The sequence below is a fragment of the Streptomyces sp. E-08 genome (assembly GCF_049913095.1).
Classification (GTDB): Bacteria; Actinomycetota; Actinomycetes; order Streptomycetales; family Streptomycetaceae; genus Streptomyces.
This window is the reverse complement of the sequence record NZ_CP183971.1, coordinates 6458617-6683641: the sequence shown is the minus strand read 5'-3', so window position 1 is coordinate 6683641 and position 225025 is coordinate 6458617. Positions and strand designations below refer to the sequence as shown.

208 protein-coding genes (2 of these 208 running past the window's edge) are annotated in these 225025 nt (G+C 73.0%); 109 read left to right on the top strand and 99 right to left on the bottom strand.

The genetic code is table 11. The features are described 5' to 3' along the window. On the bottom strand, positions 1-774 hold the 5' portion of the coding sequence (locus ACN9MM_RS30745; RefSeq protein WP_426366971.1) for an FAD-dependent oxidoreductase. It extends 597 nt beyond the left edge of the window; 774 of the gene's 1371 nt are visible here — the first part of the coding sequence; it begins with the start codon at positions 772-774; its stop codon lies beyond the left edge, outside the window. Positions 775-921: 147 nt separating this feature from the next. Here ACN9MM_RS30745 and ACN9MM_RS30740 point away from each other — a divergent pair, with 147 nt between their 5' ends. Continuing rightward, on the top strand, positions 922-1284 hold the full coding sequence (locus tag ACN9MM_RS30740; protein WP_383661048.1) for an ArsR/SmtB family transcription factor: 363 nt from the start codon (positions 922-924) through the stop codon (positions 1282-1284). Next, positions 1281-1781, top strand: coding sequence for a GNAT family N-acetyltransferase (locus ACN9MM_RS30735; RefSeq protein ID WP_426366970.1), 501 nt, complete (start codon positions 1281-1283; stop codon positions 1779-1781). Before ACN9MM_RS30740 ends, ACN9MM_RS30735 begins: the two co-directional genes overlap by 4 nt. 140 nt (positions 1782-1921) lie before the next feature. Here ACN9MM_RS30735 and ACN9MM_RS30730 read toward each other — a convergent pair whose 3' ends face one another. Both ACN9MM_RS30730 and ACN9MM_RS30725 read right to left on the bottom strand, forming a co-directional pair. Further along, positions 1922-2692: an aquaporin gene (locus ACN9MM_RS30730; protein WP_426366969.1), complete on the bottom strand. Its 771-nt coding sequence runs from the start codon at positions 2690-2692 to the stop codon at positions 1922-1924. A 40-nt stretch (positions 2693-2732) separates the two neighbouring features. Then, complete coding sequence (locus ACN9MM_RS30725; RefSeq protein ID WP_426366968.1) at positions 2733-3047, bottom strand: ArsR/SmtB family transcription factor; 315 nt, start codon at positions 3045-3047, stop codon at positions 2733-2735. Between the two features lie 175 nt (positions 3048-3222). Between ACN9MM_RS30725 and ACN9MM_RS30720 the strand changes: the two genes are divergently transcribed. After that, complete coding sequence (locus ACN9MM_RS30720; protein ID WP_426366967.1) at positions 3223-3636, top strand: arsenate reductase ArsC; 414 nt, start codon at positions 3223-3225, stop codon at positions 3634-3636. A gap of 270 nt (positions 3637-3906) precedes the next feature. Here the strand turns inward: ACN9MM_RS30720 and ACN9MM_RS30715 are convergent, their stop codons facing one another. Further along, positions 3907-5817, bottom strand: coding sequence for a choice-of-anchor A family protein (locus tag ACN9MM_RS30715; protein ID WP_426366966.1), 1911 nt, complete (start codon positions 5815-5817; stop codon positions 3907-3909). A gap of 232 nt (positions 5818-6049) precedes the next feature. On the opposite strand from ACN9MM_RS30715, the gene ACN9MM_RS30710 reads away from it, so the two are divergent. The 3 genes from ACN9MM_RS30710 to ACN9MM_RS30700 all read left to right on the top strand — a co-directional run bounded on the left by ACN9MM_RS30710 (position 6050) and on the right by ACN9MM_RS30700 (position 8570). Continuing rightward, on the top strand, positions 6050-6880 hold the full coding sequence (locus tag ACN9MM_RS30710; protein WP_426366965.1) for a glycoside hydrolase domain-containing protein: 831 nt from the start codon (positions 6050-6052) through the stop codon (positions 6878-6880). Positions 6881-7011: 131 nt separating this feature from the next. Then, positions 7012-7617, top strand: coding sequence for a histidine phosphatase family protein (locus tag ACN9MM_RS30705; RefSeq protein ID WP_426366964.1), 606 nt, complete (start codon positions 7012-7014; stop codon positions 7615-7617). After that, positions 7614-8570 carry a tellurite resistance/C4-dicarboxylate transporter family protein gene (locus ACN9MM_RS30700; RefSeq protein WP_426366963.1) on the top strand — a complete coding sequence of 319 codons (957 nt, stop codon included), beginning with the start codon at positions 7614-7616 and terminating at the stop codon, positions 8568-8570. Before ACN9MM_RS30705 ends, ACN9MM_RS30700 begins: the two co-directional genes overlap by 4 nt. Here ACN9MM_RS30700 and ACN9MM_RS30695 read toward each other — a convergent pair. From ACN9MM_RS30695 to ACN9MM_RS30680, 4 genes are all read right to left on the bottom strand, one after another. Beyond that, positions 8536-9249 (bottom strand): DUF1345 domain-containing protein, encoded by a 714-nt coding sequence (locus tag ACN9MM_RS30695; RefSeq protein WP_426366962.1) that lies wholly within the window; start codon positions 9247-9249, stop codon positions 8536-8538. The genes ACN9MM_RS30700 and ACN9MM_RS30695 overlap by 35 nt on opposite strands. A gap of 60 nt (positions 9250-9309) precedes the next feature. Continuing rightward, a complete protein-coding gene (locus ACN9MM_RS30690) occupies positions 9310-10662 on the bottom strand; it encodes a diacylglycerol/lipid kinase family protein (RefSeq protein WP_426366961.1) in 1353 nt (450 codons plus the stop codon). Between the two features lie 168 nt (positions 10663-10830). Next, the gene (gene gdhA, locus ACN9MM_RS30685) at positions 10831-12177 is read right to left on the bottom strand and encodes an NADP-specific glutamate dehydrogenase (RefSeq protein WP_426366960.1); all 1347 of its coding nucleotides are present in this window, start codon (positions 12175-12177) and stop codon (positions 10831-10833) included. A 232-nt stretch (positions 12178-12409) separates the two neighbouring features. Further along, positions 12410-13150: a class I SAM-dependent methyltransferase gene (locus tag ACN9MM_RS30680; protein ID WP_426366959.1), complete on the bottom strand. Its 741-nt coding sequence runs from the start codon at positions 13148-13150 to the stop codon at positions 12410-12412. Between the two features lie 245 nt (positions 13151-13395). Here ACN9MM_RS30680 and ACN9MM_RS30675 point away from each other — a divergent pair, with 245 nt between their 5' ends. Both ACN9MM_RS30675 and ACN9MM_RS30670 read left to right on the top strand, forming a co-directional pair. Continuing rightward, positions 13396-15267, top strand: a complete 1872-nt coding sequence (locus ACN9MM_RS30675) for a sigma-70 family RNA polymerase sigma factor (RefSeq protein ID WP_426366958.1) — start codon at positions 13396-13398, stop codon at positions 15265-15267. Positions 15268-15442: 175 nt separating this feature from the next. Next, entirely contained in the window at positions 15443-17398 is a 1956-nt protein-coding gene (locus ACN9MM_RS30670; protein ID WP_426366957.1) for an APC family permease, read from the top strand. 50 nt (positions 17399-17448) lie between these two features. On the opposite strand, the gene ACN9MM_RS30665 is transcribed toward ACN9MM_RS30670, so the two are convergent. Both ACN9MM_RS30665 and ACN9MM_RS30660 read right to left on the bottom strand, forming a co-directional pair. Beyond that, on the bottom strand, positions 17449-18036 hold the full coding sequence (locus ACN9MM_RS30665; protein WP_426366956.1) for a TetR/AcrR family transcriptional regulator: 588 nt from the start codon (positions 18034-18036) through the stop codon (positions 17449-17451). Positions 18037-18099: 63 nt separating this feature from the next. Beyond that, positions 18100-19623, bottom strand: coding sequence for a serine/threonine-protein kinase (locus ACN9MM_RS30660; RefSeq protein WP_426366955.1), 1524 nt, complete (start codon positions 19621-19623; stop codon positions 18100-18102). A 328-nt stretch (positions 19624-19951) separates the two neighbouring features. Here ACN9MM_RS30660 and ACN9MM_RS30655 point away from each other — a divergent pair, with 328 nt between their 5' ends. After that, positions 19952-21118 carry an agmatine deiminase family protein gene (locus tag ACN9MM_RS30655; RefSeq protein ID WP_426366954.1) on the top strand — a complete coding sequence of 389 codons (1167 nt, stop codon included), beginning with the start codon at positions 19952-19954 and terminating at the stop codon, positions 21116-21118. Between the two features lie 46 nt (positions 21119-21164). Here ACN9MM_RS30655 and ACN9MM_RS30650 read toward each other — a convergent pair whose 3' ends face one another. Continuing rightward, complete coding sequence (locus tag ACN9MM_RS30650; RefSeq protein ID WP_426366953.1) at positions 21165-21551, bottom strand: VOC family protein; 387 nt, start codon at positions 21549-21551, stop codon at positions 21165-21167. Between the two features lie 189 nt (positions 21552-21740). Here ACN9MM_RS30650 and ACN9MM_RS30645 point away from each other — a divergent pair, with 189 nt between their 5' ends. Genes ACN9MM_RS30645 through ACN9MM_RS30635 form a run of 3 tightly spaced genes read left to right on the top strand, consistent with a single transcriptional unit; the run spans position 21741 to position 24033 of the window. Further along, positions 21741-22376, top strand: a complete 636-nt coding sequence (locus ACN9MM_RS30645) for an ATP-binding cassette domain-containing protein (RefSeq protein WP_426366952.1) — start codon at positions 21741-21743, stop codon at positions 22374-22376. Next, positions 22373-23281 (top strand): metal ABC transporter permease, encoded by a 909-nt coding sequence (locus tag ACN9MM_RS30640; RefSeq protein ID WP_426366951.1) that lies wholly within the window; start codon positions 22373-22375, stop codon positions 23279-23281. Before ACN9MM_RS30645 ends, ACN9MM_RS30640 begins: the two co-directional genes overlap by 4 nt. Beyond that, entirely contained in the window at positions 23230-24033 is an 804-nt protein-coding gene (locus ACN9MM_RS30635) for a metal ABC transporter solute-binding protein, Zn/Mn family (protein WP_426366950.1), read from the top strand. Before ACN9MM_RS30640 ends, ACN9MM_RS30635 begins: the two co-directional genes overlap by 52 nt. 56 nt (positions 24034-24089) lie before the next feature. On the opposite strand, the gene ACN9MM_RS30630 is transcribed toward ACN9MM_RS30635, so the two are convergent. Both ACN9MM_RS30630 and ACN9MM_RS30625 read right to left on the bottom strand, forming a co-directional pair. After that, positions 24090-25853 (bottom strand): class I adenylate-forming enzyme family protein, encoded by a 1764-nt coding sequence (locus ACN9MM_RS30630; protein WP_426366949.1) that lies wholly within the window; start codon positions 25851-25853, stop codon positions 24090-24092. Continuing rightward, positions 25850-27652: a CoA transferase gene (locus tag ACN9MM_RS30625; protein ID WP_426366948.1), complete on the bottom strand. Its 1803-nt coding sequence runs from the start codon at positions 27650-27652 to the stop codon at positions 25850-25852. The genes ACN9MM_RS30630 and ACN9MM_RS30625 overlap by 4 nt, the downstream gene beginning before the upstream one ends. 157 nt (positions 27653-27809) lie before the next feature. Here ACN9MM_RS30625 and ACN9MM_RS30620 point away from each other — a divergent pair, with 157 nt between their 5' ends. After that, the gene (locus ACN9MM_RS30620; RefSeq protein WP_426366947.1) at positions 27810-28976 is read left to right on the top strand and encodes an acyl-CoA dehydrogenase family protein; all 1167 of its coding nucleotides are present in this window, start codon (positions 27810-27812) and stop codon (positions 28974-28976) included. Positions 28977-29029: 53 nt separating this feature from the next. On the opposite strand, the gene ACN9MM_RS30615 is transcribed toward ACN9MM_RS30620, so the two are convergent. Both ACN9MM_RS30615 and ACN9MM_RS30610 read right to left on the bottom strand, forming a co-directional pair. Beyond that, positions 29030-30112 (bottom strand): sugar ABC transporter permease, encoded by a 1083-nt coding sequence (locus tag ACN9MM_RS30615; RefSeq protein ID WP_426366946.1) that lies wholly within the window; start codon positions 30110-30112, stop codon positions 29030-29032. Then, the gene (locus tag ACN9MM_RS30610; RefSeq protein ID WP_426366945.1) at positions 30109-31419 is read right to left on the bottom strand and encodes an MFS transporter; all 1311 of its coding nucleotides are present in this window, start codon (positions 31417-31419) and stop codon (positions 30109-30111) included. The genes ACN9MM_RS30615 and ACN9MM_RS30610 overlap by 4 nt, the downstream gene beginning before the upstream one ends. A gap of 232 nt (positions 31420-31651) precedes the next feature. On the opposite strand from ACN9MM_RS30610, the gene ACN9MM_RS30605 reads away from it, so the two are divergent. Beyond that, a complete protein-coding gene (locus ACN9MM_RS30605; RefSeq protein ID WP_426366944.1) occupies positions 31652-32398 on the top strand; it encodes a hypothetical protein in 747 nt (248 codons plus the stop codon). Between the two features lie 135 nt (positions 32399-32533). Further along, the gene (locus ACN9MM_RS30600) at positions 32534-33238 is read left to right on the top strand and encodes a sigma-70 family RNA polymerase sigma factor (protein ID WP_426366943.1); all 705 of its coding nucleotides are present in this window, start codon (positions 32534-32536) and stop codon (positions 33236-33238) included. Between the two features lie 66 nt (positions 33239-33304). Here the strand turns inward: ACN9MM_RS30600 and ACN9MM_RS30595 are convergent, their stop codons facing one another. Further along, complete coding sequence (locus ACN9MM_RS30595) at positions 33305-34561, bottom strand: serine hydrolase domain-containing protein (protein ID WP_426366942.1); 1257 nt, start codon at positions 34559-34561, stop codon at positions 33305-33307. Positions 34562-34693: 132 nt separating this feature from the next. After that, positions 34694-36199: an MFS transporter gene (locus ACN9MM_RS30590; RefSeq protein ID WP_426366941.1), complete on the bottom strand. Its 1506-nt coding sequence runs from the start codon at positions 36197-36199 to the stop codon at positions 34694-34696. A 169-nt stretch (positions 36200-36368) separates the two neighbouring features. Here ACN9MM_RS30590 and ACN9MM_RS30585 point away from each other — a divergent pair, with 169 nt between their 5' ends. Continuing rightward, positions 36369-37097 carry a TetR/AcrR family transcriptional regulator C-terminal domain-containing protein gene (locus ACN9MM_RS30585; RefSeq protein ID WP_426366940.1) on the top strand — a complete coding sequence of 243 codons (729 nt, stop codon included), beginning with the start codon at positions 36369-36371 and terminating at the stop codon, positions 37095-37097. Here the strand turns inward: ACN9MM_RS30585 and ACN9MM_RS30580 are convergent. The 5 genes from ACN9MM_RS30580 to ACN9MM_RS30560 form a co-directional block, all read right to left on the bottom strand. Further along, complete coding sequence (locus tag ACN9MM_RS30580) at positions 37046-38434, bottom strand: MFS transporter (protein WP_426366939.1); 1389 nt, start codon at positions 38432-38434, stop codon at positions 37046-37048. The genes ACN9MM_RS30585 and ACN9MM_RS30580 overlap by 52 nt on opposite strands. A gap of 80 nt (positions 38435-38514) precedes the next feature. Further along, positions 38515-38880, bottom strand: a complete 366-nt coding sequence (locus ACN9MM_RS30575) for an ArsR/SmtB family transcription factor (RefSeq protein ID WP_426366938.1) — start codon at positions 38878-38880, stop codon at positions 38515-38517. 43 nt (positions 38881-38923) lie between these two features. Continuing rightward, positions 38924-39130, bottom strand: a complete 207-nt coding sequence (locus ACN9MM_RS30570; protein WP_382865921.1) for a cold-shock protein — start codon at positions 39128-39130, stop codon at positions 38924-38926. A 200-nt stretch (positions 39131-39330) separates the two neighbouring features. Next, entirely contained in the window at positions 39331-40062 is a 732-nt protein-coding gene (locus ACN9MM_RS30565; protein WP_426366937.1) for a DJ-1/PfpI family protein, read from the bottom strand. Between the two features lie 130 nt (positions 40063-40192). Beyond that, the gene (locus tag ACN9MM_RS30560) at positions 40193-40786 is read right to left on the bottom strand and encodes a TetR family transcriptional regulator (protein ID WP_426366936.1); all 594 of its coding nucleotides are present in this window, start codon (positions 40784-40786) and stop codon (positions 40193-40195) included. Between the two features lie 114 nt (positions 40787-40900). On the opposite strand from ACN9MM_RS30560, the gene ACN9MM_RS30555 reads away from it, so the two are divergent. The 5 genes from ACN9MM_RS30555 to ACN9MM_RS30535 all read left to right on the top strand — a co-directional run bounded on the left by ACN9MM_RS30555 (position 40901) and on the right by ACN9MM_RS30535 (position 46217). Beyond that, positions 40901-42073: an alkane 1-monooxygenase gene (locus tag ACN9MM_RS30555; RefSeq protein ID WP_426366935.1), complete on the top strand. Its 1173-nt coding sequence runs from the start codon at positions 40901-40903 to the stop codon at positions 42071-42073. A 367-nt stretch (positions 42074-42440) separates the two neighbouring features. After that, entirely contained in the window at positions 42441-43097 is a 657-nt protein-coding gene (locus ACN9MM_RS30550) for a ScbR family autoregulator-binding transcription factor (protein ID WP_426366934.1), read from the top strand. Positions 43098-43246: 149 nt separating this feature from the next. Further along, on the top strand, positions 43247-44413 hold the full coding sequence (locus tag ACN9MM_RS30545) for an acyl-CoA dehydrogenase family protein (RefSeq protein WP_266970386.1): 1167 nt from the start codon (positions 43247-43249) through the stop codon (positions 44411-44413). A 28-nt stretch (positions 44414-44441) separates the two neighbouring features. After that, positions 44442-45227: an electron transfer flavoprotein subunit beta/FixA family protein gene (locus ACN9MM_RS30540; RefSeq protein ID WP_382873964.1), complete on the top strand. Its 786-nt coding sequence runs from the start codon at positions 44442-44444 to the stop codon at positions 45225-45227. Positions 45228-45260: 33 nt separating this feature from the next. Beyond that, positions 45261-46217: an electron transfer flavoprotein subunit alpha/FixB family protein gene (locus tag ACN9MM_RS30535; RefSeq protein ID WP_426366933.1), complete on the top strand. Its 957-nt coding sequence runs from the start codon at positions 45261-45263 to the stop codon at positions 46215-46217. A gap of 75 nt (positions 46218-46292) precedes the next feature. On the opposite strand, the gene ACN9MM_RS30530 is transcribed toward ACN9MM_RS30535, so the two are convergent. From ACN9MM_RS30530 to ACN9MM_RS30510, 5 genes are all read right to left on the bottom strand, one after another. Continuing rightward, positions 46293-46676 (bottom strand): zinc ribbon domain-containing protein, encoded by a 384-nt coding sequence (locus tag ACN9MM_RS30530; protein WP_426366932.1) that lies wholly within the window; start codon positions 46674-46676, stop codon positions 46293-46295. 131 nt (positions 46677-46807) lie between these two features. Beyond that, complete coding sequence (locus ACN9MM_RS30525) at positions 46808-47515, bottom strand: TetR family transcriptional regulator (RefSeq protein ID WP_352018860.1); 708 nt, start codon at positions 47513-47515, stop codon at positions 46808-46810. A gap of 88 nt (positions 47516-47603) precedes the next feature. Then, entirely contained in the window at positions 47604-48365 is a 762-nt protein-coding gene (locus ACN9MM_RS30520; protein ID WP_426366931.1) for an SDR family NAD(P)-dependent oxidoreductase, read from the bottom strand. Between the two features lie 228 nt (positions 48366-48593). After that, positions 48594-49064, bottom strand: a complete 471-nt coding sequence (gene cynS / locus ACN9MM_RS30515; protein ID WP_426366930.1) for a cyanase — start codon at positions 49062-49064, stop codon at positions 48594-48596. Between the two features lie 43 nt (positions 49065-49107). Continuing rightward, a complete protein-coding gene (locus tag ACN9MM_RS30510) occupies positions 49108-49704 on the bottom strand; it encodes a carbonic anhydrase (protein WP_426366929.1) in 597 nt (198 codons plus the stop codon). Positions 49705-49787: 83 nt separating this feature from the next. Between ACN9MM_RS30510 and cynR the strand changes: the two genes are divergently transcribed. From cynR to ACN9MM_RS30495, 3 genes are all read left to right on the top strand, one after another. Further along, a complete protein-coding gene (gene cynR, locus ACN9MM_RS30505) occupies positions 49788-50696 on the top strand; it encodes a transcriptional regulator CynR (protein ID WP_426366928.1) in 909 nt (302 codons plus the stop codon). A gap of 151 nt (positions 50697-50847) precedes the next feature. Next, entirely contained in the window at positions 50848-51414 is a 567-nt protein-coding gene (locus ACN9MM_RS30500) for a GlcG/HbpS family heme-binding protein (protein WP_426368864.1), read from the top strand. Positions 51415-51451: 37 nt separating this feature from the next. Beyond that, positions 51452-52081, top strand: coding sequence for an ankyrin repeat domain-containing protein (locus ACN9MM_RS30495; RefSeq protein WP_426366927.1), 630 nt, complete (start codon positions 51452-51454; stop codon positions 52079-52081). Here ACN9MM_RS30495 and ACN9MM_RS30490 read toward each other — a convergent pair. Further along, positions 52052-52642: a CGNR zinc finger domain-containing protein gene (locus ACN9MM_RS30490; RefSeq protein WP_426366926.1), complete on the bottom strand. Its 591-nt coding sequence runs from the start codon at positions 52640-52642 to the stop codon at positions 52052-52054. The genes ACN9MM_RS30495 and ACN9MM_RS30490 overlap by 30 nt on opposite strands. 56 nt (positions 52643-52698) lie before the next feature. On the opposite strand from ACN9MM_RS30490, the gene ACN9MM_RS30485 reads away from it, so the two are divergent. The 5 genes from ACN9MM_RS30485 to ACN9MM_RS30465 all read left to right on the top strand — a co-directional run bounded on the left by ACN9MM_RS30485 (position 52699) and on the right by ACN9MM_RS30465 (position 55650). Continuing rightward, a complete protein-coding gene (locus ACN9MM_RS30485; RefSeq protein ID WP_426366925.1) occupies positions 52699-53856 on the top strand; it encodes an MFS transporter in 1158 nt (385 codons plus the stop codon). 477 nt (positions 53857-54333) lie between these two features. Continuing rightward, positions 54334-54513, top strand: coding sequence for a hypothetical protein (locus ACN9MM_RS30480; RefSeq protein ID WP_426366924.1), 180 nt, complete (start codon positions 54334-54336; stop codon positions 54511-54513). A gap of 199 nt (positions 54514-54712) precedes the next feature. After that, positions 54713-54922, top strand: a complete 210-nt coding sequence (locus ACN9MM_RS30475; protein ID WP_426366923.1) for a hypothetical protein — start codon at positions 54713-54715, stop codon at positions 54920-54922. 9 nt (positions 54923-54931) lie between these two features. Further along, on the top strand, positions 54932-55075 hold the full coding sequence (locus ACN9MM_RS30470) for a hypothetical protein (RefSeq protein WP_426366922.1): 144 nt from the start codon (positions 54932-54934) through the stop codon (positions 55073-55075). A gap of 56 nt (positions 55076-55131) precedes the next feature. After that, positions 55132-55650, top strand: coding sequence for a HEAT repeat domain-containing protein (locus tag ACN9MM_RS30465; RefSeq protein ID WP_426366921.1), 519 nt, complete (start codon positions 55132-55134; stop codon positions 55648-55650). 217 nt (positions 55651-55867) lie between these two features. Here ACN9MM_RS30465 and ACN9MM_RS30460 read toward each other — a convergent pair whose 3' ends face one another. Further along, complete coding sequence (locus tag ACN9MM_RS30460; protein ID WP_426366920.1) at positions 55868-57013, bottom strand: acyl-CoA dehydrogenase family protein; 1146 nt, start codon at positions 57011-57013, stop codon at positions 55868-55870. Positions 57014-57128: 115 nt separating this feature from the next. Between ACN9MM_RS30460 and ACN9MM_RS30455 the strand changes: the two genes are divergently transcribed. The 5 genes from ACN9MM_RS30455 (at position 57129) to ACN9MM_RS30435 (ending at position 60818) form a co-directional block, all read left to right on the top strand. Next, complete coding sequence (locus tag ACN9MM_RS30455; RefSeq protein ID WP_426366919.1) at positions 57129-57734, top strand: TetR/AcrR family transcriptional regulator; 606 nt, start codon at positions 57129-57131, stop codon at positions 57732-57734. Positions 57735-58032: 298 nt separating this feature from the next. Then, positions 58033-58668 carry a TNT domain-containing protein gene (locus ACN9MM_RS30450; RefSeq protein ID WP_426368863.1) on the top strand — a complete coding sequence of 212 codons (636 nt, stop codon included), beginning with the start codon at positions 58033-58035 and terminating at the stop codon, positions 58666-58668. Then, a complete protein-coding gene (locus tag ACN9MM_RS30445) occupies positions 58665-58907 on the top strand; it encodes a hypothetical protein (protein ID WP_426366918.1) in 243 nt (80 codons plus the stop codon). Before ACN9MM_RS30450 ends, ACN9MM_RS30445 begins: the two co-directional genes overlap by 4 nt. 148 nt (positions 58908-59055) lie before the next feature. Continuing rightward, positions 59056-60366: an ROK family protein gene (locus ACN9MM_RS30440; RefSeq protein WP_426366917.1), complete on the top strand. Its 1311-nt coding sequence runs from the start codon at positions 59056-59058 to the stop codon at positions 60364-60366. Between the two features lie 140 nt (positions 60367-60506). Further along, positions 60507-60818, top strand: a complete 312-nt coding sequence (locus ACN9MM_RS30435) for a hypothetical protein (RefSeq protein WP_426366916.1) — start codon at positions 60507-60509, stop codon at positions 60816-60818. Positions 60819-60904: 86 nt separating this feature from the next. On the opposite strand, the gene ACN9MM_RS30430 is transcribed toward ACN9MM_RS30435, so the two are convergent. From ACN9MM_RS30430 to ACN9MM_RS30410, 5 genes are all read right to left on the bottom strand, one after another. Then, on the bottom strand, positions 60905-62041 hold the full coding sequence (locus ACN9MM_RS30430; protein ID WP_426366915.1) for an XdhC family protein: 1137 nt from the start codon (positions 62039-62041) through the stop codon (positions 60905-60907). Between the two features lie 41 nt (positions 62042-62082). Next, on the bottom strand, positions 62083-63555 hold the full coding sequence (locus ACN9MM_RS30425) for an NCS2 family permease (protein ID WP_426366914.1): 1473 nt from the start codon (positions 63553-63555) through the stop codon (positions 62083-62085). A gap of 276 nt (positions 63556-63831) precedes the next feature. Continuing rightward, positions 63832-66231 carry a xanthine dehydrogenase subunit D gene (gene pucD, locus ACN9MM_RS30420; protein ID WP_426366913.1) on the bottom strand — a complete coding sequence of 800 codons (2400 nt, stop codon included), beginning with the start codon at positions 66229-66231 and terminating at the stop codon, positions 63832-63834. 2 nt (positions 66232-66233) lie between these two features. Then, positions 66234-66827: a (2Fe-2S)-binding protein gene (locus ACN9MM_RS30415; RefSeq protein WP_382866554.1), complete on the bottom strand. Its 594-nt coding sequence runs from the start codon at positions 66825-66827 to the stop codon at positions 66234-66236. A 2-nt stretch (positions 66828-66829) separates the two neighbouring features. After that, the gene (locus ACN9MM_RS30410; RefSeq protein ID WP_426366912.1) at positions 66830-67720 is read right to left on the bottom strand and encodes an FAD binding domain-containing protein; all 891 of its coding nucleotides are present in this window, start codon (positions 67718-67720) and stop codon (positions 66830-66832) included. 305 nt (positions 67721-68025) lie between these two features. On the opposite strand from ACN9MM_RS30410, the gene ACN9MM_RS30405 reads away from it, so the two are divergent. Then, positions 68026-69720, top strand: coding sequence for a PucR family transcriptional regulator (locus ACN9MM_RS30405; RefSeq protein ID WP_426366911.1), 1695 nt, complete (start codon positions 68026-68028; stop codon positions 69718-69720). A 469-nt stretch (positions 69721-70189) separates the two neighbouring features. Further along, positions 70190-70993 (top strand): hypothetical protein, encoded by an 804-nt coding sequence (locus tag ACN9MM_RS30400; RefSeq protein WP_382866562.1) that lies wholly within the window; start codon positions 70190-70192, stop codon positions 70991-70993. A 50-nt stretch (positions 70994-71043) separates the two neighbouring features. On the opposite strand, the gene ACN9MM_RS30395 is transcribed toward ACN9MM_RS30400, so the two are convergent. Both ACN9MM_RS30395 and ACN9MM_RS30390 read right to left on the bottom strand, forming a co-directional pair. Beyond that, the gene (locus ACN9MM_RS30395) at positions 71044-72693 is read right to left on the bottom strand and encodes a WD40 repeat domain-containing protein (protein ID WP_426366910.1); all 1650 of its coding nucleotides are present in this window, start codon (positions 72691-72693) and stop codon (positions 71044-71046) included. A 64-nt stretch (positions 72694-72757) separates the two neighbouring features. Continuing rightward, on the bottom strand, positions 72758-73627 hold the full coding sequence (locus ACN9MM_RS30390; RefSeq protein WP_426366909.1) for a GntR family transcriptional regulator: 870 nt from the start codon (positions 73625-73627) through the stop codon (positions 72758-72760). Positions 73628-73822: 195 nt separating this feature from the next. Here ACN9MM_RS30390 and ACN9MM_RS30385 point away from each other — a divergent pair, with 195 nt between their 5' ends. After that, a complete protein-coding gene (locus ACN9MM_RS30385; RefSeq protein ID WP_426366908.1) occupies positions 73823-74689 on the top strand; it encodes a (2Fe-2S)-binding protein in 867 nt (288 codons plus the stop codon). A gap of 195 nt (positions 74690-74884) precedes the next feature. Next, positions 74885-75997 carry a DUF2637 domain-containing protein gene (locus ACN9MM_RS30380; RefSeq protein ID WP_426366907.1) on the top strand — a complete coding sequence of 371 codons (1113 nt, stop codon included), beginning with the start codon at positions 74885-74887 and terminating at the stop codon, positions 75995-75997. Between the two features lie 36 nt (positions 75998-76033). On the opposite strand, the gene ACN9MM_RS30375 is transcribed toward ACN9MM_RS30380, so the two are convergent. The 4 genes from ACN9MM_RS30375 to ACN9MM_RS30360 form a co-directional block, all read right to left on the bottom strand. Continuing rightward, the gene (locus ACN9MM_RS30375; RefSeq protein WP_426366906.1) at positions 76034-76483 is read right to left on the bottom strand and encodes an ATP-binding protein; all 450 of its coding nucleotides are present in this window, start codon (positions 76481-76483) and stop codon (positions 76034-76036) included. Between the two features lie 49 nt (positions 76484-76532). Further along, positions 76533-78275 carry a pyruvate dehydrogenase gene (locus ACN9MM_RS30370; RefSeq protein ID WP_426366905.1) on the bottom strand — a complete coding sequence of 581 codons (1743 nt, stop codon included), beginning with the start codon at positions 78273-78275 and terminating at the stop codon, positions 76533-76535. 27 nt (positions 78276-78302) lie between these two features. Then, positions 78303-79787, bottom strand: a complete 1485-nt coding sequence (locus ACN9MM_RS30365; RefSeq protein ID WP_426366904.1) for a protein phosphatase 2C domain-containing protein — start codon at positions 79785-79787, stop codon at positions 78303-78305. A 123-nt stretch (positions 79788-79910) separates the two neighbouring features. After that, complete coding sequence (locus tag ACN9MM_RS30360) at positions 79911-83678, bottom strand: S8 family serine peptidase (RefSeq protein WP_426366903.1); 3768 nt, start codon at positions 83676-83678, stop codon at positions 79911-79913. Positions 83679-83910: 232 nt separating this feature from the next. Here ACN9MM_RS30360 and ACN9MM_RS30355 point away from each other — a divergent pair, with 232 nt between their 5' ends. The 4 genes from ACN9MM_RS30355 (at position 83911) to ACN9MM_RS30340 (ending at position 86506) form a co-directional block, all read left to right on the top strand. Continuing rightward, positions 83911-84894, top strand: a complete 984-nt coding sequence (locus ACN9MM_RS30355; protein ID WP_426366902.1) for a helix-turn-helix domain-containing protein — start codon at positions 83911-83913, stop codon at positions 84892-84894. Between the two features lie 66 nt (positions 84895-84960). Continuing rightward, the gene (locus tag ACN9MM_RS30350; protein WP_426366901.1) at positions 84961-85395 is read left to right on the top strand and encodes a hypothetical protein; all 435 of its coding nucleotides are present in this window, start codon (positions 84961-84963) and stop codon (positions 85393-85395) included. Between the two features lie 62 nt (positions 85396-85457). Next, positions 85458-85940, top strand: a complete 483-nt coding sequence (locus ACN9MM_RS30345) for a DUF456 domain-containing protein (protein WP_426366900.1) — start codon at positions 85458-85460, stop codon at positions 85938-85940. A 158-nt stretch (positions 85941-86098) separates the two neighbouring features. Beyond that, a complete protein-coding gene (locus ACN9MM_RS30340) occupies positions 86099-86506 on the top strand; it encodes a PPOX class F420-dependent oxidoreductase (protein ID WP_426366899.1) in 408 nt (135 codons plus the stop codon). Here ACN9MM_RS30340 and ACN9MM_RS30335 read toward each other — a convergent pair. The 3 genes from ACN9MM_RS30335 to ACN9MM_RS30325 all read right to left on the bottom strand — a co-directional run bounded on the left by ACN9MM_RS30335 (position 86476) and on the right by ACN9MM_RS30325 (position 90281). Continuing rightward, complete coding sequence (locus tag ACN9MM_RS30335) at positions 86476-87828, bottom strand: DNA-3-methyladenine glycosylase 2 family protein (protein WP_426366898.1); 1353 nt, start codon at positions 87826-87828, stop codon at positions 86476-86478. The genes ACN9MM_RS30340 and ACN9MM_RS30335 overlap by 31 nt on opposite strands. A gap of 95 nt (positions 87829-87923) precedes the next feature. After that, positions 87924-89036 (bottom strand): ribosome small subunit-dependent GTPase A, encoded by a 1113-nt coding sequence (gene rsgA / locus ACN9MM_RS30330; protein WP_426366897.1) that lies wholly within the window; start codon positions 89034-89036, stop codon positions 87924-87926. Positions 89037-89282: 246 nt separating this feature from the next. Then, a complete protein-coding gene (locus ACN9MM_RS30325) occupies positions 89283-90281 on the bottom strand; it encodes a hypothetical protein (protein ID WP_426366896.1) in 999 nt (332 codons plus the stop codon). A 101-nt stretch (positions 90282-90382) separates the two neighbouring features. Between ACN9MM_RS30325 and ACN9MM_RS30320 the strand changes: the two genes are divergently transcribed. Next, the gene (locus tag ACN9MM_RS30320) at positions 90383-90805 is read left to right on the top strand and encodes a VOC family protein (protein ID WP_426366895.1); all 423 of its coding nucleotides are present in this window, start codon (positions 90383-90385) and stop codon (positions 90803-90805) included. Here the strand turns inward: ACN9MM_RS30320 and ACN9MM_RS30315 are convergent. Both ACN9MM_RS30315 and ACN9MM_RS30310 read right to left on the bottom strand, forming a co-directional pair. Then, entirely contained in the window at positions 90733-91479 is a 747-nt protein-coding gene (locus ACN9MM_RS30315) for a DUF6597 domain-containing transcriptional factor (RefSeq protein WP_426366894.1), read from the bottom strand. The two genes, ACN9MM_RS30320 and ACN9MM_RS30315, sit on opposite strands and share 73 nt — an antisense overlap. Positions 91480-91514: 35 nt before the next feature. After that, entirely contained in the window at positions 91515-92639 is a 1125-nt protein-coding gene (locus ACN9MM_RS30310) for a YihY/virulence factor BrkB family protein (protein ID WP_426366893.1), read from the bottom strand. 17 nt (positions 92640-92656) lie between these two features. Between ACN9MM_RS30310 and ACN9MM_RS30305 the strand changes: the two genes are divergently transcribed. From ACN9MM_RS30305 to ACN9MM_RS30240, 14 genes are all read left to right on the top strand, one after another. Further along, positions 92657-94294, top strand: a complete 1638-nt coding sequence (locus ACN9MM_RS30305) for an acyl-CoA dehydrogenase family protein (RefSeq protein ID WP_426366892.1) — start codon at positions 92657-92659, stop codon at positions 94292-94294. Positions 94295-94707: 413 nt separating this feature from the next. Continuing rightward, complete coding sequence (locus ACN9MM_RS30300; protein ID WP_426366891.1) at positions 94708-96009, top strand: GAF domain-containing protein; 1302 nt, start codon at positions 94708-94710, stop codon at positions 96007-96009. A 249-nt stretch (positions 96010-96258) separates the two neighbouring features. Further along, positions 96259-96828, top strand: a complete 570-nt coding sequence (locus ACN9MM_RS30295) for a GNAT family N-acetyltransferase (protein WP_382866621.1) — start codon at positions 96259-96261, stop codon at positions 96826-96828. A 155-nt stretch (positions 96829-96983) separates the two neighbouring features. Beyond that, entirely contained in the window at positions 96984-97067 is an 84-nt protein-coding gene (locus tag ACN9MM_RS30290) for a putative leader peptide (RefSeq protein ID WP_310591794.1), read from the top strand. A 136-nt stretch (positions 97068-97203) separates the two neighbouring features. After that, entirely contained in the window at positions 97204-98901 is a 1698-nt protein-coding gene (locus tag ACN9MM_RS30285; RefSeq protein ID WP_426366890.1) for a nitrite/sulfite reductase, read from the top strand. Beyond that, positions 98898-99077, top strand: coding sequence for a hypothetical protein (locus ACN9MM_RS30280; RefSeq protein ID WP_426366889.1), 180 nt, complete (start codon positions 98898-98900; stop codon positions 99075-99077). The genes ACN9MM_RS30285 and ACN9MM_RS30280 overlap by 4 nt, the downstream gene beginning before the upstream one ends. Continuing rightward, the gene (locus ACN9MM_RS30275) at positions 99074-99781 is read left to right on the top strand and encodes a phosphoadenylyl-sulfate reductase (RefSeq protein WP_426366888.1); all 708 of its coding nucleotides are present in this window, start codon (positions 99074-99076) and stop codon (positions 99779-99781) included. Before ACN9MM_RS30280 ends, ACN9MM_RS30275 begins: the two co-directional genes overlap by 4 nt. Then, complete coding sequence (gene cysC / locus ACN9MM_RS30270) at positions 99778-100344, top strand: adenylyl-sulfate kinase (RefSeq protein WP_426366887.1); 567 nt, start codon at positions 99778-99780, stop codon at positions 100342-100344. Before ACN9MM_RS30275 ends, cysC begins: the two co-directional genes overlap by 4 nt. A gap of 89 nt (positions 100345-100433) precedes the next feature. Beyond that, entirely contained in the window at positions 100434-101369 is a 936-nt protein-coding gene (gene cysD, locus ACN9MM_RS30265; protein ID WP_426368862.1) for a sulfate adenylyltransferase subunit CysD, read from the top strand. Then, positions 101369-102709 (top strand): sulfate adenylyltransferase subunit 1, encoded by a 1341-nt coding sequence (locus ACN9MM_RS30260; RefSeq protein WP_426366886.1) that lies wholly within the window; start codon positions 101369-101371, stop codon positions 102707-102709. Before cysD ends, ACN9MM_RS30260 begins: the two co-directional genes overlap by 1 nt. Positions 102710-102916: 207 nt before the next feature. After that, positions 102917-104026, top strand: coding sequence for an aliphatic sulfonate ABC transporter substrate-binding protein (locus ACN9MM_RS30255; RefSeq protein ID WP_426366885.1), 1110 nt, complete (start codon positions 102917-102919; stop codon positions 104024-104026). Between the two features lie 33 nt (positions 104027-104059). Continuing rightward, on the top strand, positions 104060-104854 hold the full coding sequence (locus ACN9MM_RS30250; RefSeq protein WP_426366884.1) for an ABC transporter ATP-binding protein: 795 nt from the start codon (positions 104060-104062) through the stop codon (positions 104852-104854). Continuing rightward, positions 104841-105734 (top strand): ABC transporter permease, encoded by an 894-nt coding sequence (locus ACN9MM_RS30245; protein ID WP_426366883.1) that lies wholly within the window; start codon positions 104841-104843, stop codon positions 105732-105734. The genes ACN9MM_RS30250 and ACN9MM_RS30245 overlap by 14 nt, the downstream gene beginning before the upstream one ends. Before the next feature lie 8 nt (positions 105735-105742). Beyond that, positions 105743-106477: a sirohydrochlorin chelatase gene (locus ACN9MM_RS30240; RefSeq protein ID WP_426366882.1), complete on the top strand. Its 735-nt coding sequence runs from the start codon at positions 105743-105745 to the stop codon at positions 106475-106477. 52 nt (positions 106478-106529) lie between these two features. Here ACN9MM_RS30240 and ACN9MM_RS30235 read toward each other — a convergent pair whose 3' ends face one another. From ACN9MM_RS30235 to ACN9MM_RS30210, 6 genes are all read right to left on the bottom strand, one after another. Next, the gene (locus tag ACN9MM_RS30235; protein ID WP_426366881.1) at positions 106530-107102 is read right to left on the bottom strand and encodes a TIGR03086 family metal-binding protein; all 573 of its coding nucleotides are present in this window, start codon (positions 107100-107102) and stop codon (positions 106530-106532) included. Positions 107103-107162: 60 nt separating this feature from the next. Beyond that, positions 107163-107798 (bottom strand): DsbA family protein, encoded by a 636-nt coding sequence (locus tag ACN9MM_RS30230; protein WP_426366880.1) that lies wholly within the window; start codon positions 107796-107798, stop codon positions 107163-107165. A 74-nt stretch (positions 107799-107872) separates the two neighbouring features. Then, the gene (locus ACN9MM_RS30225; protein ID WP_426366879.1) at positions 107873-108433 is read right to left on the bottom strand and encodes a DUF1697 domain-containing protein; all 561 of its coding nucleotides are present in this window, start codon (positions 108431-108433) and stop codon (positions 107873-107875) included. Between the two features lie 140 nt (positions 108434-108573). Next, positions 108574-109866: an ABC transporter substrate-binding protein gene (locus ACN9MM_RS30220; RefSeq protein ID WP_426366878.1), complete on the bottom strand. Its 1293-nt coding sequence runs from the start codon at positions 109864-109866 to the stop codon at positions 108574-108576. Then, on the bottom strand, positions 109863-110705 hold the full coding sequence (locus ACN9MM_RS30215) for a carbohydrate ABC transporter permease (protein WP_426366877.1): 843 nt from the start codon (positions 110703-110705) through the stop codon (positions 109863-109865). The genes ACN9MM_RS30220 and ACN9MM_RS30215 overlap by 4 nt, the downstream gene beginning before the upstream one ends. Continuing rightward, positions 110702-111646: a carbohydrate ABC transporter permease gene (locus ACN9MM_RS30210; RefSeq protein ID WP_426366876.1), complete on the bottom strand. Its 945-nt coding sequence runs from the start codon at positions 111644-111646 to the stop codon at positions 110702-110704. The genes ACN9MM_RS30215 and ACN9MM_RS30210 overlap by 4 nt, the downstream gene beginning before the upstream one ends. A 136-nt stretch (positions 111647-111782) precedes the next feature. Between ACN9MM_RS30210 and ACN9MM_RS30205 the strand changes: the two genes are divergently transcribed. Then, on the top strand, positions 111783-112640 hold the full coding sequence (locus tag ACN9MM_RS30205; RefSeq protein WP_426366875.1) for a phosphotransferase enzyme family protein: 858 nt from the start codon (positions 111783-111785) through the stop codon (positions 112638-112640). A gap of 47 nt (positions 112641-112687) precedes the next feature. Next, positions 112688-113518 (top strand): alpha/beta fold hydrolase, encoded by an 831-nt coding sequence (locus tag ACN9MM_RS30200; protein ID WP_426366874.1) that lies wholly within the window; start codon positions 112688-112690, stop codon positions 113516-113518. Here the strand turns inward: ACN9MM_RS30200 and ACN9MM_RS30195 are convergent. The 4 genes from ACN9MM_RS30195 to ACN9MM_RS30180 all read right to left on the bottom strand — a co-directional run bounded on the left by ACN9MM_RS30195 (position 113515) and on the right by ACN9MM_RS30180 (position 118043). Further along, positions 113515-114240: a 3'-5' exonuclease gene (locus ACN9MM_RS30195; protein WP_426366873.1), complete on the bottom strand. Its 726-nt coding sequence runs from the start codon at positions 114238-114240 to the stop codon at positions 113515-113517. The genes ACN9MM_RS30200 and ACN9MM_RS30195 overlap by 4 nt on opposite strands. 87 nt (positions 114241-114327) lie before the next feature. Next, positions 114328-115650 carry an SAV2148 family HEPN domain-containing protein gene (locus ACN9MM_RS30190; RefSeq protein ID WP_426366872.1) on the bottom strand — a complete coding sequence of 441 codons (1323 nt, stop codon included), beginning with the start codon at positions 115648-115650 and terminating at the stop codon, positions 114328-114330. Between the two features lie 121 nt (positions 115651-115771). Beyond that, the gene (locus tag ACN9MM_RS30185) at positions 115772-117127 is read right to left on the bottom strand and encodes a copper amine oxidase (RefSeq protein ID WP_426366871.1); all 1356 of its coding nucleotides are present in this window, start codon (positions 117125-117127) and stop codon (positions 115772-115774) included. Between the two features lie 55 nt (positions 117128-117182). Then, positions 117183-118043 (bottom strand): Tat pathway signal sequence domain protein, encoded by an 861-nt coding sequence (locus ACN9MM_RS30180; RefSeq protein WP_426366870.1) that lies wholly within the window; start codon positions 118041-118043, stop codon positions 117183-117185. 138 nt (positions 118044-118181) lie between these two features. On the opposite strand from ACN9MM_RS30180, the gene glgX reads away from it, so the two are divergent. Beyond that, entirely contained in the window at positions 118182-120302 is a 2121-nt protein-coding gene (glgX, locus tag ACN9MM_RS30175) for a glycogen debranching protein GlgX (RefSeq protein WP_426366869.1), read from the top strand. Here the strand turns inward: glgX and ACN9MM_RS30170 are convergent. Next, positions 120271-121509, bottom strand: a complete 1239-nt coding sequence (locus ACN9MM_RS30170; protein ID WP_426368861.1) for an MFS transporter — start codon at positions 121507-121509, stop codon at positions 120271-120273. The two genes, glgX and ACN9MM_RS30170, sit on opposite strands and share 32 nt — an antisense overlap. A gap of 90 nt (positions 121510-121599) precedes the next feature. Here ACN9MM_RS30170 and treY point away from each other — a divergent pair, with 90 nt between their 5' ends. Next, positions 121600-123927, top strand: a complete 2328-nt coding sequence (gene treY, locus ACN9MM_RS30165) for a malto-oligosyltrehalose synthase (RefSeq protein WP_426366868.1) — start codon at positions 121600-121602, stop codon at positions 123925-123927. 33 nt (positions 123928-123960) lie between these two features. Beyond that, positions 123961-124530, top strand: coding sequence for a hypothetical protein (locus ACN9MM_RS30160; RefSeq protein ID WP_426366867.1), 570 nt, complete (start codon positions 123961-123963; stop codon positions 124528-124530). Here ACN9MM_RS30160 and ACN9MM_RS30155 read toward each other — a convergent pair. The 3 genes from ACN9MM_RS30155 to ACN9MM_RS30145 all read right to left on the bottom strand — a co-directional run bounded on the left by ACN9MM_RS30155 (position 124508) and on the right by ACN9MM_RS30145 (position 126895). Further along, positions 124508-124996 carry a hypothetical protein gene (locus tag ACN9MM_RS30155; protein WP_426366866.1) on the bottom strand — a complete coding sequence of 163 codons (489 nt, stop codon included), beginning with the start codon at positions 124994-124996 and terminating at the stop codon, positions 124508-124510. The genes ACN9MM_RS30160 and ACN9MM_RS30155 overlap by 23 nt on opposite strands. A gap of 99 nt (positions 124997-125095) precedes the next feature. Beyond that, on the bottom strand, positions 125096-126217 hold the full coding sequence (locus ACN9MM_RS30150; RefSeq protein WP_426366865.1) for a cytochrome P450: 1122 nt from the start codon (positions 126215-126217) through the stop codon (positions 125096-125098). A gap of 129 nt (positions 126218-126346) precedes the next feature. Then, positions 126347-126895 carry an FHA domain-containing protein gene (locus ACN9MM_RS30145; protein WP_382866699.1) on the bottom strand — a complete coding sequence of 183 codons (549 nt, stop codon included), beginning with the start codon at positions 126893-126895 and terminating at the stop codon, positions 126347-126349. A gap of 213 nt (positions 126896-127108) precedes the next feature. Here ACN9MM_RS30145 and ACN9MM_RS30140 point away from each other — a divergent pair, with 213 nt between their 5' ends. Both ACN9MM_RS30140 and treZ read left to right on the top strand, forming a co-directional pair. Further along, a complete protein-coding gene (locus tag ACN9MM_RS30140; protein ID WP_426366864.1) occupies positions 127109-128107 on the top strand; it encodes a GNAT family N-acetyltransferase in 999 nt (332 codons plus the stop codon). Positions 128108-128167: 60 nt separating this feature from the next. Further along, positions 128168-129919, top strand: coding sequence for a malto-oligosyltrehalose trehalohydrolase (gene treZ, locus ACN9MM_RS30135; RefSeq protein ID WP_426366863.1), 1752 nt, complete (start codon positions 128168-128170; stop codon positions 129917-129919). Positions 129920-129937: 18 nt separating this feature from the next. On the opposite strand, the gene ACN9MM_RS30130 is transcribed toward treZ, so the two are convergent. The 4 genes from ACN9MM_RS30130 to ACN9MM_RS30115 form a co-directional block, all read right to left on the bottom strand. Then, complete coding sequence (locus ACN9MM_RS30130) at positions 129938-131080, bottom strand: aminopeptidase P family protein (protein WP_426366862.1); 1143 nt, start codon at positions 131078-131080, stop codon at positions 129938-129940. 76 nt (positions 131081-131156) lie between these two features. Continuing rightward, positions 131157-132116 carry a hypothetical protein gene (locus ACN9MM_RS30125; RefSeq protein ID WP_426366861.1) on the bottom strand — a complete coding sequence of 320 codons (960 nt, stop codon included), beginning with the start codon at positions 132114-132116 and terminating at the stop codon, positions 131157-131159. A 49-nt stretch (positions 132117-132165) separates the two neighbouring features. Continuing rightward, a complete protein-coding gene (locus tag ACN9MM_RS30120) occupies positions 132166-133047 on the bottom strand; it encodes a LysR family transcriptional regulator (protein ID WP_383672364.1) in 882 nt (293 codons plus the stop codon). Positions 133048-133051: 4 nt separating this feature from the next. Continuing rightward, positions 133052-133576 carry a tetratricopeptide repeat protein gene (locus ACN9MM_RS30115; protein WP_426366860.1) on the bottom strand — a complete coding sequence of 175 codons (525 nt, stop codon included), beginning with the start codon at positions 133574-133576 and terminating at the stop codon, positions 133052-133054. Positions 133577-133672: 96 nt separating this feature from the next. Between ACN9MM_RS30115 and ACN9MM_RS30110 the strand changes: the two genes are divergently transcribed. Beyond that, the gene (locus ACN9MM_RS30110; RefSeq protein WP_426366859.1) at positions 133673-134446 is read left to right on the top strand and encodes a CTP synthase C-terminal region-related (seleno)protein; all 774 of its coding nucleotides are present in this window, start codon (positions 133673-133675) and stop codon (positions 134444-134446) included. A 64-nt stretch (positions 134447-134510) separates the two neighbouring features. On the opposite strand, the gene ACN9MM_RS30105 is transcribed toward ACN9MM_RS30110, so the two are convergent. From ACN9MM_RS30105 to ACN9MM_RS30095, 3 genes are all read right to left on the bottom strand, one after another. Next, positions 134511-134678 (bottom strand): hypothetical protein, encoded by a 168-nt coding sequence (locus tag ACN9MM_RS30105; RefSeq protein ID WP_426366858.1) that lies wholly within the window; start codon positions 134676-134678, stop codon positions 134511-134513. A gap of 182 nt (positions 134679-134860) precedes the next feature. Continuing rightward, positions 134861-135496: a LuxR C-terminal-related transcriptional regulator gene (locus ACN9MM_RS30100; protein ID WP_426366857.1), complete on the bottom strand. Its 636-nt coding sequence runs from the start codon at positions 135494-135496 to the stop codon at positions 134861-134863. Beyond that, positions 135484-136716: a sensor histidine kinase gene (locus ACN9MM_RS30095; protein WP_426366856.1), complete on the bottom strand. Its 1233-nt coding sequence runs from the start codon at positions 136714-136716 to the stop codon at positions 135484-135486. Before ACN9MM_RS30095 ends, ACN9MM_RS30100 begins: the two co-directional genes overlap by 13 nt. Positions 136717-136898: 182 nt before the next feature. Between ACN9MM_RS30095 and ACN9MM_RS30090 the strand changes: the two genes are divergently transcribed. From ACN9MM_RS30090 to ACN9MM_RS30025, 14 genes are all read left to right on the top strand, one after another. Next, complete coding sequence (locus tag ACN9MM_RS30090) at positions 136899-137624, top strand: ABC transporter ATP-binding protein (RefSeq protein ID WP_426366855.1); 726 nt, start codon at positions 136899-136901, stop codon at positions 137622-137624. After that, positions 137621-140062, top strand: coding sequence for an FtsX-like permease family protein (locus ACN9MM_RS30085; RefSeq protein WP_426366854.1), 2442 nt, complete (start codon positions 137621-137623; stop codon positions 140060-140062). The genes ACN9MM_RS30090 and ACN9MM_RS30085 overlap by 4 nt, the downstream gene beginning before the upstream one ends. 304 nt (positions 140063-140366) lie before the next feature. Continuing rightward, on the top strand, positions 140367-141728 hold the full coding sequence (locus ACN9MM_RS30080) for a serine hydrolase domain-containing protein (RefSeq protein WP_426366853.1): 1362 nt from the start codon (positions 140367-140369) through the stop codon (positions 141726-141728). Between the two features lie 135 nt (positions 141729-141863). Then, positions 141864-143453, top strand: a complete 1590-nt coding sequence (locus tag ACN9MM_RS30075; protein WP_426366852.1) for an ABC transporter substrate-binding protein — start codon at positions 141864-141866, stop codon at positions 143451-143453. A 4-nt stretch (positions 143454-143457) separates the two neighbouring features. After that, entirely contained in the window at positions 143458-144534 is a 1077-nt protein-coding gene (locus tag ACN9MM_RS30070; protein WP_426366851.1) for an ABC transporter permease, read from the top strand. A 2-nt stretch (positions 144535-144536) separates the two neighbouring features. Next, the gene (locus ACN9MM_RS30065) at positions 144537-146435 is read left to right on the top strand and encodes a dipeptide/oligopeptide/nickel ABC transporter permease/ATP-binding protein (protein ID WP_426366850.1); all 1899 of its coding nucleotides are present in this window, start codon (positions 144537-144539) and stop codon (positions 146433-146435) included. Continuing rightward, positions 146432-147190, top strand: coding sequence for an ATP-binding cassette domain-containing protein (locus tag ACN9MM_RS30060; protein WP_426366849.1), 759 nt, complete (start codon positions 146432-146434; stop codon positions 147188-147190). The genes ACN9MM_RS30065 and ACN9MM_RS30060 overlap by 4 nt, the downstream gene beginning before the upstream one ends. Beyond that, positions 147187-149181 (top strand): S9 family peptidase, encoded by a 1995-nt coding sequence (locus tag ACN9MM_RS30055; RefSeq protein ID WP_426366848.1) that lies wholly within the window; start codon positions 147187-147189, stop codon positions 149179-149181. The genes ACN9MM_RS30060 and ACN9MM_RS30055 overlap by 4 nt, the downstream gene beginning before the upstream one ends. Positions 149182-149446: 265 nt before the next feature. Further along, complete coding sequence (locus tag ACN9MM_RS30050; RefSeq protein WP_426366847.1) at positions 149447-150823, top strand: serine hydrolase domain-containing protein; 1377 nt, start codon at positions 149447-149449, stop codon at positions 150821-150823. A 94-nt stretch (positions 150824-150917) separates the two neighbouring features. Continuing rightward, on the top strand, positions 150918-151997 hold the full coding sequence (locus ACN9MM_RS30045) for a M20 family metallopeptidase (protein WP_426368860.1): 1080 nt from the start codon (positions 150918-150920) through the stop codon (positions 151995-151997). After that, complete coding sequence (locus tag ACN9MM_RS30040) at positions 151994-152887, top strand: GNAT family N-acetyltransferase (RefSeq protein WP_426366846.1); 894 nt, start codon at positions 151994-151996, stop codon at positions 152885-152887. The genes ACN9MM_RS30045 and ACN9MM_RS30040 overlap by 4 nt, the downstream gene beginning before the upstream one ends. Further along, positions 152884-153990, top strand: coding sequence for an o-succinylbenzoate synthase (menC, locus tag ACN9MM_RS30035; RefSeq protein ID WP_426366845.1), 1107 nt, complete (start codon positions 152884-152886; stop codon positions 153988-153990). Before ACN9MM_RS30040 ends, menC begins: the two co-directional genes overlap by 4 nt. Further along, entirely contained in the window at positions 153987-154904 is a 918-nt protein-coding gene (locus ACN9MM_RS30030; RefSeq protein WP_426366844.1) for a serine hydrolase, read from the top strand. Before menC ends, ACN9MM_RS30030 begins: the two co-directional genes overlap by 4 nt. Beyond that, positions 154901-156577: a PucR family transcriptional regulator gene (locus tag ACN9MM_RS30025; RefSeq protein ID WP_426366843.1), complete on the top strand. Its 1677-nt coding sequence runs from the start codon at positions 154901-154903 to the stop codon at positions 156575-156577. The genes ACN9MM_RS30030 and ACN9MM_RS30025 overlap by 4 nt, the downstream gene beginning before the upstream one ends. A 14-nt stretch (positions 156578-156591) precedes the next feature. On the opposite strand, the gene ACN9MM_RS30020 is transcribed toward ACN9MM_RS30025, so the two are convergent. Further along, positions 156592-157227 (bottom strand): nucleoside/nucleotide kinase family protein, encoded by a 636-nt coding sequence (locus ACN9MM_RS30020; protein WP_426366842.1) that lies wholly within the window; start codon positions 157225-157227, stop codon positions 156592-156594. Positions 157228-157381: 154 nt separating this feature from the next. On the opposite strand from ACN9MM_RS30020, the gene ACN9MM_RS30015 reads away from it, so the two are divergent. The 3 genes from ACN9MM_RS30015 (at position 157382) to ACN9MM_RS30005 (ending at position 160631) form a co-directional block, all read left to right on the top strand. Further along, positions 157382-157789, top strand: coding sequence for a VOC family protein (locus ACN9MM_RS30015; protein WP_426366841.1), 408 nt, complete (start codon positions 157382-157384; stop codon positions 157787-157789). Between the two features lie 242 nt (positions 157790-158031). Next, the gene (gene fusA, locus ACN9MM_RS30010; protein WP_426366840.1) at positions 158032-160017 is read left to right on the top strand and encodes an elongation factor G; all 1986 of its coding nucleotides are present in this window, start codon (positions 158032-158034) and stop codon (positions 160015-160017) included. 158 nt (positions 160018-160175) lie between these two features. Then, positions 160176-160631, top strand: a complete 456-nt coding sequence (locus ACN9MM_RS30005) for a hypothetical protein (RefSeq protein WP_426366839.1) — start codon at positions 160176-160178, stop codon at positions 160629-160631. A gap of 12 nt (positions 160632-160643) precedes the next feature. Here ACN9MM_RS30005 and ACN9MM_RS30000 read toward each other — a convergent pair whose 3' ends face one another. Continuing rightward, complete coding sequence (locus ACN9MM_RS30000) at positions 160644-161084, bottom strand: ATP-binding protein (RefSeq protein WP_426366838.1); 441 nt, start codon at positions 161082-161084, stop codon at positions 160644-160646. A 148-nt stretch (positions 161085-161232) separates the two neighbouring features. On the opposite strand from ACN9MM_RS30000, the gene ACN9MM_RS29995 reads away from it, so the two are divergent. Continuing rightward, a complete protein-coding gene (locus tag ACN9MM_RS29995; protein WP_426366837.1) occupies positions 161233-162066 on the top strand; it encodes a helix-turn-helix domain-containing protein in 834 nt (277 codons plus the stop codon). Then, positions 162063-162302 (top strand): DUF397 domain-containing protein, encoded by a 240-nt coding sequence (locus ACN9MM_RS29990; RefSeq protein ID WP_426366836.1) that lies wholly within the window; start codon positions 162063-162065, stop codon positions 162300-162302. Before ACN9MM_RS29995 ends, ACN9MM_RS29990 begins: the two co-directional genes overlap by 4 nt. On the opposite strand, the gene ACN9MM_RS29985 is transcribed toward ACN9MM_RS29990, so the two are convergent. Both ACN9MM_RS29985 and ACN9MM_RS29980 read right to left on the bottom strand, forming a co-directional pair. Then, on the bottom strand, positions 162286-163239 hold the full coding sequence (locus ACN9MM_RS29985) for an AraC family transcriptional regulator (protein WP_426366835.1): 954 nt from the start codon (positions 163237-163239) through the stop codon (positions 162286-162288). The two genes, ACN9MM_RS29990 and ACN9MM_RS29985, sit on opposite strands and share 17 nt — an antisense overlap. A gap of 9 nt (positions 163240-163248) precedes the next feature. Then, positions 163249-163752, bottom strand: a complete 504-nt coding sequence (locus ACN9MM_RS29980; RefSeq protein WP_426366834.1) for a hypothetical protein — start codon at positions 163750-163752, stop codon at positions 163249-163251. Positions 163753-163921: 169 nt separating this feature from the next. On the opposite strand from ACN9MM_RS29980, the gene ACN9MM_RS29975 reads away from it, so the two are divergent. Beyond that, on the top strand, positions 163922-164764 hold the full coding sequence (locus ACN9MM_RS29975; protein ID WP_426366833.1) for an NAD(P)H-binding protein: 843 nt from the start codon (positions 163922-163924) through the stop codon (positions 164762-164764). Positions 164765-164803: 39 nt separating this feature from the next. Here ACN9MM_RS29975 and ACN9MM_RS29970 read toward each other — a convergent pair whose 3' ends face one another. Both ACN9MM_RS29970 and ACN9MM_RS29965 read right to left on the bottom strand, forming a co-directional pair. Continuing rightward, positions 164804-165274: a hypothetical protein gene (locus tag ACN9MM_RS29970; protein ID WP_426366832.1), complete on the bottom strand. Its 471-nt coding sequence runs from the start codon at positions 165272-165274 to the stop codon at positions 164804-164806. Positions 165275-165339: 65 nt separating this feature from the next. Further along, positions 165340-166713: a hypothetical protein gene (locus ACN9MM_RS29965; protein WP_426366831.1), complete on the bottom strand. Its 1374-nt coding sequence runs from the start codon at positions 166711-166713 to the stop codon at positions 165340-165342. Positions 166714-166836: 123 nt separating this feature from the next. On the opposite strand from ACN9MM_RS29965, the gene ACN9MM_RS29960 reads away from it, so the two are divergent. Next, positions 166837-167622, top strand: coding sequence for an SDR family NAD(P)-dependent oxidoreductase (locus tag ACN9MM_RS29960; RefSeq protein WP_426366830.1), 786 nt, complete (start codon positions 166837-166839; stop codon positions 167620-167622). A 13-nt stretch (positions 167623-167635) separates the two neighbouring features. Here ACN9MM_RS29960 and ACN9MM_RS29955 read toward each other — a convergent pair whose 3' ends face one another. The 5 genes from ACN9MM_RS29955 to ACN9MM_RS29935 form a co-directional block, all read right to left on the bottom strand. Further along, a complete protein-coding gene (locus ACN9MM_RS29955; protein ID WP_426366829.1) occupies positions 167636-168109 on the bottom strand; it encodes an SUKH-3 domain-containing protein in 474 nt (157 codons plus the stop codon). A 111-nt stretch (positions 168110-168220) separates the two neighbouring features. Continuing rightward, entirely contained in the window at positions 168221-168625 is a 405-nt protein-coding gene (msrB, locus tag ACN9MM_RS29950) for a peptide-methionine (R)-S-oxide reductase MsrB (RefSeq protein WP_426366828.1), read from the bottom strand. A gap of 15 nt (positions 168626-168640) precedes the next feature. Beyond that, positions 168641-170032 carry a UDP-N-acetylmuramate--L-alanine ligase gene (gene murC, locus ACN9MM_RS29945; RefSeq protein ID WP_426366827.1) on the bottom strand — a complete coding sequence of 464 codons (1392 nt, stop codon included), beginning with the start codon at positions 170030-170032 and terminating at the stop codon, positions 168641-168643. A gap of 133 nt (positions 170033-170165) precedes the next feature. After that, positions 170166-170636 carry an indole-3-glycerol phosphate synthase gene (locus ACN9MM_RS29940; RefSeq protein ID WP_426366826.1) on the bottom strand — a complete coding sequence of 157 codons (471 nt, stop codon included), beginning with the start codon at positions 170634-170636 and terminating at the stop codon, positions 170166-170168. A 106-nt stretch (positions 170637-170742) separates the two neighbouring features. Next, entirely contained in the window at positions 170743-171504 is a 762-nt protein-coding gene (locus ACN9MM_RS29935; protein ID WP_426366825.1) for a pyrimidine reductase family protein, read from the bottom strand. 36 nt (positions 171505-171540) lie between these two features. On the opposite strand from ACN9MM_RS29935, the gene zapE reads away from it, so the two are divergent. From zapE to ACN9MM_RS29915, 4 genes are all read left to right on the top strand, one after another. After that, positions 171541-172626 (top strand): cell division protein ZapE, encoded by a 1086-nt coding sequence (gene zapE, locus ACN9MM_RS29930; RefSeq protein WP_426366824.1) that lies wholly within the window; start codon positions 171541-171543, stop codon positions 172624-172626. 34 nt (positions 172627-172660) lie between these two features. Further along, positions 172661-173086 (top strand): OsmC family protein, encoded by a 426-nt coding sequence (locus ACN9MM_RS29925; RefSeq protein WP_426366823.1) that lies wholly within the window; start codon positions 172661-172663, stop codon positions 173084-173086. Positions 173087-173250: 164 nt separating this feature from the next. Beyond that, positions 173251-174612, top strand: coding sequence for an alkaline phosphatase PhoX (locus ACN9MM_RS29920; protein WP_426366822.1), 1362 nt, complete (start codon positions 173251-173253; stop codon positions 174610-174612). A 75-nt stretch (positions 174613-174687) separates the two neighbouring features. Continuing rightward, positions 174688-175596, top strand: coding sequence for a PPK2 family polyphosphate kinase (locus tag ACN9MM_RS29915; protein WP_426366821.1), 909 nt, complete (start codon positions 174688-174690; stop codon positions 175594-175596). Here the strand turns inward: ACN9MM_RS29915 and ACN9MM_RS29910 are convergent. Continuing rightward, a complete protein-coding gene (locus tag ACN9MM_RS29910; RefSeq protein ID WP_426366820.1) occupies positions 175582-177132 on the bottom strand; it encodes a hypothetical protein in 1551 nt (516 codons plus the stop codon). The genes ACN9MM_RS29915 and ACN9MM_RS29910 overlap by 15 nt on opposite strands. 113 nt (positions 177133-177245) lie before the next feature. Here ACN9MM_RS29910 and ACN9MM_RS29905 point away from each other — a divergent pair, with 113 nt between their 5' ends. Next, positions 177246-177443 carry a hypothetical protein gene (locus ACN9MM_RS29905; protein ID WP_369147173.1) on the top strand — a complete coding sequence of 66 codons (198 nt, stop codon included), beginning with the start codon at positions 177246-177248 and terminating at the stop codon, positions 177441-177443. 47 nt (positions 177444-177490) lie between these two features. Then, a complete protein-coding gene (locus ACN9MM_RS29900; protein WP_426368859.1) occupies positions 177491-178366 on the top strand; it encodes a polysaccharide deacetylase family protein in 876 nt (291 codons plus the stop codon). A 7-nt stretch (positions 178367-178373) separates the two neighbouring features. Here the strand turns inward: ACN9MM_RS29900 and ACN9MM_RS29895 are convergent, their stop codons facing one another. From ACN9MM_RS29895 to ACN9MM_RS29885, 3 genes are read right to left on the bottom strand one after another with little or no spacing between them, the layout of a single operon-like run. Continuing rightward, on the bottom strand, positions 178374-179024 hold the full coding sequence (locus ACN9MM_RS29895; protein WP_426366819.1) for an ABC transporter: 651 nt from the start codon (positions 179022-179024) through the stop codon (positions 178374-178376). After that, on the bottom strand, positions 179021-179977 hold the full coding sequence (locus tag ACN9MM_RS29890; protein ID WP_426366818.1) for an ABC transporter ATP-binding protein: 957 nt from the start codon (positions 179975-179977) through the stop codon (positions 179021-179023). The genes ACN9MM_RS29895 and ACN9MM_RS29890 overlap by 4 nt, the downstream gene beginning before the upstream one ends. Next, positions 179974-180651, bottom strand: coding sequence for an AIM24 family protein (locus tag ACN9MM_RS29885; protein WP_382866801.1), 678 nt, complete (start codon positions 180649-180651; stop codon positions 179974-179976). The genes ACN9MM_RS29890 and ACN9MM_RS29885 overlap by 4 nt, the downstream gene beginning before the upstream one ends. A gap of 71 nt (positions 180652-180722) precedes the next feature. On the opposite strand from ACN9MM_RS29885, the gene ACN9MM_RS29880 reads away from it, so the two are divergent. From ACN9MM_RS29880 to ACN9MM_RS29865, 4 genes are all read left to right on the top strand, one after another. After that, positions 180723-181406, top strand: a complete 684-nt coding sequence (locus ACN9MM_RS29880; protein WP_426366817.1) for a peptidyl-tRNA hydrolase — start codon at positions 180723-180725, stop codon at positions 181404-181406. Positions 181407-181488: 82 nt separating this feature from the next. After that, positions 181489-182922 carry a DUF692 family multinuclear iron-containing protein gene (locus tag ACN9MM_RS29875; protein WP_426366816.1) on the top strand — a complete coding sequence of 478 codons (1434 nt, stop codon included), beginning with the start codon at positions 181489-181491 and terminating at the stop codon, positions 182920-182922. Between the two features lie 2 nt (positions 182923-182924). Then, the gene (locus ACN9MM_RS29870) at positions 182925-183968 is read left to right on the top strand and encodes a TIGR04222 domain-containing membrane protein (RefSeq protein ID WP_426366815.1); all 1044 of its coding nucleotides are present in this window, start codon (positions 182925-182927) and stop codon (positions 183966-183968) included. A 62-nt stretch (positions 183969-184030) separates the two neighbouring features. Next, complete coding sequence (locus ACN9MM_RS29865) at positions 184031-184777, top strand: TIGR04222 domain-containing membrane protein (protein ID WP_426366814.1); 747 nt, start codon at positions 184031-184033, stop codon at positions 184775-184777. 156 nt (positions 184778-184933) lie between these two features. Here the strand turns inward: ACN9MM_RS29865 and hemQ are convergent, their stop codons facing one another. Both hemQ and hemG read right to left on the bottom strand, forming a co-directional pair. After that, positions 184934-185647, bottom strand: coding sequence for a hydrogen peroxide-dependent heme synthase (gene hemQ, locus ACN9MM_RS29860; protein ID WP_041663021.1), 714 nt, complete (start codon positions 185645-185647; stop codon positions 184934-184936). Between the two features lie 17 nt (positions 185648-185664). Beyond that, on the bottom strand, positions 185665-187128 hold the full coding sequence (gene hemG, locus ACN9MM_RS29855; RefSeq protein WP_426366813.1) for a protoporphyrinogen oxidase: 1464 nt from the start codon (positions 187126-187128) through the stop codon (positions 185665-185667). Between the two features lie 138 nt (positions 187129-187266). Between hemG and ACN9MM_RS29850 the strand changes: the two genes are divergently transcribed. Both ACN9MM_RS29850 and ACN9MM_RS29845 read left to right on the top strand, forming a co-directional pair. Further along, positions 187267-188292, top strand: a complete 1026-nt coding sequence (locus tag ACN9MM_RS29850) for a DUF4349 domain-containing protein (protein ID WP_426366812.1) — start codon at positions 187267-187269, stop codon at positions 188290-188292. 9 nt (positions 188293-188301) lie between these two features. Further along, positions 188302-189675 carry an FAD-dependent oxidoreductase gene (locus tag ACN9MM_RS29845; RefSeq protein ID WP_426366811.1) on the top strand — a complete coding sequence of 458 codons (1374 nt, stop codon included), beginning with the start codon at positions 188302-188304 and terminating at the stop codon, positions 189673-189675. Positions 189676-189732: 57 nt separating this feature from the next. Here the strand turns inward: ACN9MM_RS29845 and hemE are convergent, their stop codons facing one another. Next, positions 189733-190809 carry a uroporphyrinogen decarboxylase gene (gene hemE, locus ACN9MM_RS29840; RefSeq protein ID WP_382866823.1) on the bottom strand — a complete coding sequence of 359 codons (1077 nt, stop codon included), beginning with the start codon at positions 190807-190809 and terminating at the stop codon, positions 189733-189735. A 91-nt stretch (positions 190810-190900) separates the two neighbouring features. Here hemE and ACN9MM_RS29835 point away from each other — a divergent pair, with 91 nt between their 5' ends. From ACN9MM_RS29835 to ACN9MM_RS29825, 3 genes are all read left to right on the top strand, one after another. Beyond that, positions 190901-191593, top strand: coding sequence for a DUF3000 domain-containing protein (locus ACN9MM_RS29835; protein ID WP_382866826.1), 693 nt, complete (start codon positions 190901-190903; stop codon positions 191591-191593). 239 nt (positions 191594-191832) lie between these two features. Further along, positions 191833-192498: a response regulator transcription factor gene (locus tag ACN9MM_RS29830; RefSeq protein WP_189806049.1), complete on the top strand. Its 666-nt coding sequence runs from the start codon at positions 191833-191835 to the stop codon at positions 192496-192498. 80 nt (positions 192499-192578) lie between these two features. After that, complete coding sequence (locus ACN9MM_RS29825) at positions 192579-193862, top strand: ribonuclease D (protein WP_426366810.1); 1284 nt, start codon at positions 192579-192581, stop codon at positions 193860-193862. A 66-nt stretch (positions 193863-193928) separates the two neighbouring features. Here the strand turns inward: ACN9MM_RS29825 and ACN9MM_RS29820 are convergent, their stop codons facing one another. Further along, positions 193929-195053 (bottom strand): alpha/beta hydrolase, encoded by a 1125-nt coding sequence (locus ACN9MM_RS29820; RefSeq protein ID WP_426366809.1) that lies wholly within the window; start codon positions 195051-195053, stop codon positions 193929-193931. A 296-nt stretch (positions 195054-195349) separates the two neighbouring features. On the opposite strand from ACN9MM_RS29820, the gene ACN9MM_RS29815 reads away from it, so the two are divergent. Together ACN9MM_RS29815 and ACN9MM_RS29810 are read left to right on the top strand one after the other, a co-directional pair. Then, the gene (locus ACN9MM_RS29815) at positions 195350-196564 is read left to right on the top strand and encodes a thiolase family protein (protein ID WP_382863367.1); all 1215 of its coding nucleotides are present in this window, start codon (positions 195350-195352) and stop codon (positions 196562-196564) included. Continuing rightward, on the top strand, positions 196561-198699 hold the full coding sequence (locus tag ACN9MM_RS29810) for a 3-hydroxyacyl-CoA dehydrogenase NAD-binding domain-containing protein (RefSeq protein ID WP_426366808.1): 2139 nt from the start codon (positions 196561-196563) through the stop codon (positions 198697-198699). Before ACN9MM_RS29815 ends, ACN9MM_RS29810 begins: the two co-directional genes overlap by 4 nt. A gap of 73 nt (positions 198700-198772) precedes the next feature. Here ACN9MM_RS29810 and ACN9MM_RS29805 read toward each other — a convergent pair whose 3' ends face one another. From ACN9MM_RS29805 to ngcE, 10 genes are all read right to left on the bottom strand, one after another. Continuing rightward, complete coding sequence (locus ACN9MM_RS29805; RefSeq protein WP_426366807.1) at positions 198773-199852, bottom strand: hypothetical protein; 1080 nt, start codon at positions 199850-199852, stop codon at positions 198773-198775. Positions 199853-199951: 99 nt separating this feature from the next. Beyond that, positions 199952-201493, bottom strand: coding sequence for an amino acid permease (locus ACN9MM_RS29800; protein WP_426366806.1), 1542 nt, complete (start codon positions 201491-201493; stop codon positions 199952-199954). Positions 201494-201594: 101 nt separating this feature from the next. Further along, positions 201595-203514, bottom strand: coding sequence for a 1-deoxy-D-xylulose-5-phosphate synthase (gene dxs, locus ACN9MM_RS29795; protein ID WP_426366805.1), 1920 nt, complete (start codon positions 203512-203514; stop codon positions 201595-201597). 210 nt (positions 203515-203724) lie between these two features. After that, the gene (locus tag ACN9MM_RS29790; RefSeq protein WP_426366804.1) at positions 203725-205023 is read right to left on the bottom strand and encodes a sugar ABC transporter permease; all 1299 of its coding nucleotides are present in this window, start codon (positions 205021-205023) and stop codon (positions 203725-203727) included. Continuing rightward, entirely contained in the window at positions 205020-205808 is a 789-nt protein-coding gene (locus ACN9MM_RS29785) for an ATP-binding cassette domain-containing protein (RefSeq protein ID WP_015037000.1), read from the bottom strand. The genes ACN9MM_RS29790 and ACN9MM_RS29785 overlap by 4 nt, the downstream gene beginning before the upstream one ends. Positions 205809-206086: 278 nt before the next feature. Further along, positions 206087-207151, bottom strand: a complete 1065-nt coding sequence (locus ACN9MM_RS29780) for a sugar ABC transporter substrate-binding protein (protein WP_426366803.1) — start codon at positions 207149-207151, stop codon at positions 206087-206089. Between the two features lie 122 nt (positions 207152-207273). Next, positions 207274-208485, bottom strand: a complete 1212-nt coding sequence (locus ACN9MM_RS29775; RefSeq protein WP_426366802.1) for an ROK family transcriptional regulator — start codon at positions 208483-208485, stop codon at positions 207274-207276. Between the two features lie 162 nt (positions 208486-208647). Continuing rightward, a complete protein-coding gene (locus ACN9MM_RS29770; protein ID WP_426366801.1) occupies positions 208648-209586 on the bottom strand; it encodes a carbohydrate ABC transporter permease in 939 nt (312 codons plus the stop codon). Continuing rightward, positions 209586-210515: a carbohydrate ABC transporter permease gene (locus ACN9MM_RS29765; protein WP_426366800.1), complete on the bottom strand. Its 930-nt coding sequence runs from the start codon at positions 210513-210515 to the stop codon at positions 209586-209588. The genes ACN9MM_RS29770 and ACN9MM_RS29765 overlap by 1 nt, the downstream gene beginning before the upstream one ends. A 106-nt stretch (positions 210516-210621) precedes the next feature. Then, positions 210622-212064: an N-acetylglucosamine/diacetylchitobiose ABC transporter substrate-binding protein gene (gene ngcE / locus ACN9MM_RS29760; protein ID WP_426366799.1), complete on the bottom strand. Its 1443-nt coding sequence runs from the start codon at positions 212062-212064 to the stop codon at positions 210622-210624. Positions 212065-212591: 527 nt separating this feature from the next. Here ngcE and ACN9MM_RS29755 point away from each other — a divergent pair. After that, complete coding sequence (locus tag ACN9MM_RS29755; protein ID WP_426366798.1) at positions 212592-213509, top strand: FG-GAP repeat domain-containing protein; 918 nt, start codon at positions 212592-212594, stop codon at positions 213507-213509. Positions 213510-213605: 96 nt separating this feature from the next. Here the strand turns inward: ACN9MM_RS29755 and acnA are convergent, their stop codons facing one another. After that, positions 213606-216323, bottom strand: coding sequence for an aconitate hydratase AcnA (gene acnA, locus ACN9MM_RS29750; RefSeq protein ID WP_426366797.1), 2718 nt, complete (start codon positions 216321-216323; stop codon positions 213606-213608). Between the two features lie 293 nt (positions 216324-216616). Between acnA and ACN9MM_RS29745 the strand changes: the two genes are divergently transcribed. The 3 genes from ACN9MM_RS29745 to ACN9MM_RS29735 all read left to right on the top strand — a co-directional run bounded on the left by ACN9MM_RS29745 (position 216617) and on the right by ACN9MM_RS29735 (position 219681). Next, on the top strand, positions 216617-216976 hold the full coding sequence (locus ACN9MM_RS29745) for a VOC family protein (RefSeq protein ID WP_426366796.1): 360 nt from the start codon (positions 216617-216619) through the stop codon (positions 216974-216976). A 51-nt stretch (positions 216977-217027) separates the two neighbouring features. Next, positions 217028-218557: a helix-turn-helix domain-containing protein gene (locus ACN9MM_RS29740; RefSeq protein WP_382863328.1), complete on the top strand. Its 1530-nt coding sequence runs from the start codon at positions 217028-217030 to the stop codon at positions 218555-218557. Between the two features lie 203 nt (positions 218558-218760). After that, the gene (locus tag ACN9MM_RS29735; RefSeq protein ID WP_426366795.1) at positions 218761-219681 is read left to right on the top strand and encodes an excalibur calcium-binding domain-containing protein; all 921 of its coding nucleotides are present in this window, start codon (positions 218761-218763) and stop codon (positions 219679-219681) included. Between the two features lie 9 nt (positions 219682-219690). Here ACN9MM_RS29735 and ACN9MM_RS29730 read toward each other — a convergent pair whose 3' ends face one another. The 3 genes from ACN9MM_RS29730 to ACN9MM_RS29720 form a co-directional block, all read right to left on the bottom strand. Then, complete coding sequence (locus ACN9MM_RS29730) at positions 219691-221244, bottom strand: MFS transporter (protein WP_426366794.1); 1554 nt, start codon at positions 221242-221244, stop codon at positions 219691-219693. Positions 221245-221346: 102 nt separating this feature from the next. Next, the gene (locus ACN9MM_RS29725) at positions 221347-221745 is read right to left on the bottom strand and encodes a RidA family protein (RefSeq protein WP_426366793.1); all 399 of its coding nucleotides are present in this window, start codon (positions 221743-221745) and stop codon (positions 221347-221349) included. Beyond that, the gene (locus ACN9MM_RS29720; protein WP_426366792.1) at positions 221742-222947 is read right to left on the bottom strand and encodes an acyl-CoA dehydrogenase family protein; all 1206 of its coding nucleotides are present in this window, start codon (positions 222945-222947) and stop codon (positions 221742-221744) included. Before ACN9MM_RS29720 ends, ACN9MM_RS29725 begins: the two co-directional genes overlap by 4 nt. Before the next feature lie 258 nt (positions 222948-223205). Between ACN9MM_RS29720 and ACN9MM_RS29715 the strand changes: the two genes are divergently transcribed. Next, positions 223206-224846, top strand: coding sequence for an AMP-binding protein (locus ACN9MM_RS29715; protein ID WP_426366791.1), 1641 nt, complete (start codon positions 223206-223208; stop codon positions 224844-224846). A 57-nt stretch (positions 224847-224903) separates the two neighbouring features. Further along, positions 224904-225025, top strand: partial view of a PaaX family transcriptional regulator C-terminal domain-containing protein gene (locus tag ACN9MM_RS29710; protein ID WP_426366790.1) — the beginning only. Its footprint extends 700 nt past the window's final position; only the first 122 of its 822 coding nucleotides appear in the window; it begins with the start codon at positions 224904-224906; the stop codon falls past the right edge of the window.

The following is a 225025-nucleotide window of genomic DNA, read 5'->3' as shown; positions in this document are numbered from 1 at the left end:
ACCGCGGGCGGGGAGCTGGTCGGCGCTGCCGCCGCCGAAGGTGGAGCCGGAGATGCCCCGGCGCAGGATCCACACGGCCTTCGTCCCTGCTCCGTCCTGCGCCTCGGCCAGCTCGGCGAGGGAGGCGAGGGCGGTGAAGGCGGAGGCGCCCGAGCCGATGACGGCGGTGCGCCTGCCCGCGTACCGGGCGCGGACGGACGGTTCCTTGAGGTCGGGGACGCGGTAGGTGACGCGGTCGGCGGCGGCCTTCTCCCCGAGGGCGGTGAGGCCGGAGGCTCCTGCCGGGCTCGGGGTGGACCACGTGCCGGAGGCGTCGATCACCGCGCGGGCGAACAGCCGCTCCTCGCGGCCGTCGGCGTGGGCGACGTGGACGACGAAGGGCTGGGCCTCACGGTCGGCGTCGACGATGCGGTCGCGGCCGGCGCGCGAGACGCCGGTGACCGTGGCCCCGGTGCGGACCCGGTCGCCGAGCACGTCGGCGAGCGGCTGAAGGTACCTGTCCGCCCAGTCACCGCCGGAGGGGTAGGTCTTCGCGTCGGGCTTCACCCAGCCGGTGGGGGCCAGGAGCTTCTCGGCGGCCGGGTCGGTGACCTCTCCCCACGGGGAGAAGAGGCGGACGTGTGCCCACGCGCGTACCGCCGCGCCGGCCACCGGCCCGGCCTCCAGGACCAGCGGTTCGAGGCCGCGCTCGACGAGGTGCGCGGCGGCGGCCAGGCCGGCGGGCCCGGCCCCGATGACCACGACGGGCAGCTGGTCGGTGGCGATGGCGTTCACGACGATTCCCCTTTGTTTCGACATCTGTCGATCCCTTGTGTCGCCAGCTTGGCACCTGAATCGACAGTCGTCAACATAGACGGTTATCGAAATGACAAGCCCGGAGCACCCCTGGGCTACTGGTTCGACATGTGTCAACATAGATGCATGTCGAATGTCACCGTGCTGCCCGTTCTCGAGCCCGAGGTCGCCCCCTGCTGCCCCCCGCTCACCGAGCGCCCGCTGAACGCCGAGGAGGCCGAGCGGACCGCGAAGATGTTCAAGGCCCTCGGCGATCCGGTCCGGCTGCGCCTGTTCTCGGCGGTCGCCTCGCACGAGGGCGGCGAGGCGTGCGTCTGCGACATCTCCGACGTCGGCGTCTCCCAGCCGACCGTCTCCCACCACCTGAAGAAGCTGAAGGAGGCCGGGCTGCTCTCCTCCGAGCGCCGCGGCACGTGGGTCTACTACCGCGTCGAGCCCGCCGTCCTCGCCGCCATGGGCGCGCTGCTCACCAAGGCCGCCACCGCATGACCGCCTCCACCGTCGTGGTGCCGCTCACCACGGACCACGCCGACGAGGTCGTCGCGATCTACCAGGCGGGCATCGACGAGGGCAACGCCACCTTCGAGACCACCGCCCCCACCTGGGAGCAGTTCGACGCGGCCAGACTGCCCGAACACCGCTTCGCCGCCCTCGACGAGACCGGCCGCGTCCTCGGCTGGGTCGCCGCGACCAAGGTCTCCGACCGGTGCGCGTACGCCGGCGTCGTCGAGCACTCCGTCTACGTCCACCCCGACGCCCGGGGCCGTGGCATCGCCTCCGCCCTGCTCACGGCGCTCATCGACTCCACCGAGGCCGCCGGGATCTGGACCGTCCAGTCCGGGATCTTCCCCGAGAACGCCGCGAGCCTGGCCGTGCACGAGCGGGCCGGCTTCCGGGTGATCGGCACCCGCGAGCGCATCGGGCGCCACCACGGCCGCTGGCGCGACACCGTCCTCGTCGAACGCCGCAGCAGCGCCGTGACATAGACCCGGTCGGGGTTCGGAGCGCCCCGTGATCGGCGGCTCCGTCGCCGGTGCGGCCGTGGGCGGGCTGCTGCTCGGGGCCGCCCCGCCGGCGGCGAGCCCGGACCGGCCGCCGCCGGTCACCACCACGTCCAGGACCGGGGTCACTCGACGTCCGTCTTCCCGCGCGTGAAGATGACCCCGACCAGGAGCAGGCCGACGGCCCCTCCGATGATCTGCATGCCGATGAACGCGGGGACCGAGGCGGGGGCGATGCCCGCGAAGGTGTCGGTGAAGGCGCGGCCGATGGTCACCGCCGGGTTCGCGAAGGACGTGGACGAGGTGAACCAGTAGGCGGCACCGACGTACGAGGCGACCGCGACGGGCGCGAAGCGGAGACGGTCCGTACGGGCGAGGCCGAAGATCAGCAGGATCAGACCGGCGGTCGCCACGACCTCGCCGAGCAGCAGGTTCCCTGCCGAGCGGTCGTGCGTGGACCACTTCACGAGCGGCTCGCCGAACATCGCGTCCGCCAGGATCGCGCCGAGGATCCCGCCGACGATCTGCGAGGGGACGTGGACGGCGAGTTCGCGCCCCGTCACGCCCGCTCCGCCCCGGCGGGCGGTCCACCACTCGGCCAGGCTGACGGCCGGGTTGAAGTGCGCACCGGACACCGGCCCGAGGAGGGCGATGAGGACGCCGAGGCCGAGGACGGTGGCGGTGGAGTCGGCGAGGAGCTGCAGCGCGACGTCGTCGGTGAGCCGGGTGGCCTGGATGCCGGAGCCGACGACGATCGCGACCAGGGCGGCGGTGCCGACGAGTTCCGCGGCGGCGCGGGCCGTCAGCGGGGTACGGGGCGGGGTGGCGCCGGGTGCGGGCCGGGGCGACGGGTCGGTGGTTATGGCGTCGCTCGCGGCGGGCTCGGTGGCGGTCACGGACGGGTACTCCTCGGCAGGTGGGGCACAGGGGGCCGGTTCAGGGGCAAGAACGCCTGAAGTTCGCCTCGGCGGTCAGACGCGCGGTCTGCGCGAGCGCGGCGAACTGTCCGGCGAGCTGCTCGATGACGTCCGGCCTGAGCCGGTAGTAGGTGAACCGGCCGCACGGCTCGGTCTCCACCACTCCCGCGTCGCGCAGCACTCTCAGATGATTGGAGAGGTTGGTCTGCTTGGCGCCGGTCTCCTCCACCAGGTGGGTGGTGCACAGCGTCTCGCGGGCGAGCAGGGTCACGATCCGGAGGCGCAGGGGATCACCCAGCACCCGCATCAGATCAGTATCGACTGACGTCATCATGGACTGATAATTTCATATCACCCAGAGCTGATACCAGCCTGGGCTGACCTCTCGAACCCGCCGAAGGGGGTTCCGGCCGTGGCCGCGTCCTCGCACCCGGTCCCTCTTGTCACCCCGGCGTCCTGGGCCTGATCCCTTCCGACCCCCGCACCGTCCCTGCCTCAAGGAAGAACCGATGACCGCTCCGCTCGCCTCCGTGCTCTTCGTCTGCGTCCACAACGCCGGCCGCTCCCAGATGGCCGCCGGATTCCTGCGGCACCTCGCGGGCGACCGTGTCGAGGTCCGCTCCGCCGGCTCTCTTCCGGGCGATCGGATCAACCCCTCGGCCGTCGCGGCCATGGCCGAGCTGGGCGTGGACATCTCCGACCAGAAGCCGAAGGTCCTCACCACCGGGGCCGCCCAGGCGTCGGACTACATCATCACCATGGGCTGCGGGGACGCCTGCCCGTACTTCCCCGGCAAGACGTACCTCGACTGGACGCTGGAGGACCCGGCCGGCCAGGGCGTCGAGGCCGTCCGCCCCATCCGCGACGAGATCAGGACCCTCGTCGAGGGCCTGATCGCCGACATCGACGCCAAGAAGGCGTGACCGACCTCGACCGGACCGACGGCCTCTTCGCCGGCGGCTCGCCCACCACGACCACCGAGGTCGAGAAGGTGCCGACGCGTCTCCCCCGCCCTCGACCCGGTCATCGTCCGCTCCGCCTCCCAGGCCGTCTCCCCGGCCCGGCCCCCAGGTCCCTCTGGGCGAGGCGTTCCTGAGGATCGGTACGTACCTCCGCGGCCGGCGGGCGGGCCGATGGGGTCGTCGCACGCGCATCGGGCGACGACACCCACCGGCCACCGGTCCGCCGTCCGGTCAGGCGGCGCGACCGGCCCGCGTCCCGCCCTCGGCGCATGAGCCGTAGCCCGCGTCGCCATGGCCGGCGTCGCCGTAGCCGTGGTCCTCGTCGCCGTAGCCCGTGGGCTCGCAGGGGTCCTCGCCGCGGTGGTTGTCCAGCCGGGCGACCACGACCTCCTGGTCACCGCTGATGACGAACGGGCCCGCGACCGGGTCGGCCGGCAGCACGTATCCGTCCGGCACCCCGGTCTCCCGCAGGTAGTACGTGCCGTGGTCCAGGTCCCCGAAGGAGCAGAGCCCGACGACGTTCGTCGTGCAGGGCGTCCCGATCCGGGTGTCGGGGTCGGCTCCGTCGGTCTGCAGGCCGTCCCGCCCGTTGGTCTCCTCCCACAGCTCGAACGTGGCCCCGCGCAGCGGCAGTCGGCTGTCGGCGTCGGACTTGAGGAGCATGAGGGATCCGGTGCCCGGGGGGACCGGCGTGCGGGTGTTGGAGGCGGTGACCGACACGCCCGTGGTCGCGTTCTCCTCGGTCAGGACGAGCGGCCCGAACACCGCCGGCGACGGCAGGTCGTACCCGTCGGGAGCGTCCGTCTCCTGCCAGTAGTACGTCCCCGTCTCCACCGTCCGTGTGCACACCCCGTCGGCGCCCGTCACGCACGCCGCGCCCACCTGGGTGTCGGGGTCGTCTCCCGACGTCTGCAGACCGGTCCTGCCGTTCGTCTCCTCCCACAGCCGGAACGTCGCGCCGGGCAGCACCGCACCCGTCGCCGCGTCCGTCTTCACCACCTTCACCGCACCCGTGGTCGGGACGGGTTCGTCACCGCAGTCGGGCAGGTCTCCGGTGAAGGGGTACGCGTGGAACTCCTGGCCGCCGCCTCCCGTCGCGGCGCTGGTGTGCGTGAGCGAACCGGTGGTGAAGAAGCGGCCGTTGATGCCGGGCAGCGTCACGGTCGTCATCGACGACTGCTCCCCCATCAGGAAGCTGCCCTGGAACTGTCCGGTACCCGTCAGCGCGACGGTCGTGGCGTCGGGGAAGTTCCACAGCAGCCGCTCGCGGTAGGCGTTGAGCGGGTCGGTGCTGTCGACGATGCCGCCGCTGTAGGTGCTGAGGGTCCGGTCCGTGCCGGTGACGTTGACCAGGATGGTGGCGCCGGCGGGGATGCCGGCGAAGACGATGCCCTGCTGTGCGCCGGTGGCCGTGGTCATGTCGAAGTCCACGTTGAAGACCTGGAGCATGGACGTGCCGTCACCCGTGAAGAGGGTCTGGCCGCCCTGGTTGACGGCCGTGCCGGTGGGGGTGCGGGGCCGGCCGTCGACGCGGGCGTAGCAGCGGCTCGCGGCCGTGAGCCGGTCGCGCAGCCCCGCGTACGGGGCGACGGCGTTCGCGTCCTCGACGAGGGTGCCGGTCACGGTGCCCGTGACGGTGCCCGCGTGGCGTACGGTCCCGATCTCGTCCAGGAGGCCGCCGGTCGTCTCCAGACGCTGGTTCGCGGCGATCCTCACGTCCCCGCCGCTGGTGAGGAAGTCCGCGTCCTTGGGCGGTACGACCCGGGAACCGACGCCGACGATGCCCAGGTTGTAGAGGCCGCCCGCGGTCAGGTCCTTGTTCTGGTCGAAGTCGTCCAGGACCACGACGCGGCCCTCGGCCTCGGCCGCCCGGCCGCGGACGAGGAAGTCGTCCCCCACGAAGATGTTGATGCCGGCGTCGCGGCCCTTGATGGCCTGGTTGTCGATGCCGGGGAACGGGTCGGGGCAGTCCCCCGGCACGCAGGGCCCGAGGCCTCCAGGGAGCGGCGCCGCGAGCGCGGCCGGGGCTCCCGGGCCGAGGATCAGGGCGGGGACGGCCGCGAGGGTCACGGCGCAGGACAGCCCGGCCGAGACGGTCCGGCGCCGGGCGCGCCCCTGTCTCCGGGAAGTGTGGTGTCTCATGCCCGGAGTCTCGGCGCGCCCCTCCCGGCGCACCATCCGCGCGGCCCGGGGTTGGGCCGGTCAGGGACCCCGCTCACCGAGGGGTGTGACGTCTGAGGGCCAGGGGGAGTATCGCCGCCGGTCGGCGAGGAGGGCGCGGCCGGCCCGTACCGCCGAAGCGGCTCCGGCGCCTCCGGATAGGGTGAGGGCGCTCCGGAGTGCCGGGGTCCGATCGCGTATGGGGTGGGTGGGAATGTCGAAGCACCGGATGTCCAGGAAGGGCCGCTCCATAGCCCTGGCAACGACGGGTGTCGTCGTCGTGGTCTGTGCCGGGATCGCGGCGCAGACCTCGATGGCGGCCTCCGCGTGGCCGGCCCAGAAGACCTACACGGGCCGGGCCTTCGACGCCTGCACGGCGCCCTCGCTCACCGCGATGAAGGCCTGGAAGAAGGACGGCTACTACAGCGGCGTCGCGGTCTACGTCGGCGGGAAGAACCGCGGCTGCGCCCAGCCCAACCTGACCAGGTCGTGGGTGAAGTCGGTCGACACGCTCGGCTGGCGGGTCATCCCCCTCTACGTCGGCGCCCAGCCGCCGTGCCAGAAGAGCGGCAACAAGGAGCGGTTCACCGCGGCCACCGCGGCCTCGGTCGGGGCGAGCAACGCCAACGACGCGGTCGCCAAGGCCGCGGCGCTCGGCATGAAGGCCGGCAGCCCGATCTACCTCAACATGGAGTCGTACGACACCGCCGACACGGCGTGCAACGAGGCGACCCTGACCTACGTGCGGTCCTTCACCAGGACTCTGCGCGCCAAGACCTACCGCGCCGGCCTCTACGGCTTCAGCAGCTCCAGCGCGAAGGCGATCGCCACCGCCAAGAACCGCACGGACCTGCCGGGCAACCTCTGGTACGCCCTGTGGAACGGCCAGGAGACCACCACCAAGGACTGGCCCTGGGACCCGAAGCTCTACACCGACCACAGCCGCGGCCACCAGTACAAGGCCAACAGCAAGGAGACCCGCGGCGGCTACACGATCAACGTCGACCGCAACGCCTGGGACGCACCGGTCGCCATCGTCGGCTGAACCGGCCGACCGGCTCTCGCCGGGGCGCGTCGCGCGCGGGGAACGGCTGCGGCGTGGGGAACGGCTCCGGCGCGGGGCGCGCGAGTAGCATGCGGATCCGCGGGCCGGACGGGCGGAAGGAGCGGCGGGCCATGGGTGACCTCCTCCTGATCCGTCACGGCGAGACGGAGTGGAGCGCCTCCGGGCGGCACACCGGCCGTACGGATCTGCCGCTCACCCCGGACGGCGAGGCGGAGGCGCGCACGCTCGCGCCGTTCTTCACGGGCCGCTCCTTCGCCTTCGTGCTCACCAGTCCGCTGCGGCGGGCGAGGCACACGGCCGAACTGGCCGGTCTGCGGGACGCCGAGACGGACGAGGACCTGTGCGAGTGGGACTACGGCGGGTACGAGGGGCTGACCACCGCCCGGATCCACGAGACGCGGCCGGACTGGTCGCTGTGGCGTGACGGCGTGCCTCCGTACGCCGACGGGCGGCCGGGCGAGTCCGCCGAGGACGTGGGGCGGCGGGCCGACCGGGTCCTGGCGCGCCTCGCACCCCGCCTCGCGGACTCCGCGGAGGACGGCGTGGTGGTGGCGCACGCCCATCTGCTGCGGGTCCTCACCGCCCGGTATCTGGGCCTGCCGGCGTCCGAGGGGCGGCTGTTCCTGCTGACGACGGCGACGGTCGGCCGGCTGTCCACGGAGCACGGCCTTCCGGTGGTCGCGGGCTGGAACCAGCGCCTCCTCCCCCTCGGGTGACCGGCGGGGCGCGGCGCGCCCGGTGGGCGGCGCTGCCGCCGGCGGCGGGAGCCGCGGTCCTGGCCACCGGAATCCTGTCGGTGGGGCTCCATCTGACCGGCTTCGAAACGGTCTCGTTGGTGGCGCTGTGCCTGGCCACGGCGGTGTGGCTGCTGCTCGCGTACGCCTTCTCGGCCCTGCTGCTCGGGGACCGGCGGCGCTGGGCGGCGAGCGCCGACACCCCGCCCGCGCTCACGGCCGTGGCCGCGTCGACGGTCCTCGGCGCCCGGTACGAGCTCCTCGGCGTCACCCCGGTGGCCGTGGCGTTCCTGGTGCTCGCCGCCCTGGTCTGGCCGGTGCTGCTCGTCGCCGTGCTCGGGCACCTGACCCGGCGGGCGCCGGGCGCGGTGTTCCTCATCTGTGTGGCCACGCAGGGCCTCGTGGTGCTGTCCGCCCTCCTCGCGCCGAAGGCCGGCGGATGGCTCGCGCGGGTGGCCCTGGCCCTGTTCCTCCTCGGACTCGTGCTGTACGCCGACGCCCTGGCCCGTTTCGACGTCCGCCAGGTGGTGACGGGCGCGGGCGACCACTGGATCGCGGGCGGGGCCCTGGCGATCTCGGCGCTCGCCGGGTCGAAGCTCCTCGTCCCGGGCGAGTGGCCGGGCGGCGTGGAGGCGGCGCTGAGGACGACGACGTTCGTGTTGCTCGCCCTCGCCCTGGCCTGGTACGCGGTACTCCTGTGCGGCGAGCTGGTCCGCCGGCGCCCCGGCTACGACGTGCTGCGCTGGGCGACGGTCTTCCCGCTCGGCATGACGGCGGTGGCGGCCCTGTCGACCTCGGCCGCGACGGGGGTGGACCGGCTGGGGACGCTGGGCCGCGTCCTGCTGTGGATCGCCGTGGCCGCCTGGCTCGCGACCGCGTACGGCCTGGCCCGCCTCGCTCTCAGACCAGGGCGGAGACCAGGCTGGCCACGGTGACGGTGTTGAAGACGAACGCGATCGCCGAGTTGGCGGTCACGGTCCGGCGCAACTCCCGGGACGTCACGTTGACGTCCGTCGTGCCGAACGTCGTCATCACCGCGAAGGCGAAGTAGACGTAGTCGGCCCAGATCGGGGGCTCCTCCCCGGGGAACTCCAGGGCCCGCTCGTCCTCCACCAGGTTGTCGGCCTGGAAGGCGACCGCGAAGGAGACGGCCACGCAGACCCAGGCGAGGACGACCATGACGAGCGCCACCGCCGCCCGCGCGGCCGGTTCGAGCGACGAGCCGATGTGCCCGGGGCGCCACACCACGGCCACCACGAGCGCGGCGGCCGAGACGAAGATCGACACCCCCGGTCCGGGCGCCGTGCCGTACACGTACCGCTGGAGGACCGTGCCCCGCGTCTCACGGTGTGCCCAGGAGCGGACCCGCTCCGGGGAAGCGGTCGCGAACGCGACCGTCGTGAGCATGAGGTACGGGAAGAGGTACGTGAGGAGCAGCAGCACGCACACGTCCGCCCCGGAGACCTCCGCCCAGCCCCCGCCGAGGCCGAGGAGGAGCGCCGCCGCGCCCACGGCGATGGAGCCGCTGACCGAGGAGCGGCGGCGTTCGGAGAGCCACTGGTTCCGGCGGCGCGGCGCGCGGGCCGGCGGTCCGTCACCACCGCGGTCCGTCACGTCGGCGCTCCCTCACGGCCGGGCGCGGTCACCACTGCGCTCCTTCCCGGCCCCGACCCGTCACCGCGGCGCTTCCGCGACCCGCTCCCCGCGGCCGAACGCGAGGTCGAGGATCCGCCGCCATCTCACGGGCGGCACGGACACGGGGACGCCGGGGCGGTCGCGCGGGACCAGGACCCGCAGGGCGCCCGGGCGCAGCACGCACACGACCGGGGTGGGCATCCGCAGCGCCTCCCCGTCGACCGCCACGGGGATCTCGTCCGCGTCGGAGGTCACCTCGACGCGGTGGGCGGTCAGGACGGTGAGGCCGGTCGACTGCGATCCCCGTACGGCCAGATCGGCGGCCTGCGCCGCGTCCTCGACCCGGATCCCGAGCACCCCCAGCTCGCCGTCGTCGAGGCTGGGCCGGCGGCCGGCGCCGCTGAACTCGTCGGGCGAGACGTACGGGTTGTTGCTGACGAGCAGGGCCTGCTGGGCGGAGAGCGGCGTGTCGTCGATCCGCGCGTCGAGCCGCCGCACGCCCTCGCCGAGCAGCAGGTCCGGCATGACGGCGAGGATCGTGCCCGCCTTGTCGTCACGGTACTCGGGGCGCTGGACGACGTCCGCGTACACCCCGAAGGAGACGGTGTTGACGAAGGGCCGGCCGTCGACGTCGCCGAGGTCGATCCGGAGCTCCTCGCCGTCGTGCAGCGCGTCGAGGCAGCGGGCCGGGTCGGTGCGGTCGAGGCCGAGGTCCATGGCGAAGTGGTTGCGGGTGCCGGCGGACACCACGAGGAACGGCAGGTCGTGCTCGGCGGCGACCGCCGCGACCAGGGCCTGGGTGCCGTCGCCGCCCGCGACGCCGAGCAGGTCCGCGCCCTCGGTCACGGCCCCGCGGGCCAGTTCGGCGACGTCGACGGGGGCGGACGGGTCGAGCAGGATCACCCGCGCGCCGAGCTCCTCCGCCCGTTCGACGAGGCCGAAGCGGCCGACCTTCCCGCCCCCGGACTTCGGGTTCATGATCAGGACCGGTCGTTTCGGCCGGGCCGCCGGGACCGCCTTCGCCGCCCGCTCCGGAGCCGACCTGCGCAGCGCGGCCCGTGCGCAGGCCAGCGCCGCGGCCCAGCACAGGCAGAGGACCAGCGCCGTCACCCACAGGCCGTCGTGCGCGAAGAGGACCAGGACGCCGACGGGTGCGGCGACCGCCAGGAGCGCCCCGAAGAGCCGCACCGCGCCCCGGTGCGCGACGAACCACCAGACGCCGGCGGCGCAGAGGACGAGTCCGAGGAGGCCGGCTCCGACCACCAGGAGACCGCCGTCCCCCAGCGCGAGCAGGAGGACGACCAGCGAGGCGACCACGGCGAGCACCGCGAGACCCGCGAGCAGCCGCGCGCCGGCCTCCGCGTCGGGGCCGTTCGTACGCGTCCTGCCCATGGCGTCCCTTCGTGGTGTCCGACCGCGGGCGCGGTCCTCCGACCGCGACCACAGTCCGGGGCACCAGCGTGCACGGGCCCGGCCGGGAGGGCATCCCGGCCGGGCCCGTGCGGATGACACCGTGGGGCCGCGCGCCGCTCCCTCGCGTCGCGCCGCCGCCCGTGTGCCTCAGATGACGCCCTGCGCGTGCATCGCCTCCGCCACCCGCAGGAAGCCCGCGACGTTGGCGCCGAGCACGTAGTCGTCCGCGTCGGCGCCGTACGCCTCGGCGGTGGTGCGGCACTGGGTGTGGACGTCGCGCATGACGTCGGCGAGGCGGGCCTCGGTCTGCTCGAAGGTCCAGGTGTCGCGGGCCGCGTTCTGCTGCATCTCCAGGGCGGAGGTGGCCACGCCGCCCGCGTTGGCGGCCTTGCCCGGGCCGAAGAGGACCCCGGCCTCCCGGAACACCTCCACCGCCTCGGGCGTGCAGGGCATGTTCGCGCCCTCGGCAACGGCGCGGACCCCGTTCTTCACCAGGGCCACGGCGTCCTCGCGGCCCAGCTCGTTCTGCGTCGCGCAGGGCAGGGCGACGTCGCACCGCAGGTCGTAGACCGTGCCGCGGGCGGAGAAGCGCGCGGTCGGCTTGGCCTCGGCGTACGCGGAGATCCGCGCGCGCCGCACCTCCTTGATGTCCTTCAGGAGCTCCAGGTCGATGCCGTCCTCGTCGACGAGGTAGCCGGTGGAGTCGCTGCAGGCCACGACACGGCCGCCGAGGGCGTGGACCTTCTCCACGGCGTACACGGCGACGTTCCCGGACCCGGAGACGACCACGCGGCGCCCGTCGAAGTCCTCGCCGCGGGTGGCGAGCATCTCCTGGGCGAAGAACACCGCGCCGTAGCCCGTGGCCTCGGTGCGGGCGTGCGAGCCGCCCCAGCCGACCGGCTTGCCGGTGAGGACGCCCGACTCGTAGCGGTTGGTGATCCGCTTGTACTGTCCGAAGAGGTAGCCGATCTCCCGCGCGCCGACGCCGATGTCGCCGGCGGGAACGTCGGTGTGCTCGCCCAGGTGGCGGTACAGCTCCGTCATGAAGGACTGGCAGAACCGCATGATCTCGCCGTCCGAGCGGCCCTTGGGGTCGAAGTCCGACCCGCCCTTGCCGCCGCCGATCGCCATCCCGGTCAGCGCGTTCTTGAAGATCTGCTCGAAGCCGAGGAACTTCACGATGCCGAGGTTGACGCTCGGGTGGAACCGCAGGCCTCCCTTGTACGGGCCGAGGGCGCTGTTGAACTCCACCCGGTATCCGCGGTTGACGCGCACGGTGCCCTGGTCGTCGACCCAGGGAACCCGGAACATCAGCTGTCGCTCCGGCTCGACGAGCCGCTCCACGATCCCGGCCCCGGCGTACTCGGGGTGCCGGTCGAGCGCGGGTCCGAGGGACTCCAGCACCTCGGCCGCCGCCTGGTGGAACTCGGCCTCGCCGGGGTTGCGCCGGCGGACCTCCGCGTAGACGGACTCGATGTGCTCACTGACGTTCATGGGTGTCTCTTTCCGTGTGGTTCAGGGTGCCGCTGCCGGTCCCCGGACGGGCCGCCGGCGTCTCCGCCGACCGTGCCGGGCCGGGGGCCGCCGCCGATTCGGCGGCGGCGGCCCCCGGCCCGCGGCACGTACGTGTTCCCCCGCTCTCAGGTCCGACAACGGCTTTACGCCATCGCGCCGGCCGTTCCCAGCTCTTTTCTAGTCGATCCGACGTGTGGGGCGTTCGGGCGTCTCACGCCCGGCAGCGCAGGAGCTCGAACGGCGGGTTGGCCAGGCAGTCCGCCCAGAACTCCTCGCCGAACTCCCGGACGCCCGCCTCGGAGATCTCCAGCGGGACCCAGGTCAGGTCGCCGAAGCCGGCCTCCCGCAGCGATCCCTCGTAGACCTCACGGCGGGGACACGCTCCCACGAACGAGACCGGCGGTTCGAGGAGCGCCGTGATCCGGACGCGCGGTCCGGTCTCGATCTCCTCGCCGGTCGCCTCGCAGAGGAAGCCGTACGGGGCGAGGGACGGCCCGTCGAAGCGGTAGTCGGGCTTCTGCACGAGCAGGAAGAACCCGGCACCGGGCTTCAGGCTCCGGTGCACGTTGCGGCACATCGCCTCCATGGTGGCGGTGTCCGGCGCGTAGTTCAGCGCCTGGACTCCCAGCGCGAGGTCGAAGCGCTCGTCGAGCGGTCGCAGGGTGGCGAGGTCCCCCACCTCGTAGCGCACCCCGAGCGGCTCGCTCTCCTCGAACGCCACCGCCGCGGCGACCATTTCCGTGGAGATGTCGACGCCGAGCACGTCGGCGGCGCCGCGCCGCTTCAGCTCCCGGCTGTAGAAGCCGGTGCCGGAGGCGAGGTCGAGCACCGTCCTGCCCCGGACGTCGCCGACCAGGTTCAGAAAGCTGGGCACCTCCCCGTACCGTGTCAGCGGGAGGGACTTGAACCCCTCGAAAGCCTCACCGATCTCGTCGTACAGCTGCACACCCATGGGCGCAGTCCTCCCCAGTGCTCGGTCGTGCCTGGTGGTCCGTCATGCCCTGGCAGTCTTGCCGGAACGGCGCGCAACCTCGTATGGGCGGAAGCCACGAAGACCGGGCGGGCGCCCTGGCCTCCCCTACGGGAGGCCGAAGTTCCCGGAAGACCTCCGCCGATTCCTGTTATCGGTCCGCCTCCCGGTGATCTCCCCTGTGTTGGCCGTCGACGACAGCGGGAACAGGCAGGGTGATTCGGAGCATGGGCGCACAGCACGGTACGGAACTGGTCAGGGCGGCGCAGAGCGGAGACCTTCGGGCGCAGGACCGGCTCATCGCGCTCCACCTCCCCCTCGTCTACAACATCGTGGGCCGGGCGATGAACGGTCACCACGACGTCGACGACGTCGTCCAGGAGACGATGCTGCGGGCGCTCGCCGGACTCGGCGACCTGCGCTCCCCGGACAGCTTCAGGTCCTGGCTGGTCGCCATCACCATGAACGGCGTCCGGACCCACTGGCAGCGGCAGGCCGGCTTCCCCGCGGGCGGCCTCGACGACGCGCACGAGATCGCGCAGCCGGGATCCGACTTCGTGGAGCTGGCCGTGGTCCGGCTGAACCTGTCCGGCCAGCGGCGCGAGACCGCCGAGGCGACCCGCTGGCTGGAGCCGGAGGACCGGGAGCTGCTGTCGCTGTGGTGGCTGGAGTGCGCCGGCGAGCTCAGCCGGCACGAGGTGGCCGCCGCGCTCCAGCTGTCCCCGCAGCACACCGCGGTGCGGGTCCAGCGGATGAAGGAACGGCTGGAGACGGCGCGGATCGTCGTGCGGGCCCTGTCGCAGAACCCGCCCTGCCCGACCCTGCGGTACGAGACCGGCACCTGGGACGGCCGGCCGTCGCCCCTCTGGCGCAAGCGCCTGGCCCGGCACGCGCGTGCGTGCGCGCACTGCTCCGGGCTGTGGAGCGGGCTCGTCCCGGCGGAGGGGCTGCTCGCCGGGCTGCTTCTGGTGCCCCCGGCCGCGCTGCTCCTCGCGGGCGTCCGCGAGCGGGCCGACTTCGAGGCCGTCGCCGCGAGCGGGCAGTTCGGCGCCCAGTCCTCGGGCGTGGCGGTGGACCCGGGCTCCGCGCAGGTGTCCGGTCGGGGTTCCGTCCCTGCTTCCCCGCATGCCCGCGACCCCGCGTCCGCCCACGCCTACGACCCGGACTCCGACCCGCTCGCCTCGACGCTCGCCGCCCCGCTCGCCCCGGCGCGGGACGGTGCCGGAGGGGCGTCCGGGTCCGGGCCGGGTGAAGGGGCCGCGGGCCGCGGTGCCCGGAGCACGCGGGCCGTCCGCCGCAAGCGCCGGCAGCGGCAGCGGCGCGGCCGCCGGCGCGTGGTCATCGCGGCGGGCATAGCCGTGGTGGCGGTCACCGGCGGCGCCTTCACCCTGACCGCCGGCCCCGACGAGGGGCCGGAGGCCGGGGGCACGACCCTCGCCGCGCCCGCCGACGGCGGCCTGCCCACCGCGCAGGAGCCGACCGGGACCCCGGCGACCGCGTCCTCCACGGCCGCGCCCTCGCCGTCGGTGTCGAAGACCCCCCGGACCTCCCCGAAGCCCTCGCGCCCCACGCCGACGGCCTCCCGCACCACGCCTCCGGCGCCGCCCCGGCCGACCCGCACGGCCCCGCCCGCGCCCGACCCCGCCCCGACCGCCACGCGGCCGACCTCCGGATCGGGTTCCGGCACCGGTTCCACCGGCGCGGGCTCCGGTTCCGGTTCCGGTTCCACCCAGCAGGAGGTGATCAGTCTCGTCAACACCGAACGGGCCAAGGCCGGCTGCGGGCCGCTCACCGAGCACCCGCTGCTGACCAGGGCCGCCCAGGGCCACTCCGACGACATGGCCGCGCGGGGCTTCTTCGACCACACCAACCCCGACGGCGACGGCCCCGGCGAGCGCGTCACGGCCGCCGGATACGCCTGGTCGACGTACGGCGAGAACATCGCGAAGGGCCAGAGAACCCCCGCGGAGGTGATGGACTCGTGGATGAACAGTCCCGGCCACCGGGCGAACATCCTGAACTGTGACTTCAAGGAGATCGGAATCGGCCTGCACACCTCCGGCGGCCCCTACTGGACGCAGGTCTTCGGCAGCCGCTGACGCTCCCCGGGGGCCGAGGACGGCGCCGGTGTGACAAGCATGACGTCCGACAGGGGGATCTTGACGCTTCCCTGACGCGTGACCCCCGATCGGTGGCTCGCGGTCTGCTTAGGCTTGCCCGGCCGTCCGTCGGATGGCCGAAAGTCGATGCTCACCGAACTCCCAGGGACCCCCGATGGCCACCACGAAGGACGCCCGCACCGGACGATTGCGCGCGTGGATGCTGGAGGGGCTGTCCGACATGGGGAAGGGCAAGCCCTCCCGGCCGGTGGAGTCGGCCCCGGACGCCGGGCACAAGGGCCAGCGCTGGTGGCGGGTGATGTGCCTGACCGGCGTCGACTACTTCTCCACCCTCGGCTACCAGCCCGGCATCGCGGCCCTGGCCGCCGGACTGCTCTCCCCCGTCGCGACGGTCGTCCTGGTCATCGTCACCCTGGCCGGCGCCCTGCCCGTCTACCGGCGGGTGGCGGAGGAGAGCCCGCGCGGCGAGGGCTCGATCGCCATGCTGTCGCGCCTGCTCTCCTTCTGGAAGGGCAAGCTGTTCGTCCTCACCCTGCTCGGCTTCGCCGCCACCGACTTCCTCATCACCATCACCCTGTCGGCGGCCGACGCCTCCACCCACCTCGTCGAGAACCCGCATCTCGAAGAGGCGCTCCACAACAAGCAGATGATCATCACGCTCGTGCTGATCGCCCTGCTCGGCGCCGTGTTCCTCAAGGGCTTCCTGGAGGCCATCGGCGTCGCCGTCGTCCTCGTCGGCATCTACCTCGGCCTCAACGTGGTCGTCGTCGTCAGCGGCTTCTGGCACGTGATCACCGAAGGCCATGTCGTCACCGACTGGACCGCCGCGCTGACCGCCGAGCACGGCAACGTCTTCGCCATGGTCGGCGTCGCCCTCCTCGTCTTCCCCAAGCTCGCGCTCGGCCTGTCCGGCTTCGAGACCGGCGTGGCGGTCATGCCGCACGTCAAGGGCGACCCGGACGACACCGAGGAGAAGCCGACCGGCCGCATCCGCGACACCAAGAAGCTCCTGACCACGGCCGCGCTGATCATGAGCGTCTTCCTGATCTGCACGAGCTTCATCACCACCGTGCTCATCCCGGAGAAGGAGTTCGAGTCCGGCGGCCAGGCCAACGGCCGCGCGCTCGCCTACCTCGCCCACGAGTACCTGGGCAACACCTTCGGCACGGTCTACGACGTCTCCACCATCGCGATCCTCTGGTTCGCGGGCGCCTCCGCCATGGCCGGACTGCTCAACCTGATGCCCCGCTACCTGCCCAAGTACGGCATGGCCCCGCACTGGGCCCGCGCCGTGCGCCCCATGGTCATCGTCTTCACCCTGGTCGCCTTCCTCGTGACCTGGATCTTCGACGCCGACGTCGACGCCCAGGGCGGCGCCTACGCCACCGGTGTCCTCGTCCTGATCTGCTCGGCCGCCATCGCCGTGACCATCGCGGCGCGCAAGGCCGGCCAGCGCGGCTGGGCCATCGGCTTCGGCGTCATCTCCGCCGTCTTCCTCTACACCACCGTCGTCAACGTCATCGAGCGCCCCGACGGCGTGAAGATCGGCGCCTGCTTCATCGCCGGCATCATCCTCATCTCGCTCCTCTCCCGCCTCGGCCGCGCCTTCGAGCTGCGCGTCACCCACATCGAGCTCGACGACATGGCCGAGCGCTTCATCCAGGACATCTCCCGCCGCACCCCGCGCTTCGTCGCCAACGAGCCCGACAGGCGGGACATCGCCGAGTACCGCGACAAGATCGAACAGATCCGCGCCGACAACGACCTGCCGACCACCGAGGACTTCGTCTTCGTCGAGGTGACGGTCACCGACCCCTCCGAGTTCGAGGCGGGTCTGACCGTGCGCGGCGAGGTCATGCACGACCGCTACCGCGTCCTGACCGTCGAGTCCTCCTCGATCCCGAACGCGCTCGCCGCGCTCCTCCTCCACGCCCGTGACCTCACCGGCGTGAGCCCCCACATCTACTTCGAGTGGACCGAGGGCAACCCCTTCGCCAACTTCCTGCGCTTCTTCCTCCTCGGGCAGGGCGAGGTCGCCCCCGTCACCCGAGAGGTCCTGCGGGAGGCCGAGTCCGACCGGAACCGTCGCCCCCGCGTCCACGTGGGCTGAGCGGGACCGCCGGGAGGCGCGCGGACAGCGGGTCCCGGCGGGACGCCGGGCTACGCCCGGACCGCGTCCAGACCGTTCAGTTCCACCTCGACCGCCTCCCGCATGAGGGCGCGCGCGTGGTCGATCGCGAGGCCGCCGCTCAGCCACCGCATGCTCAGGCCTTCGAGGAGGGCGGTGAGCCGCTCGGCCGCGGCGGCGAGCGCGGCCGCGGGCGCCAGGGGCCGCACCTGGCCGAGGAGTCCGGCGATCTCCTGCACCCACACCAGGGTCGCGCGGGCGAGGTCCTCGCGCAGGACGGGGTCGAAGACGGCGCTCGCGCGCAGTTCGCCCCAGGCCGAGCTGTTCTCCCGGACCTCCGGGGTGTCCTGGAGCTCCAGGCAGAGGACCTGGTCGAGCTCCTCGCGCGGGCCGAGGGGCTCGGCGTCGGGGTCCTGCGCGGTGGTGTACCGCTCGGCCCGGTCGTTGATGAACTCCAGCGTGTGGCGCAGGATTCCGGTGCGGTCCTTGAAGTGGTAGTAGATCAGGCCGGTGGAGACCCCGGCCTCGGCGGCCAGTTCCTCCACGCGGAGCCCGCGGACGCCACGCCGGGCGATCACCCGGGCGGCTGCTTCAAGGATCTGAGTACTACGAGACGCCATGCCGTGAACCCTATCCGGAGCGGCGTACGGAGTGATCGACGGCGCCGCCCCGTCCGGGACCGTTCAGCCGTCCTTCCGGTACTGGCCGAGGACGACCGTGACCGGGCCGTCGCCCTGCGCCCCGTCGACGAGCCGGGCGATGACGAGCCGCCGGCCGTCGGGGCTGCGGACGCAGAACGGTCGCTCGTCGGCGAGGTCGTCGAGGGGCAGGCTCGTGACGGGTTCCGTCTCGATGCCGCGGTCGCAGTCCTCGGGGCTCAGCACGTACCCGGAGGCGACGAAGGCGTCCGCGTCCTCGGGCAGGACGAACGCGCCCTTGTCGCGGCTCAGGTACCAGTCGGCGGTCTCGGCGGGTACCACCCTCCCGGCGCCGAGGTCGAACTCGTAGCCGTCGTCGGGGGCGGTCAGCTCGACGTCGGTGTACCCCGGCGTGAACGAGGGGCCCGTCCCGGTCCCGTCCAGGTGGTACACGACCCCGGCCGCCGCCGCGAGCAGCCCGAGGACGGCGACGCCCGCGGCCAGGGGCGTACGCCCGCGCCGGACCCGGTGCGCCGGGGGCCCGCCGGGGGCGCGGTCGGCTCCGGTCCGGGGCTCCGGCACCCGCTGCGTGGGGACCGGGGCCGCGGGTCCCGCGTGGGTGGGCCGGTCGTGGAGCGAGGGCGCCCGGACGGGTGCCGCCCCGCCCGGCAGCTCCTCCCGCACCGCGCCCGGCAGCCAGCCCTCGTTGAACTCCGGGGCGGGTCCGACGGCCGGGTGCGCGTGCGCGGCGGCGATCAGCTCGGCCGGGGCGGGGCGCTCCTCCGGCCGCTTGGCGAGGCAGCGGTCGAGGAGGGCGTGGAGTTCGGCGGGGACGTGGGTGAGGTCGGCCGGCTCGTGGACCACGCGGTACAGCGCGGCCGACTCGGGACCGGCGCCGAACGGCAGCGCTCCTCCGGCGACGTAGGCGGCGAGCGCGCCGAGGGCGAAGACGTCGGTCGCGGGCGTCACCGCGAGGCCGAGGGCCTGCTCGGGCGCCATGTACGCGGCGGTGCCGATCCGCAGGCCGGTGCCGGTGAGTCCGGTGGCGTCGGCGGCGCGTGCGATGCCGAAGTCGATGACGCGCGGGCCGTCCTCGGCGATCAGGACGTTGGCCGGCTTGAGGTCGCGGTGGACGACGCCGGCGCCGTGGATGGCCTGGAGTGCCTCGGCGATCCCGGCGACCAGGAGCAGCACCGTGCGGACGGGGAGCGGGCCGTGGCGCTCGACGACCTGCTGGAGCGAGGGGCCGGGCACGTAGGCGGTGGCGAGCCAGGGGACGGGGTCGTCGGCTCCGTGGTCCACGACCTGCGCGGTGAAGAGGCCGTGGATGCGGCTCGCGCTGGCGACCTCCTGGGCGAAGCGCAGCCGGAACTCGGGGTCGGCGGCGAAGTCCTCGCGCACCGCCTTGAGGGCGATGGGCCGCCCGCCCGGGGTGTGGGCGAGATAGACGACGCCCATGCCGCCGGCGCCGAGCCGGGCCTGGATCCGGTAGCCGCCGATCTCTCGGGGGTCGTCGGGCGCCGGCGGCGCGTGGGCCGGCCGTGGCCCGGGAGGGTACGTGGAGGACATGAACACGATCGTGCCTTTGACTAAAGTTTCAGTCAATACGGCTCGGGCGGGACGGCCCGTGGGCCTTGCCACACAAGGGTCGCGCGCCCCGCTCCCGCCCGTCCGCCGACCGGGCGACACCGCGCCCGCCACGCCGTGCGGCCATTTGACTGAAAATCCGGTCAGCGCCACAGTGGCCCTCACGGCCACCCTCACTCACGCCCCGCCGCGCCGCCCGTCCCCGGGCGCTCGCCACCCGCGTGAGGCCAGGCCCGCGATTCCCGCCGCCGCGCGTCACGCGATCCGCCCGCCGCCGGACAGTCTCGCCCGCCCATGATCGGAGCACACCGTGTCCCACCCTCAGCCCTCCCGCCGCACGGCACTGCGGACCTTCGCCGGAATCGGCGGCGCCCTCGCCCTCGGCGCCGCCGCCTGCGGACCCGGGGAGTCCGTACAGGGCGGCGCCGCCGCCGGTACGAGCAGCAGCCCGGGCGCCCCGGACTCCGAGCGCCGCTTCGGCGCCGAATGGGAGAGCCACACCCGCACCTTCATGTCCTGGCCCGCCCTCACCTCCGTCTGGGGCGACGAGCTGCCCTACGTACGGGAGGACATCGCCCGCATCGCCCGGGCCGTCGGGGAGTACGAGGCGGTCGTCATGATGGCCCGCCCGGAGCAGCTGCCGGCGGCCCAGCGGGCGTGCGGCTCGCGGGTCGAGGTCATCCCGATGCCCGTCGACGACCTGTGGGCCCGCGACACCGTCCCCGTCTTCGTCGAGGACGACGGCGAGCTCGTCGGCATCGACTTCAACTTCAACGGCTGGGGCGACAAGCAGACCCACGACAACGACGCCCTGGTCGGCCGCAGGCTGCTCGCCAGGTACGACATCCCCCGCGAGGTGGCACCGCCCACCGCCGAGGGCGGCTCGTTCGAGACCGACGGCGAGGGCACGCTCCTCGTCACCGAGAGCTCGATCGTCAACAACAACCGCAACCGCGGGAAGACCCGGGACCAGATCGAGGACGAACTGATCGAGACGCTCGGCGTGGAGAAGGTGGTCTGGCTGGCGGGCGTCCGCGGCCAGGACATCACCGACGCGCACGTGGACAGCCTCGTACGGTTCACCGCGCCCGGCGTGGTCCTGCTCGACCAGGCCTTCCCCGGTTCGCCCCCGGACTCCTGGTCCCGCTCGGCCGACCAGGCCCGCGCGGTCCTGGAGAAGGCCACCGACGCCCGCGGCCGGCGCTTCGAGATCGTCGACCTGCCGCAGCCCGACCTTGACAAGATCACCGGCGAGGGCGACGACTTCGTGTCGACGTACGCCAACTTCTACGTCGCGAACGACTCCGTCTTCCTGCCGAAGTTCGGCGACCGGAAGGCCGACGACCGCGCGCGCGGGATCCTCCAGGAGCACTTCCCGAAGCGCGAGGTCGTCCAGCTCCAGATCGACACCATCGCCTCCGGCGGCGGCGGCATCCACTGCTCGACCCACGACCAGCCCGGCAGGCCCGCCGCCTGACCCCTCCCGGGAGGCGGCCCACCGGCCGCCGCGTCCCCCCGGGAGGTCAGGGCAGCTGCACGATCTGGATCAGATTGCCGCAGGTGTCGTCCAGGACCGCCGTGACGACCGGGCCCGCCTCCGTCGGTTCCTGGGTGAAGCGGACCCCGAGGGCGCTCAGCCGCTCGTACTCCGCGCGGACGTCGTCCACGGCGAAGGAGGTGGCCGGGATGCCGTCCGCGACCAGGGCGTACGCGTACGTCCTGGCGGCGGGGTGCGCGTCGGGCTCCAGGAGCAGTTCGGTGCCCTCGGGGGCCTCCGGCGACACGACGGTCAGCCAGCGGTAGTCGCCGAGGGGGACCTCCGTCTTCTTCACGAAGCCCAGCTTCTCCGTGTAGAAGGCGAGGGCCTTGTCCTGGTCGTCGACGAAGACACTGGTCACGTGGATCCGCATGGCGTTCTCCTCCTGCTACGGGCCTGAGCCGCCCGGGTACGGGGCCGAGCCCACCCCGGGCACGGGCGTGGGCCACCGACCCAACCACCTGCCCGCCGCCGCACGGGAACCCGACACGCCCCGCGGACGACTCCTCCAGGACCGACGGCCCCGGTGGAGGGCCCGGCGGGACGCGAACGGGACGGGTGGATGGGCGGACTGGACATACGGATGCGCGGGGTCTCCTGCCGGCACGGCCGCAGCGAGACGGTCGGCGGAGTCGACCTGGACATCGCCGCCGGCGAGCGCGTCGCGCTGACCGGCACGAACGGCTCCGGCAAGACGACCCTGCTGCGCGCCGTCCTCGGCCTGCACCGGCAGGTCGGCGGGACCGTCGAGGTCGGCGGCCGCGAGGCCCGCTCGGCGGCCGGATGGGCATGGCGGCGCCGGGCCTGCGCCTGGATACCGCAGAAGCCCGCCGCGGGCCGGTTCCCCCTGCTCGGCGAGGAACTCCTCGCGAGCGGCTCCGATCCGGCGGCGGCGGCGGAGGCGGCGGAGCTCCTCGGCGTGGGAGGGCTCGCCCGGCGGTCGGTCGACACGCTCTCCGGCGGGCAGTTGCAGCGCCTGTACGTGGCGCGGGCGGTCGGTGCCGTGACGGCGGGGGCGGGCGTGCTGCTCGCCGACGAACCCACCGCCGCCCTCGACTTCGACGGCCAGGAGGAGGCCGCCGGCCTGCTCACCGCGCTCCCCGTCACGCTGGTGGTGGTGACGCACGACCGCGCCCTCGCCGCACGCTGCGACCGGGTCCTTGAGATGGCGGCCGGCCGGCTCCGGGAGGTCCGGTGAGCACGGGATCTCTGAGCGCGCCGGACCGGGTGCACCTCGCCGCGGCCGACCTCGGCACCCTGCTCCAGCTGGTCCCCGTGCAGCGGGCCGGGCTCGCGCTGCTCGTCGCGGCGGTCGCCCTGCCGGTCGTCGGCGTCGTGATCGTCGGGCTCGACATCATGCCCGTGCGGTTCGCGATGATGCACGTCGCGCTGCTCGGGATCGCGGTAGGTCTGGTCACCGGGATCGACCCGATGGTCTGCGCCCTGATCGCCTGCGCCCTGTCCGGCGCGGGGATCGCCCCGCTGGCCCGCACGCCCGGAGGGCTGTCCGGCGCCATGGGCCTGCTGATGAGCCTGGCCATCGCCGCGGCGCTGCTCGTGCTCGCCGTGTCCGGGGTCAACGCCTCCGGGGCCTTCGCCCTGCTGTGGGGCTCCATCCTGTCCGTCGGCACCCCGGACCTCGTCGTCCTCGGCGTGCTCGCCGTCGTCGTGCCCGGACTGTTCTGGTGGCGGCGGCGCGAGATCGGCCTGCTGCTGTACGACCGGGAGCTCGCCGAGTGCTCGGGCGTGCCCGTCCGGGCGCTCACGACGGCCCTTCTGGTCCTGGTCGCCGTCGCGGTGGCCGGGGCCATCAAGCTCACCGGGGCGCTGCTCGTCGACGCCCTGACCCTGCTGCCCGCTCTGGCCGCCCGCCGGCTCGGCGGCTCCCTGAGGTCGATCACCCTGTGGGCGATCGGGATCGGGGTGGCGGTCAACCTGACCGGCTTCCTCGTGGCCCTGCGGCTCGACTGGCCGCCGGGTCCGGTCCTCGTCCTGACGGCGGGGGCGGTCGTCCTCGCCGTACACCTGCTTCCCGAACGGAGAAACCCCTCATGGCGCGCACCCGCGTCCGCATCACCTCCCCCGGCCCGCTCCTCGCACTGACCGCCGCGCTCCTGCTCACCGCCGGCTGCGGCGAGGAGGGCGCGGCCCGGACCGAGGACGGGAGGAAGGGCGCCGGTCCCTCGGTCGTCGTGACGACGACCTGGGAGGGCGCGTTCGCCCGGGCCGCGGGCGCCGAGGACGTCACGGTCATCGTCCCCCGCTCGGTGCACCACGCGCCCGACTACGACCCGAAGCCCTCGGACCTCGCGGCCGTCGCCGGGGCGGACTTCGTGCTGTACGCGCCCTTCGAGCCGTACGCCGCGAAGATCAAGGAGGCCGCCGGGTCGAAGGCGAAGCTGGTGGAGGTGAACCTCGACAACGACGCCGACAAGGTACGGTCCGAAGTGGCCCGGCTCGCCGGCCTGTTCGGCACCGAGGGCGCGGCGACGAAGTGGCGGGCGGGCTTCGACAGCGAGTACCACCGGCTCGGCAAGGAGCTGAAGGCCGCCTGGCCGGGCGGCCGGAGCCCCGTCGTCGTCACCCAGGTCTTCACCACGTGGTCGGCGAAGCTGGCGGGTGTGACACCGGTCGGCACGTACGGACCCGAGGCCGTCACCCCCGCCCAGCTCGCCGAACTCTCCTCCAGGAAGCCGGAGTTCGTCCTCGACAACGCCCACATGTCGACCGGTACGGTCCTGCCGGACTCGGGCGCCGAGCAGGTCGAGATCGTCAACTACCCGGACGAGAGCCTGGACCTGGTCGAGGTGTACCGGGGCGCCGCCGCCGAGCTGAAGAAGGCGCTGGGCTCGTAGGGGCCGGGCGGATCGCCCGGAGGGGCCCGGTGACCGGTGTCACCGGGCCCTTCGTGTCAGGCCGCCCCGCGCGAGGCCCCCGCCGGCTCCGCTTCGCTCGCGCCGACCCGGCGGGCGAGGGCCGCGCGGTCGGGCTTGCCCGCCGCCGTGAGGGGCAGTTCGGCGACGACGAGCAGCCGCTCGGGATGCTTGCGCGGTTCGAGACCGAGGACGGTCAGGAACCCGCCGAGGGAGTCGAGGGTGGGCGCCGGGCCGTCGCCCGTGGGCACGACGCAGGCAGCCAGGCGCTCCCCCATGAGCGGATCGGGGACCCCGACGCAGACCACGTCCCGGATCCGGGGGTGGCCGGCGAGCGCCCGCTCCACCTCCGCGGGGCTGATGTTGGCGCCGCCCCGGATGACGACGTCCTTGAGCCGGCCGACCACGTGCAGCAGGCCGTCGGCGTCGAGGAGGCCGAGATCCCCGGTGCGGACCCAGCCGTCCTCCGTGCGGTGGCGGGCGTCGAGTTCGGGCGCGCCCACGTAGCAGAGCGGCGTCATCGGGCCTCGGGAGAGGATCTCGCCGACGGCGCCGTCGGGGAGGGGCCGGTGGGTGTCGGGGTCGGCGATGCGGATGTCGGTGACCCGGGGGTCGGGCCGTCCCGCGACGACGCCCGTCCCGTCGGCGGGCGGCAGCGCCTCGCCGAGGCCGGTGTGGCAGTTGACGCCGTCGGCGGAGCCGTAGAGGTTGACCACCGCGCAGCCGAAGGCCTTCGCCGCCGCCTCCGCCGTCCGCGCGTCGAGGGGGGCGCCCCCGAGCACCAGGGCGGTCGGGGCCGGCAGGGGCTCCGTACCGTCCGGCTCCCGGTCGAGGCGCTCCAGCATCATGCGGACCATCGTCGGGACGCCGAGGACGTGGGTCGGCGCGTGAGCGCGGATCGCGGCGAGCGCCGCCTCCGGGGTGAAGTGGTCGAGCAGGACGAGGGTCCCGCCGTGCCGGACGAGCGTCACGGCGGTGCCGTTGGAGCCGAACGCCGACGCCAGCGGGACGAGGAACAGGCAGCGCGGCGGTCTTCCGTCGGGGATCAGGGAGGCCAGGAAGTTGCCCCGGCCGCCGGCCAGGGCGTTGTGCGAGTACGCGACCATCTTCGGCTCCGCCTCGGAGCCGGAGGAGACGAGGATCCGGGCGGCGGACTCGGGGTCGGGCCGGGCGGGCACGAACCCGGTGGCGTCGGTGCGCAGGAGCCGGGCCATCGGCACCGTCCCCTCGGGCGCGGTGCCCGGTCCCGCGGCGACGACGTGCCGGAGCGCGGGCAGCGCGGTCCGCAGGGCGTGCAGGTCGGCGGCGGGGTGCGCGCCGCGGTGGGCGGTGGCGGCGAGGACGGCGACGGCGCGGGCCCGGCCGAGGAGGCTCTCGGCCTCCCGTACGCCGCGTCCCACCGGGAACGGCAGTGCGACGGCGCCGAGGGCGGCGAGCGCCAGGTCGGCGACGACGGCGTCGCGGTGGTTGGGGAGCTGGACGCCGACGAAGTCGCCGGGTCCGATGCCGAGCCCGGCGAGCCCGGCGGCGAGACAGCGGGCTCTGCGGTCGAGGGCGGTGTAACAGAGCGCGCCCTTGGCGTCGAGGAGGGCCGTACGGTGCGGGTCGGCGATCCGCCGGGCCCGGAACAGGCCGTACAGGTCGAGGTCGGGACAACTGCCGTCCGCCGCCCAGGAACGCCGGAGGGCGACGGGAAGAAGATCACGCAGCACGAGCCGCTCGGCGCCCTCGGCCACGGGGACCTGGGGGGCCGGGGGCGCGGCCGGCTCGATGGGCGGTGGTGTGGTCGGGCGGGTGGTCATGCGTGGCTCCAGGGGTCGGGGACGGCGGGTGCGCCGTGCGCGTCCCGGCCGATCGGGCCGGTCAGGCGCGGGTCGTGGTGCAGCTCGTTCAGGTCGGTCGTGACGCGGGTGGCGGCCAGTCCGTGCCGGCCCAGCTGCTCCAGGGCCTCGCGGGTGGAGAGCTCCCGCAGGTCGTACGCGGCGGTGGCCGGGGCGCAGGCGTCCGTGGCCGCGACCCAGCCGTCGGCGGTGCGCACGGGCTGCCGGAAGCCGGCCGGGCGGCGCGGGTCGTGCCCCCGCCGGGCCCGGTCGAGCGCGGGCCCGGTGAGGGTGTCCGCGGCGCCGAGCAGCGAGGAGTCGGCACGGACGCCGCGCCCGGTGCGTTCGCGGAGCAGCAGGCCCGCGAGGACGGCCTCGGCGCCGAGGAGCCCGCCGAGGACGTCGAGGAGCGTCATGAGGGACGGCGCGGGCGGCTCCCCCGCCGGGCGGACGGCCTCGCCGGTGCCGGTGCGGGCCTGGACCATGAAGTCCGTGCCCATGGGGGCGTCGTCGACGCGGTCGGCCCAGCCGCTGGTGTACGCGTGCACGAGGGCCGGGTTGACGGCGCTCAGGTCGTCGGCGTCGAGGCCGAGCGCGGCGGCCTTGCCGGGTGCCCAGTTGTGCAGGAACACGTCGGCCCCGGCGACCAGTTCCTTCAGCCGGCCGCGGTCCCGTCCGGACTTGATGTCGATCTCGACGGCCTTCTTGCCCCGGTTGAGCGCCAGCCAGCGGGCCGAGACGCCGGAGCAGGCGGGCGGCATCCCGCGCAGCGGGTCGCCGCCCGGCGGCTCGATCCGGATCACCTCGGCGCCGAGCAGCCCGAGGAGGTGCGCGGCGAGCGGCGCCTGGATCCTCCGCCCCGCCTCCAGGACGGTGAGCCCGGCGAGGGGTCGTCCGGGCGGCAGGTCGCGGGGGGTGGACGCGTGGCCCGGGCCGAGGACCCGGAGGGCCCACGGGTCCGCCCCGTCGTCCTCGTGGGCGCGCTCGGCGAGGGTGTGCAGCGGGCACACCTCGGCGCCCGACAGGGCGGCCGCGTGCCGGACGCGGTCCATCGGGTGGGCCTGGGTCACGGCGTGCAGGGCGGCGGCGAAGGGCGCGCAGGCGGTGGCGTAGCGGAACTGGAAGGGCCGCCAGCCGTGCCGTATCGCCTCGGCGGGGGCGTCGAGCGCCTGCCAGAACGCGGCCCAGGCTCCGGGGTCGAGCGTCTCCAGCTCGAACAGAACGCCGTCGGCGGAGGTGAAGGGCGGTCCTCCCGGGGCGAGTTCGGCGGCCTCCGCCTCGTCGGCTCCGGCGGCGGCGAGGTACTGGGAGACGACGAGGAGCCCGGCGCGGTCGGCACTCGTGGTGAGGGTCCCGGCAGGCCGGCCGCCACGCGCCTGGCCCAGGAGGTCCGCGAGCAGGCCCTGCACGGCGAGGACGCCGGTGGCCGTGGCCAGGTAGTCGGCTGCGAGTCCGCGCGGGGCTCCGTCGCGCCGCCCGTGGATACTCATCACGCCGGTCGCCGCCTGGACGGTGGCCTCGTCGACGAGGCCCGAGCCGGGCGGGCCCCAGGCCGCGCGTGCCGTGGCGGGGGCGAAGGCGCCGCCGGTGAGGACGGTGTGCGCCTCGCCGGTGGGAGCGGTGTGCACATCGCCGTCGTCCTCGGCGCCCGCGTGCCGCCGCCGGGCGCCGAGCCGTCCGAGGTGGTCGTCCACGACCCTGGTCAGCGGCGGGGGTCCCGTCACGTGGAAGGCCAGTGTGTCGAGTGGCCGGACGGTCTGCGGGGTCGCTGGGGACGCCATGCCTCTCCTCTCGTCGCGCGGCGGTGGCCGGCGCTGTGGGTCCGTACGGATCGGGGGGAACCGCCGGGCCGGTCCGCCCGACCCCTTCCCCGGGCAGACAGTCGGACGGGTGTTCTGCCGAGTTCCCGGAGCGGGAAGAGGAGAGCGGAGTGGAGACGTGACGGTCGGCGGCGGCGCGATACGGGGCGGGGAGGAATGGCGCCCGCGGGTGGCGGAGTTCGTACGGGATCGGGTGATCCCGTACGAGCCGGAGCTCGAAGCGGGCGGTCCGGTCGCCGCGGCCGTGCGGAGCCGGCTGCGCGCCGAGGCGCGGGAACGCGGCCTCTGGGCCCTGCCGTTGCCCGCGGAGCTGGGCGGCGGCGGCCTTCCCCTCGCCGCGTACGCCTCGGTGGCGGAGGCCGAGGGCGCCAGCGACCACGGCCCGGCCGCGCTGGGTTCGGCCACGCTGCTCGACGTGACGATGCTGGCGCGGCACGGCTCGCCCGTCGTACGGGAGGAGGTCCTCGGGCGGCTGGTCTCCGGGGAGCTGCGGACGTGTTACGCGATGACGGAGCCGGACACCCCGGGGAGCGAGCCCGTCCTCACCGCCACCCGGGCGGACCGGCGGCCGGGCGGCGCCTGGAGCGTGACGGGACGGAAGTGGTTCGTCTCGGGCGCGGGCGACGCGGACCTGGTGACGGTCCTGGCGCGGACGAGCGGGGCCGCCGGTGACCGGGACGGCCTGTCGCTGCTGCTGGTGCCCACGTCCGCGCCCGGGTTCAGGGTGGTGCGCGAGCTGCCGGTGCTCGGCGCGGGAGGGCAGTACGAGATCGCGTTCGACGGTGTCGTCGTCCCCGACGACCACCTCGTCGGCGAACCGGGGCAGGCACTCGCCGTCGCCGGCGAGCGACTCCAACTCGGACGCGTCCTGCGGGCGTTGCGCTGGATCGGGCAGGCCCAGCGCGCCTTCGACCTGATGTGCGCGCGGGCCCGCGCGCGCGAGGGCGTGCGGGGCCCGCTCTCCGCCCGGCCCCTGGTCCAGCAGCACGTGTTCGAGGCCCTGCTCGCCCTGCGGACGACCCGCCCCCTCGTGTACGAGGCGATGGACCTGGTCGCCTCGGGCCGGGACGCGCACGTGGAGGTGGGCCTCGCGAAGACCGCCGCCGCCCGGACCCTCCAGTCGGTGGCGGACCGCGCCGTCCAGGTCCACGGCGCGGCGGGGCTCGGCCCCGACACACCGCTGCCCGCGCTCCTGCGCACGGGCAGGACGGCCCGCGTGCTCGACGGCCCCGACGAGCTGCACATCACGTCGGTCGCCCGGCGCGTCCTGCGCGCCCACGACTGAACCCGAAGTCGACCGGGAGGTCCCGCTGTTCGGCGGGGAGGGCCGGTTCGCCCCTACACCTCTTCCAGGTCCACCAGGCCGAGCAGGGCGCCGAGCCCGAGGGCCAGGAAGTAGTCGCCCCAGACGAGTGCGTGGCGGACGGCCGTGCCCGAGGCCGCGTCGTAGCAGCCGTCCCCCAGCAGCCCGGCCGGCCGTGGCGCGCCCGGCGGGGTGAGGTGGGTCCCGGTCAGGTGACGGAGGACGTCCCCGGCGCGCGTGCGGTACGCGGCGGCCGCCGGTCCGGGCAGGAGCGCCAGCTTCAGCAGGGCGACCGCGCCGATCGCGGCGGCGGAGGTGTCGAGGGGCCCGTCCGGGTGGTGCGCCCGGGCGGGCGGGACCGGGGGGCCGCAGAGGAACTCCCCTTGCCTCAACACCAGTTCCGCGGCCTCGTGCAGTCTCTCCGGTCGCCAGACGGCGCTCCCCGCGCGCAGCAGCGCGTCCGCGACGGCCAGGAGCAGCCACGCCTCGCCCCTCGTCCAGCCGGGTTCCGGATCGGGGCAGGGCCGCCAGCCGGTGCGGCCCGTGAACTCCCATGCGGGAATCGGACGTTCGGAGTCGACGGCGCCGAGGCACAGCTCGAGGTGGCGGTGGAGATGACCGGCAGCCTTCGCCTCTCCGTTCGCCCCGGCGGAGGCGAGCAGCGGGACGAGGCCGGGGACGCCGTCCGCGCGAGCCCGTGACCGGGGGCCGCCGAGGGCCGCTCCCCACGGGACGAGTCCGAGGTCCGGGTCGTACGCGGCGAGGGCCGACCGGGCCGCCCGTTCACGCAGGAGCCCGGCTTCCGCGCCGCCGCCGAGGGCCGTTCCGTACCAGAGGATCAGGCCCCGGGTCGCGGTGTCCGCCTCCGCCCAGGGCGCCAGCCGGGCCGTGCACGCGGCCGCCGCCGCGCGGTCGGCGGGCTCGCCCGTCCGGCGGGCCCGCAGCCGGAGCAGCCCGGCCCAGAACCCGCCGGTCCAGGAACCCCGCCCGGTCGTGGTCCAGCGCCCGTCGACGGGATCCGCGTACAACGGGAACCGGTCCCCCACCTGCCGGGCCGTCTCGCCGACCCGCCGGAGCACCGCGTCCAACGCCTCGTCCGCCCAGCGGAGCTCACTCATGGCGTCACCGCCTCCCTCCGCGCCCGGCGGTCCCGGACCGCCCAGGCCAGGGCGACCGCTCCGGCCAGCGCGAACTCGGCGGCCACCAGACCCCACCCGGTCCCGTGGCGGCCGCTCTCCGCGAGGCGCCCGAAGAGCGGGGGCCCGAGGGCGAACCCGGCGAAGAACCCGGCGGCCACCCGAGCCGAGTCCCGCCCGGCCCGGCCCGGCGCGGAACGCTGCATGACGAGCACCATGGAGACGGCGTTGCCGGACACCGCGAACGCGCCCACCGCCACCGCGGCCACCCAGACCAGCGGTTCCGCGTACGGGGCGGCGACCAGGAGCGCCGCCGCGCCGACCGCCCCGGCCGCGAGCCCACCCGGCAGCCACTCGGCGCGGCCGGGGACGGCCGCCCGCGACCACCCGACCCGGCCCGCGATGCCCGCCACGCCGAGCACGGCGATCAGCCCGCCCGCCACGGCCGGACCCATGCCGAGGCGCTGGACGCCGAACAGCACGAGATACGTGTTCACGGACGCGATCCCGGCGCCCAGGAACAGCGAGAACCCGGCCAGCCAGGTCACGGCCCCGCCGAACCGCTCGGCGACGGGAACCGGTTCGGCCCCGGCTCCTTCGGCCACGACGGGCCGCTCACCGCTCCGGCCCGGCGCGGGATCAGCCCCGTTCCGGCCGGGCGCGCCCGTAGGCGTACGGCCCGCCGCCGGGTCCGGATCCGCCGGCAGCGACCGCCACGCCCACACCGCCGCCAGGAGTGCCGCGCCCGCCGCCGCCCCGACCGCGCCCCGCCAGCCGACGAGACCGGCGGCCGTGGCGAGCGGCAGTCCGGCGGCGAAGGCCCCGAGCTGCACGCCGGACTGCTTCGTCCCGGTCACCGCGCCCCTCCGCGGGGCGGGCACGGCGGCCAGGATCGCCTTGTTGGTCGCCGGATTGGCCAGGGCCTGCGGCACACCGCCGAGCGCGACGGCGGCGAGCAGCAGACCCACGCCCGGGGCGGCGGCGATGAGCCCGAGCGCCGCCGCCGAGAGCACGAGCAGGGCGACCAGGGAGCGGCGGGAGCCGGCCCGGTCGACGATCCGGCCGCCGACGGGCGAGAGCACGGCCGCCGTTCCGAACCCGACCGTCGTCGTCAGGCCCAACTCGGTCTCGGTGACGCCGAGTCGGTCGACCAGCCGCGGACCGAGCGCGCCCAGCAGGAAGAGCTGCATCATCGAGAAGGCCATGGCGGTCGTGAGCAGCGCGGTCAGGCCCCGGCCAGGGCTTCCGTGCCCGGCCGGCGCCTCCGTCGCCGTCCTCTCGGTCCTCACGCGCCTCCCCTTCCGACGACGGTCGAGGCCCGGACGCGTCGGCCGCCGACCGGAGAAGTCGGCCCGGACGGCACGGGAGTTCCCGGGGCGGTCTTGTGGGACGCACCACATCTCGCGTAGGCATGTGCCGGACAGGTCGAGGGGGCGGCCACGGTGGCGACGCCCGCCCGTACACCTCCGGAAGGGGTGCGAGGATGGGCGCGCCATGACACCAGGCCGATGTTCCCGAGCCGTGCGCGCCGCGATGTTCGCGGCCGTCTGCGTGCTGCTCGCGGCCACCGGCCACATCCTCATGTCGGGCCACGCCGTGCCCGGCCGGACGCTGGGGGCGGCCCTCGCCGGGACGGCGGTGGCGGCGTGGTTCCTGGGCGGGCGTGAGCGCGGGCTCCTGGCCGTGACCTGGGCCGCCGTCGCCTTCCAGTCCGCGCTCCACCTGGTCTTCTCGTGGTCGCAGTCGACGGCGGGCGCGCCGTCGGCCGACCACGCGGTCATGGGCCACGGCGGCATGACCATGGATCACATGACCGGGGATCACCTGCCGATGCGTCACATGGGCATGGGTCACATGAGCATGACCTCCGCGGCGATGGATCACGCGGGCATGGCCATGGACCACATGGCCATGGGGCACACGGCTGCCGCGTCCTCCCCGGTCGTGCCCTCCGGGCACGACATGACGGACATGACCTCCTCGGCCGGCATGCTCGCCGCCCACCTCCTCGCCGCGCTGCTCAGCGGCCTCTGGCTCGCGCTCGGCGAGCGGGCCGTGTTCCGTCTCCTGCGTGCCGTTCCCGCCCGGCTCCTGCGGCCCATCGGCCTGCTCGGGCTGCTCGGACTGCTCCTCGCGGTGCCGCCCGCGGCCGTGGACCGGCCGCGGATCCGCCGTGCGCGGCCAGGTGACGGGCGGGTCCCCCGGCGTCTTCTCCTCGCACGCGCGCTGCTCACGAGAGGGCCCCCTCGGGCGATCGCTGTCCTCTGACAGCCGGATCCCCGGGGGCGAAGGACACCCAGGTGCCTCGCCCCGGGCATCGGCCCGCCCCTCGGCGAGCCGTACGACTCACCGGCGGCGCCCGAACCGCGCGCCGGACCCCTCTTGCCCTAAGGACCTGTGGCGATGACTCCTGCCCCGCACACCCCCACCCACCCCCCACTTGTGAACGCGCGCACAAGCTCTTCGCGCACGCTGCCCTCGGCCGAGAGCGACGCGGCGACCACCCGTCTCGCGCTGGCCGCCCGGGACGGCGGCCCCTCCCAGGCCGACCTGTTCGTGCGGGCCCTGCACCGGGACGTCTGGCGGTACGTGGCGTACCTCAGCGCCGACCGGCAGGCGGCCGACGACCTCACCCAGGAGGTCTTCCTGCGGGCGCTCACCGCGCTGCCCCGTTTCGAGGGACGCTCCTCCGCCCGCACCTGGCTGCTCTCCATCGCCCGCCGCACGGTCGTGGACAGTCTGCGGCGCGCGGCCGCCCGGCCCCGGCTCTCGGACCAGGACGACTGGCAGACGGCGGCCGAGCGGGCGCAGCCGCGCGGGCTCCCCGGGTTCGAGGACGGCATCGCCCTCGCGGAGCTCCTCGCGGCGATCCCGGCGGAGCGCCGGGAGGCCTTCGTCCTGACCCAGCTCCTGGGCCTGTCCTACGCGGAGGCCGCCCAGACGGCCGCCTGTCCGGTCGGCACGATACGGTCCCGGGTCGCCCGGGCCCGTGCTTCTCTCGTCGCGCTCCTGACCGCGGAAGAGGAGCGGGATCCGGCCGCGCCGGCCGAGGAGGACGGTCCTGTGCGGCCGCGTCAGCCGTCGCGCGCGATGCCGGTCCTCGCCTGACCCGGGCCACCCTGGTGCCGCCGGTCGGCGGCACCAGGGTGACCCGGCCGCAGCTTTGACGACGGGTCAGGTGATCGCGAGCGGGTCGTTCGGCGCGAGCGCGGCCGCGATGCGCTGGGCGACCACCTCGGCCGTGTTGCCGTCGGGGGTCGTCGGCGTCTTCGTCGAGGAGACCGCGATGGCGAGCCGCTTCGACGGGAGGTACGCCTGGATCGCCGCGTACCCGGAGAACGACGGGTTCTGCAGCACCCAGCCGTTGACGACGATGACGCCGAGGCCGAAGTGCTTGGCCTCGGTCTGCTTCAGGCAGATCGTGGCCGGGCAGGTGGCGCTCGCCCCGCCGAGGCCGACGGTGCCGGGGTTCAGCAGCGTGCGGTACGAGCGGTGCGAGAGGAGTTCACCGCTGCCGATCCCCTGCGCCGAGGTGGCCAGGTCGCAGATGTGGGTGGTGATGACCGCCCCGGGCGCGGTGGTCCACGAGGGGTTCCAGAAGGTGGACTCCTCGTAGAGGCCGCGGTCCGAGGTGAAGGCGTGCAGGACCGGACGCGGGATGTCCGGAGTGAAGTTGTTCTGGGTGTTCCACAGTCCGAGGGGGCCGGTGACCCGTTCCCTCACCAGCCTGTCGATCCGGGTGCCGGTGATCTTCTCCAGGGCCTCGACGAGCAGGATGTAGTTGGCGTGGGAGTAGCTCCAGCTGGTGCCCGGCTCGTACCAGAAGGAGTGGTGGTACGGGTAGGAGAGGAGCTGTGCCGGAGTCCACTGGCGGAACGGGTGCGCCTCCAGCTCGGCGTCGAAGGCCGGGTCGGTGACGTAGTCGTGGAGGCCGGTCGTGTTGGTGGCCAGCATCCGCAGGGTGATGCGGTCGGCCTTGGGTACGTCGGGGAGCCACTGCTCCACGGTGTCGTCGAGGTCGACCGTGCCGTCCTCGACCAGCTGGAGGAGGAGCGTGCCGATGTGGGCGAAGGCCACGGATCCGGCCCGGAAGTGCATGTCGGGCTCGGCGGGGACGCCGGTCATGGACTCGCCGAGGGCATCGGTGAGGACCTCGCGTCCGTCGATGGTGACCCGCACCTCGACGGAGTTGAGCTTGAGGTCGTTCTTGGCCTTGCGGGTGATGTCCAGGACCCGGCGGGCCTTGCCGTCCAGGGGCCGCTCGGTGCGCACGCAGTCGCGCCCGCCGGGGCCGCCGGGCCCGGCGGGGCCCTCGGGGCCCGAGGCGAGCACGGGGGCGGCGGCGCCGGCCTGGACGGTGAGGGCGAGGAGGGCGGCGCAGAGGAGGGCCCTGCGGGACCGGGCGCGGGTCCGGGTGGGGGTCGGTGTCATGCCCGCACTATGTCGGGAAGAACCACCGCGATCCGGTGGAACACTCCCTAGTCGGGACGAACGGCATCCATGTGGGGCAGACGGAAGAGCCGGTGCCCCGGGGCACCGGCTCTTCCGTGGGGTGAGGGAGCGTCAGGCGGCGAGCTCCTTCTCCTCCGCCTCGTCGGCGGCGGGGGCGGTGGCGGGCTTGCCGTCGCGCATCACCAGGGTGGCGAGGACGGCGGCCGCGAGGACGCCGACGGCGCTGATGGTGAAGGTGGTGGTCATCGAGGAGGTGAAGGCCTCGCGGGCGGCGGCGATCAGTCCGGCGTCGCCCTGGGCCGCGGCGAGTGCGCCACCGATGGACTGCTTGGCCCGCTCGGGGGCGTCGGCCGGCATCTCGGAGGAGAAGGTGCTGGTGAGGAGCGAGCCGAGGATGGCGATGCCGAGCGCGGTGCCGGCCTGCTGGATGGTGTCGTTGAGGGCGGAGCCGACGCCGGCCTTCTCCTCGGGGATGGTGCTCATCAGGGCGCCGACGGCGGCCGGCATCGCGAGGCCGGCGCCGAGGCCGAGGAGGCCGAGGGCGATCGCCGGGACGGTGAAGCCGGACCGGGCGTCGACGGTGGTGAGCAGGGCGAAGGAGGCTGCCATGACGAGCATGCCGGCGAGGATCAGGATCCGGTTGCCGATCTTCGCGGCGAGGCCGGCGCCCGCACCGTTGCCGATGAGGGCGGCGACGGCGAGCGGGACGAAGGCGAGGCCGGCCTTGACGGGCGAGTAGCCGAGGACGAACTGCAGGTACTGGGTGAGGACGAGGAGCAGTCCGCCGTTGCCGATCTGCACGAGGGTCAGCGAGAGGGAACCGCCGCTGAAGTTGCGGTGCTTGAAGAGGACCAGCGGGACCATCGGCGCGGGGGTGACGTTCTCCCAGATCACGAATCCGCCGAGGGTGACGACGGCGACGGCGAGGGTGACGAGCGAGCGGCCCTCGAAGGCGCCGTGCTGCGGGATCTCGATGATCCACCAGATCAGCGCCGTCATGCCGACGGCGGAGAGGATCGCGCCGAGCGGGTCGGGCTTCTGCCAGGGGCCCTTGGACTCGGGCATCAGGGTGAGGGCGGCGAGGACGGCGAGGGCGACGACCGGGACGTTGATGAAGAAGATCGAGTGCCAGGAGAAGTGGTCGATCAGGACGCCGCCGAGGACGGGGCTGCCGACGAGGCCCAGCATGGACACCGAGCCCCAGGCGGCCATGGCGCGGGGCCGCTCTTCCTCGTCGAAGACGGTGATGAGGATGGAGAGCGTGGAGGGCATGATCAGCGCACCGCCGACGCCCATCGTGACGCGGGCGGCGATGACCTCGCCCGGGGTGGTGCAGACGGTGGCGGCGAGTGAGGCCGCGCCGAACAGCAGCAGGCCGAGGACCATGACCTTCCGGCGGCCGAAGCGGTCACCGAGGCTTCCCGAGGTGAGCAGGAGTCCCGCGAAGACCAGGATGTAGGAGTCCAGGATCCACTGGATGTCCTGGACGCTCGCCGCGATGTCCTCGGTCATGGACGGCACGGCGACGGTGAGCGCCATGCTGTCGACGACCAGGACCAGGGTGCTGAGGCAGAGCACGACCAGGATCCACCAGCGGCGTGGGTTGCGGGTTTCCATCGGGAGTTCCCCCTCGGGTCTCGTTCGCTCCCCTTGGAGCGCCCTTCGATGCGAACACTGTACGCACCTGCGCACAGCGTTCGCAACCCTGGAGACCTGTACGCTGAATGCGAACGTCGTACGCATCGAAGGTGTACGCAGCGAACGCCGAACGCAGTGAAGGAGGACCATGGCCGCCGCCAAGGCGAACCCCGTGCCGTCCGTGTGGGCCCGCGAGCAGTCCGCCCCCGACCAACCCGCGCTCAGCAGGGCCTCGATCGTCCGCGAGGCGGTCGTCATGCTCGACGCCGACGGCATCGAGGCGCTCAGCATGCGCAAGCTCGGCGCCCGCCTGAACGCGGGCGCGACCTCCCTCTACCGCCACGTCGCCACCAAGGACGAGCTGATGGAGCTCGCCGTGGACGAGGTCGCCGGGGAGATCACCGTGCCGCCCCCGGGCGGCCCCTGGCGGGCCGCCGCCACCGAGGCCGCCGCGTCCTTCCGCGCGACGGCCCTGCGCCACCCCTGGCTCTCCTCGACCCTCGGACAGGCGGGGCTCGCCTATCTGGGCCCCAACCTGATGTCGTACTCGGAGCGGCTCGCGGCCCTGTTCACGGCCGCCGGATTCCCCGAGCCGAGCCGCGCGATCGACACCCTCCTGTCGTACGTCATCGGCATGAGCACCACGGAGGCCGCCTGGCTCGGCACGGTGGCCCGCTCCGGGGAGACCGAGGCCGGGTTCATCGCCCGCCTCATGCCCGCCGCCCAGCAGGCGGCGGCCGACCACGACCACCTCGCCGAGGCGTACGCCGACGCCGCCACGCGCTCGGCCGCCGACCCCGTCGCCCTCCGGGACGCCAAGTTCGCCTACGGCCTGGACGTGGTCCTGGACGGCCTGGAGATGCGGCTCCCGCGCTGACCCGACGCCGTGGGCCACCGCCGGTGCAGCTCGTCGATGTGGAACGCGTGCGCGTGGTGGCCGCCCGCACCGGCCAGGTGCGGGTGCCCGGCCGGGAGTTCGGGGTGGACGTGCTCCAGCTCGGCCGGGTCCTCGCGGGGCCAGAGGCGCGCCGCGCCCACGGCCCCGACGAGCGCGAGGGCGGCGAGCACGGCCGCCGAGACGGCGGGACCCGCACCGGCGGCGAGCACGCCGGCGAGCGGATAGGTGAGCAGCCAGCAGGCGTGCGAGAGGGAGAACCGGGCCGCGAAGGCGGCCGGCAGGTCGGCCCCGGCGGCCGAGCGGCGCACCACCCGGCCGCCCGGAGTGAGGACCGCCGACCCGGCGGCACCGAGGACCAGCCACACCGCGAGCAGCGCGGGCCAGGACCCGGCACCCGGCGCGGCGGTGAGACCGAGGGCGAGCAGCGCGAGGGCGCCGGGCAGGACGAACGCCGCCCGCACCATGACGGCGCGGTCGTCCGCCCGGCCCAGAACGCGCGGCAGCAGCAGTGCCACGGCCATCGACCCCGCCCCGTACGCGCCGAGGGCGAGCGGGACGTCACCGGCGGAGCGGCCGAGGGTGTCGCGGACCAGGAGCACGGTGTCGACGAGGACCACGGCACCGGCCGCCGCGACGGCGAGGTCCAGCGCGAGGAGCGCGCGCAGCCGGGGGGTGGCGAGCACCAGCCGTGCCCCGAGGGCCACCCTGGCGTAGAGCCGGCGGGCAGGGACGCCACCCGCCCCGGGCGGCGCCGGCAGGGTGGTGGTGCGGACGAGGAGTGCCGAGGCGAGGAAGCCGGCGGCGGTGCCGGTGAAGAGCCAGGAGTACGGGACGACGGTGAGCAGCGCGGCGGCGAGCACGGGGCTGACCAGGCTCTCCAGGTCGTAGGCGAGCCGGGAGAGCGAGAGGGCCTCGGTGTAGTCGCGCTCCTCGGGCAGGACCTGCGGGATCGTCGCCTGGAAGGCCGGGGTGAAGGCGGCGGAGGCGGCCTGGAGCAGGAGGATGAGGACGTACACCTGCCAGACGCGGGTCACGAACGGCAGGGCGAGCACGACCGTGGCCCGCGCCAGGTCCATGGAGACGAGCAGCGCGCGCCGGGGCACACGGTCGGCGAGCGCCCCGGCGAGCGGGGCGATCGTCACGTACGCGGCCATCTTGAGGGCGAGCGCGGTGCCGAGCACGGCGGCGGCGTCCGCACCGGCCAGGTCGTACGCGAGGAGGCTCAGGGCGACGGTCGCCAGGCCGGTGCCCCCGAGGGCGACGACCTGCGCGGCGAACAGGCGCCGGTAGGTGCGGTTGCGCAGGACGGACAGCATGGGGCGCCCCCGGTCGGCCACGGCGGACGGCTGAGACCTCCACCGTAGCCGACGTGTGCACGAGTGCGCACATGTTCACGTCAGTCGTGCCAGGGCTCTCCGGTCACCTGGTGGTCGGCCCTGCTGATCGCCTCGACGACCAGGCGCTTGAGATGTCCGTCCGGCATCGCGTACACGACCCGGCGGCCGTCCTTGCGGGTCGTGACGAGCCCGCCGAGACGCAGCTTGGCGAGGTGCTGACTGACGGCGGGACGCGCGGCCCCGCACGCCTCGGTCAGCGCGGTGACGTCGGCCTCGCCCCGGGTGAGCAGCCACACCAGATGGAGCCGGGTCGGGTCGGAGAGCAGCCCGAACACCTCGGCCGCCGCCGCGAGTTCACGCACCCCCGGGTTCCGCTCGTGCGGGCGGGCGGCGGGGTCGGGCGCTGTGGACTCGGGCACTGGCATGCGCCCACCGTACCCAGGAAGCGCGGGCGGGAACGGGCCCGTGTCAGAGGCGGATCTCCTTGGCCTCGAAGCGGCCGTCGCCGAGGACCAGGACGAAGGAGACCTGCTGCCCCTCGGAGACCGTCCGCTCCGCGCCCTCGATGTCCTCGGCGCTGAAGTACACCTGCTCCTCGGAGCCCACGGGGACGACGAAGCCGTACCCGCCCAGACGGTTGAAGGACTGCACGAACCCCTTGCTTCTGCCTTCCACGGCGGCCTCCTCGTCGTCAGGGGCGAGGCGGTCGAGGGTGTGCGCGCCTCAGGGGAGATGTACCCCGTCCGTCCGCCCTTCGCCACCGCCGTCGTCCGGGCGAACCACCCCCGATGATCTCGTACAATATTCAACAGAGGCCCGCTGCCGGAGATCCCCCGTGTCCGCCAGCGGGCCTCACCCTTTCCGCGGCCCCGCCGTCAGCGCCTGCCCGGCCCGACCCAGACCGTGCCGCGGGCCTCGTACTCGAGCATGGCCTCCAGACCGTTCGCAGCGTCGGGGCCGAGCTCCCGGCGGACGAGCCAGAGGGCGAGCTCCAGACCCGAGGTGACACCGCCGGCGGTCACCAGATCGCCGTCGTCCACCACCCTGGCCCCCTTGAGGACACCGCCCTGCCGTTCCAGGTCCGGCCGCGCCTTGTGGTGGGTGGTGCAGGGGCGGCCCCGGGTCAGCCCGGCGGCGGAGAGCAGCATGACGCCGGTGCACATCGCGCTGACGGTGAGCCCCGGCCGGACCGCCGCCGCGAGGGCGCGGGGCAGGGTGCCCCGGTCGATCTCGGCCCAGACGCCCGGGCTGTCCCGGCGCGCGTAGCCGCCGCCCGGCACGACGAGCAGGTCGGCCTCGCCCGGGGCCCAGGGGTGGTCGACGCGCACCTCCGTCCCGTACGCGGCGGTCACGGTCCCGGGGCCGGTGACGGTGACGTACCGGACGTCCACCGGACGCCCGGAGAAGAACCCGGCGGCGGAGAGCACCTCGTAGGGGGCGGCGAAGTCGAGCTCCTCGACGCCGTCGAAGAGCACGAGGTGGACGCGGAGCGGGCGGCGCCCCGGGGCCGGGGCGGCGTGGGCGGTCCCGCTCGCGGCGGTGACGCCGGCGAGCGCGGTGGTGGCGCCGAGGGCGGAGGTGGCGCGGAGCAGGTTGCGGCGGTTCATGGTTCTCCCCCAGGAGGTGGCAGGTCCCGACGTTCTGTGTCGCGTCGAGGCAGTCGGCCGCCGCCGCTTTCCGGTTCCCGATCCGCCGCCGGGTCCCGCCCCTGCTTGCCCCCGTCCCCCGCCCGTCGGGTCAGACGCCGCCGGGGTAGGCGATCCGCGCCGTGATCCTGGCGATGCGCCGGGCCGACTCCTCCGGCGGGGCCACCGGCTGCACGATGTGGCTGACGGTGAGGCGAACGATCGTCTCGACGGCGAGTCCGCGGGACTCCTCGTCGACGTCGGGCCAGGCCTCGACCGCGTACGCGTCGAGCATCGTCATCGCCGTGCCGAAGACCGGGTCCGGGCGGGTCGTGAGGTAGGCGAGGAGGTCGTCCTCGCCGCCGCGCGCCGCGACCAGGACGCTCTTGACGAGGGGGTTGTCCACAGCCTGCTGGAGCGTGTAGCCGACGCCCGCCGCGGCCGCGGACTCCAACTCTCCGCGGTGGGCGTCGAGTTCGCGCTGGATGCCGACGAGGAACCCCTCCAGCTCGCGCTGGATCAGGGCCTTGCCGATGGCCTCCTTCGAGCCGAACTCGTTGTAGAGCGTCTGGCGGCTGATGCCGGCGGCCCGCGCGATGGCGGTCATGCGCAGCACGCCCCAGCCGTCGGCGGCGACGAGCCGGTAGGCGGCGTCGAGCACCTGCTCACGCAGGAGGGACCGAACACTCTCGCGGAAACGTGTCATCGTGCCCCCACTTTATCCACGGGGCACTGTCCAAAGCATTGACGCTCGCGCCGCGATCCGTCTATGAACTGGACAGTAGGCATGTGAAGTGTCCAACTCTCCGAGGAGCCGGTCTTGGCCCTGCACAGCTACTCCCCCGAAGCCCCCGCCGCCTGGCGCGACCCCAAGCGGTGGCTCTGGCTGCTCGGCCTGCTCATCCCGGCCTTCCCGTTCCTCTCCTGGGGCCTGGTGACCGCCACCGGGCTCCGGGTCTTCTGGTGGACCGGGGTCCTCGTCCTCTACGTGGCCTTCCCGGTCGTCGACCACCTCATCGGCAAGGACTCCGCCAACCCTCCGGACAGCGCGATCGCCCACCTCGAACAGGACCGCTACTACCGGTGGTGCACCTACCTCTACCTCCCCCTCCAGTACACCGGCCTGGTCCTCGGCTGCTGGCTGATCACCCGGGGCGACCTCTCCCTCGTGGACCGCGTCGGACTGACGTTCACCCTCGGCGGGGTCGCCGGCATCGCCATCAACACCGCCCACGAACTCGGGCACAAGACGGAGGCCCTGGAGCGCAGGCTCTCCCGGATCGCGCTCGCCCAGACCTGGTACGGCCACTTCTACGTCGAGCACAACCACGGCCACCACATCCGCGTCGCCACCCCGGAGGACCCGGCGAGCGCGCGGCTCGGCGAGAGCTTCTGGCGCTTCCTGCCCCGCACCGTCCTCGGCAGCCTCACCTCGGCCTGGCGCCTGGAGAAGCGCCGGCTGGCCCGCCGGGGCCGGTCCGTGTGGAGCCCGCGCAACACCGTCCTCGGCTCCTGGGCGCTGTCGTTCGTCCTCTTCACGGGGCTCGCGCTCGCCTTCGGGCCGGGGGTCCTCCCGTACCTCGCGGTCCAGGCGGTCTTCGGCTTCTGCCTCCTCGAAGTCATCAACTACACCGAGCACTACGGCCTCATGCGGGAGCGCACCGCGAGCGGACGGTACGAGCGCTGCGCCCCGCGCCACAGCTGGAACAGCGACAACGTCGCCTCCAACGTGTTCCTGTACCACCTGCAGCGGCACAGCGACCACCACGCCCACCCCACCCGGCGCTACCAGTCGCTGCGCCACTTCGACGAGGCCCCCGAGATGCCGACGGGGTACGCGGGGATGATCGTCCTCGCGTACGTCCCCCCGCTCTGGCGCCGCGTCATGGACCCGCGGGTCCTCGCCCACTACGACGGGGACGTGACCCGCGCGAACCTCCAGCCGTCCCGCCGGGCCCGGCTGCTCGCGCGGTACGGCGCGACGAGCGGGTGAGCGTGCACGGCACCGGGTACCCGCGGCCGGGCCCCGGGACGGGGAGCTGAGCCCGCACCGGAAGAGGGTGGGGTACGCGGTGTCGCCGCGCGGCTGCCACTGACCGTCGCCAGGTGCCCCACATGACGAACTGATCCTCGGCGGGTACCCCGAATTCGGCCTGAGCGACGAGCATGGTGATTTCGCGAACGAACCGTCCTGGGACGCGGATGGTCTCTCTCTCCGAGAGATCCGACCCATCGATCCGCTAGAGTCCCCGCACCCCTGGGCGGCGCGTTGGCCCGGCCTAGAATACGTACAGCCCGGTTTTCTTTTCAATGCTTCACGTCACACCACGAGCACAGACAGCGATACAGCGGGAGGCGCCTTGGCACAGCAAGCGCGTGCAATCAAGACCCGACGGGCGATCCTGGAGTCGGCCGCGACCGTCTTCGCGGAGCGCGGCTACGAGCGGACGACCATCGGAGAGATCCTGGTGCGCGCCGGGGTGACCAAGGGGGCGCTCTACTTCCACTTCACCTCCAAGGAAGATCTCGCCCTCGGCGTGCTCGACGCCCAGATGCTGGACGAGCCGATGCCGCCTCAGGCCATCAAGCTCCAGGAACTCGCGGACCAGGCCTTCCTGCTCGCCCACCGGATGCAGCACGACGCACTCGTGCGCGCCAGCGTGGCACTGACCCTGGACAGCGGCGCCGTCAGCGTGGACCGCGCGGCACCCTTCCGGGCGTGGACCGATCAGGCGTCGGAGATCCTGACCGTCGCGAAGTCACGGGGGGAAGTCCTCGTCCACGTGGACGTGAAGGACATCGCGGAGCTCTTCGCGGGCGCGTACGCGGGGATCCAGACGATGTCCCAGATCCTGTGTGATCGCAATGACCTGCTCCACCGGGTCGCGGTCCTGCTGCAGTGCCTGCTGCCCAGCATCTGCACGCCGGCGCTGCTGACCGGCCTCGACCTGACCGAGGGTCGCGCCCGGCAGCTCGCGGTGGAATACGACGCGAGCAAGCTCCGCCACGCGGGCTGATCGCCCACGGACGTCCCCGTCAAGAAAACCGACCGGCCGGTACAGAGCGCCCCGACGCAGAACAGCGTCGGGGCGCTCTGGCGTCATGGCACTGAGTGTGTTTTGCTGAGGGTACTCAGTGCCACAAGCGTCTAGGGGAGCTCCACATCATGGGTAAGGACTTCGACCTGTATCGGCCTTCCGAGGAGCACGACATGCTCCGGGAGTCGGTGCGTGCCCTCGCGGAGGCGAAGATCGTTCCGTTCGCGGCGGCGGTGGACGAGGAGGGCCGGTTCCCGCAGGAGGCCCTGGACGCGCTGGTCGCCAACGACCTGCACGCCGTGCACGTCCCCGAGACCTACGGCGGCGCCGGCGCGGACGCGCTCGCGACGGTGATCGTGATCGAGGAGGTCGCGCGCGCGTGCGGCTCGTCCTCGCTGATCCCGGCCGTCAACAAGCTGGGCTCGCTGCCGGTGATCCTGTCCGGCTCCGAGGAGCTCAAGCACAAGTACCTCGGCCCGCTCGCCAAGGGCGACGCGATGTTCTCCTACGCCCTGTCCGAGCCCGACGCGGGCTCCGACGCGGCCGGCATGAAGACCCGCGCCGTGCGCGACGGCGACTTCTGGGTCCTCAACGGCGTCAAGCGGTGGATCACCAACGCCGGCGTCTCCGAGTACTACACCGTGATGGCCGTCACCGACCCCGACAAGCGGTCCAAGGGCATCAGCGCCTTCGTCGTGGAGAAGTCCGACGAGGGCGTCTCCTTCGGCGCCCCGGAGAAGAAGCTCGGCATCAAGGGCTCCCCCACCCGCGAGGTCTACCTCGACAACGTCCGCATCCCCGCCGACCGCATGATCGGCGCCGAGGGCACCGGCTTCGCCACCGCCATGAAGACCCTCGACCACACCCGCATCACCATCGCCGCCCAGGCCATCGGCATCGCCCAGGGCGCCCTCGACTACGCCAAGGGCTACGTCAAGGAGCGCAAGCAGTTCGGCAAGCCCATCGCCGACTTCCAGGGCGTGCAGTTCATGCTCGCCGACATGGCCATGAAGCTCGAGGCCGCCCGCCAGCTCACCTACGCCGCCGCCGCCAAGTCCGAGCGCGTGTCCGCCGGAGGCGACAAGGAAGACCTCACCTTCTTCGGCGCCGCCGCCAAGTGCTTCGCCTCCGACGTCGCCATGGAGGTCACCACCGACGCCGTCCAGCTCCTCGGCGGCTACGGCTACACCCGCGACTACCCCGTCGAGCGCATGATGCGCGACGCCAAGATCACCCAGATCTACGAAGGCACCAACCAGGTCCAGCGCATCGTCATGGCCCGCAACCTCCCGTAACCACCAGCCTCTCGAAAGGAGACAGGCCGTGACCCTGAAGATCGCTGTCTGTGTGAAGTACGTCCCCGACGCGACCGGCGACCGCGGTTTCGCCGACGACCTGACGACCGACCGTGAGGCCGTCGACGGGCTGCTCTCGGAGCTCGACGAGTACGCGGTCGAGCAGGCTCTGCGCATCTCCGAGGAGTCCGACGACGCCGAGGTCACCGTCGTGACGGTCGGCCCGGACGACGCCAAGGACGCGCTGCGCAAGGCGCTGTCGATGGGCGCCGACAAGGCCGTCCACGTCAACGACGAGGACATCCACGGCTCCGACGTCATCGCCACCTCCGCGATCCTGGCCAAGGCCCTGGAGAAGACCGGCTTCGACCTGGTCGTCTGCGGCATGGCCTCGACCGACGGCACGATGGGCGTCCTGCCCGCGCTGCTCGCCGAGCGCCTGAGCCTGCCGCAGGTCACCCTGTTGTCGGAGCTCTCCGTCGAGGACGGTCTCGTGAAGGGCCGCCGTGACGGCGACGCCGCGACCGAGCTCCTGGAGGCCCCGCTGCCGGCCGTCGTCTCGGTCACCGACCAGTCCGGCGAGGCCCGTTACCCCTCCTTCAAGGGGATCATGGCCGCCAAGAAGAAGCCGGTCGAGGAGCTGGACCTGGACGACCTGGACATCGACGCCGACGAGGTCGGCCTCGCCGGGTCCTGGACCCTGGTCGACACCGTGGCCGCCCGCCCGGCCCGCACCCAGGGCACGATCGTCACGGACGAGGGCGACGGCGGCAAGCAGCTCGCCGCCTTCCTCGCCACCCAGAAGTTCATCTGACCCACCGTCATCCCACCTCAGGAGCAAGGAATCATGGCTGAGATCCTGGTTCTCGTGGACCACGCCGACGGTGCGGTCCGCAAGCCGGCCCTCGAACTGCTGACCCTGGCCCGCCGCGTCGGCGAGCCCTCGGCGGTCGTCCTCGGCGCCGGCGAGGCCGCGGCCTCGATCGCCGCCGCGGCCGGCGAGTACGGCGCCGCCACCGTGTACGTCGCGGACGGCGCCGAGTTCACCGAGCAGCTCGTCGTCCCGAAGGTCGACGCGCTGACCCAGCTGGCCAAGGAGAAGGGGGCGGCCGCCGTCCTGGTGACCTCCTCCGGCGAGGGCAAGGAGATCGCGGCCCGCGTCGCGCTCCGCCTCGGCTCCGGTCTGATCACCGACGCCGTGGAGCTGGAGGCCGGCGAGAACGGCCCGGTCGCCACCCAGTCCGTCTTCGCCGCCTCGTACCAGGTGCGGTCGACGGTCTCGCACGGCGTCCCGGTCATCACCGTCAAGCCGAACTCCGCCGCCCCGGAGGCCGCTCCGGCCGCGGGTGCGGTCGAGAACGTCACCGTCGCCTTCACCGGCAACGCCGCCAAGGTCGTCTCGCGCACCCCGCGCGTCTCCACCGGCCGCCCCGAGCTCACCGAGTCCGCGATCGTGGTCTCCGGCGGCCGCGGTGTCGGCGCGGCCGAGGGCTTCGCGGTCGTCGAGAAGCTCGCCGACTCGCTCGGCGCGGCCGTCGGCGCCTCCCGCGCCGCCGTGGACGCCGGCTGGTACCCGCACTCCAACCAGGTCGGCCAGACCGGCAAGCAGGTCTCGCCGCAGCTGTACGTGGCGGCGGGCATCTCCGGCGCGATCCAGCACCGGGCCGGCATGCAGACCTCGAAGACGATCGTCGCGGTCAACAAGGACCCCGAGGCCCCGATCTTCGACCTGGTCGACTACGGCGTGGTCGGCGACCTCTTCGAGGTGCTGCCGCAGTTGACGGACGAGATCGGCGCGCGCTGACCTCACCGTCGTCCTCACACGACGAGAGGGGCGGGTGGCACTCTGTGCCACCCGCCCCTCTCGTCGTGTCCGCGCTCAGTACCAGCCGTCGAGCGGGACCTCCTCGCAGAGCCGCACGACCGGCCTGCGCCCGGAGAGCGCGGTCCCGGAGACCTTGACCCTGACCCCCGGGCGCACCGCGTGCGGCGGTCCGTCGACCCGGCAGCGGACCACGAAGCCCTCCGTCATGTGGACCGGCCAGAGGTCGGCGTCGGCGGCGGCGACCCCGCGGCGCACGGAGATCACGCCCTCGCCCTCGCTGAGTTCGGGCGCGAGGTCGGTCGACCCGCAGGTCGGACAGAGCAGGCGCTGGAACGTGGTGGTGTGGCACCAGCGGCAGCGCTGGAAGTACAGCTCGGATTCGGGGGCCGGCTCGTCTGCCTGGACGGCGGTCCCGCTCCTCAGTCCCGTGTGGAACACGATGCCTTCTCCTTGCACTCGGCGGCTCGACCGTGCATGGAGCCAAGATATGGCACTGAGTGCCATCAAATAAAGACCTGAGTTCCCTCAATTAGAGATACTGAGAACCCTTGGGTGATACGACGAGTCCCTCAGCCCTCACCGAGGCTCGACTCCACCTCGCGCACCACGCGCCACATGGGGGTGGAGCGCTTGGTGATCACCACGACGACGTCCTCCGCCTCCTCGGCCGGGGCGTCCACGACCTGCCCGGTGGCCCAGGTGGAGCGGACGAACTCCAGGGCCCCGTCGACCTCGGCCAGCGGGTCGCCCTCGCCGCCCGAGCGCAGCCAGTGCCGCAGGGCGTGGTTGTGGGCGGCGACCACGGCCGCCGCGACGACGTTGGCGCGCAGAGTGCCGTCCCTGCGGTCGGCCCAGCGGGTGCGCAGGTAGTCGCCGAGGGTCTTCTCGTACCGCCAGACCACCGACAGCTCGTAGGTGCGCAGTCCGGCCACCTCGCGGGTGAGCCGGTAGCGCTGCACGGAGAAGGTGGGGTTCTCGGCGTACATCCGCATGACGAGGCGGGCGGCGTCGCAGACGCGGACGACCGGGTCGTCGGAGTCGGCGCTCGCGGCGAGGAAGCGGGTCATGTCGGCGAGGCACTGCTCGTGGTCGGGGAAGACCACGTCCTCCTTCGACGGGAAGTACCGGAAGAAGGACCGCCGGCCGACGCCCGCGAGCGTGACGATGTCGTCGACGGTGGTCTGCTCGTAGCCCCGCTCCAGGAAGAGCTGGAAGGCCGCGGCGATGAGGGAGTCCCGCATCGCGGGCTTCGTGGAGTTCGTCGACGCTGTTCCCATGGCCCGAACCTAACATTCGCAGCACATCGGCGCGGCACTCGGTGCCGGATAGTTCCGACACCGAGTGCTGCCAGGGGGGTACGGAGGCTCAGCGGGCGGTCATCCGCAGGGCGCCGTCCATCCGGATCGTCTCGCCGTTGAGGTAGTCGTGCTCGGCGATCATCGTCACGAGCCGGGCGTACTCCTCCGGGCGCGCGAGGCGCTGCGGGAAGGTGACGCTCGCGGCGAGACCGGCCCGGACGTCCTCGCCGAACCCGGCCATCATCGGGGTGTCGACGATGCCGGGGGCGATGGTGACGACCCGGATGCCGAACTGGGCCAGGTCGCGGGCGGCGGTGACGGTCATGCCGGCGACGCCCGCCTTGGAGGCGGCGTACGCGATCTGGCCGACCTGGCCCTCGAAGGCGGCGATCGAGGCGGTGTTGACGACGAGGCCGCGCTGCCCGTGCTCGTCCGGCTCGTGGCGGGCGATGGCCTCGGCGGCGAGCCGCATCACGTTGAAGGTGCCGAGCAGGTTGACGTTGAGCACCGCACGGAACAGGTCGAGGTCGTGCGGTCCCTTACGGCCCAGGATGCGGGCGGAGGGGGCGATGCCGGCGCAGTTCACGGCGAGCCGCAGTTCGGCGCCGTCGGCGTCGATCGCGGCGAGCGCCTCGCGCACCTGGTCCTCGTCGGTGACGTCCGCGGCGAGCAGCCGGACGCCCTCGGGGAGCGCCTCCGCGGCGGCCACGGCCTTGTCCAGGTCCAGGCCGTAGACGGTGGCGCCGCGCGCGGCGAGCGCGGCGGCGGTGGCGGCGCCGAGGCCGGAGGCGGCGCCGGTGACGAGAGCGGCGGAGCCGGCGATGTCCATGGAACTCCTCGTTCGTGTCGTGCGGGAGCGACCCTGCCGCCGGGTTGGCCGCCGGATCGGGCGCGTGCCCGCGGAGGACCGCGCGGTCCGCGCGATCTGCGCCGCCCACCATAGAACCGTGTGCGGCGCCCCCGGAAGCGGAGGCCGACGCGGGCGCTCCGGGACGACTTCCCCGGCCCCGCCGGGACGGGGGCCGGCCGCGGCGGCCGGCCCCTGCCCGGAGCCTCGTCAGAAGGGCTTGGTCGGCAGGTACTTGCCGTCCAGGGTGATGACGGCGCGCTCGCCGCCCTCCGGGTCGGCGACCTTCTTCACGTCCAGCCTGAAGTTGATCGCCGAGATGATCCCGTCGCCGAACTGCTCGTGCACGAGCTCCTTGAGCGTGGTGCCGTAGACCTGGAGCATCTCGTAGAAGCGGTAGACGGTCGGGTCGGTGGGGACGGCGCCGTCGAGGGAGCCGCGCGTGGGGATCGTGCGCAGCAGGCGCACCGCGTCCTCGTCGAGGCCGAGGAGCTCGGCGACGGCCCGGGCGGACTCCTCCGGCAGGGCGTGCTGTCCGAGGACGGCGGCGGTGGTGAAGGCGACGGAGTGCCCGGAGACGTCCGCGATCTGCTGCCAGCTCAGGTCCTTGCGGATCTTGGCGTCGACGGCGGCGATCGCGAGGGTGCGGCGGGCGGTGGGGTCGAACTGGGAGTGCACCATGAGTGGTACGTCCTTTCCTTCGGGTGGTGTGCGTTGCGGAGGATCAGGCGGCGAGCGCGGGTTGGGCCGCGGCGGGGAGTTCCTCGACGGTGCCGTCGGCGATGTCGTAGACCCAGCCGTGAAGCCGCACCTCGCCGGCGGCCAGGGCGCGGGCCACCGAGGGGTGGGTGGCCAGGTTCGCCAGCTGCGCGGCGACGTTCTCCCGGACCAGGGCGGCCACGTCGACCGTCCCGCCGGCCGCCGCGCGGGCGACGGAGGCATCGGCGTGCCGCAGCCAGGCGGCGACGGCGGGCGCCGCGCTCAGGTCGTGGCCCTCGGCGAGCGCGGTCATCGCGCCGCAGGCGGAGTGCCCGCAGACGACGATGTCCCGCACGCCCAGGACGGTGACGGCGTACTCGACACCGGCGGTGACGCCGTCCGCGCCCGGGGTGTGCGCGGGGACGAGGTTGCCGGCGGTGCGGATGACGAAGAGCTCGCCGGGATCGGTCTGGGTGATCAGTTCGGGTACGACACGGGCGTCCGAGCAGCCGATGAACAGCGTGGCGGGCCGGTGGGCGGTGGCCAGGCGGGCGAAGAGGCCGGCCTTGGCAGGGAAGACCTCCCGCTGGAAGCGGGCGATTCCCTCGGCGAAGTGGGGCATGTCCCTACCGTGCACGACCAGCACCTATAGCGTCCAAGACCTGTTGTCGATATCTGCCATAGATGCGATCTATAGTGGATGCCATGCAGCCGGAACTCCGCCATCTCCGCTATCTGCTCGCCGTCGCCGAGCACGCCGGCTTCACCCGGGCCGCCGAGGAGCTCCGCATCGCCCAGCCCACGCTGTCCCAGCAGATCAAGCAGCTGGAGAAGGCCCTCGGGGCGCAGCTCCTGGACCGCACCGGCCGCACCGTGCGCCTCACGGACGCCGGGGAGACATATGCGCGCCACGCCCGGCGCGCCCTGCGGGACCTGGCGGCGGGCGAGCGGGCGGTGCTCGACGTGCGGGACCTGTCCCGGGGCCACCTCCGGCTCGCCGTCACGCCCACGTTCACCGCGTACCTCACCGGCCCCCTGGTCGCCGGCTTCCACACCCGCCATCCGGGCATCGGCGTCGAGGTGCGGGAGCTGCCCCAGGACCGCATCGAGGCCGAACTCCTCGACGACCGGCTGGACCTGGGCGTCGCCTTCCACGGCGAGCACCTCCCGGGCGTCGAGGCCACGGAGCTGTTCACGGAGACCCTCGGTCTCGTCGTGGGCCCCGCCCATCCCTTCGCCGGACGGACGGAGCCGGTACGGGCCGACGAGCTGACCGGACACCATCTGGCGCTGCTCAGCGCGGACTTCGCCACCCGGCTGCACATCGACGCGTACGTCTCCGAGCACCGCGTCCGGCCGGTGATCGCGGTGGAGGCCAACTCCGTGACCGCGCTCACCGAGATCGTCCGGCGCACCACGCTGGCCACGGTCCTGCCCGACGCCGTCACCCGGGACCATCCCTGGCTGAGCCCGGTGCCGCTCTCCCCCGCGCTCCCGTCCCGTGCGGTCGCCCTCCTGCGGCGCGCGGCCGGCTACCGGAGCGCGGCGGCGGGCGCCTTCACCGAACTCGCGGCCGGGTGGGGGACGGAGGGGTGGGGTCGACCGATCGGATGACCCCGGGGTCCACCGTTGCGGGCGCCGGAGGCAGCCGGGACGCCGACGGACGGCGGCGGGTCGCGCGCCCAGGATGGAGAGGAGAGCGGGCCACGGTTTCCCGCGGCCCCCGCGGTTCCCCGAGTTCACTGGAGCAGATCCCATGAAGCACGTGAAGAAGGCCTCCTCGCGCACCCGTGTCGTGACCGGTGGCGCGATCGTCGCCGCCCTCGCCCTCGGCGGCTTCGGGGCCTACTCCGCGAGCGCCACCGGCGAGGACACCGCCGCAGCGCCGGCCGCCGCCGTCGCCAAGGCGGACGCCAAGAACAAGAACACGACCCGCACCACGCACCTGACGATCGAGGCCGCCACGAAGGCCGCGCAGGCGACCCTGGACGCCGCCGAGAAGGAGAACCAGCGCGTCTCCGTCGCAGTCGTCGACCGCAACGGCAACACCCTCGTCACCCTGCGCGGCGACGGCGCGGGCCCGCAGTCCTACGAGTCGGCCGAGAAGAAGGCGTACACCGCCGTCTCCTGGAACGCCCCGACCTCCGTCCTCGCCGGCCGCCTGGCCGACGCGCCGACCCTGAAGGACATCCCCGGCACCCTCTTCCTCGCCGGCGGCGCCCCCGTCACCGCCAAGGGCGCCCCGATCGCCGGCATCGGCGTCGCCGGCGCCCCCTCCGGCGACCTCGACGAGAAGTTCGCCCAGGCCGGCGTCGCCTCCCTCGGCAAGTAGGCCCCGGGGCCCGCGCCCGCGTACGAGGAAACCCGCCATGAACGCGCTCGACCACACCCTTCTGGCGGCCGCCGCGCGCGGTGACACCGTCGCCGTCCGCGCGGCCCTCGACGCGGGCGCCCGCGTCGACGTCCGCGACCGGCACCGCCGCACCCCGCTGCTGCGGGCCGCGCTGCGCGACCACGTCCCCGCCGCGCGGGCGCTGCTCGCCGCGGGCGCCGACCCGAACGCCCAGGACGACCGGTCCGACAGCCCGTGGCTGGTCACCGGCGTCACGGGCAGCGTCGCCATGATGCGGGCCCTGCTCCCGGCGGGCCCCGACCTGCGGCTGACCAACCGCTACGGCGGCACCGCGCTCATCCCCGCGGCGGAACGCGGCCACGTGCCGTACGTCCGCGCGGTGCTCCACGAGACGGCGATCGACGTCGACCACGTCAACCGGCTGGGCTGGACGGCGCTCCTGGAGGCCGTGATCCTCGGCTCGGGCGCACGCGCCCACCAGGACGTGGTCGCGCTCCTCCTGACGGCGGGCGCCGACCCGGAACTCCCCGACCCGTACGGCCGCACGGCCCTCCACCACGCCGAGCGCCACGGCCTGACCGAGATCGCCACCCTCCTCAGGGCAGCGGCCGCGGGCTCACGAGGGGCCCTGCGCGGGGTCGCCTGAGCCTCCGGCGGACTGCCGGCCCCGGTGGGCCGCGACGCGCTCGCGGGTGGCACAGCGACGGGAGCAGTAGCGGCGCTCCGGGCCGCTGCCCTGGGCGACGAAGACGTTCCGGCAGCTGCCCGAGGCGCAGGTCCCGCCGGGCGGGCGCTGCCGGTCCCAGACGAGGACGGCGAGCGCCATGCAGGAGGAGGCGAGCAGCCAGTCCGCCCAGGGGGCGTCGTCGTCCCGGTCGACGTGGGCGTGCCAGGGCGCGGTGCCGCCGTGCGAGGTGAGCCGGAGCGGCCCGGTGTGCTCGCGCAGGAGCCGGTTGAGGACGGCGGCGGCCTCGTCGGTGCTCGCGGCGGCGAAGACCTCGCGGACCAGGGCGGCGGCTGCGCGCATCCCGGCGACCTCCCCGGGCCCGAGCGCGAGGGGGCCTGCCTCCCCGTACTCCACCAGCACGGCGGCCACGTCGTCCGGGTCGGGCCGGTCGTCCGCGAGCACGTTGAGGAGGGCGGCGGTGCGGCGGGCCGTCGTCAGGACGGAGTGGCGGGTGGGCCAGTCGTCGGCGGTGGCGGACATCCCCGGAATGTAACGCATCTTGCGGAGTTTTGAGTTACCTCCGTACGGTCCTGCGGATGCGGACCCACACGTATCTGACCGGAGCCCTGGTGGCCCGTACCGGGGACGAGGCGGCGGGACCGGCGCTGCTCCTCGCCGGATTCGCGGTCGCCGGATCCACCAGCGAGGCATCGGCCCTGCTCGCGGGCACCAGCCTCGCCTCCGCGCTCGGCGGACCGGTGCTGGGGGCACTCCTGGACGGAGCGGCACGACCGGGCCGCCTGCTGGCCGGGGCGCTCGCCCTCTACGCGGGGGGCCTCGCGCTCGTGATCGGGGGACTCGGCCGCCTTCCGTTCCCCGTCACCGTGGCGACGGCGATCCTGACGGGCCTGGCCGGGCCGGCCCTCTCGGGAGGCTGGTCCGCCCAGTTGCCCGCCGTGGCGGCGGAGGACCGGCTGTCCCGGGCCAACGCCCTCGACGCGATGTCGTTCGGCGCTGCGGCCCTGGCGGGCCCCGCCCTCGCGGGCGGGGCGGCGGAGGCCCTGGGGGCGCCCACGGCCGTGGTGCTCGCGGCGGCCCTCGTCGCCGCGGCGGCCCCGGCCGCCTGGGTCCTCCCCGCGCGGCCCCGGAGCGCCGAGGCGTCGCGGGCGGTCCTCGGCGCCCTCGCCGCCGGGGCGCGCACTCTCCTCCGGAACCGGAGCCTGGCCCGGGCGACCCGTACCTCCGTCGTCTCCTGCGTCGCCCAGGGCATGCTGACGGCCTGCGTCCCTCTCCTGGGTGAACGGGTCCTCGGCGGGGCGGGCCGCGGGGCGGCACTCCTCTCCTGCGCGGCGGTCTCCGCGCTCGCCGCCGACGCCCTGCTCGCCCGCTTCCCGCCACCCCTCCCGCCCGACGCCCTCGTACGGGCCGGGGCGCTGGTCCAGGCCCTCGCTCCCGCCCTCGCCCTGGCGGGTGAGCCCGCGGTCCTGGTGGCCGCGTTCCTCGTCTCGGGGCTCGGCGAGGGACCGCAGCTCACCGCCCTGTTCGCGGTACGGCACCGGGAGGCGCCGGAGCCTCTGCGAGGCCAGGTCTTCGCCACCGGCGCCAGTCTCAAGATCACCGGCTTCGCGCTCGGGGCTGCGGCGGCGGGCCCCCTGGCGGCGTGGTCGCTCCCGGCCGCCCTGGCGGCGGCGACGGCGACGGCCCTGTTCGCGGCCGCCCCGGCGGCACGTGTCCGCGCCCGCGCCCGGCGCTGAACCGCTGCCGGGGCGGAGGGACCCGGTTCACGCCCGGAGCGCCGGGGGGGCTTGACGGCGGCTGCGTGGAGTAGTGCCATGAATACGAACGGGGGTGGGGAATGAGCGACGACGAACGCGCCACCGGGGACCGGGGCGATGTTCCTCCACGGGACCCGAGCTCCACAGATCTCCCGGGCACCGTCTGGACCGTGCTGCTCGCGCTGGTCGTGCTGGGGCTGTTCCTGTACACCCTCACGCACCCTGGCGAAGGCGGCGGGGGACACTCCGGCGGGTACTCCGGTTGGCACTGAGCGGACCGGCGCGAGCCGGGGCCGTGACATCCGACGCATCTGTCGGCGCAGGCGGCGTCACGGGCCGTTCCGGGGCGGCCTTCCCCGGCTCCGGCCTGCCGACGTGGCGGAACCCACGTCGGCTCGGTGCCTGCTTTGTCAGCTCGACCCCGAGGACATGGAGGGGGCCCCTAGCCTTGACGTCATGCCCGTTGCACACAGAGAGACCCCGAGCCCCGACGCCCTGAACGACGCCATCCGCACCCTGTGGGCCCGCGCCGGCGAACAGCGCCGCCCGCTGACGGCCGACGAGCAGCGGATCTATCAGGTGCTCGTGGCGGCATGGGCCGAGGCGACACAGGCCGGGCAGGGGCTGGCGGCCTGAGCCACGGCCGCCACGCGTCGCGGTGGTCGGAGTGGCCGCTGCACGGCAGGGCCAGGACCCGGAGCGCCCCCAACGGGCCCCTCACCCGTGAGCGAGCCCGCCGGCCGTCACCGGCGGCGGCATCCGGACCTGCGAGCTCCACCGGCCCGACTCCGAGGTCGGCGTGCTCCAGCGGCCGAGCCCGGTGCACCCTGGAGAGATGGGTGCACCGATAGTCGTCCACCGCCCCAGCCCGACCGGCGGCCGACGCATCACCGCCGGCGGGGAGATCCTCGGCCTGGCCCACGACGACCACGACCTCGTCGAGTTCCTGCGGCGAGCAGGCCTGCCCGATGCCGAGCGGATCCTCGACGACCCGATGTGGATCGAGTGGCGGGGCGGGCGGGCGCACCAGTACGAGGCGGCCTGAGGGCAGCGCGTGGCAGGGGGGCACCACCTGGCCGACGACCTGATGGCCCGCGCCCGCGCCGAGGACTCGGACGCCGAGGAGAGCGGCCGGAGAGTCCCCGGAACAGTCCGCAGGCCGACGTTCACGAGTGCGGGCGGCGCCCGCCGAGAGTGATCTTGCTAGGGTCCGCCCGAGAGCTGGGGCGTTCACGACAGGGAGGCGATCAGGCGATGACCCCTGAGGAGCAGGATCTGATCATGGACCTGGCGTTCGTACCAGGTGTGGGTCGGACGCGCACGATCGACGAGGTGCTCGCCCACTTCGGCGAGTCCGACGGCGGGACCCTGGCGCTCCGGCTGCTCCGGGACGCCATGGAACGCCGGGACGCCGACGACGTCGAGATGGCGCTGATCCTCCATGCCGCCGCCGGCGCCTCGGTCGAGGAGTTCATGGAGCCGTTGATCGAGCTGTTCCCTGCCGAATGGCACAGGGACCACGAGGACATCGTGCGCATGCTGGGCAGGCTCCGCTCGCCCGAGACGGTGCCGACACTGGTCCTGGCGACTCACTGGGTTCCCGAGCACCTCGACTGGGACGAGAACCGGGCGCTCGCGGTGAAGGCGATCTGGGCCCTCGGCGCCATTCCCGGCCCGGAGACCCGGGATGCCCTCGAAGGTTTGCGCGACGATGGGAACGAGATCATCCGCGAGAACGCGCTGAATCAGCTCGCACGCCGCGGCGAGCTCTGACCGCGGAGCCGTGGCCGTGTAGCCGGCCTGGTGACCAGCGGTTTCACCTTTCCGGCGTGGGGTCACGCTTCAGGATGTCGGGTTCCATCGTCATGCATTCGATCGCGTACTCGTCCGCGGCTTCGGGGTACTGGTCGAACAGCTTGTTCAGTGGGCCCGCACCGACTCGGTGCGGGCCCCTCCTCGACGCATCGTGGTTCTCCTGACGGAGACCCACCTAGCGCGCGAGCCCCCGGCTGATCACCAGGCGCTGGATCTGGTTCGTGCCCTCGAAGATCTGGGTGATCTTCGCCTCGCGCATGTAGCGCTCGACCGGGAAGTCGCGGGTGTAGCCGTAGCCGCCGAAGACCTGGACGGCGTCCGTGGTGACCTTCATGGCCGTGTCGGTCGCGATGAGCTTGGCCGCGCTCGCCTGCCGGCTGAAGGGGCGGCCCAGGTCGCGCCGGCGCGCCGCGTCCAGGTAGGTGGCGCGGGCCGCGTCGACGGCGGCGGCCATGTCGGCGAGGAGGAAGCCCAGGCCCTGGTGGTCGACGATCCGGCGGCCGAAGGTCGTGCGCTCGTTGGCGTACGCCACGGCCGCGTCCAGGGCCGCCTGGGCCAGGCCCGTGGCGCAGGCGGCGATGCCGAGGCGGCCGCTGTCGAGGGCGCTGAAGGCGATCTGGAGGCCCTGACCCTCGTCGCCGACGAGCCGGTCCTCCTCGATGAGGGCGCCGTCCCAGTAGGCGGCCGTCGTCGGCACCGCCTGGAGTCCCATCTTGCGCTCGGGCGCGCCGAAGCTCAGGCCGTCCGCGGCGCCGGGGGCGAGGAAGCAGGAGATGCCGTGGCTGCCGGGGGCGGTGCGGGCGAACAGGGCGTAGAAGTCGGCCCTTCCGCCGTGGGTGATCCACGCCTTGGTGCCGGTGACCCGGTAGCCGCTGCCGTCGTCCTGGCGCTCGGCCTTGCAGGTGAGGGCGGCGGCGTCGGAGCCGGCCTGGGGCTCGGACAGGCTGTAGCCGCCGATGGTGCGGCCCTCCAGCATCGCGGGCAGCCACCGTTCCTTCTGCTCGGGCGTGCCGAAGGTGTGGAGCGGGTGACAGGCGAGGGTGTGGACGCTGGTGGCGACGGCGACGGCGGCCCAGCGCGCGGCCAGTTCCTCCAGGACCTGGAGGTAGACCTCGTAGGGCTGGCCTCCGCCGCCGTACTCCTCGGGGTACGGGAGGCCGAGGAGCCCGGCCTCGCCGAGGGTCGTGAAGAGACCCTCCGGGTAGGCCTCGGCGGCCTCGTGCTCGTCCACCCGGGGAGAGAGCTCCTTGTCGGCGATCTCCCGGGTGAGGGCGATGAGGTCCGCTGCCTCGGGGGTGGGAAGCAGGCGGTCGACATCCATGGCGACTCCAGCGGCGCGCAAAGTGGTACTGGGAAAGGTACTGCAGTACCGCTGAGAGTAGCGCAGAAGGGTGCCGCCGTAACCCCCCGGAAGAGCGGCCTGGAATAATGGCGGAGTGATCGAGACCTCCGCCGCCGACGCCCCCCAGCTGACGGGCCGCGGAGCGGCGCGCCGCTCCGCCCTCTTCGAGGAGCTCGTCGCCCTCCTCGTCGGCGAGGGCTTCGCCCGGCTGACGCTCGACGACCTCGCCGCGCGCCTGCGCTGCTCGAAGCGCACGCTGTACGGCCTGGCCGGCAGCAAGGAGCAGCTGGTCCGGGCGGCGGTCGTGCACTTCTTCCGGCGCGCCACGGCCCGGGTCGAGGCGGTCCTCGCCGCCGCGACGGATCCGGCGGAGCGGCTCGCCGCCTATCTGCGCGCCGTTTCGGCCGAGCTGGCGCCCGTCTCGCCGCAGTTCTTCGACGACGTCGCCGCCTTCGAGCCGGCGGCGGAGGTGTACGAGCGCAACACGCGCGCGGCGGCCGGCCGGGTGCAGCAGCTCATCGAGGAGGGCGTGCGGGCCGGGGTGTTCCGCGAGGTGCACGTGACCTTCGCGGCCGACGTCATCTCCTCGGTGATGGTCCGCATCCAGCGGCGCCAGGTGGCCGCGGCGACCGGGCTCGCCGACGCCGAGGCGTACGAGCAGCTGGCCGAGCTGCTGCTCAGCGGACTCCGCAGGGCCTGAGCGCCCGGCCGGACGCGCATGGTCGGACCGCTCCACCGGACGCGCAGGGCCCGACCACCCGCCGGACGCACAAGACCTGCGCGCCCGGCCGGACGCGCAGGAGGGCCTGACCACCCGCCGGACGCGCATGGCCCGACCGCCCCGCCGCGCGCGCATGGCCGGTTTCCGTTCGGGTTCGATCACCCTGCGCAGGTGATCCACTACTGTGTGCGGCGCCACTGCCGTCCCACCCACCCCAGGGAGCCTCCGCGTGGAGCGCAGCCGTACCGTCCTCAGGATCCGTGCCGTCCTCGCCGCCATGGGCGTCACCGCCGCCCTCGCCGCGGCCCCCGCGGCGCAGGCCGCGCCCGCCGGGAAGCCCGTCGCCGCTCCCCCGGCCCCCTGCACCGGGGAGTTCGAGGGCGACAAGCGGCTCGGCCCGAAGTTCCTGCCGAAGAAGTGGCAGGAGCCGGTCGGCCCGCTGCTCAACCGCTACCACCGGACCGGGAGGCTGTCCTCCGCCGCGTTCCTCACGAAGTACTGGGAGGGCCCGGCCGACACCGGCAGCTGGAAGTACCCGCCGAACGACGGCTTCGCCGAGGTGAACGGCACCGTCGACAAGGCGCCCGAGCTCCTGGAGGAGGGCGAGCGCCTGGACCGCTTCGGCTCGGAGTTCGGCGGCTACCTGGCCCCGGCCGGCGACGCCTACGCGAAGCGGGCGCTGCCGCCGCAGAACCTCAACACCCGGGACGCGGCCTTCCCCTGCGACTACCACCTGTACAAGGTGACGAGGAGCTTCGTCGTCTGGGAGGGCTCCATCGCGCCCTGGTTCGAGCAGCCGGGCGGCGGCCGCCAGATCAAGCTGGACCCGGCGTTCCTGAACCCGGGCGACGGGCAGCGCCTCAACGTGAAGTGGCTGCTGGACAACGGCTATCTGGTGCGCGTCCCCGCGTGACCGACCGCCACACGCTGGAGCGGGCACTCCGGGAGGCCGCGGTGCCCGCCGCGTACTACTGGATCGAGGGCGTCCACGAACCGGCGCCCACCCCGCCCGACTTCGTCTATCTGCGGACGAGGCCGGGCGGGCCCGGCTGGGAGACCGGGGTGTACGAGCGGGGCGCGTACGAGCCGGTCGCCACGCACGACTCGGAGGCGGATGCCTGCGCGCACCTCCGGAGCCTGCTGGGCGTGTAGCGCGGACGCCCGCCGCGTTCAGGAGGTGAAGGCGACGGCGCCTCTGCGGCCGCTTATTTCAGATCGTGACTTAAACTAAAAGAGAAGAGAGCGCCGAGGGTCCTCGCAGCGGTATCTTGCGGTCAGGACTACTCCACCTGGGGGCCAAGTGACCATGCGGAACGGCCGCACCGTGCGTGACCTGCGACGCGAGAACCGCACCGCCGTCCTCCAGCGCCTGTACTTCGACGGCCCCCTGAGCCGCTTCTCGCTGGGTCCCGCCACCGGGCTGAGCTCCGGCTCCGTCAGCAACGTGGTCGCCGAGCTCGTCGCGGAGGGCCTCGTGGAGGAGGCGGGCAGCGTCGACTCGGCCGGCGGACGCCCCCGTACGCTGCTGCGGGTCACCCCCGGCAGCGGCTGCATGATCGGTGTGGACGTCGGCGAGACCCGGGTCCGGATCGAGCTCTTCGACCTCACCCTGACCGAACTCGCCCGCACCGAACGCCCCTTGGCCGTGAACGGCGCCACCCCGCACGAGCGGTACGAGGTCGGAGTCGTCGTGGACCACGTCCGGGACGGCATCGCGGAGGTCCTGCGGACGGCGGACGTCCCCGCCGAACGCCTGCTCGGCGTCGGCGTGGGCGTGCCCGGCATCGTCGCCCGCACCGCCGAGGAGGGCGCCGTCGTGCACGGCCAGACGATCGGCTGGGACGCGGTCCCGCTGGAGCGGCTGCTCCGCGCGCGCGTGGACCTCCCGGCCTCGGTGCCGTACTGGATCGACAACGGCGCCAGGACCCTCGGCCAGGCCGAGATGTGGTTCGGCGCCGGCCGCGGCGCGCGCAGCGCGGTCGTCGTGCTCTTCGGATCGGGCGTCGGCGCGTGTGTGGTCACGGACCCGATGGGGCCCGGCCAGGCGCTCGAATGGGGTCATCTGACGGTACGCGTCCGGGGCCGCCGCTGCCGCTGCGGCGCCCGGGGCTGCCTGGAGGCCTACGCCGGGGCCGAGGCCCTCCTGGAGCGGTGGCGCGAGGCCGGCGGGGAGCCCCCGGCGGGCGCGGACGAGGAGACCGCCCTGACGGCGATGCTGACGGCCGCGTACCCGGCGGACCCGGAGGCGGCGCCCGACGCGACGGTCCTCGAAGTCCTGGAGGAGACCGCCGAGTACCTCGGGGCCGGCTTCGCCGACCTCATCAACCTCTTCCAGCCCGAGCGCATACTCGTCGGCGGCTGGGCGGGCCTCCAGCTCGGCGCCCGCTTCCTGCAGACCGTGAAGGGCCATGCCACGGAGTACGCGCTGAAGTACCCCGCGGCCCGGGTCACCATCGGCCTGGGAACCCTGGGCCCCGACGCCGTGACCGTCGGCGCGGCGATCCTGCCGCTCGCGGACTTCTTCGCCCGGGGCGGCCGGCGGGCCGAGACGGAGCCCGTGGAGGAACAGCCGGCGTGGGCGTCGACCGTACGGGACAGGGCGGCGCACTGAGCGCGCGCCGATCCGGCTGACCCACCGCGGGAAGCGGCGACCTGTACGTCACCGTCAGGCCGGCGACGAGGCCCGCGAGCAGCAGGAGGAGGACCGCCCACCAGGGCGGTCCGTCCCAGCCGCCGACCAGCGCCGCACCGATGCCGGTATCCGGCGTCTGGGCCGTGACGACGGCCGCCGAGGCCGCGCCGGAGTGCCCGCCGAGGCCCGGGGCGACCACGGTGGCGAAGAGCGGCATCGGCCCCGGTGTCCGTGTCCGCGTCGAGGACGTCCGCGGTCCAGGTGCCGCCCGCCGGGCGGCCGCCACCTCGCGGGCGAAGCGTCTGCGGAACTCGGGCTGGGCGGCGTACTCGGGCTGGACGACCCTGACCGCGACCGTACGGCCGTCGTCGGAGCGGCCGAGGTGGACGAGGCCCGTCCCGCCCGCCCCCGGGCGGGCGATGAGGCGGTAGGGGCCTCCGTGCGTCGGGTCTTCGGCGGTGAGCGCGTCCGCGACAGGAATCCGGCCGAGGCCGTCCTCGCGGTCCGGGAGACGGACCTACGCGACGGAGCCTATGCGGCCGTCCGGTGCGCGGGGGACGTCGTGGTGGATCGGGGTGTGGGCGCCCGTGAGGGAGAGGCCGCTGCCGCCTCGGCGGTTGGCGACGATCTCGGCGCCGATCGAGAGGGCGGTCTCCTCCGGCGTGCGCGCGCCGAGGTCGAGGCCGATCGGGGAGCGCAGGCGGGCCAGTTCGAGTTCGGTGACGCCGACCTCGCGGAGGCGCTCGTTGCGGTCCTCGTGGGTGCGGCGGGAGCCCATCGCGCCGATGTAGGCGACGGGAAGCCTTAGGGCGGCCCGGAGGAGGGGGACGTCGAACTTGGCGTCGTGCGTGAGGACGCAGAGCACGGTCCGGGCGTCGACCTCGGTCGACGCCAGGTAGCGGTGGGGCCAGTCGACGACGATCTCGTCGGCCTCGGGGAACCGGGCCGGCGTCGCGAAGACGGGCCGCGCGTCGCAGACGGTGACGTGGTAGCCGAGGAACTTGCCGACCCGGACGAGGGCGGCGGCGAAGTCGATGGCCCCGAAGACGATCATGCGGGGGGCGGGGACGGAGGACTCGACCAGCAGGGTCAGCGGCTGTCCGCAGCGGCTGCCGTCCTCGCCGATCTCCACGGTCCCGGTGCGGCCCGCGTCGAGCATGGCCCGGGCCTCGCCGGCCGCGGTGCGGTCCAGTTCGGGGTGGCCGCCGAGCTTCCCCTCGTACGAGCCGTCGGGGCGGACGAGGAGGGCGCGCCCCATGAGCTCGTCCGGGCCTCCGACGATGCGGGCCAGGGCCGCCGCCTCCCCCGTGGCGGCGGCCGCGAGCGCGGCGGGGAAGACCCCGCCGCGGACCGGGGTGACGAGGATGTCGATGATGCCTCCGCAGGTCAGACCGACCGCGAAGGCGTCCTCGTCGCTGTAGCCGAAGGTCTCGACGACCGTCCTGCCGTCTTCGAGGGCCTGGACGCACAGGTCGTAGACCGCACCCTCCACACACCCGCCGGAGACCGATCCGATCGCCGTGCCCTCGCTGTCGACGGCGAGAGCGGCTCCCGGCTGCCGGGGCGCGCTGCCGCCGACCGCCACCACGGTGGCGACGGCGAAGGTACGTCCCTGCTCGACCCACCGGTGCAGCTCTTCGGCGATGTCCAGCATGTCGGTCTCCTTGGGTGTGTACGGAGGGTGCTCGTCGGGCGTCAGCTGACGCCCAGCCAACCCTCGATCGGGTGAAGGGCGAAGAACACGATGAAGATCGCGGTCAGGGCCCACATGAACGCTCCCACCTCGCGCGCCTTGCCCTGCGCCACCTTGATGACGGTGAAGGCGATGACGCCGGCCGCGACGCCCGGGGTGATGCTGTAGGTGAACGGCATCAGCACGACGGTCAGGAAGACCGGGATGGCGACGGAGCTGTCGCCCCAGTTCACGTGCTTGGCGTTCATCATCATCATCGCGCCGATGACGACCAGGGCGGCGGAGCCGACCTCACGGGGCACGATCTGGGTGATCGGGGTGAAGAAGATGGCGGCCGCGAAGAACAGGCCGGTGATGACCGAGGAGAAGCCCGTGCGGGCACCCTCGCCGACGCCGGTGGCGGACTCCACGAACACGGTCTGGCCGGAGGCGCCGGAGACGCCGCCGATCGCGCCGCCCGCGCCGTCGATGAACAGCGCCTTGGACAGGCCGGGCATCCGGCCCTTGTCGTCGGCGAGGTTGGCCTCGGTGCCGACGCCGATGATGGTCGCCATGGCGTCGAAGAAGCCGGCGAGGACCAGGGTGAAGACGATGACGCCGACGGTGATGAAGCCGACGTCGCCCCAGCCGCCGAAGGAGACGTCACCGAAGAGCGAGAAGTCCGGGCTGGAGACCGCGCTGCCCTTGAGCTCGGGGGCGCCGTTGGCCCAGGAGCCCGGGCCCTTGGCCGGGATGTCGGCGACCGCGTTGACGATCAGGGAGATGACCGTGCCGGCGACGATGCCGATGAGGATCGCGCCCGGGATCTTGCGGGCCTGGAGGGCGAAGATCGCGAGCAGGGTGACCGCGAAGATCAGGACCGGCCAGCCGACGAGCTCGCCGCCGGAGCCCATGGTGACGGGCGGGCCGAACTGCGGACCGGCGCCCACGAAGCCGGCCTTGTTGAAGCCGATCAGCGCGATGAAGAGGCCGATGCCGATGGTGATGCCGTGCTTGAGCGGCAGGGGGATCGCGTTCATGATCATCTCGCGGAGACCGGTGACCACCAGGAGGCAGATCACCAGACCGTAGACGACACACATGCCCATGGCCTGCGGCCAGGTCATCTGCGGCACGACCTGGGTCGCGAGCACACCGGAGACGCTGAGTCCCGCCGCGAGGACGAGGGGGACCTTGCCGACGAAGCCCATCAGCAGAGTGGTCACCGCCGCCGCGAAGGCGGTCGCCGTGATGACGGCGGAGGTGGCGAGGACGTGCTTGTCGACGTCCGGGCCGCCCAGGAGGATCGGGTTGAGCAGGAGAATGTACGCCATCGCCATGAAGGTGGTGATGCCGCCGCGGATCTCCGTCGCGACGGTCGATCCTCTCTCCGAGATGTGAAAGTACCGGTCGAGCCAAGAGCGCCCGGCGGGGGTGCGCGAGCCGGAGCCCGCGTCCTCAGCGGCGGTCTTGGGCTCCACAGACGACTGGGTCATGGGGCCTACTCCCAAGGTTCAAAGGGGCACCCGCATCAGACTTCTGAGCTCTGACGTAAAGCCGCGGGATTTGGGATATTTCGTTGGCTGCACGACCCGGGGGACGGCCCGAGACGAACGGGGTACTGCCGTGATGCGGGTACTGCCGTACTGCGTGGTGCTGGTACTGCACGGGTACTGCGGTGGTGCTGGTGCCGCGGTGGGGGGGGAATGCTCCGGGCGGTGCGGGCGGGGGAAGTGTGACGTTCCTGGGAGGCACACACCGCCCGGAGAGTCCTAGAGGGTGCCGGTGAGCGCCTCGGGGCGGACCGGCGTCTTGTTGAGCTCCAGGCCCGTCGCCGCCCGGATCGCCGCGAGGACGGCCGGGGTGGACGACAGGGTCGGGGCCTCCCCGATGCCCCGGACGCCGTACGGCGCGTTGGGGTCGGCCAGCTCGAGGTAGTCGACCGGGATGGTCGGCGTGTCGAGGATGGTCGGGATCAGGTAGTCCGTGAAGGAGGGGTTGCGCACCTTCGCGGTCTTGGGGTCGACGATGATCTCCTCCATCACCGCGACGCCCAGGCCCTGGGTGGTGCCACCCTGGATCTGGCCGACCACGGAGAGCGGGTTGACCGCCTTGCCGACGTCCTGCGCGCAGGCCAGCTCGATGACCTTGACGAGGCCGAGCTCGGTGTCCACCTCCACCACCGCGCGGTGCGCGGCGAAGGCGTACTGGACGTGGCCGTCGCCCTGGCCGGTGACGAGGTCGAAGGCCTGGGTGGGGCGGTGGCGCCACTCCTCCTCGACCTCCACGGCCTGGTCCTCCAGGACGTCCGCGATGGTGGCGAGGGCCTCGCCGCCGTCGGTGACGACCTTGCCGCCCTCCAGGAGGAGTTCGGCGTTGGCCCACGCCGGGTGGTACGAGCCGAACTTGCGCCGGCCGATCTCCAGGACCTTCTCGCGGACGATCTCGCAGGAGTTCTTGATGGCGCCGCCGGTCATGTACGTCTGGCGGCCCGCGGAGGTCGAACCGGCCGAGCCCACCTGCGTGTCCGCGGGGTGGATGGTGACCTGCTGGACACCGAGCTCGGTACGGGCGATCTGCGCGTGGATCGTGACGCCGCCCTGGCCGACCTCCGCCATGGCGGTGTGGACCGTGGCGACGGCCTCGCCGTTGATGACCTCGATGCGGATCTTGGCGGTCGAGTAGTCGTCGAAGCCCTCGGAGAAGCCGACGTTCTTGATGCCGACGGCGTAGCCGACGCCCCGCACGACACCCTCGCCGTGCGAGGTGTTGGACAGGCCGCCCGGCAGCGCGCGGACGTCCGCGCTCTCGCCGGCGGTCTCCCACTGGCGCTCCGGCGGCATCGGGCGGGCCTTGACCCGGCGCAGCAGCTCGGCGACCGGGGCCGGCGAGTCCACGACCTGGCCGGTCGGCATGATCGTGCCCTGCTCCATGGCGTTGAGCTGGCGCAGCTCCACCGGGTCCATGCCCAGCTTGGCCGCGAGCTTGTCCATCTGCGCCTCGTAGGCGAAGCAGGCCTGGACCGCGCCGAAGCCGCGCATGGCGCCGCAGGGCGGGTTGTTGGTGTAGAGGCCGATCGCCTCGATCTCGACGTCCTCGATGACGTACGGGCCGACCGAGAGGGAGGAGGCGTTGCCGACGACCGAGGCCGTGGACGACGCGTACGCGCCGCCGTCGAGCACGATCTTGCACTTCATGTGCGTGAGCTTGCCGTCCTTGGTGGCGCCGTGCTCGTAGTACAGCTTCGCCGGGTGCCGGTGGACGTGCCCGAAGAAGGACTCGTACCGGTTGTAGACCATCTTGACCGGCTTGCCGGTGCGCAGGGCGAGGACGGAGGCGAGGATCTGCATGGAGATGTCCTCGCGGCCGCCGAAGGCGCCGCCGACACCCGCCATGGTCATGCGGACCTTCTCCTCGGGCAGGCCGAGGCAGGGGGCGATCTGCTTGAGGTCCGAGTGCAGCCACTGGGTGGCGACGTACAGGTCGACGCCGCCGTCCTCGGACGGTACGGCGAGCCCGGACTCGGGACCGAGGAAGGCCTGGTCCTGCATGCCGAAGGTGTACTCGCCCTTGACGATGACGTCGGCGCGCTTGGCGGCCTCGTCCGCGTTGCCGCGGATGATCGGCTGACGGTGCACGATGTTCGGGTGCGGGACGTGGCCCGAGTGGTGGTCGTCGCGGTTCTCGTGGACCAGGATCGCGTCCGGAGCGAGAGCGGAGGCCTCGTCCGTGATGACCGGGAGCTCCCGGTACTCGATCTTGATCTTCGCGGCGGCGCGGCGGGCGGTCTCCGGGTGGTCGGCGGCCACGAGGGCGACGGGCTCACCGTGGTGGCGGACCTTGCCGTAGGCGAGGACCGGGGTGTCCTGGAACTCCATGCCGTAGTTCTTCGCGGCCGGCAGGTCCTCGTGGGTCAGCACGGCGTAGACGCCGTCCATCGTGAGGGCCTCGGAGGTGTCGATGGACACGATCTCGGCGTGCGCGACGGTGGAGCGCAGGATCTGGCCCCACAGCATGTCCTCGTGCCACATGTCCGAGGAGTAGGCGAACTCGCCGGTGACCTTGAGGGTGCCGTCCGGGCGGAGCGTGGACTCGCCGATGCCGCCCTTGACGTGGTTCTGGGTGACGTCGGTGGGCGTGCCCACCGGAGTCGTGCGTGTGTTCTGAGCCATCGTCAGACCGCCTCTCCCTGACGCTCCTGGCGAGCGGCCGCGAGGCGGACCGCGTCGAGGATCTTCTCGTAACCGGTGCAGCGGCAGAGGTTGCCGGAGAGCGCCTCGCGGATGTCCGCGTCCGTCGGGGACGGGTTGCGCTCCAGCATCTCGTCGGCCGCGACGAGCAGGCCGGGGGTGCAGAAGCCGCACTGGACGGCGCCGGCGTCGATGAACGCCTGCTGGATCGGGGAGAGTTCGACACCCTCGCCGGTCTGCGAGTCCTGCGGCTTGGCCTGCCACTTCTTGGCGGCGTCGACCGAGGTGCCGCAGGCACCGGTCGCGCAACCGCCGTGCGCCTCGCGCTCCTTGGCGTACTCCGCCAGACCCTCGACGGTGACGACCTCGCGGCCCTCGACCTGACCGGCGGCGACCAGACACGAGCAGACCGGCACGCCGTCGAGACGGACGGTGCAGGAACCGCACTCGCCCTGCTCGCACGCGTTCTTGGAGCCGGGCAGACCCAGGCGCTCACGCAGAACGTAGAGGAGGGACTCGCCCTCCCAGACGTCGTCGGCTTCCTGCGGACGACCGTTGACCGTGAAATTGACGCGCATGGTTATGCAGCTCCCTCAAGCGTGCGGCCGGCGCCGCGGTACTGCTCCCAGGTCCAGCCGAGCTGGCGGCGAGCCATGATGCCCACGGCGTGGCGCCGGTACTTGGCGGTGCCGCGGACGTCGTCGATCGGGTTGGCGGCGGCCGAGCAGAGGTCGGCGAACTGCTTGGCGATCGACGGGGTGATGATCTTGCCGTTGTCCCAGAAGCCGCCCTCCTCCAGAGCCGCGTTCAGGAAGGCCTCGGCCTCCTTGGCGCGGATGGGGGTCGGCGCGGCGGAGCCGATGCCGGTGCGCACGGTCCGGGTCTCCGGATGCAGGGCCAGGCCGAAGGCGCAGACGGCGATGACCATCGCGTTGCGGGTGCCGACCTTGGAGTACTGCTGGGGGCCGTCCGCCTTCTTGACGTGGACGGTCTTGATGAGCTCGTCGGGCTCGAGCGCGTTGCGCTTCACGCCGGTGTAGAACGCGTCGATCGGGATGAAGCGGTTGCCGCGCACCGACTCGACCTCGACCTCGGCGCCCGCGGCGAGCAGCGCCGGGTGCGCGTCGCCGGCGGGCGACGCGGTGCCGAGGTTGCCGCCGACGCCGCCGCGGTTACGGATCTGCGGGGAGGCGACCGTGTGCGAGGCCAGCGCCAGACCCGGGAGCTCTGCGCGCAGGTTCTCCATGATCTGCGTGTACGGGACGGAGGCGCCGAGGCGGACGTTCTCCTCGCCGACCTCCCACTCGCGCAACAGCTCGATACGGTTCAGGTCCAGGAGGTACTCGGGGCGCCGGTGGTCGAAGTTGATCTCGACCATGACGTCGGTACCACCGGCGATGGGCACGGCCGTGGGGTGCTCGGCCTTGGCGGCGAGCGCCTCCTCCCAGCTGGCGGGGCGAAGGAAGTCCATGGTGGCTCTCTTCTAGTGATTCTGGTGATCGGGGGTCGAGCTAGTGGGTCCGGGGGGACGGCCGGCCCTCGACATCGTGTTCATGTGCTGTTCACGCGGTGTGTGGCCTAGTACACAAGCCACACTCGCCCGGGTGCAGTCACCGAAAACATGAAGGAGTTCGCTGGTGCCCATGGTCGTCTTGTAGATTCGAACGAAAGGCGGGAAACGGATACCTCGCTGTTTCCCCCTGGAAACGGTGACACCACCCCACCGTCGACAACGCGACACCCACCATCACCGAACGAAGGAACGGCGGCGACACGATGCGGCTGCGCGCACTGCTGGAGAACGACGCGCTCGGGCTGCGCCTGCTCGGCGGCGACGACGAGCTGGACCGAACCGTCCGAGGCGTCATGACGACCGACCTCAAGGACCCCAGCCGGTACCTGTCCGGCGGAGAGCTGGTGCTCACCGGCCTCGCCTGGCGGACGGACCCGGCCGACGCCGAGCCCTTCGTCCGGATCCTGGCCTCGGCCGGAGTGGCCGCGCTGGCCGCGGGCGAGGCCGAGCTCGGTGACATCCCCGACGATCTCGTAGAGGCGTGTTTGCGCCACCGGCTCCCCCTGTTCGCTGTGAACGAGTCCGTTGCGTTCGCGACGATCACCGAACATGTTGTTCGACAGGTCTCCGGCGAGCGGGCCGGCGACCTGGCGGCCGTCGTCGACCGGCACCGGCGGCTCATGACCTCCGGCCCCGCGGGCGGCGGGCCCGAGGTCGTCCTCGACCTCCTCGGCTCCGACCTGGACCTCCGGGCCTGGGTCCTCTCCCCCACCGGCCGCCAGATCGCGGGCGCCGGAGAGCCCCTGGAGGCCGGCCTCGCGGCCACCCTGGCCGGTGAGCACCTGGCGGCGACCCGGACCGGCCGGCGCGGCCCGCACCGGCTGAGCATCGCCGGGGCCACGTACTCGCTCTTCCCGATCCGCAACACCGGCCGGGGCGCCGCGCCCGCCTCCCGGGACGTGCGCGAGACGGTCCTGTCGGACTGGCTGCTCGCCGTCGAGGCGGACGCCGGGGACTGGCCCGCCGCCCGGCTGGACCTGCTCCAGGGCGTGACCCAGCTGATCGCCGTCGAGCGGGACCGCCGCGACGCGGCCCGCACGGTGCGTCGCCGGCTCGCCCAGGAGGTCCTGGAGCTGGTCCAGGCGGGCGCCGCGCCCGCCGAGATCGCGGCCCGGCTGCGGGTCGCCGCCCCGGTGCTGCTGCCCGGGCTCGGCGCGGCCCCGCACTGGCAGGTGGTCGTCGCCCGCGTGGAGTGGGAGCAGGAGGCCGGTCAGGCCCCCGTGGACAGCGGGCCGGTCGCGCAGGCGCTCCTGGAGGAGGTCCTCGTCGACCCGGCGACCGTCGGTGCCGAGTCGGCCGACCGGATCGCGGTCGCGCACAGCGGCGACGAGGCGATCGCGCTGGTCCCGCTCGCCGCGGGCCCGCTGCCGGAGAGCGAGGACGAGGGCCCGGCCCCCGCCCTCGGTCTGCACGCGGACGCGCTGCTCGCCTCCGTACGGGCTCCGCTCTCCTCGGGCCTCGCGGACGACGGGCGCCTCACGCTGGGCGTGAGCGCGGCCGTGCACTCGGCGGAGGGCCTGCGCGGGGCCCTGGAGGAGGCCAGGCACGCCCGCCGGGTGGCCGCCGCACGCCCGGGCCGGGTCTGCGCCGCGGGGCACCACGAGCTGGCCTCGCACGTCCTGCTGCTGCCGTTCGTCCCGGACGACGTGCGGCGCGCCTTCACGGCCCGCCTGCTCGACCCGCTGCGCGACTACGACCGGCGCCACCGGGCCGAGCTCATCCCGACCCTGGAGGCCTTCCTGGACTGCGACGGCTCCTGGACCCGCTGTGCGACCCGCCTCCACCTGCACGTGAACACGCTGCGCTACCGGGTGGGCCGGATCGAGCAGCTCACCGGCCGCGATCTCTCCCGCCTGGAGGACAAGCTCGACTTCTTCCTCGCGCTGCGGATGAGCTGAGCGGGAGAGGCCGGGCGGGCCTGGCCGAGCGGATGCGATCGGGCGGGCCTGAGCGGCCGGGCGGCCGAGCCGAGCGGTGCGCTGGACGGCCGAGCCGAGCGGTGCGCCGGACGAACGAGCCGAGCCGAGTGCGCCGGGCTGAGCAGCTGAGCAGCTGAGCCGAGTCGAACACCCCGAGGCCCGTCAGGGGCCCTGACGATTCACTCCTTCGGGCGAGTCCGGAGGGGTGGCGTCCGGGCCCCCGGCGGGCCTTCGCCATCGGCTCCCGCGGACCGGGCCCGGGCCTGATCACCGGCTTGATCACGGGCCGGACGGCGGTCCGCGGAGCCGTCGGAGCGGGTCGGGACGAGGCTCCCCGCCCCGACCCGAGTTTGTGAAATTTTTCACCCGACCCCTTGGCCGGGTGCTCCCGTTCGTGCTGAGATGCCGTCCTACTCAACAGCTCAATGGCGCGCTCGGGGAGGGCAATGTGGCGGATACCGCCATGTCTAATTCCGAATCAAGGGGTGGCGAAGATCCGTCCCTCGCCTACGGCAAGGAGACTCCCGTGGAGACCGCCATATGGCGGCTCCGCTCCCGAGGTTGCTGGACGGACGCGGCGGCGCTGCTCGCGCCGCACGCCGCCGAACCGGCGGCCGCACTCGAACGGGCCGCGCTGCTCATCGAGCGCTGCCTCTACACGGAGAAGGGATGGGCCGACGCGGAGGAGGCGCTGCGGGCGGCCGAGGCGGTGGCCGGCACCGACGAGGAACGCGGGGCCGCGGCCTGTGAACGCGGCTATCTCGCCTACGCCTCCACGTTGTTGGGCGTACGCGACCGGGCCGACGAAGCCCGGATGGCGCTGGGCAGGGCGGCGGCCCTGATCGCCCCCTCCGCCACCGGGCGGCCGCTCCTGGACTTCCGGCGCGGACTCATCGCCCAGAACCTCGGCGACTCCCCGCAGGCGGCCCGCGCCGCGTACCGCAGGGCGCACGCCGGGGCGACCGCGCAGGGCGACTCGCTCCTGCTGTCGTTCACCTGGCGGCACCTCGCCGGACTCGCCCTGCGTGAGGGCGAGTTGGCGGAGGCGCGGCACGGTTTCACGGAGTCCCTGCGGATCCGCGAGGAGCTGGGCTACCTGGTCGGCACGGCCCCGGCGCTCACGGCCCTGGCGACCACGGAGACCGAACCGGAGGCGGGCCGTCTGCGTGCCGAGGCGAGGCGTCTCTTCCAGCTGCTCGGCGGCGTCCCGACCTGGCTGTCGGCCCAGCTGACACCCCGGGCGGCAACCTGAAGTCCCCGCGCTCCGCGGCTCGGTGACGGTCTCTCACCGAGCCGCGGTGCTCAGGACCTGGGCGCGAGACACACCAGGCTGTCGTCGGTTCCGACGAGGAGGGAGCCGGCGCCGGTGACGGCGACCGCGCGGACCGGAGGACCCGGGCGGAAGGAGAGCGTCGGGCCGCCCTCCGGCCGGTGGAGTTCGACGAGGCCGTCGGCCCAGGCCGCCGCGACCAGCGGCCCGTTCGGGGTCTCCGTCGCGTGCAGCGAGACCACCGGCGAGGGGCGTTCGGCGAGGGGCTCGGGGCGGGTGTCGCGGCCGGGCGTCCAGACGCGGACGCTCCCGTCGGCGCCTCCGGAGCAGACGAACGGGGTCTCGGACTCGACCGCGGCGACGGCCGTGACCCGGCCGCTGTGCGAGGCCGACTGGTGAAGACCCGTCAGACCGAAGGCGTGGACGGAGCCCAGCCGGTCCCCCACCACCACCGAGCCCGCGATCGCCGCGAGGGCCGTGCCCGGGTGGCGGGCCAGGGTCGCCGAGACCGCCTCGGTGAGCCGCTCCAGGTACGGGGGCCGGGGCGCCGTTCCCCGTACGGCGTGCAGCCGGCCCCGGTCGTCCAGGAGCAGCACCGTGCCGTCGGGAGCGGGCGCGAGCGCGGTGATCCGGCCGGGCACGGTGTGCGCGAGGCGCCCGGCGGGGCTCGCGTCGGCCTCGTGGAGCAGCCGTACGGTGCCGGTGGGGTCGCCGACGAGGAGGGTTCCCTCCAGGGGGCCGCCCGCCGCGCCGAGCACGGTGACCGGTCCCGGCCAGGGCGGGTTGAGGTCGCCGCGGTGCCGGGCCCACCGGACCCGCCAGGGCGCGCCGTGCGCGAGGGCGGCGAGCGCGGGGCGGAGCCGGGGGTCGGCGCCGTCGCCGAGCGCGGCGAGGAGGACCAACGCCCTTTCGGCCGGGGCCTGTTCGCGGCAGAGCGACTGGCCGGCACGCATCCAGGCGGTCCGGAGCCCGCCGTGCTCGTCGGCGGTGACCTCGCCGGGCCTGGCGGACGGCTCGGGTCCGTCGAGGGTGCCGGGCACCCCGGCGAGCGCGGCGCCGGTGACGTACGCCGTGGTGACGAGCAGCGGGTCGGCCGCGCAGACGGCCTTCGGGTCGGAGAGATCGGGCAGCGGCGGGGCCGGCCGCGCGGCGGCGCCGTCGGCGGTCTCGGGTTCGCCGTCGAGGTCGACGACGGTGACCCGGCCCTCGGCGCGCAGGACGGCGGGGGCCGGGGTGCCGCTCCGGGCCTCGACCACGAGGCGGATCCGGCCGACGCCGGCGAGCTCGGCGATGAGCCGCGTGAGCGCGGCGGGTTCGGCGGCGGCGTGGAGGTCCGTGAGGAGGAGCACGGCCCGGCCGGCGGGCCGCGCCTCGCTGGTGGCGAGGGCGTGGACGAGGTCACCGGGCGAGCGGGCGACGACACCGAGGCGGTCGGCGATCGTCCAGGCCGCGCCGAGCGCGCTCTGCCCGGCGAGCGGGACCAGCATCCGCGCGGTGCGGCGACGGGTGCGGCCGGAGCGCGCACCGTGGACGGCGAGCCAGCCGAGGAGGGCCGTCTTGCCGCTACCGGGGGCGCCGGTGACGAGGCAGAGCCGGGGCGCGTCGGGATCGGTGAGCCAGCCGAGGAGGGCGGCCTCGGCTTCCGTACCGTCCCCGGCCGGGGACGGGCTCGCGGACGGCATGGGACACCTCACGGGCGACGCGGTACGGGCGGCTGACGCCTTCGACCTTAGTCGTCCGGGAGGCTCACGACTCCGATCCGGTGAAGTGCTCTCGTACCAAGGTCTGGACGACCGTCAGGTCCTGGGCGATCAGGGCGTCGAGCAGGGCGGTGTGCTCGGCCGCGTCGGCGACGAGGACGCCGTGGCGGAGGGCGGGGGCGCTGATCAGGGGCCACTGGGAGCGGCGGTGGAGGTCGTCGGCGACGGCGAGCAGCTGGTCGTTCCCCGCGAGGGAGAGGACGGCCCGGTGGAAGGCGCGGTCGGCCTCGGCGTAGTGGGCGCGGTCGCCCCGGGCGGCGGCGGTCGAGGTCGCCTCCGCGAGCGGCCGGAGCTCGGCCCAGCGGGCGGCGGGGACGGTGCGGGCGAGGCGCAGCATGACGGGGACCTCGATGAGCGCGCGGACCTCGGCGAGCTCGGCGAGCTCGCGGGGGGTGCGCTCGGTGACGCGGAAGCCGCGGTTCGGCACGACCTCGACGGCCCCCTCGACGGCGAGGCGCTGCATGGCCTCGCGGACGGGGGTGGCGGAGACGCCGAAGCGCTCGGCGAGGGCGGGGGCGGAGTACACCTCGCCGGGACGGAGCTCGCCGCCGACGAGGGCGGTGCGGAGGGCTTCGAGGATCTGGCCGCGGACGGAGTGCCGGCGCACGGTCCGGGGGCCGGGGGCCGCCGGTTCGCCGTGGGTGTGCTCGCCCCGCGCGTACTCGGCGCCGCGTGCCTGCTCGGGCACCCGCGGGGAGTCGGCGTACGACTCCGGGAACGGGGACTCCCGGCGTACGGACTCCTGCCGCACGGGTTCCGGTCGGGTCTCCTGCGGCGCGGACTCCGCTCGTGCGGCGTCGCCGAAGGGCGGGGACGGTCTCTCCGTCGCCCGCTCGCGCGCTGCCCCCTGCTCCACCCGGGTCCCCTCCTGCGGCCTCGTGCCGGGCCCGGCTCGCGTCGCCCGGGTCCTCTGTGCACCATAGGCGAACGGACCGACATCCGGGGCATACGGGCTGCCCCGCAGGTGGGAGGGGTTCTCCGGTGGTGAGACGCCACCCCGAATCGGGTAAGGTAAGGCTAACCTGCCAGCGCTCGCGATTCGGTGGTCCGCATGACCGTCCCCGCTCTGTCGCCCACGTCCCTCACCTCGCCCGTCGCCGCCTCCTACGCCCGGCTCGCCGAGGCCTTCCCCGGCCTGCGCACCGACGAAGCCGTCCCGGGCGAGCGGCTGCCGCGCGGCGCGGGCTGGGTCGGCGCGGAGGAGCTCGCGGCCGGCGGCCCCGGCCTCGACGCCTTCCTCGCCTGGGACGACGCGCAGGTGCTGCGCGACTACGGCGCGCGGGCCCGCCCCGACGTCGTCGCGAGCTTCGGACTGCACCGGTACGCCTGGCCCGCCTGTCTCCTCGTCACCGTCCCCTGGTTCCTGGACCGCCGGGTGCCCCGGCTGCCCGTCCGCAACGTGTCCTTCCAGCGGGCACTCGGCCGCATGGCGGTCCGGGTGGAGGAGTTCGCCTGCCTGCCGGACGACCCCGCGGCCGCCCTGCCCGGCGCCCGGGTCGTCGCCGACGAGGAGGCGCTGCGGGCCGAGGTGCGCGCGTCGCTCGCCGAGCACTTCGAGGCCGTCCTCGACGGTTTCGGGTCCCGGATGCGGCGCGGCCGCCGGGCCCTGTGGGGGATGGCCACGGACGAGATCGTCGAGGGCCTCTGGTACGTCGCGGCCCTGCTCGGCGAGGAGCCGCGGGCGATGGCCGAGCTCGAACTCCTCCTGCCGGGCACCCCCAAGCCGTACAAGCCGTACGCGGGCGGGGCGGGCTTCCGCGAGCTGGCGGGCGCCGAGGGGGCGGACGGCGCGCCGCGCGCCACCCGCGACCGGGCCACCTGCTGCTTCTTCTACACCCTGCGTCCCGAGGACACCTGCCTCACCTGCCCGCGCACCTGCGACGCCGAGCGGGTCCGCCGACTGGCCGCTACGGCCTGACGCCTTACGCCACCCGTACGAGTGACGTAAATCGAACTCAGTTCCCTTCCCCTGCAAGGGTGTTCGGCCAGATCACACCTATTCGTATGTCCCGCGACCCCGATGGCGTGCTCTTGCCCGGAAACCCCTTGAGCGCCGCGCGGGGTCGGCCAGTATGGGCCGCCAAACGCCCTACTGCGATGCAAGGGACACCGCATGAGACTGACCGACATATCGCTGGACTGGCTGCTTCCGGGCGGCGTGATGGTGGCCGGGGTCCTGACGGCGGTGGCGGTGCTCGCGCGCGGGAAGCGCGCCGGTGACCAGGCCGCGGCCGACGACTCCTGGGAACGCAGCGAGGAGCGCCGCAGACGCAAGGAGGCCGTCTACGGATTCGCCTCGTACGGGCTGCTCTTCCTCTGCGCGGCCGTCGCGGCGGCGCTCTCCTTCCACGGCCTCGTGGGCTTCGGACGGCAGAACCTGAACCTCGCCGGGGGCTGGGAGTACCTCGTCCCCTTCGGCCTCGACGGCGCCGCCATGTTCTGCTCGGTGCTCGCGGTCCGCGAGGCCAGCCACGGCGACGCGGCCCTCGGCTCGCGCCTGCTCGTCTGGCTGTTCGCGGGCGCGGCGGCCTGGTTCAACTGGGTCCACGCACCGCGTGGCATGGGCCACGACGGGGCTCCGCACTTCTTCGCGGGCATGTCCCTCTCGGCGGCGGTCCTCTTCGACCGGGCGCTGAAGCAGACCCGGAGGGCGGCGCTGCGCGAGCAGGGCCTGGTGCCCCGTCCACTGCCGCAGATCCGGATCGTGCGGTGGCTGAGGGCTCCCCGGGAGACCTTCGCGGCCTGGTCGCTGATGCTCCTGGAGGGCGTACGGACCCTGGACGAGGCGGTCGACGAGGTGCGCGAGGACCGGCGGGAGAAGGAGCAGAACCGGCTCCGCCGGCGCGACCAGGTCAAGCTGGACCGGGCGAGGCTCAAGGCGATCAACCGTCAGCACCGGGCCTTCGGGCTCGGCCGCGGCGGCGGGCGCCAGGTCGAGATGGCGGCGCTGAACGCCCCGGCCGGTGCGGGACCCGGCCCGGGTGCGGGCGGCGGTTCGGGCTCCGCGACGACGGCCGTGCAGGCCGCCGTCGCGGAGCCCGCCATAGCGGACCCCGGACAGCTGCCGCTTCGACCCCGGCCCTCCCTGCAAGCCGTCAGGGGCGATGAGCCCCGCCCCGGCGAGTCCCGGACGGTGGACCTCACCGCCGAGGACGACACCCAGGCGCTGCCCCGTCTCGACTCCCTGGAGCGCAAGCTCAAGGACCTGGAGCAGCAGTTCGGCTGAGCGCGGAAAGACACGGACGGACGGCGGGGCCGCCTCTCAGGCGGCCCCGCCGTTCAGTTCGAACCACACCACCTTGCCCACCCCATGGTCCTCGACGCCCCAGGAGTCGGCGAGCGCCTGGACGAGGACGAGTCCCCTGCCGTTCGTACCGTCGTCGGCGGGCGGTACGCGCGGCCGCTCCAGTCCGGGCACGAAGTCACGGACCTCGACCCGGAGCTGCTCCGGGACGACCGTCGCGGTCACGACGGCCCCGTGCTCGGTGTGGACCAGGGCGTTGGTCACCAGTTCGCTGGTGAGCAGCTCGGCCACGTCGGAGGCGCCCGGTCCGCCCCATTTCCGCAGCATTTCACGCAGGGCGTGTCGCACCTCCGGCACCGCGGTGAGATCCGCGCATCCCACCTTTCTGAGCAGTTGAGTCGGCTGTCGTGCCTCCCCGGCCATATCCCCCACCCACAGGTCGCGTCGAACAGGCTCACGGGGATGCATGCCCCGCATCACCGTCCGCATTCATGAGGTGGGGCTTTCCGGACACCGCTCAGGGTCGGGGCACGTTCCGCAGGTTGGAACGGGCCATCTGGAGCATCCGGCCCACTCCCCCGTCCAGGACGATCTTTCCGGCGGAGAGCGCGAAGCCGGTCACCATGTCCGCGCTGATCTTCGGCGGGATGGACAGCGCGTTGGGGTCGGTGACGACGTCGACCAGGGCGGGACCCTTGTGCCGGAAGGCGTCCTTGAGGGCTCCCGCGAGGTGTTTGGGCTTCTCGACGCGGACGCCGTAGGCCCCGGCGGCGCGGGCGACGGCGGCGAAGTCCGGGTTCTTGTTCGTCGTGCCGTACGAGGGGAGTCCGGAGACCAGCATCTCCAGCTCGACCATGCCGAGCGAGGAGTTGTTGAAGAGGACGACCTTCACGGGCAGGTCGTACTGGACGAGGGTCAGGAAGTCGCCCATCAGCATCGAGAAGCCTCCGTCGCCGGAGAGCGAGACGACCTGGCGGTTCCGGTCGGTGAACTGGGCGCCGATCGCCTGCGGCAGGGCGTTCGCCATGGAGCCGTGACTGAACGAACCGATGATCCTGCGCCGCCCGTTGGGCGAGAGGTAGCGGGCCGCCCAGACGTTGCACATGCCGGTGTCGACCGTGAAGACCGCGTCGTCGTCGGCGAGTTCGTCGACGACGGAGGCGACGTACTCCGGGTGGACCGGGACGTGCTTCTCGACCTTGCGGGTGTACGCCTTGACGACGCCCTCCAGCGCGTCGGCGTGCTTCTTCAGCATCTTGTCGAGGAAGCGGCGGTCGCTCCTGGCCCGGACCCGCGGGACGACGCACCGCAGGGTCTCGCGGACGTCCCCCCAGACGGCCAGGTCGAGCCGGGAGCGGCGGCCGAGGTGCTCGGGCCGGACGTCCACCTGCACGATCTTCACGTCGTCGGGCAGGAAGGCGTTGTACGGGAAGTCGGTGCCGAGCAGGATCAGCAGATCGCACTCGTGCGTGGCCTCGTAGGCGGCGCCGTACCCGAGCAGACCACTCATGCCGACGTCGTACGGATTGTCGTACTGGATCCACTCCTTGCCGCGCAGGGCGTGGCCGACCGGGGCCTTGATCCGCTCGGCGAACTGCATCACCTCGGGGTGCGCCCCCGCCGTGCCGCTGCCGCAGAAGAGCGTCACGCGGTCGGCGGCGTCGATCATCCGGACGAGGGCGTCGATCTCGGCGTCCCCGGGGCGGACGGTGGGCCGGGTGGTGACGAGCGCGGTCTCCGCGGACTTCTCCGGGGCCGGCTGGGAGGCGACGTCTCCGGGCAGCGAGACGACGCTGACGCCGCCGCGGCCGACGGCGTGCTGGATCGCCGTGTGGACCAGCCGGGGCATCTGCTTCGGGTTGGAGATGAGTTCGCTGTAGTGGCTGCACTCGCGGAACAGCTGGTCGGGGTGGGTCTCCTGGAAGTACGAGAGGCCGATCTCGCTGGACGGGATGTGCGAGGCGAGCGCCAGGACCGGGGCCATGGAGCGGTGGGCGTCGTACAGGCCGTTGATGAGGTGGAGGTTGCCGGGCCCGCAGGAGCCCGCGCAGGCGGCGAGGCCGCCGGTGATCTGGGCCTCGGCGCCCGCCGCGAAGGCGGCGGTCTCCTCGTGGCGCACCTGGATCCAGTCGATCGCGCGGGTACGGCGGATCGCGTCGACGACCGGGTTCAGGCTGTCGCCCACCACTCCGTACAGCCGCCGGACGCCGGCGCGGACGAGGATGTCGACGAACTGTTCCGCCACGTTCTGCTTGGCCATGGCTCCATCAACACACGGCGCGGCGGGTTACGCCTCCCAGACGGCCACCCCCGTACGGTCATCGGCGTAGCCCGTCACCCTCAGCTGGGTGTCGGCGAGGAAGGCGGCGAGACCGGGCGGCTCGGCGTCCGCCCAGCGGGCGGCGAGCTCGTGGGCGAGGGCGGGTTCGCCGCGCATCGGCTCGGCGAGGCCGGGCGAGGCGAGGAGGAGGGTGTCGCCGGCGCGGGCCACGGAGGCGCGGAAGCGGAACGGCTCGGCGGGGGGCGGGACGGGGGCCTCGACGAGCGGCGGCGCGGTGGTGATGCCGAGGTCCATGGTGAGCCTGTCCCCCTCCTCGGTCGCCTCCTGGACGGGGGGCGGCGAGCCGAAGCCGACGACGGGGGCGCCGGTGACGGCGGCCGGTTCCGGCAGGAGCGGTTCGAGGTCCTGCCAGGAGCCGTCCCGGAGCCGGAAGAGACCGCCGCCGCCGATGCCGAAGAAGACCCGGGTGCGGCACTCGGGGTCGGCCGGGAGGAGGAGGCAGCGGAGGGTCGCGCTGTACTCGTCGGGGGCGAGGCCCCGCTCGGCGGCGCGGGCCCGCAGCTTGCCGTAGGTCCGGTCGGTGAGCCGGTGCAGCCCGGACTTGAGGTCGCCGCGGCGGCCGGACCTGATGTCCTCGGAGAGCCGGGCGTGGCTGCGGCAGACGGCTTCGGCGATCCAGTGGCAGGCGTCGGCGGCGGCGAGGTGGGCGTCCTCGGCGGCGCGGGAGCCCGCCGCCACGGCGACGAGGACGAGCGCGGTCTCGTCGTGGCCGAAGCGGGCGGTGAGCAGGGCGTCGCGGCGGGGTTCGCCCCGGTAGCGGGCGGAGTCGCCGCGTACGGAGGCGGCGCGCAGGGTGCAGGTGCCGTAGCGGGCGCCGTCGAGGACGGTGTCGGCGACCAGCTCGGCGAGCTCGCCGGGGCGGGCGACGGGCAGCGCGGTGGGCTCGGGCTCGTAGGTGGGCGGCCTGCTGCCGACGAAGCCGGTCCTGGGCCGGGGCACCGGGACCTCGACGGTGAGGTCGTGGGGGCCGGGCCCCTCGGGCTCGGGCTCCCGTGGCACCTGGACGGTGGGCGTCTCGACGACCGGGTCTACCGGGGGCGGCGGCGCCGCGAAGGTCCGGGGACCGGCACCCTCGGGCACCTCCCAGGGCGCGGGCCCGGACGCGGCCACGGGCGGGGCCGCGGGCGGTGGCGCTACCGGGAGCGTGGGCGGCGCCGGGGCCGGCGGCACCGGGGCCGGTGGGGCCGCGGGCGGCACGGGCGGCACGGGCGGCTGTGGGGTGCTCGGGGGCCGGGGCGCCGGTGGTGCGGCGGTCGCGTGCGGCGCCGCGGGGCCCGGTGGTGCCGGATCCTGTGCCGGCACCCGGCCCGGCACCGAGCGGGGTGTCGTGTCGAAGTGGTCGTCGAGCGTGTCACCCGAGACCGTCGGGGCCGTGTCCGGCGCCGACTCGTCGTAGAGCTTGTCCCACCAGTTGTCCCCCTGCTGAGTCATGCCCTTATTGTCCACCGCGTACGGCGCCCGAAAACGGGACATCAGGAAAACCGTTGCTGCAAATGGGTGGTCCGCCGGGCGACCCCACCCCCCACGGGAAGGACGCCCGGCGGACCGTCGTGATCAGCGCACGTCGTAGGCGCGGACCACGGTCTGGGTGACGGAGTTGCCGTTGGCGTCCGTCAGTTCGGTCCTCAGCGTGACCTGCTTGCCGGTCGCGCCCGCGTGGTTCACGGTCGCGGTCCAGTCGGCGCCCTGCTGGGACACCTGCGCTTCGGTCCAGGTCGTACCCCCGTCGTAGGAGTACGAGAGCTTCGCCGAGGTGAGCGCCGCGGGCGTGTAGCCCGCGTGACCCGTCGCGGTGAGGCCGATGTGCTGGCCGTCGGTCGCGGCGAGGGTCTTGAGTCCGTCCTCCGGAAGGTCGTACCGGGGGAAGATAATCGGGATGCCCTGAGAATAGACGCTCTCGTCAAGCTTGGAGGTGAATTTCCACACCGAGTTGACGGACGTGGAGCGGGCCCACACCTTGCTGCCGATCTTCATGGTGTTCTGTTCGAGCGTGTACGTCCCGGCTTCGGCCGGTACCTCGAAGACACCGAACGGCCAGCCGCTCTCGCCGATGAGCTCGCCGTCGCGGCGGAGGCTCACGCTGCCGATGTCGCCGAAGGAACCGGGCTCGGCGTGGTGGGTGCTGTCGCCCCACATGGCGTTCGCGAAGCCGATGAGGTTGCCCTGGCGCTCGGAGACGAGGACGGGCTCTCCGGTGGTGTCGCGCGGCGCGGTGGGGGCGATGACGCCGTCGTACCACTTCTCGGTGCGCTTCTCGCCGGCCTTGTAGGCGTGGCGGGTGCCGATCATGATCTCCCCGAACGGGAAGCTGCTGTTGACCATCTGCTGCCAGGTGGTGTCACCGGCGGAGTAGTACTCGGTGCGGGTGCCGGGCGCGGGGACGGTCTCCAGCGAGCCGAAGGAGACGGCGACGCCGTTCGGCCGGTAGGCGGCCGGGAAGTCCGTGAAGTCGGTGGTGACGCCGGCCGAGCCGTAGGTCGAGTCCGTGCGGCCGAGGCGGTCGTCGCGGACCCGGTAGTCCTTGTCGGTGCGGATCGCGCCGGTCTCGGGGAAGGCCAGGTTGTAGAGGTAGGGGCTCTTCGCGGTGGCCTTCCACGCGAGGGTGACCTCGCCGGCCGCCAGCTTGCCGAGGAGCGCGGTCGCCTCCGTGGACGGGACGGAGAGAGCGGGCAGGCCGAGGCCGGTGAAGCCTCCGGTCGGGTACCAGCGGCCGGGGGCCGAGTGGTACGTGACGACGGCGACGGCGCCGGCGGCCTTGGCGTTCCGGGCGAGGGTGCCCGCGCTGGTGGAGTCGTCCGGGAGCCGGACGAGGGCGATGCGGCCCTGGACCCCGGCGGCCTTGAGCTCGTCCGGCGTGCCCGTTCCGGCGTCGACGAGGCGGGCGGAGCCCGTGCCGTCGAGGTTGTCGGATCCGAGGGAGGCGGTCAGCGGGTGCAGGGTGAGGCCGTCGGCGGTGCGCATCGAGGTGATCTGCGGGGCGGCGGTCCGCCAGTAGCTGCCGAACTCGAAGTCGCCCTCGTCCGCGGCGCCTTCGACCGAGGCGTAGTAGCCGCGGATGGTGCGCGGGCCCGTGGCGGTTCCGGAGTGGAGCCAGAAGTCGTCCCAGGAGCGGGCGAACGCGAGGGTGGCACCGCGGAGTTCGGAGGCCTTGTCGGTCTTCACCGACAGCTCGTGGGCCTTGCGGGCGTCGAGGACGACCGTCGTGTCCTTCTTGAGCTCGACCTGCGGGCGGCCGAGGTAGGTGAGCGAGTCGTTCAGCGTGGCACCCTCGCCCGCGTCGGGCGTGGCGACGAAGGAGGAGAGGAAGTAGCTGCCGGGGCGCAGGCGGTAGACCTGGTCGGCGGCGCCCTCGTTGAAGCGGCGCTCACCGCTGGCGGTGTCGGTGCCGATGACGTCGAGGGAGGAGGCGCCGTCGGCCGGCTTGCCCTGGCGGTCGATCAGCTTGACGCGCAGGGTGACGGTCTCGGGCTCCACGTAGAGGGAGAACGGGGTGGAGACGTGGACGCCGCCCTTGCCGGTGGCCACGACGCGGCCGGTGACGTCGCCGTACTGGGCACGCTCCAGGCGGGCGTCGGGGGCGAGGTCGAGCGGGACCTGGACGGTGGCGCCGGCCGGGACGGTGACGGTGCGCTTCCCCAGGCGGGCGACGGTCGACCGGACGGCGGAGCCGTCGTTGCCGGTGACCTTCTCGACGGCCAGGTTCAGGGTGACCGGGGCGTCGGTGGTGTTGGTGTACGGCACGGAGACCGTGGTGCGGTCGCTCTTGTCCTGCGGCCAGTCGAAGGTGCCGCCCTGGACGGCGGGGGCGCCGAGGACGGTCTGGTCGATGGCGGCCTTGACGTCGAGGCGGCCGCCGCCGACCTCGCGGACGTCGCCGGGGACCCCGCTGTCGGCGGAGGCGACGAGCGCGGACTTGACCTGCTGGGCGGTCCAGTCGGGGTGGCGCTGCTTGACGATGGCGGCGGCGCCCGCGACGTGCGGGGTGGCCATCGACGTACCGGACATGGACTGGTACGCGTACATGCCCCGGCCGCCGGCCGCGGCGGCGGAGATGCCGACGCCGGGCGCGGCTATCTCGGGCTTGAGGGTGTGGTTGACGATCGTCGGGCCGCGGCTGGAGAACCAGGCGGTGGAGTCGTCGCGGTCGGTGGCGCCGACGGTGAGCACGCTGGGCGCGCAGCCGGGCGAGGAGACCGTGTTGAGCGTGGGGCCCGAGTTGCCGGCGGCGATGACGAACAGCGTGCCCTCGTTCTGGGCGAGTTCCTCGGCGGCGACGCTCATCGGGTCGGTGCAGTCGGTGGGTACGGGGCTGCCGAGGCTCATGGAGACGACGTCGGCGCCCTGGGCGACGGCCCATTCCATGCCCGCGATGATCCAGGAGGCGGCGCCGGAGCCCGAGTCGTTGAGGACCTTGCCGTTGAGGAGGTCCGCGCCGGGGGCGACGCCCTTCTTCTTGCCGTCGCTCGCGGCGCCGGAGCCGCCGACGGTGGAGATGGTGTGGGTGCCGTGGCCCTGGTGGTCGTCGGTGGTGTCGGAGTCGGTGAAGTTCTCCGAGGCGACGATGCGGCCCTTGAGGTCGGGGTGCTCGGCGTCGGCGCCGGTGTCGAGGACGGCGACCTTGGTTCCCTTGCCGTCGTAGCCGGCGGCCCAGGCCTCGGGGGCGTGGATCTGCTTCGTCGACTGCTCCAGGGTGGCCTCGACCTTGCGGTCGAGCCAGAGCTTCTTCAGGCCGGAGGCGGAGCGGGCGGCCGGGGCGCTGATCTCGGCCCAGAAGGTGGCGGCCTGCTTCTTGTCCGTCTTGAGCGCGACGCCGTCGACGGCCTTGAGGACCTGTCCGCGCCGGGCGCCGCGGGGGGCGGCGGGGACGGAGCGGGCGAGGTCGGAGCCGTAGACCGCGATCAGGGGCAGGGTCGTGGTGGCGGCGTCGTCGTAGCCCTGGCGGATCAGGCCGGTGACGTTGAAGAGCTCCTCGTCGACGCGCCCGGCGGCGAGCGCGGCGGTGGCGTCCTCGGGGTAGACGTACAGGTCCTGGCCTGAACGGCGGGTCTGGACCAGGGGGACGGTCCCGTCCTCGCGGGGCAGAGCCGTGGCCGCCGGGTTCCCTTCGGCGTCGCGGGTGACCAGGACGCGGTCGCCGGTGACCAGGGTCACCGTGGCGGTCCTGGCTCCGTCGCCGGCGCGGGCCGAGGCCTCGCTGCCGACCAGCGGTCGCTTGCCGGCCGTGTCGTCCTGCGGCTCATCGGCCATGGACGGCGCGACCGCGGTGACGGCCAGGACGACGGCGGTCGCCGCCCCCAGGGCCGTACGCGAAATCGGGCGCATCGCTCTCCCCATCTGAATCCGGAAAAAGGGCACAAGGCGCCCTTCGCCGGAGGCTGTTGGTGCTGCGGTGGCGCCACATTGGCAGAGGTGAGGGCGGTACAGGGATGATGGGTGAGGCGGGAATACGCCGTGGCCGTTTCCCGCCAGGTCACCAACGGAACGAATGCCTCCGGTGAACGTCCCCGAAAGATCCGGGACGCCCGCCGGAGGTACGGCGAGGGGTGGGGCATCCATGCTGGGAGCGATAGGTCTCGACGAGCGCCAGGAGTCCGCGTACCGCGCCCTGGTCGCGCTGGGCGCGGCCGAGGTCACCGATCTCGCGCACCGGCTCGCCCTGCCCGAGCAGGACACCGAGCGGGCGCTGCGCCGCCTGGAGTCGCAGGGGCTCGCAGCCCAGTCGTCGGCCCGCACCGGCCGGTGGGTCGCGGCGCCGCCCGGCGTCGCGCTGGGCGCGCTCCTCACCCAGCAGCGCCACGAGCTGGAGCAGGCCGAGCTGACGGCCAAGCTGCTCGCCGAGGAGTACCGGGCGGAGGCCGCGGAGGCGGCCGTGCACGACCTGGTGGAGGTGGTGACCGGCGCGAGCGCGGTGACCCACCGCTTCCTCCAGCTCCAGCTGGGCGCCCAGGAGGAGGTCTGCGCCCTGGTCACGGGCAAGCCGATCGCGGTCTCCGGCATGGAGAACGACGCCGAGGAGCAGGCGGCGGGGCGCGGGGTCCGCTACCGGGTGGTGATCGAGCGCGAGGTGCTCACCCTGCCGAGCGGGCTGCTCGAACTGTCGGCGGCGCTCAGCCGTGAGGAGCGGATCCGGGTCGCCGACCGGGTCCCCACGAAGCTGGTCGTCGCCGACCGGTCGCTGGCCATGGTCCCGCTGACCGGGCGGGGCGCCGAGCCCGCGGCGATCGTCGTCCACGCGAGCGGTCTCCTCGAATCGCTGATGGGCCTCTTCGAGTCGGTGTGGCGGGAGGCGCTGCCGCTGCGGCTCGGGGCCGGCGCGCAGATCACCGAGGACGAGGCGCCGGGCCCGGACGTGATGGACCTGGAGATCCTGTCGCTGCTGCTCGCCGGGATGACGGACGCGAGCGTGGCCAAGCAGCTGGACCTGGGGCTGCGGACCGTACAGCGGCGGGTGAAGGGCCTGATGGAGCTGACCGGGGTGACGACCCGGCTGCAGCTGGGCTGGCACGCGTACGAGAAGGGCTGGGTCGCCCGCGGCTGACGCGGGGGCGCATGGGAGGGTGAGCGGCTGATTCCGCTTGCACCTCATCCCCAGGAGTTCCGCCCCATGAACGGACGACGCCGTCGTGCCCTGCTGGCCACCGTGACCCCGATGCTGGAGCCCGGTGAGCGGGTGGAGGTGACGTGCGTCGTCGGCCTGAACACGGTCTCCGTGCGCCGGACCGCCGCGTTCGGCGTGGCGTCGGCCGTTCTCAGCGGTGGCGCGATGGCGGTGATACCGACGCCGGTCCCGATGTACCTGGCCATGACCGATCGCCGTCTCTTCGTCTTCCGGGCGGATCCGGTGTTCGCGAAGCCGGTCGAGCACACCCTGACGATTCCGCGCGACGGTCTGTCCCGCTCAGCGGTCAAGGAGCGGATCCTGAACTCCTCGTTCGTCCTCTCCTCGCCGTACAGCGAGACCGGCCTGAAGATCATCTTCCCGTTGATCAGCCGCAAGGAGCGCAACCTCGTCGTCGCCGCCCTGCCCCTGGCGTCCTGACGCGTACCCCGTACGCCCCGCGCGACCTGCGGGAATCCGGGGCATCGTGCACGCTGGGCAGCGTGGGTGTGTGGCAGCTCCTGATGATCGCGACGGTGATGCTGCTCGGTCTGTTCGGGGTGCTCGCGCCCGGCGTGCCGGGGACGTGGCTGGTGTGGGCGGCGATGCTCTGGTGGGCGCTGCACGAGCGGACGGACCAGGCCTGGATCCTGCTGGCCTCGTCGACCGGCCTGCTGCTCCTCACCCAGGTGATCGTCTGGCAGTTGCCGCCGCGCCGCTTCCGTGGCGTGGGCATCACCCGGCGGATGGTGACGTACGCGGGCGTGGGCGCCGTCCTGGGCTTCGTCCTGATCCCGGTGGTCGGCGCGATCCCCGGCTTCGTCGGCGGGATCTACCTCTCGGAACGTCTCCGCCTGGGCGGCCACGGCCAGGCGAGGGCGGCGACCCGGGCCGTGATGCGGGCGGCGGGCACGAGCGTCCTGGTCGAACTCTTCGCCTGCCTGCTGATCGTGGGGGCGTGGGCGGGCGCGGTGATCTGGGGCTAGGGGCGGGACACGCCCCGAGGCACGGAGCACCCGCCGGGGACGGGACACCCCCGGGGACGAGCCACCTCCAGGCCCGAGACGCGCCTACGTCCGAGGTCCCGGTCCGGACCCGTCCCCGGACCGATCCGCCGGGAGCGGAGCCGCGCGATCCTGGAGGCATGAGGGACTTCGAGGGCTTCAGCGCGGCCGAGACCGCCTACCTCACGGAGGGCCGCAAGCTCGGCCGGATGGCGACCGTCGACCCGTCCGGGCAGCCGCAGGCCAATCCGGTGGGGTTCTTCCCGCAGGAGGACGGCACCGTCCTGGTGGGCGGGCTCCGCATGGGCGAGACGAAGAAGTGGCGCAACCTCCGGCGGAACCCGAAGGTGGCGCTGGTCGTCGACGACCTCGCGAGCGTCCGCCCCTGGCGGGTGCGGGGCGTCGAGATCCGCGGCGAGGCGGAACTGCTCGTCGGCCCGCACGAGCTGGGCCCGCACTTCAGCCCGGAGGTCATCCGGATCCATCCGCGCCGGATCCACAGCTGGGGGCTCGACGACTACCCCGCCGCGGGCGCCGAGCCGAGGTAGCGGGCGGCGTAGGAACGCCACGGGCGCCACTCCTCCGTCCCCGGGACGTCCGCCGGGGGTACGTCCGGGTCACCGAGGGCCCGCATCCGGATCACCGCGGCGGCCTCGGCGGTCACACCGGGGACGGCGAGCAGCGCGCGCTCGGCCTCGTCCCGGTCGGCGCCGGGATCGAGGCGTACGGCTCCGTAGGCGAGGGCCGTGGCCAGCGGCCCGGCGACGGGATGGCCGGTGAGGGCGGCGGGCTCGGGGAAGACATGGGTGAGGGTGCCGCAGGCGGTGGCCAGCGGGGTGCCGTACCGCTCGACGAGCCGGGCCGACTCCTCGGCGCCGAGGACCGTCCGCAGCGCGAACTCCTCGGGCTCGGCCGTGCCCGGGGAGCGCACGCCGGGCCGGGCGGCCACCTCGGCGGCGAGCCCGGGGGCGGCCCCGAGGCGCTCGGCGACCGCGTACGGGTCGGCGTCGAGGTCGAAGAGCCGGCGCAGCCGGTGCACGGCGGTGGTCAGGTCGCGGAGCTCGGTGAGGTGGATCCGGGCCTCCAGCCAGCGCCCGCCGGAGCGCTCGTCGACGGAGACGACACCGGTGCCGTACGGGAGGCGGAGCGTGCGCCGGTAGGTGCGGGCGCCGGGGGCGCCGACGACCTCCTCGACCCGGGGCACGGACTCGGCGGCGAGCAGGTCGAAGACCTCGCCGGCCGCGTACGGGCCCCGGTGCGCGAGCCGCAGCGGCACCCCGGCGGCGAGCGCGGTGCGGGCTCCCGCACCGCTGCCGGCTTCGGAGCGCAGGGCGGTGGGGGTGCGGGCGTAGACGGCGCGGATCGTCTCGTTGAACTGGCGGACGCTGGCGAATCCGGCCGCGAAGGCGATCTCGGTGACGGGCAGCCCCGTGGTCTGGAGGAGCAGCCGCGCGGTGTGCGCCCGCTGGGCGCGGGCGAGCGCGACGGGCCCGGCGCCCAGCTCGGCGGTGAGCTGGCGCTGCACCTGCCGGGTGCTGTAGCCGAGCCGTCCGGCGAGCCCGGGCACGCCCTCGCGGTCGACGACGCCGTCGCCGATCATCCGCATGGCGCGCCCGACGACATCGGCCCGTACGTTCCATTCGGCGGAGCCGGGCACCGCGTCGGGCCGGCAGCGGCGGCAGGCGCGGAAGCCGTGGCCCTGGGCGGCGGCGGCCGTCGGGTAGAAGGCGACGTTCTGCCGTTTGGGGGTGACGGCGGGGCAGCTGGGCCGGCAGTAGATGCCGGTGGTGCGGACGGCGAAGAAGAACTCTCCGTCGAACCGCGCGTCCCTGCTGCTGACCGCCTCGTAGCGGGTGTCGTCGTCCCTCATGGCTCCCAGTGTGCGGGAGCCGTCCCGACCCGGCTCGCGGTTTTCGGACACCACGTTCGCGGGCGGGACGGCGGTCCGACGGCACAGGACGGGGCCTACCGGGCCCGGCCGCCGCGCTTGATCTCCATGGCCGTGCGGCCCTCCCGTCCCATGCGCTTCCACTCCTTGAGCATCTCGTTGCGGACCCGGGCGTCGGTCTTGGCCACGATCCGCCGGTTCTCGCGGATCAGCTTGTGGTAGCTCTCCAGGCGGCGCACGGACAGCGAGCCGTCCTCGATGGCGGCCGCCACGGCGCAGCCCGGCTCGGACTCGTGGGCGCAGTCGTGGAACCGGCAGTCCGCGGCCAGCTCCTCGATCTCGGAGAAGACCTGGCCGACGCCGGCCTCGGCGTCCCAGAGCCCGACGCCGCGCAGTCCGGGGGTGTCGATGAGGACGCCCCCGCCCGGCAGGACGAAGAGGTTGCGGGTGGTGGTCGTGTGGCGGCCCTTGCCGTCGACGTCACGGGCGGCCTGGACGTCCATCACGTCCTCGCCGACCAGCGCGTTGGCGAGGGTCGACTTGCCGGCGCCGGAGGCGCCGAGCAGCACGGTCGTGCCGCCCGCGACGGTCGCGGAGAGCACGTCGAGCCCTTCTCCGGTGGCGGAGCTGACGGGCAGCACCTGCACGCCGGGCGCGACGGTCTCCACGTCCTCGACGAGGTAGGAGAGTCCGACCGGGTCGGGCACGAGGTCGGCCTTGCTGAGGACGACCGTCGGCTGGGCACCGGACTCCCAGGCCAGGGCGAGGAAGCGTTCGATCCGGCCGAGGTCGAGCTCGACGGCGAGCGAGACCGTGATGACGACGTGGTCGACGTTGGCGGCGAGGATCTGCCCTTCGGACCGCTTGGAGGAGGTGGAGCGGGCGAAGGCGGTACGGCGCGGCAGGCAGGTCCGTACGTACCGGGGGTCGCCGGCGTCCGCCGGGTCGACGGCGGCCCAGTCGCCGGTGCAGACGACCCGCAGCGGGTCGTGCGGGGTCACGAACGCCGTGTCGGCGCGGATGACGCCTTCGGCGGTGGCGACGTCGCACTGGCCCCGGTCGACGCGGATGACCCGCCCGGGAACGAGTCCCTGGGCGGCGTAGGGCGCGAACGAGGCGGCCCAGCCGGAGTCCCAGCCGTGGGCGTCGAGCGAAGAGGAGGTGGAGACGGAGGAAAGCGGGAAAGACAAGGGGGACCCTTCACAGGGGCGGCCCCGGCGCTGAAAGACGGAAGAGTGAGGTCAGCCGGTGGCCGCGGAGGTGGTGTGGATGAACATCCGCGTGTGGGCGAGGCCCTTCGTGACGACAGCCATCAGTCACACCTCCTGTGTCTTTCGCGATCGCGTCTTCTCGCGATCCTGCGTACGGGGAGCACCGTAGCGGGAGCGGTCCGGCACGCGCCACGGATTTATTCGGGCCTCGATCGACCGCTGGGTTCAGGCCACGCCGAGCAGGGTCACGAGGACCGCCGTGAGTGCCCCGGTGACCAGCACGGCCGGGGCGCCCGGGGGTGGGGACCAGAGGCGGCGGGCGGGGGCCGGGGGCCCGGTGGCGGCGCGGGCGCGGGCCAGTGCGGCGGGCGGCGGGTCCTGCGGCAGGTCGACCAGCCAGGGGCGGCGGGGGTCGTGGCGGACGAGGGCCGCGCGGTGGACGCGGACGTCCTGGAGGTCGAGCGGGTGCTCGACCTCGATCCGGTACGGGGCTCCCCGCTCGGGCCGGACGGTCAGGTCGAAGACGAAGGCGGTCCCCCGGGTGGTGAGGGCGTTGAGGAGGGCGGGCGCGTGGGCGGCCCGCTCGCCGGGGACGGGGCCCACGGCCACGCCGGGGCGGTGGTTCAGCCGCGCCAGGCCGAGCGCGACGAGCAGGGCGGCGGTGCCGTTGAGACCGAGCATCATGATCCAGCGCGGCCCGTCGAGCGCGCCGAGCACGAACGCGGTGACGGCGAGGGTTCCCGGGACGGCGGCGAGCAGGGTGGCCGGTGCGACGAGCAGGCGCAGCAGGGCGGGGACCGCGGGGCGGGCACGCGGGCGCGGGGGCGCGTTCCGCTCCTCGGCGGGCCCGCGGCGCACGGCCCGGACCGCGCCCGTCATGACGAGCGCGACGCCGAGCGCGGCGAGGCCGTACGCGGCGAGGAGCGCGTGGTCGTCCTCCCGGCGCACGAGGAGCCCGAAGGCGGCGAGGAGCGCGGCGACACCGGCGCCGCCGACGCCCAGGCGGGGGGCGGCGAGCACGGTGGCGACGGTCGCCGAGATCACCGCGAAGGGGATCGCCGGGCCCGCGAGGTCGTTCGTGCCGCAGCCCTCGGAGTCGCAGTCCCAGCGCACGGCCGAGTTCTCGGTGGCGTACACGTGGAAGAGGAACCAGGTCTGCCAGAACAGCAGGACGGCCGCCGCGGCCCAGGGCCAGGACGTCCGTCCGTACGCGCGCGTGCTCATGGCCCGACCGTAGTCCCCGGGACGGACGGGGCGGGAGGGGGCCGGGGCCCGCGTCCGATTCGTACAAGACCGGCCGCGGACCCCGTGCCTACCGTGCGGTCATGGACACAGCACCGCGCATCACTCCCCGTTTCGACCTCGTCGGCCTCGTCGTCTCGGACATGGCCGCCTCGCTCGCCTTCTACCGGCGCCTCGGCCTGGACGTCCCGGCCGGGGCGGAGTCCGCCCCACATGTGGAGGCGGCCCTGCCCGGCGGGCTGCGGATCGCCTGGGACACGGAGGACGTCGTCCGCTCCTTCGACCCGGGGTGGACGCGCCCGTCGGGCGGAAACCGGGTCGAGCTCGCCTTCCGCTGCGGGACGCCGGAGGAGGTGAACGCCGTGTACGAGGAGCTGGTCGCCGCCGGGCACCGGGGGCATCTGAAGCCCTGGGACGCCGTGTGGGGGCAGCGTTACGCGGTGGTCCTCGACCCGGACGGCAGCGGGGTCTCGCTGTTCGCCGACACTCCGGCCGAGAGCGCGTAGGCCCCGAGGGTCGTGCCGGCCAGGTCCCGGGTCTCGCGGGCGAGGTGGGCCTGGTCGGCGCAGCCCGCGCGCAGGGCGGCCTCCGCGTACGGCACTCCGGCCCGGACCAGGGCGAGCGCGCGCTGGAGGCGCAGGACGCGGGCGAGGGTCTTGGGGCCGTAGCCGAAGGCGTCGAGGGAGCGCCGGTGCAGGCGGCGGACGCCGAGCCCGACCTCCGCGGCCGTGTCGGCGACCGTCCGGCCGGCCGCGAGACGGGCCACGACGGCCCGCAGCAGCGGGTCGGGCGCGAGCACGTCGGCCGCCCTGCGCAGGACGAGCTCCTCCAGGGCGGCGGCCGGGGCGGGGGCGTCCGTGATCCGCTCGCCGAGCCGCCGCGCCCGCGCCTCGCCCCACAGCGTGCCGAGGGGGACGCGCCGGTCGCGGAGCTCGTGGGCGGGGACGCCGAAGAAGGCGGGGGCGTCGCCGGGGGCGAAGCGGACGCCCGCGTACCGTGCGGCGAACTCGCCGGGCACGTACGCGCGTGTGTCGGGCCCGGCGACGAGGAGGTGTCCGTCGGCCCAGATCAGGTCCATGCAGCCGTCGGGCAGCACGGGCCGCGGCGCCGTGGGCCCGGCGGCGGCGGTCCGGGTCCAGAGCACGGCTCCGTCGAGCAGGGCGGGGCGCTCCGCGTACATCCTTCGAGCCTAAGCCCGCGGGGACGAGACGGATGTCAGTCCTTCTCCCAGCCGGAGTGGAGGCGGGACCTCACGTCGTCCGGCGGGAGGAACCTCGACCAGCGCTCGGGGAACTCCGAGGGCATGTCGGGGTCGTCCTCGTCGACGTCCTCCGCCTCGGCCCGCACGCGGGCGACGAGTTCGGCGGCCTGGACCGCGCGGGCCCGTTCGTTGGCCTCGCGGGCGGCGGCGGTGGCGACGGAGGGCCAGACGCGGTCGATGGCGGCGTTCACGGCGGCGCCGACGAGGACCGCGAAGGCCGAGATGCCGATCCAGAGGAGGACCGCGATGGGGGCGGCGAGGGAGCCGTAGATGGTCGGTCCCTCGACCTGGCTGGTCAGGTAGATCCGCAGCACGAAGCTGCCGAGGACCCACATCCCGAGCGCGACGAGGGCGCCGGGGATGTCCTCGATCCACGGCGATCTCACGGGCACGGACACGTGGTAGAGCGTGGTGAGGAAGGCGATGGAGAGCAGGATGACGGCCGGCCAGTAGAGGACGGCGACCACCTCGGTGCCCCAGGGGACGAGTTCGACGACGCGGTCGGGGCCGACGACCGCGAGCGGCAGCACGACGGCGCCGAGGAGCAGCGCCACGATGTAGAGCAGCAGGGCGAGGAGCCGGGTCTTGACGATGCCCCGGTGGCCGTCGAGTCCGTACATGACGGTGATGGTGTCGATGAAGACGTTCACCGCGCGTGATCCCGACCAGAGGGCGATGGCGAACCCGAGCGAGATCAGGTCGGGACGTTTGCCTTGGGTGATGTCGTCGAGGAGGGGTTTGGCGATCTCGTGGACGCCCCGGTCGGAGAGGACCGTGCCGGCCGCGTGGAGGATGTTCTCCTGGATGCTGGCGACGGTGTCGGTGTTGGTCCAGTCGTCGGCGTAGCCGAGGACCGCGATCAGGCCGAGCAGCAGGGGCGGCAGGGACAGCAGGGTGAAGAACGCGGCCTCGGCGGCGAGTCCGAGGATCCGGTACTCGATGCACGAGTTGACGGTGTCCTTGAGGAGCAGCCAGACCATCTTCCGCTTCGAGACGTTGCGGTAGAGGACGCGCGCGCGGTGGAGCCTGCTCCAGGGCCGACGCTCGGGCCGATCGGGTGTTTCTCTTGCTGCCTGCACCTGCTTACCGTATCGGCATGGCAGCGAGCACCCACACCGTGACCAACCAGGCTCCGCCCCTGGTGGGGTACGACGTCTTCACGAGCGACCTGGCGCTGACGGAGGCGGTCGGACGGCACCTCGCCCCGGACCTCCTGGAGGAGGCGCGCGAGGACCTGGCCCTGCTCGGCCGGGCGTCCGGTTCGGCGCAGGTACGGGAGTGGGGTGAGCAGGCGAACGCGCATCCGCCCCGGCTGCGGACCCATGACCGGTACGGGCACCGGATCGACGAGGTCGAGTTCCATCCGGCCTGGCACAGGCTCCTCGGACGGTCCGTGTCGGCCGGGCTCACGCACGCGTGGGGCCGTCCGGGTGGTCATGTGCGGCGCGCCGCCGGGTTCCTGGTGGCCTCGCAGGCGGAGGCGGGGCACGGCTGTCCCGTGTCGATGACGCACGCCGCCGTGCCCGCGCTGCGCGCCGAGCCGGAGCTCGCGGCGGTCTGGGAGCCCGCGGCCCTCTCGCACGTGTACGAGCGGGCGCTCCGTCCGGTCGCGGAGAAGCCCGGGGTGCTGCTGGGCATGGCGATGACGGAGAAGCAGGGCGGCAGCGACGTCCGTACGAACACGACGGAGGCCCGCCCCCTCGCGGCCGACGGCGAGTACGTCCTGACGGGGCACAAGTGGTTCTGTTCGGCGCCGATGTCCGACGCCTTCCTGGTCCTCGCGCAGGCTCCGGCGGGGCTGACGTGCTTTCTGGTGCCGCGGGTGCTCGCGGACGGCTCGCGCAACGCGTTCGCGATCCAGCGGCTCAAGGACAAGCTGGGCAACCGTTCGAACGCCTCCGCGGAGGTGGAGTTCGACGGGACGACCTGGGCGCGCCGCGTCGGCGAGGAGGGGCGCGGGCTCCGGACCATCATGGGCATGGTCGCGGCGACCCGGCTCGACTGCGCGCTCGGTTCGGCGGCGCTGATGCGGCAGGCGGTGGCGCAGGCCGTGCACCACGCCTCGTACCGCTCGGCCTTCGGCGGGCCGCTCGTCGAGAAGCCCCTGATGCGGAACGTCCTGGCCGATCTGGCCGTGGAGTCGGAGGCGGCGACGGTCCTGGCGATGCGGCTCGCGGCGGCGTACGACGCCGGCACTCCGGAGGAGTCGGCCCTGCTCCGTATCGCCGTTCCGGCGGCGAAGTACTGGGTGACGAAGCGGTGCGTGCCAGTGGTGGCCGAGGCACTCGAATGCCTGGGCGGCAACGGGTACGTGGAGGAGTCGGGGATGCCCCGGCTGCTGCGGGAGTCGCCGCTCAACTCTGTCTGGGAGGGCTCGGGGAACGTGCAGGCGCTGGACGTGGTGCGGGCGCTGCGGACCGAGCCCGCCGCGCTGGACGCGCTGCTCCGGGAGGTGGGGGCGGCGCGGGGCGCCGATCACCGGCTCGACCGGGCGATCCGGCGCGTGCTCGTCGAACTCGCGGACCTGGAGGGGGTCGAGGCACGGGCGCGGCGGCTGACGGAGCGGATCGCGCTGGTGCTCCAGGGCGCGCTCCTCGTGCGGTGGGCTCCGGCGGAGGTGGCGGACGCGTTCTGCGCGGCGCGGCTCGGCGGGGACGGGGGCGCGGCGTTCGGTACCCTCCCGCACACGCTGGACCTGCGGGCGCTGGTGGAGCGGGCCCGGGTCGACGTCTGAACGACCGGTGGGAGCCGAGGCTCTGCGGGCGCGGGGCGGCGTACGGATTGAGCTGAGGCCCTGCGGGCGCGGGGCGGCCTACGGGTCGAGCCGAGGCTCTGCGGCGCGGCGCGGCGTGTGACCGCCGGTGGGAGCTGAGCCGCGCGTACCCAGGGGTGAGCCTGAGGGGTGTTCGTGTCGGTCAGGCCGGTACGCGCGGAAAAGCGGGGGTGGTGCTGCGCCGACACGGCACCACCCGCCGCTCGCACCACCCTCACGCAAGGGCCCGGTCGATCGCCAGAGTTGCAAAGGGTTGCAGGATTACCCGAACCGGGCCTCGCCGGGCGGTCCCGGACGGCACGATGGGCACCGACACCCCGGACATCTGCCCTGTGCAGAACCGATACAGCACCCCGGGTGGCTGGGAGAGACCGATGAAGAACACGCAGCTCGACATGAAGCGGCTGGCCGCCATGGACGCCGCTCAGGCCACCCGGCTGCTGCACCGGGTGCGCGAGGAGACCCTGGCGGGCCGCAGGCCCCCCATCGCGCCCCGCCCGGTGATCGACGCGTCCTGGCAGCGGATGGCCCGGCTCGGCCTCGACCCGGACCAGGGCACGAGCACCGTGCTGCTGCAGCGCGACGAGCTGGAGCAGCGGCGCCGGACCACACTGCTCGCCGAGGTGATGCAGACGCTGAGCGGCGGGCTCGCCGGCATCGCCGACGCCTCGCTCCAGATCATGGTGGTCACCGACGAGTACGGCCGGGTGCTGTGGCGCCAGGGGAACCTCGCCGTACTGCGGCAGGCGCACTCCATCTGCCTGGAGGAGGGCGCGGCCTGGAGCGAGCACGCCACCGGGACGAACGCGGTCGGCACGGCGCTCGCCATGGGCCGGGCCGTGCAGGTGCACTCCGCCGAGCACTACGTGCAGGCCCTGCACAACTGGACCTGCGCCGCCGCCCCCGTGCACGATCCGCGCGACCAGCGGCTCCTGGGGATCCTGGACGTGAGCGGTCCCGCGTCCAGCTTCCATCCGGCGATGCTGGCGCTGGTCGGCTCGGTGGCGCAGCTCGCCGAGGCCGAGATGCGGGAGCGGCACCGGGGGTCGGTCGAGCGGCTGCGGGCGGTGGCCGCGCCGATCCTGTGCCGGGTGGGCGGCCGGGCCGTCGCGGTGGACGCGCACGGCTGGACGGCGGCGGTGACCGGGCTCGCGCCGGTGGACCGGATCGCGCTGCCCAAGTCGTTCCGGGCCGGGCGGGTCTGGCTGCCCTCGCTGGGCGTGTGCGCGGTGGAGCCCCTGCCGGGCGGCTGGCTGCTGCGGGTCGAGGAGGAGGCGCGGTCCGAGGAGCCGGGTGCCCAGGAGGCGAGCCGGGTGGTGCTGGACCTGAGCCGGCCGCGCCGCTGGACGGTGGCCGTCTCGGGGGTGGCGGGCAGCTGGCAGCAGGAGCTCAGCCCCCGGCACGCGGAGCTCCTCTACGTCCTGGCGCTGCATCCGGACGGGCGGACGGCGGCGGAGCTGGCGGACGACGTGTTCGGGGACCGTACGAGGACGGTGACCGTGCGGGCGGAGATGTCCCGGGTGCGGCGGAACCTGGCAGGGGTCCTGGCCCATCGCCCGTACCGCTTCCGTGAGGAGGTCGCGGTGGAGGTCCTGCGCCCGCAGCGCCCCGCGGACCTGCTCCCCCACTCGACGGCCCCGGCGGTACGGGCCGCCCGGCCGGCCACGGAGGTGTAGGCGACCGCCCGGCCGGCCCGGAGGCGTAGGAGCCCAGCCGGCCGCGGAGGCGTAGGCGACCGGCCGGCCGGCCGCGGAGGCGTAGGGCCCGGAGCCCCGGGCCCCGCGGGCCGCGGCCCGCGGGGCCCGGTCCCGTCGCTCCCGGCGGAACCGGAATCCCACTCCTCGGACAGCCGTGGTCAGACCTCCCGGGCCCGCTCCCCCCGACCCCGCTCGCCGCCCCGTCCGCGGCCGTGATGCGATGAACCCATGCGCATCACTCTCACCACCTGGTCCCTCGAACAGACCTCGCCGTCCGATCTCCGTCCCTCGCCCGCCCCGGAGGGCGACGACATCACGATCGCGCGGGCCGCGGTCCCCTCGCCGGAGTACAGCCGCTTCCTCTATACGGCGGTCGGTGGCGACATCCGCTGGAACGACCGTCTGCCGCTCACGTACAAGCAGTGGGAGGAGATCGTCGAGAAGCCGGGGGCCGAGATCTGGGTGGCGTACGACCGGGGGACGCCGGCCGGGTACGTGGAGCTCGACCCGCAGCCCGACGGCGTCGTCGAGATCGTCTACTTCGGCCTGATCCCCGCCTTCCGGGGACGCCGGATCGGCGGTCACCTCCTCTCCTTCGGCACCGCGCGCGCCTGGGACCTGGCCGAGCGCTGGCCGGACCGGGAGGCCACGCGGCGCGTCTGGCTGCACACCTGCTCGCTCGACGGCCCGCACGCGATGGCCAACTACGAGCGGCGCGGGTTCCGGCTCTTCGACACCAAGGTGGAGGAGGTCGAGGAGTCGCAGACCCCCGGCCCGTGGCCCGGCGCGCACGCCTGAGGCCCGCACGAGCCACGCACCGCGCACGGCGAAGGGGTCCCGGCCGGGGCCCCTTTCGCGTGACCTGGAGCACACCGTCTCGCCCATCGAGACATCTATGTCCGAATCCTGGACGATGCTGGACTGGGTCCAAAGTCCCGTGACACGCTTCCGTCATGTCTGGAACTGGAATTGCCTTGGTGAGTCGGCGGCACGTCGACCTCGGCCGCATGTCCAGCGCCATCTGTCCGGCGCGCTGAGAGAACCAGCACCGCCGCGATCTCCTTACAGCCCGACTCTGCCCCACCCTGCTGCGCACTGACGCGCCACCCTCTGACCTGAGCGCGAGTGTGCAGGTCAGAGCCGCCCTCTCGCAGTCCCGAAGGACAAGACGCCATGGCCGCCACCCCGGAAAACCCCACTCCCGCCGCCGCCCGCCGCAAGGCCGGGCGCCACCGTGGCGAGGGTCAGTGGGCGGTGGGGCACTTCACCCCCCTGAACGGCAATGAGCAGTTCAAGAAGGACGACGACGGTCTCAATGTACGGACACGTATTGAGACGATCTACTCGAAGCGCGGTTTCGACTCCATCGACCCCAACGACCTGCGCGGCCGCATGCGCTGGTGGGGCCTCTACACCCAGCGCAAGCAGGGTCTGGACGGCACCAAGACGGGCGTGCTGGAGCCGGAGGAGCTGGACGACGAGTACTTCATGCTCCGCGTCCGCATCGACGGCGGCCGGCTGACCACCGAGCAGCTCCGGGTCATCGGCGAGATCTCCGAGGAGTTCGCCCGCGGCACCGCGGACATCACGGACCGGCAGAACGTCCAGTACCACTGGATCCGCATCGAGGACGTCCCCGAGATCTGGAACCGACTGGAGGCGGTCGGTCTGTCCACCACCGAGGCCTGCGGCGACACCCCGCGCGTCATCCTCGGCTCCCCCGTGGCCGGCATCGCCGAGAACGAGATCATCGACGGCACCCCCGCCATCGACGAGATCCAGCGGCGGATCGTCGGCAACAAGGACTTCTCCAACCTGCCCCGCAAGTTCAAGTCCGCGGTCTCCGGCTCGCCGCTGCTCGACGTGGCCCACGAGATCAACGACATCGCCTTCGTCGGCGTGGAGCACCCGGAGCACGGTCCCGGTTTCGACGTCTGGGTCGGCGGTGGTCTGTCCACCAACCCGAAGCTCGGCGTCCGCCTGGGCACCTGGGTCTCCCTCGACGAGGTCCCCGACGTCTACGAGGGCGTCATCTCGATCTTCCGCGACTACGGCTACCGCCGGCTGCGCAACCGCGCCCGCCTGAAGTTCCTCGTCGCCGACTGGGGCCCGGAGAAGTTCCGCCAGGTCCTGGAGGACGAGTACCTGAAGCGGAAGCTGACGGACGGTCCCGCCCCCGAGCAGCCCGCGGGCCGCTGGCGCGACCACGTCGGCGTCCACAAGCAGAAGGACGGCCGCTTCTACGTGGGCTTCGCGCCCCGCGTGGGCCGGGTCGACGGCGCCACCCTGACGAAGATCGCCGAGGTCGCCGAGGCGCACGGCTCCGGCCGGGTCCGCACCACCGCCGAGCAGAAGATGCTCGTCCTCGACGTCGAGGAGGCGCAGGTCGAGTCGATCGTCTCGGCGCTGGAGGCGCTTGACCTGCGCGTCACCCCCTCTCCGTTCCGGCGCGGCACGATGGCCTGCACCGGCATCGAGTTCTGCAAGCTCGCGATCGTCGAGACGAAGGGCCGCGGCTCCTCGCTCATCGACGAGCTGGAGCGCCGCATCCCGGAGTTCGACGAGCCGCTGACGATCAACATCAACGGCTGCCCGAACGCCTGCGCCCGCATCCAGGTGGCGGACATCGGTCTCAAGGGCCAGCTCGTCCTGGACGACGAGGGCAACCGCGTCGAGGGCTACCAGGTGCACCTGGGCGGCGCGCTCGGCCTGGAGGCCGGTTTCGGCCGCAAGGTCCGCGGCCTCAAGGTCACGGCCGCCGAGCTCCCGGACTACGTGGAGCGGGTCCTCACGCGCTTCCAGGCGGAGCGCGAGACCGGCGAGCGCTTCGCGACCTGGGCGGCCCGCGCCTCCGAGGAGGCGCTGTCGTGAGCGAGCGAGCCGCACCGTTCCACTGCCCCTACTGCGGGGACGAGGACCTGCGTCCCAACGAGCAGGGTCACGGCGCCTGGGAATGCGCCGCGTGCAGTCGAGCCTTCCAGCTGAAGTTCCTGGGGCTCCTCGCCCCGGCGACTTCGGGCAACACCACTGGGAGGGAACAGATATGACGATCACTCAGGACGCGACCGCGGCCGACCTGAAGGCACTCGCCGAGCAGGCCGGCCGTGATCTGGAGGACGCCTCCGCGCTGGAGATCCTCCGCTGGGCCGTGGACACCTTCGGCGACCGCTTCTGCGTCACGTCCTCCATGGAGGACGCGGTCGTCGCGCACCTCGCCTCCCGGGTCCGCCCCGGCGTGGACGTCGTCTTCCTCGACACGGGCTACCACTTCGAGGAGACCATCGGCACCCGTGACGCCGTGGACGCCGTGATGGACGTCAACGTCATCACGCTGACCCCGCGTCAGACCGTGGCCGAGCAGGACGCCGAGTACGGTCCGAGGCTGCACGACCGCGACCCCGACCTGTGCTGCGCGCTGCGCAAGGTCAAGCCGCTGGAGGAGGGGCTCACCGCGTACGGCGCGTGGGCCACCGGCCTGCGCCGCGACGAGTCCCCGACCCGGGCGAACACCCCGGTCGTCGGCTGGGACGAGAAGCGGCAGAAGGTCAAGGTCTCCCCCATCGCCCGCTGGACGCAGGACGACGTCGACGCGTACGTCACGGAGCACGGTGTCCTCACCAACCCGCTCCTCATGGACGGCTACGCCTCCGTCGGCTGCGCCCCCTGCACCCGCCGCGTCGAGGAGGGCGAGGACGCCCGCGCCGGACGCTGGGCTGGACGCGCCAAGACCGAATGCGGGCTGCACGGATGACGGACACTCAGACACCCCAGGAGAACCACGTGACCGGTGCCACCATCTGGCTCACCGGCCTGCCGAGCGCCGGGAAGACCACCATCGCGTACGAGCTGGCCGGCCGCCTCCGCGACGAGGGCCACGCCGTCGAGATCCTCGACGGCGACGAGATCCGCGAGTTCCTCTCGGCGGGCCTCGGCTTCACCCGCGAGGACCGGCACACCAACGTGCAGCGCATCGGCTTCGTCGCCGAACTGCTCGCCTCGCACGGCGTGAAGGTCCTGGTCCCGGTCATCGCCCCGTACAACGACAGCCGCGAGGCGGTCCGCAAGCGCCACGGAGCCGAGGGCACCGCCTTCGTCGAGGTGCACGTGGCCACCCCCGTGGACGTGTGCTCCGTCCGCGACGTGAAGGGCCTCTACGCCAAGCAGGCCGCGGGCGAGATCAGCGGCCTCACCGGCGTCGACGACCCGTACGAGGCACCCGAGAACCCCGATCTGCGGATCGAGTCCCAGAACCAGACCGTGCAGGAGTCCGCGGCGCAGCTCCACGCGCTGCTCACCGAGAGGGGGCTCCTGTGAGCGACGCACGCGCGGCCGCCGGGCCGCAGGCGACCACGAAAGCCGCGCCGCTGCGCCGCGCGGGCGGAGAAGCGAACGAAGGGGGCACTGTGACCACCGTCGCCCATGCTCACGACACCACGGACAGTCCGTTCGCGCTGTCGCACCTCGACTCCCTGGAGTCCGAAGCCGTCCACATCTTCCGTGAGGTGGCGGGCGAGTTCGAGCGGCCGGTGATCCTCTTCTCCGGCGGCAAGGACTCCATCGTCATGCTGCACCTGGCGCTGAAGGCCTTCGCCCCCGCGCCGGTCCCCTTCACGCTGCTGCACGTCGACACCGGGCACAACTTCCCCGAGGTCATCGAGTACCGCGACCGGGTCGTCGCCCAGCACGGGCTGCGGCTGCACGTGGCATCCGTGCAGGACTACATCGACGCCGGCAAGCTCCGCGAGCGCCCGGACGGCACCCGCAACCCGCTGCAGACCGTCCCGCTGACCGAGGCGATCCAGCAGCACCGCTTCGACGCCGTCTTCGGCGGCGGCCGCCGCGACGAGGAGAAGGCCCGCGCCAAGGAGCGGGTGTTCTCGCTGCGCGACGAGTTCTCGCAGTGGGACCCGCGCCGCCAGCGCCCCGAGCTGTGGCAGCTGTACAACGGCCGGCACGCGCCGGGCGAGCACGTCCGTGTCTTCCCGCTCTCCAACTGGACCGAGCTGGACGTCTGGCAGTACATCGCCCGCGAGGGCATCGAACTGCCGGAGATCTACTTCGCCCACGAGCGCGAGGTCTTCGCCCGCAGCGGCATGTGGCTGACGGCCGGCGAGTGGGGCGGCCCGAAGGACACCGAGACGGTCGAGACGCGACTCATCCGCTACCGGACCGTCGGCGACATGTCCTGCACCGGCGCCGTCGACTCCGACGCCACGACGCTCGACGCCGTCATCGCCGAGATCGCCGCCTCCCGCCTCACCGAGCGGGGCGCGACCCGCGCCGACGACAAGATGTCCGAGGCCGCGATGGAAGACCGCAAGCGCGAAGGGTACTTCTAATGAGCACGTCCACCGAGCAGTTCGCCGACGTCTCGGCCACCACCCTGCTGCGTTTCGCCACCGCCGGGTCCGTCGACGACGGGAAGTCCACCCTGGTGGGCCGTCTCCTGCACGACTCCAAGTCGGTCCTCACGGACCAGCTGGAGGCCGTCGAGGCCGCGTCCATCAAGCGCGGACAGGAGGCGCCCGACCTGGCGCTCCTCACCGACGGCCTGCGGGCCGAGCGCGAGCAGGGCATCACGATCGACGTGGCCTACCGCTACTTCGCGACGCCCCGCCGGCGCTTCATCCTCGCCGACACCCCGGGGCACGTGCAGTACACCCGGAACATGGTCACCGGCGCCTCCACCGCCGAGCTGGCCGTGGTCCTGGTCGACGCCCGCAACGGCGTCGTCGAGCAGACCCGCCGGCACGCCGCCGTCGCCGCGCTGCTCCGCGTCCCGCACGTGGTGCTCGCCGTGAACAAGATGGACCTGGTCGACTACCGGGAGCCCGTCTTCGCCGCGATCGCCGAGGAGTTCACGACGTACGCCTCCGAGCTCGGCGTCCCGGAGATCACCGCGATCCCGATCTCGGCACTCGCCGGCGACAACGTCGTGGAGCCGTCCGCGAACATGGACTGGTACGGCGGCCCGACGGTCCTGGAGCACCTGGAGACCGTCCCGGTCAGCCACGACCTGACGGGCTGCCACGCGCGCTTCCCGGTGCAGTACGTGATCCGCCCGCAGACCGCCGAGCACCCCGACTACCGGGGCTACGCCGGTCAGATCGCGGCCGGTGCCTTCCGGGTCGGCGAGGAGATCACCGTCCTGCCGTCGGGGAAGACGTCGACGATCACCGGGATCGACGCGCTGGGCGAGTCCGTGGACATCGCCTGGGCCCCGCAGTCGGTGACGATCCGGCTCGCCGACGACATCGACATCTCGCGCGGCGACCTGCTCGCGCCGAGCGGCGACGCCCCGGCCACCAGCCAGGACGTCGAGGCGACGGTCTGCCACGTGGCGGACCAGCCGCTCGCCGTCGGCCAGCGGGTCCTGCTCAAGCACACCACGCGCACGGTCAAGGCGATCGTCAAGGACATCCCCTCGCGGCTGACCCTGGACGACCTGTCCCAGCACCCGAACCCCGGGCAGCTGGTCGCCAACGACATCGGCCGTGTCGTGGTCCGCACCGCGGAGCCGCTCGCGCTCGACGCGTACGCGGACTCCCGCCGCACGGGTTCGTTCCTGCTGATCGACCCGGCGGACGGCACCACGCTCGCGGCCGGCATGGCGGGCGAGTCCTTCGCCACGACCAAGGCCGTCGCCGCGGTCGAAGAGGAAGAAGGGTGGGACTTCTGACATGAACCAGGACGCTTACGCCACCTTCGCGAAGGAGGGCGGCCGGGTGGGCTCCGGCGCCCTCGGCGCCGGCATGGGAGGTGTCGCGCGATGTGCGTGCTGACCTCGATGTACCGCGCGAGCGGTACCTACCGGCTCCACCCGCTCCACCCCGAACGACATAGACGCAGACTTCGCTGAGAAGTTGAACCGAGGGGAACACCACCCGTGCCTGCCACCACCCGCACCACCCTGCGCCGCGGTCTCGCCGCCGCCGCCGCCCTGCCGCTCCTGATCGGCGCGCTCGCCTCGTGCGGCTACGGCTCCGAGACCAAGAACGACGAGAAGAAGGTGGCCGCCGAGGGCGACAAGCTCTCCGCCGACACCGTACGGCTCGGGTACTTCCCCAACCTCACGCACGCCACCGCGCTCGTCGGTGACCAGGAGGGCATCCTCCAGAAGGAGCTGGGCGGCACCAAGCTGGTCCCCACCACCTTCAACGCCGGCCCCTCCGAGATCGAGGCGCTGAACGCCGACTCGATCGACATCGGCTTCATCGGCCCCTCGCCGTCCATCAACGGCTACGTCAAGACCAAGGGCTCCAACCTCCGCATCGTCGGCGGCGCCGCCTCCGGTGGCGTGAAGCTCGTGGTCAACCCGGCGAAGATCAAGACCCTCGACGACCTCAAGGGCAAGAAGATCGCCACCCCGCAGCTCGGCAACACGCAGGACGTGGCCTTCCTCAACTGGATCTCCGAGAAGGGCTGGAAGGTCGACGCCCAGAGCGGCAAGGGCGACGTCTCCGTGGTCCGCACGGACAACAAGGTGACCCCGAACGCCTACGCCTCCGGCGCCATCGACGGTGCCTGGGTGCCCGAGCCGACCGCCTCGAAGCTGGTCAGCGAAGGTGCGAAGGTGCTGCTCGACGAGTCCGACCTGTGGCCGGACAAGAAGTTCGTCATCACCAACATCATCGTGTCGCAGAAGTTCCTGAAGGAGCACCCGGACGTCGTCGAGGCGTTCCTGCGCGGCTCGGTGAAGACCAACGAGTGGATCAACGCCAACCAGGACAAGGCGAAGGCCTCGGCCAACGCCAAGCTGAAGGCCCTCTCGGGCAAGGCGCTGGGCGCGAAGGTGATCGACGCCGCGTGGCCGTCGATCCAGTTCACCAACGACCCGCTGGCCGCCACTCTGCAGGCCCAGGCCGACCACGCGGTGAAGGCCGGTCTCCTGGAGAAGCCGGAGCTGTCCGGCATCTACGACCTGAAGCCGCTCAACAAGGTCCTGAAGGCCGCGGGTCAGCCCGAGGTCTCCGACGCCGGTCTCGGCGCGAAGTAACAGCCCGCAGCTGATCCCCAGGAGGTGACGACCATGGCCACGACCGCGACGCTCGCCAAGGCCGAGGACCGTGCGGCGGTGACCCATGCCGCCCGCATCGAGCATGTCTCCAAGTCCTTCGGCGGACCCGCCGGCGGGCAGCTCGTCCTCGACGACATCTCGCTCGATGTCGCCCCCGGCGAGTTCGTCACCCTCCTGGGTGCCTCGGGCTGCGGCAAGTCCACGCTGCTCAACCTGGTCGCCGGGCTCGACCGGCCGTCCGCGGGGTCCATCGAGACCCCCGGCGGCCGGCCGGCCCTGATGTTCCAGGAGCACGCCCTCTTCCCGTGGCTCACCGCGGGCAAGAACATCGAACTGGCCCTGCGGCTGCGCGGGGTGGCCAAGGACGAGCGGCGCCAGGAGGCCGAGCGGCTGCTCGACCTCGTCCGGCTCGGCGGCTCGTACGGCAAGCGGGTCCACGAGCTGTCCGGCGGCATGCGGCAGCGGGTCGCGCTGGCCCGCGCGCTCGCCCAGGACAGCGACCTGCTCCTGATGGACGAGCCGTTCGCCGCGCTCGACGCCATCACCCGGGACGTGCTGCACGACGAGCTGACCCGGATCTGGCGGGAGACGAAGGTTTCGGTGCTCTTCGTCACCCACAACGTGCGCGAGGCCGTGCGGCTGGCCGAGCGTGTCGTCCTCCTCTCGTCCCGGCCCGGCCGGATCGCGCACGAGTGGACCATCGACATCCCTCAGCCGCGCCGCATCGAGGACTCCGCCGTCGCGGAGCTGTCCCTCGAGATCACCGAGCACCTGCGTGGGGAGATCCGCCGCCATGGCCAGCACTGAAACCGCCCCGAAGGCACAGAAGTCCGACGACCTCGCCGGCCTCGAAGCCGGTCTGGACGCCCTCGACAGCGTGCAGATCCACCGGACCCCGGTCCGTGAGGTGCTGGTCAAGAAGGTCCTGCCGCCGGCCGTCGCCGTCGCGCTCGTCCTGGTCGTGTGGCAGCTCCTGGTGTCCCTGAAGGTCACCGACGAGTACAAGCTGCCCGCGCCGTCCGCCGTGTGGGACAGCCTGACCACGATGTGGCTGGAGGGCACGCTCCTCTCCGTCCTGTGGACCAGCGTGTCCCGGGCCCTCCTCGGCTTCCTCCTGGCGCTCGTCATCGGCACCCCGCTGGGCCTGCTCGTCTCCCGCGTGAGGTTCGTGCGCGCGGCGATCGGCCCGATCCTCGCGGGGCTCCAGTCGCTGCCCTCGGTGGCCTGGGTCGCGCCGGCCGTCCTCTGGCTCGGCCTGAACGACAGCATGATGTACGCGGTGATCCTGCTGGGCGCCGTCCCCTCGATCGCCAACGGCCTCGTCGCCGGCGTCGACCAGGTCCCGCCGCTCTTCCTGCGGGCGGGCCAGACGCTCGGCGCGACGGGCCTCAGGGGCGCCTGGCACATCGTGATGCCGGCCGCGCTCCCCGGCTACCTGGCCGGTCTCAAGCAGGGCTGGGCGTTCTCGTGGCGTTCGCTGATGGCCGCGGAGATCATCGCGTCCTCGCCGGACCTGGGCCTCGGACTCGGCCAGCTCCTGGAGAACGGCCGGAACAACATCGACATGGCGGGGATCTTCCTGGCGATCATCCTGATCCTGATCGTCGGCATCGCCATCGACCTGCTCGTCTTCAGCCCGCTGGAGCGCACGGTGCTCCGCCGCCGCGGCCTGCTCGCGAAGGGCTGAACCGGACCATGAACCGCCCCGTCCTCCTCGTGATCGCCCACGGCAGCCGCGACCCGCGGCACGCGGCGACCGTCCAGGCGCTGGTGCGCCGGGCCGGTGCGCTGCGGCCGGGGGTCCGCGTGGAGACGGCGTTCCTGGACTTCAACCTGCCCTCGGTGCCGGGGGTGCTCGACCGGCTCGCGGCGGACGGGGTACGGGACGTGGTGGCGCTTCCGCTGCTGCTGACCCGGGCCTTCCACGCGAAGGCCGACATCCCCGCCGTCCTGCGCCAGGCGCCCCCGTCCCTGAGCGTCCGCCAGGCGGAGGTCCTCGGCCCGTCGCCGCTGCTGATCGCGGCGGTGGAGCGGCGGCTGTACGAGGCCGGGCTCACGCCCGGCGACAAGAGCGCGACCGGGGTCGTCCTGGCCTCGGCGGGCTCCACAGACCCGGAGGCGATCGCGGTGATCGCAGAAACGGCGCGGGAGCTGCGGCGCACCGGTTGGTGCTCCGTGCGGCCCGCGTTCGCCTCCGCATCTCTCCCGCGCACGGAGGACGCCGTCCGGGCCCTGCGTGCGGATCGGGGCGTCCGCCGGGTGGCGGTCGCCCCGTATGTGATCGCCCCGGGCCGCCTCCCGGACCGCATCGCGGCGGGCGCGGCGGGGGCCGACGTCCTGGCGGACGTCCTGGGCCCCTCCCCCGAACTGGCCGCGCTGCTGCTGGAGCGGTACGAGGCGGCCCTCCGTCCGGTCGCCCGGACCGCCTAGGGGGCGTCTTGTCGATCACGCCGCGAGCCCGGCCTGATCGGCAAGACACCCCCTAGCTCTTCGGGTTCCGGCCGCTGATCGCCAGGGCCCGGTCGAACGCCGGGGCGTCGGCCGGGACGTCGACGACCGGGGCGAAGCCCTCGTACTGGCGGTAGACCTCGGCGTGCTCCTCGACGACGCCGAGGACGAAGACCGCCGTGTCCTCGGGGACCGTGAACTCCTGGCCCGTGGAGCGGGCCAGGTCCCAGCCGTGCAGGGCGAGTTCCTTGACGAGCAGGGAGGCGATCGTGCGGGCCGGCATCGTGACGTATCCGGTGTCGACCTCGCCGTCCCAGACGCCGGGCCGCTCCCAGGCGGCCAGGGCCCGGCCGAGCTGTGCCGCGTACGCCCCGGCCCAGTCGGTCTCGGCGGTGAAGTCCCGCTCGGTGGTCTCCTCGGGGAGCTTCGTGCGCAGGGCGCGGTGTTCGAGGCCGTGTGCGGAGTACAGGACCAGGTGGTTGGCGAGTTCGCGGACCGTCCAGTCGGCGCAGACGGAGGGGGTGCCGAGCTGGTCGGCGGTGACGGCGCGGGCGACCCGGCTCGCCTCGGCGGCGCAGACGGTGAGGTGGCTGTGGATCTCGTTCATGCCGTCGACCGTACGGAGGCCCCCGCGCCCGGTCTTGAACTTTCGCGACAGGTGTCCCCGCTAGCTGAAGTCGAGCCCTCCCGTGCGGGTGCGCTTGAGCTCGAAGAGGTCCGGGTGGGAGGCGAGGACGCGGAAGCTGTCGAAGAGTTCGGCGGCCTTCTCGCCGCGCGGGATCGCCCGCAGGACGGGGCCGAACCAGACCGTTCCGTCGACGTGGATCGTGGGGGTGCCGACGTATCCCTCGGCCTCGGGGTCCTTGCCCGCGTCGTGGCTGCGGCGGACGGCGTCGTCGTAGGAGGGGTCGTGGGCGGCAGCGGCCAGTTCCGGCGGGAGGCCGAGCTCGACGAGCGATTCGGCGACGACGGCGTCGAGGTCCTTCTGCTTCTTCTCGTGGATGCGGGTGCCGTACGCGGTGTAGAGCGGGCGCAGGATCTCCTCGCCGTGCTGTTCGGCGGCGGCCGCCGCCACCCGGACCGGTCCGATGGAGGCGTCGACGAGCTCGCGGTACCAGTCGGGCAGGGTGTTGCCCTCGTTGTGGAAGTACAGGCTCATGACCCTGAAGCGGAGGTCGATGTCGCGGTGGCGCTCGACCTCCAGGATCCAGCGGGAGGTGATCCAGGCGAAGGGGCAGGCGGGGTCGAAGTAGAAGTCGACGGTGGGGCGGTCCGTGGTGCCGGTGTGCTCGTTGCTCGTCATGGCCATGAATCTATCGGGGAGTTGGCCCGCCGCCACGGGCCATTCACCGATCGTCCGACTGGGCCACTTCGGGTTCAGTCCGTCTGTGTCATCTCGATGAGCTTGACCACCGTGTTCCAGTTCCGGGCGGTGGTGACGAGGCCCTTCACGACGGAGGGCCGGGTGATCGCCGGGGCCAGCCTCGACGTCCCGAGCCCGTCGGGGACGTACAGGTAGAGCACGCGGTCGCCGAGGGCGAACTCCTCCGGCAGGAAGGCCTCGCGGTCGATCGCCGCGAAGCGTTCGGGGGCGACCGGCCCGGAGCAGTAGAGGGCGTGGAGCTCCTTGCCCCGCAGCTCGGCGGCCGGGAAGGGGCAGGCGTCGGCGACGGCGGCGAGGTAGTCGCCGTCCCGGACGAGGCAGTCGACGCGGAAGCCGAAGCGGTCCTCGATCGCGTTCTCGATCGCGGTCCCGAGCGTGTCCTCGCCGGCGCCGGAGTCGGTGGTGAAGACGGCGTTCCCGCTCTGGAGGTAGGTGCGGACGCCCGTGTGTCCGAGGCCTTCGAGGAGGCTCCGGAGCTCCGCCATGGGGACCTTGCGATGCCCGCTCACGTTGATGCCCCGGAGCAGGAGGGCGTAGGTCTGCGTCTTCGTCATGGGGGCAAATCTAGGGGGCCACCGCGCCTCGTGGGGGGCGGCGCGGTGACCGGTTCGAACACTGTCCGATCGAGGGGTTCCGGAGAAGACCCTTCACCCATCTGTGACTTATTCAACAAGGTTTCGTAATGACGAATCCGTCATCTGCGCTGATAGCGGGCGAGGACCCGGTTGCCGTCCTCGACCAGCCGTCTGCGCAGCTCGGCACCGTCGATGGCGCCGCTGTAGTACTCCTGGAAGGCCGGGGTCGCCACCTTGTCCTTCCACTCCGGGTAGCCGCGCACCGACTGGGCGGGCGCCGGCCGCAGACGGCGCGCCACCGCGGCCCCGGTCGCCCAGCCGTCCCGCGCGGTGTGCAGGGAGGGGTCGGCGAGCGCGGCCGTGCCGGTCGGCAGCATCCAGTCGCCGCGCGCGAGCCGCACCATGTTCGCCGGGCGCAGGAAGAAGTCGAGGAACGCCGCCGCCTCCTTCTTGTGGGGGCTGTCCTCGGCGATCGACAGGGTCTGCGGGGAGACGCCCTGGGCGAGCCCCTCACTGCCGGCGGGCGCGGGCAGTACGGTCCAGTCGAAGCCCTCGGGTGCCTGCTGGGCGATCTGCTGCCGGTAGGCGAAACCCAGCGGGACCATGGCGTACTTGCCGGCGAAGAGGCCGGGCAGGGTGTCGGAGCCGCCGCTGCCGAGGGTCGTGCGCGGGGCGGTCCGGTCGGTGACGACCTGGTCGTGGACGGTGCCGGGGACGATGCCGTCGGCCTCGGTGAAGCCGATGGTCACCCGGCCGTCCGGGCCCCGGTGGAAGAGGCCGCCACCGGTCGAGACCCCGAGGTTGAGGCTGACGGAGACGGGCTCCTTGAGGGGCCAGGCGACCGCGTACCGGCCGGGGCCCATCCTCCGGGTGAGGTCCCGGGCGATCTGCCGGAACTCGCTCCAGCTCCAGGGCTTGTCCGGGGTGGGGACGCGGACGCCGGAGGACTCCAGGATCTTCCGGTTGGCGATGATCACGCGTGGTTCCTGGAGGAACGGCACGCCGTGGACGCCCTCGCCGAAGGTGGTGGTCTCCCAGCTGCGGGCGGGGATGTCGGCGCGGAGCCGTGCGGAGAGGAGCGGGCGGAGGTCGGCGAGTCGGCCGCCGTAGGCGAAGTCGGCCAGGTCGTCGGAGGCGTCGTGGATGATGTCGGGCGCCTCGCCGCCCTCGAAGGAGGTGAGGAGCTGGTCGTGGACGGAGTCCCAGCTGCCCTGGACGTACTCGACCTGGACGTCGGGGTGGGCGGCGTTCCACTCCTTCACCAGCTGCCGGTTGGCGTCGACGGACTCCTTCTGCCAGGCGAGCGACTGGAAGCGGAGCCGTACGACACCGTCGTCGGGGCCGTCGTCGCCCGCGGTGCAGCCGGTGAGGAGGAGCAGGAGCACGGCGGCGAGGGCGAGGAACCGTCTCATGACTTCACCGCCCCGGCGAGCATCCCGCCCGTGATGCGTCTCTGGAGGATGCCGAAGACGACGAGGGACGGCAGGGTGGCGAGGAAGGCCGCGGCGGCCAGCGGGCCGAGGTCGGCGACGCCCTCGGCGCCGAGGAAGTGGGTGAGGACGACCGGAAGGGTCTGCTTCTCCGGGGTCTTGAGCAGGACGAGCGCGAAGAAGAACTCGTTCCAGGCGGTGACGAAGGCGAAGAGCGCGGTGGCGACGATGCCCGGGACGAGCAGCGGGGCGGTGACCGAGACGAGCGTACGGATCCGGCCGGCGCCGTCGACGGCCGCGGCCTCCTCCAGCTCGCCCGGGACGGCCCTGACGTACCCCATGAGCATCCACAGGGCGAAGGGCAGCGACCACACCACGTAGACCAGGACGAGACCGGCGACGCTGTTGACCAGGTGCAGGCTCTTGAGGACGAGGAAGAGCGGGATGATCACGAGGACGAAGGGGAACGCCTGGCTGATCACCACCCAGCCGGTGGCGGCCCCGGCGAGCCGGCCCCGGTGGCGGGCGGTCACATAGGCGAGCGGGGTCGCGACGGCCACCGCGATCACGGCGGCGCAGACCGCGGCGAGCAGGCTGTTGGCGGCGGCCCTGAGCAGCGGCTGCTCGTCGAAGGCCTGCCGGAAGTTGTCGAGGGTGGGGTCCTTCGGGATCCAGGTGGGGTGCAGCGAGGCAAGCTCGGGGGCGGGCTTGAAGGCGGTGGAGACCAGCCAGAGGAAGGGGACGGCGAGGAAGACCAGGTAGGCGAGGAGGGCCAGGTACTGGCCCGCCCGCGCGGGCCCGCTCGTCCGGAGGGCGCTCACCGGTCCTGGTCCCCTTTCAGACGGCGTACGAGGGAGAGGGCGATGAGCACCGAGACGGCGGCGACCATCACGCAGCCCATCGCGGCGGCGTAGCCGAACTGCCCGTACCGGAAGGCCTCTTCGTAGGCGAAGAGCATGGGGAGCCGGGTGCGGCCGCCCGGTCCGCCGTTGGTCAGGACGTAGACCAGGGCGAAGGAGTTGAAGTTCCAGATGAGGTTGAGGGCGGTGATGGCGAGGGCCACCGGCCGCAGCGCGGGCCAGGTCACGGCGCGGAAGCGGCGCCAGGCGCCGGCGCCGTCGAGGGCGGCGGCCTCGTGGAGTTCGCGCGGGGTGTTCTGGAGTCCGGCGAGCAGGGCGACGGTGGTCTGCGGCATGCCGGCCCAGACGCCGACGACGATGACGGCGGGGAGGGCGGTGGCGAGGCCGGAGAGCCAGTCGTGGCCCTCGCCGAGGCCCAGGCTCCGGAGGGTCTCGTTGAGGATGCCGGCGTCGGGGTTGTAGACGAGCCGCCACATGATGCCGACGACGACCTCCGGCATCGCCCAGGGGATGAGGGCGAGCGCACGGGCCAGCCAGCGGAAGCGGAGGTTCTGGTTGAGCAGCAGGGCGAGGCCGAGGGCGAGCAGGAACTGCGGGACGGTCACCCCGACGGCCCAGACCGCGCCGATGCGGAACGAGTCCCAGAAGAGGGTGTCGTGCAGCAGGTCCTGGAAGTTGAGGGTGCCGACCCACCGGGTGGCCTGGGTCCGGCCGGACTGGGCGTCGGTGAAGGCGAGCGCGATGCCGTAGAGGAGCGGGCCGACGCTGAGGACGAGGATCGGCAGGAGCGCCGGGAGCACCAGGAACCAGGCGCCGAGATCGGGGCCGCGCGGCCGTGCCCCGGAGGCGGCGCGCGGTGTGCGCGCCCGGCCGGGCTGCCTGGTCGCGGTCACCGAGCTCACGCGTCGCCCCCGTCCACCGCCGCCGTCCGGAATCCCGCCATGGTCCTGACGGCGCGTCGGCCCGTCAAGGCGATGGGCGGGGTGAGCTGCGCGGATGGGAGACTTTGGCGCGAAAGTGCGCTGGAGGGAGAGGTCGATGGACGAGGCGAGAGCACGGGAGATCCTGGCGGCGGCGGGCCTGCCGGCCGGGGAGGCGCGGCTCCTGGCCCTGGGCGAGAACGCGGTCTTCGCGGTGGGCGACCTGGTGGTGAAGGCCGGCCGGGACGCGGAGCTGTTCGAGCGGGCCGAACGGGAGCTCGCGCTGGCGTCCTGGCTGGAGGAGGCCGGGGTACCGGCGGTCCGGGCCGCCGAGGAGAAGCCGCTCCTGGTGGACGGGCATCCGGTGACCGTCTGGCACCGGCTGCCCGAGGCGGTGCGGCCCACGGAGCCGCGCGATCTGGCCCCGCTGCTGCGGGCCGTCCACGCCCTGCCCGAGCCGACGGGGTTCACGCTCCCGCGCCGTGAGCTGCTCGGCGGGGTCGAGCGGTGGCTGCGGCTCGCGGGGGACGCGATCGATCCGGCGGACGCGGCGTTCCTGCGGGAGCGGCGCGATTCCTTCGCCCCGGCGGCGGCGGCGCTCACTCCGCACCTGCCCCCGGGCCCGATCCACGGGGACGCCCTGCCCCGGAACGTCCACGTCGGCCCGGACGGCCCCGTCCTGGTGGACCTGGAGACCTTCTCCTCGGACCTGCGTGAGCACGACCTGGTGGTCCTCGCCCTCTCCCGGGACCGGTACGGCCTGGACCCGGCGGCGTACGAGGCCTTCACCGGGGCGTACGGCTGGGACGTCCGGGAGTGGGAGGGCTGCGCGGTGCTGCGCGGCGCGCGGGAGACCGCGAGCTGCGCGTGGGTGGCCCAGCACGCCCCGGTGAACCCGAAGGCACTGGCCGAATTCGAGCGCCGGGTGGCCTCCCTGCGCGAGGGCGACGCCGAGGTGCGCTGGTATCCGTTCTGACATCATGACCCCCGTCGCGAACAGGACCATGAGAACGGGGTGTTGAGATGCGGGTACAGCTGTCCGAGGTGGCCCTCGACGTCGAGGTGAGCGGGGAGGGGCCGGCCGTGCTGCTCCTGCACGGCTTCCCCGACAGCCGTGAGCTGTGGCGGCATCAGGTCGCGGCGCTGAACGACGCCGGTTTCAGCACGGTCGCGCCCTCGCTGCGGGGGTTCGGCGCCTCGGAGCGGCCCGAGGGCGGGGTCGGGGCGCACCACCCGGCCAAGCACGTCGGCGACGTGATCGAGCTCCTGGCGTACCTCGGGATCGACCGCTTCCACCTGGTCGGTCACGACTGGGGTTCGGGCATCGCGCAGGGCGTGACGCAGTTCCTGCCGGATCGGGTGCGGAGCCTGAGCATCCTGTCCGTGGGCCATCTGGCGTCGGTCCGCTCGGCCGGCTGGGAGCAGAAGCAGCGCTCCTGGTACATGCTGCTGTTCCAGCTGACCGGGCTCGCCGAGGACTGGCTCGCGCGGGACGACTTCGCGAACCTGCGGGAGATGCTGGGCGAGCACCCGGACGCGGAGGCCGTGATCGAGCCGCTGCGTGCGCCGGGCGCGCTGACGGCGGCGCTGGACATCTACCGCGCGGGTCTGCCGCCGGAGGTCCAGTTCGGCCCCGACGTGCCGGCGGTGCCGCTGCCGGAGTCCGTGCCGGTGATGGGTGTCTGGTCGACCGGCGACCGGTTCCTCACGGAGCGCTCGATGTCCGGTACGGCCGAGTACGTCGCGGGCCCCTGGCGCTACGAGCGCGTCGAGGACGCGGGGCACTGGCTCCAGCTCGACCAGCCGGAGAAGGTCAGCGAGCTGCTGCTCTCCTTCCTCAAGGAGAACGGCTAGCCGGCCACCGCGACGGCCGGGCGCAGGGGCCACGTGGAGTCGACGACCGCCTCCGCGTCGCCCTTGCGGCGCAGGAAGTCCTGGAAGTTCTCGGCCCAGGCGCGGTACCAGCCGATCTGCCGCTCGTGCAGTTCGGCCGGGTCGAGGCCGGCGACCCCGGGGTGCCGCTCGGCTATCGCGACGGCGACCCGGACGGCGGCGAGCGCGTCGGCGGCGGCCTGGTGGGCGGCTTCGAGGACCACGCCGTACTCCCCGCAGACCGCTTCCAGGGTCCGCTTGCCGCGCCGGTAGCGGTCGACGGCCCGGTCGATGGTGTACGGGTCGACGACGGGGCCGATGGCCGTCCCGCCGAGCCGCTCCTCCAGGGAGGGCAGGCCGTGGCGGCGCAGTTCGGCGGCGAGGAGGGTGAGGTCGAAGGAGGCGTTGTACGCGACGACGGGGACGCCGTCCTCCCAGTACGCCGCGAGGGTTCTCGCGATCTCGTCGGCGACCTCGCGGACCGGCCGGCCCTCGGCCGCCGCGCGCTCGGTGCTGATGCCGTGGATCGCGGACGCCTGCTCCGGGATGCGGATGCCCGGGTCGGCGAGCCAGTCCCGCCGCCGTACGACCTGTCCGCTCCCGTCGACCTCGACGATCGAGGCCGTGACGATACGGGCCTCCAGCGGTTCGGTGCCGGTCGTCTCCAGGTCGAAGCCGACCAGCGTGTCGCCGTGCCAAGCCATCGGGTCCTCCTTACGTGATCTCCCCCGTGGTGCTGACCACCCTCGCACGCACCACTGACAACGCCTCCGGCTCCCCCTGGCGGGAGGTCAGGAGACGGGCCGGGAGTCGAGCCAGACCGACTCGAACTCCTCCCGGTATGTCTCGAAAAGTCCGTGATCTCCGTCACGGGACGGCTGCCCGTGCCGGACCACGTTCCGTCCGCCGCCGCGCAGGACGAGGACCGGGGCCTCCATGCCCCGGGCCCGGCGCAGATAGGACTGGACGACGCCGACCCCGTCCGGCCCGTCGCCGTCGACGAGGTACGCGGTGAAGCGGGGGGTCTCGTCGAAGACGTGGATCTGGAAGGCGCCCGGGTCGCGGAGCTTGGACCGCACCCGGCGCATGTGCAGGATGTTCATCTCGACCGAGCGGCTCAGCTCGCCCTTCTTCAGGCCGAGTTCCCGCTCGCGGCGCTTGACGGCGCTGCTCGCCGGGTTGAGGAAGAGGAGCCGGGTGCGGCAGCCGGACTCGGCGAGCCGGACCATGCGGCGGCCGGAGAAGTTCTGCACGAGCAGATTGAGACCTATGCCGGTGGCGTCGAGGCGGCGGGCCCCGCCGAAGAGGTCCTCGGCGGGCAGCTGCCGCTGGAGCCGGACCCGGTCGGGGTGGACGGAGACGACGTCCGCGTACCGGTCGCCGACGAGGTCCTCGACGGCGTCCACCGGCAGCCGGTCGGCGGACGGCACCCCGGCCCCGCTGCCGAGGATCTCCAGGATGCGGGCGGAGGCCCGCTCGGACTGGGCGAGGACGGTCAGCGAGAGCGCCCGGTTGCGGGAGACCACGTTGCGCGTGACCTCCAGCTCGTCGAGGGCGAGCTCGACCTCGCGCCGGTCGTCGAAGTAGGGCTCGAAGCAGGGCCAGTGCTGGACCATCAGTTCGCGCAGCTGGGGCAGCGTGAGGAAGCTCAGCACGTTGTCGTCGGCCGGGTCGAGCAGGTAGCCCTTGCGCCGGGAGACCTCGCGGACGGCGACCGCCCGCTGGACCCATTCCTGGCCGGCCGGTCCGGCCGCGGCCACCACCCACTCCTCGCCGTGCACCGGTTCGTATACGGGCCGCAGGACGGCGGCGACCACGGCCCGCAGCCGCTGTTCGACGAGGTTCAGCCAGATGTAGGCGCGGCCGGCGCGCTGGGCCCGGGTGCGGACCTCGCTCCAGGCCTCGGGGCCCCAGTCGAGCTCCGCCCCGATCTCCACCGGCCGGCCGACGGTGACCGTGCCGGGCGGCACGACCGTGCCCGGCGGCAGGACGATGCCCGGCGGTGCGGCCGCGCCCGGCGGTGCGCCCGCTCCGGGCGGCGCCTCTGCGGGGTCGGCCGGACCCCCCTCGTGACCCGCGTCACCTGGGGGCAGCTCAAGACCTCCCGAGCTCACCCGCGCACCGCCTTCTGCTCCCGGACACCCGTTCCGGCGGACAGGATGACCATGTGACAACGATCAAGGAAGGGTACTCCGCGAGCGGGAGGCGGTGCAGCAGGATCGTCAGGCTGCTTCCTCAACTCCCCAGATCGGGCTGCCCGTTCTGGGAGGCGAGATCAGCCGGAGTGAGCGGATTCATAGCGGTTACGTCCCTGGGTGCCAGCTGGAAGCCCTGCCAGTGGACGGGCATCGGCTGCTGGTCCTCGTCCCGGGCTATGTGGTGGAACCCGATGTTGACCCACACGGAAGGCTGAGTCAGCGTCTCGCCGTTGACCCACCTGTCGACGCTGTCGCCGGCGCCCGCCGCGCAGTTGCCGATGTTGTTGCTCGCGAACTTCTCGCAGGCGCGGGCCTGGGTGAAGTACACGTCGTGCTTGGTGAATCCGCGACCCGCGTGGGTGTCGGTGTGGCCCGGCACGATCTCGTACGAGCGGGCGTGGCCGTCGGCGTTCTTGCCGGTGCCGCTGACCACCCGCCACCAGCGCATGTTCTTCGCGTCACCGGCGAGCTCCTTGGTGACGACGGTGCGCTTGGTCTTCACGGTGGGTCCGCCGCCGCCGGTGGGCGCGGTGACGGTGGAGTCGAACTGCTCGACCCGGTCCTTGGCACCGTCGAGACCGAAGTCGAGCTTCCAGAACACGTTGTGGGCGTGGCTGGTGGCGTAGCCGCGGGCGCCCTTGCCGAGGGGCCAGCCCCGTCCGTCGGTGGCGTTGTAGTCGACGGGCGAGAGGCTGCCGGTGGCACCGACGTTGGCGCCGATGGTGCCGTCGGCGGTGAAGCGCCACTCGGTGATGTACTCGTACCAGCCGACCTTGTTGACGGTGTAGACGAGCAGGTCCTTGGCCTGGGCCTGCCAGACCTTGGAGCCGTTGTCGCTGGCCATGCGGTACGCGTGCCCGCGCGCCCGCGTGGTGGTGCACAGGCCCTTGACGTCGCCGACCTCGGCCACCTTGACGGTGGTGAGGGTGCCGCCGGGGCACTCGGCCGGCTTGAGGTTCTGCAGGCCGTAGCCGAATCCGGCGCCGGTGAGGTCGTCGTACTCGGCGCCGCCGTCGTCGTAGGGCACGTGGATCTGGGCGAGCCGGGCGCTGGTGAGGACCTTGATCGGGGCGGTGGCGCCCGGCGGCTGGTACGTGATCCGGTCGAGCGTCAGCCCGGCGTCGGTGTCGTAGCGCCAGCACATGCGCCAGGTGGTGCCGCCGTCGAGCTTCTGCGTGATGCGGTACGCGGCGGAGCAGTCGGGTGTGGCGGGCGCGGGCGCGGCCGCGCGCGCCGGGGCCTGCGGGGTGGTCGCGGCGGTGGCGCCGGTCGCGGGTCCGGCGGCGGCCGTGGCGGTGCCGAGCAGGGCGGCGGCGGTCAGGACGGCGCCCCGCGTGCGCGTGGACCGGCCTCGCCGGGCCTGCGGGCCGCTCGGGTGGGACTGGGTGGACATGGAGACGTACTCCCTCGTACGTGTCGTGAAGCTGCGGAGAGGGGCCGGGGCGTGGTCAGCCGACCTTGGTGACGGTCCTCGCGGAGAGGTCGACGATCAGGTTCCGGGTGTCGATCCAGGCTCCGTTGAGGACCTTGGTGACGAGCCGGACGCACCGGTGCTCCCCGCAACGGGAGAGCTGCGCGGGCACGTTGGCCTCGCGGTAGGTGCGGTAGACGTCGCCGTTGAACCACAGCTGCCCGGTGGAGGTGAGCTCCTTGCCGGTGGCGTCCTTGTAGTCCTCCTTGACGCCCTTGCCGAGCGGGCTCGCGAGGATCAGCTCCAAGGCCTCGCGCAGCTCCTCGGGGTGGGCGGAGGGCTGGACCCCGCGCTGCGCGCCGGACTTCTCGACCTTGCCCGTGTCGAGGTTGACGGTCTTCGTGATGAGCTCGTCGCGCCCGTAGTCGTAGAGACGGACCTCGGCGCGCCGCGTCCTGTCCCCCGGCAGCGGATCGGCGAGCCGGGTGCCGAGGCGCTGCGGTCCCCGGCCGCCGGTGACGTCCTGCTGGGCGGAGGCGGCGGGCGGGGTCAGCGCCAGCGACTCGGCCCGTGCGAGCTCGTCGTCGGTGAGCGGGTCGCTGCCGACGCCCTTCTTCCCCTCGGCCGCCGCCGGGACCACGGTGGCCGGCTGCGGCGCGGGCCCCTGGGCCTGCTCGCCGGGCTGCCCCTGTCCGGAGGCGCCGGCCGCGGCGCCCCCGGCCGTCGTGCCGGCCTCTCCGGCGACACCCACGGCCCCCCTTGCCCTGGCGGCCCCGGCGGGCCCTTCCGCTCCCGCCTGGCCCGGCAGGGTGATCGCGACGGCGACGGCGGTTCCCGTCACCGCCATGGCCGCTCCGGCCACCACCTTCCCCAGGTGGCGGCGCACTATTTCGTACACACTTCCCCCTCAATCCCCCTCTTGTTCTGCGGTCACCCGGTAGGACGGGCCGAAGTCCTAGGTGGTTGCCCCTCTTTCGGGCAGGATCTGGCCGAAGAAGACCTACAAAACCCGGACAGAAGAGGAAGAGTCGTATCCATGCAGGTCTGGCCGGGACAGGCGTACCCCCTGGGCGCCACCTATGACGGAGCGGGAACCAACTTCGCGGTCTTCTCGGAGGCCGCCCACAGGATCGAGCTGTGTCTGCTGCACGACGACGGCTCGGAGACGGCGGTGGAGCTGCGCGAGACCGACGCGTTCGTGCGGCACGCCTATCTGCCGGGCGTGATGCCCGGCCAGCGGTACGGGTTCCGGGTGCACGGCCCGTACGCGCCGGAGCGCGGGTTGCGCTGCAACGCGGCGAAGCTGCTGGTCGACCCGTACGCGCGCGCGGTGTCGGGCCGGGTGCGGTGGGGGGAGGCGGTGTACGGATACCCGTTCGGGCGGCCGGACGCGCGCAACGACCTCGACTCGGGCCCGCACACGATGACCTCGGTCGTGGTCAACCCGTACTTCGACTGGGGCGACGACCGGCGGCCCCGCACCGAGTACCACCACACGGTGATCTACGAGGCCCACGTGAAGGGCCTGACGATGCTGCACCCGGACCTTCCGGAGGAGCTGCGCGGGACGTACGCGGGGCTCGCGCACCCGTCGGTCATCGGCCATCTGAAGGAACTGGGCGTCACCGCGCTCGAACTGATGCCCGTGCACCAGTTCGTGAACGACCACCGGCTCGTGGACGCGGGGCTCTCCAACTACTGGGGCTACAACACGATCGGCTTCTTCGCCCCGCACAACGCCTACGCGTCCTGGGGCGACCGCGGCCAGCAGGTCCTGGAGTTCAAGTCGGCGGTCAGGGCGCTGCACCAGGCGGGCATCGAGGTCATCCTCGACGTGGTCTACAACCACACCGCCGAGGGCAACCACCTGGGTCCGACGCTCTCCATGCGGGGCCTGGACAACCCCTCGTACTACCGGCTCGCGGACGACCCCCGGTACTACACGGACACGACCGGCACCGGGAACTCGCTGCTCATGCGCTCCCCGCACGTGCTCCAGCTGATCATGGACAGCCTGCGGTACTGGGTGACCGAGATGCACGTGGACGGATTCCGCTTCGACCTGGCGGCCACCCTGGCCCGTCAGTTCCACGAGGTGGACCGGCTTTCCTCCTTCTTCGACCTGGTGCAGCAGGACCCGGTCGTGAGCCAGGTGAAGCTGATCGCCGAGCCGTGGGACGTGGGCGAGGGCGGCTACCAGGTGGGCAACTTCCCGCCGCTGTGGACCGAGTGGAACGGCAAGTACCGGGACTGCGTGCGGGACCTGTGGCGCGGCGAGCCGCGCACGCTCGCCGAGTTCGCCTCGCGGCTGACCGGCTCCTCCGACCTGTACCAGGACGACGGGCGGCGGCCGCTCGCCTCGGTCAACTTCGTGACCTGCCACGACGGTTTCACCCTCCGCGACCTCGTCTCGTACAACGACAAGCACAACGAGGCGAACGGCGAGGGCAACCGGGACGGCGAGAGCTACAACCGCTCCTGGAACTGCGGGGCCGAGGGCGAGACCGAGGACGTCGGGATCACGGAGCTGCGCGCCCGCCAGACGCGCAACTTCCTCGCCACCCTGATGCTCTCGCAGGGCGTTCCGATGCTCAGCCACGGCGACGAGTTCGGGCGGACCCAGGGCGGCAACAACAACGCCTACTGCCAGGACAACGAGGTCTCCTGGGTGCGGTGGCCGAAGGAGAACAGCGAGGCGGAGGCCACGCTGCTGCGCTTCACGCGCGCGATGGTGCGGCTGCGCCGGGACCATCCGGTCTTCCGGCGCCGGCGCTTCTTCCACGGCCGGCCCGTGGAGGGCACCCACGACGAGCTGACCGACATCGCCTGGTTCACGCCCGAGGGCGAGGAGATGACCTCCCGCGACTGGCAGGCGGCGCACGCCCAGGCGCTGACCGTCTTCCTCAACGGCAACGCCATCTCGGAGCCGGGGACGCAGGGCGAGCGGATCGCCGACGACTCGTTCCTGCTGATGTTCAACGCCTCGTCGAAGGAGCTGGAGTTCGCCGTCCCCGACAGCCACGGGCGGTGCTGGCGGATGGTGGTGGACACCTCGGACCCGGAGGGCATGCCGCCGCAGGAGGGCCCGGAGCTCGCGGGCGGGGAGCGGGTGACGCTCGCGCCGCTCAGCCTGACCGTTCTGCGCCGACCGGCGTGAGCGCGGACCCCGGCCGCACGGGGGCCGTCACCCGCACCGTCCAGGACAGCGCCGCGCAGGCCGCGGCCGCCCCCACCGCCACCGCGAAGGCGGCGGGGGCGCCCCGGCCCTCGGCGAGCCGGCCGGAGACGGCGAGCGCGAGGGCCTGGCCGCCGACGATCCCGCTGGTGAGGAAGGCCATCGACTCGGCGAGCCGGGTGGCGGGCACGGTCCGCTCGGTGAGGCCGAAGACGGTGATCAGGTGCGGGGCGTAGGCGGCGCCGAGGACGGTCACGACCGCGTACAGCGCGCCCAGGGAGCCGACGAACAGCAGCGGTACGGAGAGGACGACGAGCGCGGTGGTCGCGACCCGCCAGCGGGTCGCGAGCCCGATGCGGGCGGGCACGGCGGCCATGGACAGTCCGACGGCGGCGCTCATGACGCCCATGGCCGCGTAGACGAGACCGGCCTGGGCGGGCGCGCCGAGCTCCTCGGTGAGGGCGGTGATCCCGGCCTGCGAGGCGCCGAACAGGGCGCCCTGGAGGACCATCGTGCCGCGCAGGGCGTACGCGGATCCCGGCAGCCGCGTCCGTTCGGCGGCACTCGTACGGGTGGATGCCCCGGGCGCTTCGGAGGTGGTGGCCCGGGCCGTCGGGTGGAGGGAGAAGGCCGTTCCGCAGACGGCGAGCAGCAGTGCCGCCAGGAGCAGCGCGGCGGCCGGGTGGGCGACGGCGGCGGCGAGACCGACGAGGGCCGGGCCGAGGACGAAGGAGACCTCGTCGAGGGTGCCCTCGAAGGAGAGCACCGTGCCGACGAGCCGGTCGTCCGCGCCGGAGCGGCGGGCGAGGGCCACGGAGCGGGTCCGGGCGAGCGGCCCGACCTGCGGGACGGTGGCCCCGGCGAGCGCGCCGAGCACCATGAGCAGGCCGGTCGTCGCGCCGGCGAGGGCGGCGAGGACCAGGGCGGTGACGGCGACGGCGTTGGCGAGCGAGGCGGCGAGGACGACCCCGCGCTGGCCGTGCCGGTCCGCGAGACGCCCGATGACGGGCCCCGCGACGGTCTGTCCTGCCGCGAGCGCGCCGCCCGTGAGGCCGGCGGTGGCGAGCGAGCCGCTCGTCTCGGCGACCAGGAGGAGGCTGCCGAGCTGGCACATGGCGGTGGGCAGCCGGCCGAGGAACGAGACGACCGGCAGGGCCGGTCCGAGCAGGGACAGCGTGTCGCGATACATCCGAAGCATCACGCGAACGTAACGCGATGCACTCGAACGGGTGCATGGGGCGATGACACAGAAGCCCTCCGGCGGGGTACGTACGTTCGCATGACGCCCAATCCACCCACCTCGACGTACCGGATCCAGCTCCAGCCCGAGTTCCCCTTCGCGGCCGCCGAGCGCGCCGTGCCGTACCTGGCCGGCCTCGGGGTCTCGCATCTGCACCTCTCCCCCGTCCTGGAGGCGGTGCCCGGCTCGGCCCACGGCTACGACGTCACCGACCACCGGTCCGTGCGGGCCGAACTGGGCGGCGAGGAGGGGCTGCGGGCCCTCGCGGCGACCGCCCGGACGCACGGTCTCGGGCTCGTCGTGGACCTGGTGCCCAACCACATGGCGGCCTCCCCCCGGCACAACCACGCGCTGCGCGCCGTGCTCCGCGAGGGCCCGGACTCGCCGTACGCCCGCTGGTTCGACATCGACTGGCGGGCCGGGGACGGCCGGGTGCTGCTCCCGGTGCTGCCCGCGCGGCTCCCCGAGGTGCGGGACCGGTTCCGGGTCTCGGGCGGGTCCCTGCACCTGAACGGCCAGGAGTTCCCGCTCCGGGCGGGCACCGAGGACCTGCCGCTGGACGAGCTGCTCGACGCGCAGTGGTACCGGCTCGGCTGGTGGCGGCTCGCCCGCACCGAGCTCGGCTACCGCCGGTTCTTCACCGTCTCGGACCTCATCGGGGTGCGGGTGGAGGACCCCGGGGTGTTCGCGGCGAGCCACGCGAAGATCGTGGAGCTGGTCGCGGACGGGGTGGTCGAGGGGCTGCGCATCGACCACCCGGACGGACTGGCCGACCCGCAGGGCTATCTGGAGGACCTGGCGGCGGCGACCGGCGGGCGCTGCTGGACGGTCGTCGAGAAGATCCTCACGGGACCGGAGACGCTGCCCGCGGCCTGGCCGGTCGCGGGCACCACCGGGTACGACGCGCTGCGCCGCCTCGACGGCGTCTTCACCGACCCGGTGGGAGCCGACGAACTCGCGGACGTGTACCGGGAGTTCGTCGGCAGCACCGGGGACCGGGGCGGTCACTGGGAGGCGACCGAGCGGCGCGCGGCCTACGAGGTGGTCACCCATGACCTGGCCGCGGAGACGGCCGCGCTGACCCGGATCGCCGTACGGATCTGCGCCGACGACCCGGCCCTCCGGGACCACGCCCCCTGGGCGCTGCGCACCGCGGTCCGGGAGCTCCTCGTCCGGGTCCCGGTCTACCGCCCCTACCGGACCGGCGGCGAGGAGGTGCTGACCCCGGAGGCGGCGCGCGGCGCGAAGGCGGCGTTCGCGGTGCCGGAGGAGGCGACGGCGGTCGACACCGTACGGGAGCTGGCGCTCGGGACGCGCGGCGACGGGCCCGAACACCGGGCGTTCCGCGCGCGGTTCGCGCAGACCTCGTCCGCGCTGCGGGCCAAGTCCGTGGAGGACACCGCCTTCTACCGGTACACCCCGCTGCTCTCGGCGAACGAGGTCGGCGGGGACGCGGGCCGCCCGGCGGTGCCGGTGGACGAGTTCCACGCGTACTGCCTGCGGATCGCCCGGGACTGGCCGGCCACCGGCACCGTGCTCTCCACGCACGACACCAAGCGCAGCGCGGACGTCCGGGCGGCGATCGCGGTGCTCGCCCAGTGCCCCGAGGTGTGGGCGGAGCTCCTGGCGGAGGTCGCCGGGGTGCCCGCGCCCGACCCGCACGTGGCGTGGACGGCCTGGCAGACGGCCTTCGGCTTCGGGACCCCGGACCCGGACCGGCTGGGCCCGGCGATCCTCAAGTCCGTGCGGGAGGCGGGGCTCCGGACCAGCTGGACGGAGCCGGACGAGGAGTACGAGCGGGCCGTGGCCGCGTTCGCGGCGGCCGGGCCCGGCCGGATCCCGCTGCGGACGGCCTCGGAGGCGGCCTTCGCCCTGGAGCCGCACATCCGGGCGCACGCGCTGGGCGCCGCGCTCGCGCAGCTGACGATGCCGGGGGTGCCGGAGCTGTACCAGAACACGGAGCGGGAGTACCGGGCACTCGTCGACCCGGACAACCGGGCGCCGTTCACGGTCGGCCCGGACGACGAGCGGACGGCGCTGGTCCGGGCGGCGCTCGGGCTGCGGCGCGCGCACCCGGAGGCCTTCGGGCCCGGCGGCACGTACGTCCCGCTGGCGGCGGAGGGTCCGGCGTCCGCGCACTGTCTGGCCTTCGCCCGCTCCGGCCGGGTGATCACGGCCGTCACCCGGCTCTCCCTGCGGCTCGCGCAGGCGGGCGGCTGGCAGGACACGGAGCTGGTGCTGCCCGAGGGGCGCTGGACCGACGCGCTCGACGGGGTGAGGGAGTTCACGGGCGGCCCGGCGACGGAGGTGAAGCTGGCGGAGCTGTTCGCGGAGCGGCCGGTGGCGCTGCTCGCCCGGGTGGAGTGAACCACCGTTCCACCCCGTGAAAAGATGATGATCATGACAAAGGATCAGACCGGACGGATCATCGGCGCCTCGTTCGGACTCGTGTTCATCCAGGCGAGCGCGGGCAGCCTGCCCCCGGCGGTCGCCGTCCCGCTGCGCGTACTGGCGCTCGCCGCGTTCCTCAAGGTGGCGGTCCTCGGGCGGCGCGGCCGGGCGGCGGTCGCGCCGGCGGCGACAGCCCCCGCGTCGGGCACCCGGTTCGGCCGGCGCTACTGGTACATCGTGGCGGCCGAGGCGCTCGGGCTCGTGGCCGGACTCCTGGTCATCGCCCGCGTGCTGCACGTCCCGCAGGCGGCCGTGGGCTGGATCGCCCTCGTCGTCGGCGTGCACTTCTCCGGCCTGGCGGTCGCCTGGCGCAGGCCCGCGCTCCACGCGCTCGGCGCGTCGATCGCGGCCTGCGGCGCCGCGGGCCTGGTGCTCGCGGCGCTCGGGGCCCCGACGGTCGCGATCCGCGTCGCCGCCGGAATCCTCCCCGGTGTCCTGCTGCTCGCCTCGGTCTGGCGGCCGGGCCGTACGGACCCGGCCGCGCCGACGGCGGAGGTCAGGAGCGGGACACCCGCGTGACCTCGCACTTGGTGTACTCGGAGCCGTCGCCGGATCCGGGGTACGCGGTGGAGAGTTCGGTGGTCTTGGAGGCGCCCGCCGCGACCGCGATGGCGGTCGTCCTGTTGGTGGCGGGGGCGACGGCGCCGCCCGCGTCGCCGGTGAACCTCACCGTGACGTCGTAGTCGTAGTCGAGGACGCCGTCGTTCTTGATGGTGATCCGGGCGACGAGGTTCTTGGTCGCCGGGTCGAACTTGCACTCGTCGATGGTCACGTCGCGGATGGCCTTGTTCGCGCTGCCCGAACCGCCGGACACGGAACCGGAGCTGCTGCTGCCCGAGCCGTCGTTGTCGCTGTGGTTGCTGCCGCTGCTGTGGCTGCCGCCCGAGCTGCCGCCGCAGCTGCCTCCGTGGGAGCCACGAGCACCGGTCAGGGCGACCACCGCGATGCCGAACACAGCGATGGCACGGACATGACGCATCTTCATGTTTGAATCCCCGTTGAAAGTGGTAGAACAAACGCCCGTTGACGAGCGCACGTCACCCTAACAGCGGTCGGGAGGCCCCTCGCCCGCCCCGGATCCGGCTCAGCCGCCCGGCCGGACGATCAGACTCCGGGGGGCGCGTGTGATCAGACCCGTGGCCACGGGACGGAAACCGTCGGCCAGCCGCAGCCGGGGCATGGCCGCGAAGAGGGCGCGCAGGGCGTACTCCGCCTCGAATCCGGCGAGCAGGACCGCCGGGCAGAAGCCCGCGCCGTACGTGAGCTGGCCCGGGTCGTCGCGGAACGGGTCGAAGCGGTCCGGTTCGCGGAAGCGCTCCGGGTCACGGCCCGCCGAGCCGACCAGCAGCGCGACGGACGCGCCCGCCGGGACCACCCCGCCGCTCACCGGCACCTCCGCGCTCGTCCGGCGCACGGCGATCTGCACGGGCGGATCCCGGCGCAGCGACTCGGCCCAGGCACGGGCGACGAGCCCGGCGGGGGCGTCACGGAGGGCGGCGACCTGGTCGGGGTCGTCCAGGACGTTGCCGAGGAAGGAGGCGAGCGCCTTCTCCCGTACGGCGATCTGACCGCCGCACTCCCCGGCGAGCGCGCCCGCCGCCCGGCCGCGGACGAGCCGCATCATGTCGCGGTAGGGCACGCCGACGGCCGCGGCGACGGTGCCGGCGGGCAGCCAGTGGCAGAAGTCCGCGACCAGATCGGCCTGGGGCCGTTCGGCGATCCGGCGGGCCAGGACGTAGGCGGTGCGTTCGGTGACCGCGCGCAGGGCCTCGATGTCGACGTCGACGTGGGCCCGCGCGCACGGCGGATCGCCGGGGCGGTGCCCGTGCGTGAAGCGTTCGTCGGTGAGGGCGGTGGCCACGTCCGCGTACCGGCTGAGGACCCAGGCCCGGAGCAGCGGGTCGTACGTGAGCGGGAACTCCTCGCGCAGGGTCCGGTGGATCCGGTGCGGGTCCCACGAGGCGCCGGGGTCGAGGGGGCTCGGCGCGACGGTCCGCCCGCCGGGCGGGACGGTTCCCGCCGTGGCGGGGTCGCCGAGGGTCCGCAGGCGGGCTCGGAGCGCGGGGGCTCCGGCGCGGACGCCGGGCTGCCCGGCGGAAGGTGCCGCCGGTGCCATCGACGGCAGTCTCGTCCAGGGGTCCCCGGACTCCTCGGGCCGCTCACTCCGTATGTCCCGGTCCGGCTCGCGGTTCGGCGCGTCGCTCATCTCGCCCCCTGTCGATCGGCGGTGGGTGGCGCGGCCGGAGATCCTGGCCCGCGTCTGCCCAGCCCAACACCGCGCGGGCCCCACCGCCCGCCGCGTACCGCCGAACGGGTGAACGCCCCGAGGTGGCGCTCAGTCGTGCGACAGCCGGAACGACATCTGGCCGAAGCCCACCACGTCGCCCGGCCGCACCACCACGGCGCCGGTGACCCGCCGCCCGTTGACGGTGGTGCCGTTCGTCGAGCCGAGGTCGCGCAGCACCCACATCCCGCCCTGCAGCGAGAGTTCGGCGTGCAGCCGTGACGCCGTCTCGTGGCTGAGCCGCAGCCCGTTCACCGGGTCGCGGCCGATCCGCAGCGGGTACGGACCGGGGCGCGGCAGCAGCAGCTTCGGCAGCCGCTCCGCACTCCAGGCACGCCCGATCCGCGCCGTGAACGCGGACATCCGCTCGACGGCGCCGACCACCCGCCGGGTCCAGGTGCCCTCGGTCCGCAGGTCGGCGGTGAGGACGGCGAGTTCGTCGGGGCGGCGGGCCTGGAGCGCGCGCTCCATCCGGAAGACGAAGGTGTCGTGCGAGAGGCGGCCCTGAGCGGCGCCCTCACGGAGCAGCACCAGCGCGCGGTCCCGCTCGGCGTCCGTCAGCCGAGGGGAGTTCGCCGGAAGCTCGAAAGGGGTCGTCACACCCGCGATTGTCGGTCCGCCGGGCCCGAAGTGTCCAGAAGGACCCCGAGCCCACCCCCCGAAGCCCCCCGCGCCCCTCCCCTGAAGCCCCCTGAACTCGGGCGCCCGGGCCGCTCGATCGGTCTCTGAGCGGGAAACTCCGTACCGGCCGCCGTCGGATCGCTGCTACGGTCTGCCGTCCTCACACCGTAGACCCCCAGGGGGAACCCAGACGTGACCGCGTCTTCACCGTCTTCTTCGCCGTCCACCACCGATCTCGTCGTCCGCCCGCTCGCCGGGCCCGAGGAACTCGACCTGTTCCTCCGCCTCACGTACTCGCTCGACCACGAGCTCGCCGACGACCTCGCCACCGGCCGCCGCCTCCCCGCGTGGATGTGGGTGGCGCTCGACGGCGACCGGCTCCTCGGCCGGCTCGCCTGGTGGACCCACGCGGCCGGCTCCGCACCGCAGGCGCTCGACTTCTTCGACCTCGCCCCGGAGCTCTCCGCCGAGGAGCGCGCCGAGGTCGGTGTGCGGCTCCTGGAGACGGCGACGGCCGCCGTGATCCCCGCGGGCGCGCAGCGCCCCGAGTTCGGGCGCTTCATGCCGGCGGACTGGCGGGAGGTCCCGGAGACCCGGGCCGTCCTGGAGTCCCTGTTCTCCGTCCTGGAGAAGACCGGTGCCCGTCCGCTGGTCGAGCGGCTGCGCCTGGAGTGGCGCCCCGGCACCCCGGTCCCGGAGCCGAAGGGCCGTCTGGAGTTCCGTCCCGTGCGGGACCGCGAGGACCTCCTCGCACTGATGACGCCGGTCATGGAGGGCACGCTCGACGGGCACGGCCAGTCCGACCTGGCCTCGGGCCTGTCGCTGCGGGAGGCGGCCGAGCTGCACTACGACGAGGAGCTCGCGCGCTTCTCCTCACCGCGCGAGTGGTGGCGGGTCGCCCAGCTGCCGGAGAGCGGCGAGCCGGTCGGCTTCGTCGTCCCCGCGCGGAACAACTACCACCACATCATCGCGTACCTCGGTGTGCTGCCCGACCACCGCGGGCACGGGTACATCGACGACATCCTGGCGGAGGGGACCCGGATCCTGGCCGCCGCCGACGTGCCCCGGATCCGCGCGGCGACGGACCTGGGGAACGTGCCGATGGCGGCGTCCTTCGCCCGCACGGGCTACGCGGTCTTCGAGCGCGCGATCAACTACGTGTGGGACGCGCCGGGCGAGTCGGGGTCCTGACTGCCAGGATGGTCGCGGTAGCCGTGGTGGAGTGACTGGACCGTCGACGAGGGGATTCCCGTGCTCTTCGAGGTGTGGGCGCCGAGCGCCCGTGACCGGGTGACGCTGGAGCTGAACGGCTCCGGCCATCCCCTGGACCGGGACGCCGAACGGGACGGCTGGTGGTCGGGCGTGGTGCCCGCCGCGGACGGCGACCGGTACGGCTTCTCCCTCGACGGCGGGCACGTGCTCCCCGACCCGCGCTCACGCCGGCTCCCCGACGGGCCCGACGGCCTGAGCGCGGTCGTCGACCACTCGGCGTACACCTGGCGGCACGAGTCACCGCGCCTGCGGCTGCGCGGCGCCGTCCTGTACGAGCTGCACATCGGCACGTTCACCCCGGAGGGCACGCTCGACGCGGCGGCCGCGCGGCTCGGGGAGCTCGCGGGCCTCGGCATCACCCATGTGGAGCTGATGCCGCTGTGCCCGTTCCCCGGGGTGCGGGGCTGGGGGTACGACGGGGTGGCGCCGTGGGCGGTCCACGAGCCGTACGGCGGACCCGGGGCGCTGAAGCGGTTCACGGACGCGGCGCACGGGCTCGGCATGGGCGTGGTCCTCGACGTGGTGCACAACCACCTGGGTCCGTCCGGGAACCATCTGCCGTCCTTCGGGCCGTACTTCACGGAGACCCACCACACGCCGTGGGGCGCGGCGGTGAACCTGGACGCGCCGGGCTCGGACGAGGTGCGCGCGTACTTCCTGGGGAGCGCGCTCGCCTGGCTGCGGGACTACCGGATCGACGGGCTGCGGCTCGACGCGGTGCACGCCCTGGCCGACACGCGGGCGCTCACGTTCCTGGAGGAACTCTCCTCAGCCGTCGACGAGTTGGCGAAGGAGCAGGGCCGTCAGCATTTCCTGGTCGCCGAGTCCGACCTCGCCGACCCGCGTACGACCACTCCGCGCACGCTCGGCGGCCTCGGCGTCCACGCCCAGTGGAACGACGACTTCCACCACGCCCTGCACACGGCCCTGACCGGCGAGTCCCAGGGCTACTACGCCGACTTCGCGCGGGCGCCCGTGGCGGCGCTCGCCAAGACGCTCACCCGTGTGTTCTTCCACGACGGCACGTACTCCGCCTTCCGGGGCCGCCACCACGGGCGCCCGGTGGACCGTGAACGCACCCCCGCCCACCGCTTCCTGGGCTATGCCCAGACGCACGACCAGATCGGCAACCGGGCCCTCGGCGACCGCCTCTCGGCCTCGCTCTCCCCCGGGCTCCTCGCCTGCGCGGCGACGCTCGTCCTCACCGGCCCGTCGGTGCCGATGCTGTTCATGGGCGAGGAGTGGGGGGCGAGCACGCCCTGGATGTACTTCACCGACCACACCGACCCGGAGCTCGCGGAGGCCGTACGGCAGGGCAGGCGGCGGGAGTTCGCGGCGCACGGCTGGTCCGAGGACGAGGTCCCCGACCCGCAGGAGGCGGCCACCCGGGACCGCTCGGTCCTGGACCGGACCGAGCGCGAGCGGGACCCGCACAAGCGGCTCCTCGCCTGGCACCGCCAGCTCATCGCGCTGCGCCGCACCCTGCCCGACCTGACGGACCCGGACCTGGGGGGCGTGAAGGTCGCCTTCGACGAGGAGGCCCGCTGGCTGGTCTTCCGGCGCGGGGACCTGCGGGTGGGCGTCAACCTGGGCGAGGAGCCCGTGGAGATCCCCCTCGGGTCCAACGGCCGCGACCGGGTCCTGGCGTCCTGGGACCCGGTCGACGCCCCGGCGGCGGACGGCCTGCTCCGCCTCCCGGGCGAGTCGGCGATCGTCCTGACGGACGGCTGACGCGCCCGGGGCCGTCGGCTACTCGACGATGGCCATCTCGTGCGGGGTGTTGTTGAAGCGGCGCCCCGCACCGTCCTCGGTGGCCGTGACGATGTCCTCGATGCGGACGCCGAAGCGGCCCGGGAGGTAGACGCCCGGTTCGATGGAGAAGCACATGCCGGGGACGACGGGGAGCTCCTCGCCCTCGATCATGTACGGCGGCTCGTGGGTGGTGACGCCGATGCCGTGGCCGGTGCGGTGGATGAAGTACTCGCCGTAGCCGGCGTCCGTGATGACCTTGCGGGCCGCCCGGTCGACCTCCTGGCAGGCGACCCCGGGGCGTACCGCCTCGAAGCCGGCCTGCTGGGCCTCGCGGACGAGGTCGTGGACGCGGCGCTCCTCGTCGGTGGGCTCGCCGACGTGGACGGTGCGGGTGGTGTCGGAGCCGTAGCCGTGCTTGAGGCCGCCGAAGTCGAGGACGACCATGTCGCCGCGCTCGATGACCCGGTCCCCGGCCTCGTGGTGCGGGTTGGCGCCGTTGGGTCCGGAGCCGACGACGGTGAAGTCGACCTGGGAGTGGCCGAACTCCATGAGCAGCCGGGCGAGGTCGGCGGCGACGTCGGTCTCCTTGCGGCCCGCGAAACGGACCTTGAGGATCTCGCCGTACGCCTGGTCGGCGGCGGCTCCGGCGGCCGCGATCCGGGCCAGCTCGTGGGCGTCCTTGACGCCCCGGAGCATCGGCAGGGCCTCGGTGAGGGAGACGTACGCGGTGCCGGGGAGGGCCTTCTGCAGGCCGAGGAGATGCATGGCCCAGGCGTTGTCGCTGACGCCGAAGCGGCCGTCGACGTCGAGGAGCGGGGCGGTGACGGCGTACGGGTCCTTGCCGTCGGTCCAGTCGCGCAGCGTGAGCGCGGCGGCTCCGGTGGCCTTCTCGGCGTCGGGCGCCTCCAGGGTGGGGACGACGAGGACCGGCTCCTGTCCGGCGGCGAGGACGAGCACGGTGAGGCGTTCGGTGATCGCGGTCGGCTGGTAGCCGGTCAGGTAGACCAGGTCGGGTCCGGGGGCGACGAGCACGCCCGCGAGACCGGCTTCGGCGGCGGACTCGGCGGCCCGGGCCATCCGGGCCCGGTAGTCGTCCGCGGTGAAGGGCACGACCTCGTCGGTCGCGTGGCTGCTCGGCATGGGGGCCTCTCCTCGGCGTCCTCGTCCGGTCCGTCGTACAGCATCCTGCCGGGCGGGGCCGCGGGCCGCGACCGGATCAGCGGCGGTCGGGCCCCTGGGCGATGAGGCGTTCCAGGAGGTCGTGGAAGTCGTCGCCGACGACGATCCGCAGCTCGCCCCCGTCCGCGTCGTGCTCGCTGAGCTGGGTGAGGGTGCCGCCGCGCCACCAGAAGACGTACGGGCTGATGGCGCCCGGCACGTCCTCGTACCCGGCGGCGGCGAAGGAGGCCATCGCGCCGAGGGCCGGGATGATCGAGGTGTCCCGGATGGGGTGGAAGGCCAGCTGGTGCCGGAAGGGCAGGGCGACGAGGGCGCCGTGCTCGCCGAGCGGGAGGCCGGTGACCCGCTGGACGACGCCGTCGAGGTCGAGGACGCGGCTGGCGGTGTAGAAGGAGTCGCCGAGGATGATCTCGAAGCACATGCCGTCGGCGTCGCGGACGGTCTCGTGCTCCTCGACGGGCAGCCCGCGCAGGTTGCGCAGGGCGCGGTCGCGGAGCTGCCGGTGGTCCCCGAGCCGTTCCAGCGCCTCGTCGGTGAGCATCATGACGCTCTCCGGCAGGTCGAGGGCGAGGACCTCGTACAGGCCGGGGGCGACGGTCCTGGCGTAGCCGAAGGCGGCGGCGTCGATGCCGTCGCCGCTGACGACCCGGGGGTAGAGCTGGGCCCGGATCTGCTCGGGCGGCAGCGTGTCGAGCGCGGAGGGGCCGTCCATGGCGCGGACGACGAGACCGATGTGGCGGTGGATCATGCCGGGCCAGACGCGGGGGCCGCGCCGGTCCTGGTGGCAGACGGCGGCGAGGTTGCCGAGGCCGAAGCGGCGGCCCTTGTCGTCGATGACGTGGCCGGCGTAGACGGTGACCTCCAGGCCGAGTTCGGCGAAGGTCTCGCGGACCCGCCCGCGGAACAGCGCGGCCTCGCGCTGGGAGAAGTACGCGAACTCGGGATCCCTCGGTGCGTCGTCGCCGTCCCGCCTGGGTCCTCGTCGCAGCCACCCCACGCCCGTCCGCCTTCCGTCGCCGTTGCGCACAGGGTAGCGAGTGCGGGTGTCAGCTCTTGAGTCGTCGGGCGAACTCGGCCACCGGACCGGACGGTTCGCGGCCCGCGCCGGCCGGAAGGAGCAGTTCGGTGCGGTGGACGAGACGGGGCGCGACCAGGGGGACGACGGCCGCGCCGTGGACGTCCGCCGCCGCGGACAGCGGCAGCAGGGCCAGGCCCCGCCCGGCGGCCGCGAGGGCGGCGAGGGTGCGGGTGTCGGTGCCGTCGTAGCGCAGGCCGGTGCGGAAGCCGCGTCCGGCGGGCCCGCCGTGGACGGCCCTGAGCCGGTCGAGGGGGATTCCGGCGGCGGGCGCGTCCAGCCAGCGGGCGTCGACGAGGTCGTCGAGGCGGAGCCCGGTGCGCGCGGCGAGCGGATGGGGGGCGGGCAGGACGACGGCGAGCGGTTCCTCGGCGACGCCGGTCGCGGCGAGCGGGGCGACGTCGGGCAGCCGCAGCGGGTCGCTGGGGGCGGCGATCCCGTCGACGAGCCCGGCGTCGGCCTCGCCGGTGGCGACCGCGACGGGCACCCGTTCGCGGGGCAGCGCGCGCAGGGTGACGCCGGTGGCGGGCAGTGCGGCGAGGGTGCGGGCGGTGAGGGCGAGCGGGGAGGCGGCGACGTCCAGGGTCGCGCGGGGCGCGGCGGCGAACCGGTCGAGGTCGGCGCGGGCCGCGTCGAGGCGGAGCAGCAGCGCCCCGGCGTGTTCGAGGAGCCGCTCCCCGGCCGGGGTGGGGGCGACGGGCCGCCGGGTGAGCAGGGGCAGTCCGAGGTCGGTCTCCAGGGCGGCGATGTGCTGGGAGACGGCGGACTGGGTGTAGCCCAGCTCGCGCGCGGCCTCGGAGAAGGACGCGAGCCGGGCGACGGTGACGTACGTGCGGAGGAGGTGCGGGTCCACCGGATCAGGATCCGAAGGGGGTCTTCAGGAGGTCCTTGGCGTAGTACGCGAGGGAGCGGTTGTAGCGGGGCAGCAGGGGTGCGAGGGCGCCGAGCGCGAGGGAGGCGGCCTCGCGGTCGCGGCCGGTGTCGGCGAGGGCGAGGGCCAGGAAGGCGTCGACGGCGCCGGCCAGGGCCCGCTCGTCGGCGTCGAGCCGGTCGGCGGGGATGTCCCGCTCGGCGGTGAGGAGCTCGACGCTACGGTCGGGGCGGCCGAGGTTGCGCAGGCTGCTGGCGAGCTGGATGACGGCGCGGCGGCGGCGCAGCCCGGTGAGGCCGAGGTCCAGGGCCCGCCGGTAGTGGGTGACGGCCTCCTCGGGCATGCCGGTGGAGTCGTGGGCGGCGCCCTGCTCGAAGACGGCGGCCGGGTCGTCGGCGGGCCGCTCGGCGGCGAGGGCGGCGACGCGGGCGCGGAAGTCGGCGGGCTCGTGGTCGTCGAGGCGCTCCCAGAGCGCGGCGAGTCGGGTCTCCCAGTCGTGATCGTTCGTCATGCGGCCACCCTAGCCAAGTCGGGATAAGCATCCGTGATGGAGGAAGCAGGAATCATCGTTGGACGTGAAGGAGGGGGGCCGCCGAGCATGATGCCCATGACGACGAACACGACCGCCGCCCCCCGCACCCCCCGGATCGCCCTGGTCGGCGACCGCTCCCCGCACGTCCGCTCCCACGTCCGGATCCCGGTCCTCCTCGACGCCCTCGCCGAGCGGGACGGGCTCGCGCTCGACGCGTACTGGATCCCTACGGCCGACGCGGAGGCCCCCGGCGCGGTGAAGGGCTTCGACGCGGTGTGGGTGCTGCCGGGGAGCCCGTACGCGAGCGAGGCGGGGGCGCTGGCGGCGATCCGTACGGCCCGCGAGGACGGCATCCCCTTCCTGGGCACCTGCGCCGGCTTCCAGCACGCCCTGATCGAGTACGCGCGGGACGTCTGCGGCCTGGAGCGGGCGGCGCACGCCGAGAACGACCCGTCGGCCGACACGGACGACCTGCTGATCGCCCCGCTCGCCTGCTCGCTCGTCGGCCACGAGGGCGTCGTACGGGTCACCCCCGGCTCCCTCGCCGAGAAGGCGCTGGGCACGGAGCGGACGACGGAGCGGTACCACTGCAACTACGGCGCCGACAGCCGCCACCTGGACGCCCTGCGGGCCCACGGCCTCCGCTTCACGGGCGCGGACGAGGAGGGCGGAATCCGCATCGCCGAACTCCCCTCGCACCCCTTCTTCCTGGCCACCCTGTTCCAGCCGGAACTGGCGGGCGACGGCACCCGCCCGCACCCCCTGGTCCGCGCGCTGGCCGTGGCGGCGGTGGAGCACGCGGGGGGCGGGGCCGACGAGCGGACGTACCGGTTCCGGGAGGCGTCCTGACAGACGGAAGAGGCTGTCCGGATCGCGCCGGACAGCCTCTTCGTTTCTTACCCGCTCGTGCGGATCACTCCTTGCTGCCGCTCAGCCACAGGCCGAGTGCCGAGCCTACGAAGACGACGCCCGAGCCCACCGAGGCCAGGACCCTGGTGGCGCCGGTGTAGTCGGCGAAGGTGCTGACGTAGACCGCGGCGGCGGTGGAGATGGCGAGCAGCAGCCAGAGTGCGGGCCTCATGGGGTTCCTCCTGGGTGTGTCCCTGTCGTCCCTCTGTGGGGCGGCAAGAGCGGGTGGCTTACGTCTTCCACTCTCGCCGCCGGCCCCTTTCCGGCACATCGGGTCCTGCTCCCGAACCGCGGGTGTAGCGCGCTACACCCGCGGGGTGGGGACGGCGACCGCCGTCACGGCCCGTGACGGGCTCACTCCTTCAGGTAGGCGAGGACGGCCAGGACCCGGCGGTGGCCGCTGTCGCTGGGGGGAAGGTTCAGCTTGGCGAAGATGTTGCCGATGTGCTTGCTGACCGAGCGCTCGGTGATGAACAAGGTGGTCGCGATCGTCGGGTTGTCGAGGCCCTGGGCCATGAGGCTGAGGACCTCGCGTTCCCGCGGGGACAGCGCGTCCAGGGGGTCGCGGCGGGTCATGAGCTGGGAGACCACGTCGGGGTCGAGCGCCGTGCCCCCGGCGGCGACCCGCTCCAGGGCCTGCTGGAACTCCTCGATGCGGGAGACCCGGTCCTTGAGCAGATAGCCGACGCCGGAGGCGCCCTGGCCCAGCAGTTCGGCTGCGTAGCTCTCCTCGACGTACTGGGACAGGACGAGGATGGGCAGGCCCGGCATCAGCCTGCGGGCCTCGATGGCCGCCTTGAGGCCCTCGTCGCGGAATCCGGGAGGGAGCCGGACGTCGAGCACGGCCGCGTCGGGACGGTGTTCGAGCAGCGTGGGCACCACTTCGGGCCCGCTCCCCACGACGGCGACGATCTCGTGACCGACGTCCTCCAGCAACAGAATCAGGCCCTCGCGGAGAAGGACGTTGTCCTCCGCGATCACGATCCGCACGGCAGTACCACCTCAATCGTCGTTCCGGAACCGACAGGGCTGTCGATCCTCGTCGTACCGTCCAGGGCGGCGACGCGCTGGCGTACACCGGCCAGTCCGCTTCCCGTGCCGGCTCCCGGCACCGCGCCGCCACGCCCGTCGTCCTGGACGAGGACGCGCAGCCCGGTCCGTTCGTACCGGAGGGACACCCGCGCCTGCCGCGCTTCGCTGTGCCGGGCGATGTTGGTGAGGGCCTCGGCGACCACGAAGTAGGCGGCGGCCTCGACGGCGGCCGGCGGCCGGCGGGCGGGGTCGGGCAGGTCGAGGGCGACCGGGATCGTACGTCCCGCGGCGAGCGCGCGGATGGCGCCGTTCAGCCCGCGGTCGGACAGGATCGGCGGGTGGATGCCGCGGATCACGGTACGCAGCTGCACGAGTGCCTCGTCCACGGTCGTCCTGGCGTCGAGGATGAGTTTCCTCGCGCCCGCGGGGTCCTTGTCGAACCTGCGGTCGGCCAGGCCGAGCCGCATGGCGACCACGACGAGCTGCGCCTGGGTGCCGTCGTGCAGGTCCCGCTCGATCCTGCGGAGTTCCGCTTCGTGGGCCTGGAGCGCCCCGGCCCGGGAGGCGGTCAGCTCCTCGATCCGGCGTCCGGCACCGGTCCAGTTCCCCAGCAGCATCTCCGCGATGCGGGTCTCCAGCCGGGCGGCGGCGGGGGCCAGCCAGAGGAAGAGGAGGGTGAAGATCCAGACGCAGACCGCCGACAGGACGATCGCCTGCAGCCAGGTCGTCAGGGGAGCGGCGAGGAGGGTGAGGGTGCCGCTGGGGACGGTCCACCACCACATCGGGATCGAGAGGGTCAGCAGGAGGCTGAAGAGGACGCCGAGGACGAGGACGGGCAGGACCACGCCGACCACGCCGTGGACCAGCATCCACGCCACGTCCTTGCCGGTCGCGGGGGACCGCAGCAGCTGCAGGGTCTGCCGGCGGGCGCTGCCCTGGAGTGCCGGGTACGGGCGTCGCACCGGACGGCCGAGGCGTCGTTCCGCGCGCCGGCGCTCGGCGTCGGCGAGGGACCGCAGGGGGCGGATCGCCCAGGGCAGTACCGGCGCGACGATCAGCGTGACGCAGACGAGCGGCACCAGCACGTAGCCGGCCAGGGACAGCAGGGCGGTCACGAGGCCGCCGAGGAGATACCACGTGGAACGCAGGCTGTGGCGTGCGCGTGCCTTCAGGTCCATGGTTCACGACGGTACGTCACGGTGGATTCCCTGTCCTACCTCCCCCGCTCCACCTCGATGGTGGAGCGGGCTACACCCGCGGTGCGGGGGTGCGACCGCTGCCGGCCTCCCCTGTCCCGAGCCTAGTTTCGAAGCCTGATCCTGACCGACCGAGGGCATCGAAGGGCCACATCATGCGACGGATGACGACGAGCGGGGAGGCGCCGTACGCCGTGTCCCTGGACCAGGTTTCCAAGTCGTACGGCGGGGTGACCGCGCTGGAGCAGGTGAGCTGGGGGTTCCGCACCGGCAGCTTCACCGCGATCATGGGCCCGTCCGGCTCGGGCAAGAGCACGTTCCTGCACTGCGCGTCCGGCCTCGACCGGCCGACGAACGGATCGGTCCGGCTGGGCGGCGTGGACATGGGCGGGCTGCGCGAGGCCGAGCTGACCCGGCTGCGCCGCGAGCGGATCGGTTTCGTCTTCCAGGGCTACAACCTGATGCCGTCGATGAGCGTCGAGCGGAACATCACCCTCCCGCTGTCCCTCGGCGGCCGGAAGGCCGACCGGCAGTGGCTGACGGAGGTCGTCCACCGGGTCGGTATGGCGGGCCGGCTCGGGCACCTCCCCTCGCGGCTGTCCGGTGGCCAGCAGCAGCGCGTGGCGGTCGCCCGGGCACTGGTGACGCGCCCCGAGATCGTCTTCGCCGACGAGCCGACGGCCGCTCTCGACCCCAGGTCGGCCGGGCACGTCCTGAAGCTGCTGCGGGAGGCGGTCGACGAGATGGGACGGACCGTCGTCCTCGTCACCCACGATCCGGCGGCGGCCGCGTGGGCCGACAGCGTCGTCTTTCTCGGAGGGGGGCGGATCGTCGACGAACTGACCGCTCCGTCCGCGGACGCCATCCTGGCCCGCTGGGACTCGCTGTGAGGCGCGGGATCGCCGCGGGCGTGGCGGCGGCGCTGCTCTTCGCCGCCGCGCTGACGGGTGCGTTCGGCGTCCTTCTCGAATCGGCGCTGCGGGCGCACGGGGCGGTCGACCGTTATGCCCCGGCCGTGGCCGTCGTCGCCGCGAGCCAGCGGGTCGAGATGACCGTGGACTCCGGTGAGTCCGAGCGCACGGAGGTCAGACCGCTGCTGGAACGGGCACGTGTGCCGATCGCCCCGGTCGAACGGCTGGAGGAGGTGCCGGGGGTCATACGGGTCGTCGCGGACGTGTCCGTCCCCGTCGTCGCCGCCGACGGCACCGAACTCACCGGTCACGGATGGGAGTCGACCGCGCTCGACCCGGTCGAACTGCGGTCGGGGCGTGCCCCGCGGGCACCGCACGAGGTGGCGATGGCAGCGGGGAGCGGCCGGGCGGTCGGGGACACCGTCCGTCTTCAGGCGGGCGGCCGGGCACCGGAGCCGTACCGGGTCAGCGGCCTGGTGTCGGGTGGTTCGGGCGCGGACGGCGCCGTCCGCGCGAGCGTGTGGTTCGACGACAGGACGGCGCGGACGCTCGGCGGCCATCCCGGACGCGCCGACGCACTGGTGGTCCTCGGCAAAGGGAGCACGTCCCCCGAGGAGCTCGGCGCTGCGGCCCCGGGCCTGCTGGTCGCGACCGGTGCCGCACGCGGAGACGTCGAGAACCCGGGGGTGGCGGCGGCGCGGCTCGACCTGATCGGGGTGAGCGCGTCCATCGGCGGCATCGCCCTGCTGGTCGTGCTGCTGATCCTGACCGGACTGCTGGACATCTCCGTACGGGACCGGACTCGCGAACTCGCGGTGATGCGCGCCATCGGCGCCACCCCGCGGCAGGTGCGGCGGCTGATCGTCCGCGGCACCCTGAAGGTCGCCGTGCCCGCCGCACTCCTCGGCGGCCTGGGATCGCTCGGGCTCGGCGCGGTCCTGCACCGCTTCATGGCCGATCACGGTGTCCTCCCGCGGGAGCTGGCGCTCGTACTGGGTCCGCTGCCCGTCGCCGGCACCGTGCTGCTCACCGTGCTCACCGCGGTCGGCTCCGCCTGGCTCGCGGCCAGGCGCGTCTCCCGCGTCCGGCCGGTCGAGGCCCTGGGCGAGGCGGCGACGGAGCCGGCGCGGCTGCCGCGCTGGCGGATGGTCACCGGGCTCTTCTTCCTGGCCGTCGGGCTGGGCGCGGCCTCCACGGCGCTCGCCTTCGGCGGGCAGATCGCCAGGGCGGCCATGGGCGGACTGGCGCTCACGCTGATCTGGGCCGCCGCGCTCCTGGGTCCCTGGATCGCGCGGGCCGGTATCCGCGTCCTGAGCCCTCCGCTGCGGCTGCTCTTCCCGGTGCCGGGCCGGCTCGCCGCGGAGACGGCCTCCGTCGCCGCCGTCCGGCTGGCGTCGGTGATCACACCGATCGCGCTGGCGCTCTCCTTCGGGGCCGGTCAGCTCTTCGTCCAGACCACGGCCGTCAACGCCACCCGTACCCAGTCGGCGGCCGGCCTGCTCGCGGACCACGTGCTCGTCGCGGACGGTCCGGGCGTGCCGAGCGCGGCGTACGAGGACGTACGCAGGACGCCCGGGGCGGACGCGGTGACGGCAGTCAAGCGCACCACCGTCGTGAAATCGGTCGGCGACCAGCTCCAGTCGCTGCCCGCGCAGGGCCTCAAGGGCGCCCTGTCGAACCTGGATCCGGGTGTCACCTCGGGTTCGCTGGCCGCACTGCGCGGCGACGACACCGTCGCGGTCAGCTCGAACGTCGGCGACAGCGACGACGTCGGCGAGACCATGTCCTTCTGGCTCGGCGACGGCACTCTGATCCACCCCCGGGTCGTCGCCGTCTACGACCGCGGGATGGGCTTCGGTGACGTCCTGCTGCCGCACGACCTGGTCGCCGCGCACGTCACCGACGGGGGTCATGACGACTACCTGCTGGTGAGCGGGGACGCCGACCTCCGGCCGGTGGCCGGGCGCCTCCCCGGGGTACACGCCACCTCCGCGTCCGCGTACGGTGCGGCGCTGACCGAGCAGGCGCGCAGCCAGGGCCTTCCGGGTCTGATGGCGGTCGCGGCCATCGCCCTGTTCACCCTGATCGGCGTGGTGACCACGCTGGCCGTCGCCACCGCGTCCCGCCGGCGCGAGCTGGCCCTGCTCCGTCTGATCGGGGCGACGCGCCGCCAGGTCCTGTCCATGCTGCGGCTGGAGACGCTGCTGGTCCTCGGGACGGGCACGATCGTCGGCGCGCTGGTGGCGGCCCTGACCCTGCTGACCTTCGCCCTCGCGGTGACGGGGCTGCCCGCGCTGTCCGTCTCCGCCGCCGTGTGCGTCGCCATCCTGGGCGTGGTCTGTCTGGCGGGCATGTCGGCGGTCATGCTGCCGGCACGGCGGCTGGTACGCCGTCGCGGCTCGCCCCGGATCGAGTAGGAGGCCGTGCGTCCCGGGTGCGCCCGTCTTCGGACGGGGACACCACCACGCCGTCGCGGCTCGCCCCGGATCGAGTAGGAGGCCGCGCGTCCCGGGTGCGCCCGTCTTCGGACGGGCGCACCACGCGCACTCCGTTCCTTCGTGCTCCACGACGATCACAGGCCGGGTGCCCGCTTCCTACCGTTCACCCATCGCCCCGAACGGCTCACGGGGCACGGCGGGACCCGACGGCGATTCCCGCCCGCGACCTCCCGTTCCCCGCCGCTCGACCACGAGCGGCTCTCTCTCCATCGGAGGCAATCCCATGAAATCCGAGGATCTGCGCGAACGGCTCGCCGAGGTGGCCGAGCGACACGGCATCCCGGGGGCGAGCATCGCCGTCCTGCACGGCGACGAGGTCACCGAAGCTGCCTACGGCGTGCTCGACCGGGACTTCGGCTACCCGGTGACCACCGACTCGGTCTTCCAGACCGGATCGATCACCAAGGTGTGGACGGCCACCCTGATCATGCAGCTGGCCGACGAGGGACTGCTCACGCTGGACTCCCCGGTCGCCGACCTCCTGCCCGGCTTCCGAGTCGCCGACGCCCACACCTCCACTTCCGTGACGGTACGTCAACTCCTCTGTCACACCGGAGGGTTCGAGGGCGACATCTTCTCCGACCACGGCCCCGGCGACGACGCCGTCGAGCGTTTCGTGGCGGCGCTGCCCACCCCCGCCCGACAGCTCTTCCCGGCCGGCGAGATGTTCTCGTACTGCAACAGCGGCTACGTCGTCCTCGGACGGATCATCGAGGTGCTCACGGGCCTGACGTGGGAGGCGGCCCTGCACGAGCGGATCGCCGCGCCCCTCGGGATGACCCACGCCGTCACCTCACCGGGCCGGGCGATCCGGCACCGGGTCGCCATGGGCCACGTCACCGGACCTGACGGCGAGCCGGTGAAGGCACCGTTCTGGGAGATGCCGCGCTCCAACGCCCCGGCCGGCGCCACCCTGACGCTGACCGCCCGTGACCAGCTGCGCTTCGCGCGGTTCCACCTCGCCGACGGCCTGGCCCCCGACGGCACCCGCCTGTTGAGCGAGGCGTCCGCCGCCGCCATGCGTCGCCCCGAGGTCGTGGTCCCCGGCTCGGGACGGCTGGGCGATCACTGGAGCCTCGGGTGGGAGATCTTCGACTGGGAGGGCGGTCCGGTCATCGGCCACGACGGCGGCACCATGGGCCAGACCGCCCTGCTCCGCGCCGTCCCGGGCAAGAACGTGGCGGTGGTGATCCTCATCAACGGCGGCGAGTTCTTCGGCCTGCACGGACTGGTCACGGAACTCCTCGCCGAACTCGCCGGGGTCACCGTCCCCCCGATGCCCACCCCGCCGGCCGAACCTCCCGCGGTCGACCCGCGGTACTTCGCCGGACGGTACGAGTCGGTCACCCAGCGGGCCGAGGTGACCGAGACCGAGGACGGCCTCCGGGTCGTCCTGTGGCCGCTCGGCCCGAGCGCGGAACTGCACGGCACCGATCCCCTGAGCGACCTGACGATGGTCCCGCTCGACGCGCGCACGCTCATCAGCGCGTCACGGGCGAACGGCGAGTTCCCGACCGTCACCTTCCTCGGGGACGGCGACCGGGCCGCGTACCTGCACGGGACGCGTGCCATCCCCCGCGCCTGAACGTCCGCACCGCACCCGGCCCACCGGCCCTCGCGCCGGTGGCCGCCCGGGCCGGCCACCGCGCCGGCTCCATCGCCCCGCCCCGCCCCGCCAGGCCGACGGGCTCCAGGTCCGTCATCAGTAAGGAGACACACCATGACCTCACCGAGGAGGGCCGCCGGACGACGCGAGCGGGCGGCCTGTGCGCTCGCCGTGGTCACGGCGACAGCGCTGATGTCCACCGCCTGCGGCGGCGGGGCCTCCGCCGACGGGGCGTGGACGGTCACCCTCGCCATCCACTCCGATCCGGGCACCCTCACTCCCCTCGGCACCATCGACAGCACGGCGCTGATGATGAACAGGTTCGCCTACACGACCCTGGTACGCGTCGCCGCCGACGGGTCGACGACCGCCGGGGCGGCCGAGAGCTGGTCGGTCCGCGACGGCCGCGCACGCTTCGTCCTGCGCCCCGGGCTGACCTGTGAGGACGGCAGCCCGCTCACGGCCACCGATGTCGCCGCCGGCTACAACCACGTCGCCGACCCCGCGAACCGGTCACCGCTGCTCGGACTCGCGGTGCCCGCCAACGCGCGGGCGACGGCCACGGCGGACGAGTCGACCCGGACGGTCACCGTCACCACCTCGGGCTCCGCCCCGTTCCTCGTGGAGATGGCCCGCATGCTGCCCCTGGTGTGCCGCAAGAGCCTCACCGATCCGTCCCGGCTCGCCCGGGCGACCGCCGCCACGGGCGCCTACCGGCTCGCGGAAGCCGTCCCCGGGGACCACTACACCTACGTGCGCCGGACGGATCCGGCCGGGACCGGCCCGGCGTCCGCGGACGCCGCCGGGCCGGGGAAGCTGGTCTTCAAGGTCGTCGCCGACGAGTCGACGACGGCCAACCTGCTGCTCGGCGGGCAGATCGACGCGGGTCAGGTCAGCGGGCCGGACGCGGAGCGCCTGATCGCGGCGGGCGTTCCGTGGAAGGGCACCAGGACGCCGATCGGCCAGTTCCTGTTCAACGAGTCCCCGGCCCGGCCCACCGCCGCGCAGGCCGTCCGGCGGGCCCTGGTCGGCGCCCTCGACCTGCGGCGGCTCGGCTCCGTCTCCACCGGCGGCGCCGGAACGCCCGCCACCAACCTCGGGGAGACCCCTCCGACCCCCTGCACCGGCGACACCGTGACCGGGAACGTGCCGCCGCACGACCCGGCGAAGGCCGAGGCCGCGCTGACCGGTGCCGGCTGGAGGAAGAACGGCGGCGTCTGGGAGAAGGACGGCCGGACGCTCTCCGTCACCCTGGTGCATCCCGTCATCGCCGGGCCGCAGGTCACGGCGGCGGTCGAACTGACCGTCAAGGAGTGGAACGCCTTCGGGGTGAAGGCCACCGCCAAGCCGATCGACGGCTCCGGCCTGATCGCCGCGCTCTCGCTCGGCGACTGGGACGTGGCCTGGAGCCCGATCAGCGTGCCGCTGCCCGATCAGCTGACCCGCTTCTTCGACGGTCCTCCTCCGCCGGCCGGCAGCAACCTCGGCTCCGTGGACAACCCGGACTACCGACGGCTGGCCGCCGAGGCCGCCGCCCTCCCCGGCCGGGCCGGCTGCCCGCTGTGGGACCGGGCCGACGCCGAGCTGATCCGGCGCACCGACGTCACCCCGTTCGCCGACGGCACGGTCCGGACGTTCGGCAAGGGCATCCGTTTCGAGGTCGACGGCGGCGGCATCGTCCCCGGCAGTCTGCGCAGGGGGTGACGACATGCGGAAGACCCCTGTGGTCCACGACCCCGTGGACACCCGAACCGCCGCCGAGATCGTGCCGGCCACCGCCGGAACGGCCCCGGGCGGCGCGGAGCCGAACCCGGCCGCCTCGCCTCGCCGCACCGCGCCGGGACCGTGGACCGCGTTCACGCTGCGCCGTGCGGGACGGCTCGTCGCCTCGCTCGCGGCCCTCGTCACCGCCTCCTTCGCCATGATCCACCTGATACCGGGCGATCCCGTCCGTACGGCGCTCGGCCCCACTGCCGACCCCGCGCTGGTCGAGGCCCGCAGACAGGCGCTCGGCCTGGACCGCCCGGTGCCGCAGCAGTTCGGCCACTACCTCGCCGAGCTGTTCCAGGGCCGGCTCGGGGAGTCGATCGGTGCCGGGCTCCCGGTCTCCGACGTCATCGCCGCCCGGCTGCCGGCCACCCTGTCCATCGCCCTGCCGGCCTTCCTCGTGGTGCTCCTGACCGCCGTCCCCGGCGGCATGTGGGCCGCCGTCCTCACCCGTGACGGACGCCGTCGCCGCGGAGAGCTGGCCTTCGGCTCGGTGACCGGCGCCCTCGCCGCGGTGCCCGAGTTCCTGCTCGCCGTCGCTCTGGTGGCCTGCTTCGCGGTCACCTTCCCCCTCTTTCCCGTGGCCTCCCGCGGCGGTCCCGACTCCTATGTCCTGCCCGTCGTCGCGCTGTCCGTCGTCCCCGCCGCCGCGCTCGCCCGGATCGTCCGGGTGGAGACGCTGCGGGTCCTGGGCGAGGAGTACATGCGCACCGCGGCCGCCAAGCGGCTGCCCGCCCGGCTGCGCTATCTGAGGCACGCCCTGCCCAATCTGCTGGCCTCCTCGCTGACCGTCGGCGGCCTGACGCTGATGACGCTGCTGACCGGCACGGTCCTCGTCGAGAACGTCTTCGCGTGGCCCGGCCTCGGGACCACGATCGTCCAGGCGATCACCGAGAAGGACTATCCGATGGTGCAGGCCGTGGTCCTGGTCTACGGGACGGCCGCGCTGCTGATCACCTTCGTGGTCGACGTGGCCGTGGCCGTCGCGGATCCCCGATCCACCGTCCGAGGGAGCTGACGATGTCGTACGCCTGCGGACTCCGGCACGCCCTGCGCACCCCCGTCGGACTGACCGCCCTGGCCGGCGTCCTGGCGCTCGCGCTGGTCGCCCTCCTCGGTCCGGTCGTCCTGGGCCCCACCGCCGAGCGGGTGGACACCGGTGCCATCCTCCAGGGGCCCGGTGCGGCCCATCTGCTCGGCACCGACAACCTCGGCCGGGACATCGCCGCCCGGGTCGTGGTGGCGACCCGGCTCACGCTCGGCCTCACGCTGGCCGCGACCGCGATCGGCGTGCTCGGCAGCCTGCTCCTCGGCGTCGCGCCCGCCGTGCTCGGCCGCCGGGCGGGGCGTGCGGTCACCGCGGCGGTGGGTGTCCTGATCAGCTTCCCCGGCCTGCTCTTCGTCCTCTTCCTCGCCACCGTGTTCGGCGTCGGGGCCTCGGGCGCGGTCCTGGCCGTCGGGCTGGCCATGGTCCCGCCCGGGGCACGGCTGGTGCAGAACCTGACCGCTTCGGTCGCCGGGTCGGAGTACGTCGCCGCCGCCCGGATCCTCGGAGTCGGCCGGCTGCGCATGATCACCCGTCACCTGCTGCCGAACATCGCGGAACCCTGCCTGCTCTTCGCCGCCCAGGCCGCCGCGGGCGCCCTGGTCGCCTTCTCGGGGCTGTCCTTCCTGGGCCTGGGGGTACAGGCGCCGGCGTACGACTGGGGACGCCTGCTCGACGACCAGCTGGACCGGCTCTACCTCAACCCGGTCGCGGCGCTCGCTCCGGGCGCGGCCGTGATCCTCACCGGAGTGGTCTTCGCGCTGGTCGGCGAGGTGCTCGCCCAGGCCGGCCGGCCGGCCCGGCCCGCTGCGGGCGGGGTCGCGGCGGCGCCGGGTCCCGCGCCGCGGCCGGCCCGCCCCGACGGCGCCCTGCTCCAGGTGCACGACCTGCGGGTCACCTTCCCCGGCGGACGACAGCCGGTGCGCGGCGTCTCCCTGAGCATCGAGAAGGGCGAGGCGATCGGTCTGGTCGGCGAGTCCGGCTCGGGCAAGAGCCTGACCGCACAAGCCGTGGCCGGTCTGGTGCCGTCCCCCGGCCTGGTGGAGGCCGGCACGCTCCGCTTCGAGGACCGGGACCTGCTCACCGAACAGCCCCGCGGTACGGCCTTGGCCATGGTCTTCCAGGATCCGATGGCCTCGCTCAACCCGGCCCTCAGCGTCGGTCGGCAGCTGTCTGAGGTCATCGAGGTCCACGAGAGGACCGCCCGCTCCGCGGCCTGGGCCCGCGCCGTCGACCGGCTGCGCGCGGTCCGGATCCCCGACGCGGCGCACCGGGCGCGGCAGCGACCGCACGCCTACTCCGGCGGCATGCGCCAGCGGGCCGTGATCGGCATGGGGCTGATGGGCACGCCACGGCTGATCATCGCGGACGAGCCCACCACCGCGCTGGACGTGACGGTCCAGCGTCAGGTGCTCGACCTGCTGAGCGAGGTCCGCCGCGAGTCCGGGGCGGCACTGCTCCTGATCTCCCACGACCTGGCGATCGTGGCCGGGGTCTGCGAGCGGGTGCTGGTGATGTACGCCGGCCGGATCGTCGAGGACCTGCCGGTCGCGGACCTGGCCGGGCGGGCCGCGCATCCGTACACCCGCGCCCTGATCGGGGCCGTCCCGACCCTGACCACCGACCGGGACCGTGAACTGGCCACGATCCCGGGCCGGCCTCCGGAACCCGACGACACACACCCGGGCTGTCCCTTCGCCGCCCGCTGCGCACTCGCCGACGACCGCTGCCGCAGCGACGTCCCCGAGCTCGTCCCGCACGGGACGGCCGCCCGTGTCGCCTGCTGGCACCCGTCGGCCCCGGCCGCGCCGGGCCCGAGGAACGCGCTCCCGACGGACCGGGACGCGTCCACGACCGAGGAGGCCACCGCATGAGTTCCCTCGAACTCCGGCAGCTGCGGATCCGCTACGGCCGCTTCACCGCCGTCGACGGCGTCGACCTCCTGGTCCCCGACGGCGGGGTCACCGGCCTGGTCGGCGGCTCGGGGTGCGGAAAGTCCTCGCTCGGCCGCGCCGCGGTGGGACTGGCCCCCGTCACGGGCGGCCGGATCCTGGTGGACGGCACGCCCGTGGCCCGCCGGCCCGGCCGTGGCCCGGTGCAGCTCGTCTTCCAGAGCCCGTACGCCTCACTCGACCCGAGGATGCCCGTCGGCGAGGCCGTCGCGGAAGCGCTGCCGCCCTCGGGGTGGTCGCTCCGGCCCGGTGCGTCCGCGCGAGCCCGGGCGGAGGAAGCGGCGCACTATCTGGAACTCGTCGGGCTGGATCCCGGCCGGGCGCCCCTCACCCCCGGAGAGCTCTCCGGCGGCCAGCGGCAGCGTGTCGCGCTGGCCCGGGCGCTGGCGGCCCGGCCCGGCGTCCTGATCGCCGACGAGATCACCTCGGCGCTCGACGTCTCCGTCCAGGGGGCCGTGCTCAACCTGCTGCGCCGTCTCCAGCGGGAACTCCGCTTCTCCCTGCTCTTCATCTCCCACGACCTCGCGGTCGTCCGCTACCTGGCCGACCAGGTGGCCGTGATGGACCGCGGCCGGCTCGTCGAGCACGGGCCCGCCGACCGGGTCCTGCACGCCCCCGGCCACGCGGTGACCGCGTCCCTGCTGTCCTGCGTCCCCACACTGGAGGAGACCCCGTGACCACGACCAGGCCCCTGCGCATCGACGACCTGTACCGGTTCGCGATCCCCGACCAGCCCGCCCTGGCGCCGGACGGCGGCCGCGTCGCGTACACCCTGACGACCCAGGACGCCGGGCTCGACCGGCCGGTGCGTTCGCTGTGGCTCGCCGCCACCGACGGCGGGGCGGGTCCCGCCCCTCACCGGCTCACTTCCGGGCCGGACGACCACACCCCGAGCTGGTCCCCGGACGGCACGACGCTGGCGTTCCTGCGCGGCGGGCGGCTCCATCTGCTCCGTGGCGACGACGGCGGGGTCCGCCGGCTGACGGATCTCGACCACGGCGCGGCGACACCCGTGTGGAGCCCGGACGGCTCGCGGATCGCCGTCACCGCCGAGGTGCGCCGCCACGCCCCGGACGAACCCGTCGTCGTCGACCGCCTCGGCAAGGTGGACGGGCGGGGCATGCGCGGCACCGGCCGCACCCAGCTGTTCGTGCTGGAGACCGCCTCGGGCCGGGTCACTCAGCTGACCCTCGGCGACTTCCACGTCACGGGTACGCCCGCCTGGTCGCCGGACGGCACCCGACTGGCCTTTCCGGCAGCCGTCGGCAGGGACTACGACCTCACGGGGGCCGTCGCCGCCCATGTCGTCGACGTCCTCGGCCCGACGGCCCTGCCGACCCCTGTCGGGCCCGTCGCCGGGCCGGTCCGCGCGGTCGCCTGGCACCCGGACGGCGAGGCTCTGCTGCTGACCGGCCGCAGCGGCCACGGGGCCGGCCACGACTCGCTGCGGCTCCAGCCGCTGGACGGTTCGGCGCCCACGGCGCTCGCGGTCGGACTGGACCGCAACGTCATGCCCGGCGGCTCGGGCTATCCGGGTGCCCTCCCCCAGTTCGACGGCCCGAAGGGCGAGAGCGTCGTCTTCTGCGCCCGGGACCGCGGCGCAACCCGGCCGTACCGGCTTCTCCTGGACGACGGACCCGGCCGCGCGAGCGCCCCGGCGGTGGAACTTCCGCTTCCCGCGGGCAGCGGGGTGTCGGGCTGCTCCGTCGCGGCGGGGAAGGCCGCGCTCGCCGTGGCGGACGGCGCCTCGTACGGCGAGATCGAGCTGCTCGACCTGGAGACCGGCGAACTGACCCGGCTGACCGCGCACATGGCCGAGACGCTCCCCGATGTGACGCTCGCGCCCGTCACCGAACGCGAGTTCGTGATCTCGGACGGCACGCGGGTGCACGGTCTGGTCACGCGCGACCCCCGGGCACCCGCCGGCGGGCCGCTGCTCGTCGATCTCCACGGCGGACCGCACAACTGCTGGGCCCCGCACGCCGACCCCGTCCACCTCTACCACCAGGAGCTGGCCGGTCGCGGCTGGACGATCCTCGCCCTCAACATCCGCGGCAGCGACGGGTACGGCGAGGACTTCCTCACCGCCGCCGTCGGCGCCTGGGGCGAGGGCGACGAGCGGGACGTGCTGGAGCCGGTGGCGACGCTGGTGGCCGAAGGCCTCGTCGATCCGGAACGGATCGCTCTCACCGGCTACAGCTACGGCGGCTACCTCAGCTGCTGGCTCTCCGCCCGCAGCGACCGCTTCGCCGCGGTCGTGCCGGGCGGTCTGATCGCCGACCTGCCGTCGCTGGTCGCCACATCCGTCGAGGGCCTGGAGATCGCGCACGAGGAGATCGCGGATCCCGACCGGCGGCGGGAGCTCTCCCCGCTCACCCACGTGGACGGCGTGCGGGCCCCCACGCTGATCCTCCACGGCCTGGCCGACGACGTCTGCCCCGCGGGCCAGGCCGAGCAGTGGTTCCACGCGCTGCGCACCCGCGGGGTGCCCGTCCGGATGGTCCTCTACCCCGAGGGCTCGCACCTCTTCGTCCTGAACGGCCGGCCGTCGCAGCGCGCCGACTACTCCCGCCGTGTCGTCGACTGGGTCACCGGGCACACCCTCCGCCCCTTCGGCGGCCCGGTCCCGCACGCCGCCTCGAACCCCGAACCCGTCGGGTCCCGCTGACCTCCGGCCCCACCGGCGCCCGGCCCTCCGACGCTCGGCGCGTCGCGTCGCACCGACCTCGACCCCGCCGAGCCCGGAGCCGCCCCCACGAGGGTCACCGGCTCCACCCCGTACGGCACCCCGCCCCACCCGGCCGGGCGCCCGCACCGCCGGTCGCGGCCCACCACCCCACCGGGCACGAAGGCCCGCGACCGGCACCCACCCTCCGCGCCACCCACCCCGTCCGCGCCACCCACACGACCCGCGCGCACCTCAGGAGTCCCTCGTGACCGCGAAACCGACCGTTCCCCTCGACACCGCCCACTGGTCCGCACGTCTGGCCGAACTCGCCGCCCGCCATGCGGTGCCCGGAGCAGGTCTGGGCATCTGGTTCCAGGGGCAGCAGACCGAGGCCGCCACCGGCCTCGCCAACGCCGGCGCCCGGATCGAGGCGACCACCGACACGCTGTGGCAGATCGGTTCCGTCACCAAGGTGTGGACCGCCACGGCGGCGATGGGTCTCGTGGACGAGGGGGCCCTGACCCTGGACGGCCCCCTCATCGACGTCATGCCCGAGCTCCGCCTCGCCGACGAGCACCTGACCCGGCACGTGACGCTGCGTCATCTGCTGTCCCACACCAGCGGCATCGACGGCGACTTCTTCCCGGACGCCGGACGGGGCGACGACTGTCTGGAGCGGTACGCGGAACTGCTCGCCGACCAGCCGGCGTGCCATCCGCTCGGCGCCACCATGTCGTACTGCAACGCCGGATACACGCTGATCGGCCGGGTGATGGAACGGGTCACCGGAGTCCCCTGGGACGCGCTGATGCGAGACCGGCTCTTCCGGCCGCTCGGCCTCACCCACACCGCGACCCTGCCCGACGACGTCCTGCGCCACCGTGCCGCGACGGGGCACTACGGCGACCCGCCCCAGGTGGTCGCGGAGTGGGCGATGGCGCGCTCCAGCGGCCCGACCGGTCTGATCTGCTCCACCCCCGCCGACGTCCTGGCCTTCGTCCGCCTCCATCTGGACGGGGGCTCCGCGGGAAGCGGCACCCGGCTGCTGAGCCCCGATTCCGTGCGGGCCATGCAGACCCCGCAGGTCGAGCTCCCCGGCCCCTACCCGGTCGGCCGTGCCTGGGGCCTCGGCTGGGCCCTCGACGAGTGGGACGGACTGGCGATGTACGGGCACGACGGCAGCACCATCGGTCAGAGCGCGTACCTGCGCGTGCTGCCCGAGGCCGATCTCGCGATCTGCCTGTTCGCGAACGGCGGCAACACCGGCGCCCTGTACACGGAGCTGTTCCGGGAGATCGCCCAGGAACTCGCAGGCGTGTCCATGCCGGCCCCCCTGCTCCCGGCCGAGGACCAGCTCGGCACGGACCCGGCCGACGTGACGGGCGTGTACGAACGCAGCTCCACCCGGATCGAGGTCGTCGAACAGGACGGCGGACTGCTCCTGCGCGACCGCTTCACCGGGATCCTGGCCGCTCTCGCCGAGCAGCCCGAGACCGAGCTGCGCCTGCGCCCGATGGCGCCCGGGATCTTCGTGGCCCGGCGCCCCGAAGGCGGCAGCTGGATGCCGGTCGCCTTCTTCACCCTGCCCGACGGCTCGCGCTTCGTCCACCACGCCGGCCGTGCCACTCCGAAGGTGAGCTGAGATGAACCCCTCCACCGCCCGCCCGCACACCCCCGCGCGCCCACGATCCGCCGCGCCGTCCGCCGTCGACCGGCTGCGGGCCCGGCTCCCCGAGATGATCGAGGACGTCGAAGCCCTCGTCACCGCGGAGTCCCCGACGTCGGACCCGACCGCCGTCGACCACTGCGCCACGGTCCTCGCCGCGCTCGGCACCCGGCTCACCGGTCAGTCCCCCGAGTGGCTCGAGGACACCGGCAGACCGCACCTGCGCTGGCGTTTCGGCAGCGGCGACCGCGTCCTGCTCCTCGGCCACCTCGACACCGTCTGGCCGGTCGGCTCCCTGGCCACCCACCCTTTCGCGGTCAGGGACGGCATCCTCACGGGGCCCGGCTGCTTCGACATGAAGGCCGGACTCGTCCAGCTCTTCCACGCCCTGGCGAGCCTCGACGACCTGGACGGAGTCACCGTCCTCGTCACCTCCGACGAGGAGGCGGGCTCCGCCGACTCCCGCGCCCTGATCGAGGACGAGGCCCGCCGCACGGGGGCGGTCCTGGTCCTGGAGGCCGCCGAGGACGGGGCCCTGAAGACGGAGCGCAAGGGCGCCTCCCTGTACGACCTGACGATCACCGGACGCGCCGCGCACGCCGGCCTGGAGCCGGAGCGAGGAGTCAACGCCACCACGGAGCTGGCCCATCAGGTCCTCGCCGTCGACGGTCTGACCGACCGGACCGCCGGCACCACCGTGACGCCCACCGTCGCCGCCGCCGGCACGACCCGCAACACCGTGCCCCACACGGCGTCCCTCCAGATCGACGTCCGGGCCCGGACCGAGCGGGAACAGTGGAGGGTCGACGCCGCCCTGCGCGGCCTGGCGTGCGCGCTGGACGGCGCGGAACTCACCCTGGCCGGCGGCCTCAACCGGCCACCGCTCTCCGCCGCTTCGTCGGCCGGACTGTTCGCCCTGGCCCAGGAGCTGAACACCGCCCTCGGCCTCGGCCCGCTGCGCGGCGCGGCCGTCGGAGGCGGCTCCGACGGCAACTTCACCGCCGGTGTCGGCGCCCCCACCCTGGACGGCCTGGGCGCGGTCGGCGGCGGCGCGCACGCCGACGACGAGCACGTCGTCGTCGCCGAACTCCCGGCACGAGCCGCTCTGGTGGCCGCGCTCGTCGACGAGCTCTGCGGACGGTCCCGATGACCGGCCCCCGCACCGCTCCCTCGGAAGAGCTCGGCTCCGCCCTGCCGGCGGCCGAACGCGCCGCTCTGGCCGCCGGGGTCACCATCCACGAGCTGCACGACCTCGACGGCATGCGCGAGGCGCGCGACCTGCTCCACCGCGTGTGGCGCCCGGCACCGGACAACCCCGTGATGACTCCGGAACTGCTCCTGGTGCTGGCCCACTCCGGCAGTTACGTCGTCGCCGTCCAGCAGGACGGCCGGATGATCGGCACCTGCCTCGGGCTGCTGTCCACGGCCGGGCTCCACTCCCACATCGCCGCCGTCGACGACGGTGCTCGGGGCCGCAGCATCGGCTTCGCGCTGAAACTCCACCAGCGTGCCTGGTCCCTCGGCCGCGGCATCACCACGATCACGTGGACGTACGACCCGCTGGTCAGCCGAAACGCCTACTTCAACCTCCGCAAGCTCGGAGCCGTACCCACGGAGTACCTTCCGAACTTCTACGGCGCCATGCGGGACGGCGTCAACGCGGGAACCGACTCCGACCGGCTGCTCGTGCGCTGGGACCTCACCGCCGGACCGGCGGCCCACCCCGCCCCGGGCACGGGGCGCGCCGGAGAGCCGGCCGCGCCGTGCCCGCCCGCCGTGGTCGCCCTCGACATCGGCCCCGACGGCCTCCCCGTCCGGGGCGAGAGGCCGGGCGACGTGTCCGGGAGGACCGTCCTGGTCCGCGTCCCGCCCGACATCGAGGGGCTGCGGAGGGACGGCCGCGCCGCGGCCGCGACCGCCTGGCGTCTGGCCGTACGCGACGTCCTCGGCAGCCTGATGGCCGCCGGACAGCACACCGTCACCACCTTCACCCGGGACGGCTGGTACGTCCTGTCACCACGTCTGGAGTTTGACGCATGAAGATCCTCGGAGCGGAACTGCGCCGGATCGCGATGCCCCTGGTGTCGCCGTTCCGGACGTCCTTCGGCACACAGACCGCACGCGACCTGCTTCTGCTGCGGATCGAGACCACCGGAGGGGACGGCTGGGGCGAGTGCGCCACCATGACCTCCCCGGTGTACTCCTCCGAGTACACCGACGCGGCCGCCGACGTGCTCCGCCGCCATCTGCTGCCCGCCCTGTTCGCGAGGCCGGAGGTGACGCCGTGGACGGTCGCCCCGGCGCTGGCCTCCTTCAAGGGGCACCGGATGGGCAAGAGCGCGGTGGAGATGGCCGTCCTGGACGCCTGGCTGCGGGCCCGCTCGCTGTCCTTCGCCGAGTGGCTCGGCGGCACCGCGGACCGGGTCGCGGCCGGCGTCTCGGTGGGAATCATGGACTCGGTCCCCGAGCTGCTCGACGCGGTCGAGGGGTACCTGGAGGACGGCTACCGCCGTATCAAGCTCAAGATCCAGCCGGGCTGGGACATCGAGCCCGTGCGCGCCGTGCGGGAGCGCTTCGGTGCCGACGTGCCGCTCCAGGTCGACGCCAACACGGCGTACACCCTGGCCGACGCGCACCACCTGGCGCGACTGGACGAGTTCGACCTGCTGCTGATCGAGCAGCCGCTCGACGAGGAGGACATGCGCGCTCACGCCCTGCTCGCGCGGCAGCTGCGCACCCCGGTCTGCCTCGACGAGTCGGTCGTGTCCGCCCGCTCGGCGGCCGACGCCATCGCCATGGGTGCGTGCGCGGTCGTCAACATCAAGCCCGGCCGGGTCGGCGGCTACCTGGAGGCCCGGCGGATCCACGACGTGAGCGCCGCGCACGGTGTGCCCGTGTGGTGCGGCGGCATGCTGGAGACGGGGCTCGGCCGGGCCGCCAACGTCGCGCTGGCCGCCCTCCCCGGCTTCACCCTCCCCGGCGACGTCTCGGCGTCGAGCCGCTACTACCGCACGGACATCACCGAGCCGTTCGTCCTGCGCGACGGGCACCTCGACGTGCCCCGTGGCGCGGGGCTCGGGGTGACGCCTGTTCCCGGTCTCCTCTCCGACGTCACCGTGTCGACCGAATGGATCACGCCGTGAACACCGTCGTCACGACCGCCACCGCGCGTCGGACCCTGGAGACCGCGTTCGCGGAAGCCGGCGTCCAGGGGCACCTCTTCGCCCAGGACATCGACGGACGGGCGGCCGTCGGACTCGATGAGGACGCCCCCGTCGCGCTGGCTTCGGTCTTCAAGATCCCGATCGCCCTGGCGTACGCGTGCGAGGCGGAGGCCGGCCGGCTCGACCGCACCGAGCGCCACCCCGTGCCGCCGGGGCTGCGGGACGGCGGCATCGGCATCTCCGGCTGCGCGGACCGGGTGGAGATGAGTCTGCGCGACCTCGTCGGCATGATGCTGACGATGAGCGACAACGCCGCCACCGACGTCGTCCTGCGCCGGGTGGGCCTCGCCCGGGTCAACGGCCTCCTCGCCGGTCTCGGCCGCTCCCACACCCATCTGGTGGGCGGCTGCTCCGACCTCATCGGGGCGTTGCTCGCCGAACTCGGCGTCGCCTCCCTGGCCGAGGCCCAGCCCGTCCTCGACGCCCTGTCCGCCGAGGAGCTCATGCGGCTGTCCTTGTGCGTGCCGGAGCGCACGACCCGGTCCACCGCCCGCGACACGGCCGCCCTCCTCGCCCAGATCTGGCGGGACGAGGCGGGCCCGGCCGCGGCCTGCCGCGAGGTGAGGGAGGTGATGGCCCGCCAGATCTGGCCGCACCGGCTGGCATCCGGATTCGGCGACGGCTACCGGATCGCGGGCAAGACGGGCACCCTGCCGGGCTGGCGCAACGAGGCCGGAGTCGTCGAGCACCGCGACGGCGGCCGTTACGCGGTCGCGGTGTTCACCAGGGCCGCGACACCCCGCGAGCTCGATCCCGAGGCGGACCGGGTCATCGGACGGGCGGCCCGGATCGCGGTCGACGCGCTCCGTGCCCCCGTGGCGGCGGGACGATGACCCCGGCGGCCCCGGTCGTCCTCGGGCGGGTCCTGGCCGATCTCGGGTCGACCCTCGTGGAACTCGCCGCCGGCACCCCGGACCTCACCCGTCCGGTGTCCGGCGTGCTCATCCACGATCCTCTGGAGGAGCCCGCACGGTGGCCGGGTGCCGTCGTCCTCGGCGTCGGCGTCGCCGGCGCTCCCTCGGTCGCCGCGCTCACGGAGCGGGCGGCCGGGCTCGGCGCGGCGGCCGTCGTCGTCCGGTCCCCGGTGGACGTCGACGACGCGGTCACGGCCGCCTCGAACCGCACCGGCGTACCCGTCCTCGGTCTCACCCCGGGCGCCTCCTGGGCCCAGGCGGCCGCACTGCTCCGCGGCCTGCTGGCCGTCGACGACTTCGCGGACGAGGACCCCGGCGCGTCGGCGTGGGACAACCCCCTCTCGGGCGATCTGTTCGCCCTGGCCAACGCGATCGCGGCACTCCTCGACGGTCCGGTCACGGTGGAGGACCGCGGCGGGAAGGTACTCGCCTTCTCCAGCCGTCAGGACGAGGGCGACCCTGCCCGGATCACGACCGTCCTGGACCGCCAGGTGCCGGCCGACAAGCTGCGCGACCTGGAGGCACGCGGCGCCTTCCACGCCCTCTACCGCAACGAGGGGGTGCTGTACGTGGCCGGCCCGCACGACAAGCCACGGGCGGCGATCGCCGTCCGGGCAGGCGGGGAGATCCTCGGCTCCATCTGGGTGATCATCCGGGACCGCCTGGGCCCGGACGGCGAACGCGCCCTCGCCGAGGCCGCGAACGTCGCCGCGCTACACCTGCTGCGCCGCCGGGCCGGTGAGGACGTCGGTCACCGGTTGCGCGCCGACCTCGTGGCCACCGTCCTCGAAGGTGGCGCCGCCGCGCCCCGGGCCGCGGCCCGACTCGGACTGACGCACCAGTCGGCCTGTGTCCTGGCACTCGCCGTGCTGGGCGACGACGTCGCCCCCGACCTGCTCGCCACGGGCCGTCGCACCGCGGAGGCACTCGCGCTCCACCTCTCCGCGGTCCATCCCCGGGCCGCCACGGCCTACCTCGGCGACGTGACGTACGCCGTGCTGCCGGGCAGCTCCGACGAGACGGCCACACGCGTGGCCGAGGCGTTCCTCTCCCGGGCGGGCAGCAGAGTGGCGGCCGTCATCGGGATCGGCCGGCCCGCCACCGACCCGAGCGATCTACCCCGCTCGCGCGCCGACGCCGACCGCGCCCTGCGGGTGCTCACCGCCTCCGGCACTCCCCACCGCGCCGCCGCGCTCAAGGACGTCTACCTGCCCTCCCTGCTCCTCGATCTCGCCGACCAGGTCCACATCGACGCCCATCCGTCCGACGACCCCGTCACCCGTCTGCGCGCCTACGACGCCGAGCACCACAGCGCGCTCACCGAGACGCTGGCCGCCTGGCTCGACAACTTCGGCGATGTCATCGCCGCCTCCGCCGCCGTCCATGTCCACTCCAACACCTTCCGCTACCGGCTCAAACGCCTCGCGCAGGTGTCGGGCTTCGATCCCGGAGACCCGACGGCCCGCTTCGAGGCCATGCTTCACCTCCGCCTGGCACCGCCTCCCCGTCCCGGAACGGCTCCGTCCCGTCCTGCCGAACCCGCGCGCCCCCCACGGAAGGGGCAGGGGGAATCGGAGGACACCGGGCCCTGACCTTGCGGCGGCGGTCAGCCCATCGTGATCACCAGGTCCGCGCGGTCCCGGCCCCGGGTCACCAGCTGCGCGTTCCGTTCGTCGGAGGTGTGGACCCAGCGTTCCGCGTGGGCGCGGGCCTTGCCGAAGCGGACGTGCCGGTCGACCAGCCGGGGGACGCGGAGGCGGGCGTCCAGGTCCAGGAACCAGGCCTCGTCGAGCAGGGGCCGGACGTCCACCCAGGCGCCCCCGTCGTGCAGCAGGTAGTTCCCCTCGGTGACGACGAGCGGGACCTCGGGCGCGACGGGGATCGCCCCGGCGACGGGCTCCTCCAGGGAGCGGTCGAACGCGGGCGCGTACACGGTCGTGCCGGGGACGGGCGCGCGGAGCCGGGCGAGCAGCGCGGCGTACCCGGCGGCGTCGAAGGTGTCCGGCGCGCCCTTGCGCCCGGCCCGCCCGAGCCGCTCCAGCTCGGCCTGCGCGAGGTGGAACCCGTCCATCGGCACGAGCACGGCGAGCCCGTCGAGCCCGTCGACGAGCCGTCCGGCGAGCGTGGACTTCCCGGCCCCCGGCGCCCCGGCGATCCCGAGGATCCGCCGCTCCCCCGCCTCGGCGAGCCCCCGCGCCCGGGCGACGAGCCGATCGAACTCCCGCACGTCCATGCGGGGCATTGTCGCACCGGTACGGCACCCCGCCCCTCGGGCCGCCCCCCCCCCACCCCTCTCCCGGACCCTCATTCACCCCCCTCCCCCGCAAGGGTCGCCCCTGCCACGACGCGGGTCGACGCGGGTCGAATCCACCGCTTCCGCGCATTACGTTGGGGTAATGCCGTCCATCGCACTCGTCACCCTCGTCGTCCGTGACTACGACGAGGCCATCGCCTTCTACACCGACGCCCTCGGCTTCGACCTCGTCGAGGACACCGACCGCGGCGACGGAAGCCGCTGGGTCGTCGTCCGCCCGCGCGGCGCCGCCGGCGTCGGCGGTCTCGGCAACGCCGGGCTGCTCCTGGCCCGCGCCAAGAACGAGGAGCAGGAGGCCTCGGTCGGCAATCAGACCGGCGGCCGGGTCGGCTTCTTCCTCCACACCGAGGACTTCGCCCGCGACCACGAGCGCATGGCGGCGGCCGGAGTGAAGTTCCTGGAGGAACCGCGCCACGAGCCGTACGGCTCGGTCGCCGTCTTCGAGGACCTCTACGGCAACCGCTGGGACCTCCTCCAGCCGGCCGGATAATTCGGTGTCGCCCGCGCGGCGGCTCTCCCTACACTCGCGGCACGGCGCACCGACCGGTGTGCCGTGCCGCGAGTGTGTCTACCGAGGAGAGCCGACCGTGCGTACGCGCCGCTTCGACGTGATCCTCGCCTCTCGCTCCGGCCGATGGCGGCTGCGCGCCCGCCATCGCCGACCCGTGGTGTGACCGAACCACCCCGGGAATCGCGCTGCCCGTTCTCCACGCAGCAGCGAAAGGCACCACCATGCGAGTCCGCAATCTCGGCATCCTCGCCCACGTCGACGCCGGCAAGACCACCGTCACCGAGCGCTTCCTGTACCTCACCGGCGCCACCCACAAGCGCGGCGAGGTCCACGACGGCACCACCGTCACCGACTTCGACCCGCAGGAGCGGGACCGGGGCATCACGATCTTCGCCGCGGCCGTCAGCTGCGACTGGGCGGGCCACCGCGTCAATCTGATCGACACCCCCGGTCACGTCGACTTCTCCGACGAGGTCGAGCGTTCGCTCCGCGTCCTCGACGGCGCCGTCGCCGTCTTCGACGCCGTTGCGGGCGTCGAGCCCCAGAGCGAGACGGTGTGGCGCCAGGCCGACCGTCACGGCGTTCCGAGGATCGCGTTCGTCAACAAGCTGGACCGCGCGGGCGCGGAGCTCGACACCGCCGTCGCGTCGATCCGGGACCGTCTCGGCACCGTCCCGCTCGCGGTCCAGCTCCCCATCGGCCGCGAGGACGGCTTCACCGGCGTCGTGGACCTGGTCGGGATGCGGGCGTACGTGTGGGCCGACGGCGCCGACACGTACACCGGGCAGCCCGTCCCCGACGACCTCGGGGACGAGGCCCGGCACCGCCGCCGACGCCTGGAGGAGACGGTCGCGGAGCTGCACCCGGGCGCCCTGGAGGAGTTCTGCGAGACCGGGGCCCTGACCGGGCCCACCCTCACGGGCGCCCTCCGGGACCTCACGCTCTCCGGTGACGCCGTCGTCGTGCTGTGCGGCTCCGCGTACCGCAACCGCGGTGTCGAACCGCTCCTCGACGCCGTCGTCGCGTACCTCCCGGCCCCGTCGGACATGCCGCCGGTGCGCGGCGAGGTCCCGGCGGACCCGACGGCGCCGTTCACCGCGCTCGCCTTCAAGGTGAACGCGACCGCCACCGGCCGCATGACCTACCTCCGCGTCTACGCGGGCTCGCTCAGGAAGGGGGACACCGTGCTCGACACCACCGCGGGCCGCACCGAGCGGATCGCCCGCATCCTGCGCGTCCAGGCCGACCGGGCGACGGAGGTCGACGAGGCGCGCGCCGGTGACATCGTCGCCGTCGTCGGGCCGAAGTCCGCCCGCGCCGGCGCCACCCTGTGCGCCCCGGACGCGCCGGTCGTCCTCGAACCGCCGACGACCGCCGACCCGGTCGTCTCGGTCGCCGTGGAGGCCCGCCGCGGCACGGACACGGGCCGCCTCGCGACGGCCCTCGCCCGGCTCTCCGAGGAGGACCCGTCGCTCGTCGTGCGGTCCGACCCGGAGACGGGCCAGACCGTCCTGTCCGGGCTCGGCGAACTGCACCTGGAGGTCGCGGTGGAGAAGCTGCGGCGCGACCGGGGCCTGGAGGTCACGGTCGGCCGTCCCCAGGTCGCGTACCGGGAGACGGTGACGAAGGGCGTCACCGGCCTGCTGTACCGCCATGTCAAACAGGACGGCGGCGCGGGCCAGTTCGCCCACGTCGTCATCGATGTCGAACCGGCCCCGGAGGGAGAGGAGTTCGTCTTCACGTCGACGGTCACGGGCGGCCGCGTCCCGCAGGAGTACGTCCGCGCGGTCGAGGCCGGCTGCCGGGACGCCCTCGTCGAGGGTCCTCTCGGCGGCCACCCGGTGACGGGCGTCCGGGTCACGCTCGCGGACGGCGCCACGCATCCGAAGGACTCCTCGGAGATGGCGTTCCGCACGGCGGGTCGCTTCGCGCTGCGCGAGGCGCTCCGCGCGAGCGTGGTTTCCCTGCTTGAGCCGGTGGCCGAGGTGACGGTCACCGTCCCCGCCGAGTCGGTCGGCTCGGTCCTCGGCGACCTCGCGGCCCGCCGGGGCCGAGTCACGGACTCGACGACCCGCTCCGGTACGGCGGTGGTCGAGGCGACGGTGCCGCTGGCCGAACTCTTCGGCTACGCGTCCCGCCTCCGCGGCCGCACCCAGGGCCGGGGGACGTTCACGACCCGCCCGGCGGGTTACGCCCCGGCGCCGTAGGCCCGGTCCGGGGACGCTCATTGAACCGTCAAGGAGCGTCCCCGGAACGCATGTTGCACGAGCGGCCGAGTGGGGCGAACCTGGTGGTGGAGACGCGTGCAGGCGCCTGCGGACAGCAGCCTCCGTCAATCCCACCCAACCAGAACGGAGCCCCCGCCATGGTTCTGGTGCATCTCGAATGCAGGGCCCCCGATGCCGGAAGGAAGTACCTCGCCGGCAACTACACCCAGGGCACGGTTTCTCTGCGGAACAGGGACGATCCCGGTACGCGATGGGAGATGAACCACCTGGGCAACAACCAGTTCACGTTCCTGTGCGTCGACGAGCTGGACCTGACCAACTTCTTCGACGTCCTCGACTCGTTCAATGAGACCCGCTATCTCGACGGGAACACGGCGACCGGCGCCGTCCAGCTCGCGAAGAACACCAACCCGCCGTTCACGGGCACCCGATGGCTCCGCTCCAACGGCCCCGAGGACGCGCTCGTCTTCACCTGCCTCGGCGCACTTGACGGACCCCGGATGCTCGACGGCTGGCCGGGCCCTGACACGGTGCAACTCCGGCCTGACACCGGGTTCCTGGGGACGAGGTGGATCACCGTGACGCCCTTCTGACCCACCGCCGGTTCAGGGAACCGCGAGATCGAGCTCGGCCCGTACCGTCTTTCCGACCGGTACGCGGTCGAGCACGGCCCACCGCGAGGCGAGCGCCTCGACGAGGAGCAGGCCCCGTCCGCCCTCGTCGAGCGGCCCCGGCCTGGCGGCGGCCGGGCGCCGCTCGCCCCGGGTGTCGGAGACGTCGATCCGGAGCAGCAGCCCGGGCGTGTACGCGAGCGTCAGCTCGAAGTCGCGCCCGGGCACCCGGCCGTGGGTGACGGCGTTGGCGGCCAGCTCGGCAACGAGGAGCGCGGCGACGTCGGAGGCCTGGGAGCCGTACGGGAGCCGCCAGCGGTCGAGTTGATGGAGGGTGAGCCGACGGGCGAGACGGGCGCCGCGGGGCGTCGAGCTGAAGCGCTGGGTGAACACACGTACGGTAACGGCGGGTTCGTGGGTCGCTGGCGAGGTCATGGGGCCAATGTGACGACACCCTGGGGGAGTTACCAGCTCAGCAACCCGTACGCTGCGCAGCGTACGGGTTCTCGCTCTGGACGGTACCGGTGACTATCAGTGAACCTGGAGGCGATCTGCGCGAGTACACGGGCACGGAGGTGGCGGGGTGACGGACGAGGTTCCGAAGGGGAGCGAACCGGAGACGTCGGAGAGCCTGAGGGCTTTCGGGGAAGTGGTCAAGGTCTTCCGCAGACGGGCGGTCCTGACACAGGAACAGTTCGCCCCACGGGTGGGCTACTCGGTCCCGACGATCGCCTCGATCGAGCAGGGCCGCCGGCTGCCGTCGAAGGAGTTCGTGCAACGCGCGGAGGAGGTGCTGGACGCGTTCGGAACGCTCACGGCGGCGGCGAAGCACCTGACGCGGAAGGCGGGCCTGGCGAAGTGGTTCGAGGGGTGGGCGGAGCTGGAGCCGCTGGCGGTGACGCTGTACACGTACGAGCCGCGACTCGCGCCAGGCCTGCTCCAGACGACCGCGTACGCGAGGACACTCTTCGAGAAACAGCTCCCGGCGATGAGCGACGACAAGATCGAGTCGAGCCTCATCGCGCGCATGGAGCGAACACACATCCTCACAGACCGCTCGGAGACGATCTTCAGCTTCATCATCGAGGAACACGCGCTGCGCCGCCAGGTGGCCACCCCCGACGTCATGCGCGAGCAGATCGACCACATCGTCGAACTCAGCGAACGGCGCAACATCGACATCCAGATCATGCCGTTGTCGCGCGGGCACCACGCAGGACTCGACGGCCCCTTGTGTCTCCTGGAGACGGAGGAGAACGCCTGGCACGCATACAGCGAAGGCCAGGGAACCGGTGAGCTCATCTCCGACCCCAAAGAGGTCAGCATCCTCCAGCAGCGATATGCCAGGATGCGGGCACAGGCTCTGTCCGTAGAAGCATCCGTGAGCCTGCTGCGGGAGATCCGAGGAGCACTATGAGCACGACCGAACTGGCCTGGTTCAAGAGCAGCTACAGCACCGGCGACGGCGGCAACTGCGTCGAAGTCGCCCTCTCCTGGCACAAGTCCAGCTACAGCAGCGGTGACGGCGACAACTGTGTCGAGGTGGCCGCCTGCCCCTCCACCGTCCACGTCCGCGACTCCAAGCGCCCCACCGGCCCGCAGCTCGCCCTCTCCCCCGCCACCTGGACGGAGTTCCTCAGCCGGCTGGGCTGACGGCCGGGGCCCGGTGGTCGCTGGGCCTCGTCCCGTACACGCGCTTGAAGGCCACGCTCAGGCCGAACGCGCTCTGGTAGCCGACCTGCCGGGCGATCGACTCCACCGTCGCGTCGGTACGGGCCAGCAGGTCGGCGGCCAGGGCGAGGCGCCAGCCGGTCAGGTACGCCATGGGCGGTTCGCCGACGAGGTCGGCGAACCGGCGGGCGAGGGTGGCGCGCGAGACGCCGGTCGCCTCGGCGAGGGTCGTGACGGTCCACGGGCGGGCGGGCCGGTCGTGGATGAGGCGCAGGGCCCGGCCCGCGACGGGGTCGCCGAGGGCGCGGTACCAGGCGGGCGGGTCCGCCTCGGGGCGGGCGAACCACTCCCGGAGCGTGGACAGGAGCAGGAGGTCCAGGAGCCGGTCGAGTACGGCCTGTTGGCCGGGGTCGTCGCGGCTGATCTCGCCGTCGGTGAGTTCGAGGATGGGCCCGGCCGTGCCCTCCTGGGGGACGACGAGGACACGGGGAAGGCCGCCGATGAGGCGGGCGGAGACCCGGCCGTCGACCTGGTAGCTGCCGGTGAGGAGCACGGTCGTGCCGCCGGGGGCGTTGGCGCAGGTGCGGAGGCCGAGGATGACGTCCTCGCTGACGTCCTCGCCGTCGGCGGTCGTGCAGTACCCGGGGTGGACGACGTAGAAGGGCCGGGTCCGTCCGCTCGGGTCGTCGGTGACGGAGAACGGCTCCGGGCCGGTCACGACGGCCACGTCGCCGGGGCCGAGGGCGACGGGTGCGGTGTCCCCGCCGGGGACGATCCAGCCGGAGCCCCGGAGCATGGTGACGACGGCGAGGGGCGTCCCGTCGGCGAAGCCGATCGACCAGGGCGGGACGAGGATGTTCCTGCTGAACAGGGCGCCCTCGGAACGGACTTCGTACAGCAGGCTCGCGAGCGGATCCACGCCTCGAGTCTAGGCCGAAGAGCGAGGGCTCGGTCCGCCGGTTCCGGACGCCCGCACCGCCTGTTCCCAGAGGTCCAGCCCCGCGCGGAGGAGTTCGCGCACGGCCGCGGTCTCCTCGTCCGTCCAGGCCTCCTCCTCACCGAAGAGCTTCTCGTAAGCGCTGTCGTGGATCGGTCCTTGGGAGGGGAGGGGCGGGCCGGCCTTCAGACTGCGGGAGAGGTCTTCGAGGAGGTTCCACGCGTCGAGCAGCGGAGCCGTCGTGACCGGGCCCCGCTCGGGTCGCTCGACCCATCGCCGTACTGCATCCAGATCGAGGGCGGCCTCGCCCTCCCGGACGAGCTCCCAGCCGTAGCGATCCGCGGCTTCCCGCAGCGTCTCGTAGTCCCGGAACGCGAGGAGTTGTCCGTGGTCGTCGACGGCGACCTCATCGGGGGCATCGGCCTCTCCCGGCCGCCAGATCAGCGTGAGGTCCCCTCCCCTGGTCGCGATGCGGTACGGGTAGGAGGCAGTCATGCGGATCTCCCTGGTGCCGAGGCGGCACGCGCCGCGTGGGCATCCTGCCTCGCATGATCACCTCCGCTCCAGCGAGTTTCGGGTCACCGGGGAGAGCGGAGCGCCTGAGACATCGGGCTGAGCGCCTGGACCATTCCGCCGCTCACCACCCCGCCGTTTGACTGGTCGCATGACGACGACGAAGGAACGACCCGTCCTGGTCCTCGGCTCCACCGGGAAGACGGGCCGCCGGGTGACCGCCCGCCTCAAGGAGCGCGGGCACGACGTCCGGGCCGCCTCCCGCAAGGGGCCCGCCCGTTTCGACTGGAACGACGAGAACACCTGGGAACCCGTCCTGGAAGGGGTCGGGGCCGCCTATCTGGTCGACTCGATGCAGAGTGACGCCGGGGACTCCATGAGCAGGTTCGCCCGGCTCGCCGCCGCCCGGGGTGTCGGGCGGCTCGTGCTGCTGTCGCACCGCGACTGGGTCGTGCCCGAGGGCGAGGAGAAGCTGCCCTGCGAGCGGGCCGTGCGGGAATCGGGCGCGGAGTGGACGCTCCTCAAGCCCGCCTGGTTCGCGCAGAACTTCAGCGAGGATCCGTTCTTCCGGGGGCAGCTCGTCGACGGCGAGGTCGTGTGGTCGGCGGGGGCCGGCACGGAGCCCTTCGTGGACGTCGAGGACATCGCGGACGTCGCCGTGGCGGCGCTCACCGAGGACGGTCACGCCGGGGAGGCGTACGAGCTGTCCGGGCCGCGCCTGCTGAGCCTGGGCGCGGTGGCGGGCGAGGTCGCCCGCGCGACGGGACGGCACATCACGTACCGTCCCGCCTCGCCGGAGGAGTTCGCGGCGTACGCCGCCGGACGCGGGCTGCCGGAGGAGTTCCCGGGCCTTCTGAACACGCTCTTCGGCTGGATCGCCGAGGACCGGTTCGCCACGCTGGGCGACGGCGTGCGGCGGGCCCTGGGGCGCGAGCCGCGCGACTTCGCGGACTACGTCAGGGCCACCGCCGCGACCGGGATCTGGCACGGCTGACCGGGGGTGCGCCGGAGCCCCGGCGCACCCCCGCGGGCGTCAGCGCATCACGGACGAGAAGTTGTCCAGCTGGATCCAGGTGACCTTGTTCGCCGCCTGGGGGCCGAGGACGTAGACGACGCCGGCCGTGGTGGCCTCGATGCGCAGCGCGTTGATGCCCTGGCTGTTGTTGCGGGGGCAGACGCCCCGGGTCAGCTTGGGCGGGCGGATGTCGGCGTGGAGCGTGCCGAGCGGGCCGTCGCCGGTGAAGGCGCAGGTGACCAGGCCGCGCAGCTGGAGGAACTCGGTGCCCGCGAGGCGGATCACGCGGGCCTCGGCCGGCGAGAGGGGGTCGTTCTGCACGCCCGCCTCCAGGGTGATCGGCTTCCAGTCGACGACGACCTGGCAGCCGTCCGCGGGGTCGACGGCGGCGGCGGGGGCGGCGGAGAGCAGCGGGGCGCCGACGGCGACGGCCGGGGCGGCGAGGGCGGCGGTGAGCAGGGAACGGCGGCTGGTCGTGTGCTGGGTCATGCGCGATCCTCCGGATCGGGTGGGACGGGCGGACGGCTGTGCGGGGGCGGCGGCCTGTCGGGGGCTCATCGCCAGGCGACGGACACGCCGTCGAGGTCGATCCAGGTGATGGGGTTGTCGCTGTAGGCGCCGTAGGCGCGGAGTCCGCCGCTGATGTCCGTCTCGATCCGGCAGACGCAGCGTCCGGCGTTGTTGTTGCGGGGTACGTTCGCGCGCGTCAGGTGGGTCGCGCGCAGCCGGTGCGGCAGGGTCGCGATCCTGCCGTCCGAGGTCAGGCCGGGCGTGCAGGTGAGGGTGCCGCGCAGCTGGAGGTAGGTGGTGCCGGCGAGGGCGATCAGGCGTCCGCGCGGGGGCTGGGCGCCGGGCTGGATGCCCGGTTCGAGGGCGAGGTCCTCCCAGTCGGCGAGGACCTTGACGCCGTCGGTGCCGGGCTTCGTCGGGTACCAGCTGATCGTGACGTCGCGCGAACCGGTGGTGCCGGGGACGGTGTTGCTGAAGCCGAACAGCAGCCTGGTCTCGCCGGTCGTGGGGTCGACCTCGACGGCGACGCCCTCCGGCTCGCGCCGGGTGAGGCCGTCGGCGCTGGTGACCACCTGCCGGTCGAACCGCGTGCCGGTCTTCCAGTCGTACGAGGTGAGGAACGCGACCCCCGGGAAGCCGTCGGCGGGGAGCGTGTTCGGGTCGTCGTCGACGAGGTAGGGCGCCCACTGGTACCAGTACAGGACGTCGCCGAGGACCGTGTATCCCTGGGACGTGAGCTCCTTCTCCAGCGGGTAGCGCGACGGCACGTCGGGTGTCGTCTCCTCGTCCACGCACGTCGTCGGCTGCCCGTCGCAGTCGCTCATGACGAAGCTGGTCCCCACCGGGACCCAGGAGCCGGCGGCGGCCGCGGCGAGGTCGTAGCGCGTGAAGGTCCGCTTGCCGCCCTTGTGGTACATGACGCACAGGAGGTTGTTCACCGGGTCGATCGAGGGCCCGGTGCCCGACGTGCTGCCGGGCGGCGTGAACTTCCGCAGCGCCGGGTCGTCGGCGTCCAGGACGGTGTCCTTCGCGTACCGGAACCGCGTGACGGCCTTGCCGAAAGCCGCCTTGACCGTGCCGTCGCTCCTCCTGCTGTACGCCATCTCGCGTCCGACCTCGGTCCAGAGGTACGTCTGCCCGTCGCCGGGTTCCACACCCATCGAGATGCCGTGCCCGAAGCCCTTCAGCTGCATCGAGTCGATGACCTTGCCGGTCAGACGGTCGATGCGGTTGAGCCGCATGTTGCCCTGCTCGATGTCCTGCTGGCCGCCGCTCTCCATCTGGAGGACGAAGACCCAGCCGTTGCGGGTGTCGCTGGCGATCGCCTGCGGCGCAGGGCCCTTCACCAGGTCGACCGTCTGGATGAGCCTGCCGGTGACGCCGGACAGGTCGACGCCGTTGGCGTCCGTCTTTCCCATGGTTCTCTCCCCCGGGATCCCTGACGGATCCTCATCATGAAGGGAAGATCATCACATGGTCCCTTCGCGGGCGTGTGCCAGGATGCGTGTACCTGCCCGCCACCGCCCCGAGGAGCGACCTCCATGAGCAGCACCCCCTTCGGCTACCTCTCCGAGCTGTTCTCGCTCGACGGGCGCACCGCCCTCGTCACCGGCGGCAGTTCCGGCATCGGGAAGGCCATCGCCGGGGCCCTGGCCAGGGCGGGGGCGAGCGTGGTGGTCATGGCCCGCAAGGAGGCCGAGCTCGTCGCGACCGTCGACGAGCTGACGTCCGACGGCTGCCGGGCCGCGTGGGTGAGCGCCGACCTGAGCACCCGGGAAGGCATCAAGGCGGGCGCGGAGGCGGCCGCGGCCGTCTTCGGGGAGCCGGACATCCTGGTGAACTCGGCCGGGATCAACCTCCGTCCGCCGTTCGGCGAGCTGGCCGACGAGGTGTGGGACACCACGATGACCGTGAACCTGGAGGCGCCGTTCCTCCTCGGCCGGCGCTTCGGCCCCGGGATGGCCGAGCGGGGCTTCGGCCGGATCATCCACATCACCTCGCAGCAGGCGCACCGCGCGTTCGTCCAGAGCGGGGCGTACGGGGTGTCCAAGGGCGCCCTGGAGTCGCTGGCCCGCTCGCAGGCGGAGGCCTGGTCCCCGTACGGCGTCACCGCCAACACCCTGGTCCCGGGCTTCGTGATGACCCCGCTCAACCAGCGCCTCTCCTCCGACCCGGAGAAGGTCGCCGCCCTGGCCGCGCGCACGATGGTCGGGCGCAACGGCCTGGCGGAGGACTTCGCGGGCGCGGCCGTCTTCCTGGCGAGCGCCTCCTCGGCGTACGTGACGGGCCAGTCCCTCTTCGTGGACGGCGGGTTCTCCGTCCACTGAGGACCCTGCCGGGTCAGACGTAGAAGTCCTCGGCGTCCTTCATGGGATACCGGTAGAGGTCGGTCATCGCCCCGTACTTGCCGGTGCCCAGGTAGTAGTTGCCGGTGTGGTGCATGCAGAAGAACCGGTTCCGCTCGTCGATGACGATCACTTCCCCCTCCGAGGAGTCCCAGCCCACGGGGAAGATTCGCACGCCCAGGTTGCGGCTCAGCTCCGCGATCTCCTCGGAGGTGCTCTCCCAGACGATGACCGGCTTGAAGTACAGGTACTCCTCGCGCCGCGCGTCGATGGTCAGACGGACCCCCGCGTGCTCGGCGAGGAACGCGGTGGCCGCGGCGAACGGCTCGACGGGGTGGCCGTACCTCCGGGTCTCCTCGACGACCTCCGCCACGAACGCCGCGGCCTGCTCGGCGACGTTCCGGCCGGGGTACCAGCCGCCCTCGGCGAACCAGGCGTCGACGTCGGCGGGACCTTCGGGACGGGGCATGAGGGCTCCTGAGCTGCTGCCGGGTCGGTGCTGCCCGGACAGAGGGCGAGGAGCTCACCCCGGAATCGAATCCGAGCCGAGCCCCTCGCGTCTTCCGTCGTTCCGCCGGCGCTACTCCGTCGGCTCCAGGCGCAGCGAGATGGAGTTGATGCAGTACCGCTGGTCCGTCGGGGTCGGGTAGCCCTCGCCCTCGAAGACATGGCCGAGGTGGGAGCCGCAGCGGGCGCAGCGGACCTCGGTGCGGATCATGCCGTGGGAGGTGTCGGCGATCAGCTCGACGGCGGAGCTGTCCTTCGGGTCGAAGAAGGACGGCCAGCCGCAGTGCGACTCGAACTTCTCGTTCGAGGTGAAGAGCTCCGCGCCGCAGGCACGGCAGGAGTAGACACCCTGGGTCTTGGTGTCCGTGTACTCACCGCGGAAGGCGGGCTCCGTGCCGGCGAGCCGGAGCACCTGGTACTCCGCCGGAGTCAGCTGGGCCTGCCATTCCTCGTCCGGCTTCTCGACCTCGTACGCCATCGTTCGTCCACTCCCTCAGTTCGACAGGCGGGCGAGGATCTTCGGACCGAGATCCGTGACGTCGCCCGCGCCCATGGTGAGAACGAGGTCGCCGGGGCCCGCCATTCCCGCGATGACGTCGGGGACCGTGTCCTTCTCGTGGACGGGGGTCACGTCGGCCCCGGCGGCGCGGCCCGCGGCGATGATCAGCTCGCTGGTGATGCCGGGGATCGGGTCCTCGCGGGCCGGGTAGATGTCGAGGACGACGGAGGCGTCCGCGAGGGCCAGCGCGTCGCCCATCTCCTTGCCCAGCTCCTGGGTGCGGGAGAAGAGGTGCGGCTGGAAGACGACGAGGAGGCGGGAGGCCCCGGCGGCGCCCCGCATGGCCTCCAGGTCGGCGGTCATCTCGGTGGGGTGGTGCGCGTACGAGTCGATGACCTGGACGCCCTTGGCCTCGCCCTTGAGCTGGAGGCGGCGGCCGACGCCGGTGTAGGCGGTGAGCGCCTGGGCGAGCTCGGCCGGGTCGATGCCGACGCGGGCGCCGGCGGCGAGGGCCGCGGCGGCGTTGTGGGCGTAGTGGCGGCCGGGGACGGAGACGGTGAAGGTGTGCTCGACGCCGTCGAGGAGGACCGTCACCTCGCTCTTCATCCCGTTCGGGACGATCTTGAGGATGCGGGCGTCGGAGTCCTCGGACTCGCCGACCGTGACGATGTCCAGGCCGTCGCGGTCCGCGACGCGGCGGGCCAGCTCGCGGGCGCCCGCGTGCTCGCCGACGACCAGGGTGCCGCCGGGGCGGATCTTGGCGGTGAAGGCCTCGAAGGACTCGTAGATCTCGTCCATGGAGGCGTAGTTCGCGTGGTGGTCCAGCTCGACGTTGAGGACGATCGCGACCTCGGGGTCGTACTTCTGGAAGCTGCGGTCGCTCTCGTCGGCCTCGGCGACGAAGACGTCGCCGGCGCCGTGCAGCGCGTTCGTGCCGGGGCCCGCGAGGTCGCCGCCGATGGCGTACGAGGGGTCCAGGCCGAGCTCGGTGAGGGCGACGGCCAGCATGGAGGTGGTGGTCGTCTTGCCGTGGGTGCCGGCGACGGCGATCGCGCGGAGGCCGTCCATGAGGGAGGCGAGCGCGTCGGAGCGGTGGACCACGGGGATGCCGAGCTCGGCGGCGCGGGCCAGCTCGGGGTTGTCGGCGCGGATGGCGCTGGAGACGACGACGGCGGAGGCGTCGTCGGCGAGGTGCTCGGCGGCGTGACCGATGTGCACGGTGGCGCCGAGGGCGCGCAGCGACTCGGCGGTCGCGGACTCCCTGGCGTCGCTTCCGGCGACCTTGGCGCCGCGCTGGGCGAGGATCTTCGCGATGCCCGACATTCCGGCACCGCCGATGCCGATGAAGTGCGGCCGTTCCATGGCGGCAGGGATGGCGGGTGCCATGCGGATCTCTCCCCGGGGTGCGTGGTTCTGGAAGGTCCCAGCCTAGTGGCTCACGCGCGTGGGCCCGGCGGGGCGCAGCGGAGACGGCGCCGGGTCCGCGCCCCCTGCACGGGGCGCGGACCCGGCCCTCCGGTCACTCGCTGTGGGCGAAGAGCTTCAGGACGGGGACGCCGACCTTGTGGCGGGCCCGGGAGGCCCAGTCACGGTGGAAGAACTCCTCCACGTAGTGCGGGGCGGTGAGAACGATCACCTCGTCCGCCTCCGACTCGTCGACCACCGCCTTCATCTTGTCGAGCGGGTGGTCCTCGACGACCTGCCCGACCGCTTCGCAGCCGGCCTGCCTCAGGGCCTGGAGCGAGACCTCCAGGGCCTGCTCGGCGGGTCCCCTGGCCTCCTTGCCCTCCGGTTCGTCGCCCTCGCGGGTCGCTTCCTTGAGCTCGCCCATGGCGACGTCGTCGATGGCGCGCAGCAGTACATCGGCCTGGTCACCACGCGGCTGCATGAGAACGATGAAGGACATGCCCTCGTCGCCGTGCAGGGTGGTGACGAATTCCACGTCGACGGACGTGAGGGGCTTCTCGATCATCAGAACGCTTGTGAACACCTCAGGAGCCCTTCTGCGGAAACCATCCTTCCCCGTGCCCGCACGGGGTCTGCGACAGTAAGTGTGCCCAGCGGACGCTAAGCGGAACGGGAAATTCCGCCGATTGTCAGATCCGACGGTAGCGGGTGAAGAGGAAGCCGTCCTGCTCCAGCAGGGAAGCCACCTGGAAGCGTGTCGGGACGGCCACCGAGGGGCCCCCGGCGATCCTCTGGGCGCTCCCCGCCGTCATCGTCGGGGAGACCGTCAGACACAGCTCGTCGAGGACCCCCGCCGCCACGAACTGGCCGAGCAGCCGGGGCCCGCCCTCGGTCAGCTGACGGCGCAGCCCGCGCTCCGCGAGCACCGCCACCGCGCGGGCCGGCTCCACCCCTGCGCCGTCGCCCGCGATCAGCACCTCCGCGCCGGCCGCCCGGGCCGCCGCGATCCGCTCGGCGGGCGCGGCGGCCCCCGTCAGGACCAGGGTCGGCACCAGAGGCTCGGTGTAGAGCGGCAGCGAGAAGTCCAGGTTCAGGGAGGCGCTGACCACGGCGATCACGGGGGCCGGGCCCTGTCCGGCGGCGGCGCGGCGGGCCGCGAAGGCCTCCCGCGCGCGTGCCGGGCGGTAGCCCTCCAGGCGAACCGTTTCCGCACCCACCACGACCACGTCGGCGATCCCGCGCAGGGTGCCGAAGATCCGCATGTCCGTCTCGGAGGAGAGCGGCTGGGAGCGCCCCTCATGCTGTCCGGCCCCGTCGAGCGAGGAGACCATGTTGGCCCGCAGCCACGGACCGTCTCCCTCCGGATACGCGTAGGCGTCGGCGAGGGCGTCGAGCGACCACTCCTGGTCGGCGGGGGCTGTCATGTCCGTCACAGGGAAGAGCTGGCGCATGATCGAAGTCTGGCATGGCGCTTACAGTGGGGAACTGTGTCGACCCGTGCCCTCATCGAAGCGGCTTCCCCCGAAGCGGCCCCGCTCTCGCTCTGCTCCCGAGAGCCCCACGTCCCCGCCGACCGTCTCGTCGCGGAGATGGTGCCGCCGCCGCGCTTCGACTCCGTACGCTTCGACACGTACCTCCCCGACCCGAACCAGCCGAGCCAGACGGACGCCGTCAAGGCCCTGAGCACCTTCGCCGAGGGTCTCGGCGGGGCGCACGCCACCGGCGCCGGCAGGCGCCGCTGGTTCGCGAAGAAGCCGGCCGCCCCGACCGGCCCGCGCGGGGTCTACCTGGACGGCGGGTACGGCGTCGGCAAGACCCACCTGCTCGCCTCGCTGTGGCACGCGACCCCCGCGGAGCCCGCACTCAAGGCATTCGGCACCTTCGTCGAGCTCACCAACCTGGTCGGCGCGCTCGGCTTCCAGCAGACCGTGCAGACGCTCGGCGGGCACCGTCTCCTCTGCATCGACGAGTTCGAGCTCGACGACCCGGGCGACACCGTCCTCGTCTCCAGCCTCCTCGGCAGGCTCGTCGAGTCGGGCGTGGCCCTCGCCGCCACCTCGAACACGCTGCCGGGCAAGCTCGGCGAGGGCCGCTTCGCCGCCGCCGACTTCCTCCGCGAGATCCAGGGCCTCTCCGCCCACTTCCGCCCGCTGCGGATCGACGGCGAGGACTACCGGCACCGCGGTCTGCCCGAGGCTCCGTCCCCGTACTCCGACCAGGTGGTCACGGAGACCGCGTACGCGACGCCGGGCGCCTCGCTCGACGACTTCCCGCACCTGCTCGAACACCTGGCCAGGGTGCACCCGAGCCGGTACGGCGCCCTCACGGACGACCTCGCGGCCGTCTGCCTCACCGACGTCCAGCCGGTCCCGGACCAGTCGACGGCCCTGCGGCTCGTCGTCCTCGCGGACCGCCTGTACGACCGTGAGATACCCGTGCTCGCCTCCGGTCTCCCCTTCGACAGGCTGTTCAGCGACGAGATGCTGAACGGCGGCTACCGCAAGAAGTACTTCCGGGCGATCTCCCGGCTCACCGCGCTCGCCCGCGACGCGAAGGGCCTCGTGGCGCAGTAGCTTGGTGGCCGTACCCGATCGAAAGGGATTCACCATGGCCACCGTGCGTCACGCCCACACCGTCTGGCAGGGCGACCTCCTCAAGGGCTCCGGGGTCGTCACCCTCGACTCCTCCGGCCTCGGCTCGTACGACGTCTCCTGGCCCGCCCGCTCGCAGGAGCCCAACGGCAAGACCAGCCCCGAGGAGCTCATCGCGGCGGCGCACTCCGCCTGCTACTCGATGGCCTTCTCGAACGGCCTGGCCGGCGTCGGCGCCGCGCCGACCCGCCTGGAGACCAAGGCCGACGTCACCTTCCAGCCGGGCGAGGGCATCACCGGCATCCACCTGAGCGTGGTCGGCGAGGTCCCCGGCCTCGACGAGGCCCGTTTCAAGGAGCTCGCCGAGGACGCGAAGAAGAACTGCCCGGTGAGCCAGGCGCTCACGGGCACGACCATCACCCTCGACGCCAAGCTCGCCTGACGGCAGGTCAGTCTCAGCGCCACATGAGGCCGTTGCGGCCCGCATGGTTCACCCGTCACCCCACTGCGTGATACACACATGCGGGTCACACGTCACATCACACACCTGTCCTCCCCCTCGGCCCTGCGGCCTGGGGGACCCCCAAACAGGAAAGTGGTTGCCTCATGTCCGCGACACGACGTCAGATCCTCTCCCGCACCGGCGCGTCCGTCGCCGGTATCGCCTTCACCGGCGCTCTCACCGAGCTCTTCGCCGGCAGCGCGAGCGCCGCACCCCGCACGGCCGGCTACGGCCCCCTCGTTCCCGACCCGGACGGTCTCCTCGACCTCCCGGCCGGCTTCCGCTACAAGGTCCTCTCCCGGCAGGGCGACCCGCTCCGCTCCGGCGAGGGCCTCGTCCCCAGCAACCACGACGGCATGGGCGCCTTCGCCGGCCGCCGCGGCCGGGTGCACCTCGTCCGCAACCACGAGAACCGGGTCACCGGGAAGATCGCCGTCCCGACCGTCCCCGGCCTCACGTACGACCCGGCCGGCAAGGGCGGCTGCACGGTCCTCGAACTCGACGGCCGCGGCGACGTCCTCGGCGAGCGGGTCGCCATCGCCGGGACCGCGGTGAACTGCGCCGGCGGCCCCACCCCCTGGAACACCTGGCTGACCTGCGAGGAGACCGAGGACCGGGCCGGCACCAACGGCTACACCAAGGACCACGGCTTCATCTTCGAGGTCGACGGCGCCGACCCGCACCGCACCGGAGCCGTCCCGCTCACCGCCATGGGCCGCTTCCAGCACGAGGCGATCGCCGTCGACCCGGCGAGCGGCATCGTGTACGAGACGGAGGACGCCTTCGAGAGCCCCTTCGGCCTCTTCTACCGCTTCCTCCCGGAGAGGCCGCTCGGCGGCACCGGCTCGCTGCGCGCGGGCGGCGCCCTGGAGGCCATGCGGGTGCCCGGCGTGCCCGACCTCTCCGCCGTCCAGGAGACCGGCACCCGCTTCGAGGGCATCGAATGGGTCCCCGTACCCGATCCCCTGGCGACCGCGACACCGATCCGCCACCAGGACTTCGGGCCCCGGGGGATCACGCACGCCCAGAAGCTGGAGGGCTGCTACTGGGGCGGGCGGGCCGTCTACTTCGTGTCCTCCTTCGCGCGGGCCAAGGACGGCTCGGCGGCCACGCACTTCGGCCAGGTCTGGAAGTACGAACCGCTCCGGCGCCGCCTCACCCTCGTCGTGGTCTTCGGCCCCGACACCGACGTCCGTCTCCCCGGCGAGTCCCCGGACAACATCTGTCTGGCCCCGACCGGGGGCCTGATGGTCTGCGAGGACGGCGAGGGGGCGCAGCACGTCTTCGGGGTGAGCGTGAAGGGCGAGGTGTACGCGGTCGCCCGGGGCGCGCAGAACATCGGCACGCCCGAGGCCCCGGAGTGGGGCGAGTTCGCGGGTGTCACCTTCTCCCCGGACCGGAGCACGATGTACGTCAACTGCTACACGCCCGGGACGACGTTCGCGGTGAGGGGGCCGTGGCGCTGAGCCGACCGGGTGCGGGTGACCGGATTCCGTCGCAGGATCGTGAGGGAAGCACGACCGGCGGCGGAAGGGGCCGAGGTGGCGAAGAAGGACAGCGGGAAGAAGGACGGAGGAAGGAAGGACGGGAGCGCGAAGCGGAAGGCTCCGGAGCCCGTCCTGCGTGACGTCCTGAGAATCCCCGGGGGCGAGCGGATCGACCTCACCGCGTACGACGCCCGCGCCACCCCGGCCGGCCCGACCGGCAAGGCGGCGGGTCTCGCCGCCACCGCCGCCCTCGGGCCGCGCCTCGCCGAACTCCAGGAACGCCTGTACGCGGCGAGCACCGCCGGTGACCGCCGGCGGCTGCTCCTCGTCCTCCAGGGCATGGACACCAGCGGCAAGGGCGGCACGGTCAAACACGTCATCGGCCTGTTCAACCCGTCCGGCTGCCGGATCCGTGCCTTCAAGGCACCGACGCAGGAGGAGCGGAACCACCCGTTCCTCTGGCGGATCATGCGGGCGCTCCCCCAGCCGGGCGAGATCGGCATCTTCGACCGCTCGCACTACGAGGACGTCCTGATCGCCCGGGTCCGCGAGCTGGTCCCGCGCCGCCTGATCGGCCGCCGCTACGAACAGATCAACCGCTTCGAGCAGTCCCTCGCGGAAGACGGGGTGACCGTCGTCAAGGTCTTCCTCCACCTCTCGTACGAGGAGCAGCGCGCCCGGCTCCTGGAGCGCCTGGACAACCCGGACAAGCACTGGAAGTTCAACGTGGGCGACATCGAGGAGCGGACGCGGTGGCCGGCGTACCGCCAGGCGTACGAACGCGCCCTCGAACGCTGTTCCACGGACGCGGCCCCCTGGTACCTGGTCCCGGCGGACCGCAAGTGGTACCGCAACTGGGCGATCAGCAAGCTGCTGCTCGAACACCTGGAGGCGCTGGACCCGAAGTACCCGCCGGGGGAGTTCGACGTCGAGGAGTGCCGGGCGCGGCTACTGGCCTCGTGAGGCGCGCACGTCCCTGACCGCCCGCTTCAGCCGTCCGGACGTGTGGACGTCGAAGAGGTCGAGGAGCTCCAGCCTTCCGTGCTCGGCCAGGGTGGTGAGCAGCCGCTCCAGGAGCGGCTGCTCCTGCGCGCGGGCGAGCCGGTCGGCGAAGGTCGTCATGACGGCCGTGTCGTCCAGCCACGTCACCAGGTCGAACAGGACGGCGATCTGGGCCTCGCCGAACTCCCGGAGACAGCGGCCGAGCCGCACGTCGTCGATCTCGTCGCCCTCCCGGTCCGGCGCGTGGCCGGCCGCGGCGGCGATCACGAGGGCCGCCACGTCGAACCTCCCCGCCTGCGCGAGCCCGGTCGCGACCCGCAGGCCGAACAGGTCGAGCCGGCTCCCCCTGGCAAGTTTCTCGGCCACACGGGTCAGGCGGGCCGGGGGCGCCGTGCCGGCCAGCGCGGCCGACACCAGGGCGACCGCCTCCGCGTTGCTCCGCACGCGGCCGACCGCCTCGGCGAGGACGCGGTCGGCCTCGGTCTCCGAGCGGGTCACGGCGTCCCGCAGCCCCTGGTGGACGACGGCCGCGTTGCCCTGGGAGACCCGGGCGGCGACGGCGGACACCCACGCCTCCCTGACGCGGGAGCGTCCGAGGCGGGTCACCTCCGGGCTGAACGCCAGGACGTCCTCCAGCGGCCTCAGCCGTGCGACGTCCGCGGCGAACGTGTCCGGGGCCGCGCCGATCTCCCGCAGCCAGCGGAGCAGCTCCGCCACGTCCTCCAGCGGCCGTGACCAGGCGGCCTCGGTCAGGTTCCGCGCCGCGTCGGGGAGGTCCTCCTCCTCCCACATCCACCGGATCCGCTCCTTGAACACGTCCAGCGGCACGTCCTCCGCTTCCGTCGCCGGCCGCCGCCGGGACAGTTCCTCCTCCAGGCGCAGCACCGTCGCCCGCAGCTCCGCTCCGTGCCGTTCCGCCTCCTCGCGGAGGTCCTCGGCGTCCCGGAGGTCCTCCCTGAGCCGCTCCACCTGACGCAGGAGGTCCTCCCGGGCGCCGGCGAGGGCCGTCCGTTCCGCGCCCCAGTCGAGGCGGAGGCGCGTGAGGTCGTCCGCGACGCCCCGCGCCTCCGCCTCCTTCCTGTCGAGGAGGGCGTTCAGCGCCTCGATGTTGCGGTGGGCCCGCTCCGTGTCCCGGCGCGAGCGCGCCAGCTCGTCCCGGAGGCCCTCCAGCCGGAACTCGTCCGGGTCGCAGACCCGCAGCGCTTCGAGCCGCCGGGTGCGCAGCGCCTCCCTGGCCTCCAGCTGGAGCGGGACACCGAGGTGGTCCTCGACCTCCCGGACCAGGCGGTCGATGAAGTCCTGGGGTGCTATGCGGCGGCCGGTGAGGTAGCGCGAGACGGCGGACTTGTCGAGGTGGACGCGGTAGGCGTACTGGCTCTGGCTGATGCCCAGTCTGGTGAACAGCCCCTTCAACACGTTGCCGAGGGCCGCGACCTCGGCGACCTCGCCGCGCTCGATCTCCGCCGAGCTCCCCTGCGTACGGGCCACTTCGGTCATCGCACCCCTCCCCCGGAGCGTTGCCGCAACACCGGCAACGGTTGCGGCTTTCGCAACGTACCGGGTGCCGCCGACGGTGGGGGTCCGATCCCGCCACTACCCCGAGGAACCCCGTGCGCACTCTCCGATGGGCGCAGCGCGCCCTGATCGTTCTCGTCGCGACCCTCCCGCTCCTCCTCGTGACGCTCGCCTTCGTGCCCGCCCTGCTCGTCCTGCCCTTCCGCCGGGAGCGGGCCGCGCATGCTCACGCGATGGTGCGTCAGCTCAGCGCGTGGACTCGGGTGCTGCTGCTGTCGAGTCGCGAGCGTTAAGGACTTTGATCAGATAACTTCCGGTCGTGAACACTTCTGTACGAAAAATGGCGGTGCTCGGTCTTCTGGGCGCCGCCCTCGTCGGCTGCGGCACCCAGGCGGCCGAGACTCCGGCGCCGAACGCGAAGGCGAGCGTGACCGAGAGCCCGGCCGCCGCCGGAACCCCCTCGCCCCGCCCCAGCGCCGCCGCCCCCGGACCGAAGCCCGCGCGCGTCCCCGCCGCCCCGCCCACCATGGCGCCCGGCCCCGGCGGCCTCACCCCCGTGTACACGCACCGCGCCAAGGGCACCGAGAAGGTCGTCGCGCTCACCTTCGACGCCGACATGACGGCCGATCAGGGCCCCCGCGCCGCCGACGGCGAGCACTTCGACAACCCCGAGCTCATCGCGACCCTGCGCCGGCTCAAGGTGGACGCGACCGTGTTCATGACCGGCCGCTGGGCGGAGGAGTACCCGGACCAGGCCAAGTCCATCGGCGGCGACCCTCGCTTCGAGATCGCCAACCACTCCTACAGCCACTACGCCTTCGCGTCCCCCTGCTACGGCCTGCCGACCGTCCCGGGACCCGACATGGCCTCCGACGTGCAGCGCGCCTTCGACTCCTTCCGGGACGCCGGGGCCGTCAACGTCGTCCCGTACTTCCGCTTCCCCGGCGGCTGCTACGACGACGCGGCCCTGCGCGCACTCGCCCCCGCCGGCGTCACCGCGGTCCAGTGGGACGTGGTCAGCGGCGACGCCTTCGCGAAGGACGCGGACGCCGTCGCCGAGCAGGTCCTCGACGGGGTGAAGCCCGGCTCGCTCGTCGTCATGCACTGCACGCGCAGCGCCGCCCCCGTCACCGAGCGGGCGATCCGCCGGATCGTCCCGGAGCTCCGCGCCCGCGGCTACCGCTTCGTGAAGGTCTCGGAACTCATGAGCCGCTGACCCGGGCTCACTCCAGGCGCGCCGTCGCCCGGCACGCCAGGGCCGCCGTCGCCGCCGCCAGGACCAGCGCGCCGCCGCAGGCGAGCCAGGGCGGGTCGGCGGTCGCCGTACGGGCCCCGGTGACCAGCGCGGTCATCGCGTGCTTCGCCGGAGAGCCGGTCGTCACGAGCGCCAGGAGGGAGCCGAGGACGAGCGCGGCCAGGGACCAGCCGGGGGCCCGCAGGAAGGGCCGCGAGGTCAGCGCCCCCACGACCGCTCCCGTCAGCGCGCAGGCAAGCGCCGCGAGCAGCCCGGCGGAGGCGGCGGCGAGCGGACCGACCCCGCGCCGGTCGCCGGTCGCCGTCACCCCGAGGACCGCGACCGAACCGACGAGGACCGGCCAGGCGGCCCCGGTGAGCAGCGCCGCGAGGTGCGCGCGGCCCCGGCCGGCCGCCGCGGCGACCACGTTCCGGGCGGCGGACGGCTCCTGGGTGAGGCAGATCCGTACGGACCAGGCCGACACCGGGAGCAGGGCCGCGGCGGTGAAGCCGAGCGCGCCGAGCACCGGCTCGCCGGCCTGGACGCCGACGCCGATGAAGGCGGCGTACAGGAGGAGGGGCGCCAGCCAGCGCTGGGAGCGGAGCAGCAGACCCGACTGGTAGCGCAGGAGCGCCGTCATACCCGTACGCCTTCGGTGCCGAGGTGGTGGATGTGCCAGGACGCGGCGAGGAGCTCACCCAGGAGGGCGTCGGAGTGCGCGGCGTCCACGGTGAGGACGGTGGTGCCGCCGGGTCCGGGGGTGACCAGGGCCGCGCCGGGCAGGCGGGAGGGAAGCGACCGGCCACCGGAGACGGTGATCCGTACGGGGTGTGCGGGCCCGGCGGGGGGCGCCGAAGGCCCGGGCGCGGCCGGCTCGGGTCCTGCCACCGCCGGCCCGGCCGCCGTCACGACGGGCCCGGCCGCCGCCACGCGCTCCGGCCCCGCCGCGGCGCGCGCGTGCCCCGCGGCCGCGGCCGGAGGCGCCGACTCCCGCACCCGCCCCTCACCCACCCCGTACACGACCAGCGCCTCCCCTTCGAGCCGTCGTGGGTCGTGGTCGACGAAGACGACCGTCGCGCCCGCCGCGAGGCGTTCGCGGACGGCGGTGTCCAGTGCGGCGCGGGCGCCGGTGTCGAGTCCGGTCCACGCCTCGTCGAGGACGAGCAGGGCCGGATCCGCGAGGAACGCCTGCGCGACGGCGACCTTCTGGCTGGTGCCCTTCGAGAGCTCCGCGAGCCCCGTTCCGGCGTGCCCGGCGGCCCCGAAGCGCTCCAGCCACTCCCCCGCCCGGGCCCGCGCAGCCGCCCGGCCCAGGCCCTGGACGCGTCCCAGGTGGACCAGGTAGTCGAGGGCCGTGAAGGGCAGGGCGACGGGGAAGCGCTCCGGAACGTACGCGGTGCGCGGCGGACGGCCGGTGACACGGCCCTCGGTGGGCGCGTCGACGCCCGCGAGCAGCCGGAGCAGCGTGGACTTGCCGGTGCCGTTGGTGCCGGTGACCCGGACGAGAGCGGCGGCCGGGAGGCCGAGCGAGACCTCCCGCAGCACCCACGGCCCGCGCACGCCGTGCCGCCGCCCGACGTGCTCCAGCCTCAATTCGAGGAGTGCTTCTGCGGGGTGAGCTCGCTCGGCCGGACGACGACGAAGCCCTGGCCCTCCAGCTTGAGCTGCACCGCCTCGCCGGAGCCGCCGCGGATCATCGAGCCGAGGGACTGCGAGCGGTGCAGGGAGGTGTGGAGCTGCTCGCTCCAGCCGACGACGGCGTCGGTGTCGACGTACACCGGGGCCTGCGGGGTGACGGGAATGACGATCGGGTTGCCCTCGCACATCAGGGCGATCTTGCCGTAGCCGGAGAAGACGGAGTTGAAGAGGCCGCCGCCGGTCATCCCGGCGCCCTTCACCGTCTTGATCTCGTAGTGGAGGGTGGAGTCGAAGCAGAGGACGTTGCGGCCGTTGACGGTGAAGGCCTCGCCCTGCTCGACCTCGACGATGAAGCAGTTCTGCGCCTCGTGCGCGAACCAGGCCTCGCCCTGGCCGCGCACGGCCATCAGCGCCAGGCCCTCACCGGTGACGGCCCGCTTGAGCAGCCCGCCGATGCCCTGGCCCTTGCGCTCGAACTGGAGGTCGCCGCGGAACGCGATCATCGAACCCTGACGGGCGTGCATCTCGCCGTTGACCGTGTACTTGACGGATTTGGCGTTCTGGAGGGTCATCCCCGGGAAGGTCGCCGCCTCGGCGAGGTGCTCGCCCGCAAAAAGATCGCTCTTCATGAGGGGCATCCTGGCCCGGAAGCGATGATTCCCACAAGAATCACTCGTCACCGCGGTGGCAGACTTGGCGGGTGAGCAGCAACGAGACCGATCTCCGCGACGAGAAGCCCCAGTTCGTCCTCCCCCTGGTCGTCCGGATCGAGCGCGACGCGCCCCCGGCCCGTACCGACGCCCTGGAGACCGCGGCCCGGGCCGTCCTGGAGGTCCTCACCGACGACCGCTCCCTCGGCGAGGGAGAGTGGGCGCAGGCGATGACCGACTGGCAGGACGCCCGCATCCGCAAGGTGGTGCGCCGGGCGCGCGGCGCGGAGTGGCGCCGCGCGAACACCCTGCCGGGCATCACCGTCACCGGCGCGGAGGCCGAGGTACGGGTCTTCCCGCCGGTCCCGCTCGACGGCTGGCCCAAGGACCTCGCCAAGCTCCAGGTGTCGGGCACCGACCTCGACGACCCGGCCGCGCCCGGCCCCGTACCGGAGGGGGCGGCCGTGCTGTGGCTCAACCCGGAGCTCGACATGTCGGCCGGCAAGGCGATGGCGCAGGCCGGCCACGGCGCGCAGCTGCTGTGGTGGGCGATGCCGGAGGCCGACCGGAAGGCCTGGCACGAGGCGGGCTTCCCGCTCGCGGTGCGGACCGCGAAGGCCGAGGACTGGGCCGGCCTGACGACGAGCGGCCTCCCCGTCGTCCGCGACGCCGGCTTCACGGAGATCGCCCCGGGCTCGTGCACGGTGGTGTCCGCCTTCCCGAACCTCAAATGAAGCTCTGAACGTCCCCCTCCTGGGGTTCGAACGTTCCCGCCTGGGCCATCAGGTGAGGGACTGAGGACCGAAGGAGGGGGACATGACGGAACTCGGCATCGGCATCGGGTGGCGTCCTGAGATCGCCGAGGCGGTCGAGGCACTGCCCGGAGTCGACTGGGTGGAGGTCGTCGCGGAGAACATCTGCGCGGACCATCTGCCCGACTCCCTGACCCGGCTGCGCGAGCGCGGCGTGACGGTCGTGCCGCACGGCGTCTCGCTCGGGCTCGGCGGCGCGGACCGGCCGGACCCGGCGCGGCTCGCGGCGCTCGGGGAGAAGGCGGTGGCCCTGGGGGCGCCGCTGGTCACGGAGCACATCGCGTTCGTACGGGCCGGGGGGCCGCTCACCGCGACCCCGCTGCTCGAAGCGGGCCACCTGCTGCCCGTGCCCCGGACCCGGGACGCGCTCGACGTGCTCTGCGAGAACGTGCGGATCGCGCAGGACGCGCTGCCCGTGCCGCTCGCCCTGGAGAACATCGCGGCCCTGATCTCCTGGCCCGGCGAGGAGATGACGGAGGGGCAGTTCCTTGCGGAGCTGGTGGAGCGTACGGGGGTACGGCTCCTCATCGACGTCGCCAACCTGCACACCAACCACGTCAACCGGGGCGAGGACCCGGCCCGCGCCCTGTCCGAGCTGCCGGTCGAGGCGATCGCGTACGTGCACGTGGCGGGCGGGGTCGAGCGGGACGGCGTCTGGCACGACACCCATGCCCACCCGGTGCCGCGCGCGGTCCTCGACGTCCTGGCGGACCTCACGACACGGGTGTCCCCGCCGGGAGTCCTCCTGGAACGCGACGACGACTTCCCGCCGGAGGAGGAACTGGCGCAGGAGCTGGAAACGATCCGGACCACGGTGGGCCTGCGTTCCGCCGGGGCGATGGGGGTCCCCCCGGACGAAGTCCCGGGGAGGGTGGGCACCGCCCACGCGCACGGCGCCCGATCGCTGGTACCCGCACCCCGGGAGGCTTCGCTCCTGATCGGCGCGGGAGCAAGGGTCTCGGGAGGCCCGATGCCGGCTGCGGCCCCCGTCGTCGAGGAGCCCGTCACCGAGGCCCCCTCCGCGCGAGCCGGCGCCCGCCAGCGCCTCGCCGTCACCCAGGCCTCCCTCCTGTCCGCGCTCGTCGCCGGCACCCCCGTCCCCGAAGGGTTCGACACCCGGCGGGTCGGGGTCCAGAGCCGCGCCCTCGCCGCCAAGCGGGCCGGGGTCGTCTCGAAGGTCGCGCCGGAGCTGCCGGAGATCCTCGGCAAGGGCTTCCGTCCCGCGTTCCTCGCGTACGCCCGGTCCCGTCCCATGACCGGCGGCTACCGCCGGGACGCCCTCGACTTCGTCGAGCACCTGCTGCTCACCGGGCGGCCGGAGGACCCGGCAGCCCGGCGACAGCTCACGGAGTGGTGGCAGGACCGTTCCGGCAGCCGCCCGCCCGGCCGCGCCACCCGGCTCCTACGGGCCGCCCGTCACGCCCTCGTCCGGAGATGACCATGGACCTGCTGCTCACTCTCGTCTACGTCGTGGGCGCCGTCGGCATCGCCCTCGTCGTCACCCGGGTCGTCCGGACGCGCCGCGGTACCGGCGGACCGGTCCACGACCGGTACGAGCTCGCGTTCCTCAACGGCGGCCCGGCCCGGGTCGTGGACACCGCCCTCGTCGCGCTCCAGGCCGACGGCAGGCTGGCGGTCGGCGGCCCCGGCATCGTCGCGGTCGTCCGCCCCACCGCGCACGACCCGGTGGAGCGCGCCGTCCTCCAGGAGCACGCCGCCGCCCCGCACGGGGCCCTGCACCACCTGCGGCTCGGGGTGATGCGGCACCCCGCGGTCCAGGAGATCGGCGACGCGCTCGCGGCGCGCGGTCTCGTGGTCGCGCCGGCGACGCGGCGGGTCACGGCCCGCTGGTGCGCCGCCCTCGTCCTGACGGCCTTCGCGCTCTTCCCGGTCTCGATCGTCCTCACGGTGATCGACTTCTCCTCCGACATGGAGTTCCGGCTGCCGTTCGTCTTCAAGGCGGCGCCGATCCTCTTCACCGCGCTGATCACCGGCATCGTCTGCGGGTCGGTCGCCGCCCGGCAGGTCACCTCGGCCGGCCGTCGCGCGGTCCGCGCGTACGGGAGGGACCACGGTCACGTCGCGGACCCGGGGCATCTCGTGGCCCTGCACGGGCTGCGGGCCGTGCCGGACCCGGTGCTCCGGGAGCAGCTCGTCGCCGCCGCCCGGTTCTACGCGCCGCCGCGGCGGCGGAACCAGCGGGGCCGGAGGCCTGCCGCGTCCCACTCCCCGTCGCACTTCTCGTCCTCGGACGCGGCCGTGCTCGGGGTGGCGACCGAGTGGTGCGCGACCAACAGCTCCTGCGGAGGAGGCAGCGGCGGCGGTTCCTGCTCGGGCGGTGGGAGCTCCTGCTCGTCCGGGTCCTGTTCCTCGGGATCCTCCTGCTCCTCGGGCTCCTCGTGCTCCAGCGGCAGTTCCTGTTCCAGCTCCAGCAGCTCTTGTTCGAGTTCGAGTTCCAGCTCGTGCTCCAGCTCCAGCAGCTGAGCGGGACCGGCCGGGCGGCCGTTCGGGTGGCGGGCCCGGCCTTCCTCCCGTAGAACCGGGACATGGTCTGGGTTCCGCTCCTCCTGGTGGCGTTCGTGGCGGCCGGTGCCGGCTGCGTGCGGGTCTGCCGTGCCTCGATCGCGGCCGCCCGTCCCCACGAGGCCCGCGGCGGTACGGACGAACTCACCGTGTGCGAGGCGGCCTACCTCGCCGGCGGGCCGCTCCGGGTCACCGATCTGACCCTGGTGTCGATGCACCGGGCACGGCGGCTGCTGCTGGCCCGCACCGGCTGGGCCACGGTCGTGGACACCGCGGGCGGCGGCGGGGACGAGCTGGAGTGCGCGGTGCTGGGTGCCATCGGGCCCGGCGGGCAGTCGCCGGTCCCCGCCGTCCGTCCGGTGATCGCCGCCGCCGAGCCCGTACGCCTCCTCGCGGACGGTCTCGTCGAGCGGGGTCTCGCCGTGTCCGAGGAGGGCCGCCGGGAGCTCGCCGCCGGGGTGCGGGCGGTGCGGGCGGGGTTCCTGCTGACGCTGGTGCTCGGGACGGTCGCGGCGCTCCTCGTGCCGGAGGGCGAACGGGCCCCGGTCCTCGCCGGATTCGCGCTGCCGCTGATCGGCTCGGGGCTCTGCCTGCTGATCGGGCTGATCGACGTGTACCCGTACACCCGCTGGGCGTCGCCGGCCGGGCAGCGCCTGCTCGCCGGGCTCTCGCCGGCCGATCCGCTCACGGCGCTCGCGACGCGCGGTCCCGCCGTGCTGGAGCCGGAACTCCGCGCGGCCCTGAAGCCGTGGGAAAGGTCCCGGAAATGACGCCGGTGCGGCGCGCGAGACGCGCGCCGCACCCGGAGCCGGACCCGGTGTCGCTGGAGCGGCGGGACATGGTGCCGTCCGCCGTCTGATCTTCCGGGTCGAGGGGTGGCGTGCCCGGCCGGAGGCCGGGCGCACCACCAGGTTCATCTGCGGCCGTCAGGCCAGGCCCGCCACCAGGTCGGCGACGCTCTTGCGACGGCCGGTGTAGAACGGGACCTCCTCGCGGACGTGCATCCGCGCCTCGGAGGCGCGCAGGTGGCGCATGAGGTCGACGATGCGGTGCAGCTCGTCGGCCTCGAAGGCGAGGAGCCACTCGTAGTCGCCGAGCGAGAAGGAGGCGACCGTGTTGGCGCGGACGTCGGGGTAGCCGCGGGCCATCTTGCCGTGGTCGGCGAGCATGCGGCGGCGGTCCTCGTCCGGCAGCAGGTACCAGTCGTAGGAGCGCACGAAGGGGTACACCGAGACGTAGTCGCGCGGGTTCTCGTCGGCCAGGAAGGCCGGGATGTGCGACTTGTTGAACTCGGCCGGGCGGTGCAGCGCCATGTTCGACCAGACCGGCTCCAGGGCGCGGCCCAGCTTCGTACGGCGGAAGAGGTTGTACGCCTCCTGGAGCTCGTCGCTCGTCTCGGCGTGCCACCAGATCATGACGTCGGCGTCGGCGCGCAGACCGGACAGGTCGTACGTGCCGCGGATCGTGATGTCCTTGGCCGCGAGCTGGTCGAACAGCTCCTGGACCTCGTCGGCGTAGCCGCCGCGGTCCTCGGGGAGAACGTCGCGCAGCTTGAAGACGGACCACAGGGTGTAGCGGATGACCTCGTTGAGGTCCTTCGCCTTCTTACCGGCGTTCGGGATCTTTTCGGGCGCACTCATACGCCTATTCTCGCCCGTCACCGGGAGTGCCCCGCACCGGGGTCGGTCCTTTTCGACGTGGCGATGATCTCGTCGGCGGCGCGGTGGGCCGAGGCGACGCAGGCGGGGATGCCGACGCCGTCGTAGGCGGCGCCCGCGAGACGCAGTCCGGGGAGGGCGGCGACGGCCGCCCGGACGCGCGCGACGCGGGCGAGGTGGCCGACCGGGTACTGCGGCAGGCCGCCGATCCAGCGGGTGACCGTGCCCGCGACCGGGTGCGCGGTGAGGCCGGTGGCGGCAGCGAGGTCCTTGAGGGAGGCGGCGACGAGATCGGAGTCCTCGCGGTGGACCTGCTCCTCCTCGCCGTGGCGGCCGACGGAGGTGCGCAGGACGAACAGGTCGGGGGCGCCGTCGGCGACCCACCGCCACTTCTGCGAGGAGAAGGTGGATGCCTTGATCGTGTGGCCGTCGACGGGCGGCACGAGGAAGCCGGAGCCGGCCAGGGCGGGCATGTCGGTACGGCGGAAGGCCAGCGTGACCAGGGCCATGGAGGCGTAGTCGATCTCGTCGAGCCCCGTGGCGGCGGCCGGGGCGTGGCCACCGAGGAGTCCGGCGGCGATGCCGGCGGGGGTGGCGAGGACGACGGCGTCGGCGTCGAACGTCCGGTGCCGGGTGACGACCTGCCAGCCGGTGGTGCCGGTGCGGACGAGCGCGTCCACGGACGTTCCGGTGTGGATCTCGCCGCCGGCGGCGCGGATCGCGGCGGCGACCGCGCCGGGGAGGGTGCCGATACCGCCCTCGATGCCGAGGAAGGCGGAGCCGCCGAGGCCGGTGGCGGCGCCCGCCGCGTCGGCGGGGGTGGCGGCGCCGGCCCGCTGGACGGCGTGGACGGCCGCGGTGAGCGTGGGGTGGACGCGGGCGGCCTCGAAGAGGGCGGGGACGGCGGCCTTCATCGAGATGCGGTGGGCGTCACCGGCGTACACCCCGCCGAGCAGCGGTTCGACGAGCCGGTCGACGACCTCGTGGCCCATCCGGGCGGCGACGTACGCGCCGATGGCGATGTCCTCGCCGATCTCGGTCGGCGGCAGCTCCAGGTCGCCTGCGATGCGGCGCACGCCCTCCGCGGAGAGGAGCCCCCCGACGGCGGTGGGGTCGCCGGGGACGCCCATGACGTGCCCCTTGGGCATGGGGACGAGCTCGCCCCGGGACCAGACGGACGCGGTGGTCGTCGCGGGGGCCTGGAGCCGGTCGCCGAGGCCGACGGCCCGGGCGAGGGCGACGGCCTCGGGGCGGCGGGCGAGCAGCGATTCGGCGCCCAGGTCGACGGGCGCGCCCGCGATCTCCCCGGCGAGGAGCTTGCCGCCGAGCCGGGAGTCCGCTTCGAGGAGGGTCACCCGGTGGCCGGCGAGGGCCAGCCGGTGGGCGGCCGCGAGTCCGGCGATCCCGCCTCCGGCGACGACGGCATGAGGCCCGGCGTGGTGTCCCGTGATGTCCGCGTTCATGGCACCACTCTCTCAAACGCCCCGCCCGCTCCCGTTCCGAGGCCGGACCGTGACCGCATCGCTACCGCCGGAGGGCAACCCACTGCGGAGGCCCGTACGTCCAAGGGGCATCACTCACCACCACCCTGGGGGGAACTCGTGCGGACAGCGCGAACGAGAACGGCGGCCGCGGTCCTGCTGACGGCCGCACTCGTCCTGACCGGCTGCGGTGCCGGGTCCACGGACGCGGCCTCGGACAGCAAGGCCGGCACGGCGGCGAAGCCCGCCGACGCGGGCCGGGAAGGGGCGGCCGACAGCAGCGGCTCGGGGGCCGCGGGGAAGCCCGCGTCGAAGGTGCCGGAGCAGAAGCACGTCATCCGTACCGCCGAGCTCTCCGTCGAGGTGAAGGACGCGGCGAAGGCGCTGGCCGCGGCCCGCCGGGCGGCGGTGGACGCGGGCGGGCACGTGGAGAACGAGTCGACGGAGCGGGTCGACGACACGCACCTCACCTCGCAGATCGTGCTGCGGGTGCCGCAGGAGAGGTACGACTCCGTGCTGACCGGGCTCGCGGGCGCCGGGAAGCTCCTCGACCGCAGGGCGGACGCCAAGGACGTCACCGACCAGGTGGTGGACGTGGACAGCCGGATCGCCACCCAGCGGGCCAGCGTGGCGCGGGTGCGGGCGCTGATGGAGCGGGCGGAGAAGCTGTCCGACGTGGTGACCCTGGAGGGCGAGCTGAGCCGCCGCCAGGCGGACCTGGAGGCGCTGCTCGCCCAGCAGGCCACGCTGAAGGACCGGACGACGATGGCGACGATCACCCTCCGCCTCTCCGAGCCGGAGAAGTCGGGTCCGGAGGAGCGGGAGGAGGGACGCCCCGGCTTCGGTGACGCCCTCAGCGGCGGCTGGAACGCGCTGGTGGGCGCGGCGGCCTGGATCGGGATCGTCCTGGCCGCGCTGGCCCCGTGGCTCGTGGTGGCCCTGGCCGTCTTCGTCCTGTGGCGCCGTCTCGTCCGCCCGCGCCTCGCGGCCCGCGCCCGGCCGGCGGCCCCCGCGCCCGGCCTGCCGGACACCCCGCGGAACGCGGCGGGAGCGGCCGTGGCTCCGGAGGCCCCGGGGGCTTCCGGAGCCGGTCCGGTGCCCGGGTCCCCGACGCCTCCGCGTCCCCGGGAGACTCCCGAGAAGTAGTTTCGTCCCATGAGCGAACGACTGGTGGTCATCGGTGGCGACGCGGCGGGCATGTCCGCCGCGTCGCAGGCGCGCAGGCTCAAGGGCCCCGGGGAGCTGGAGATCGTCGCCTTCGAGCGCGGGCACTTCTCCTCGTACTCGGCCTGCGGCATCCCGTACTGGGTCGGCGGGGACGTCGCCACGCGCGGGGAGCTGATCGCCCGCTCCCCGGAGGAGCACCGGGCCCGTGACATCGATCTGCGGATGCGGACCGAGGTGACGGAGATCGACGTGCCGGGGCAGCGGGTCCGCTCGCGGGACCTGGAGTCGGGTGCGGAGGCGTGGACGGGTTTCGACAAGCTGGTGATCGCGACCGGAGCGCGGCCGCTGCGCCCGCCGCTGCCGGGTATCGACGCGCCCGGGGTGCACGGGGTGCAGACCCTCGACGACGGCCAGACGCTGCTCGACTCGCTGTCCGGGACGCCGGGGCGGCGGGCGGTCGTCGTCGGTGCCGGGTACATCGGGGTGGAGATGGCGGAGGCCCTGCTGAACCGGGGCTACGAGGTGACGGTCCTGACCCGGGGCGAGCAGCCGATGGCCACGCTCGATCCGGACGTGGGGCGGCTCGTGCACCGGGCGATGGACGGGCTCGGCATCAGGACGGTCGTCTCGTCTCCGGTGACGAAGGTCCTGACGGGCCCGGACGGCCGGGTGCGGGCGGTGGTGACGGACACGGACGAGTACCCGGCGGACGTGGTGGTGCTGGGCACGGGCGTCGTGCCGGAGACCTCGCTCGCGCGGGCGGCGGGGCTGCCGCTCGGGGCGTACGGCGGGCTGCTCACCGACCTGGCGATGCGGGTGCGGGGCCACGGGAACATCTGGGCCGGCGGCGACTGCGTGGAGGTCCTGGACCTGGTCTCGGGCCGGGAGCGGCACGTGCCGCTGGGCACGCACGCGAACAAGCACGGCCAGGTCATCGGCTCGAACGTCGGCGGCGGGTACGCGACCTTCCCGGGCGTGGTGGGCACGGCGGTTTCGAAGGTGTGCGACCTGGAGATCGCGCGGACGGGCCTGCGGGAGCGGGACGCCCGGGAGGTGGGGCTGCGGTTCGTGGCGGTGACGGTCGAGTCGACGAGCCGCGCGGGCTACTACCCGGGGGCGGCGCCGATGACGGTGAAGATGCTGGCCGAACGGCGCACGGGACGGCTGCTCGGGGTGCAGATCGTGGGCCGGGAGGGTGCGGCGAAGCGGGTGGACATCGCGGCGGTGGCGCTCACGGCGGGGATGACGGTGGAGGGGATGACGGCGCTGGACCTGGGGTACGCGCCGCCGTTCTCGCCGGTGTGGGACCCGGTGCTGATCGCGGCGCGCAAGGCGGTGGCGGCGGTCCGCGCGGCGGGCTGAGGAACGGCGACGCCTCCGCCCGGTGGGGCGGAGGCGTCGGCGGGGCGTGGGTGACCGTCAGACGGCCGTCCGCGTGTGCACGTACTCGACGAGCCGGGACAGGGCGTCCGGGTCCATGGCCGGCATGACGCCGTGGCCCAGGTTGAAGACGTGGCCCTCCAGGTCCTTCGCCGCGGCCAGGACCTCGTCGGTCTTGGCCTCCACGACCTCGCGCGAGGCGAAGAGCACGGCGGGGTCGAGGTTGCCCTGGAGCGCCTTGCCGGGGCCGACGCGACGGGCGGCCTCGTCGAGCGGGACGCGCCAGTCGACGCCGACGACGTCCGCTCCGGCCTCGCCCATGAGGCCGAGGAGCTCGCCCGTGCCGACGCCGAAGTGGATGCGCGGGACGCCGTAGCCGGCGACGGCGTCGAAGACCTTCGTGGAGGCGGGCATCACCGAGCGGCGGTAGTCGGCCGGGGCGAGGGCGCCGACCCAGGAGTCGAAGAGCTGCACGGCGGAGGCGCCGGCCTCGATCTGCACCTTGAGGAAGGTCGAGGTGATCTCGGCGAGGCGGTCGAGCAGGTCGGCCCAGAGCTGCGGGTCGCCGTACATGAGCGCCTTGGTGTGCTCGTGGCTGCGCGACGGGCCGCCCTCGACGAGGTAGCTCGCGAGGGTGAAAGGCGCGCCGGCGAAGCCGATGAGCGGGGTGTCGCCCAGCTCCTCGGTGAGCATGCCGATGGCCTCGGTGACGTAGTGGACGTCCTCGGGGGTCAGGTCGCGTAGCCGGGCCAGGTCGGCGCGGGTGCGGATGGGGTCGGCGACGACCGGGCCGACGCCGGGCTTGATGTCGAGGTCGATGCCGATGGCCTTCAGCGGGACGACGATGTCGCTGAAGTAGATGGCGGCGTCGACCTTGTGGCGCCGTACCGGCTGGAGCGTGATCTCGGTGACCAGCTCGGGCCGCATGCACGACTCGAGCATCGGGATGCCCTCGCGGACCTTCAGGTACTCGGGGAGCGAGCGCCCGGCCTGCCGCATGAACCAGACGGGGGTGTGCGGCACCGGCTCGCGTCGGCACGCCTTGAGGAACGCGGAGTCGTACGTCCGCGACTGCTGCTTCGTCTGCTGGCCCGTGGGGCGGTCATTGGCACTCACGCCCAGAATCTTCGCATGTGGCGGGAAGCCGCTCGTCCGGGCCGGGTGTCCCTCCCTGCACGGAGGCCCCGTTCCGCCTACTCTTCCCCGCATGGCTGCGGCTCAGGGACATTTTTCCGATCATTCCGACGGCGATCGAGGGACGGACGAAACGGCGGACAGTACGGAGACGAACCCGGTTCCGCCCGCGTTCCGGCGGGCGGTGGAGGCCTTGCGGTCGGCGAGGCTGCGGCCCGAGATCGAGATCGACCCGACCAGGCCGCCGCAGCGCCTCGCCCCGTACGCGTACGCGGTGGAGGCGGCCGTGGTGGAGGGCGAGGAGGACCTGGCGGACGGGCGGCTCGTGCTGCTGCACGATCCGGACGGGCACGAGGCCTGGAAGGGCACGTTCCGTCTGGTGACCCTGGTCAGGGCGGAGCTGGAGCCGGAGATGGCGGCGGACCCGCTGCTGCCCGAGGTGTGCTGGTCCTGGCTGACCGGGGCCATGGAGGCGCGGGGGCTGGCGTACGGGGAGGCGAGCGGGACCGTGACGATGGCGGGCTCGCACTATTTCGGCGGTCTCGCGGACCGCAGGCCGGCGACGCAGATCGAGATCCGGGCGTCGTGGACGCCGCGGGAGGGTCTGGGCGGCGTGCCGGACACGGGGGCGCACCTGGCGGCCTGGTGCGATCTGCTGTGTCAGATCGCGGGGCTGCCCCCGGCACCGGCGGATCCGGGGGCGGGGACGGTGACGGGTGCGGGGGTCGTCTCGCTGCCCCAGCGACGGGGGCCGCAGGGGGCCTGAGGCCGCCCCTGCCGGGTCCTTTCGGGGTCCCTCGTGGGGGTGACGGGGCGGGGCCCGCTCGTAGGATGATCGATCACGTATCCGAATTGCCCTAATTGTTACTCACCAAATCGTGATCTTTCCCTAAAGGCGGGCGGCCCAGCTGCCGAAGGAGTCAGTGACCCCTTCACAGCACGGGTTCGCCCCCGGCTTCTTCCCCGAGCCGGCCCCGTCCCGCACCCTTCCCCCCAGGAGGCCTGGTGTCCGTTCTCCTCGAGCAGCCCGCAAGCCTGGTCGCCTACCGCCCGAACAAGCCGACGGCCATGGTCGTCGTGGCCGACCCACGCGTCCGCTCCACCGTCACCCGCCACCTGTGGGCCCTCGGAGTGCGCGACGTGATCGAGGCGTCGTCCATCGCGGAGGCCCGTCCCCGCGTCGGCAACCCGCGCGACATCTGCGTTGCCGACGTCCACCTGCCCGACGGCAGCGGCCTGACCCTGCTGTCCGAGACCCGCGCCGCGGGCTGGCCCAACGGCCTCGCCCTCTCGGCCGCCGATGACATCGGCGCCGTACGCAACGCCCTGGCGGGCGGCGTGAAGGGCTATGTCGTCACCGGTACCCGCACCAACATCGGCCACCCCACCCGCCCCGGCGCCGCCCCCATCGGCGCCGGTGCGGCCCGCCTCGGCCACCGCCGCCCCCCGGGTGCCCCGAGCCACCCGGGCGGCTACCGCGAGCTCTCCGGCCGTGAGGTCGAGGTGCTGCGGCTCGTCGCGGAGGGCCAGTCCAACAAGGCGATCGGCGTCTCCATGGGCCTCTCCGCCCTGACCGTCAAGAGCCACCTCGCCCGCATCGCCCGCAAGCTGGGCACCGGGGACCGCGCCGGCATGGTCGCGGTGGCCCTGCGGACGGGGATCATCCACTGACGGCCGGTGGACACGGGCCCGCGCCTGTCGACGGAACGTTCCGTCGACAGGCGCTTGCCGTTCACCGATACCCTTGACACGTGACCGACGCCCAAGAGACCGCCGCAGACACAGCACTGCGCACCACCGGGGGCGGCCCCCCGGACGACGATGTCCCTGCGAATGGGCTTCCGATCCCGTTGCTGGAGCCCCGCGAGGGGATCCCGCCCGTCGTCGAGACAGAGGACGCCCTCGCCGAGGTGATCGCCGCGTTCGCCGCCGGAAGCGGTCCCGTGGCCGTGGACGCCGAGCGCGCCTCCGGTTACCGCTACGGCCAGCGCGCCTATCTCGTGCAGCTCCGCCGCGAGGGCGCGGGCACCGCGCTCGTCGACCCCGTCGGCTGCCCCGACCTCTCGGGGCTCGGCGAGGCACTCGCCGGGACCGAGTGGATCCTGCACGCCGCGACCCAGGACCTCCCGTGCCTGCGCGACATAGGCATGCGCCCCACCTCGCTGTTCGACACCGAGCTCGCCGGCCGTCTCGCGGGCTTCCCGCGGGTCGGCCTCGGCGCGATGGTCGAGTCCGTCCTCGGCTACGCCCTGGAGAAGGGCCACTCCGCCGTCGACTGGTCCACCCGCCCGCTGCCCGAGCCGTGGCTCCGGTACGCGGCCCTGGACGTCGAGCTCCTCGTCGACCTGCGGGACGCCCTGGAGAAGGAGCTCGACCGGCAGGGGAAGCTGGAGTGGGCCCACCAGGAGTTCGACGCGATCGCCTCGGCCCCGCCCGCCCCGCCCCGCAAGGACCCGTGGCGCCGGACCTCCGGCATGCACAAGGTGCGCCGCCGCCGTCAGATGGCGGTCGTACGGGAGCTCTGGACGGCCCGCGACAAGGTCGCCCAGCGGCGTGACGTCTCCCCCGGCAAGGTGCTGAGCGACGCGGCGATCGTGGAGGCCGCCCTCGCGGTGCCGGTGAACTCGGGCGCGCTCCTCGCGCTGCCCGGCTTCGGCAACCGGATGAACCGCCGTCAGCTGGAGCAGTGGCAGGCCGCGGTGGACCGGGCCAGGGCCCTCCCCGAGAGCGAGCTCCCCCAGCCGGGCCAGCAGGTCGCGGGCCCGCCCCCGCCGCGCGCCTGGGCGGACAAGGACCCGGCCGCCGCGGCCCGCCTCGCGGCGGCGCGCACGGCGGTCTCGGCGCTCGCGGAGGAACTGAACCTCCCGCAGGAGAACCTCATCACCCCGGACACGGTGCGCCGGGTCTGCTGGGAACCGCCGGCCCCGGGCACCCCGGACGCGGTGGCGGCGGCCCTCACCGGCCACGGCGCCCGGCCGTGGCAGGTGGAGCTGGTGACCCCGCTCCTGGTGAAGGCGCTGACGGCGACGGCCTGAACCCGCCCGGAGAGCCCCCGGTGCCCGCAGGGGCGCCGGGGGCTCCGCCGTGTCCCGGGACGGGCCCTACGGGGCCGGGCTGAGGTTCCCGTCGAGGTCCATGTCGAAGACACCCTGGGTCTTGCCGTCGACCTTGAGGTGTTTGAGCCAGTGCTTCGAGAGCTCGTGCACGTTCCCGTGCTGGATCTCCCACGGGACGGAATGCCCCGCGCAGTCCAGCTTGACCATCAGCTTGTGGGCGCCCGCGACGGAGTTGTAGAGCGCGGGGACGGAGAAGTTGAGTTCCGGGTTGGTGCTGGGCGGTTTCGTGTTGGCCTGCCTGTCGTGCTCCCCGTACACGAGCAGCACGGGCACGCTTCCGCCGAGCACCCCGCCCTGCGCCGCGGTGGTCTCGTTCCATCCCCACCGGGCGAAGCTCCGGTACCGGCTGAGCCCGTCGATGTTCCCCCAGACGCTGCCGACCGGATCGCTCTTCAGCAGCGCGTCCCAGACCACGTCGACGATGCCCTCCTCACGCTGACCGTCGCAGTGCAGTTCGCCGGCCCAGCCCTGGTCCAGTCCCTTCTTCGTGCTGAGGTTGGTCGGGAAGCCCGGCACCGGCAGCGAGGCCGGAGGATTCGAGGTGCCCTTGGCCGGGAAGATCGGCGCCAGCAGGAACAGGCTCTCGACCTCGCCGGGGTTCTTGACCGCGTACGGCCCCATCCAGAACGCGGCGGCGGACCAGCCGACGAAGGCGACCTTGTCCGCCTCGCACAGCTTGCGGATGAACGTCACGACGGTGCGCAGCTCGTCCCGGTCGCTGTTGGAGTCGTTCAGCTGGTACGGGTAGTTCGGCGGGCCCGGCGTGAATCCCGGCGGCCGCGGCGTCAGCAGGTTCTGCTGGTTGGGGTTGACGTTGCGGGGGTCGCCCATCATGGGCCGCGCCGAGAGGCCGGAGCCCTGGAGGTCCATCAGGAAGACGTCGTAGCCGGCCTGCGCCAGCGCCCCGGCCCAGCTGTACGTCTTGTACCGGAGGTCGAAGCCCGGGAGCACCGGGACGCTCCGGCCGTGGAGCATGAGGACCGGCTTGCGCTTCTGTCCGGGGGGCGTGCCGTTCCGCTCCCGTACGAAGAGCTCGACCTCCTCGTCCTTGTTGGCGGGGACGGTGGACGTGTGCCAGACCCAGTGGTCGGTGGTGGTGACCTTCGCCATGGGAGTCCGTTCTGTCAGGGGGGCCGGGGCCCTGCGCCCCGGTCCGGCCAGCGTCTTCCGGGCGGGGGGCGGGTGCCACGGCACGGCCGCCCGCCTGGGCCCATCGGGTTGCCGGACCGTCCCAACGGAGGGGCGCGCGGGAGGGGCGCGCGCAGTGGTGCGGGGTGTGACCTTCACCGCTTGGCCCTCAGGGGGTGGGCAGCTTGGTTACCCACAAGTAGCATGGGGGGAGCAAGCGCACGCTTAGGCGTGGGCCGCAGCAGCAGTGCCATCCCGCACCCTGGAGGAGAGCCATCGTGCCTCGTACCGTCAGGGACGTCGTCTTCGTCGACGGCGTCCGCACCCCGTTCGGCAAGGCGGGCCCGAAGGGCATCTACCACGAGACCCGCGCCGACGACCTCGTCGTCAAGGCCATCCGGGAGCTGCTGCGCCGCAACCCGGGCCTCGACCCCGCGAAGATCGACGAGGTCGCCATCGCCGCGACCACGCAGATCGGTGACCAGGGCCTCACCCTCGGCCGCACGGCGGGCATCCTCGCCGGCCTGCCGCAGTCGGTGCCGGGCTACTCAATCGACCGCATGTGCGCCGGTGCGCTCACGGCCGTGACGAGCGTCGCCGGTTCGATCGCGTTCGGCGCGTACGACGCCGTCATCGCCGGTGGCGTCGAGCACATGGGCCGTCACCCCATGGGCGAGGGCGTCGACCCGAACCCGCGCTTCGTGTCGGAGAAGCTCGTCGACGAGTCCGCCCTCTTCATGGGCATGACCGCCGAGAACCTGCACGACCGCTACCCGAGCATCACCAAGCAGCGCGCCGACGAGTACGCCGTGCGCTCGCAGGAGAAGGCCGCCAAGGCGTACGCCGACGGCAAGATCCAGCAGGACCTGGTGCCGGTCTCGGTGCGCCGCACCGACGCCTCCACCGGCGAGACCGGCTGGGGCCTGGTCACCGCCGACGAGCCGATGCGCCCGGGCACCACCCTGGAGTCGCTCGCCAACCTGAAGACGCCGTTCCGCGTCCACGGCAACGTCACCGCGGGCAACGCGGCCGGCCTCAACGACGGCGCCACCGCCTCGATCATCGCCTCCGAGGACTTCGCCCGGGAGCACGACCTCCCGGTCAAGATGCGCCTCGTCTCGTACGCCTTCGCCGGCGTCGAGCCCGAGGTCATGGGCTACGGCCCGATCCCGGCCACCGAGAAGGCCCTCGCGAAGGCCGGTCTGTCCATCGAGGACATCGACCTCTTCGAGATCAACGAGGCCTTCGCGGTCCAGGTCCTCGCGTTCCTGGAGCACTACGGCATCGCCGACGACGACGCCCGCGTGAACCAGTACGGCGGCGCGATCGCCTACGGTCACCCGCTCGCCTCCTCCGGCGTCCGTCTGATGACGCAGCTGGCCCGCCAGTTCGAGGAGAACCCGCAGGTCCGCTACGGCCTCAACACCATGTGCGTCGGCTTCGGCATGGGCGCGACGGTCATCTGGGAGAACCCCCACTGGGAGGGCAAGTGAGCACCACCGCCGAACTTCTGAAGGGCGCCGCCGAGCTCTTCCCGGACGAGGTCGTCACCAGCGCCCACGTACGGCACTTCGAACTGCCCGCGGGCGCGGGCCGGTTCGCGCTGATCACGCTGGACAACGGCTTCGACCACACCAAGCCGACCACCTTCGGCCCGCAGTCCCTCGCCAACCTGAACACGGCGATCGACCAGGTCGAGGCCGAGGCCGCGAACGGTGACATCGTCGGCGTCGGCATCACCGGCAAGCCGTTCATCTTCGCCGTCGGCGCCGACCTCAAGGGCGTCGAGCTCCTCAAGAAGCACGACGAGGCTCTCGCCATCGGCAAGGGCGGCCACGACGTCTTCAAGCGCCTCTCCGCGCTCGCCGTGCCGACCTTCGCGTACTACAACGGCGCGGCCATGGGCGGCGGCGTCGAGGTCGGTCTGCACTGCACCTACCGCACCGTGTCGAAGGCCCTGCCGGCCTTCTCGCTGCCCGAGGTCTTCCTCGGCCTGGTGCCCGGCTGGGGCGGCTGCGCGATCCTGCCGAACCTGATCGGCGCCGAGAAGGCCGTCTCGGTCATCATCGAGAACTCGCTGAACCAGAACCGCCAGCTCAAGGGCAAGCAGGTCTTCGAGCTCGGCATCGCCGACGCGCTGTTCGAGGGCGCCGACTTCCTGGAGCGGTCGCTCGTCTGGACCGCCGGTGTCCTCAACGGCTCCGTCGCCGTCGAGCGCCCCGAGGTCGACCGCGGCGAGGCCTGGGACCAGGCCGTCGCCAAGGGCCGCGCCATCGCCGACTCCAAGGTGCACGGCGCCGCCCCGGCCGCCTACCGCGCCCTCGACATCATCGAGGCCGCCAAGGACGGCGACCTGCAGAAGGGCTTCGACGCCGAGGACCAGGCCCTCGCGGACCTGATCATGGGCGGCGAGCTGCGCTCCGGCATCTACGCCTTCAACCTGGTGCAGAAGCGCGGCAAGCGCCCCGCCGGCGCCCCGGACAAGTCGCTGGCCCGCCCGGTCACCAAGGTCGGTGTCGTCGGCGCCGGTCTGATGGCCTCCCAGCTCGCCCTGCTCTTCCTGCGCCGCCTGGAGGTGCCGGTCGTCCTGACCGACATCGACCAGGAGCGCGTCGACAAGGGCGTGGGCTACGTCCACGCCGAGATCGAGAAGCTGCTCGGCAAGGGCCGGATCAACCAGGACAAGGCCAACCGTCTCAAGGGCCTGGTCTCCGGTGTCCTGGACAAGGCCGAGGGCTTCGCGGACGCGGACTTCATCATCGAGGCCGTGTTCGAGGAGATGTCCGTCAAGCAGAAGGTGTTCGCGGAGGTCGAGGCGGTCGCCCCGGCGCACGCGATCCTCGCCACCAACACCTCCTCGCTGTCCGTCTCGGAGATGGCCTCCAAGCTCCAGCACCCGGAGCGCGTGGTCGGCTTCCACTTCTTCAACCCGGTCGCGATCCTCCCGCTCCTGGAGATCGTCCGCGGCGAGAAGACGGACGACGCCTCCCTCGCCACCGCGTTCGGTGTCGCGAAGAAGCTGAAGAAGACCGCGGTCCTCACCAAGGACGCCCCGGCGTTCGTCGTGAACCGCATCCTGACCCGCTTCATGGGCGAGATCCAGAACGTCATCGACGAGGGCACCTCGGTCGAGACGGCCGAGAAGGCCATCGAGCCGCTCGGTCTGCCGATGTCCCCGCTGGTGCTCCTGGAGCTCGTCGGCCCGGCGATCGGTCTGCACGTCTCCGAGACCCTGAACCGCTCCTTCCCGGAGCGCTTCACCGTCTCGCCGAACCTCAAGCGCGTCGTCGAGGCCGGCAAGCGCGGCTTCTACGTCTACAAGCCGGAGAACGGCTTCAAGCCGGAGCTCGACCCCGAGGTCGCCGCCCTCCTCGTCCAGGGCGACTCCGTCCTGACCGAGGAGCAGGTCCGCGACCGCGTCCTGGACGCGGTGGCGCAGGAGATCGGCCTGATGCTGGAGGAGGGTGTCGTCGCCGAGGCGCAGGACATCGACCTCTGCCTGATCACCGGTGCGGGCTGGCCCTTCCACCTGGGCGGCATCACGCCGTACCTGGACCGTGAGGGCGTCTCCGAGCGCGTCAACGGCAAGCCCTTCCTGGCCCAGGGCGTCGCGAGCGTCCCGGCGTAACACCAGGGCGTCATGACAGACGGCCCCGGCACCTCGCACAGGTGCCGGGGCCGTTCCCGTTCCGCGGGCGGCGTCACCCTATGGAGCGCCAGCCTTCGAGCAGCAGCCCCTCGGCGCCCGCCTTCTGACGGGTGGTGACCGGCGTGCGCCCGTCGGCCACGGCCATCGCGACGAGACCGCCGTCGAGGCCGCGGGTGAGGACGGCGTCCAGGTTCCCCTGCCGCTCCCCCGTCTCCGACCAGCTCAGGCCCTCCGCCTCCTGCTCACTGGGGTACGCGGCGAGGGCGAGGCGGCCGTCGTCGGACTGCTGGGCGAGGACCGTGCAGTCGAAGCCGTCGATGAGGCAGCGGGTGACGGAGAGGCGTCCGGTGCCGACCGCCTTGCCGAGCGGGGTCGGCTCCAGCTCGCGCTCCGGCGACCAGGCGGTGACCTGGCCCTCCTGGTCGAGGTAGAAGAGCGTCACGTGCCCGGAGGGCCCGGTGACGGCCGCGAGGGTGCCCATGGTCACCGAGGCGGGAAGGAGCTCCTCGCGGACCGGCTTCGCGCCGGCCTCGCGCTGGACGTAGCGGACGAGGCCCTTGGCGTGCGAGCTGTACAGCTCGACGAGACCGGAGCCGTTGGTGACGGCGACCGGCGAGGGGTCCGTCTTCGACCCCATCAGGTCCCACCAGGGGTGCCAGCCGCCCTGGTCCTTCTGCGCGCGGACGCTGAGGCCGCCGCCGCCGTTCCGTACGAAGGCGTAGACGCGGCCCTGGGCGTCCACGGCGACGGCCGGGTTGCCCGTCCAGGGGCCCTTGCCGTTCGAGTGCCCCAGGGAGCGCCAGGCGGCCGCCGGGCGGCCCGTCTGGAACTGGACGGCGTGCACCAGCTCGACGTGTCCCTCGTCGCCGCCCGTCGGCCGCAGACCGACGAGGTGGACGTAGCGGTCGGCGCCCTGGCCGACGGCGAGGAACGGGGTCAGCCCGTCGCCGCCGAGGGAGACGGGGCCGCTCCAGCCGCCGCCGGGCTCCTCGGTCCAGCGCACCACCTCGCCGTCCCGGGGCAGGTAGGCGCTGAACCGGCCCTCCTCCCCTCTGGTCAGCCAGCCGCCCTGGAGCACGGGGGCGGCAGGGCCGTGGGTACGGTCGGTGGGGGCCTGGGATCGGTTCGCCATGAGGGGATCCAGCACTCCGGTCGTCGGGAGGAGTTCGGGTACGAACCGACTGTAGTCGCCCTCCCGGACGCTCTCCGCCGCGCCCGCGGCCTCACCCGGTCAGTACCGGGCCTCCCGGCCCTCGGCGGCCGCGCGGCCGAGCCGGCTGTGACTGCGCCCGTACAGGAAGTACACGACGAAGCCGATCACCATCCAGACGGCGAACCGGAACCAGGTCTCGCCCGGCAGGTTGAGCATGAGCCAGACCGAGGCGGCGATGGAGAGGATCGGCAGCACCGGCACCCAGGGGGTGCGGAAGGCGCGCGGCAGGTCGGGGCGGGTGCGGCGGAGCACCATGACGCCGACGGCGACGACGACGAAGGCGAAGAGGGTGCCGATGTTCACCAGGGTCGCGAGTTCGTTGATGCTGGTGAAGCCTGCGACGATGGCGATGATCACGCCGAGCAGGATCGTCGGCCGGTACGGGGTCTTGTACCGGGGGTGCGTGACGGAGAAGAAGCGCGGCAGCAGGCCGTCGCGGCTCATCGCGAAGAAGACGCGGGTCTGGCCGAGCAGCAGGATCAGACAGACCGTGGTGAGGCCGACGGCGGCGCCGAAGCTGATCACGCCCGCGTAGAACGGGTGGCCGGCCGCCTTGAAGGCGTCGGCGAGCGGGGCGCTCACGGACAGCTCGGTGTAGTGCTGCATGCCCGTGACGACGAGGGCGACCGCCACGTACAGCACGGTGCAGATGAGGAGCGAGCCGAGGATGCCCCGGGGCATGTCCCGCTGCGGCAGCTTGGTCTCCTCGGCGGCGGTGGCCACCACGTCGAATCCGATGAAGGCGAAGAAGACGACGGAGGCGGCGGTGAAGATGCCCATGACGCCGAAGTTCGTCGGCTCGTAGCCGAAGATCAGCTGGACCATCGGGGAGTCCCAGCCGGAGGTGCCACCGGGCGGGGAGACGGCCGGCGGGATGAAGGGCTTGTAGTTGTCGCCGACGATGAAGAACAGACCGGCGATGATCACGATCATCACGACGGTGACCTTGATCGCGACGACGACCGCCGTGATCCGGGCGGAGAGCTTCATGCCGAGGACGAGGACCACGGTCAGGACGAGGACGAGCAGGAAGGCCAGGATGTCGAAGGTGCCGCCCGGGATGTCCGGTCCTTCGAGCGAGGCGGGCAGGTGCCAGCCGATGTTGTCCATCAGGGATCTGACGTACCCGGACCAGCCGACGGCGACCACCGCCGTACCGAGGGCGAACTCCAGGACCAGGTCCCAGCCGATGATCCAGGCCGGAAGCTCGCCGATCGAGGCGTACGCGAAGGTGTACGCCGATCCCGCCACCGGCACCGTCGAGGCGAACTCGGCGTAGCACAGGGCGGCCAGGGCGCAGACGATGCCCGCGGCGACGAAGGCGAGCGCGGTGGCCGGCCCGGCGTTCTCCTTGGCGACCTTGCCCGTGAGGACGAAGATGCCGGTGCCGATGATGACGCCGACGCCGAACACCGTCAGATCCCAGGCCGACAAGGACTTCCGGAGCGCGTGCTCGGGCTCCTCCGTGTCGCGGATCGACTGCTCGACCGACTTGGTCCGGAACAATCCGTTTCTGGCGCGTGGCTGCTGATCCGTACTCACGTCGCACCTCCCTGCCATGGGGCTGCCCGCCCTGGGGACAGAATGCACGCGAAAGGGCCGGTCGGCACTCCGAAGAGTGAGCCGACCGGCCCAAGGGTGACGCCGGGTGACGGTTTCCGTCAGTCGCGGGCGGGCTCCACGGCCTGGGCGCTGCTCTCGAAGCGTCCGTCGAGGCGCGAGACCAGACCGGTGACCTGGCGGGCGATGTCCGGGGCGGTCAGCCCGATCTCGGCGAGGACCTCGCCGCGGGACGCGTGGTCGAGGAAGCGCGGCGGGATGCCGAAGTCACGCAGCGGCACGTCCACGCCTGCGTCGCGCAGCGCCTGGGCGACGGCGGAGCCGACACCGCCGACGCGGCTGTTGTCCTCGACGGTGACCACGACCCGGTGGCGCTCGGCGAGCGGGGCGAGGGCCTCGTCGACGGGCTTGACCCAGCGGGGGTCCACGACGGTGGTGGAGATGCCCTGCCGGTCGAGGAGGTCGGCGATCTCCAGGCACATGGGGGCCAGGGCGCCCACGGAGACCAGGAGGACGTCCGGCCGCTCCGAGCCGGCCTCGCGGAGCACGTCCATGCCGCCGACGCGGCGGAGCGCCGGGACGGCCGGGCCGACGGCGCCCTTGGAGAAGCGGACGACGGTCGGGGCGTCGGTGACCTCGACGGCCTCGCGCAGCTGGGCGCGGACCTGGTCGGCGTCGCGCGGGGCGGCGAGCCGCAGGCCGGGCACGACCTGGAGGATCGACATGTCCCACATGCCGTTGTGCGAGGCGCCGTCGGTGCCGGTGACGCCCGCCCGGTCCAGGACGAAGGTGACGCCGCACTTGTGCAGGGCCACGTCCATCAGGACCTGGTCGAAGGCGCGGTTGAGGAAGGTCGCGTACACGGCGAAGACCGGGTGGAGGCCGCCGGTGGCGAGGCCGGCCGCGGAGACGGCCGCGTGCTGCTCGGCGATGCCGACGTCGAAGACCCGCTCGGGGAAGGCCTTGGCGAACTTGTCGAGGCCGACGGGCTGGAGCATGGCCGCGGTGATGGCGACGATGTCCGCGCGCTCCTTGCCGAGCGCGACCATCTCCTCGGCGAAGACGCCGGTCCAGTCGGCGCCGGAGGAGGCGATGGGCAGGCCGGTGTCGGGGTGGATCTTGCCGACGGCGTGGAAGCGGTCGGCCTCGTCCTGGAGGGCGGGCTGGTAGCCGCGGCCCTTCTCGGTGAGGCAGTGCACGATCACGGGGCCGCCGAAGCGCTTGGCGCGCGTCAGGGCGGACTCCAGGGCCTCGATGTCGTGGCCGTCGATGGGGCCGACGTACTTGAGGCCGAGGTCCTCGAACATGCCCTGCGGGGCGATGAAGTCCTTGAGGCCCTTCTTGGCGCCGTGCAGGGTCTCGTAGAGCGGCTTCCCGACGACCGGGGTGCGCTCCAGGATGTCCTTGCCGCGGGCGAGGAAGCGCTCGTAGCCGTCGGTGGTGCGCAGGGTGGCCAGGTGGTTGGCGAGGCCGCCGATGGTGGGCGCGTAGGAGCGCTCGTTGTCGTTGACGACGATGACGAGGGGGCGGTCCTTGGCGGCGGCGATGTTGTTCAGCGCCTCCCAGGCCATGCCTCCGGTGAGGGCTCCGTCACCGATGACCGCGACGACGTGGTCGTCCTTCTTCAGGACCTCGTTCGCCTTGGCGAGGCCGTCGGCCCAGCCGAGGACGGTGGAGGCGTGCGAGTTCTCGATGACGTCGTGCTCGGACTCGGCCTGCGAGGGGTAGCCGGAGAGGCCGCCCTTCATCTTGAGCTTCGAGAAGTCCTGGCGCCCGGTGAGGAGCTTGTGGACGTAGCTCTGGTGGCCGGTGTCCCAGAGGACCTTGTCCTTCGGGGAGTCGAACACCCGGTGCAGGGCGATGGTCAGCTCGACCACACCGAGGTTGGGGCCGAGGTGCCCGCCGGTCTTGGAGACGGCGTCCACGAGGAACGTCCTGATCTCGTCGGCCAGCTGGTCCAGCTGTTCCGGGGAGAGCCGGTCCAGATCTCGCGGTCCCCTGATACGGGTCAGCAGAGCCACCCGTTCCTCCTTGCTTTGAGCTGGTCGAGCTTGCCGATTTGTCGAGTCTAATGTTCCGTCTTGGATCGTGGGCATCGGGCCGGGGGGTCAGGCGTCACCCTCATGGCCGACAAGCCGCTGATCTGTACGGCTCTGTACGCGCGCGTGCACTGCTCCGGACGCGCGGGAGCCCGGCACCGGTTTCCCGGTGCCGGGCTGTTGTGACGGGTGTTACGCGCGACCCGCGGTCTTCTGCGTGCGGCGGGAGACCGAGTCGATGATCACAGCGATGAGCAGGACCGCTCCGGTGATCATGTACTGGATGGCGTTCGAGGACAGGTTCATCTGGTTGAGGCCCTGGACGATCGACTGGATGACCAGGATGCCCAGCAGCGCCGACCAGACCTTGCCGCGTCCGCCGAACAGGGACGTTCCGCCGATGACCGCGGCGGCGATGCACATCATCAGCTGGTTGCCGCCGCCCAGGGAGCGGTCGGCGCCGCCCGTCGCGGAGGCGAGGAAGAGACCGCCGATGGCGCCCATCGTGCCGGAGATCATGAAGACCGAGATCCGGATCCACGACACGTTGATGCCGGCGCGGCGGGCGGCCTCGATGCCGCCGCCGACCGCGAAGACCTGGCGGCCGTACGTGGTGCGGCGCAGGACGAAGTCGGTGGCGAGGAGGATCACCAGGAAGATCACCAGGGAGAGCGGCAGGCCCTGCTCCTGGTTGAAGCCGTACGCGGCGACGAGGACCAGGACCGCGAGGACGGCGGTGCGCAGGATGATCTCGCTCTGCGGGCGGTGCGGCAGCTCGGCGGCCTTGCGGCGGCGGGAGTCGCGCAGCTGGGCGAGGTAGAAGGCGGCGACGACGACCACGGCGAGGCCGTATGCGGCGGCGACGTCGGAGAAGTAGTACTTGGTGAGGTCGCCGACGAAGCTGCCGATCGGGGTGGGGATGGTCGACCGGTCGCCCATGACCCAGGTCTGCAGACCGGCCCAGCCGAGGAAGCCGGCGAGGGTGACGACGAACGCGGGCACGCCGATCTTGGCGAACACCAGGCCGTGGAAGGCGCCGATCAGGGTGCCGGACAGGATGCCGAGGAGGATGGCGAGGGAGTCCGGCATGTCGGTGCCGAGCACGCCCCAGACGGAGCCGGCCAGACCCGCGACGGAGCCCACGGCGAGGTCGATCTCGCCGAGCAGCAGGACGAAGACGATGCCGACGGCCATGATGCCGGGGCCGACCGCGTACAGCGTGATCTGGTCGAGGTTGTACGAGGTGATGAAGTTGCCGGTGAGGGCCTGGAAGACGATGCCGATGACGATCAGGCCGACGACGACGGGCAGCGAGCCGATCTCACCCGAGCGGATCTTGCGCTTGAACTCGTCGACGTATCCCTTGAAGCCCTGCTCGCGGACGAGGAGGCGGGGGTCGACAGCGGGCACCGCGGCGGCGGCCGGGGCCGCCTCCTCGCCCGCCCGCGGCTCGGGCACGGTGTCCTCGGAGGTGCTGGGGGTGGTGCTCACTTCGCTACCTCCGCGTTGCGGGCCTGGCGGCGGGTCACGGCGTTGTCCGTGGCTCCGGTGATCGCGGCGATGATCTCTTCGTGCGTGGTGGTGGCCACCGGGAACGTGCCGTTGTTGCGGCCCAGGCGGAGCACGGCCACGGTGTCGGCGACGGCCTTCACATCGGCCATGTTGTGGCTGATGAGGATGACGCCGAGGCCCTGCTCGCGCAGGCGCTCGACCAGGTCGAGGACCTGTGCGGTCTGCTCGACGCCGAGCGCGGCGGTGGGCTCGTCCAGGATCACGATCTTGGGGTCGCCGACCAGGGCGCGGGCGATGGCGACGACCTGCCGCTGGCCGCCGGAGAGGGCGGCGACGGGGATGCGGACGCTGGGGATGCGGATGGAGAGCGTGGAGAGCAGGTCCTTGGCCCGCTTCTCCATGGCGACCTCGTCGAGGACGCCGCCCTTCTTGATCTCGCGGCCGAGGAACAGGTTGGCGACGACGTCGAGGTTGTCGCAGAGCGCGAGGTCCTGGTAGACGGTCGCGACTCCGAGGTTCTGGGAGTCGTGCGGGCGCTGGATCTCGACGCGCTCGCCCTCCCACTCGATGACGCCCTCGTCGATGGGGTGCACGCCGGCGATCGTCTTGACCAGCGTGGACTTTCCCGCTCCGTTGTCGCCGACGAGCGCGACGACCTCTCCTGCGTGGACTTCGAGATCGACACCGGAGAGGACCTGAACCGCTCCGAACCGCTTGAAGATCCCGCGCAACGCCAACACGGGCGTCTGGGACACGTGAACCAACTCCTTCGCCGCCCGGGAGGGGTCGACGGCATGTCGCGCCGCCGGTGCGGCGCCGAAGTTTCGAGGGGGGCTGGGCTCGTCCGGCCCCCGGACCGACAGCGGGGTCTGGGTCGGCCGGGGGCCGGACGGGCTTGGGGGACGGATCCGGTGGCCGTGGGCCGCCCTTGTTACCAGGGGTCTTCACCCTGTGTACGCGGGCGGCGGCGCCTCTGACCGGCGCGGCCGGGCCGGGATCCGTGGGCGCGGGACCGTGGAGGTCCCGCGAGGTGGGGCCGGGGTTACTTGATGCCCAGCTCGGTGCACTTGGCGGCGAGGTCCGCGGTGCAGAGGTCGGCGGCCTTGTAGATGCCGTCCTTGACGACCGTGGACTGGATGTTGGTCTTGTCGACCACGACCGGGGCGAAGAGCGTGGAGGGCACGCCGTCGGTCTCGCCCTGGGCGCCGAGGTCCTTGCCCTTGAGCAGGTTCACCGCGAACTTGGCGGCCTCGGGGGCCAGCTGGAGCGGCGACTTGTAGATCGTGAAGGTCTGGCTGCCCGCGATGATCCGCTGGACGCCCGCGACCTCGGCGTCCTGGCCGCCCACCGGGATGCCCTTGACGCCGGCGTTCTCGAGGGAGGTGATGATGCCGCCGGCCATGCCGTCGTTCGCGGAGTAGACGGCGCCGATCTTGTCCTTGCCGACCGAGGAGATCGCGGCGGACATCTTCTCGCCCGCGACCTTCGGGTCCCACTCGCCGGAGGCCTCGTAGGCGATCTTGCCGACCTTGCCGTCGAGGGCGGTGTGGGCGCCCTTCTTGAACAGCGCGGCGTTCGGGTCCTTCTCGTCACCGTTGATCATCACGACGTTGGCCGAGGCGGCCTTCGTGCCGAGCGCGGTCAGCAGGGCCTGGCCCTGGAGCTCGCCGACCTTGTTGTTGTCGTGGCTGACGTAGGCGTCGGCGCCCGGGACGGCACGGTCGTACGCGACGACCTTGACGCCCTTGGCCTTCGCGTCCTTGACCCAGCCCTCGGCCTTGGCGGCGTCGACCGGGTCGAGCGCGATGACCTTGACGCCGTCGGCGATCAGCTGGTCGAACTGCTGCTTCTGCTTCACGACGTCGGAGACCGCGTTGTTGTACACGATCTCGCAGTCGGAACAGGCGGCCTTGACGGCCTTCTCGAACTGCGGCTTGTCCAGCGCCTCGTAGCGCGAGGTCTTGTTCTCCGGCAGGAGCAGACCGATCTTGGTCGAGCTGCCCTTGTCTCCGCTGTCGTCGCCGCCCGCCTTGCCGCAGGCGGCGAGCGAGAGGGCCATCGAGACCGCGGCCGTGGCTATGACGGCGCGGCGCGTCACTGCGTTCATGTGGGGTTGCCTCCCTGACGAGGCCGCGACGTTGCGGCCGAGGTGGCACGAAGTCAACTCGGCTGCAACGTTGACGTCAAGAAGTAAATTCTTAACGAGATGACAACGACGGTGTTCGTTATCTAAGTGAAGGCAAGACGGGAGACCGGCGCCGCCGCGGGCAGCGCACTCTCCAACAGGGTCGAATCGCCCATTTCACTCAGCACGAGGGCAAGGGCGCCGAGCACCTCGGCACGCCCTCCGAGGGCCCCCTGGGCCAGCGAGAGCTGGCGGGCGGCGCTGGGGATCGCGTACCGCGAGACGGAGTCCCTGATGGGCGCGAGGACCAGCTCACCGGCCTCGGCGAGGTCACCGCCGAGCACCACCCGGCTGGGGTTGAGGAGGTTGCAGAGGTTGGCGACGCCGCTGCCGATGTGCCGGCCGACGTCGGCGATCACCCGGCGGCAGCCGGGGTCCCCCTCGCGGGCCAGCTGGACGACCCGCTCCATGGTCAGGTCGGGGCCGTGGCTCGGCTGGAGCAGCGGCAGCACGTACCGCGCGGCGGTGAAGGTCTCCAGGCAGCCCCGGTTGCCGCAGCGGCAGACCGGTCCCGACTCGTCCAGGGTGATGTGCCCGATCTCGCCCGCGGTGCCGCCGGGGCCCCGGTAGACCCGCCCGTCGATGACGAGCCCGGCGCCGACGCCGCTGGCCACCTTGATGTAGGCGAGGTCCTTGACGCCCCGGCCGCTGCCCCAGACGAGCTCGCCGAGCGCGCCGAGGTTGGCGTCGTTGTCGACGTGCACGGGGACGCCGAGGCGGCCGGAGAGTTCGTCCGCGGGGTTGATCCCGCTCCAGCCCGGCAGGATCGACGTCGATCCGAGGGTCCCGGAGGAGACGTCGATCGGGCCGGGCACGCCGAGACCCACGCCGATCACCTTGTCGGGGCCGATGCCGGTGGCCCGGATCAGCCGCTTGACCAGCCGCTCGGCCCGGTCGAAGCCCTCCGCGGAGGAGGCGTCCACGTCGAGCGGCTCGGCCTCCTCGGCGAGCACCTGGTGGGCGAGGTTGCCGACGGCGACCCTCAGGTGCGTGTGGCCGAAGTCCACGCCGATCACGATGCCGGCGTCGCCGGAGAGCGAGACGCTGCGGGCCCGGCGGCCGCCCGCGGAGGTCGGCGTGACCTCGACGGTGCCGCCTTCCTTCAACTCCCGCACGATGTTGGAGACCGTGGCGGCGGAGAGGCCCGTCGCCCGGGCGATCTCCGCCTGGGTCAGCGATCCGGCCATGCGCACAGCCCGGACGACCCGTTCGAGATTGGCCCTGTGCAGAGACGTCTGCGACCCCGGAGTCTCCATCGACTCACTCACTCCCACCGTTTTCTCCAACATGTGAACTCTAAGGGGACGCTTTCGGCTTGGTCCCCGTCAAGACCTTGAGTGTCGGACGGTGAGTGTCACACGACGTGACGGGGCCCCCGGCGCGGGTGCGCCGGGGGCCCCTGGGGCTGCGTCAGCGGGTCACTTCACGGCGCCGGCGGTCAGTCCGGCCACCACCTGCCGCTGGAAGATGATGTACGCGGCGAGGACCGGGAGCATCGCCATCACGAGGCCGGCGAAGAGGCCGGACCAGTCACCCTTGTAGCCCTGGCTGACGGCGAGCTGGACGAGGCCCTGCGAGAGCACCTTCTTCTCCGGCTCGGTGTTGAGCACGGTCGGCAGCAGGTACTGGTTCCACTGCCCGAGGAAGTTGAAGATGCCGACGCTGATCAGGCCCGGCTTCGCCATCGGCAGCATCACCTGGAAGAAGGTCCGGGTGTGCGAGGCGCCGTCCACGAAGGCCGCTTCCGCCACCGAGGTCGGCAGGGTGCGGAAGAAGGCCGTGAGGAAGAAGACGGTGAACGGCAGCGAGTACGCGATGTAGACCAGGATCAGGCCGTGCAGCGTGTTGAGCAGGGCCATGTTCTGCAGGACGTAGAACAGCGGCACGAGCGCCAGGATGATCGGGAAGCTCATCCCTCCGATGAAGAGGAAGTAGATGAAGCGGTTGCCCGGGAAGTCGAAGCGGGCCAGCACGTAGGCCGCCATCGAGCCGAAGAGGAGCGTGCCGAGGAGCGAGCCGCCGACCACCAGGAGGGTGTTCAGGAAGTAGTCGCTCATGTGCGCCTCGGTCCAGGCGCGCGACCAGTTCTCGAAGTGCAGCTTGTCGGGCAGCGCCCACGGCGAGGTGAAGATCGCCTTGTCGTTCTTGAAGGAGGTCATGACCGCCCACAGCAGCGGCATGACGACCATGATCGCCCAGATGACCAGGACGCCGTGCGAGAAGACGTTGAGGGTCGCGCCCTCGGCCTTGGCGGTCCGGCGCGGGGCGGACGCCGCCGTCTTCGTGACCGTGGGGCCGGGGCCGGCCGGGGAGTCCGGGGTCTCGACGCCGGTGGTGGCAGTGTCGGTCGTCTTCATCAGAACTCCAGCCGCTCGCGCCGGCCCAGCTTCATCACCACGGCCGCGAAGGCGAGCGTGACGAAGAGGAGCGCGACACCGATGGTCGTTGCGTAGGCGGCCTGACCGTCCCGGAACGCCTTCTGGTACACGTACAGCGGAAGGACGATGGTGGAGAAGTCCGGCCCGCCGCCGTTGGGGCCGACGGTCATGATCTGCACGACGGCGAAGGACTCCGCGCCGAGCGCGAGGATGCCCATGTAGATCCAGCCCGACTGCACGGTGTCCCAGAGCAGCGGCATGGTGATCTTGAAGAAGGTGGTGAAGCGGTTCGCGCCGTCGAGCAGGGCCGCCTCGTAGAAGTCCCTCGGAATGGACGCCATGCCGGCCGAGAAGAGGACGACGAAGAATCCGACGGTGGACCAGACGAGGACCGCCATCACGCAGAGGAGGGCGAGGTCCGGATCGCCGAGCCAGTCCGGCTGGATGCTGCCGAGACCGACGCCCTTCAATACGGAATTGATGGCTCCGCTGTTCGGGTTGTACGCGAACTGGAAGAGCAGCGCGACGATCGCGATCGACAGCACCTGCGGGAAGAAATAGACGATCTTGTAGAACGAGGAACCCCGCACGCCCGCGATCGCCGCGCCCTTGCGGCGCCGACCGCCGACATTCAGCATGAAGGCGAAGAAAAGTGCGAGCCCCACGGTCACCAGCGGTAGCACAAGCGCGAAGATCAGACTGTGCTGGAGCGATTTCCAGAAGATCTCGTCGTCCAGCATGCGGCTGTAGTTGTCGAATCCGACCATCCCGAATTCGGGACTCAGCCCGGTCCAGTCCGTGAACGAGTAGTAGATGGCCTGGATGAACGGCCAGATCACGAACAGCGCATACAGCGCGAGGGGGGCCACAAGGAACCCCACGATGAAACGGTACTTGCCGTGTTGCATTTCCTACCGACCCCGATCTTTCCTGCGCCAAGCGCGCCGCCGGTGCCACGCGCGAAGGAGCCGGGGCCCGCTCCCGGTCGGCGGGAAGGGGCCCCGGCACTGTGCGTCAGTGCTTGTAGTGCTTGATGCTCGAGTCCTTGGCGGCCTCGTCGGCGTACTTCTGGATCTTCTTGATCGTCTCGGCCGGGGTCGCGCGGCCCGCCATCATCTCGCCGAGGCCGGCGACGCCGATCTTCTCCTTCTGGAGGGCGACGTACCAGTCCTGGAGGCGCGGGTTGACGACGTTCTGGCCCGCCTTCTCCAGGGCGGCGACACCGGACTTGAGGCCCGGGGTCAGCTCGATGCCGTCGGTGCCGCCGTTGAAGGCGGTGAGGGACTTCACGGACTGGGTGAAGTTCTTGGAGGAGGCCTCGCTGAGCATGATGCGCAGCTGCTCCAGGCCGCCCTCCGGGTTCTTCGCCTTCGCCGGGACGATGAAGGGCTCACCGCCGGAGGCCCAGATGGTGCCGAAGGGCATCTTGTCGGAGGAGTCGATGCCGGTCGGGGCGGAGACCGCCAGGTCGAAGTCGGCCGGCATGGTCTTCGCGGCCTCGTTCTCGACCCAGGAGCCGTTCGGGATGAACAGCGCCTTGCCCTCGGTCCAGGCGGTCTGCGACTGGATGTGGTCGAGGCCGGGGGTGCCCTTGAGGATGTACCCCTTCTTGACCAGCTCGTAGTACGCCTCGAAACACGCCTTGACCGCGGGGTGCTCCCAGGCCTTCGGCTCCAGGTTGTCGATCGCGTCGAGGACCTCGCGGCCGCCGACCTTGCCGATCATCGGGTAGAGCGAGAAGGGGACGTAGTACGGGTACTTGCCGGCGTACGTCCAGCCCGCGATGCCCTTCTTCTTGGCCTTCTCGCAGACGGCCAGCATCTCGTCCCAGGTCTCGGGGTACTTGGCGTCGAGGGAGTCGAGCAGCTTCTGCGAGTACCAGACGCCGTAGACCGTGTACGCGTAGTACATGATCCACACCGGGTCGCCCTCGAACTGGCCCATCTCGACGATGCCGGGCCGCAGGGTGTCGCGGACCTTCTTGCTCGGGTCGTCGATGGACGGCGCGTCCAGGAGCGGGGTGAGGTCCGCCAGCTGCTTCTGGCCGACGAGGACACCCATGTCCATCTGCTCGGCGCCGGAGTTGTCGATGAGGTCCGGCGGGGTGCCGCCGTTGAACCGGGGCTGCAGCGTGGTGGTGATCTTCTGGGTCGGCGTGAACTTGACCGCCGCCTTCGGGTAATTGGTCTCGTAGACCTTGATCGCGTCCTTGGCGTACTGCTGTCCGAATCCGCCGTCGAAGAGGACGAACTCCATCGGGGCCGACTCATTCACCCCGAGCGGGTTCTTGTCGGACTTCGTGCCCTTTTCGACCTTCTCGTTGCCACCGTCACCGCTGCTCGCACAGGCGGACAGGAAGCTCATCGTCGGTACGGAGATCAGACCGATAGCGGCGGAACGCTTGATCAGATCGCGACGGCCGAGGCCCTCACCGTTGTGTGCGGAGGTGGATCCCATGCTCAAGTCCTCGCCTTCATTCAGGACTCAGGCGGTGTACCGGTCGCCCGTTTCTCACTCGCCACAGGCGAAGGGCCCCGCCACCGCGGTCATTTGCAGCCGGGTCGTGCATGCGTCGGGCCGTCGTCGCATTGCTCCGACTGGCTGGACGCCGACAGGTATAGTCCACTTCCCTTCACGGGAGCAAGATCGAAACCAGGTTTGCACGCCCATCTTTCCCGAGTTGAGACCTCCGGGATAAGCACGCTGGTTCTGCGGCGTTTCGTCCAACCATTCGCCACGCAACACCCTTGACAGGACGTCAACGCGACCCCATCGCACGGGCGCGCCGCGGAGGCGCGCGACAGTTGCGGGAAAGAAGACACAAAGGGGACAAATGCTCGACATCGAAACAGTTGTGTCACAAACCAGTTGCCCGGTGAAGATCTCGTGAGAAGGATCCTGGATCATAGAGATCCCGCCGCCCCTGCCTCCGGCACGAGCGCGCGGTGGGACCTGCCATATTCCGAACGGATCTGGAGTACTACGTGGCCAACTCTTCTGGCCTGAACCGCACGGGCATCCTGTCCCGTGTCACGGTCGCCGCGATCACGGCCGCCCTCGTCGGCACCACGACGGTCGCCGTCGCCGCCGACGCCCCGCAGACGCGGACCGCGACCGCCGTCACGAAGCCCGCGTCGAACGCGAGCGCCTTCGCGGCCTCCTCCACCACCGACGCCCAGGTGAACGCCCTCTACGGCGTCGACAGCGGCGGCTACCTCTACGGCTACCCGCCGAGCGGCCAGGGTGGCCTGGACTCCCGCATCTACTCCGGCTCCGGCTGGCGGAACGCGAAGTTCATCACCCAGGTCGACAACAACAACGACGGCTCCTCGGACGGCGTCTGGGACGTCACCGCCGGCCGTCTGTCGTACCTGAAGTTCGGCTCCGCCCCGGTCTCGATCGGCACCGGCTGGAGCATCTACAACAAGGTCCTGTCCGCGGGCCAGCTGGGCGGCGGCACCGCCGACGACCTGCTCGCCCGTGACAGCTACGGCGTGCTGTGGCTGTACCTGGGCTACGGCAACGGCAAGCTCACCACCCGCTACCGGGTCGGCACGGGCTGGGGCGCCTACAACCAGATCGCCGGCAAGGGCGACCTGAGCGGCGACGGCAAGGACGACATCGTCGCCCGCGACGGCAGCGGCAACCTGTGGCTGTACCGCGGCACCGGCGACTACAAGAAGCCGTTCGCCGGCCGCACCAAGATCGGCGGCGGCTGGGGCGCCTTCAACAACCTGGTCTCGGTCGGTGACATCGACATCGACGGCATCTCGGACCTGATCGCCCGCGACGGCGCCGGTGCCCTGTGGCTGTACAAGGGCACCGCGAACGGCAACACGCCGTTCAAGCCGAAGGTGAAGATCGGCACCAGCGGCTGGAACTCCTACCGCCTCCTGTTCTGATCCCGCCCCCCGTCGTGAGACGGGGCGTGTGACGAACGAAAGGGCCCCGCTCCTCTTCCGAGGAGCGGGGCCCTTTGCCGTCTACCGGATCCGGTGTCAGCCGCGGATCAGGTTGCGGAGCACGTACTGCATGATGCCGCCGTTGCGGTAGTAGTCCGCCTCACCGGGGGTGTCGATGCGGACGACCGCGTCGAACTCGACACCGGTGTCGGTGGTGACCTTGACCGTGCTCGGCGTGGTGCCCTCGTTCAGCTCCGTGACGCCCGCGATGGAGAAGGTCTCCTCGCCGGTCAGGCCGAGCGAGTCGGCCGACTGGCCGGCCGGGAACTGGAGCGGGAGGACGCCCATGCCGATGAGGTTCGAGCGGTGGATGCGCTCGTACGACTCGGTGATGACGGCCTTGACGCCGAGGAGCGCGGTGCCCTTGGCGGCCCAGTCGCGGGACGAGCCGGAGCCGTACTCCTTGCCGCCCAGGATGACCAGCGGGGTGCCGGCGGCCTGGTAGTTCTGCGAGGCGTCGTAGATGAACGACACCGGTCCGCCCTCGACGGTGAAGTCGCGGGTGAAGCCGCCCTCGGTGCCCGGCGCGATCTGGTTGCGCAGGCGGATGTTGGCGAAGGTGCCGCGGATCATGACCTCGTGGTTGCCTCGGCGCGAGCCGTAGGAGTTGAAGTCACGACGCTCCACACCGTGCTCGGTGAGGTACTTGCCGGCCGGGGTGTCGGCCTTGATCGCACCGGCCGGGGAGATGTGGTCGGTGGTGACCGAGTCGCCCAGCTTGGCCAGGACGCGGGCGCCCGTGATGTCGGTGACCGGGGAGGTCTCCATCGTCATGCCCTCGAAGTACGGGGGCTTCCGGACGTAGGTGGACTCGGCGTCCCACTCGAACGTGTTGCCGGTCGGGATCTCCAGCGCCTGCCACTGGGCGTCGCCCGCGAAGACGTCCTGGTAGGACTTGTTGAACATGTCCTCGCCGATGGCGTTGGCGACGACGTCGTTGACCTCGGCCTCCGACGGCCAGATGTCGGCCAGGTAGACGGGCTTGCCGTCCTGGTCGACGCCGAGGGCGTCCTTGGTGATGTCCACCTTCATGGAGCCCGCGATGGCGTACGCGACGACCAGCGGCGGGGAGGCCAGGTAGTTCATCTTGACGTCGGGGTTGATGCGACCCTCGAAGTTGCGGTTGCCCGAGAGCACCGAGGTCACGGCCAGGTCGTGCTCGTTGACGGCCTTGGAGACCTCCTCCGGCAGCGGGCCGGAGTTGCCGATGCAGGTGGTGCAGCCGTAGCCGACGAGGTTGAAGCCGACCTTGTCGAGGTACGGGGTGAGACCCGCCTTGTCGAAGTAGTCGGTGACGACCTTCGAGCCCGGGGCGAGGGTGGTCTTGACCCACGGCTTGCGGGTCAGGCCCTTCTCGACGGCCTTCTTCGCGACGAGCGCGGCGGCGACCATCACGTACGGGTTCGACGTGTTGGTGCAGGAGGTGATCGCGGCGACGGTGACGGCGCCGTGGTCGATCTCGTAGGTCGAGCCGTCGGGGGCGGTCACCTGGACCGGCTTCGACGGAGCGCCGTTGGGGTGGTTCGCCGGGGCGTCGGAGGCCGGGAAGGACTCCTTGCCCGCCTCGTCGACCTCGTCGACGTAGTTGCGGACGTCCTGGGCGAACTGCGCGGCGGCGTTCGCGAGGACGATGCGGTCCTGCGGGCGCTTCGGGCCGGCGATCGACGGGACGACCGTGGAGAGGTCGAGCTCCAGCTTCTCGGAGAAGTCGGGCTCGGCGGCCGGGTCGAGCCAGAGGCCCTGCTCCTTGGCGTACGCCTCGACGAGCGCGACCTGCTGCTCGGAGCGGCCGGTGAGCTTGAGGTAGTTCAGGGTCTCGCCGTCGATCGGGAAGACCGCGGCGGTGGAGCCGAACTCCGGCGACATGTTGCCGATGGTGGCGCGGTTCGCGAGGGAGGTGGCGGCGACGCCCTCACCGTAGAACTCGACGAACTTGCCGACGACACCGTGCTTGCGCAGCATCTCGGTGATGGTCAGCACCAGGTCGGTGGCGGTGGTGCCGGCCGGCAGCTCGCCGGTCAGCTTGAAGCCGACGACGCGCGGGATGAGCATGGAGACCGGCTGGCCGAGCATCGCGGCCTCGGCCTCGATGCCGCCGACGCCCCAGCCGAGCACACCGAGGCCGTTGACCATGGTGGTGTGGGAGTCGGTGCCGACGAGCGTGTCGGGGTACGCCTGGCCGTTGCGGACCATGACGGTGCGGGCCAGGTGCTCGATGTTCACCTGGTGGACGATGCCGGTGCCCGGCGGGACGACCTTGAAGTCGTCGAACGCGGTCTGGCCCCAGCGCAGGAACTGGTAGCGCTCCTTGTTGCGGCCGTACTCCAGCTCGACGTTCTGCGCGAAGGCGTCGTTCGTGCCGAACTTGTCGGCGATGACGGAGTGGTCGATGACCATCTCGGCCGGGGACAGCGGGTTGATCTTCGCCGGGTCGCCGCCGAGCGCGGCGACGGCCTCACGCATGGTGGCGAGGTCGACGACGCAGGGCACACCGGTGAAGTCCTGCATGATCACGCGGGCGGGCGTGAACTGGATCTCCTGGCTCGGCTGCGCCTGCGAGTCCCAGTTGCCGAGGGCCCGGATGTGGTCGGCGGTGATGTTCGCGCCGTCCTCGGTACGGAGCAGGTTCTCCAGGAGGACCTTCAGGCTGTAAGGGAGGCGCGCGGAGCCCTCGACCTTGTCCAGCTTGAAGATCTCGTACGACTCGTCGCCCACGCGCAGCGTGCTGCGGGCGTCGAAGCTGTTCGCCGACACGACAGTCTCCTTCATATATGTGCGCGTTTCACCACATCCTGCCGCCACGTACACGTCGCGGATCCGCTAAGGTAAGGCTAAGTTAGGTAACCCTTACCGGGGTGGCGGCAGCGGTGCGCCTCGGCAGATATCTCGATGTCGAGATAACTCTAGTACATCACCGCCGCGCGGTCATGCCTGGCATGGCGCGGATCAAGTGATCCGCGCCCCGCCCGCCCCGCCTACCCGCCCCGGGCCGCCCCGAACGGACGCCCCCGATTGCCGCACCGGGCCCCCCGGCCGACGATCGAGCCATGTTCAGCGGCGCGCATGTGATCCTCTACTCCCGGGACGCGGAGGCCGACCGGGCCTTCCTCAAGGACGTCGTCGGCTTCGAGCACGTGGACGCCGGACACGGCTGGCTCATCTTCAAACTGCCACCGGCCGAGATCGCGGTGCACCCGACGACGCACGAGCCGAGGTCCGAGGTGTACCTCATGTGCGACGACCTCGCCCAGACACTGACAACCCTGGACAAGAGGGGCGCCCAGATCTCACGGGCCATCACCGAGGAGCGCTGGGGCCTGCTTGCCGCCGTACGGCTGCCGAGCGGCACCGAACTCCCCCTGTACGAACCGCATCACCCGACCGCGCTCGGCGGCGACTCACCCTGACGGCCTACCCCGATGACACGTCACATCTCATATCTGAGATAACGTGACGCCATGGCAGACGACTACCTCGTACGCATCGGCAAGCTCATCCGTGACGCCCGGCAGCACCGCGGCTGGACGCAGACGCAGCTCGCCGAAGCGCTGGCCACGAGCCAGAGCGCCGTCAACCGGATCGAGCGCGGCAACCAGAACATCAGCCTTGAGATGATCGCCCGGATCGGCGAGGCCCTCGACAGCGAGATCGTCTCACTCGGCTACTCCGGCCCCATGCACCTCCGGGTCGTCGGCCGCCGGCGCCTCTCCGGCGCCATCGACGTCAAGACGAGCAAGAACGCCTGTGTCGCGCTGCTCTGCGCCTCGCTCCTCAACAAGGGCCGCACGGTCCTGCGCCGGGTCGCCCGCATCGAGGAGGTCTTCCGGCTCCTGGAGGTCCTGGGCTCCATCGGCGTCCGCACCCGCTGGATCAACGACGGAGTGGACCTGGAGATCGTGCCGCCGGCCGAGCTCGACATGGAGTCCATCGACGCCGAGGCCGCGATCCGCACCCGCTCCATCATCATGTTCCTCGGCCCGCTGCTCCACCGCATGGACCGCTTCAAGCTGCCGTACGCCGGCGGCTGCGACCTCGGTACGCGCACGATCGAGCCGCACATGATCGCGCTGCGCCGCTTCGGCCTGGAGGTCACGGCCACCGAGGGCATCTACCACGCCCAGGTCGAGAGCTCCGTCTCCCCCGACCGCCCGATCGTCCTGACCGAGCGCGGGGACACGGTCACCGAGAACGCGCTGCTCGCCGCCGCCCGGCACGACGGCGTGACCGTCATCCGCAACGCCTCCTCCAACTACATGGTCCAGGACCTGTGCTTCTTCCTGGAGGCCCTCGGCGTCCGGGTCGACGGCATCGGCACCACCACCCTGACCGTGCACGGCGTGCCGCAGATCGACGTGGACGTCGACTACTCCCCCTCCGAGGACCCGGTCGAGGCGATGAGCCTGGTCGCGGCCGCGGTGGTGACGGAGTCGGAACTGACGATCCGCCGGGTCCCGATCGAGTTCATGGAGATCGAGCTCGCGGTCCTGGAGGAGATGGGCCTCGACCACGACCGCTCGGCGGAATACGCCGCGGACAACGGCCGTACGCGCCTGGTCGACCTGACGGTCCGCCCCTCCAAGCTGGAGGCGCCGATCGACAAGATCCACCCGATGCCGTTCCCCGGCCTGAACATCGACAACGTCCCGTTCTTCGCGGCGATCGCGGCGACGGCCCAGGGCAAGACCCTCATCCACGACTGGGTCTACGACAACCGCGCCATCTACCTCACCGACCTCAACCGCCTCGGCGGCCGCCTCCAGCTCCTCGACCCCCACCGCGTCCTGGTGGAGGGCCCGACCCGCTGGCGCGCCGCCGAGATGATGTGCCCGCCGGCCCTGCGCCCGGCGGTCGTCGTCCTCCTCGCGATGATGGCGGCCGAGGGCACGTCGGTCCTCCGGAACGTGTACGTCATCAACCGGGGTTACGAGGACCTGGCGGAACGCCTGAACTCGATCGGCGCCCAGATCGAGATCTTCCGGGACATCTGAGACCCCGGCGCACGAGACCGACCGGCGCGCGTCCCGGGGGTTCGTCCCTCCGGGGCGGGTGCGCGGGTCTCGATCCGGGTAATTGGGGGTTGTGGGGGTCCCGGGGTGTCTACGATCCCGGCGTGGACTCGTACACCTTTGCCCCGCCCCCGCCCCCGTTGCCTCCCCGGCCCGTCGTTCGGCGGTGGTGGCAGCATCCGGGGGTGGTCGTCGGGGCGTTGGTCCTGTTGCCGCCCGTCGGGATCGCGCTCGCCTGGGTGAGTCTCTGGGACCGGAATCGGAAGATCCTCGCCAGCGTGCTCGCCGCCGTCTGGTTCGTGCTGCCCTTCCTCGGCGGGGGTTCACCGGAGGAGAAGCCGGTGGTGCGGGACGACGCGCGGGCGCCGGAGGTCAGTGCGAGCGTCTCTCCCTCCGCGTCCCCCTCGCCCTCCGGGCCTCCCGTGCTCGTGGGGAAGAGCCTCAAGGAGGCCAAGGGGGCCGCCTCCGCCGCCGGGTTCGACGTCGTGTCGCACGACGCCTCGGACCAGGACGCCGGGCAGTGGGACGCCGGCAACTGGAAGGTGTGCTTCCAGACTTCTGCGGGGCAGCGGAACGGTGGGCGGCCCTCGCTCGATCTCGGTGTCGTCCGCGTCGAGGCGCCCTGCCCCGCCGCCGACGGCGACAAGATCCCCTGGCCGAAGATGCCCGCCGTCACCGGCATGACCTTCGCGCGGGCCGGGGAGACCCTGAAGCCGGTCGGGTTCAAGAAGGTCGAGCCCGAGAGCGTGTACTCCGATGTGGCGCTGCCCGCCGTCGCCGATCCCTGGAAGGTCTGTTTCCAGGACCCCCAGCCCGGCAAGGAGATCGAGAACCCGCAGTACGGGACCGTCTACCTGAAGCTCGCCCCGCCCGACGCCGCCTGCCCCGAGCAGCCGTACGCCCGGCTGCGTCCCGAGCCGACTCCGACGCCCACGCCCACGCCCACTCCCATTCCTGAGCGCACACCGGTTTCCGGCGGTGGCGGCGCCTACTACGCCAACTGCGGCGAGGCCGAGGCGGCCGGTGTCGCGCCCCTCCGTCGCGGCGAGCCCGGCTACCGCTCCGGGCTCGACCGCGACCACGACGGGATCGCCTGCGACACATAGGCAGCGGGCTCAGCCGGCTCCGGGCATCACGCCGCCGCCCTTGAGGCGTTCGAGGTCGGACGCCCGGACCTGGATCACGAACAGGGCGACCAGGGCGCCGACGACGGCGAAGATCGCCGCGGTGACGAAGCCCGCCGAGACACCCGAGGTGAGGACCTGGTCGCCCCAGGGAGGCGGGAGCTGGCCCGTCCTGGCGAACTGGGCCTTCTCCAGCGGGCCTGCCTGGGCGAGGAAGGCGGGCACCTGGGTGTCCGCCTCGTTGCGGCTGGCCGTGCCGAAGACGGTCACCAGGATCGACAGGCCCAGCGAACCGCCCACCTGCTGCATGGCGTTGAGCAGGCCGGACGCGGCGCCGGACTCCTGCGGTTCGACGTTCGACAGCGCCATGATGGTCAGCGAGACGAACATCAGGCCCATGCCCATGCCGAAGACGAGGATCGGTCCGAGGATGCTGCCCGCGTAGGTGGAGTTCACATCGGTGAGCGTCAGCCAGGACAGGCCGAGCGCGGCGAGCACCGATCCGGTCACCATGAAGGGCTTCGGACCGTATCGGGGCAGCAGGTTGGACGTGAGGCCGGCGCCGACCGCGATGATCCCGCTGACCGGCAGGAACGCGAGCCCCGTCATCAGGGGGCTGAAGCCCAGCACCTGCTGCACGAACAGGGTGAGGAAGAAGAACATCCCGAAGATGGCCGCCGCCAGGCAGAGCATGATGACGTAGGTGCCCGAGCGGTTGCGGTCGGCGAACATGTGCAGCGGCGTGATGGGTTGCTGCGAGCGCCGTTCGATCAGGATGAACGTGGCCAGGAGGACGACCGCGGCGGCGAACGAGCCGATCGTGTAGGGATCGCTCCAGCCCTCCTGCGCGGCCCGGATGAATCCGTACACGAGCGCCACCATGCCGAGCGTCGAGGTCAGCGCGCCGGCGAGGTCGAAGTGACCGGGGTGCCGCTCGGACTCCTTGACGTGGCGCGGCGTGAGGACCGCGATCACGATGGCGATCGGGACGTTCACGAAGAAGATCCAGCGCCAGTCCAGCCACTGGACGAGCATGCCTCCGGCCACCAGGCCGATCGCGCCGCCGCCTGCCGAGACGCCGGCGAAGACGCCGAAGGCCCGGTTGCGTTCGGGGCCTTCGTCGAACGTGGTGGTGATGAGGGACAGCGAGGTCGGCGATGCGATCGCGCCGCCGACGCCCTGGAGCGAGCGTGCCGCCAGGAGTTGCCACTCGCTCTGCGCGAGTCCGCAGAAGAGCGAGGCCAGTCCGAAGAGCAGCACGCCGAAGATGAAGACGCGTCGCCGGCCCAGGATGTCACCGGTGCGCCCGCCGAGGAGCAGCAGGCCGCCGAAGGTGAGGGTGTACGCGTTGACGACCCAGGACAGGCTGGTCGTGGAGAAGTCCAACGCGCTCTGGATGTGCGGGAGCGCGATGTTCACGATCGTGATGTCGAGGACGACCATCAGCTGACAGGAGGCGATCACGAACAGGGCTATGCCCTTGCCGTCACTGCCCTTCTTCGGAGTGGCCGTCTGTGCCGGTGTCGTCGGCTTGGGTGTACTCATTGGGCGCCTCGGGCCTCGCCTGGTGAGTGAGCCGTGGGCCGGTCAGTCCACCTTTCGACACTAAGCCCGGCCTAGTCGGGTGACCAGTTGATCAAGGAGCCCTCAGTCCAGGGCCGCGAAGCCGTCGAGTTCCACCAGCGCCTGCTCGTCCCAGAGCCGTACGACTCCGATGACGGCCATCGCCGGGTAGTCGCGGCCCGCCAACCGGCGCCAGATCCGGCCCAGTTCGTGGGCGTGTTCACGGTATGCGGCGACGTCGGTGGTGTAGACGGTAACGCGGGCCAGGTCGGCGGGGGTGCCGCCGGCGTGGCGCAGGGCGGTGAGCAGGTTGCCGAGGGCGGTGGTGAACTGCTCGGTGAGGTCCTCCCCCACGACCTTTCCCTCGGTGTCGAGGGCGGTCTGCCCCGCGAGGAACACGAGCCGGGTGCCGGTGGCGGTGACGGCGTGGGAGAAGCCGGTGGGCGGGGAGAGTTCGGCGGGGTTGTGGCGGTGCAGGCTCATGCGGTCGCCTCCTTCACGGGCTGCGCCTCGGCGGTCGGCTCCTTCGCGGTCGGCTCTTTCACCGGCCGCGCGCTCTCGGCCCGCGCCGTCTTCGCGTACAGCTCCTTCGCGATGATCGTGCGCTGCACCTCCGTCGCGCCCTCGTAGATCCGGGGTGCGCGGACCTCGCGGTAGAGGTGCTCCAGGAGGTGGCCGCGCTGGAGGGCGAGGGCGCCGTGCAGCTGGACGGCGGCGTCGACCACGTACTGCGCGGTCTCGGTGGCGAGGAGCTTGGCCATGGCGGAGCGCCGGGGGACGTCCGGGTCGCCCTCGTCGTACGCGACGGCCGCCGCGTACACGAGGAGGCGGGCGGCCTCGGTGCGCGTGGCCATCTCGGCGACGCGGTGCGAGACGGCCTGGAGGTCGGCGAGGACGCCGCCGAAGGCGGGGCGGTCGGCGGTGTGGGCGAGGGCCGCGTCGAGGGCGGCCTGGGCCATGCCGACGGCGAAGGCGCCGACGCTGGGCCGGAAGAGGTTGAGGGTGTTCATGGCGACCCGGAAGCCCCGGTCGGGCTCCCCGAGCAGGTCCTCGGGGCCGACGGGGACGCCGTCGAAGGTCAGGGTGCCGAGGGCGTGCGGGGCGAGCATGTCGAGGGGCTCTCCGCCGAGGCCCGGACGGTCGGCGGGGACGAGGAAGGCGGTGACGCCGCGGGCTCCGGCGCCCCGGGTGGTGCGGGCGAAGACGGTGGCGAAGTCGGCCTCGGGGGCGTTGGAGATCCAGCGTTTCTCGCCGTGCAGGCGCCAGCCGCCGCGGCCGTCGGGGACGGCTTCGAGGGCGAGGGCGGCGGCGTCGGAGCCGGCGTCCGGTTCGGAGAGGGCGAAGGCGGCGACGGCGCGTCCTGCGGTGGCCTCGGGGAGCCAGCGGGCGCGCTGGGCGGGGGTGCCGAAGGCGGCGACGGGGTGGGTGCCGAGGCCCTGGAGCGCGAGGGCGGTCTCGGCCTCGGTGCAGGTCCGGGCGAGGGACTCGCGCAGCAGGCACAGGTCGAGGGCGCCGGCCTCGAAGAGGCGGGCGAGGAGGCCGAGGTCGCCGAGGGCGGCGACGAGGGGCCGGTTCACCCGTCCGGGTTCGCCCCGGTCGGCGAGGGGCTTCAGCCGTTCGGCGGCGAGCGCGCTGAGCTCCGCACACCAGGTGGTCTGTGCCGGATCGAGCGAGAATGCGGGCATGTGGGCCCTCTCTGACGCCCTCGGGCGTCTTCGTCCCTGCGCCGTCCGTGGTCCCGGTTCCCGGGCGGTCCGGCGCCCTGGCTCCGGTGTCCTGCGGCTTCGTGTCCCCCGGGCCGTACGGCGGCCCGGTCGCCGTGCTGTCGTCCACCTCCGTCCGAGGGCCCGAGCGCACTCTTGTCGCGGACCGTTGACTGTCGTCACCAACACGATACGCTCGTCGGGCGACGGACGACCCCACCACGACAGGGGGACGGACTCATGGAGCTGACGCCCACGGCCCATCTCGACACGTTCGCCCGTGACGGACTGCCCCCGCCCGACCGGTGGCCCCGTCTCGTCTTCGACCTCCCCGAGCTCGTCTACCCCGACCGGCTCAACTGCGGCACCGAACTCCTCGACCGCACGATCCAACGGTTCGGCGCCGACCGGCCCGCCTTCCACGACGGCGAGGGAACGGTCTGGAGCTACGGGGACCTCCGCGACCGGGTGGACCGCATCGCCCACGTCCTCACCACCGACCTGCGGGTGCGGCCCGGCAACCGGGTCCTCCTGCGCGGCCCCACCACCCCCTGGCTCGCCGCCTGCTGGCTCGCCGTGATGAAGGCCGGCGGCGTCGCCGTCACCGTCCTGGCCCAGCAGCGCGCCCCCGAGCTCGCCGTCATGGCCGAGGCGGCCCGGTGCAGCCACGCCCTCTGCGACGCCCACGTGCTCGACGAGCTCCTCGCGGCCCGGATACCCGGGCTCCGGATCACCCCCTTCGGCGGGGACGGTCCGGACGATCTGCTGGCCCTCGCCGACCGCCGGCCCGGCCGGTACGAGGCGGTGGCGACCGCCGCCGACGACGTGGCCCTGATCGCCTTCACCTCCGGCACGACCGGGCGGCCCAAGGGCTGCGTCCACTTCCACCGGGACGTCCTCGCGGTCGCCGACACCTTCTCCGCGCGCGTCCTGCGCCCGCTGCCCGACGACGTCTTCGCCGGCTCGCCGCCGCTCGCCTTCACCTTCGGCCTCGGCGGGCTCGTCGTCTTCCCCCTGCGGGCCGGGGCGAGCGCGGTCCTCCTGGAACAGGCCGGCCCCAAACAGCTGCTCGCGGCGATCGAGCGGCACCGGGTGTCGGTGCTCTTCACCGCCCCGACGGCCTACCGGGTCATGCTCGACGAGCTGACCCAGGGCACCGCCCCGGAGGTGGCCTCGCTGCGCCGCTGCGTCTCGGCCGGCGAGAACCTGCCGGAGGCGACCTGGACGGCCTGGTACGCCCGGACCGGCCTGCGCCTGATCAACGGCATCGGGGCGACCGAACTGCTGCACATCTTCATCTCCGCCGCCGACGGCGACATACGCCCCGGCACCACGGGGCGTCCGGTGCCCGGCTGGCAGGCCAGGATCGTCGACCGCGACGGCAACGGCGTCCCGGACGGCGAGGAGGGGCTGCTCGCGGTGCGCGGCCCGGTGGGCTGCCGCTATCTGGCCGACCCCCGTCAGGAGGAGTACGTCCGGAACGGCTGGAACGTCACGGGCGACACGTACGTCCGCGAACCCGACGGCTGGTTCCGCTACGTCTCACGGGCCGACGACATGATCATCTCGGCCGGGTACAACATCGCCGGGCCCCAGGTCGAGGAGGTGCTCCTGGACCATCCCGACGTCGTGGAGACGGCGGTGGTGGGCCGCCCGGACGAACTGCGCGGCCAGGTCGTCGTGGCGTACACGGTGGTACGGGACGGGGTGCCGCGCGACGCGGGCACCGCCGCCGCGCTGCGGGCCTTCGTCCGCGCCCGCATCGCCCCGTACAAGTCGCCCCGGGAGATCGTCTTCCTCGACGCGCTGCCGCGCACCGCGACGGGCAAGCTCCAGCGCTTCCGGCTGCGCGACCCGGCGGCACCGGGAGCCCCCGCGTGACCCGGCGGGACGGTGCGGCCCGGCATGACGTGCTCACCACCCCCTAAAGTGGATCACGTGGCCGAGCAGCACACTCCCCGATCCCTGATCGTCTCCCTCTACGGCGCGTACGGCCGTGCGCCCGACGAGTCGCCGGTGCCGGTGGCCGCGCTCATCCGGCTGCTCGGCGTGCTCGGCGT

Coding starts and splice junctions, on each gene's coding strand:
- ACN9MM_RS30740 (WP_383661048.1), top strand. CDS start 922: ATGTCGAATGTCACCGTGCTGCCCGTTCTCGAGCCCGAGGTCGCCCCC.
- ACN9MM_RS30735 (WP_426366970.1), top strand. CDS start 1,281: ATGACCGCCTCCACCGTCGTGGTGCCGCTCACCACGGACCACGCCGAC.
- ACN9MM_RS30725 (WP_426366968.1), bottom strand. CDS start 3,047: ATGATGACGTCAGTCGATACTGATCTGATGCGGGTGCTGGGTGATCCC.
- ACN9MM_RS30720 (WP_426366967.1), top strand. CDS start 3,223: ATGACCGCTCCGCTCGCCTCCGTGCTCTTCGTCTGCGTCCACAACGCC.
- ACN9MM_RS30715 (WP_426366966.1), bottom strand. CDS start 5,817: ATGAGACACCACACTTCCCGGAGACAGGGGCGCGCCCGGCGCCGGACC.
- ACN9MM_RS30710 (WP_426366965.1), top strand. CDS start 6,050: ATGTCGAAGCACCGGATGTCCAGGAAGGGCCGCTCCATAGCCCTGGCA.
- ACN9MM_RS30705 (WP_426366964.1), top strand. CDS start 7,012: ATGGGTGACCTCCTCCTGATCCGTCACGGCGAGACGGAGTGGAGCGCC.
- ACN9MM_RS30690 (WP_426366961.1), bottom strand. CDS start 10,662: ATGGGCAGGACGCGTACGAACGGCCCCGACGCGGAGGCCGGCGCGCGG.
- gdhA (WP_426366960.1), bottom strand. CDS start 12,177: ATGAACGTCAGTGAGCACATCGAGTCCGTCTACGCGGAGGTCCGCCGG.
- ACN9MM_RS30680 (WP_426366959.1), bottom strand. CDS start 13,150: ATGGGTGTGCAGCTGTACGACGAGATCGGTGAGGCTTTCGAGGGGTTC.
- ACN9MM_RS30675 (WP_426366958.1), top strand. CDS start 13,396: ATGGGCGCACAGCACGGTACGGAACTGGTCAGGGCGGCGCAGAGCGGA.
- ACN9MM_RS30670 (WP_426366957.1), top strand. CDS start 15,443: ATGGCCACCACGAAGGACGCCCGCACCGGACGATTGCGCGCGTGGATG.
- ACN9MM_RS30665 (WP_426366956.1), bottom strand. CDS start 18,036: ATGGCGTCTCGTAGTACTCAGATCCTTGAAGCAGCCGCCCGGGTGATC.
- ACN9MM_RS30660 (WP_426366955.1), bottom strand. CDS start 19,623: ATGTCCTCCACGTACCCTCCCGGGCCACGGCCGGCCCACGCGCCGCCG.
- ACN9MM_RS30650 (WP_426366953.1), bottom strand. CDS start 21,551: ATGCGGATCCACGTGACCAGTGTCTTCGTCGACGACCAGGACAAGGCC.
- ACN9MM_RS30645 (WP_426366952.1), top strand. CDS start 21,741: ATGGGCGGACTGGACATACGGATGCGCGGGGTCTCCTGCCGGCACGGC.
- ACN9MM_RS30635 (WP_426366950.1), top strand. CDS start 23,230: ATGGCGCGCACCCGCGTCCGCATCACCTCCCCCGGCCCGCTCCTCGCA.
- ACN9MM_RS30630 (WP_426366949.1), bottom strand. CDS start 25,853: ATGACCACCCGCCCGACCACACCACCGCCCATCGAGCCGGCCGCGCCC.
- ACN9MM_RS30625 (WP_426366948.1), bottom strand. CDS start 27,652: ATGGCGTCCCCAGCGACCCCGCAGACCGTCCGGCCACTCGACACACTG.
- ACN9MM_RS30615 (WP_426366946.1), bottom strand. CDS start 30,112: ATGAGTGAGCTCCGCTGGGCGGACGAGGCGTTGGACGCGGTGCTCCGG.
- ACN9MM_RS30600 (WP_426366943.1), top strand. CDS start 32,534: ATGACTCCTGCCCCGCACACCCCCACCCACCCCCCACTTGTGAACGCG.
- ACN9MM_RS30595 (WP_426366942.1), bottom strand. CDS start 34,561: ATGACACCGACCCCCACCCGGACCCGCGCCCGGTCCCGCAGGGCCCTC.
- ACN9MM_RS30590 (WP_426366941.1), bottom strand. CDS start 36,199: ATGGAAACCCGCAACCCACGCCGCTGGTGGATCCTGGTCGTGCTCTGC.
- ACN9MM_RS30585 (WP_426366940.1), top strand. CDS start 36,369: ATGGCCGCCGCCAAGGCGAACCCCGTGCCGTCCGTGTGGGCCCGCGAG.
- ACN9MM_RS30580 (WP_426366939.1), bottom strand. CDS start 38,434: ATGCTGTCCGTCCTGCGCAACCGCACCTACCGGCGCCTGTTCGCCGCG.
- ACN9MM_RS30575 (WP_426366938.1), bottom strand. CDS start 38,880: ATGCCAGTGCCCGAGTCCACAGCGCCCGACCCCGCCGCCCGCCCGCAC.
- ACN9MM_RS30565 (WP_426366937.1), bottom strand. CDS start 40,062: ATGAACCGCCGCAACCTGCTCCGCGCCACCTCCGCCCTCGGCGCCACC.
- ACN9MM_RS30560 (WP_426366936.1), bottom strand. CDS start 40,786: ATGACACGTTTCCGCGAGAGTGTTCGGTCCCTCCTGCGTGAGCAGGTG.
- ACN9MM_RS30545 (WP_266970386.1), top strand. CDS start 43,247: ATGGGTAAGGACTTCGACCTGTATCGGCCTTCCGAGGAGCACGACATG.
- ACN9MM_RS30535 (WP_426366933.1), top strand. CDS start 45,261: ATGGCTGAGATCCTGGTTCTCGTGGACCACGCCGACGGTGCGGTCCGC.
- ACN9MM_RS30525 (WP_352018860.1), bottom strand. CDS start 47,515: ATGGGAACAGCGTCGACGAACTCCACGAAGCCCGCGATGCGGGACTCC.
- ACN9MM_RS30520 (WP_426366931.1), bottom strand. CDS start 48,365: ATGGACATCGCCGGCTCCGCCGCTCTCGTCACCGGCGCCGCCTCCGGC.
- cynS (WP_426366930.1), bottom strand. CDS start 49,064: ATGGTGCACTCCCAGTTCGACCCCACCGCCCGCCGCACCCTCGCGATC.
- ACN9MM_RS30510 (WP_426366929.1), bottom strand. CDS start 49,704: ATGCCCCACTTCGCCGAGGGAATCGCCCGCTTCCAGCGGGAGGTCTTC.
- cynR (WP_426366928.1), top strand. CDS start 49,788: ATGCAGCCGGAACTCCGCCATCTCCGCTATCTGCTCGCCGTCGCCGAG.
- ACN9MM_RS30495 (WP_426366927.1), top strand. CDS start 51,452: ATGAACGCGCTCGACCACACCCTTCTGGCGGCCGCCGCGCGCGGTGAC.
- ACN9MM_RS30490 (WP_426366926.1), bottom strand. CDS start 52,642: ATGTCCGCCACCGCCGACGACTGGCCCACCCGCCACTCCGTCCTGACG.
- ACN9MM_RS30485 (WP_426366925.1), top strand. CDS start 52,699: ATGCGGACCCACACGTATCTGACCGGAGCCCTGGTGGCCCGTACCGGG.
- ACN9MM_RS30480 (WP_426366924.1), top strand. CDS start 54,334: ATGCCCGTTGCACACAGAGAGACCCCGAGCCCCGACGCCCTGAACGAC.
- ACN9MM_RS30475 (WP_426366923.1), top strand. CDS start 54,713: ATGGGTGCACCGATAGTCGTCCACCGCCCCAGCCCGACCGGCGGCCGA.
- ACN9MM_RS30465 (WP_426366921.1), top strand. CDS start 55,132: ATGACCCCTGAGGAGCAGGATCTGATCATGGACCTGGCGTTCGTACCA.
- ACN9MM_RS30460 (WP_426366920.1), bottom strand. CDS start 57,013: ATGGATGTCGACCGCCTGCTTCCCACCCCCGAGGCAGCGGACCTCATC.
- ACN9MM_RS30450 (WP_426368863.1), top strand. CDS start 58,033: ATGGGCGTCACCGCCGCCCTCGCCGCGGCCCCCGCGGCGCAGGCCGCG.
- ACN9MM_RS30435 (WP_426366916.1), top strand. CDS start 60,507: ATGCCGGTATCCGGCGTCTGGGCCGTGACGACGGCCGCCGAGGCCGCG.
- ACN9MM_RS30430 (WP_426366915.1), bottom strand. CDS start 62,041: ATGCTGGACATCGCCGAAGAGCTGCACCGGTGGGTCGAGCAGGGACGT.
- ACN9MM_RS30425 (WP_426366914.1), bottom strand. CDS start 63,555: ATGACCCAGTCGTCTGTGGAGCCCAAGACCGCCGCTGAGGACGCGGGC.
- pucD (WP_426366913.1), bottom strand. CDS start 66,231: ATGGCTCAGAACACACGCACGACTCCGGTGGGCACGCCCACCGACGTC.
- ACN9MM_RS30415 (WP_382866554.1), bottom strand. CDS start 66,827: ATGCGCGTCAATTTCACGGTCAACGGTCGTCCGCAGGAAGCCGACGAC.
- ACN9MM_RS30410 (WP_426366912.1), bottom strand. CDS start 67,720: ATGGACTTCCTTCGCCCCGCCAGCTGGGAGGAGGCGCTCGCCGCCAAG.
- ACN9MM_RS30405 (WP_426366911.1), top strand. CDS start 68,026: ATGCGGCTGCGCGCACTGCTGGAGAACGACGCGCTCGGGCTGCGCCTG.
- ACN9MM_RS30395 (WP_426366910.1), bottom strand. CDS start 72,693: ATGCCGTCCGCGAGCCCGTCCCCGGCCGGGGACGGTACGGAAGCCGAG.
- ACN9MM_RS30385 (WP_426366908.1), top strand. CDS start 73,823: ATGACCGTCCCCGCTCTGTCGCCCACGTCCCTCACCTCGCCCGTCGCC.
- ACN9MM_RS30380 (WP_426366907.1), top strand. CDS start 74,885: ATGAGACTGACCGACATATCGCTGGACTGGCTGCTTCCGGGCGGCGTG.
- ACN9MM_RS30375 (WP_426366906.1), bottom strand. CDS start 76,483: ATGCATCCCCGTGAGCCTGTTCGACGCGACCTGTGGGTGGGGGATATG.
- ACN9MM_RS30370 (WP_426366905.1), bottom strand. CDS start 78,275: ATGGCCAAGCAGAACGTGGCGGAACAGTTCGTCGACATCCTCGTCCGC.
- ACN9MM_RS30365 (WP_426366904.1), bottom strand. CDS start 79,787: ATGACTCAGCAGGGGGACAACTGGTGGGACAAGCTCTACGACGAGTCG.
- ACN9MM_RS30360 (WP_426366903.1), bottom strand. CDS start 83,678: ATGCGCCCGATTTCGCGTACGGCCCTGGGGGCGGCGACCGCCGTCGTC.
- ACN9MM_RS30355 (WP_426366902.1), top strand. CDS start 83,911: ATGCTGGGAGCGATAGGTCTCGACGAGCGCCAGGAGTCCGCGTACCGC.
- ACN9MM_RS30350 (WP_426366901.1), top strand. CDS start 84,961: ATGAACGGACGACGCCGTCGTGCCCTGCTGGCCACCGTGACCCCGATG.
- ACN9MM_RS30340 (WP_426366899.1), top strand. CDS start 86,099: ATGAGGGACTTCGAGGGCTTCAGCGCGGCCGAGACCGCCTACCTCACG.
- ACN9MM_RS30335 (WP_426366898.1), bottom strand. CDS start 87,828: ATGAGGGACGACGACACCCGCTACGAGGCGGTCAGCAGCAGGGACGCG.
- ACN9MM_RS30325 (WP_426366896.1), bottom strand. CDS start 90,281: ATGAGCACGCGCGCGTACGGACGGACGTCCTGGCCCTGGGCCGCGGCG.
- ACN9MM_RS30320 (WP_426366895.1), top strand. CDS start 90,383: ATGGACACAGCACCGCGCATCACTCCCCGTTTCGACCTCGTCGGCCTC.
- ACN9MM_RS30315 (WP_426366894.1), bottom strand. CDS start 91,479: ATGTACGCGGAGCGCCCCGCCCTGCTCGACGGAGCCGTGCTCTGGACC.
- ACN9MM_RS30305 (WP_426366892.1), top strand. CDS start 92,657: ATGGCAGCGAGCACCCACACCGTGACCAACCAGGCTCCGCCCCTGGTG.
- ACN9MM_RS30300 (WP_426366891.1), top strand. CDS start 94,708: ATGAAGAACACGCAGCTCGACATGAAGCGGCTGGCCGCCATGGACGCC.
- ACN9MM_RS30295 (WP_382866621.1), top strand. CDS start 96,259: ATGCGCATCACTCTCACCACCTGGTCCCTCGAACAGACCTCGCCGTCC.
- ACN9MM_RS30290 (WP_310591794.1), top strand. CDS start 96,984: ATGTCTGGAACTGGAATTGCCTTGGTGAGTCGGCGGCACGTCGACCTC.
- ACN9MM_RS30285 (WP_426366890.1), top strand. CDS start 97,204: ATGGCCGCCACCCCGGAAAACCCCACTCCCGCCGCCGCCCGCCGCAAG.
- ACN9MM_RS30275 (WP_426366888.1), top strand. CDS start 99,074: ATGACGATCACTCAGGACGCGACCGCGGCCGACCTGAAGGCACTCGCC.
- cysC (WP_426366887.1), top strand. CDS start 99,778: ATGACGGACACTCAGACACCCCAGGAGAACCACGTGACCGGTGCCACC.
- ACN9MM_RS30260 (WP_426366886.1), top strand. CDS start 101,369: ATGAGCACGTCCACCGAGCAGTTCGCCGACGTCTCGGCCACCACCCTG.
- ACN9MM_RS30250 (WP_426366884.1), top strand. CDS start 104,060: ATGGCCACGACCGCGACGCTCGCCAAGGCCGAGGACCGTGCGGCGGTG.
- ACN9MM_RS30245 (WP_426366883.1), top strand. CDS start 104,841: ATGGCCAGCACTGAAACCGCCCCGAAGGCACAGAAGTCCGACGACCTC.
- ACN9MM_RS30240 (WP_426366882.1), top strand. CDS start 105,743: ATGAACCGCCCCGTCCTCCTCGTGATCGCCCACGGCAGCCGCGACCCG.
- ACN9MM_RS30235 (WP_426366881.1), bottom strand. CDS start 107,102: ATGAACGAGATCCACAGCCACCTCACCGTCTGCGCCGCCGAGGCGAGC.
- ACN9MM_RS30230 (WP_426366880.1), bottom strand. CDS start 107,798: ATGACGAGCAACGAGCACACCGGCACCACGGACCGCCCCACCGTCGAC.
- ACN9MM_RS30225 (WP_426366879.1), bottom strand. CDS start 108,433: ATGACGAAGACGCAGACCTACGCCCTCCTGCTCCGGGGCATCAACGTG.
- ACN9MM_RS30220 (WP_426366878.1), bottom strand. CDS start 109,866: ATGAGACGGTTCCTCGCCCTCGCCGCCGTGCTCCTGCTCCTCCTCACC.
- ACN9MM_RS30205 (WP_426366875.1), top strand. CDS start 111,783: ATGGACGAGGCGAGAGCACGGGAGATCCTGGCGGCGGCGGGCCTGCCG.
- ACN9MM_RS30200 (WP_426366874.1), top strand. CDS start 112,688: ATGCGGGTACAGCTGTCCGAGGTGGCCCTCGACGTCGAGGTGAGCGGG.
- ACN9MM_RS30195 (WP_426366873.1), bottom strand. CDS start 114,240: ATGGCTTGGCACGGCGACACGCTGGTCGGCTTCGACCTGGAGACGACC.
- ACN9MM_RS30185 (WP_426366871.1), bottom strand. CDS start 117,127: ATGTCCACCCAGTCCCACCCGAGCGGCCCGCAGGCCCGGCGAGGCCGG.
- glgX (WP_426366869.1), top strand. CDS start 118,182: ATGCAGGTCTGGCCGGGACAGGCGTACCCCCTGGGCGCCACCTATGAC.
- ACN9MM_RS30170 (WP_426368861.1), bottom strand. CDS start 121,509: ATGTATCGCGACACGCTGTCCCTGCTCGGACCGGCCCTGCCGGTCGTC.
- treY (WP_426366868.1), top strand. CDS start 121,600: ATGACGCCCAATCCACCCACCTCGACGTACCGGATCCAGCTCCAGCCC.
- ACN9MM_RS30160 (WP_426366867.1), top strand. CDS start 123,961: ATGACAAAGGATCAGACCGGACGGATCATCGGCGCCTCGTTCGGACTC.
- ACN9MM_RS30155 (WP_426366866.1), bottom strand. CDS start 124,996: ATGAAGATGCGTCATGTCCGTGCCATCGCTGTGTTCGGCATCGCGGTG.
- ACN9MM_RS30150 (WP_426366865.1), bottom strand. CDS start 126,217: ATGAGCGACGCGCCGAACCGCGAGCCGGACCGGGACATACGGAGTGAG.
- ACN9MM_RS30130 (WP_426366862.1), bottom strand. CDS start 131,080: ATGCCGAGCAGCCACGCGACCGACGAGGTCGTGCCCTTCACCGCGGAC.
- ACN9MM_RS30115 (WP_426366860.1), bottom strand. CDS start 133,576: ATGACGAACGATCACGACTGGGAGACCCGACTCGCCGCGCTCTGGGAG.
- ACN9MM_RS30110 (WP_426366859.1), top strand. CDS start 133,673: ATGACGACGAACACGACCGCCGCCCCCCGCACCCCCCGGATCGCCCTG.
- ACN9MM_RS30105 (WP_426366858.1), bottom strand. CDS start 134,678: ATGAGGCCCGCACTCTGGCTGCTGCTCGCCATCTCCACCGCCGCCGCG.
- ACN9MM_RS30095 (WP_426366856.1), bottom strand. CDS start 136,716: ATGGACCTGAAGGCACGCGCACGCCACAGCCTGCGTTCCACGTGGTAT.
- ACN9MM_RS30090 (WP_426366855.1), top strand. CDS start 136,899: ATGACGACGAGCGGGGAGGCGCCGTACGCCGTGTCCCTGGACCAGGTT.
- ACN9MM_RS30080 (WP_426366853.1), top strand. CDS start 140,367: ATGAAATCCGAGGATCTGCGCGAACGGCTCGCCGAGGTGGCCGAGCGA.
- ACN9MM_RS30075 (WP_426366852.1), top strand. CDS start 141,864: ATGACCTCACCGAGGAGGGCCGCCGGACGACGCGAGCGGGCGGCCTGT.
- ACN9MM_RS30070 (WP_426366851.1), top strand. CDS start 143,458: ATGCGGAAGACCCCTGTGGTCCACGACCCCGTGGACACCCGAACCGCC.
- ACN9MM_RS30065 (WP_426366850.1), top strand. CDS start 144,537: ATGTCGTACGCCTGCGGACTCCGGCACGCCCTGCGCACCCCCGTCGGA.
- ACN9MM_RS30060 (WP_426366849.1), top strand. CDS start 146,432: ATGAGTTCCCTCGAACTCCGGCAGCTGCGGATCCGCTACGGCCGCTTC.
- ACN9MM_RS30045 (WP_426368860.1), top strand. CDS start 150,918: ATGATCGAGGACGTCGAAGCCCTCGTCACCGCGGAGTCCCCGACGTCG.
- ACN9MM_RS30040 (WP_426366846.1), top strand. CDS start 151,994: ATGACCGGCCCCCGCACCGCTCCCTCGGAAGAGCTCGGCTCCGCCCTG.
- menC (WP_426366845.1), top strand. CDS start 152,884: ATGAAGATCCTCGGAGCGGAACTGCGCCGGATCGCGATGCCCCTGGTG.
- ACN9MM_RS30025 (WP_426366843.1), top strand. CDS start 154,901: ATGACCCCGGCGGCCCCGGTCGTCCTCGGGCGGGTCCTGGCCGATCTC.
- ACN9MM_RS30020 (WP_426366842.1), bottom strand. CDS start 157,227: ATGCCCCGCATGGACGTGCGGGAGTTCGATCGGCTCGTCGCCCGGGCG.
- ACN9MM_RS30015 (WP_426366841.1), top strand. CDS start 157,382: ATGCCGTCCATCGCACTCGTCACCCTCGTCGTCCGTGACTACGACGAG.
- fusA (WP_426366840.1), top strand. CDS start 158,032: ATGCGAGTCCGCAATCTCGGCATCCTCGCCCACGTCGACGCCGGCAAG.
- ACN9MM_RS30005 (WP_426366839.1), top strand. CDS start 160,176: ATGGTTCTGGTGCATCTCGAATGCAGGGCCCCCGATGCCGGAAGGAAG.
- ACN9MM_RS30000 (WP_426366838.1), bottom strand. CDS start 161,084: ATGACCTCGCCAGCGACCCACGAACCCGCCGTTACCGTACGTGTGTTC.
- ACN9MM_RS29990 (WP_426366836.1), top strand. CDS start 162,063: ATGAGCACGACCGAACTGGCCTGGTTCAAGAGCAGCTACAGCACCGGC.
- ACN9MM_RS29980 (WP_426366834.1), bottom strand. CDS start 163,752: ATGACTGCCTCCTACCCGTACCGCATCGCGACCAGGGGAGGGGACCTC.
- ACN9MM_RS29975 (WP_426366833.1), top strand. CDS start 163,922: ATGACGACGACGAAGGAACGACCCGTCCTGGTCCTCGGCTCCACCGGG.
- ACN9MM_RS29970 (WP_426366832.1), bottom strand. CDS start 165,274: ATGACCCAGCACACGACCAGCCGCCGTTCCCTGCTCACCGCCGCCCTC.
- ACN9MM_RS29965 (WP_426366831.1), bottom strand. CDS start 166,713: ATGGGAAAGACGGACGCCAACGGCGTCGACCTGTCCGGCGTCACCGGC.
- ACN9MM_RS29960 (WP_426366830.1), top strand. CDS start 166,837: ATGAGCAGCACCCCCTTCGGCTACCTCTCCGAGCTGTTCTCGCTCGAC.
- ACN9MM_RS29955 (WP_426366829.1), bottom strand. CDS start 168,109: ATGCCCCGTCCCGAAGGTCCCGCCGACGTCGACGCCTGGTTCGCCGAG.
- msrB (WP_426366828.1), bottom strand. CDS start 168,625: ATGGCGTACGAGGTCGAGAAGCCGGACGAGGAATGGCAGGCCCAGCTG.
- murC (WP_426366827.1), bottom strand. CDS start 170,032: ATGGCACCCGCCATCCCTGCCGCCATGGAACGGCCGCACTTCATCGGC.
- ACN9MM_RS29935 (WP_426366825.1), bottom strand. CDS start 171,504: ATGCGCCAGCTCTTCCCTGTGACGGACATGACAGCCCCCGCCGACCAG.
- ACN9MM_RS29925 (WP_426366823.1), top strand. CDS start 172,661: ATGGCCACCGTGCGTCACGCCCACACCGTCTGGCAGGGCGACCTCCTC.
- ACN9MM_RS29920 (WP_426366822.1), top strand. CDS start 173,251: ATGTCCGCGACACGACGTCAGATCCTCTCCCGCACCGGCGCGTCCGTC.
- ACN9MM_RS29910 (WP_426366820.1), bottom strand. CDS start 177,132: ATGACCGAAGTGGCCCGTACGCAGGGGAGCTCGGCGGAGATCGAGCGC.
- ACN9MM_RS29900 (WP_426368859.1), top strand. CDS start 177,491: ATGGCGGTGCTCGGTCTTCTGGGCGCCGCCCTCGTCGGCTGCGGCACC.
- ACN9MM_RS29895 (WP_426366819.1), bottom strand. CDS start 179,024: ATGACGGCGCTCCTGCGCTACCAGTCGGGTCTGCTGCTCCGCTCCCAG.
- ACN9MM_RS29885 (WP_382866801.1), bottom strand. CDS start 180,651: ATGAAGAGCGATCTTTTTGCGGGCGAGCACCTCGCCGAGGCGGCGACC.
- ACN9MM_RS29875 (WP_426366816.1), top strand. CDS start 181,489: ATGACGGAACTCGGCATCGGCATCGGGTGGCGTCCTGAGATCGCCGAG.
- ACN9MM_RS29870 (WP_426366815.1), top strand. CDS start 182,925: ATGGACCTGCTGCTCACTCTCGTCTACGTCGTGGGCGCCGTCGGCATC.
- ACN9MM_RS29865 (WP_426366814.1), top strand. CDS start 184,031: ATGGTCTGGGTTCCGCTCCTCCTGGTGGCGTTCGTGGCGGCCGGTGCC.
- hemQ (WP_041663021.1), bottom strand. CDS start 185,647: ATGAGTGCGCCCGAAAAGATCCCGAACGCCGGTAAGAAGGCGAAGGAC.
- hemG (WP_426366813.1), bottom strand. CDS start 187,128: ATGAACGCGGACATCACGGGACACCACGCCGGGCCTCATGCCGTCGTC.
- ACN9MM_RS29845 (WP_426366811.1), top strand. CDS start 188,302: ATGAGCGAACGACTGGTGGTCATCGGTGGCGACGCGGCGGGCATGTCC.
- ACN9MM_RS29835 (WP_382866826.1), top strand. CDS start 190,901: ATGGCTGCGGCTCAGGGACATTTTTCCGATCATTCCGACGGCGATCGA.
- ACN9MM_RS29820 (WP_426366809.1), bottom strand. CDS start 195,053: ATGGCGAAGGTCACCACCACCGACCACTGGGTCTGGCACACGTCCACC.
- ACN9MM_RS29805 (WP_426366807.1), bottom strand. CDS start 199,852: ATGGCGAACCGATCCCAGGCCCCCACCGACCGTACCCACGGCCCTGCC.
- ACN9MM_RS29800 (WP_426366806.1), bottom strand. CDS start 201,493: ATGGCAGGGAGGTGCGACGTGAGTACGGATCAGCAGCCACGCGCCAGA.
- ACN9MM_RS29780 (WP_426366803.1), bottom strand. CDS start 207,151: ATGAACGCAGTGACGCGCCGCGCCGTCATAGCCACGGCCGCGGTCTCG.
- ACN9MM_RS29775 (WP_426366802.1), bottom strand. CDS start 208,485: ATGGAGACTCCGGGGTCGCAGACGTCTCTGCACAGGGCCAATCTCGAA.
- ACN9MM_RS29770 (WP_426366801.1), bottom strand. CDS start 209,586: ATGAAGACGACCGACACTGCCACCACCGGCGTCGAGACCCCGGACTCC.
- ACN9MM_RS29765 (WP_426366800.1), bottom strand. CDS start 210,515: ATGCAACACGGCAAGTACCGTTTCATCGTGGGGTTCCTTGTGGCCCCC.
- ngcE (WP_426366799.1), bottom strand. CDS start 212,064: ATGGGATCCACCTCCGCACACAACGGTGAGGGCCTCGGCCGTCGCGAT.
- ACN9MM_RS29745 (WP_426366796.1), top strand. CDS start 216,617: ATGTTCAGCGGCGCGCATGTGATCCTCTACTCCCGGGACGCGGAGGCC.
- ACN9MM_RS29740 (WP_382863328.1), top strand. CDS start 217,028: ATGGCAGACGACTACCTCGTACGCATCGGCAAGCTCATCCGTGACGCC.
- ACN9MM_RS29730 (WP_426366794.1), bottom strand. CDS start 221,244: ATGAGTACACCCAAGCCGACGACACCGGCACAGACGGCCACTCCGAAG.
- ACN9MM_RS29725 (WP_426366793.1), bottom strand. CDS start 221,745: ATGAGCCTGCACCGCCACAACCCCGCCGAACTCTCCCCGCCCACCGGC.
- ACN9MM_RS29720 (WP_426366792.1), bottom strand. CDS start 222,947: ATGCCCGCATTCTCGCTCGATCCGGCACAGACCACCTGGTGTGCGGAG.
- ACN9MM_RS29715 (WP_426366791.1), top strand. CDS start 223,206: ATGGAGCTGACGCCCACGGCCCATCTCGACACGTTCGCCCGTGACGGA.